The following is a 230,686-nucleotide window of genomic DNA, read 5'->3' on the forward strand; positions in this document are numbered from 1 at the left end:
GGTCCGTGCCTCCTACGAGGGGTACACCCTCGACGGTCGGCAATGGGGCAGCGTCAACTGTGCAGACGCGGTCGGTGGCTGCAGCATCACGGTGCTGCGGACCAATGGCGAAGTCGCTGCACCCATCTCGTTCGGTTGAACGTAGCCGCACCACTGCATCTGCACTGCTCAGGTGGGCTCTTCGCGACAACCCGACCGGCCCAGACCGGTGTGTGCTCAGCTGGCTCGTCGCCGCGAGGTCGGTCTGCTCGGCGGGACAGCGGTACCGGCTGCGTGCTGGTGGGCTCGGCTGACCGTGGAAGCCACCGGTACCTGGTCTTGGTCGTTGACCCCTCCGGACCTCACTGCGTTGCGGCAGCGATCCCTCGTGCCGGAAGGTCCTAGCTGGCGCTGCTCCGGCCCAACACGCCGGCGGTAAGCGGTCGTGACGACGTGGCCGATCGAGTGACGTCTGCGCGTGGGACTGGGCGTCGAGCACGCGCTGGGCACCGTGCAACCAGGCGAGCTCGCCGAAGGTATTGCGATCGGCGGCAGCCCGTTCACCGACTTCGCGAGCTGTCCACGGTTTCGTGCTGAAGACCGGCGAGCGCACTACCCAGGACGAGCTCATCGCGCCGTTCTCGGCCGCGGACGCAGCGATGCGTGCACGTCGGGGAGGACGGTGATGGCACATCGGTCGCCGATTCCCCTGACGAGTACGTCGACGGGCAGCTGTACCCGGTGAACGCTGCGCAGTCCACATCGGCGGATTCACGGAGATCATCGGCAGGGCCTTCGACAGGAAGGGCCGGATGCTGGTGCTGGAGCTGGCGGAGAAGGGCTTCCGGTCCCACCGACAAGACCGGCCGCCTGGTGCGCATCGAGAAGGTCGGCAGCCGCACCGCCCTGGCTCGTGAAGGTTGGAGCAGCCGGTGATGTGGCGCTGGCGCCCTACGGTGGCTCCTGCGTGACTAACCGGACGTCCACGCTAGCTGGGAGCAGCGGCCAGCTCCTGCGCATTCGCGGCGAGGCGGTGGCAAGGCCGCCGATCGCGAGAACGGTGATCGGTGGCTGGAGTTCGCGCTCGATGTGCCATTGCTCCAGAATCGATCCACATGGCAAGCACCGGAAGTCCGGGAACGTACAAAAACTGGTGATTTCACGGATTTTCACCTGCTGTCAATCCGCTCCGCAGTGGACTGCGCCGCGAGTTTTTTTCCCTGCTTTTCCAATGGCCCCTTCGGTCCAATTTGGGCATCCATTTGCGCTGGTGCCAGATGTCTTTCCTTACTTGTCCTGCTCGTGGTCGGTCACTAGCCCGACCGGGTGGAACACGTCCGTGATCCCTGGTCGTGGCAGGGTTTTCGGGTTACTTGACTTGTTGCGTCCGTAATTGGTTCCATGGCTCCTGCTGTGCGGGGCGATGCATTCCGCGCAGCGGATGCGACGCCAGTAACCATTGTGCAAGTGGTAGACACGTCACATTCCTGGGGGCTTGTGCAGTGCTGTCGGTGCAACGCGTTCGAGATGTCACCAGAGTCGTCCGAGTCGGCCTTCCTCTTGATCTCGCGGACTTCGAGAAGCGGCGGTTTCGCCTCGACCGTCCGGAATGGCGAGAGGTTCTCGAAGGGCATGCCGCCCACTTCTTGCGCGGTTTCAACATCGCGGTCCGCCAGTGGCGCGATCCGCATTCGGCCCTCGGCGCGCTGCCGGTGGAGGAGCGCGGGTTCGCCTACGAGGGTGCGGCCATGCACGCCGCGGTGCGCGACGTCCTCACCGCCGGGCGGGCGCACGCGCGGGCCCGGCTGCTGGCCGGGCCCGGCCAGGACTACACCCACCTGATCCACGTCGGCTGCGGCTGGGCGTTGGTGCCGTTGCGGGTGCCGCTTCCGGTCCCGATCCCTCCGACGCCGCTGCTGCGCTGGTTGGCCCTGGACGGCGCGGGGTTCGCCGAGACCTACTTCGGCGGCCTCGCCGCGTTGCGGCGCCGGTGCCGGGCGGGTCCGTCGCTGCGGTGGCAGTCCCGGGTGGCGGGTTGCGGGCGCGCGTTGTGGTTCGCCGAGTCCGCCGACGTCGACGGGGTCGCCGCGGTGATCGCCGAGGCGCCGGCTCCGGCGCGTCCGCACCTGTGGTCCGGCATCGGACTCGCCTCCTGCTACGCGGGGTGCGCCGACGAGTCCGCATTGGACGCGCTGCGCGCGGCCAGCGGTCCGCACGCGGCCCACTACGGACAAGGCGCGCTGTTCGCCATCGCGGCGCGCCAGCGCTCGGGGGTAGTGCCGGAGCACACCCGGCGCGCCGCCGAGCACCTCTTCGGCGCCGATCCCACCGAAGCCGCCGGGTGGACGGACGAGGCCGCGGTCGGGCTCGTGTCGTCCACCGACATCGCCGCGTACGGCGAGTGGAAGGCGCGGCTGCGCCGCGTCGCCGAGCAGCGGCGCTGACCTGACCACCTCACCTCCTGCAGGAAGGATGCGTAGGATGCCCCGTGCGTTACGGAGAGCGATCCTGCCAGGAGTCGCGATCGCCCTTTGCGCAGTGCTGGCCATCGCGACCGCCCGTCCCGACACCACGGCGAGTGCCGCCACCGCGAGCTCGTTCTCGTTCCGCACCGAGGCCCTCAACTCGGCGCCCGCCGACGCCCGGTACGAGCGTCCGGTGCAGCCGCAGCTCGAGCACATCCGGAGCTGGATCTCCGCGGTGGGCGCCGCCGTGGCGCTGACCGACCTGCGCGGACTCGGGCACCAGGCCGACGTCTGCCTGGTCGATCCCCGGGACGATTCGGTGACCGTGTTCCCGGTCCGCGGCTCGGAACCGGCCTACGAGCGGTTCGAGCTGTTCCCGCGCGGACTGCGCTACGACGCGACGATGGCCCCGATGGGCTGCGTCCCCGCGGACCTCGACGAGAACGGGACCATGGACTTCCTGGTCTACTACTGGGGACGCTCCCCGGTCCTGTTCCTCAACGGGACCACGCCGGGATCACCACCGCGGGCCACCGACTTCCGGCCGGCCGAGCTGGTGCGTCCGATGGAGGTGTGGAACTCCACCGCGCTCAACGTGGCCGATGTGGACGGTGACGGGCACCTCGACGTGCTCGTCGGCAACTACTTCCCGGACGGCGCGAAGGTGCTCGATCCGACCGCCCGCGACGACGACCGGATGGCGATGCAGGACTCGATGGGTCTGGCGCGCAACGGGGGGATCAACCGGATCTTCCTGACCCGGCCGACCGGCGCGCCGATGACCGCTCCCGAGCTGGTCGACGTGAGCAATTCCGCGCCCGACCACTCGGCCCGAGCGTGGACGCTCGCGTTCGGGATGCAGGACCTCACGGGCGATCTGCTGCCGGAGATGTACGTGGCCAACGACTTCGGCCCGGACCAGCTCCTGGTGAACCACTCGACACCGGGTCGGGTCCGGTGGCGCGAGGTCAAGGGGTCCCGGGACCTGACGACGCCCCGCTCGGAAGTGCTGGGGCACGACTCGTTCAAGGGGATGGGGGTGACCTTCACCTACCCCGGCGGCCGGGGGCTGCCGCTCATCGCCGTCAGCAACATCACCACGCCGTTCGCGTTGCAGGAGAGCAACTTCGCGTTCGTGCCCACGGGGGAGGGCAGCGACCTGCTGGCGGGTGAGCTGCCCTACGACGAGCGCAGCGAGGAACTGGGCATCGCGCGCAGCGGTTGGTCGTGGGACATCAAGGCCGCCGACTTCGACAACTCCGGTGTGGACGAGCTCATCCAGGCCACCGGCTTCATCAAGGGCGAGCGGGACCGGTGGCCGGAGCTCCAGGAGCTCGCGATGGGCAACGACCAGGTGCTCGAACACCCGGCGGCGTGGCCGAACTTCCAGCCGGGCGACGACCTGTCCGGGCACGAGCACAACCCGCTGTGGGTGCGCACCGGCGGTCGCTACACCGACGTGGCCCCCCGGAACGGGATCGACCAGCCGCACGTGACGCGCGGGTTCGCCGTCGGCGACGTCGACGGGGACAACCGCCTCGACGTGCTGGTCGCCAACCAGTGGGAGGACTCGGTGCTGCTGCGCAACACCGCGCAGTCCCCGCCGGCGGCCGATCTGCGGCTGGTCCGCGCCGGAGCTGCCGGAGGGCTGCGGGACGCCCTCGGGGCGCAGGTGGAGGTCGGTGGCGCCGCCCCACCGCAGCAGGCGCAGCTCTACCCGGCCAACGGCCACGCCGGGGTCTCCGCCAGCGAGGTGCACGTCGCGCTCCCGCAGGGCGGCCCGGCTCCGGTCACGATCAGCTGGCGCGACGGTCGGGCGGTGCACACCGCGACGGTCGACGTCGAGCCGGGACACCACACGATCCTCCTCCGACCCGATGGAACGGCGGTGCCGCGGTGACCAGCACGAGGGAGCACGAGACCGGACTGGCCCCGGTCCCCACCGGTGCGGCGCCACCGCCGCCCGAGGTCAAGGCCCCGGTGGACAAGCGGGTCACGGCGCTGCGCCGATTCGCCCTGTCGATCACCGCGTTCAACGTCGTCGGCCACCTGTTCCTCGGCTTCGAGCAGTCCCCGCTCACCCCGCTGGCGGCGTTGGTGGCCAGCTACGCCACCGCGCTGCTGTTCGAGTGGCTCGACTGCTGGGCGCGCGGCACGCGACCGGAGTACCTCGGCGGCGCGGGCAACCTGGTGACCTTCCTGCTGCCACCGCACATCACCGCGCTGGCCTGCGCCATGCTGCTCTACGGCAACACCTCGCTGTGGCCCTACCTGTTCGCGGTGGTGGTCGCCAACTCCAGCAAGTACCTGGTGCGCGCGCGGATCCGGGGGCGGCTGCGGCACCTGCTCAACCCGTCGAACTGCGGCATCGCGGTGACCCTGGTGCTGTTCCCGTGGGTGGGCATCGCGCCGCCGTACCACTTCACCAACGCGGTACCCGCGGTCGTCGACTGGCTGGTCCCGCTGGGCATCCTGATGCTCGGCACGATGCTCAACCTCCGCCTGACCGGCAAGACGCCCCTCATCCTCGGGTGGCTCGGCGGGTTCGTGCTGCAAGCGGTGCTGCGCTGGCTGCTGTTCGACCACTCCCTGCTCGCGACGCTGACGCCGTTGACCGGGGTGGCGTTCATCCTGTTCACCAACTACATGATCACCGACCCCGGCACCACCCCGGTCATCCCGCGCAACCAGGTGCTCTTCGGCCTGACGACCGCGTTCGTCTACGGCGCGCTGGTCGTCTCCGGCGTCGCCTTCGGGCTGTTCTTCGCGCTGGTGATCGTGTGCCTGCTGCGGGCCGGGGTGCTGCTCGTCGCCCCGGTGGTGGGCGCGCGGCGGCGGCCGACCGGAGCCGTCGGTGCGGGAGGTGGCAGATGACCGCCGCGCGGATCGCCATCGTCGGGATGGCGTGCCGGTACCCGGATGCGAATTCCCCGGCGGAGCTCTGGCAGAACGTGCTGGCCGGTCGGCGGGCGTTCCGCCGGATCCCGGCCGAGCGCCTCGGGACTGCCTACCGGGGTGAGCCGGACGACCCGGACCGGACCTACGTCGACCGGGCGGCGGTGCTGCGGGACTGGGAGTTCGACCGGTCCGGGTTCGGGGTGCCGGGACCGCTGTTCCGCGCCACCGACCTCACCCACTGGCTCGCGCTGGAGACCGCGGCGGCGGCGCTGGCCGACGCCGGGCGCCCCGGCGGCGAGGGCCTCGACCGCGACGCCACCGGCGTGGTGCTCGGCAACTCGCTGACCGGGGAGTTCAGCCGGGCGGCGACGTTGCGGCTGCGCTGGCCCTTCCTCGCCGACGCGGCTGCCACCGCGCTGCACGCGGGCGGTGTCGCGGACCCGCAGGTCGCCGAGGTGCTGGGACACCTCGAACGGCTGGTCAAGGAGCCCTTCGAGGTGCCGGGCGACGAGTCGCTGGCCGGGGCGCTGGCCAACACCATCGCCGGGCGCATCTGCAACCACTTCGACCTCCACGGCACCGGGTACACGGTGGACGGTGCGTGCTCGTCGAGCCTGCTGGCCGTCATGACCGCGTGCAACGCGCTGGCCGCCGGGGAGTGCGACTTCATGCTCGCCGGGGGCGTGGACCTGTCCCTGGACCCGTTCGAGCTCGTCGGTTTCGCCCGGCTGGGTGCGCTCGCCGCGGACGAGATGCGCGTCTACGACCGCGCCCCGACCGGGTTCCTGCCCGGCGAGGGCTGCGGGGTGGTGGCGCTGATGCGTGCCGAAGACGCGGAGCGCGCGCATCTGCGCAGCTACGGGCACCTGGTCGGCTGGGCGTCCTCGTCGGACGGCTCCGGCGGGCTGACCCGCCCCGAACGCAGCGGCCAGGCCCTCGCGCTGCGGCGGGCCTACCGGATGGCCGAGCTCGACCCGGCGGCGGTCGGCCTGGTCGAGGGGCACGGCACCGGCACCGCCGTCGGTGACCGGGTTGAACTGGAGACGTTGAACTCGGTCCGCGGTGCCGGGGCGCCCGCCGCCGCGTTGGGCACCATCAAGGCCAACATCGGGCACACCAAGGCGGCGGCGGGCGTCGCCGGGTTGATCAAGGCGACGCTCGCCTCGCACCACCGGGTGCTGCCACCGACGACCGGCTGCGAGCGGCCCCACGAGCTGTTCGCCGACGCGCCGCTGCGGGTGCTCCCGGAGGCGGAGGTGTGGGCGGACCGGACGCCGCGCGCGGCGGTGTCGTCGATGGGCTTCGGCGGCATCAACGTGCATCTCGTCGTCGAAGGCCGGACCTCGGCAGCCGCGCCGCGCAGGCTGCCGCCCGCGATGGCCCGGTGGGCGCGCCGCACCGGTCGGCACGAGATCGTGGTCGCCGAGGCCAACGACGTCGCGGCGCTGCGCGGCAGGCTGGAGCGGCTGGCCGGGCTGGCCGAGCGGCTGGGCGAGGCGGAGGTCCGGGACGTCGCGGCGACCGCGTGGGGCGAGCGCAGCGGTACCGCCCGGTTCCGGGCCGCGCTCGTCGCCCGCACCCCGGACGAACTCGCCGCCGCGGCGGCGGAAGCGGCGGCGGCCACCGCCGACTGGACCGGCGGGGTCCGCGCCGACGCGCGCCGCGGGTTCGCGCTCGGGGCCGAACCGGCGCGCGTCGGGCTGCTGCTGCCGGGCCAAGCCGCGCCGGTGCGCACCGAACTCGCCGCCTGGGCCCGGGACCTGGACGTGCCCGACCTGCCCACCGAGCTCGTCGGCCGGGACGCCGAGGTCGACACGCTGGTGGCCCAGCCCGCGGTGCTGCGGCAATCGCTGGCCGGGATGGCGTGGCTGCACCGGATCGGTGTGGAAGCGGTGGCCGCCACCGGGCACAGCCTCGGTGAGATCGCGGCACTGCACTGGGCCGGGGCGTGCGACGCCGCCGAGGCGCTGGAACTGGGCCGGGTGCGCGGCCGGATCATGGCCGAGCACGGGCGTGCCGGAACCGCGATGATCGCTGTCGGCGCCGCGCCGGAGCTGGTGGACGAGCTGATCGCGGGCACCTCGGCGGTGGTGGCCGGGTACAACGCGCCGGAACGGGTGATCGTCTCGGGCACCCTCGCCGACGTCGAGGTGGTGTTGGGCCGGGCCCGGGACGCCGCGGTGCCCGCGAGCCACTTGCCCGTCTCGCACGCCTTCCACAGCCCCGCGATGATCCAGGCCCGGCAACCCTTGCGGGAGGCGCTGGCGACCACCGGGCTCGGCGCGCTGGAACGTCCGGTGCTGTCCACGATCACCGGGGAGCAGCTCCCGCCGGCCGAGGACCTGCGCGAGCTGCTGGTCGAGCAGCTCACCGCGCCGGTGCGCTTCACCGAGGCGCTCGCGGCCCTGGCCAAGCAGTGCGACGTGCTCGTCGAGGCCGGCCCCGGGGCGATCCTGGCGGGGTTGGCGTCGGCCAACAGCTGCCCGGTTCCGGTGGTCGCGATGGACTGCGCCGGTGATCCGCGCTCCCACGCCTTCGCCACGGCGGTGCTGGCGGCGTGCGCGGAAGCCGACCTCGATCCGTGGTTCGCCGATCGCCCGTCCCGGCCCCTGGCGATCGATGCCGAACCGCGCTTCCTCGCCAACCCCGTCGAGCTGCGGTCCGGGTGGTCGCGCGCTCCCGAGCTCCCGCGCGAGGGCCTCGGCAGCGCACCCGCACCGGTGGAGGTCGACGCGGCCGATCCGCTCGTGGCGCTGACCCGCCACCTGTCCACCACCCTGGAACTGCCGGAAGCCTCGATCGCCCCGTCGAGTTCGCTGCTCGGCGACCTGCACCTCAATTCGTTGCAGGTCGTCCAGGCGGTCAACGCCGTGGCCAAGGCACTGGGAAAGCAGGTGCCCGCCGCGCCGCTGACGCTCAGCGACGCCGACGTGGCCGACGTGGCCCACGTCCTGCGGGAGCTGCCCGCGCAGGACGCCGCGGTGGCGGCTCCCCCCGATTCGGTGGCCGGGGTGCGGGGGTGGGTGCGGACCTTCGAAACCGCCTGGGAACCCTTCGCGGCCGTCCGGGGGGACGAGGTCGCCTGGGAGGTGCTGGCCCCGGACGGGCACTGGCTGCACCAGATCGCCGCCTCCGACGGGGAGCCGCGCGGGCTCGCCATCGCGCTCCTCGCCGAGCACGGTCCCGACCACGTCGCCGACCTGCTGGCCCGCTTGGGCCGCGCGGCGCCGGCGGAGCTGCTGGTCGTGCACGCCGGACACCCCGCGGCGGCGGGGCTGGCCCGCAGCGCCGCGGTCGAGCTCGAGCGGTGCCGGGTCGTCGTCGTCGAGGTCCCGGAGCAGGACCACCGCTTCGACCCCGCCGACGTCGCCGATCCGGCGGGAGACCGGTACCTCGACGTCGCGCTGACCGCCGACGGTGCGCTGCACCGCCGCGTCGCACGCGCCCGCACCCCGGGCGAGGGCGCCGAGATCCCGCTGGGCCGCGGCGAGGTGTGCCTGGTGACCGGCGGCGTGCACGGGATCAGCGCCTACGCGGCGGCGGCGCTGGCCGAGCGGACCGGGTGCTCGCTGGTCTTCCTCGGCCGCACCGGTGCCGATGACCCGGCGGTGCGCACCGCGGTGCGCGAACTGTCCGGTCGCGCGGACGTGCACTACCTCGCCTGCGACGTCGGCGACGAGTCGGCGGTGCACCGGGTGGTGGCGCGGGTGCGGGAGATCGGGGAAGTGCGCGGGTTGCTGCACGGAGCCGGGGTGAACGAGCCGGCGTTGCTCGGCGGCATCACCCGCGACTCGTTCGCGCGCACCCTGCGTCCGAAGGTGCGCGGACTGCGGGTGCTGCTCGACGCGGTCGGTGCCGACCTGCGGCTGGTGCTCGGCTTCGGCTCGATCATCGGCAGGCAGGGGCTGAGCGGGCAGGCGGAGTACTGCGTGGCCAACGACTGGATGCGGGTCGAGCTGGAGCGCTGGGCGCACCACGGCTGCCGCACCCACGTCCTGGAGTGGTCGCTGTGGTCGGGCATCGGGATGGGCGTGCGGCTCGACGTGGTGGATTCGCTGCGCCGCCGGGGCGTCGAACCGATCGGACCGCGCGACGGCGTCGACGCGATGCTGGACGTGCTGGCCGATCCCGAGGCCCCGGTCTCGGTACTGGTCACCTCGCGATTCCCCACCACCCCCACGCTGTCCATCACCGGCGGTCCGCCGCGCTGGCTCCGGTTCGCCGAGGAGCCCCGCGTGCTGGTGCCGGGCGTCGAAGCCGTGGTGGAGGCCGAGCTGTCGCTGGGATCGGACCCCTACCTCGACGATCACCGGATCGAGGGCAGCCCGGTGCTGCCCGCCGTGGTCGGCATGGAGGCGATGGCCCAGGCCGCGGCGACCGCCGGGGCGGCCCACGAGCGCTGGGCGCTGACCGACCTGGAGTTCCGCACGCCCGTGGTGGTGGAGCAGAGCCGGTCCCGCCGGCTGCGGCTCGCCGCGCTCGTCGACGGCGGTGCGGCGGAGGTCGCGCTGCGCGACGACACCGACGACTTCGGCACCGATCGGTTCACCGGCCGGGTGGTGGCCGCCGCCGCGCCCCCGGGGCCGCGCGACGAAGCCGAGGTCGCGGTGTCGGCCGATGACGCGCCGACCTCGCACTACGGGAGCACGCTGTTCCACCGGGGCCGGTTCCGCCGGGTGCTGCGCTACGACCAGCTCTCCGCGTTCCGGGTGCGGGCCTGGATCCGCGCCGATCCCCGGGCGCGCTGGTTCTCCGACTTCCACAGCGGGGACCTGCTGCTGGGCGATCCGGGCGCGCACGACGCCGCGCTGCACGCCCTGCTGGCCTGCGTGCCGCACCGCCGGGCGCTGCCGGTGGGAGCGGACCGGGTGGACGTCTGGTGCCGACCGGACGGGCTGCTGCGGGTGCTGGCCGAGGAGGTCGCGCACGGCCCCGACGACTACGTCTTCGACGTCGACCTGGTCGGGGCCGACGGCACCCCGGTCGCGCGGTGGTCCGGGCTGCGACTGCGCGCGGTGGGACCGCTGGAGCTCCCGGACGGGCCCGCCGCGGACCTGGTCGGCCCGTGGCTGTCCCGCCGGATGATCGAATGCGGGCTGCCCGCGGTCGAGCTGATGACCGCACCGGGCACGCGCCGGGCGGGCACCGCCGCCGCGCTCGCGGCGCGGGCCACCGGGGACGAGGTGTGGCACGACCCGGCGGGGGCGCTGCGCACCGAGCGGTGCCACCTCAGCGCCAGCTACCGGGGCGACGAGGTGCTGCTGGCGATGGCGCCGGTGCCGGTCGGTGCGGACTGGACGGCGGTGCCGGCCGGAGGCTGCGCGGACGTGCTCGACGGTCCCGACCGGCGCACGGCGGGACAGCTCGCCGACGCGCTGGGCGGGCCCCCGGAAGCGGCGGGCGCCCGGGTGTGGTCGGCGCGGGAGGCGGTGACCAAGCTCGGGATCACGGCCGCGCGACCGTTGCGCGTCGATGAGGTCGCCGCCGACGGGCTCGCAGTGCTGAGCGCGAGGGACGTCCGGATCGCCACCGCCGCCCACGGCGGCGTTCCCGCCGTCACCGCGATCGCCGTACCGGTGGAGGGCTGAGATGCGTTCGTTCCGCTACAGCCACGTCGTGACGCTCGACGAGACCAACCTGGTGGGCAACGTCTACTTCGCGCACTACTTGCGCTGGCAGGGACATTGCCGGGAGCACTTCCTCGGCGAGCACGCCCCGGGAGTGCTCGCCGAGCTGACCGCCGGGGAGCTCGCGCTGGTCACGGTGTCCTGCTCGATGGACTACTACGCGGAGGCGTTCGCGCTGGAACGGCTCGACGTGGACATGAGCCTGCGGGCGACCGCGCGCAACCGGGTGGAGATGGACTTCGCCTTCCGGCGCGCGGAGGACTTGATCGCCCGGGGCGCGCAGGTGGTGGCCTGCATGCGCCGCGACGGCGGCGGGATGCGCCCGACGCCGGTCCCGCCGGAGCTGGCCAGGGCGCTGCGGGAGTTCTCCTGACCCGGCGTGCGGACACCGCGGAGGAGATCCATTCCCGGACGCGCCCGTCGTCGGCACCTCACCAGCTCGGCCCCCGTCCTCCGAGGAGCGCATCGTGCCCCTGCTCGTCCGACCGACCACGTCCGGCGATCGGCTCGTCCTCGCCGGTGCGGCGATCGTCCTGACCTGCTCGGCGATCGGCTTCGTCAACGCCTTCACCATGGGTCACGCGATGCCCGGTGGGCATCACGTGCGCTCCGCGGCTTCCGATCCGCTGCACGGCATGCCGCTGTCGCAGATGCCCGAGATGTACGTCGCCGGGATCGGCCTGCTGCTGGTCGTCCTCGGCGCCGCGATGCCGCGCGGGACCAGACCGGCTCCGTCCGCCGAGCGGGGGCGCCGGCGATCGGTGGTCGCGGTGATCGGCACGCTCGCGCTCACCATCGACATCAGCAAGACCTCGACGCTGGGGTTCGTCATCCCCGGAATGCGCGAGGAGTACGGCCTCGAGGCGGGTACGGCCTCGCTGCTGGCGGTGTTCGGGTTGGCGGGCACCGCGACCGGGGCCGTGCTGTTCGGCGTGTTCGCCGACCGGTTCGGCCGCCGCACCTCCTACCTGCTGGCGACGCTCGGGTTCACCGCGACCAGCATGTGCGGCACCATGCCGACCTTCGGGGGCAACCTCGTGATGTGCCTGCTGATGGGCGTGGCGGTCGGCGGGCTCGCTCCGTTGCTGATCACCCTGCTCACCGACGTCATGGGTGGGCCGTCCCGTGGCTCGGTGGTGGTCGCCCTGTCCGTCGTGGCCACGGCGGTGGGTTACCTGGTGGCGGCGGGCACGGCGCTGTGGTTGGAGCCGATCTTCGGGTGGCGGGTGCTGTGGTTGATCGGAGCGCCGACCGGGCTGGTGCTGGTGCTGCTGACGCCGTGGGTGCCGAACTGGACCGCGCAGCGCGTGCCGGCCGCACCGGTGGCCCAGGTGCAGGTCCGCGCGTTCAGCGGCGGCGTGCAGCGCGCCTACGCCCTGCTGATCGGACTGCTCACCTTCGGCCTCACCACGTGGGTCCCGAGCTTGGCGCGGCTCAGCGGGGTGCCGGTGGCGACGGCGAACCTCCTGCTCACCGTCGCCTCCTTGATCATGGTGCCGTGCGCGGTGCTCATGATGTTCGGCTACCGCCGGTTCGGCCCCACCCGGATCGCGGTGGGGATGGCGCTGGCCACGGCCGCGGTCCTGCTGGCCCTGACCCTCTCCGGGGCGGTGTCCGCGTTGAGCTGGGTCGGTGCGCTGGCCCTCGTCGCGGCCCTGTTCTCGGTGAACACCATGGCGGCGGTGTTCTTGCCGATCGCGGCCGATCTCGCCGCGCCGTCGGGTCGGGGTCGCACGACCGGGACCGTGTCGCTGTTCAACCGGATCGGCGGGCTTTGCGGTCCGCTGCTGCTCGCGGGTTTGATTTCGTCGACCTCCGATGTGCTGGTAGCGGTCGCCTTGCTGGCTCTGCTGTGCGCCATCGCCGCTTGGCACATCGGGCGCCGGCACCGCTTGGCCCGGGCCGAAGCGGCGAAGGCCGAGGCGCTCGTGCACTGACGGCGCGGGGTGCTCGTGCGAACCGATCGGGCGGCCGTGCCGACAGCGCGTACGGACCGAAGCAGCCTCGACGAGCCCGTGCCCGCGGAACTGGTGATCCGGCTGCGGCACTGCTCGGCGGTGCGCCTCGGCTGCGGGCGGAGGTGCAGACTCGGGTTCCTGACGACCGCAGAACCCGCCTCCTCAATCGGCCGAGGTGCGGCGCAGCGTGGTGCGAAACGTGCGGGAGAGTCCCCTGGCGCGCCTGCGCCACGGGCCGGTGCGGCGGCGGCTCCCACCGCGGAAGCGGCTCAACGCGCGAGGGATCGCGGGAACGGCCGGGGGCCTCGCCATCGACGGCGAGGCCCCCGGCCGTCCGGCTACCGGTCACGTCATTCCGCTGCGGTCCGCGGGGTGGAGCGGATCGCTTCGGCGTCCGCCGGGCGCGGGATGAGGAAGGAGGTGCCCAGCGCCGCCAGCGTGATCGCGGCGCCGAGGAGGATCCCGCCGGAGTAGCCCGCGACGGCGGATCCGGTGGTTTCGGTCAGGCCCAGCTGCAGCGCGGGCAGGATCGCGAAGCTGAGCCCGGAACCCAGGTTGAACGCACCGGCGTTGAGGCCGGGCAGGAAACCCGGGTTCGAAGCCGGGGACAGGACGATGCCCAGGCCGTTGAGGATGATGTTCGCGATGCCGGCGTAGGTGATGCCGATGAGCACCGTCGCGGCCACGAGCACCGGCATCGAATGCACGCCCACGAACGCCATGAGCACCGTCGCCACGACGCTGCCGATGAGGCCGATGCGCAGCACGCCGCGGTAGCCGAAGCTCGGGGCGAGCCGCCCGGCGAACGGCCCGACGAGCCATCCGACGAGGGCGTAGGGCGTGAGGAACACCAGCGACGCGACGTCCGCGGGCAGGCCGAACCCGGCATCGCGGTTCTGGGCCAGCGACATCACGAGCCCGTTCACCACGGCGAAGACGCCGGTCATCGTGAGCAGGGTCGTCAGCAGCAGCGCCCAGGTCCCGCGGCGCGCGAGCAGCCGCGGCTCCACCAGCGGCACGCGCACCCTCGCCTCGACGGCGAGGAAGGTCCCGAAGGAGATGAGGGCGACGGCGAGGCTGATGATCACCAGCAGCCAGTCGGCTTCGCCGAGCTCGCCCGCCTCGTTGAACGCCGTGAGCACGCTCGCGACGGACACGACGAGCGGGACGACGCCGCCCCAGTCCATCCGGGTGCCCGCGGACGGGCGCGACTCGACGCCCCAGACGGCCACGAGCGCGATGGCCACGACCGTGGTGGCGGCGATGACCCAGAACAGGGAGCGGAAGCCGAAGTTCGTCGCGAGCCACCCGCCCACCAGGGCGTCGACACCGGCGATCCCGCCGTTGACGGCGGTGAGCAGTCCGAGCGCGGCGCCGTACCGGCGCGGGTCGGAGATCTCGTGGCGCAGCATCAGCAGGCAGATCGGCACCACCGGCCCGGTCACGCCCTGGATGATGCGCCCGGCGAAGAGCATGCCGACGTTGACGGCCAGCGCGGCGACGACGCTGCCGAGCAGCATCATCGCCAGCATGCCGAGCAGCACGTTGCGGCGCCCGTAGATGTCGGAGAGGCGCGGCAGGAAGACCGAGAACATCGCCGCGAGCGTGAAGAACAGCGTCTGCGAGAGGCTGATCGTCGACTCGTCGGTGCGCAGCTCACGCGCCATCGTGACCAGCGCCGGGCTGAGCATGCTCGCGTTGAGCTGGAACGCCACGCAGGCGGCCAGCAGCGCGGCGATGAGCGAGGCGAAGGTGCCGGCGCGCCGGGTCATGCGGGGACCTGCCCGTCGACCTGGCCGCGCCCGCTCGGGGTCCAGCCGCTGCCGGGGTTCTCGCCGATGCGCTCCAGGGCGTCGACGACGAGGTCCCAGAAGCGCGCGTGATCGAGTTCCATCGCGGCCGACGTCCGGCAGCCGACGGGGGCGGGACCGCGCAGGTCGGCCACCGTCATCCCGAGCGTCCGGGCGCCGGCCGTCTCGACCTCGATCGGCGCCGGTACGGCGCGGACGATCGACGGGTCGATCACGTGGGCGACCGCGCACGGGTCGTGCACCGGCGGGGCGTCGAAGCCCTGCACGTCCCGGTAGGTCCGGCCGAAGAACTCGAGCAGTTCGCCGACGAACGCGGCCGGACCGGTGCCGACGGCGGCGATGCGCGCGGCGACCTCGGGGGTGGCGAGCGCTTGGTGGGTGAGGTCGAGACCGACCATCACGACGTCCCAGCCGGCCGAGAAGACGACGTCGGCGGCCTCGGGGTCGATGAAGATGTTGAACTCGGCGACGGCGGTGCGGTTGCCGACGTGGACGCCGCCGCCCATGAGCACGACCTTCTTGACGCGCTCGACGATGCGGGGCTCCCGCCGGGCGGCGAGCGCGATGTTGGTGAGCCCGCCGGTCGGCACGAGCGTGACCGTCCCGGGCTCGTGGGCCAGGACGGTGTCGATGATGAGGTCGACGGCGTGCCGGTCGTCCAGCTCCAGCGCCGGCTCCGGCAGGTCGGGGCCGTCGAGCCCGGTCTCGCCGTGGATGTCGTCGGCGACCTCGATCCGGCGGACCAGCGGCCGGTCGGCGCCCGCGGCGAACGGGACGTCGGTGATGCCCGCGATGCGCGCGACGGCCAGGGCGTTGCGGGTGACCTTCGCGAGCGTCTGGTTGCCGACGACGGTCGTCACGGCCAGCAGCTCGATGTCGGGGCTGCCGTGCGCGAGCAGCAGGGCGATCGCGTCGTCATGACCGGGATCGCAGTCGAGGATGATCTTTTCTGGCATGTTCCGTGCTGCTCCACTCCGTTGTGTTCGACGCACTCGCATCAAGCGCTTGACAGTGGAGGGCATCAAGCGCTTGATGTCAACCACGGGCATTCCCCGCCCGGTTAGGATCCCCCCATGGTCCGCGCTCCCGCCCCTCGTCCGCGCGTGACGGCTGCGATGGTGGCGGCGCACGCTGAGACCAACGTCTCGTCCGTCTCGCTCGTCGTGAACGGCAAGCACCGCGGGCGGGTGTCCGAGCAGCTCGCGGCGCGCATCCGCGACGCCGTCGACGAGCTCGGGTACGTCGTGGACCACTCGGCGAGCGCGCTCGCCCGCGGGCACGGCGACCTCGTGATCCTGCTCGCCCCGGACCTGTCGAACCCGTTCTTCGCCGAGGTGATCGCAGGCGTCCAGGACACGCTCGGTGATCGCTACCAGCTCATGCTCTCGGTGACCGAGCGGGGGGAGCAGCCCTGCGTCGACTCCCTCCGGCGGTTCAACGGCCTCCGCCCGGCGGGGGTCCTCGTCGACGCTCCCGACGAGACGTTCGCCGCGGTGCCCGCCGCCGAGCACCCCGTCGTCCTCTTCGACGCCCCCGACAGCGCGGCCGACCTCAACGCGCTCAACTACGACTACGCACCCGCGATCCGGTCGCTCGCGGCACTCCTCGCGGAGCGGGGCCACCGCACCGTCGCCTACCTCGACGGCTCCACGAGATCGGCGACCTTCGCCCTGCGGCGGGCGATGCTCGCCGAAGCGGTCACGAGCCACGGCCTGCACCTCCTCGACGACGACGTCCGCGCCGACGTCACCGTCTCCGGCGCGAGCGCGGCGACGCGGGCGAACCTGGCGCGCTGGCGCGAGGGCGGTGCGACGGCGGTCATCGCTGCGGCCGACACGCTGGCCTACGGCGTGCTGGCCGAGGCGCACCGTGCGGGCGTGCGAATCCCGGAGGACCTGGCCGTGGCCAGCTTCGACGACCTGCCTTCGTCCGCCGTCACCGCGCCGGCGCTCACCAGCATCGCCCTGCCCGGGGCCGCCCTGGGCAGGGCCGCCGCCGAACGGCTCGTCGCGATGCTCGACGAGCGCCCGCTGCCCACGCCCACCCCCCTCGAGACCGTCCTCGTGCGGCGGGCGAGCCTGTAGTCGCGCGGTCCCACCGGGCTGCGCTCGTCAGCGAGGCCGCCCTGCTGGTCACCCCGTCCCGGGCCCTCCGTCGCCGGCGGCGGCTCATTCGCGCAGGTGCTCCGCGGTGGTCCGCAGCGTGGCTGCGGCGTCGTGGGTCAGCGGTTCGCCGTGGCCGAAGCAGGCGATGTCGGTGTCGAGAGCCGCCTGGCGCTGGAAGGAGTCGATCGCCTGGCGGCGGTCGACGTTGAACAGCCCGAGGGTGACCTGCCCGTCGGACAGGCGTGCCACGGTGTCACCGGTGAACAGCACCCGCGGCCCGGGGAGGTGGAGCGCGACGCTCCCGGGAGTGTGCCCGGGTACGGACACCGCCCGCGCCCCACCACCGAAGTCGAGCACGTCGCCATCCTCGAGTTCGCGGTCCACGCGCACGGGTTCGGGGGTGCGAGGCGGTGACTGGGCCTGGATCTGCTCGAGCAGGGGCCGTTCCCAGTCGGTGAGCTCCGGGAGCGGCCCCTCCTCGTGCCCTCGGATGACCGGGGCGTCAGCGCGGTGCGCGTGCACCGTGACCTCGCCCCACCGGGCGATCTCGGCGGCGGAACCGACGTGGTCCTCGTGGAAGTGGGTCAGCACCAGGCGCCGCAGGTCGCTCGGATGGTGTCCCAACCCGCGGATCGCCTCGGCGATCCGCGGTGCGGAGCCGGTGGCGCTGGTGTCGATCAACGTGAGTCCGTCGGTGTCCTGCCACAGGTAGGCGTGCCCGATGGGGAAGCGCAGGAAGTGCAGGCCGGGGATCAGCGGAATGACGTCCATGCACCGACAGTACGAACTCCCACGTCGGTGCCGGCGCACGTTCCGCCGTCAGCGATTCCGCCAACGGTGAAGCGCTTTCGCTCGCCGCCGCTGCTGTCCCGTGCAGCTTGGGCGTGCAGTCCGGTGGGCGTCGTCCTCGTGCGGCGAGGACGCGACAGCCGGTGGCATCGCTGAGCGGCTCTCGCGGGAATCGTTCCGTAAGCTGGCGTGGTGTTCGTCATCTTCGGCTTCGGCACCAAGCAGAAGCACCTCGGCCCGGGGGAGACCCGGACCTGCCCGCGCTGCCACAACACGACGCAGTGGGCGCGGATGCGGGAGTACCGGCAGTTCACGGTGTTCTTCATCCCGGTGGCGCGCTGGAAGCGGCGCCGGTTCGAGGCCTGCGGCATCTGCGGTGCTGCCTTCGCGGCCTGAGCGGAGTCCCACCTCCCGCGCCGCGCCATCCGGCGGAGGCGACGCGGTGACCGGTCCGCTGGCGTGGACCGGTCACCGCGTGCTCGCCGATCAGCGCAGCGCGCCGAGGGTCAGCGTGAACACCTCGGGGTCGCCCGCGTTGACCTTCCCGCTGTGGTCCTCGCCGGCGTTCGAGCTGACGTCGTCGTAGGGGAACGCGTAGCCCTTGCCGTCGGGCAGGTTCGCGTGCACCACGCGCGCGTAGTGGTTGGTGACGGCGTGCTGGTAGAAGGTCGCCGGGTCCTCCCCGTGCGGCTGCTCGGGGTTGATCAGCAGCGTGGAGCGGTTGAAGGCCGCGGCCAGCCGCGGCACGATCGCCAGGCGTTCCGGCGAGTCGCTGCCCGGGTTGTTGGCGAACGGTCCGCCGTTGCAGCTCCAGATGTCGGCCGTGGACGGCTTGGCGAACCGTTCCGCGCCGAACACCAGCTCCGAACCTTCGACCCCGCCTTCGAGGACGCCGAGGTCGGGGCGCTGGGTGTCGATGTACAGCCGCTCGCTCGCGTACTTGGCGTACACCTGGTCGACGTAGGGTTCCATGTAGCCGGCGAAGTCGGCCGCCCGGTGGTTCGGGCTGAGCACCCGCACGACCGAGCCGCCCGAGTCCTGCACCAGGTTCGACCAGCTGCCGCCTTGCTCGCGCAGCCCTCGGGCGACCTGGTCCATCCCACCGGTGGGCATTCCCGGGACGTGCTGATCACCGCTGGCGGCGGTGAGGTGCAGCGAGATCGGCGCGGCGACGAAGTCGACGTAGCTGATGTTGGCGTAGAGCTGGACCGAGTTGAGGGTGAACTCCGCGAACGTCCAGTCCTTGCCGAAGTTCGGGTCGGTGTCGGAGACGAAGTTCGGGTGCACGACGGCGGTCGTCCCGTCGGCGCCCCGCACGGCCTGGAAGGTCAGTTTGTCGTCGGTCACGAAGTACACCCGCGCGCCGTACATCCGCGGCACGGTGACTTCGACGCTGCCGGCGACCGGGATGGCCGGGTCCTCGGCCAGGGGCTGCGGTACCGGACCGCTGGCTTCCGGGAAGTACTGGGTGCCGTCCGGCCGGATGAACACGGCCTTCTTCTCGATGTCGGAGAACCCGGCGATGTAGGCGTGCGCCGTGGTACCCGAGTCGTTCCGCAGCACGAACTTCAGGGTTTCCGGTGCCGCTGACGCGAACGGGGCGCTGATCGCCTGGGCCCACAACGGCGCGGACAGGGCTGCGGCCGAGTACCCGAGAAACCGTCGACGAGAAACCATGGTCACCTCCGGCAATGCGGGACCACCTCGTAGGTGGTCGGTCTTCGCTTGAACGATCCCGGGAGTCTGCCGGTCTAGACCACCCCTGTGATACCTCCGAACGGACGCTATCCACCACATCCGAACAGCAATCAACGAAATTCTTCGTCGAAACCATCGCGCCGCCGCACCCGACCGGGCCGCGAACCGGCCACCCGCCGTCGGCGGCGTTGCCCTCGGTCGCCGGTCGCCGGCCGTCGGTAGGTGGTGTGGTGGCTCGGCGAGCTGGCGCGACCCAGGCCGTCCACACATCGGGTGACAGCCTTTCACGTGGTCGGCCGATCGACGGGCCTGCCGAACGGCTGAAGGATCGGGCACCGTGCCGAACACCTGCAATCCCGATTGGGTTGCCGCCGAACTGCGGGTGCGCGACTGGGTCGTCCGCGTCGGCTTGGTCACCAGCGCGGACAGCCGACGCGGCCTGGCCAGGATGGGCCAGGGCAGGTTGGCGGGGTGGCTGGCACCGGAAGCCGAGCGCGCCGAGCTGGGCCTGCTCGCGGAATGGGGTGCGTTCATCGCGCTCGTCGACGACGGTTTCGACCGCACGCGGACTCCGCCCGAGCAGGTGCGGGCGCTGCTGGACCAGCTGATCGACGTGCTCGAGCACACCGGCCCGGCGCGCGGGCATCCGGCCGTGGCGGCGCTGGCGGACCTGTGGCCGCGGACCCTGGACTCGGCCGCACCCGGCTGGGAGAAGCGGTTCGTCGAGCTGTACCGGCGCTACGCCGACGCCACCTGCACCGAGGCCGAACTGCGCGCGTCCGGCGAGCGGCTGGGGCTGGACGACTACCTGGCGCTGCGCAGGCACACCATCACCGCGTTGCCGACGATCGCGCTCGTCGAGCGCGCCTTGCCCGAGGACGCCGCGCTGGACGAGCTGCGGGACAGCACCGCCGACATCATCGCGTGGGCGAACGACATCGGCTCCGCGAAGCGGGAACTGGCCGAGGGCACCGAGAACCTCGTCGGCGTGCTCGCCCGCGAGCACGGCTGCGACCTGCCGGAGGCGGCCGCGAAGGCGCGGTCCATGCTGGCCGCGCGGATGGACGACTTCGACGCCGTCGCCGGGGACGCCGAGCGGATCGCGGTGCTCCGCCGGACGCGGGACGGCGCGTTGGCGTGGCAGGGTGAAACCCACCGCAACGCGCCGGGCGGGCTGCCCGGCAGCGGCGGGCGCGGTATCGCGCCGTTAGCCCGGCACCTGGCCGTCGCGGTGCGCGGCACGGGCGCGGTGGACGACAGGTGCGGTAGCCGCGTGCTGGAGTCCGCGTTGCTGCTGGCCTTGCTGCGCGCCGACGATTCCCACCCGGACGAGCAGGAACGGTTGGCGCGGTTCCTGGTGGAGCGGCGTTCCGGGGCCGACGAGATCGACGCACTCCTGATCGACGCATGCCTGTTCCCGCAGGAGATGGCACCGCGAGCCGCGGGCCTCGCCGCCGCGCTGCCGACGACGCTGAGCCGGGGCACCGCGGGACGACGACGGCTGAAGGAGGTCATGCTGCGCACGGTGCTGCACCTGCTCTGCGGTGCGCCGCTGGACCACGGGGACGCGCCACCGGCCGTGCCGCCGGAGGAGATCACCACCTTCACCGATGCGCACCTGCTGGCGATCCGGACCCTCCACGCCCACGCCTGCGGATATCCGCACGCGGTCTCCGACGTGGAACGGGACCGGCTCGTCGGGCTCCTGCGCGGCGGCCGCAACCGGCTGCTGTGGGAGGCCAGCGCCACCACCCACCTCCTCGGGCTGCACGCGGTGCACACCTTCCGGCGCGCGGACCGGAGCGTGTCCGACGGGCTGCTGCGGCTGACGCTCGCGCAGAACGAGGACGGCGGGCTGCCGTTCCTCGACAGCCAGGACCTGTGGCTCACCGCCGTCGCCGGGCTCGAGTTCGTCCACCACCGGGAGCTCGCACCGCTCACCAGCCGGATGGCCGACTTCGTCGCGGCATGGCAGGCGCCCGACGGCGGCTGGCCGTTCGCGACCGGCATGCACCAGACCGATGTGGACACCACGACCCGGTGCGTGGAGTTCCTCAACGCAGCGCCGAAGCGGTACTCCGCGGCACTGGCGCGAGCCACCGACTACCTCACCGGGATCGCCGATCCCGGTGGCGGCTTCCCGACGTGGGTACGCGGCGACTCCCCGGACCTGGACATGACGGCCGGTGCGATCCTCGCCCTGGCACCGAACTGGGAGCACCACCGCGAGCTGCTCGCCGGCGCGGTGGACTTCGTGCTGGCGGCCCAACTCCCCGACGGCACCTTCGAGCGGAGCTGGACGGTCAGCGAGTCGAGCGCCATCCTGCGGGCGCTGGACGCGCTGCACGCGATCCCGGCCTTCAGCGCGGGCCGGGGGGTCGCGACCGCGACGCGACGGGCGGTCGAGCGGCTGGTCGCCACGCAGCGGTCCGATGGCGGCTGGGGCCGGACCGAGGGCGATCCCAGCGACGTGCTGTCCACCGCGCAGGCGTTGCCGGTGGTGGCCGGCCACGGCGCGCCCGAGGCCGCCGCCCGCGCCACCGCCTACCTGACCGCGCAGCAGGAAACCGACGGCGGCTTCACCTCGGTGCCCGATCAGGTCGGGCCGCGTCCGCTGGTGTTCGACTACCCGGTGCTCACCGACCTCCACGCGCTCGCCGCGCTGCGCCGCGCCCAGGACGCGGCGCCGGCCCCGGTGCGCAGGCGCAGGCGGTTCGCCGGCCTCGCCGAGAACATCGACGGCATGGTGCTCGAACCGGGCAACGCCGCTTACGAGCAAGCCCGGTTGCTGGTGAACCAGCGGTTCGACGCCGTGCGCCCGCAGGCGATGGTCTACCCGGCGACGCCGCAGGACGTCGTCGAGTGCGTGCGCTTCGCGCAGGCGGAGCAGCTGCCGCTGGCGCCGCGCTCCGGGGGCCACAGCTACGCCGGCTACTCCACCGGCACCGGCCTCGTCATGGACGTCAGCTCCCTCAACACGGCTGAGGTCGCGGGTGGCCGCGCCCGGTTCGGTTCCGGGACCAAGGGCATGCAGGCGCATCTGGCGCTGGCGGCGGCCGGTGCCGGGCTGCCCTTGGGCCGCTGTCCCACGATCGGCCTCGCCGGCGTCACGCTCGGCGGCGGGCTGAGCGCGTTCACCCGCGCCTGGGGCCTCGCCTGCGACCACCTGGTCAGCGCGGGGATCGTCACCGCGGACGGGCTCCTCCGCCGAGTCGACGCCGAGCGGGACCCCGATCTGTTCTGGGCGCTGCGCGGCGGTGGCGGCGGCAACTTCGGCGTCGTCACCGATCTGGAGTTCGCCACCGAGGACATCAGGGACCTCTCGTTCACCTCGTTCCTGCTGGCTTGGCCGACCCGCGACCTGCCCGCCGTGGTCCGGGGCTGGTCGGAGTGGCTGGCCGACCCGGCCACACCGCGGGAGATCTGGAGCACGGTCGAGGTGCTCAGCGATCGGGGCAGCCCCGCACCACCCGCGGTGACCGGCACGTTCATCGGCACCCCCGCCGAGCTGCACCCGGTGCTCGACCGGATGGTCGCCGCGATCGGCCGGAGCGAAACCCAGCGGATCGCGGTGCCGCGCGGATACGTGCAGGCGGCGTCCGAAGCCGAACGCTGGGGTGGCGGCACCTGGGGCGCGCGAGTGGCCTTCGCCGCCAAGTCGCACGTCGTCCGCGACCCGGTCGCCACCGCGGCGGCGGAGGAACTCGCACGCGCCGTCGACAGCGTGCCCGCCGCGGGCGGCGCCAGCGGCCTGCTCATCGAGGCGCTCGGCGGCGCCGTCGCCGATGTCGCACCGGCTGCGTCGGCGTTCCCGCACCGCAGGGCGATCGGCGTCGTCCAGTACCACTCGTACTGGGACCAGTTCACCGATCCCGGCCACGTCGAGCAGCGGATGACCTGGCTGCGCAACGTGCACGCCGCGATGCAGCCGCACTTCGGCACCGGCGGCTACACCAACGGCATGGATCCGGAACTGGCCGACTGGCTGGTCGCGTACCACGGCGACAACCATCGGAGGCTGCAACGGATCAAGGCCGCGGTGGACCCCGGCGACTTCTTCGCGTTCCCGCAGTCCATCCCGCCCGAACGCGGTCCGGTGGCGGGCTACGGTCCGTCCGGCGAGCGGTAGAGCGCGGCGTACCGGGCCGCCTGCTCCTCGGTGGTGGTCTGCTTCGCCCGGTCCCGCACGGCCTTGCCGGTGCCGAGCTCGTAACCGTGCTTGTACAGCCGGTACTCGCAGGTGTACTCCATGTAGGACAGCGAGTACCACAGCGCCAGGATCACGCCGCCGAGCAGCGACAGGGCCTTGATCCACAGCGGCCCGGGGGCGAGCAGGAAGAGCAGACCGGGGGAGACCTGGACCAGGGTCCGGGCGACGTGGCGCAGGATCCACGTGCGGGTCGTGCTGTCGTGCAGCACCCACTCGCGATGCCGGGCGGGCAACCGCCCGCCGTAGGCGTACCAGACCCACAGCAGCGGGTTCGGGCGCACCAACCCCGAGTCGCCCACCACGCGCTCCCTTCGGTCCCGGTCCGGCGGTCCGGGGCGAGCCCGGCCGGTGTCGGGCCGCGGGGACCGCGACCCGACCAATTATTAGCACCCCAACTGTTGGCGCACAACTTCGGGGTGCGCGGGCTTCCCGGCCGGACCGGCGGCGAGAACGGTTGGTGCCCCAACGGTTGGGTATGCTGGGCGAGTGCCTTCCGACATGCGCGATCCGCTCGCCCTCGAAGAGCAGGTCTGCTTCGCGCTGGCGGTCGCCTCGCGGAGCGTGGTGGCCGCCTACCGGGCGGTGCTGGAACCGCTCGGGCTGACGCACCCGCAGTACCTGGTGATGCTCGCCCTCTGGCAGCACGGCGAGGTCGGGATCAAGCGGCTCAGCGAACTGCTCCACCTCGACCCTGGCACGCTCTCGCCGCTGGTCAAGCGGATGGAGCAGCTCGGGCTGCTCGAACGCGTCCGGCCGCCGCACGATCAGCGGTCCCTGCGGATCCGGTTGACCGCCGCGGGCGTGGACCTCAAGCGCGAGGCCCTCGGGGTGCCCGCCGCGATGCTGGAGCGGTTCGGCATGAGCGTCAAGGACCTCCAGGAGGCGAACGCCCTGCTCCACGGCATCATCGACGCCGCCCAGGCCGCGGCGGAGCGCTGAGCCGCCCCGCCCCTCGAAAGGCCGAGGCAGGGCGGCACGGCGGCGCGGGTGCCGATCAGCCGCCGGTACTGGTTCGGAAGGTGCGCACGTAGTCGAACTCGGCGGTGGCCCCGGGCGCGTTCAGCGACACCAGGCCGATCTCCAACGGGCCCCGGCGCGGCATCGACCAGGTCCCGGCCCAGGTCCAGTGCACGCCGTCGGTGCTGGACGCCGCCCGGACGTCGTGGGCCCCGGTGGCCGGGTTGGCGTGGTACGCCAGCCGCAGCCAGGTCTGCGCGGCGGGCGGGCCGCCGAACATCGGACCGTAGAACACCGGGGTGGGCGGTGTGGTCGTCGGTCGTTCCCCTTCCTTGGCGAACTCGGTCTGCCGGAAGACCGCGCCGTCGCCCGCGGTGACCGGGAGGACGGAATGGGTGAGCTTGAAGTAGCGGTCGTCGCCGTCGTACAGCACCAGCCCGGCCTGCTGCGCGGGCCTGGTTCCGTCGAAGGAGAGCTTGGTCTCGACGATGAAGTCCCCGGCGGGCGCGTCGCGCAGCAGCACCGGAGCGGTGTTGGTGCCGAGGAACAGTTCCGCGCCCCCGGTGGGCCAGGTGAGCTCGCCACCGGCTGCGGTGGCGGTGGCCTCGTCACCCCGGACCCAGCTCCAGGCGGGGTCGAGGTCCTCGGGCCTGCCGGTCCCGCTGAAGTCGTCGGAGTGGGCGGGCAGCGGTGCCCCGGGCCGCGGGTCGTCGACCCGCGTGGTGGCGGGCCGGTGGAGCGGGACGGCGCTGAGGTTGTCGGCCACGGCCGGTGCGCCCGTCGACAGCACCCCGACTCGCCCCGGACGGAGCTCCCCGTCGGGCAGCGGCACGGACACGGCCGCCTGCACGTCGCGCGACCGGTCCTCGGACACCTCGGCGGTCAGCGACGAGCCGCGCACCTCCACGGCGAGGACGTGCCACGACCTGTGGTCGAAGGTCGCGGGCAGCGCGGCACGGCTCGTTCTGGTGACGCCGTCCCGGGTGACCGACACCGACAGGGCGTGGTCGGCCCGGTCGAGCCGCGCGGTGATGGTGCCGCGCGGGCCCCGGTCCGAGACGACGAGGCCGACCGCGCCCCCGGTTCCGGCGTCGGCGAGCTTCAGCCGCGCCTCGGTGCGGATGTCGCCGCCGATCCGCCGCGGGGCGAGGAAGACCGACGGGTCGGCCGGTGATCCGGTCTGGGCGAGGACCCCACCGGACGCGGGTGCTTCGGCGAGGGCCCACCGCGCGGCCGGGTCCCCGTCGGCGTGCCACCCGGGCGGCAGCGCGGATCCGTTGAAGGTGCTGCCGACGGTGGCCTCGGTGACCGGCGCCCGTTGCGGTCGGCTCGACGGGCCCGCCCCGCCCCGCAGCACCGGCCAGCCGTCGATCCAGTCGAGCCGGTCCACCAGCATCGGGCGCTTGCTGAGGGCGGGCTTGACCCCGTCGGCGGTCTCGACCGGCGGGAAGTCCGGGTCCGCGGCGGGAATGGCGTGGTACACCAGCCAGTCCTGCCCGGCGAGGTCGGTCTGGATGGAGTTGTGGCCGGGGCCGACGAACCCGCCGCCGTTGGCGGCGGCCACGATGCCGCCCTTGCTCGAGTAGTCGGTCAGCGACTGGCCGTCCTGGGTGACGAAGGGCCCGCGCGGGTCGTCGGAGCGGCCGACCTTGACCGTGTACCCGCTGAACGCGCCTTGGCAGCAGCCGCCGTCGGAGTAGAACAGGTAGTAGAAGTCCCCGCGCCGCACCGGGAACGCCGCTTCCGCCCGTCGCCCGCGGGCGACGATCGTGACGGGCCCCTCCAGCCGGGTCGCCTCGGCGTTCATCGCCGCGACGCACATGGCGTCGTAGCTGCCCCAGTACAGGTAGTGGACCCCGTCGGCGCCGGTCAGCATGGCCTGGTCGATCGTGCCCCTCGGGTTGGTGGGGCAGCCGTCGGCGAGGGTGACGATCAGTCCGCGGTCGGTCCACGGCCCGGTCGGGGACGGAGCGGTGGCGAGCGCGACGCCGCCGCCGGAGAGGCCGTAGGTCAGGTGGTAGGAGCCCGCGACGTGGCGGATGTCGGGCGCGAACGGACGGGTGCCCGGCGGCCACCACGACGGCCGGTCGGCCGCGGTGAACACGTCGCCCGCGTAGGTCCAGCCGACCATGTCGGTGGAGCGCAGCACGGGGAGGATGCGCTCGCCGGATTCACCCCGGCTGTGGAAGACGGGGTTGGTGGTGCCGTAGGCGTACCAGTCGCCGTCGCCGCCGCGGATCATGGTCGGGTCCGGGAACGTGTCGACGACACCGGCGGTCACCGGGTTGGTGTAGGTGGTGGTCGCCGCTCGCTCGACCGGGGCCGGGGGCCCTTCGGCGGTGGTGGTCAGCAGCGGCACGATCAGGACGGTCGCCAGCAGGCGGGTCAGGCGTTGCACGGTCACGGCTCGTACCTCCGGAGTCCGGTGGATGAGTTCGCGGTGCGCTCGGGGACCGCCGGGCGCGGCGGTGCGGAACCGGGCCGCCCAAGGCCCGATGCCCCAGGGCCCGATGCCCCAGGGCCCGATGTCTCAGGGCCCGATGTCTCAGGGCCCGATGTCTCAGGGCCCGGTGTTCTGGTAGCTCGCTTCGTCCAGCCCGCTCATCGTCGGGTCGTGCGCGACGTCGCCGACGTCGTACATGGACGTCATCCAGTGGTAGAAGTTGTCGCCGCGCCGCCGCAGGACCTCGTAGAGCCTGCGCAGCAGCCGGGTCCGGACCGGCGCCAGCTCGGGGTGGCAGTAGCGGTTGATCAGCTCGTCCGGATCGGCCTCGAGGTCGTAGAGCTCGTTCACCGAGTCCGGGTTGACCACGAGCTTGTACCGGTCGGTGCGCAACATCCGTTGCGGGTACGGGAAGTGGTGGCCGTGGAACTCGCAGACGATGTCGTCGTCCCAGTCCGCGGCCTCGTCCGCACCGGTCACCAGGGGGAGCAGGGAGCGCGAGTCCACCGCGGGGCCGGGGTCGACGCCCGCGAGTTCGAGGATCGTCGCGGTGCAGTCCAGGAGGCTGACGAACTCCGAGCGCACCGCCCCTTCGGGGCCGCCGGGCACCCGCACGATGCCCGGCGTCCGGTAGATGTCCTCGTACATCGCGGGGCCCTTGTCGTGCAGCCGGTGCGCGCCGGTGAACTCGCCGTGGTCGCAGGTGAACATGACCGCCGTCTCGTCGGCGAGGCCGAGGCGCCGCATCGCGGCCAGCACCCGGCCGATCTCGTGGTCGATGAGCGCGACGTAGCCCCAGTAGACGGCGATCAGCTTGCGGGTCGTCTCGATCGGCATCGTGTCGAACGTCCAGTGCGCGCTGTAGTTGCGCTGCACCGGTGGCTTGCCGTGGAAGGTCTCGGCGACCGAGGGCGGCAGCGGCACGTCCGCGGGGTCGAACAGGTCGAAGTACTCGTCGGGGAGGATGTAGGGCAGGTGCGGGCCGAAGAAGTGCAGCGCGAGGAAGAACGGTGTGTCGCGCTCGCGCGCGTCCGCGGCGTAGCGCTCCATGGTCTCGATGGCCCGGCTCGCGAGGTAGTGCTCGAAGGTCGCTTCGACGGGCTGGTGGAGCCGGGCGGCGAGCAGGTTGCCGGGACCTCCGTTGGGCAGCGTGCCGCGGATCCGGTCGCTGATCTCGTACGGCGGGAGCTCGTTGTCGGCCAGGTAGGCCAGGTAGTCGGGGTGGTCGACCGGGTTGTGCCACCCCGGCAGGTCGGGTCCGTCGAACCCGAAGTCCCCGGCGGTCTTGGCCGTGCCGACGTGCCACTTGCCGATCAGCCCGCAGTTGTACCCGTTGTCCCGCAACGCCTCGGAGAAGGTGAACTCCCCTGCCGGGAGGTCCTCGATGTAGCCGACGTTGCGCTCGTAGTTGGCGAGCAGCTTGTGCCGGAACGGCGCCTTCCCGGTGAGCAGGCTGGCCCGGGCGGGCGTGCAGATGGCGGTCGGGGTGTACCAGCGGTCGAACCGGGTGCCGGTGCGCGCCAGCTCGTCGAGGTGCGGCGTGACGCCCCGGGTGTTGCCGTAGGCGCCCAGCGTGTCCGCGCGGTGCTGGTCGGTCATCAGGAACAGGATGTTCGGCTGTTTCATGGCCGACCTGCCGAGGTGAACAGCTCGCCGGTGTAGTAGTTCCCGGGTCCGACGCTGCGCTGGAGCTGACCGGTGCCCGCGAAGTAGTCGTCCATGACCGACAGCCAGCGCTCGACGGTCCCGTCCTCGGTCATCCGGTCGAGTTCGTCGACGCCGAGGACCTTCACGTTGGCGGCGTCGGCCCGCACCTGCGCCTCGTCGACGTCGAGCAACCGCGCGGTGAGCTCGATGGTCCGGTCGGGGTGCTCCGACCGGTACCGCATCGCGTCGCGGAGCACCGCGAGCACCTTCCGCGTCTTGTCCGGCTGTTCGGCCACGACGTCGTTGCCCGCGACGAAGGCCGTCGGGAACTCGACCTGGCCGGCGAAGTCGGAGTTCTTCGCCAGCTCGACGAGGCCGGGCACCTGCTCCTCGATCGTGGCGATCGCGGGGTACCAGAACCCGGCGGCGTCGATCCGCTCGGCGGAGAAGGCGGACACGATCGTCGAGGCGTCCATGTGCATCACCTTGACGTCGTTCTTCGTCATCCCGGCCTGCCGCAGCGCGAGGGTGAGGATCATGTCCCCGGAGGTGCCCTGGGGGACGCCGATCGTCTTGCCCCGGAGGTCGGCCATGCTGGTCGTCCCGGGCTGGGCGATGACCCGGTCGGCGTTGCCGAGGGTGTTCAGCGCCACCACCTTGGCCTGGCCGGAGGCGGGCAGCCACATCGCCCCCGGGCCGATGTAGCCGAAGTCGAGGTCGCCGGTGCCCAGCGCCTGGATCTGCAGCGGACCGTTGGTGAACGCGCTGGTCTCCGCCGTCAACCCGTGCTCGGCCCACAGGCCTTGGTCTTCGGCGACGGCGAGGAGGCTGGCGCCGTTGAAGTCGCCGATGTAGCCGAACCGGACCTCGTCGGAAGCGGCCGAGCCGGATCCGCCGCCGCACCCGGTGAGCGTCGCCGCGGCCACGAGCCCGGCGATCACCCCGCCGAGCAGCCTCTTGCTGATGGCCATGATGTCCTCCCGAGGTCAGTCCGCCGTCGGCGGTGGGGTGGGGTCGCCGCCGTGCTCGTGGTGGTAGACGGAGTTCCAGACGCGGTTGCGCAGGGCCGTGAACCGGGGGCTCAACCGGACCTGCTCGGTGCGGGGGTGCGGCAGGTCAACGTCGATCACGTCGAAGATGCGCCCGGGCCGGGCGGCCATCACGATCACCCGGTTGGCCAGGAACACGGCTTCGTCGACGTCGTGGGTGATGAACAGGACCGTGCGCCGCTCCCGGCCCCACGCCTCCAGGAGCTGTCCCTGGAGCTTCACCCGGGACAGGGCGTCCAGCGCGCCGAACGGTTCGTCCATCAGCAGGATCGAGGGGTTCACGGCGTAGGCGCGGGCGATCGCGCACCGCTGGCGCATGCCACCGGAGAGGGCCTTCGGCAGCACGTCGGCGAACTCGGTCAGGCCGACGACGTCGATGAAGTGGTCGGCCCGCTCGCGCCGCCGCGCCCGCGGCATGCCCGCGATCTTCAGGCCGAACTCGACGTTCTTGCGCACGCTCAGCCAGGGGAACAGGGCGTACTGCTGGAAGATCACCCCGCGGTCCGGGCCGGGTCCGGCGACCGGCGCACCGTCGACGAGCGCGCTGCCCGCGGTCGGCTCCTCCAGCCCGGCGAGGATGTTCAGCAGGGTGCTCTTGCCGCACCCGGACGGGCCGACGACGGTGACGAACTCGTTGTCGGCGATGTCGAGCGAGACGTCGTCGAGCGCGACGAACCGGTCCCGCCCGAGGGTGAACGTCTTGGTCACGTGGGACACGGCGATCTTCGCGGGTTCCGGGGCCTGCCCGGTGCGGGTGCTCACGATCGCTCCTGCCATCCGGTCAGCGTGCGTTCGGCGACCAGCAGCAGCCGGTCCATGAGCAGCCCGAGGATCCCGATCGTGATCAGGCTGACGAAGATCGTCGGGAGGTCGTAGTACAGCTGGGCGTGCTGCATGCGGTAACCGAGCCCCTCCTGCGCCGCGATGAGCTCCGCGGCCACGAGCGTCGCCCACGCGGAGCCGAGCCCGACGCGCATCCCGACGAGGATGAACGGCGACGAGGCGGGCACGACGACCCGGCGGAAGATCGTCGCGTCGCCCGCGCCGAGCACCCGCGCGGCGTTGATCAGGGTCGGGTCGACGGTGACCACCCCCTGCAAGGTCGAGATGACGCAGGCGAGGAAGGCGGCCAGGAAGATCACGAAGATCTTCGGGACCTCGCCGATGCCCATCAGCACGATCGCGAGCGGGATGATCGCCAGCGGCGGGATGGTGCGGAAGAACTGCACCCACGGCTCGACCATGCTGCGCACGAGCCCGTACCACCCCATGAGGAAGCCGATCAGCACCGCCAGCGTCGTGCCCAGCGCGAAGCCGGTGAGGACCCGGGCGAGGCTGGCACCGGTGTCCTGGAGCAGCGTCCCGTCCCGGATCATCTCCGCGGCCTTGCCCACCACTTCGGGCGGCGCCGGGATCTGGAGGCCCAGCGCCGCCAGCGCCCACCAGAGCCCGACGCCGAGCAGGATCGACGCGGCGTTGAGGGCCAGCGGCGCCGCCGACCGGCGCGGACGTCGGGCCGGGCCGGGCTCGGCGTGGACCGCGCTGTGCTCGTCGAGGAGGGCCATGGCGGGGGCTCCTTAGGCCGGCTGTGCGCTGATCCGGGCCGGCTCCGGGTGGCCGGCGAGCAGCGGTGAGCTGTGGAACAGCGCGGCGAGCGCGCCGAGGGCGCCGTCGTCGTCGGAGAGCCGGGCGCACCGGATGACCGGCATCGCAGCGCTCCACGGGAAGAGCTCCGCGGCGACGGTCGCGGTGACCTGGCGGACGAGCACCGGCGCCAGGTGCGCGATCTCGCCGCCGATCACGACCTCGGCGGGGTTGACCACCATCGCCACCATGCCGACGGCCCGGCCCACCGCCGAGGCCGCCTCGCGCAGCACCCGGCCGACCACCGGATCCCCGCGCCGGACCGCGGCCCGCAACTCGTCCAGGGAGCCGACCGCGGCGCCGCGCGACTGGCAGGACGCCAGGATCGTCGGCACCGAAGCGACCGTTTCGAGGCACCCGGCCTTGCCGCACCGGCACCGCGGACCGCCGGGCAGCACCGTCACGTGGCCCAGTTCGCCGGCGAGTCCCGTGGCACCCGCGACGAGGCGGCCGGCGACCACGAGCGCGCCGCCGACTCCGTCGGAAAGGCGGACGTAGAGCAGGTCCTCGACGGTGCCACCACCGGTGATCGCCTCGGCCAGGGCCGCGAACCGGGTGTTGTTGTCCACGATCACCGGGGCGCCGAAGCGCTCGGCGAAGGAGCCGTCCACGTCCTCGCGCGCGGCGGCGAAGCCCGGTCCGAACGCACCTTCCGGGGCGTGCGGCGCGGAGGACATCGGGTGCGGGCCGGTGACCCCGATGCCGATGCCCTGCAAGGCGTGGAAGTGCACCCCGCATTCGGCGCCGAGCCGGTCGATGAGCGCGAAGGCGGCCGAGATGCGCTCGGGCCAGCCGGCGCTGTCCGGGTACCGCTGACGACCCGACGCGACGATCTCGTGCGAGGCGTCGGCGACCGCCACGTGGACCCGGCGATGCCCGAAGTCCACGCCCAGGAACTGCCCGGAGTTCGGATCGAGGGCGAGCCGTTCGGCGGGCCTGCCGCTGCCCGCGCGCACCGCCGCGTCGGTGTCGACGACCACGATCACCCCGCGCCGCAGGAGGTCCCGCGTGATCTCCGAGACCGTGGTGCGGGACAGCCCCACGACCTCGGCGATCTCACCGCGGCTCAGCGCACCCCGCTCGCGGAGCGCGCGCAGGACGCGCTCCGTGTGCGTGCGGCGCACGAACGCGTGCACCTCGGTGGGCATCTCCATGCCGACCATGCTCGGCATGTCCAATTATTCCGGCAAGGCTCCGACAGAATTCGCTCGCGATGTGGTCGTGTCGGCCGTGAACTGCGACGGGGCGCGGGGAGCTGGTGCGTTCGGCCGGGCCAGCGACGACGGCACCTGCCCGGCCGGGCAGGTGCCGTCGTCGAGGAGCCCGGTGGGTTACTCGGTGACCTCGAAGGTGAGGGTCGAGGTGTGCTGGCGGCCGTGCACGTCGGTCGCGGTGACCTCGGCGGTGTGCTCGCCGACGGGCAGGTCGGCGGGCAATTCCAGGCGCCACAGGTGCATCGTCCGGTCAGCCGGGCCGCCGCCGTGGACGAGCTGTTCCTGCAAGGCGACCGGATCGGACCACTCGGCGCCGACCCGCTGGGCCTCGCCGTTCATCGGCTGGGTCCGGACCGCCTCGACCCGCTCGCCGCCGTCGAGCGACACCTCGACGGTGGAGCCGGTGGAGCCCATCCAGAAGTTGGTGGTCAGCCACGTGTCCCGGGCGAGCTCGTCCCGGGAGACGGTCAGCGGGTCGGTGAACTCCGGCGCGGAACCGGCGTTGTCGGAGTTCTCGGCGTACCAGGTCCGGTAGCGCGGGGTGTTCAGCCCGACGGCCATCTGCCGCGACCCGTCGTCGCCGCGGACGGTGAAGCGCTCGGTGACCGCGGTGCCGTCGATGTCCAGGGTGAGGGCGCCCGGCAGGCCGCCGTCGCGCTGGATCGCGGTGGGGTAGCCCTCCTCCAGCATCCGGCCCGAGTACCAGTCGCCGGAGATCGCGCCCGCCGTGATGTGCGGGAACGGCAGGCCGTCGACGCCGAAGAGGTCCTTCCAGCCGGCGAGGCTGTCGCCCTCGCGCAGGTTCTCGATGCTGTGGGTGTGCCCGCCCACGGCGATGGCCTCGCGGCCCTCGAGGATCTCGTAGATCTCCTTGACCTGGTCGATCTGGTGGGTCTCGCTGCCCTGGTCGGCGAAGTTCAGCAGCGGGATGTGCGCCGCGATGACGATCAGCTTGTTCTCCGGGACCCGGGCGATGTCGTTGCGCAGCCATTCGAGCTGCCGCTCGTCCAGGGCGCCGTCGTACCCGCCGTCGGCGAGCGGGTACTCGACCGTGCTCAGCGCGACGACGTGGGCCTTGCCGGAGTCGTAGGAGTAGTACTCCGGGCCGAGCTTCGCGCGGAACGTGTCGAAGGCGTGCTCGCTGGTCGGCGCGTCGAAGTCGAGGTCGTGGTTGCCCGGCAGGAAGCGGGCCGGGCCGTTGAGCATGCCGGTCAGCTCGCGGGTCCGCGGGTAGAGGGAGAGGTCGTCGCCGACGACGTCGCCGATGAACAGCGCGCCGCAACCGGCGTAGTCGTCGCGCGCGGCCAGGTCGGTGAACACGCCCTTGCGGGCGTACTCCACTTCCTGCTGGTCGTAGGTCTGGACGTCGCCGCCGATCAGGCAGTGCTGCTGCGGGGACCGGGTCAGCTTGCTCTGGGCGAGCGGGAAGTTCACCGCGTCGGGCAGCGGGCCGGTCGGCGCGATGCCGCCGTAGCGCAGCTCGGGGGAGCCCTCCGGCAGGTGGTGGTAGGAGAACTGCGCGACGTTGTCCTGGTCGACCGGCACCTGGTAGCCGCGGGGCTGGGTGACGAAGACCGTCATGTTGTCGTAGGCGGGGAGCTCGTAGCGGCCCCGGCCGTCCGTGGTGACGACCTCGCGGCCGTTGGAGACGGTGACGCCCGCGATGCCGGGTTCACCGGCGTCCTGGCGGGAGTTCTCGTTCTTGTCGTCGAAGACGACGCCGTCGAGGGCCTCCTGGCTCTCGTCCGGGCCCGCCACGACGTCGACAGCACCCTGGTAGGCGGCGGCCCCACCGGCCTCCAGCGGGGCGTGCTCGGGTGCGGCCGACGCCGCGGGGGAGATCAGCGTGCCGGTGACGGCGAGTACGAGAGCACCCGTGGTGCGGCTGCTCAGTGGTCGGCTGGACAGGTCCACGAAGACACCTCCGGTCGCAGGGCAGCCGGTCTCGGCGGCCGCGAGCACTCTCGCGGGCATGGGTGAATTGTCGCGAACCGGAAGGTTTCCGCCGATGGGACATCGGCGGTCGGATGATCGCGATCGACACCGGCCGTGAGACGTGGCGGAGGTGGGGCCTTCGCCGCCCGGTCACCGGTCGTGCGGAAGGTGGCCGGGCCTTGCGGCCGGCGGCCACCTCCCGCGGACCGGCCTACCGCGCGAGGCCGTCGACGTCCTCGGGCACGCGGCGGCAGGCCATCAGCGGCCGATCTCCTGCTCGGCGGCCATGTCGCGGAGCACCTTCGGCGCCGACCACAGGGACGGCAGGATGACGAAGCCGACGGGTACCGCGGTCACCACGATGAACGACTGGAGCGCGTCGACGCCGCTGTCCCCGACGGAGATCAGCGCGCAGGCGGCGGCGCCGATCATCATGCTCCAGAAGACGCGGGCCTTCCGGGGCGGTTCGCCCCCGTTGGTCGCCGAGGTGGAGATGGCCAGCGACATCGAGTCCGTCGTCGTGGCCACGAAGGTGGTCGTCAGGACGAGCAGCGCGATGCCGAGCACACCGCCCCAGGGGAGCTGCTGGGTGATGGCGACGACGGCTGCCGGGAGCCCGGCCTCGTTCAGCGGTCCGGAGACCGATCCGGGAGTGCGCTGCTCCAGCATGACCCCGGTGCCGCCGAGCACGGTGAACCACAGGGCTGTCGCCACCGGGGCCACCACGGCGACGTACCCGACGAGCTGGCGCACGGTGCGTCCGCGCGAGATGCGGGCGACGAAGATCGACATCAGCGGGGCGTAGCCGATGAACCAGCCGAAGAAGAACACCGTCCAGCTGCCGAGCCAGTCGTTGTCGCCCCGGTAGAGCGACAGCGGCGCGAAGTCCTCCACGTAGCGGGCGAATCCGGTCAGGAACCCGTCCACGACGAACGACGCGGACCCGACCACCAGGATCGCCGCCACCACGGCGACCGCCAGCCAGATGTTGAACCGGCTCAGGGTCTGGATGCCCTTCTCCAGCCCGGTGGCCACCGAGATCGCCGCGATGGCGGTGAGACCCACGATGATCAGCAGTTGCACCGGGAAGGTGTCGGGGGTCCCGAACATCTGCGACATGCCGTAGGACACCTGCAGGCCGAGGAACCCGACCGGCCCCACCGTTCCCGCGACCACCGCGATGATGGAGATGACGTCGACGACGGTGCCGCCCCAGTGGTGCTGGATGCGTTCGCCGAACACCGGGTCGAGCAGGGTGCGGGGGCGCAGCGGCAGGCCCTTGTCCTGCGCGCGGAGCATGACGATGGCGCCGAGCGTGCCCAGCACCGCCCACGCGAGGAATCCCCAGTGCGAGAAGCTCTGCGCGAGGGCGACCGTGACGGCCTCGGCCGATCCGGGCGCGACGTCGGAGTACGCGGGCGGGAGATCGGCGAAGTGGAACACCGGCTCCGCCGCTGCCCAGAACACGCCCCCGGCCGCCAGCAGGGTCGTCATGATCATGGCGATCCACTTGAAGGTCCCGAACTCGGGGCGGGCGTCCACGCCGCCGAGGCGGACCCGCCCCAGCCGGGAAGCCCCCAGCACGACGGCGACGAGGAAGGTCGCCAGCAGCAGGACCTGCCAGTAGGGCCCGAACAGGTCGGCGCTCGCGGTGAACGCCGCGGTGACCGCGTCCCCGGTCGCGGTGGGGGCCACGACCGCCGCGACGACGAAGGCGACGAGCAGCCCGCCGCTGATCAGGGATACCGCGAGGTTCGTCCTGGCCCCGGAGCTCTTCTGGCGGCTCTGCGCAGCGGTATCCGGAGGTTCGTAGGTGGTGGACGGCACGGTGAAGCCAATCTGTGGTGCGGAGAAGTGGGCCGGGGCGGCACGCGAGAGCGGGACCGGCGCTGCGCAGAAGTCGCGATGATGTGCGGGGCAGAGCCAGACCGACGCCGGGGCGATGAGGTCGGCGAGGCCGACCGTTTGCTCTCGGGAGGTACCTCCACGTTGGCGCCGGAGAACGACGAAACCTTAGTCGGGCAGCTCGGCGCCGGTCAAAGCGCGGCGGCCGGGCTGTGACGAGTTCGTCCCGGGCAGGACGGGTTCCGCACCCCGGGTGCCGACCCGAGCACGCGCCGTGACCGGCCCGTGTGACGCTCGACGCGCTCCCGTCCACCCGACGGCGCACCGCCGGAAAGCGAACGGGCATCTCCGGATTTCGCATTCGTCCGATGGCCGGGCGATCGGCCGGTGCCGTCTCCGGTCGTGCATTTCACGACGTCCTCAGCGATGTTCTCCGCGCCGCGGTGACCTACGAGCGCCGACGGGGTTTCCCGCCGCCGCCCCGGCGGCGGGACCGCGGTCGCTGCCCGCTCCGCGAAGTGCGCGCGGTCGGCTTGGTGCTGTCGGACCGCGTGCGCTTCGCCGACGGCGGGGTCGGCGGGCGACCGCGCGTGCTGTTGACGGTCCGGCCGCGGACGATCCCGATGAACTGCTCCATCAGATCGGTGGTCTCGTCCTCCAGCCACGACAGCGCGACGCGCGATTGCGGGGCGTCCGCGACCGGTCGGTAGGTGAGGTCCTTGCGGTGGTGCAGCCGGGCGAGCGACTGCGGGACGACGAGCAATCCCACTCCGGCGGCCACCAGCTCGATCGCCTCCCCGGTCGTGGCCGGGCGCTCGATCGCCGGCCGTCCGGGCGGCTGCTGCCAGTCGAGGACGTCGTCGAGGGGGTGCAGGACGACGTCGTCGGCGAGATCGTCGGCGCAGACCTCGGTGGCCGCGGTGACCAGGTGGTCCTTCGGGGTCACGACCACGGTCGTCTCGGTGTAGAGCGGGATCGCGTGCAGGCCCGTGCGGTTCGTCGGCAGCCGGAGGAGGACCGCGTCGGCGTCGCGGTCCCGCACCGCGTCGGCGGCTTCGGCGGCGGTCACCTGCGCGAGGACCAGCGGGACGTCGGGCACCCGCTCGTTCCACTTCCGCACCCACTTGTCGGGCGTCACCCCCGGTACGTGCGCGAGGGTGAAGGCGGGAGGCGCGTCCGGACCCATCACGTGGGCAGACTACCGGGCGTGGCCGCAGGGGGCGTGCGCACGGTGGTTACCCTGGGGACATGACGGCGCGCAAGACCCCGCAGACGATGAAGCCCGCGACCGCGGCGAAGAAGCTGAGCGTGCACCTCGAGGCCACGCCCGCGGAATTCCAGGAGGGGGTCGTCTCGCGCGACGAGCTGAACGCCTTGCAGGAGGCCCCGCCGGAGTGGCTGCAGGAGCTCCGGCGCGACGGACCCCACCCGCGACCGGTCGTCGCGGCCCGGCTGGGCGTTTCCATCGGCGGCCTCGCCCGCGGCGGGATCACCGACCCGCTCACCACGGAGCAGATCAACGCCCTGAAGGCGGACATGCCCGAGTGGCTCCGGCGGGAACGCGCCCTCCAGGGCGAAGTCCGCAAGGAGGCGGCGCGCATCAAGGAGAAGAAGGCGCACGGCCGCGGGCCACGCGCGAACGGGTAGTCCTCACCCGAGGCCGAGCACGACCAGCAGCAGCCACGGCACGACCGAACCGGTCACGAGCATCGCGCCCGCGTAGTACACGAGCTGGCGGAAGTAGACCTGCTTGGCGCGGTTGCGGACGTTGGCCATCAGCATCGCTCCGCTGGGCGAGGTGGGGCTGACGTCCACGACGCTGGCCGCGACGCCGAAACCGGCCACCGCACCGGGTATGTGCGCGAAGTCGGCGGCCTGCAGCGGCGGGATCAGGATCGGGAACGTCGCGCCGAGCGTCGCGGTGGTGGAGGCGAAGGCCGAGACGACCCCGCCGGTCAGGAACGCCAGCAGCGTCGTCACCACCGGGTCGCCCAGGCCGCCGATCGCGTGGGAGGCGTAAGCGATCGCGCCGACTTCCTCCGCGACGCCGACGAAGACGAACAGCCCCGACGTCAGCAGGATGACGCTCCACGAGATGCCGTGGACCGCGCCGTCGGCCCGTTTCGGGAACAGCAGGGTGAGCAGCGCGCCGAGGCCGAAGGCGGTGATCCCGACGTCGAGGCCGAAACCCAGCGCCAGCACCATCAACGCGGCGATGGCCAGCAAGGTCGCCCGCTGCTCGCCGGTGACCTCGCCCGTGGTCACCTCCACGTCGACGCCGTCGACCGCGGGTTCCCCGCCGTGGCCGTGCCGGATCAGGCGCAGGCCGCCGAAGGCGAAGTACACGACCGTCATCAGCAGCAGGTACATCGCCAGGAACAGGCCGAACACGGTCCAGATCGACACGTCGGCCAACCCGGAATCGGTCAGCACGCTCCGCGTGACCGCGCCGTAGGAGTTCAGCGGCGACATCGCTGTCGCGTTGACGCCGTGCAGCACGAGCAGCCCCATCAGCAGCGGGCTGACCCGGTACTGCGCGGCGAACGTCATCGCCAGCGGGGCCAGCAGCGCGAGCGCCGCGGACGGGAAGACGCCGAAGGCCACCAGCACCGCGGCGAGCACGCCGAACACCACGGGGATCAGCGCGACCTTGCCGGCGACCAGCCGCACCCCGGTGCGGATGATGAGCTCGACGGTGCCGTTCTCCCGGGCGATCGCGAACAGGTAGGTGACCCCGGCGATCAGCACGAAGATGTCGGCGGGGAAGGACTCCAGCACCTGGTCCGCGGACAGGCCGCCCACCGTGGCGACCACCAGCGCGGCGACGAAGCCGAGCGCGCCGATGTTGACGTTGAAGGCGATGGCCAAGGCGAACATCAGGAGCAGGCAACCCACGCTGGTCGCGATCGCAGCGGTCATCGGTGTTCCTCCCCGCGGGGTCGGAAGGCGAGCGGAAGCTGCGCGAGCACAGCGGTGCACGACTGCATGCAGGAGGATACGTAGGCGCTGCGCCGCGTCAAGAGGTCTGCGCTGCCGAACCCGGCGACGCGCCATCGAGTCTTGACACGTGCCGCCGCACTGTGCGTATTCTCCTGTATACAAGGGCGTACCGCTGCGGTCCGGGGGCTGTGGAGGTGTTCGGTACCGCGCACCGCGACGTCGACCGACCAACACGCCCAGGGAGTGCGCCTGATGACCGATCCCAGGTACCGGATGCTCGTCGGTGGGCAGCGGGTGGGGGCGTCCACCGGGCAGGAGCTGCCCGCGGTCAACCCCTTCACGGCGGAGGAGTTCGCCACCATCCCGGACGCGAGCCCGCAGGACGTCGACGCCGCGGTGGCCGCGGCCCGCGCCGCGTTCGACGGCGACTGGTCGACCACTCCGGGCGTCCGACGTGCGGAGCTGATGAACCGGCTCGCCGGGCTGGTGGACGAGCACGCCGACGAACTCGGGGCGTTGGAGTCCACCGACAACGGCAAGCTGGTCCGCGAAACGACCGGCCAAGCGCGCTTCGCCGCGCGCAACTACCGGTTCTTCGCCGGCTGCGCCGACAAGCTGTACGGGCGCACCATTCCGCTGGACGACCCGGAGACCCTGGACTACACGGTGCCGGAGCCGATCGGCGTCGCCGCGCTGATCACCGCGTGGAACTCCCCGATGCAGCTGCTGGCCAACAAGCTCGCGCCGGCGCTGGCCGCCGGGTGCTGCGTTGTCGTCAAGCCCTCGGAGCACGCCTCGGCGACCACGCTGCGGATGGCCGACCTGATCGAGCAGGCCGGTTTCCCACCGGGCGTGGTCAACGTCGTCACCGGCGACCGGCAGGCCGGGATCGCCCTGACCGAGCACCCCGACCTGGACCGGATCAGCTTCACCGGGAGCGTGCCGACCGGCAGCGCGATCGCCGCTGCCGCCGCGAAGAACCTGGTCCCGGTCACCCTCGAACTCGGCGGCAAGTCGCCGAACATCGTGTTCGCCGACGCCGACCTGGATCGCGCGGTCGCCGGCGCGGTCGCCGGGATCTTCGCCGCGGGCGGGCAGACCTGCATCGCCGGAAGCCGGTTGCTGGTGCACGAGTCGGTCTACGAGCAGGTGGTGGCGGCGGTCGCGGCGCGGGCCGCCGAGATCCGCCTCGGCGATCCGCTGGACCCGCGGACCCAGATGGGCCCGGTCGCCAACCGGCCGCAGCGCGACCGCATCCAGCGCGCCATCGACGCCGGTGTCGATTCCGGGGCGCGCGCGGTGGTCGGTGCGGAGCCGGTCGACGACCCGGCCCTGGGCGAGGGGTTGTTCGTGCGGCCGACGGTGTTCGCCGACGTCGCCAACACCTCGGCGCTGGCCCGCGAGGAGATCTTCGGACCGGTGCTCAGCGCGATCCCGTTCCGCGACGACGACGAGGCCGTCGCGATCGCCAACGACAGCGACTTCGGGCTCGCATCGGGGATCTGGACCAACGACCTGACCCGCGCCCACCGGGTCGCCCGGCGACTGCGGGCGGGGACGGTGTGGGTGAACACCTACCGGGCCAGCGCCGCGCAGGCGCCGTTCGGCGGTACCCGGAAGTCCGGTTACGGCCGGGAACGCGGCGAGGAAGCGTTGCGCGAGTACCTGAGCACGAAGAACGTGATGGTCGACCTGAGCGGCCGGACCCCGGACCCCTTCGCGATCCGCCTCTGAGCCACGGGCGGAGAACGCCGTTCTGCGCGGAACCGGAAAGGAGAACGCCTTGAGCGACACCGTTTCGTTGTGCGGCCTTGGGAACATGGGTGGCGCCGTCGCCGGTCGCCTCGCCGCGCGCGGCCCGCTGCGCGTGTTCGACCTCGACCCGGCGCGGGTCGCACCGGCCGTCGAGCATCCGCGGATCACCGCCGTCGGTGCGGTGGGCGAGCTGGCGGCATCCGACGTCGTGCTGCTCTCCCTGCCCGCACCGAAGATCTCGCGCCAGGTGATCGCCGAGCTGGCGCCGCGGATGCGCGCGGGTGCGGTGATCGTGGAGACCAGCACGGTCAGCCCCGCGGACATGGCGGCGGAGCGGGAGCTCTGCGCCGCGCACGGCATCGGCATCGTGGACGCCGCGATCCTCTCGGGCGTGGCGCAGATGGCCGGGGGCACCGCGACGCTGCTAGTCGGCGGCGACGAGTCCGCTGTGGACCGGGTGGCCGGGGTGCTGGAGGCGATCAGCGGGAGCGTCCTGCGCTTCGGCCCGGTGGGCAGCGGCATGGCCGCGAAGGTGATCAACAACGCGGTGGCGCACGCGGTGATGGTGGTGCTCGCCGAGGCCGGTGCGCTGGGCGCGGCGACCGGGGTCTCCGGCTCGGCGTTGGCCTCGCTGCTGTCCGGCCCCGAAGCCGGCCTGACCCGCCCGCTCACGCACCGCTTCGCCGAGCGCGTCCTGCGCGGGGACTACGACGGCGGCATGCCCACCGAGGCCGCCCGCAAGGATTCCACGCTCGCACTGGCCATGGCCCAGGACGGCGGCGTGCCGCTGTTCGGCATCCAGGGCGCGCACACCGTCTACGAGCTCGGCGTCGCCGAAGGGCTCGGCCGGCTCGACTACGCCTCCATCGCCACCCTCTGGGAGCGCTGGACCGGACGCCCCATGGGCGAAGCCCCCGGCGACCAAGAGGAACAAGCAGAATGAGCAGCCCGCAGCCCATCCGGTTCGGCGCGGTGGTCGCGGGGGAGGTGTCCCGGGTCTCCGGTGATCACCCGGGTAGCTGTCTGCGCGTGTCCGCGCCGGCGGTCATCGCGGGGTGCGCATGGCGGTGGCCAGCAGTGCGGCGGCGGGACCGGTGAGCTGCAGGCCGGAGCGCCACACGGCGCGCAGCGGTCGGCGCAGGTCGATCCCGTCGACGTCGACCTCGATGACGCGGCGTTCGGCGAGGTCGGTGCCGACGGCGAGGATGCTCAGCACCGAGGGTCCGGCACCGGCGACGACGGAGTTGCGCACGGCGGTGGTGGAGTGCAGTTCCAGCAGGGGAGCGACGGGGTCGGCGCCGAGGTCGGCGAGGGCGCGGTACAGGGTTTCGCGCGTGCCGGAACCGCGTTCGCGGACGATGAGCGGGGTGGCGGCGAGCTCGGTGGGGTTGAGGGGTCGGCGGAGCCGGGCCCAGGGGTGGTCGGGCGGGACCACCAGGACCATGCGATCGCGGGTGACGTGGCGGACGGAGACGCCTTCCGGGGCGATCGGGGTTTCGACGAAGCCGAGGTCGGCGCGCCCGTGGCGGATGGCTTCCACGACGGTGGCGGAGTTGGTGACGTCGAGTTCGAGGTGGCTCTCCGGGAAGGCGCGGCGCAGTTCGCTGATCCAGCCGGGGGCGAGGTACTCGGCGATGGTCATGCTCGCGGCGACGCGCAGCCGGGACTGCTGCTGGGCGCGCAAGGCGCGGACCCCGTTCATCAGGCCGTCGACGTGGGCGAGGACCTGGCGGGCCCAGTCGGTGACGACGACCCCGGCCGGGGTGAGCGTGCAGCCCTGGCGGGTGCGTTCGACGAGTTCGAGCCCGAGGCGGCGTTCGAGGCTGGTGAGGCGCTTGCTGGCGGCGGGTTGGCTGACCCGCAGTTCGGTGGCGGCGGCTCCGATGCTGCCGAGTTCGCCGACGAGGACGAGCAGGCGCAGTGATTCGGAGTCGGGCGCGGTCATGCCCCGAGGATAGGCATCGGGGCGCTGCGGCCGGGGGATGCGCCGGTGCTGGGCATGCATCGCGGTTATGACGTCCTGTCCGGTCGACGGCTACGCGCGGGCGGTTCCGCTGGCGACGCTGGGCACGTGGCTGAGACGGGGAACGCGCAGCAGACGTCCGCGGTGATGCGGCGGTGGCCGGGAGTGGTGGTGGCGGTCGCCGGGACGGCGGCGTCGATGTCGGTCGCGGCCCTGGTGCCCGCGGCGAGTTCGCTGACGTGGGCGGTGCTGCTGGGCGTCGTGGTCGGCAACCTCCCGGTGGTGCCGGGGGCGGTGCGGCCGGGGCTGGCGTGGACGATGCGGCGATCGCTGCGGCTCGGGGTGGTGCTGCTGGGGCTCCAGCTCGCGGTCGGTCAGGTGCTCGGCCTGGGCGCCGGGACCGTGGTGGCGGTCGTGGTGGTCGTGGCGGTGACGTTCGCGGGCACGGTGCTGCTGGGGCGGTGGCTCGGCGTGTCGCGGGGGTTGTCGTTGCTGGTGGCGACCGGCTTCTCGATCTGCGGGGCGTCGGCGATCGCGGCGGTGGAGGGCGTGGTCGACCGGAAGGACGAAGACGTGGCGACCGCGGTGGCGCTGGTGACGGTGTTCGGCAGCCTCTCGATGCTGCTGCTGCCGGTGCTCGGCGCCGAGTGGGGGTTGTCGGGCGCGGAATTCGGGCGGATCGCCGGGGCCGGTGTGCACGAGGTCGCGCAAGTGGTGGCCGCGGCCTCGCCGATGGGCGGTGCGGCGGTGGCGATCGCCGTCGTGGTCAAGCTCAGCCGGGTGGTGCTCCTGGCGCCGGTGGTGGCCCTCGTCGGCGTGGTGCGGCGGCGCGAGACGACCGCCGCGGGCGGGAAGCGGCCACCGTTGCTGCCGTTGTTCGTCGTCGGGTTCCTGGTCGCGGTGGCGGTGCGCAGCCTCGGGGTGCTGCCGCCGCCGGTGCTGCACGGGGCGCAGCAGGTGACGGCGGTGCTGCTGACGGCGGCGTTGTTCGCCCTGGGCAGTGCGGTCCGGGTCGCGGACCTGGTCCGGACCGGGCCCAAGGCGTTCGTGCTCGGAGCGGTGTCGACGGTGCTGGTGACCGGGACGGCGTTCGCCGGAATGCTGGCGCTGACGTGAGCCGCGCGACGTCGGTGGACCCACCGACGTCGCGCGAGCTGGTCAGCTCTCCCGCTCACCCGCGGCGGCGGATCCGTCGCGTTCGGCGCGGCGCAGGCGCGCGATCCGCCACAGCACCACGGCGAGGGCGGCCACCGCGAGCACCAGCAGCACGGTGGTGTTCGAGATTCCCGCGATGGTCTGCTGCAACCACGCCTGCACCGCGAACTGGCTGTCCACATCGGACAAACCGCCGAGGTTCGCGGTGCCCTCGGTGAGGACGAACATCAGGCCGATGGCGACGAACACCAGGCCGGAGATGATGTTCGTGGTGTGCAGGCGCAGCGGCCCGATGGCGACCTCGCGTCCGCGCAACCACGCCCGCCGGCCGAGCTGGAACCGCTCCCACAGCAGTGCCAGCAGGAACAGCGGGAAGGCCATGCCGAGCGCGAACACGGCGAGCAGGATCGCGCCGTAGAGCGGCTCGCCCCCGGCGGCCGAGACGGTGAGCACGCTGCCCAGCAGCGGCCCGGCGCAGAACCCGGCCAGCCCGTAGACCGTGCCGAGCGCGTACACCGACAGCCCGGAGGAGATCCGGATGCGGCCGGTCATCCGCTGCGCCGCGGCGAACCCGAAACCCTTGCCGGAGATCTGCAGCAGTCCCAAGGCGATCAGCACCAGACCGCTGACCACGGTCACCGTCGTGCGGTGCTGGGTCAGCAGCGCGCCGAAGAGCCCGGCCGCGGCTCCGAGCGGGACCAGCGTGGTCGCCAGTCCCAGGTAGAAGACCGCGGTCCGGGCGACCAGCCTGCCGAGCCCGTCGAAGGCGTAGGCGAAGAAGGACGGCAGGAGCATCGCCGCGCACGGGCTGAGCAGCGTCAGCAACCCGCCGAAGAAGGCGCCGAGCAGTCCGATCTCGCTCATTCCGCCGCGGCCTTCGCCTGTTCGATGGCCTGGACGAACTGGTCGAGCGGCTGGGCGCCGAGGATCGGATCACCGTTGACCAGGAACGTCGGGGTGCTCGACACGCCGATTTCGGAACCTTCCACCGCGTCGGCCTGGATGGCGGACAGGGTGGCGGGACTGTTCATGTCGGCCTCGAACCGGGCGATGTCGGTGATCCCGACCTGCTCGGCGTAGTCGATGAGCGTGTCGTGCGGCAGCGGCGGATGCCCCCGGCCCGGGGAATCGTGGTAGATCGCGCCCAGGTATTCCCAGAACTTGCCCTGGGCGGCCGCGGCGCGCCCGGCCTTGGCGGCTTCGATCGATTCCTCGCCGAAGATCGGGAAGTCCCGCCATTCGAGGCGCAGGACGCCGCTGTCGACGTAGCGCTTGATCAGTTCGGGCTCGATGTCCTGGGAGAACTTCGCGCAGAACGGGCACCGGTAGTCGCCGTAGTTGAGCATGACGACCGGGGCGTCGTGCCTGCCCAGCGCCAGCGGGTCGCCGGGGGTCCGGCGCGCCAGCTTCGCCAGCGGGCTCTCCTGCTGCTGCTCGGCCTGCTGCGGCGCGGCCCGGTCCGACCCGCCCTGCGAGGTCACCAAGTGCCCCAGCAGGAACGCGACCACCGCGACGAGCACCGCCGCGGTCACGTTCAGCCATTTCCTCTTCGCGCTGGTGCCACCCATCGGTCACCACTCTCCCTCGCTCGGCTGCCCCGGAGCCTAACTACTACGTGTCGTAGTAGTTGGGGCGGGGGTGCCGAGAAGGCCGGTGATGCCGCCCAACGGCCTCCCGCAGCGGGCGCGGGTCGCGGTCAGAGGATGTCGAGGCCGAGGCAGTACAGGAGCACCAGGCACGCGGCGGCACCGATCGCGAGGACGGCCGGGGACGCCGAGGCGACCACGGCGGCCACGCAGCTCGCCCGGTGCCGACCGCCCGGGGGCGCGGCCTGCAGCCAGTGCAGCCGCAGCTGCACCGACTCCCGCGACATCGCCAGCGACGTCGCGGGCACCGACTCACCGGTCACCGCGCGCAGCGCCGCGCACACCGAACTCGCACCGCAGTGCCGGGCCGCCCCGGCATCGGCGGCGAGCTCGACGAGCACGCGCACGGCCGGGGGCGCGGCGCGGAACAGCGGCACGAACGGCAGCGCCTTGGCCAGCGCGGTCACCAGCCGGACCAGTGCGTGGTGCCGCCCGGACAGGTGGGCGCGCTCGTGCGCGAGGACCGCCTCCCGGGCCTCGGGGGCGAGGTGCCGCACGCCGGTGGTCGCCACGATCGCGCCGTGCCGACCGCCGATGCTGTAGGCCACCGGTACGGCCTGGTCCAGCCACAGCACCCGCGAGTCCGGGTCCTCGCCGGAGAGCAACCGCACCGCGGTCAGGTGGCGGCGCCGCAGCGCGGCCTCCTTGCGGACGATCCCGGCGGCCACCACCAGCACGCGCAGCACCGCCGCCGCCACGAGCGCGGCACCGCCGAGCCGGGCCACGTACCCCCAGGCCGCCGGGTCGCCGTGCACCACGTTGACGCAGCTCCGCGCCATGCCGATGAGACCGTCCACGGACGCGCCGTCCGGGACCAGCAGCAGCGCCGCACCGGTGATCGCGGCGCCGATGGCCACCAGCGGGGACGCGACCCACCCGGCCAGCGCGATGCCGGGGCGCACGCGCGGGCGGAGCAGGGCGCGCAGGTACACCGGCCCGAAGACGGCGATCACGACCGCGCCGATGAGCAGGCCGAGGGCCACCGTCATGGTGTCCCACGCCCGTTCTCCAGCGCTCGCCGCAGCAGCTCCGACTCGCGTTCGGAGACCGAGGCGGCGAAGTGCAGCAGGACCGACTCGGAATCGCCGGAGGAGTCGAGCACCTCGCGCAGCACGTGCGCACCCGCCTCCTCGCGCGAGCGCACCGGCCAGTAGCGGTAGCCGCGCCCGACCCGGGTGCGCTGCACCCAGCCCTTGTCGTGCAGGTGGTCGAGGACCGTCATGATCGTGGTGTAGGCGAACGTCCGCTCGGCGGAGAGCCGGTCGAGAACGTCGCGCACGCGGAGCTGGTCCTCGGCCGTCCACAGGACGTCCATCACCTTCAGCTCCAGCTCACCGAGTCCGAGCATCACACCTCCAGTGCCCGCCAGTCTACGGTCGAGCGCCCCGGACGAGTCCACCCCGCCCGCCCCGGCACGGCGCCTCCCGATGTTCCGGTGACCGGCGGATCTCCTTCCGGCCGGAGCGGGGCACGGCTGAAGCTAGACCGCGGATGGCAGATGGTCAACCGTCTGCCTGTTCCGGCGCCGTGCCCTATGCTGGGCGGGTCCGCCGAACCGACTCCCAGAACTGGACAAGCGTGCGCGACTCAGCACCGACGTCGGCGATGCCGGTGTCCCGGCGTGATTGGATCCTGTCCTGGCTTCGCGAGGCGATCGCCAGCGGCGAGTTGAAGCCGGGAGACCGGCTCGTCGAACGGGACATCTCGGCGCGTTCCGGCGTGAGCCGCGGCCCGGTCCGCGAGGCGATCATGGTCCTCGAGCAGGAGGGGCTGGTCGTCTCGCACCTCTACCGCGGTGCCGAGGTCGCCGGCATCTCCCAGCGCGAGGTGCGCGAGGTGCTGGTGCCGATCCGGACGGCGATCGAGCGCTTCGCGTTCCGCGAAGTCGTCGCGCTCCCGGACCGCGGCGCCCTGGTCGCCGAGCTCGAACGGCTCGTCGCCGAGATGGAGCGGGTCCGGCCCGGCGACGACGGGGCGGCTGAACGGCTCGCCGATCTCGACGTCGCCTTCCACGAGGCCGTGATCAGCGCGAGCGGGCACACCCAGAGCCTGCAGATCTGGCGCACGATCCTGCCGCGGGTCCGGGCCTACTTCGTCCGGGACGCCCCCCGCCACGCCGACCCCGACGAGATCCCCGGTCAGCACCGGGCCCTGCTCGCGGCTCTGCGCCGCGGCGACGCCGACGCCCTGGACGACGACGTCGTCCAGCACATCGGGGTCTACCTGGGGGACTGACCGCACCGCCGGGTCGGACCGGGTGACGCCATCCGGTAGATGGTTGACCATCTGCCATTCGCGTCGTACCTTCGGGACGGGTGCGGTCCTGGCGACCGCGAGCAGCGGGCTCCCCGCCGGCGAGCACCGGCGACGACTCGGGTGGTGGCTCCACCGGGAAAGGACCTCATGAAGATCACCGACATCCGCGCGGCCGGGCTGCGCGGCGCCACCCCCGAAGGCGGTTGGACCGAGGAGCTCCAGCCCGACGACGTCGTCCACACCCTCGTGGCCGTGCACACCGACGCCGGTGCGGTGGGGGTGGGCAGCGTGTTCACCAGCGAGGCGCTGGTGCGCGGCGCGCTGGAGGTGCTGCGCCCGCTGCTGCTCGGCGAGCACGCGCTGGAGCCCGAGCGGGTCGCCGAGAAGCTGCACCGGACCACGTTCTGGCTGGGCCGCGGCGGCTCGGTCACCCACGCGATCAGCGGGATCGACGCCGCGCTGTGGGACCTGCTGGGCCGGGCCACCGGGCAGCCCGTGGGCCGGCTGCTGGGCGGACGCCACCGGGACCGGGTGCGGCCCTACGCCTCGCTGCTCATGGCCGAACCCGACCGGATGGCCCAGCAGCTGCACCCGCTGGTCGAGGCGGGCTGGACCGCGTTCAAGATCGGCTGGGGCCCCTTCGGCCGGACCACGTCCGCGGTGGACGAACGCATCGTCGCCGCCGCTCGCGAGGCGGTGGGCCCGGACGCGCTGCTCATGGTCGACGCGGGGGCGAGCGACGGCGCGTGGCGCCAGGGCTACAAGTGGGCGCTGCGCACCGCCCACATGCTCGCCGAGCACGACGTCGACTGGTTCGAGGAGCCGCTGCCGCCGGACGCGATCGACGACTACGCCCGGCTGCGCGAACACGCCCCGGTCCCGATCGCCGGCGGTGAGGTCCTGACCAGGCGCCAGAGCTTCCAGCCCTGGCTGGAACGCGGAGCCCTCGACGTCGTCCAGCCCGACGTCACCAAGGTCGGCGGCATCAGCGAGCTGCGCCGCATCGGCTGGACCGCGCACGACCGCGGGATCCGGCTGATCCCGCACGGCTGGAACACCGCCGTCGGCCTGGCCACCGACCTCCAGATCGCCTCCGCGCTGCCCGACACCGACCTCGTCGAGTACGTCACCGGCTCCCCGTACGTCGACGAGATCCTCGCCGCGCCGTGGACCCTCGACGCCGACGGCATGCTCCCCATCCCGGAAGGACCCGGTCTCGGCATCGAGCTGGACCGCGCGGGTCTGGGCCGCTACGCCGATGTCGACGCGCTCCTCGGCGCGGGCCGATGAGCGGGACCTCGATCCTGGTCACCGGTGCCGCCTCGGGCATCGGACTGGCCGTCTGCGCGCTCGGCGCCCGCGCGGGCCACCACGTCCACGCGCTCGACCGCTCGGCCGACGGGCTGGCCGCCACCGTCGAAGCCGTGCACGCCGAGGGCGGGCACGCGACCGCGCACCAGGTGGACGTCACCGCGGCCGACCAGGTCGACGCCGCGTTCGACGGGGTGGCGGCCGGGCCGCGGCTGGCCGGCGTCTTCACCGCCGCCGGCGTCGACCGCGGCGGCCCGGCCCACGCGCTCGACCCGGACGCGTTCCGGCAGGTGCTGGAGGTCAACACGACGGGGACGTTCCTCGTCGTCCGCGCCGCGCTCCGCACGATGATGGCAACCGGCGGCGGCAGCGTCGTGCTGTGCGGATCCCCGGCCGCGCGGGTCGGGTTCACCGCGGGCGGCGCCACCGCCTACGGCGCCTCGAAAGGCGCGATCTCCTCGATGGTCAGCACCCTGGCCGTCGACTACGCCCGCCACGGCATCCGCGTCAACGCCGTCGTCCCCGGGCCCACCGACACCGCGCTGATGTGGGCCAACGTCGCCGCCGAGGACCGCGCCGCGATGCGGGACCGGATCGCCCACGAGGTGCCCCTCGGCCGGCTGGCCCGCCCGGAGGAGATCGCCCGGTGCGTCCTGTGGCTGCTCTCGGACCTGTCCTCCTACACCACCGGCTCGCTGATCCGCTGCGACGGCGGTGTCCTCGCCAAGTCCTCGATCAGCCTCTGAAGCGGAGGCCCCCGGCCGCGACACCGAGCAAGGAGCAGCCAGGCGCGCTGTGGAACGTGCTGTTCCCATTCCACAGAGGATCACCGGTTTTCCTTCCGCACTGCGCGATCGCGATCGTCGCCGTGGCCCTCGTGCACGCGGCGGCCCGGAGGCCCGGGTGCTGGAGGCGAACGGGCCGGACCTGCGATCGAGGACCGCGGTGCCACCGGGTCCCGCTCCGCGACGAGGTCGAGGACGACCAGCCTCGCCGCGACTGCGTTCCGTCCTCCGGTCGGCGCCGGGGTTCCGGTCGGCAGTGGTCGGGACAAGCTCCGCCGTGTTCCTGCTCGATCCGTGGGATGGTGCGGAACTGCTGCCACTGGTCCCGCCGGGCTGGCGACCTTTCCGCCAGAACCAACCGGGCCGTCCGCTGGTCGTGCCCTACCGCACGAAACCCGCGACGTCGGTTCCCTGAGATGCCCGAACGGCGGGAAACCGCGATTCGGCTCGCTCTCGATTACCGCTGCCCCGTCCGGGTTCCTCAATCCCCAGAACGGGTTTCGACGCGTGTTCTTTGTCATTCGGTGGATCCAGGGCGGGTTCAGTGCTCGGTCGTCGGCAGTTCACCCGGCCCCAGCACACTGTGCGGTGCAGCAGCTGTGATCGACCCTTGAACGATGCGTCATCGATCCTCGCAATTCGGTCAACGACTCATTGCTGGAGAGCCAATGCAGTTCGGACGCAGCCACCATGTTCACCAGATCGTGCAGTCGTGCGTGGGAAATGCTCCTCCTGCCACCGCGCGCGACGACGGTTCCCGCCTGAACCGAGCGCTCGCGGGCGCGCTCGAGCGCGGCATCACGGGTCTCGACGACATCGTCGCGCGCCATTCACCGCCCGCCGACGAGGTTCCGTTCCTGCCGCTGCACCGGCTGATCTCCGCCGAGGAGGTCCGCGACGTCGAGGCGGAGTTCGGTTCCGTCCTCCGGAGCGGCCGGTTCACCTCCGGCAGCAAGGTATCGGAGTTCGAGGACGAGATGTCCGGGTTCCTCGGGGCCCGGGTCGTCGGTGCCTCCAGCGGCACCGAGGCGTTGATGGCCGCGCTCACCGCCGTCGGCGTGGCGGAGGGCGACCGGGTGATCCTGCCCGCGAACAGCTTCGCGGCCACGGAGAACGCCGTCCTCGCCGTCGGCGCCGTCGCGGTGTTGTGCGACGTCGACGAAGCCACCCACTGCCTCGACCCGGCGGACTTCTCCCGGCTGGCGTCCGCGGGCGCTTCCTGCGTGGTCCCGGTCCACCTGTACGGACGCCGACCGGACCTGCGCGCGATCCGCGAGATCGCCGACGCGAACGGGATGAAGGTGGTCGACGACGCCTGCCAGTCGCTCGGCCTGCAGGACCTCGGCGAGCACGCGCACGCGACCGCGCTGAGCTTCAACCCGTACAAGAACCTGGGCGCCTGCGGGAAAGCCGGTGCCGTGCTGACCTCGGACGCCGCGGTCGCCGAGACCTGCGAGGAGTACCTCTACCACGGTTTCCGGCCTGGCGTGAAGAACTTCAAGACCCGGCGCCACGGCCTCAACGCCCGCCTGGACAACCTCCAGGCCGCGGCGCTGCTCGCGCGCATGCCGCGATTCTCCTACAACAACCTCGTCCGGGCCGCGCTGGCCTGCCGCTACGGCGAGGCGCTGGGCAACGTCGCCGCGACGGGGTTGCTGTCGCTGCCACCGATGACCTCGGACATGGTCTGGCACCTCTACACGGTGCGCGTCCACGGCGGGCACCGCGACCGGGTGCGGAAGGCGCTCCTCGACGCGTACGGGGTGGAGACCGACGTCTACTACCCCTATTCGACCCACCGGCAGGGATCCCGCGCCGACATCGTCGACGTCGCGGGCACGCACCTCCCGGCGACGGACCGCCTCGACCAGGACATCCTCCAACTGCCGCTGCACCCCGACCTCACCGCCGCGGAACAGGACCGCGTGGTCGAGGGAATCTGGAAGGTCGTGGGGTCGCTGTGAGCGGACGCGCCCAGGACGCGATCGTGTTCTGCGACTTCGACGCTACCTTCTGGGACCACCGGGAACCGGACCGGACCGTCGCCGACATCGAACGCCTGGACCTGTTGATCAAGGCGTGGCCCGGACGGCTGCTCTTCGGGTGGGTGACCGGCAGTTCCGTGGCGGGCGCGCTCGACCTCGTCCGCGGCGCCGGCCTGGACTTCCTGCCGGACTTCGTCTCCGGCGACCTGGGAACCGATCTGCGCTTCCGCGAGGCGGGCGCCCTGGTCGCCGACCGGCAGTGGCGGCACCGGCTCGGCACGAGCGGCTTCACGCACCGGTCGGTCGCGGAGATCGTGGCGACGTTCGAAGCCGCGCGCGGGATCCGGCTGGTACCGCAACAACCGGAGTTCCCCGCGTTCAAGTGCGGCTACTACCTGCCGCCCGAAGGCGCGGACGCGGCGAACCACCTCGTCGAGCTCGCCGCCGGCAAGGGCGTGGCGGTGAACCTGAACCGGTGCAATCCGGACGCGGGTGACCCGCCGGGGTTCTTCGACGTCGACTTCGTCCCGGTCGGCACCGGCAAGGCCGAGACGGTCACCTACGTCCTCGCCGGACTGGACCGGGCGACCGAGTCGTTCGGGTTCGGCGACAGCGGCAACGACCTGGCGATGCTGCACAACGTGGACTTCCCGTGGCTGGTGGCCAACGCCACGGAGGAGGCCAAACGAGCCGGGTTCCCGGTCACCCACCGATCATGCCTGGGCGGCGTCCTCGACGTCCTCGAAGGATCGCTGGCACGCGAGGAGGAGACACCATGAAGATCGCCATCATCGGGTGCGGCGGGATCGCCAAGGCCCACGCACGCGCCATCAGCACGTTCCCGGAGACCGCACTCGTCGGCGCCTACGACATCGATCCCGCGAAGGCCGCCGACTTCACCGGACGATTCGGCGGGGAGCCCTTCCCCGCGCTGGAGGAGGCGTTCGCGGTCGCCGAAGGCGTCATCGTCGCCTCGCCCAACTTCTGCCACTACGAGCACGCCGTGCGCGCGCTGCGGGCGGGCGTGCACGTCCTCTGCGAGAAGCCCATCGCCACGACCGCCGACGACGCGGGCCGGATGGTGGAACTCGCCGAGCAGGTCCGGACCGTGGCCGCGGTCGGGTTCAACTACCGGCAACTGCCGGTCGTCCGCGAGATCAGGTCCCGCGTCGCCGCCGGGCGCATCGGCGACGTCTGCTCGATCGACCTGTCGTTCCACAAGGACAGCGCGTTCCGCCGGAAGACCTTCACCTGGCGCGACTCCGGCAACACCGCGGGAACCGGTGGCGCGCTGGGCGATCTCGGCGTCCACCTCATCGACCTGGCCGAGCACGTGACGGGCCGCTCCCACCAACCGGCCTCCATCCGGTCCCACCGGGTCACCGTCGTCCCGGAGAAGGAAGGGAACCCGGTCGCCGTCGACGACCACTCCGAGGGGTTCGCGGTCCTCGACGGAGGCATCCAGTTCCGCCTGTCCACCTCCAAGGCGGCGAGCCAGGACGAGCGGGGCGTGACGTTCAAGGTCGTCGGCACCGCGGGCACGCTGCACTGGTGTTCCGCGGAAGGCGGCCGCCTCTACGAAGGTTCCCGGGCGGGGTGGCACATCACCGACCTCGACATGCCGCTGCTGGCCGATCCGCCCACCGAATTCCACGGTTGGTCGGATTCCTTCCGCCTGCAACTGGTGCGGTGGGCGCGGACCTGCCACGGTGCCGACGCCACCATGCCCACCTTCGCCGACGGCCACCACGTGCAGCAGGTCCTGGAGCAGTACGTGGCAGGGCAGCGCGTGCCGGCCCGCGCCGAGGTCGTGGGGGCGCCCGCATGAGCGCGCTCGACGACCGGACGTTCGCCCTCGGCGTCCCGCTCTACTTCCTCGTCGGCACCGGCCACGTCCTCTGGGGTGCGATGACACCGATGCTCCAGCGCGATCTCGGGGTCTCGTCCCAGTCGCTGTCCTGGCTGGTGACCGTCCAGTTCCTCGCGTTCCTGGTGGCCGTGCTCTGCTCGCCGCACGTGGTGTCGCGCTGGGGCTTGCGCACCTCGGTGACCGCCGCGCTGGCGAGCATCGTCGCCGGGGTCGTGCTGCTGGGGCAGGCGGCGGGCTCCGGCGAGCTGCTGGCGAGCGGCCTGCTGTTCGGCCTCGGCGCGGGATTCCTGGAGTCCAGCGTGGGCGGCTACGCGCTGACCGCGCCGGGAGCGCACCGGAAGATCGCCGTGCTGGAGTCGTGCTTCGCCCTCGGCGCGCTGGGCCTGCCGCTGCTGGTGTTCCTGCTGAGCGAGCAGGTGTCGCGAGCCGAGCTGTGCCTGGGCTTCGCCGTCGCCGTCACGTCGTGCCTGGTCGCCTGGTGCCTGTCGTGGAACCGCCTCGACGAGGGCCCGCCGGTGCGGCGAGCGGGGACCACCGGCGGGGCGGGCCCGTCGTACTCCCTCGGACTGCCCGTCCTGCTGGCGCTGGGCTTCTTCTACGCGGGTGCCGAGACCAACATCGCGGCGTTCCTCCCGTCGGTCACCAGCGACAGCCACGGAGCCACTGCGGGTGTCCTGGCGGTGAGCGGCTTCTGGGCCGCGGTGGCGGCCGGCCGCTGGGCTTGGAGCGTGTACGGCACCAGCGCCTTCTCCGCCCCGGCGATCGTGGTGATGACCTCCGGCATGGTGATCGCGCTCGTGGCGATGTCGGTCACCCTCGGGTCCAGCGTGGTGCTGCTGGTGTTCCTGGCAGCGCTGTGCGGGCTGGCGGCCGCCGGTGTCTTCCCGGTGGCCGTCGCGCTCGCCGTGCGCACGTCGGAGCTGCCCGGCGCCACGGTGACGAGCTTGTTCATCGGGGCGGCCTGCTTCGGCGGTTCCCTGCTCGCGGTCCCGGTGGGACTCGCGATCCACCACCTCGGAACGCGATCGGGCGTCGTGGTGCTGTGCCTCTACGCCACCGCGGCGTGCCTGGCGTCGCTGGCCGCCACGAAGCACGTCACCACCGGTCACCGCGCCGCGGTGCGCTGACCGGCCACATCCCCGTAGCGGGAAACGGTCGGGGGTGTGCCCGGATCGCCGGGCGCACCCCCGACCCTCCGCACCGACGACGGGTTCGACCGCCCGGCGATGTGAGCTCGGGGCCAGGTCCGCTCCGGCCGGGTGGTCGCAGCCCTGGCGGGCTGACGGCCACCCGGGATCTGCCTGGTAGCGACCTGCCGGATCAGGGCCGTCCGATCAGGCCGGCCCAGCTCTCCGCGAGGACGTCCAGCATCTCCTCCTGCTCGACACCCCAGTGGCCCGGCGTCCAGTGGCGCGCGACGTGGTCGAGCTCCGTGATCGCGAGCACGCTGCGGAAGTGCCGGGTGCTCGCGGGGAAGCGGTCGGCGCGGTCGAGCCCGGCCTTGATGTCGGCCGTGGCCTCGTTCAGCCAGGTGTCCAGCGACGTGCGGATCTCCGGATCGACGGCCGCGGCTTCGAAGGCGGACTTGGTGTAGGGGCGGATCGAATCCCATCGCCGCGCGGACGACACGAGCCAGGTGCGGAGCTGCTCCCGCGAGCCGTCCTCGACCACGGCGACCAGCGCGCTCTCGGTCGTGCCGTGCTCCGTGGAGGGGACCCGGTGCAGGGCGGCGTTCAGCCGCTCCGAGATGAGCGCCTTCATCAGGTCGGCCTTCGAGGGGAAGTACGCGTAGAAGGTCACCCGCGTCGTGCCCGCGGTCGACGCGATGTCGTCGACCGTGGTGGCCGTGTAGCCCTTCGACACGAACAGGTTCAACCCGGCGTCCAGCAGGAGCTGTCGCGTCATCTCCTTCTGCGCCTCGCGGAGCCTCGCCATACCGCCAGGGTAGAGCACGGCGGTTGCGCCGCGCACCGGTCCACCATGCTCGATGCCAGTGAACTTTACTGGATGTAAATATATTTAGCACAGACGGGTTCGCGTCGTCGATCGAGCGATCGAAGCCGTCGGTCCTGGTTCTCGGTCCCGGTGTGGCGGACGTCTCGCTGGGCCCTGCGGCGGGTCGTCCCAGGAGCGGGATATCGATGCGGCGATGCCATGACCAGCGCGGACGTCCTCCGTGTCGAACGGAGGCGGCGGTGTGGATCTCGGCCGTTCCGGAGTGTTCCGGTGCGCGCCGGGTTTCATTTACGCATGAAACGCTCTCTTGACACGACGTAAAGTCAGTTGTCACCATCGACCTCGCACGTGACCGCAACCACTCGCCGACCGCCTCGGCCCGACGGCAGCACGAGGCAGCAAGCCCGCCGCGGAGCACATCGAAGTGAGCCGCCGCGTCGGCATCGAAAGGAACTGCCAGTGACAGGCGCGCAGACCGCCGGCACCGTCAACACGGTGCTCGGCCCCGTTCCGGCGGACGACCTGGGTGTCGTCGCGGTCCACGAAGCCCTGCTGTCGGTGGTCCCGGGCGCGGAGCACGCGTTCGACATCACCGTGGACCGCGCGGAGATCTTCGAGGCCCTGGCGGCGAAGCTGACGGCCTTCCGCGACCAGGGCGGGGGGACGGTCGTCGACAGCACGGGCATGTTCCACGGCCGCGACCTGCCGCTGTACGAGGCGCTCTCGCGTGCCACCGGGGTGCACGTCGTCGCATCGACGGGCATGGGCCCGGAGGAGCTGCTCGGTGGCTACTTCCTGACGCCGCAGACCAACCCGCCGACGCCGTGGCCCGCCGAGAAGTTCGCCGACCTGTTCACCGCCGAGATCACCGAAGGCATGGTGGTCCCGCGCCTGGAGCGGCGCGGCGCCGCGGGGCTCGTGGCCACCGCGGCCGACCGCGGCGGCAGGACCGCCACCGAGGAGAGCCTCTTCCGCGGCGCGGCCCGGGCCGCGCGGAGCACCGGCGTCCCGCTCTCCCTCCGGTACGGCGGCGACGCGCTCGCGGACCTCGACGTGGTCCTGGGCGAGGGGCTGCCCGCCGATCGCGTCGTCGTCGGCGGGCTCGACCGCAAGGACGCGGTCGCCGCGGGCGCGCCCCTGGAGATCGCCCGCCGCGGGGCCTTCGTCGCGCTGGACCACGTGGGGCGCAACGACGACGACGCCCACGTCACCGACCGCGAGCGCGCCGCCTTGGTGCTCGACCTCGTCCGGGCGGGACACGCGCACCGGATCCTGCTGTCGAGCAACGCGATCGGCGTCGCGAAGGGCCTTCCCGCCTACGACCTGCCGTACGGCCACGTCTGCTCGACGTTCGTCCCGCTGGCGGAGTCCGCTGGGCTCAGCGGCGAGGACGGCAGGCGGATCCTGGTCGACAACCCGCGCGACCTGCTGTCGGTGCGCTGACCCCGTCGATCGTCGAACTCCTTCCAGAGGTGAGTTGTTGTGTCGCGAGTGAACACCGTCCTGGGGCCCGTCCCGGCAGCGGAGCTGGGGTTCGTGGCCGTCCACGAGCACGTCGGCTACGGCATGCCCGGCTCGGAACTGGACACGCAGTGGTGGAAGACCCCCGAGCAGCGGTACGCCGAGACCGTCCCGAAGCTGCGCCGGTTCCGCGAGCACGGCGGCGGGACCTTCGTCGACGTCACCGGCATCTGCAACGGCCGCGACGTCGACTACTACAAATCCCTGTCCGCCAAGACCGGCGTCCACATCGTCGCCTGCACCGGCTTCGTCGGCGGTGACACCGCGCTGCCGCACTTCGCCCGGGCGAGCGTGGACTACCTGAACCGGCAGTTCGTCCACGAGATCACGGTCGGCATCGGGGACACCGGCAGCCGCGCGGGGGTCATCAAGGTCGGGGTGAGCCGCGGCGGCCGGATGACCGAGCTGGACAAGCGCATCTACCGGGCCGCCGCCCGCGCCGCCGTGATGACCGGGGTGCCGATCCTGACCCACCTGGCCATCGACCCCGAGCCGGCGGTCGCCATCTTCGAGGAGGAAGGGCTCCCGCTGCACCGCGTCCTGTTCGGGCACGCCGACGACGGCCCGAACGCGCCGAACACCCCGCACGAGTGGATCTTCGAGCGGGGCGGTCGGATCGGCTTCGACACCTTCGGCTACGAGACCGAGCTGGCGGACCCGCCGTTCTGGGCCCGGCCCCGGCGCGAGCGCCTGGAGCACTTCCTCAGCCTGGTCCACCAGGGGCACCTCGACCAACTGCTGGCCTCCGCCGACGCCAACTGCAGCCCGCTGGGCTGGCCCGGCGTGCGGGGCCACACGGTGAACTACCTCTTCGAAGACCTCATCCCGGATCTGCGCGACGCCGGAGTCGACCAGGCCACCATCACGAAGCTCTTCGTCGACAACCCCGCCGATTTCCTGACCATCCACAGCTGAACGTCGCGCGCAGAGCGCGAACACCGGCGCACCGCCGCGCCGATCCGAAGAGGAAGAGGAACATGGAAACCTCCGACCTGAACGAGCTCGACATCGCCATCGTCGGTGCCGGGTACGGCGGGGCCGCCGCGGCCAAGGCGCTCAGCCTCCTCGGGGCCAACGTGCACGTCTACGAGCAGGCACCCCGGATCCGCGAGGTCGGCGCGGGCATCGGGCTGCGCCCGGCGACCGTGGAGCTGTTCCGCCGGTGGGGGATCTTCGACGCGATCGCGGCCGTGAGCTCGCCCAGCGACCACTTCGAGATCCTCGACGGCACCGGCGAGGTCATCCTGCGGGAGGAATGGCCCGGGATGCACGACTACGCCCGGGAGAACAAGACCCGCTTCATCCACCGCGGCGACTTCATCGACACCCTCCTCAAGGCCGTGCCCGCCGACCGGTTGCACCTCGGGCACCGGATGGAGTCGATCACCGACCATGGCGACCGGGCGACGGTCACCTTCGCCGGTGGCGAGCAGGTGACGGCCGACCTCGTGATCGGCGCCGAGGGCATCCGCTCCCTGGTGCGGAGGCAGCTGTTCACCGAGCGGGGGCCGGTCTTCTCCGGCGAGCACGCCTACCGGACCGTGATCCCGGCCGACGACGCCTACGGGATGGTCGTCGACGACAACCTCCGCATGTTCCTCGACGACAAGGGCACGAAGGTCTACTGCCTGCCGCTGCGCCACCGCAACGAGCTGTCCTTCGACATCACGGCACTGTCCGACGACGACTCCTGGTCCCCGCAGGTCACCAAGGAGGGCCTGCTGGCCCTGATGGACGGGTTCGACGAGCGGCTCGTGAACATCACCCGCGACCTGGACGTGGACGCCCTGACCTGCCGCGCCGCCTTCGACATCGACCCGGTCGAGACGTGGCACACGGATTCGGTCACCCTGCTCGGCGATGCCGCCCACGCGATGCTGCACCACCAGGGCCAAGGCGCCAACCAGGCCATCCAGGACGGTGGAGCGCTCGCCGACGCCTTGCGGGAAACCGGTTCCGTCCGGGACGCGCTCGCGCGGTTCCAGGACGAGCGCAAGCCGGTCACCGACGAACTCCAGCGCGTCTCCCGCCGGTCGTGGGACGCCGACGAGCTCGACGACGTCTTCCCCGGGCAGAAGCCCGCGGGTGCAGGAAAGGAAGGTGAGCGGTGATGACGCTGCATCCCACGATCGCCGAGGTGCTCCGCAACGCGCCGGCCCCGCCCGGAGGGCCGCTCGACCCGGTGGCCATGCGCGCCGGCGAGGAGGCCGACGTGCCGCCCGTGGACCGGCGCACGCCGGTGCACGCGGTGGCCGACGAGATCGCCCGGACCGCCGCGGGCGAGGTGCCGGTGCGGATCTACACCCCGGACGAGGCCGACGCGCACGGCCTGCTGGTCTACTTCCACGGCGGTGCGTTCTTCCTCGGCAGCCTGGAAACGCACGACCACGTCGCGCGGTCGCTGGCGAACGAGACCGGCCTCAAGGTCATCTCCGTCGGTTACCGCCGGGCGCCGGAGGACGCCTACCCGGCCGGTCTCCAGGACTGCTACGCGGTGGTGCGCTGGGCCGCGGACCGCGGTGCGGCCCTGGCGTGGGACGGGGCGACCCTCGCGATCGCCGGGGACAGCTCGGGCGGCAACTTCGTCGCGGCCGTGGCCGCGATGGCCTGCGACGAGGGCTTCGACCGGATCACCCACCAGATCCTGTACTACCCGTCGCTCGACCTGGACTTCGACGTCGACCGCTACGCCTCGCTGCGGGACAACGCCGAGGGGTACGGCCTGGAAACGGCGGGGCTGAAGCCGTTCAACGCCTTCTACCTCGACAGCGGAGCCGACCCGGCGGACCCGCTGGTCTCGCCGATCAAGCGCGCGGACCTCGCCGGGCTGCCTCCCGCGCTGGTCATCACCGCGGAGCACGACCCGATGCGCGACGAGGGCGAGCTCTACGGCCGGCGGCTGGCGGAGGCCGGCGTGGCCGCGACGGTCAGCCGCTACCAGGGCGCCGGCCACGGCTTCGTGCAGAACTTCTCGTGGATCCCGGAGTTCCACCGGGTCTACGCCGAGACCCGCGACTTCCTGCGCAGCCGTTGAGCCGCCACGACCGGGGGCAGGAAGGAGGACCATGCCGCGCGACGTGCGCATCCACCCGCTGATCTCGCCGTGGGGCCGGTTCGGGCTCTACAGCTTCTACCTCGACGCGCCCGAACCGGCCATCGTGGACACCGGCATCGCCTCGTCACCGGCCGAGGGGATGGCGCCCGCCCTGGAAGCCATCGGGCGCCGGATCGAGGACGTCCGCTGGATCCTGCTGACCCACGGCCACCTCGACCACATCGGCGGCGCGCACGCCCTGTGGGAGCTCACCGGCCGGCGGGCGCAGGTCGTGATCCACCGGGCCGACGCACCGCTGCTGCGCTCGCGGCGGGCCCACGTGCAGCACTACCTGGACGTGCGGCAGCAGTACCTGCACGACCCCGAGGGCGAGGCGAAGCAGGAGGCGGCCGCGGCGGCGGTCATCTCCGGTGAGGTGGAACCGACCGCGCTCGTCGAAGGCGGTGAGACGCTTTCCCTCGGCGGGGACGTCACGGTCTCGGTGCACGCGATCCCCGGTCACACGGCCGGATCCGTCGCCTACGTCGTGGACGGGCAGCGGTCGGTCTTCGTCGGCGACGCCGTGCAGGTCCACGGGGCCGCCAACGGCTTCCCCGGCTACGAGGACCCGGCCGCCTACCGCGCGAGCCTGCGGTACCTCCGCGACGAGCTCCGCCCGCGGCACCTGTACCTCGGGCACCCCTACCGCCGGGCGGACGGGGTGGCCTACGGCGTCGAACTCGACGGGGCGCAGGCGCGGGAGGCGCTCGACGGGAGCCTGGAGATCGAGGCGCGGGTCGGCGCGGCGGCCCGGCGCTGCCTGCGCGGCGGCCTGCGGGAGACCGGTTCGGCGTACTCCCCGTTCGCCCCCGTGGCCGCGGAGCTCGACTACGAGGGCGATCCGGCGCTGGAACCGTCCCCGTTCTTCACCACCCTGCACGGCTACCGCGTGCAGGCCGAGCAGAGGCCGTGACGTGCGGGCCTCGACGACAAGGAGCGTGCCCATGGCTGACATCCGCGAGATCGACGCGGGCGGGCGGCGGATCACCGTCCGCAAGGACCTGCGGGTCCCGATGCGGGACGGGGTCGAGCTCGCCGCGGACACCTACCACGGCACCGAGGACAAGCCGCGGCCCGCGCTGGTGGCCCTGAGCCCGTACGGCAAGGAGCTCCAGGCGCTCGCCCTCACCACGCCCGCGCAGCGGCGCCCCAGCCCGATGTGGGACGGCTGCATCGAGGCGGGCGACATCGCGCGCGTCGTGGCCGAGGACTACGCCCACGTCATCGGTGACCTGCGCGGCTCCGGTGACTCGGGCGGCGAGATGATCGGCAACTACAACGCCGGTGGTGTCCCGCTGGGGCAGGACGCCTACGACTTCATCGAGTGGGTCGCCGCGCAGCCGTGGTGCGACGGCAACGTCGGCATGATCGGCATCTCCTACTTCGGGTCCATGCAGGTGCTGGCCGCCGCCGAGCGCCCGCCGCACCTGAAGGCGATCTTCGTCAGCGGTGGCCACTACGACTTCTACGAGACCACCTACCACGGCGGCATCATGTGGTTCATGCCGCGCGCCGCCCGGGAGGGTCGCGGCGGTGACTCCGGCATCGCCCACGCGAACGTCAAGTCCCGGATGCAGCAGGTCCACTCCCCGGAGGAGCTCCGGGAACTGGTCGAGGAGCGGTTGCAGGACCCCGACGTGGCCGCCTGGCCGAACCTGGTGCACGTGCTGAAGTACCCCAGGAACCGCGAGTTCTGGTTCGACATCGTGCTGAACCACCTGGACGGGCGGTGGTACGAGGAGCGCAACCCCATCGCGCTGGCCCCGAACATCGACATCCCCGTCCACCTGCAGATCGACCAGGGCCGCGGCTGGACCGTGGACGGCACCATCGAGCTGTTCAACGCCTTGGAGTGCCCCAAGAAGCTGGACATCGGACCGTACCCGCCGATGCAGTCGCGCCCCTTCGTCGAGGAGCACGACACGATGTTCCGGTGGTACGACTACTGGCTCAAGGGCATCGACAACGGGGTGATGGACGAGCCGGCGGTCACCGTCTTCGTGGAGGGCGCCCGCGAGCGGGTGACCGGCTCGCAGTGGCCGCCGAAGGACGTGGCGCACCGGTCGCTGTACCTGCGCCCGCGCGGCAAGCTCTCGCCCGAGCCGGAACCGATGGGTGCCGAGCACGCCGCCCCGGACGGCTTCTACCAGGCCCCGCTGACGGTGACCGACCGGGTGGAGATCCTCAGCTGGAGCACCGATCCGTTCACCGAGGACGCGGAGCTGATCGGCACCGGTGCCGCGCACCTGTTCGCCGAGATCGACCAGGACGACACGAACTTCATCCTGCGCCTGTGGGACGCGGCCCCGAACGGCGACCGGCAGCTGATCACCACCGGCTACCTCAAGGCCTCGCACCGCGAGCTCGACGACCGCAGCACCGAGGGCGACCCGCGCCACCCGCACACCCGCGCGGTCCCGGTGGAGCCCGGCGCCGTCGAGGAGTACGTGCTGCGGCTCTACCCGTTCGCGGCCACGTTCAGGCCGGGGCACCGGCTCGTGGTGGAGCTGTCCAACGACGAGCCGCTGGCCGACGCGCACAACTCCCTGCTGCCGCCGGACGCCTTCCACCTGCCGGTGGGCCGCCCCGTCACGCACAAGATCTACCGCGACGCCGCCCACCGGTCGCGCCTCGTGCTGCCGTTCACCGCGCGGAGCGCGGCAGCGGGCGAGTAGCCGACCCGGGGGACGTGCCGGGCGGCGCCGAAATTTCCTCGCCCGCACCGGCCGTCGTCCGGTACGGTCGCGAAGCGTTGCGCTGCCGGGGTCCCGGCAGTTCCCCGGCCGAGAGTGGGTTTCGTTCATGGCATGTCGTCTCAGCGAGCTCGTGCTCGGTTGCCGCGATCCTGAGGTGCTGGCGCGGTTCTGGTGCGAGGTCCTGGACTTCGTCGTGCTCGATCGCGAGGACGACGGCACGTTGGAGATCGGGCCGCGCGAAGGGTTCGGCGGTCCGCAGCCGACGATCATCCTGAGCCGCAGGGAGGAGCCGGAGCCGGGGAAGTCCCGGCTGCACATCGACGTCAACGCCACCGACCGCGACCAGGACGCCGAGCTCGAACGCCTGCTGGAGCTCGGGGCGCGCCCGGCCGACATCGGCCAGACGGGGCAGGAGCAGTGGCACGTCCTGGCCGACCCCGAAGGCAACGAGTTCTGCCTGCTCAAGGCGCGCCTCGATCCGCTGTGATGGCCGGGGTTCAGCACCGGGTCCGAAGGTGGAGGTGAAGCGGCCCCACGACGTCCGCATCGAGGTCGCGCTGGTAGCGGAGGGACGTCGGCTTCCGGTGGTCGAGCTGCGGCCGCGCGGTCCGCGCGCCATGCTCACCGGCACACCCGATGGAGGAGGCCGCGCATGACCACCTGGACCCGTCAGGAACTCGACCGCCTCGGTGCCGCCGAGGAGCTGGAGATCACCACCGCCCGCCCCGACGGATCGCTGCGGCGGACGCCGATCTGGGTGGTGCGCCTCGGCGACGACCTGTACGTGCGCTCGTACCGCGGCGCGGACGGTGCCTGGTACCGGCGCACGACCGACCAGGCCGGCGCCCGGATCAACGCGGCGGGGATCGAGCGCGACGTGGCCGTCGACCACGCCCCCGAGGCCACCTTGCCCGCGGTCGATGACGCCTACCGCAGCAAGTACGCCCGCTACGCGGACGACTACCTGCCGCCGATGCTCGCCGCACCCGCCGTGGACACCACCCTCCGCCTCCGGCCGGCCGACTGAGCCACCCGCCCGGCCCGTCGAGGTGCTGCGGCTCCGGCCTACGGCTCGTCGCCGGTCAGGTTCGGCCTGCGGTGCGGGGGGAGCGAGGACATCGCCTGCCGCAGCCGCAGGGCGAGGTGCAGGGCGGGTGCGGACTCGGCGGCGGTGACGTCCTGGCCGAGGTGCTCGGACAACCGGTCCAGGCGCTGGTAGAGGGTCTGCCGCTGGAGGTGCAGGCGCTGGGCCGTGGCGGTCTTGTTCGTCGAGCAGTCGAAGAACGCGGTGAGGGTGGTGAGCAGCCGGTCCCGCACCGGCGGCGGCTGGTCGAACAGCGGCCCGAGGTGTTCGTCGATGAAGTCGAGCAGGGCGTCGTGGTCGCCCAGCCGGGACACCAGGCGTTCCACGGCCCAGGTCGCGGCGTCGACGACGGGTTCGGCGGCGGGGAAGTCCAGGCAGCGCCCGGCCTCCCGGGCGGAGTGCGGTAGCCGCTCGACGTCGCGCGCGAGGGGGCCGACCGCGATCCGCTCGTGCCCGCCCGCTTCCCGGAGGTCGTCGACGAGGGTCCGCCGGGCGCCGTCCGGGTCGTCACCGGGCAGGCCGACCACGGAGAGCAGCTCCTCGGACGACGCGCGGCTGAGCACGGCCCAGCCGCGCTTGCGCGCGACCTGCTCGACGACCCCGGACCGGCCGCGGTCGGCCGTGACCACCGCGGCGAAGTGCTGCTCGCGGTGCAGCGGGGTGGTCGCGAGCAGCGGCGCCAGCGGGACCGGCGCGCGGTCCTCCAGCGCGTCGAAGAACGCGCGGGCGGCGCCGTCGTCGAGGTCGGCCGCCCGGGAGCGCAGCAGCGACAGGGCCAGGGAGTGCGGAGCCCGGTCGAGCGCCGCCGCCAGCATGGCCGGGTCGGTCCGCGGACCGGGCCGGATCCGCAGCGTGGCCGTCACGACCTGGCGCACGGCGATGGGGGCCAGGTGGTCGGCTTCGGACGGGACCGCGCCGTTCTCCGGGGCGCCCTCCTCCGGTGCGGCCTCCGCCAGCACCGACTCGCCGCCGTCGAGCACCGACACCCCGGCCCGCAGGCGGGCGGCGAGGGCGTCGACCAGGTCACGGAGCTCACCGCCCTCGGTCAGCCGCCTGGACAGCTCGTCGGACAGCGAGTCCGCCAGGCGCAACCGGCGCACCGATTCGTCGACGAGTTCGCCGTTGAGGTGCTCCGAGATCGCCACGAACGGCACCGTCCGGGTCAGCCGGATGAGGGCGAACCCCAGTCGGCGCGCCTCGTCGACCACCGGGAACGGGATGCTGCCGTCGGTCTCGATCGCGACCGCGGCCACCTTCCGCGCGACGAGTTCCCGGACGTAGCGGCGCTGCCGCGACTCGCCGGCCGCGGCGAGCACCAGACCGGCGGTGAGCACGAGCTCCCCGCCGCGGAGCAGCTTCGCCAGTTCCAGGACCTCGCTGGAGTGCACCCAGCGCACCAGCGGATCGTCCCGGCCGGTGACCAGCACCGGTTCCGCCGGAGCGAGGCCGGGATGTCGCAGCGCATCGCGCAGCGGTATGGGCACCTGGACACTCCGTCCACTCCCGCGGTGGTTTTAGCAGGCAGACCGTACCTTGTCCTGCGGCGTGCGGGCCACAAGCATGGCTGGATCGCCATGAGCAGTGCGGAGGCCCCATGAGATCCGAAGCCGCGAACGACCCACACCCGCACCACGGGCTGGAGGACCTGTTGCAGCCGGTCCCGGAATCGGCGCGCACCTCCGCGGTGTCCGGGCAGTTCTGGATCTGGGCGGGCGCGAACATCGCGCCGATCAACTGGGTGCTGGGCGCGCTGGGCATCGGCCTGGGGCTGGGCCTGCTCGACACGATGATCGTGCTGGTCGTCGGCAACTTCGTCGGGATGGCGGTGTTCGGGCTGTTCGTCCTGCTGGGGCAGCGCACCGGCGCCACCGGGATGGTGCTGTCGCGGGCGGCGTTCGGTCGGCGCGGCAACTACGTCCCGGCCGCGATCCAGGCCGTGCTGGCCGTCGGGTGGTGCGCGGTCAACACCTGGATCATCCTCGACCTCGTGATGGCCCTGTTCGGCGAGCTGGGCCTGGTGGACCCCGGCGCGCCGAACCACGCGGCGAAGATGCTGGTCGCGGCGGTGATCATGGCGGTGCAGGTGGCGATCTCGTGGATCGGGTACCGGGCCATCTCGGGTTTCGAGAAGTGGACCGTGCCGCCGACGATCGTGGTGCTGGTGGGGATGTCGATCGTGGCCTGGACCCGGCTCGACATCGACTGGAGCTATGCCGGTCCGCCCGGGATGGTGCTCGAAGGACCGCAGCGGTGGGCCGCCATGACGGCGGTGATGACCGCGATCGGGATCGGCTGGGGCATCACGTGGTTCACCTACGCGGCCGACTACTCGCGGTTCGTCAGCGCGGCCGTCCCGCGGCGGCGGCTGTACCTGGCCAGCGCGCTGGGGCAGTTCCTGCCGGTGGTGTGGCTCGGCCTGCTGGGCGCCTCGCTGGCCACCGAGAACGGGCACGTGGACCCGGGGCAGCTGATCGTGGAGGCGTACGGATCGTTGGCCATCCCGGTGCTGTTCCTGGTCGTGCACGGCCCGATCGCGACCAACATCCTGAACATCTACACCTTCGGCGTCGCGGCGCAGGCGCTGGACCTGACGCTGTCCCGCCGGTTCCTCAGCGTCCTGGTCGGGGTGTTCTCGATGCTGTGCGTCGTCGTGTTCGTCCTGCACGGCGACTTCGCCACCGTCCTCGACTCCTGGCTGGTGTGCCTGGTCGGGTGGGTCGCGTCCTGGGCCGGGATCATGCTCGTCCACTTCTTCGCCGTCGAACGCGACGCCACCCGGGTGCACCGGCTGTTCGACCCGGTCGGGACGCGGCGGCTCCCGGACGTCAACCCGGCGGCGCTGTCGGCGTTCGCGGCCGGGATCGCCGCGACCTGGATGTGCATGTACGGGGTGGTCGACGTCTTCCGCGGTCCGATCGCGACGGCCATGGGCGGGGTGGACCTGTCGTGGCTCGCGGGCAGCGCGGTCTCGGCCGCGGTGTACGCCGCGTTCGGCCCCCGGATCCACCGCCGCTACGTGCCCGAGCAGGTCGGCGAGCCCGCTCCGAAGCAGCCGAGCTAGCAGTTGCCCCCGGAAGAGAAGGAGAGTGCGATGACAGCGCAGCGACCCCCCGCGTTTCCCTGGCCCGACGGCTACCGCGCGGCGGCCTCGTTCACCTTCGACGTCGACGCCGAATCGTGCGTGCTCGCGCACGATCCCGGCGCGGTGGGGCGGATGTCGCTGATGGGGCACCAGGCCTACGGGCCGCGGGTGGGAGTGCCGCGGTTGCTGGAGCTGCTGCGGCGGCAGGAGGTCCGCGCGACGTTCTTCGTCCCCGGCTACACCGCCGAGTGCTACCCGCACGTCGTCGAGGCCATCGTGGACGGTGGGCACGAGATCGGTCACCACGGCTACCTCCACGAGCAGATGCGCGGGATCGACGAGTCGACGGAAGCGCGGTACCTCGACCGCGGGCTGGAGGTCCTGGAGCGCCTCACCGGCGCGCGGCCGGTCGGCTACCGCGCCCCGTGGTGGGAGATGAACTGGCACACGCCGCGCCTGCTGGTCGAGCGCGGCTTCGCCTACGACTCCAGCCTGCTCGACGACGACGTGCCGTACCGGCTGGGCACGGCCGATCCGCAGGCCCCCGCGCTCGTGGAGATCCCGGTGGACTGGGCGCTCGACGACTGGGAGCAGTACGCGTTCTTCCCCGGCTGGACCGGCAGCGGCGTGATCGAGAGCCCGGACAAGGCGGTGCGGATGTGGTCGTTGGAGGCGCGGGCCCGGCATGCCGAGGGCGGCTGCTTCGTGCTGACCAACCACCCGTTCCTGTCCGGCCGCCCGGCGCGGGCGGCGGCGCTGGAAGGGCTCGTCGAGGAGGTCAAGGCGCTGGACGGGATGTGGGTGGCCCCGCTGCGGGAGATCGCCGAGCACGCCGACCGGGTGTGCGGCCCGGCGCGCGTGCACACCAAGCCGGACATCGCTGCTGCGCAGTGAGCCCCGGGCGGAGGCGCTGCCGACCGGACCCAGCGCCTCCGCCGGTGCTCAGGACGGGGACGCCCCGAGCCGCTCGGAGACCTCGACCGCGGTCTCCCGCACGATCGCGGCGAGCCGGGCCTGGAGCTGCTCGGAGACGCGGAAGCTCGGTGCCGACAGCAGGATCGCGGCGACCGTGCGCCCCCGGTGGTCGCGCACCGGCGCGCTGATGCCCAGTTCTTCCACCGAGGTCTCACCGGCGTTGACGGCGAACCCGTCCGCGCGCGCGGTGTCCAGGCGGTCGAGGTAGCGCCGCACGGACGTCTCGTCGTCGTGCCCGGGGTGCGCGAGCCGGCTGGCGAGCAGGTCCCGCACCGTCGCCTCGGGCAGGTCGGCGAGGAAGACCTGCACCGACGAGCTGGCCGACGTCGAGTACCGGGTCCCGATCGGTGTGGTGTGCTTGACCTGCTTGGGACTGGGCACCTGCTCCACCGACACCGACTCGTTGCCGCTCCAGACCACCAGCGCGCTGGTCTCGCCGGTGCGCTCGGTGAGCCGTTCCAGCGAGGGGTAGGCGATGCGCCGCACGTCGAGGTTGGCCAGCAGCGGCCCGGCGAGGCCGATCAGCCCGAGCCCGAGGCGGAACCGGCCGCTGTCGGCGTCGCGGGCCACGAGGTCCAGCTGCTCGAACTGCGCGAGGATGCGTGAGACGGTGCTCTTGTGCAGGTCGACCCGGCGGGAGATCTCGGTGACGCCCAGCGCCGGCTCGTCCACCGAGAACGCGCGCAGGACGCGGATCCCGTTGTGCAGCTTCGAGGGCGCGTTCGTGCTGGGGTCGTCGGTCATGGCGGGGCCTCCCTGCGCGCCGTTCGGCGCCCGTGCGCGGCACCGCCGTCGCGCACGGGCACCGCGGCGTCGCTCAGGCGCTGATGATGTTGTGATCGGGGCCGAACGGGAAACCGGTGATGTTGTCGGCACCGTCCTCGGTGACCACGAGAATGTCATGCTCGCGGTACCCGCCGGCCCCTGGGGCGCCCTCCGGGATGGTGATCATCGGCTCCATGGACACCACCATGCCCGGTTCGAGCGCGGTGCCGATGTCCTCGCGGAGTTCCAGCCCGGCCTCGCGGCCGTAGTAGTGCGACAGCACGCCGAAGGAGTGGCCGTAGCCGAACGTGCGGTTGGCCAGCAGCCCTTCGGCCTCGTAGAGCGCGTTGAGCTCGTGCGCGATGTCCTTGCACACCGCGCCCGGGCGGATGAGTTCGAGGCCCCGCTCGTGCACGGCGGTGTTGACCCGCCAGTACCGCAGGTGCTCGGGGCCCGGTTCGCCGTAGAAGAGGGTGCGTTCCAGCGCCGTGTAGTAGCCGGCGATCATCGGGAAGCAGTTCAGGCTGAGGACGTCCCCGGGCCGCACCCGGCGCGAGGTCGGCCAGTTGTGCGCCCCGTCGGTGTTGACCCCGGACTGGAACCACACCCAGGTGTCCCGGAGTTCGGCGTCCGGGAAGGTGCGCGCGATCTCGCGGACCATGGCCTGCGTTCCGGCCAGCGCGACCTCGTACTCGGGCGCGCCGTCCTGGACGGCCTCGACCACCGCGGCGCCGCCGAGGTCGGCGATGCGCGCACCGTGCTTGATCAGCGCGATCTCCTCGGCGGACTTCACCATCCGCTGCCGCGCGGTGGCGGCCGAGACGTCGACGAGGGCGAAGCGGGGCAGCGCCTCGGCGAGCTGCGCGCGCAGCACCGGCGGGATGTGGTCGTCCTCGACGCCGAGGCGGCCGGAGCCGACCCCGGCGCGGGCCAGCACGGTGGCGATGGCGTGCTGGTAGTTGTCGCGCTGCCAGTCGGTGTAGACGACGTTGTCCTGGAAGCTGCGCCGCCACGGCTGCCCGGCGTCGATGTTCGCCGAGACGGTCACGTGCTCGTCGGCGGTGACGACCAGCGCGTAGTTGCGGCCGAACGCGGTGTAGAGGAAGTCGCTGTAGTAGTTGACGTTGTGGTAGCTGGTGAACACGACGGCGTCGAGGTCCTCGGCGGCCATGTGCGCGCGCAGCGCGGTCACCCGGCGCTGCATCTCCTCGTCGGAGAAGGTCGAGCGGACGCGTTCGCCGTTGTGGATCTCCTTGAGCCGGTCGAGCGTCATGGGCGGCTTCCTTCCTCTCGGGTCCGCGGTGGCGGAGCGGTGGGGCGGGTGGTCCTGATCCGGCGGCTCGCCAGCAGCGAGAGGGCGGCCACCGCCCCGGCGGCGGCGAGGTACCAGGCCGGGGCCACGACGCTGCCGCTGCCGTGGATCAGGGCGGTGGCCACGAACGGCGCGGTGCCGCCGAACACGGCGTTGGCGGTGTTGAAGCTGAAGGCGAACCCGCTGTAGCGCACCCGGGTGGGGAAGAGTTCGGCCAGGTAGGCGGGCAGCGCGGCATCGTTGAGGGTCAGCACGGTGCCGAGCGCGAGCTGGACGAGCGTGATCCCGACGAGCCCGCCGGGCCCGAGGAGCAGGAACACCGGGACCGCCAGCACCGCGAACAGGATCCCCGCCGCGGCCAGCATCGCGCGCCGTCCGACCACGTCGGCCAACCTGCCCATCGCGAAGACCGCGCCGATGTAGCCGACCAGCGCGATGGTGGTGGACAGGAACGCGTCCGACTCGTCGAGGTGCAGCTCGGTGGTCAGGTACGTCGGCATGTAGCTGAGCAGCGTGTAGAAGCCGACGGCGTTGAGGCAGGTCGCGCCGAAGGCGACGACGATGGCCCGCTTGTTGTGGGCGAACGTCTCCTTCAGCGGCGTCCGCGCCACGGATTCCCGTTCGGCCAGCACGCGGAACTCCGGCGTGTCCTCCAGCTTGGTCCGGATGTAGCGGCCGATCAGCCCGAGCGGCGCGGCGAGCAGGAACGGCACCCGCCACCCCCAGGACTCCACGGCCTCGGGCGGGAGCGTCGAGGTCAGCACCGTGACGACCGCGGAACCGAGGAGCAGCCCGGCCGCGGTGCTCGCGGGCACGACGCTGGTGTGCAGGCCCCGCCGGTGCCGCGGTGCGTACTCGAACAGGAAGGCCGCGGCCCCCGCGTACTCACCGGCGGCGGAGAAGCCCTGCACGGTGCGCACGACCAGGAGCAGCACGGGGGCCAGCACGCCCACCTGGGCGTAGCCGGGCAGGAGCGCGATCACGAAGGTCGCGACCGACATGATCAGGATCGACAGCGACAGCGCGCTGCGCCGGCCGAAACGGTCGCCGAAGTACCCCCAGAAGATGCCGCCGACGGGGCGGACGACGAAGGACAGCGCGAACACGCCGAAGGTCGCCAGCAGGCCGGCGGTCGGGGAGGTCGCGGGGAAGAACACCACCGCGATGGTCGTGGCGAGGTAGCCGTAGACCGCGTAGTCGAACCACTCGACGAGATTGCCGATGAAGCTCGCCGCGACGACCCGGCGCGTCGTCGCCGTTCCGGGATGGCCGGTGCCGGAGTCGGAACCCGGTGATGTCATTCGCACCCGCTCCTGCGTGCCTCGTGCCGCCAGGAGCCGGGAGGCCGCTGCCGGCGGTGGACTCGGACCTGGGTCGCCTGCCCTCCTCGGCGTTCTCGTTTTCCATCAGTCGCAACCGCGTTGCGCTCAACGGAACGTAGGGGCGTCGACTGGCCCTGTCAAGATCGTGCCCGATCCCCCGATTATTCCTTGAGTCCGTGATCCGAACCGGCGAGGTCGGGGACGTGCACTTTTCGTTAGTTCTGTGACTGCAACATCGTTGCTGTGAGAAAAACGGTGGGCATTCGTGATCGGACATCGCCCGGCTGTTCCGCCGTCCCGGTCGCGCGCGGCGGCAGCGGCTCGGTTCCGCGCCTGATCGAGCGCACCGCGCTCAACCGTCGGAGGTGCTCCGGCGGGAACCGGGCTCGCGGTTCGTGCGGTGGGCGGCGCGGGCGATGGCGTGGCCGGCCACCGGTGAGGTGAGCGCGAGGAACGCGATGGCGAGCACGGCGGAGGTGATCGTCGCGGCGTTCTCGGTGGCGACCGAGGACGCCAGGACCGCGATGACGCCCGGACCCGTGGCCAGCCCCTGGGCGTGCAATTGGCTGTAGGTGTCGGGCAGGCGCAGCACGCCGTAGACGCCGATGCTGATCAGCACCAGCCCCAGCAGGAGCAGGCCGCCGCCGACGACGTCGAGCAGCAGGGAGATCATCGCAAGGGGCCTCCGGCGTCGAGGTAGCGGGCGGCGGCGACGGTGGCGACGAAGGACAGCAGCGCGAGCGCCACCGCGGCGTCGAGGTAGTACGAGACGTCGCGGGCGTAGGACAGCAAGGCCAGCAGCGACACCACGACCAGCGCCAGCAGGTCCAGCGCGATGATGCGCTGCAGGGCGTTGCGGGCGCGGATCAGGACCACACCGCCTGCGACGAGCAGCAGCGTGATCCAGACCAGCCCGGGGGCGACGAGGACGAGCGGGACGGCGGTCACGGGAAGACCTCCCGCTGGCGGCGCTCGTAGGAGTCCTGGACCTCGGCGCGCACCCGGTCGGGGGCGGAGGCGTCGAGCACGTGCAGCAGCATCCGCCCCCGGTGGCCGTCGTCGGCTCCGGGGTCGAGCTCGACGTCCACCACGACGGTGTCCGGGGCGATGCCGACCCGGATCGCCCACGCCGTCGCCGAACCCGCGGTGCTGGGATCGATCGGTACCGCGACCAGCCCGGACCGCTGCGTCCGACCGGTCAGGCAGTAGCCGACGGTCACCCAGGTCCCCCGGGCGACGTCGACGAGCGTTCCGCCGACCAGGGCGGGCACGCCCACCAGGCGGCGGGTGAGCGGTGGTGGCGGTCGTCGCCCCGGCGTGCTCGCCGGTGCCGCCCGGGTCCGCGCCGCGGCCCGGGCGCGCGCTCCGATGGCCACGAGCGCGGTCGAGAGCGCGGCGCCCACGACGACGTCAGCGGGGTGCAGGCTGGTCAGCGTCAGCAGGTAGACGGCGGTGAGCCCGGCGATGCGCAACGCGGTCCCGGTCATCGGCGGCCCCCCACCAGCACGGTTGCGGCGTCCTGGCTCAGCGCCAGCAGCGGTTCGGGCCAGATCCCGGCGGCCAGCACCACCGCGGCGAGGGCTCCGACGACGAGTCGACCGGCGAGCGGGGTCGCCGGCGCGGCGCCGGCGGTGGTGTTCTCGCACCAGAAGTCGCGTTGGTAGACCTGGAACAAGTAGATCAGCGACAGGGTGCTGCCGAGGACGAGCAGGACCACGAGGGCGGGACTGCCCGCGGCGACGCCCGCCTGGAACATCGTCAGCTTGCCGATGAACCCCGCCGCCGGGGGAACGCCGGCGACGCTGAACGCCCCGACCGCGAACGCGGCGGCGACCAGCATCCCGCGCAGCCCGGTGACCAGGAACAGCAGCGTCTTGTTCAACCCGTTGACGATGCTGTACAGCACGGCCGCGGTGAAGCCGAGCGGCCCGCCGATGCCCAGGGCGACCAGCACGTACCCGACCTGCCCGATCGCGGAGTAGGCGAGCATCTCGGCGGCGTCACCGCGTGCGATGGCGAGCACCGCGCCGTAGAGGATCGAGGCGATGCCGAGCAGCACCAGGGCGGTCGAGGCGAACCGCGCCTGGGCGGTGAAGACCTCGCCACCGAGGCGCAGCAGGCCGTAGGCGCCGATGTTGGCGACGGCCCCGCTGAGGATCGCGGCCACCCCCGGCGAGGCGCTGGTGTAGACGGTCGGCAGCCAGTAGTGGAAGGGGAACAGGCCCAGCTTGACCGAGAACGCGACGAAGAAGCCCACCGCGATGAGCAGCGCCGCGTTCTGGTCGACCTCGCCGATCCGGTCGGCCACCTGGGACATCGCCAGCGCGCCGGTCACCCGGTAGGTGCCGGCCACCGCGATCAGGAACACGAACGACCCGAACAGGTTCACCGCCGCGAACACCAGCGCGGCCCGGAGCTGGCGCGGCCGGTTCCCGAACGAGGTGAGCGCGTAGGACGCGGTCATCGACAGCTCGAAGAAGACGTAGAAGGTGAACACGTCCCCGGTGAGGAACAGGCCGGTGAGCCCGGCGGCGAGCAGGAGCACGAGGCCGGGGAACGTCCGGCTGGTGCTCCCCGCCGCGGCCTCGGTCGCGACCACCACCAGCAGGACCAGGATCGCGAGCAGGGCGAAGGACAGCCCCAGCGCGTCGGCGCGCAGCACGATGCCGACCCCGGCGGGCCAGCCGCCGGTGACGACGTGCCCCGCCCCCGGCGGCGCGGTGGTCGGGAGGACCCGCGCGGCGACCGCGAGGAGACCGGCCAGGCTGGCGGTGAGCGCGGCCACCGCCAGCCACATCACCGACCGGCGCCGCCCGTCGAGCCCGATCAGCAGCGTCCCCGCCGCCCAGGGCACCAGCAGAGCCACCGGGACGCTCATCGGGGCCCGCCCGGACGAGGCGGTGGTCCGGCGGTCTCGTCCTGGTCGCGCTGCCGCTCGGGCGAGAGCTCCTGCTCGTGCTCGACCTCGTTGGCGGCCAGCGCATCGCGCCGCTCGCTGCGGAACACCACGGCGACGCGGTGCGCCAAGGCGAGCAGCAGCGCCACCGTGGCCAGGCCGATGACCAACGCGGTCAGCGACAGCGCCTGCGGGAGCGGATCGCTGACCGGCCGGCCCGGTTCCGGAGCGATCGGCGCCTGCCCGCGGGTCAGGCTGGAGCCGATCAAGGTCAGGACCGCCGACTGCGAGATCAGCATGACCCCCGCGACGATGCGCACGAGATCGCGCTGCAGCAGCAGGTAGGACCCGACGCCGAACAGGATCGCGGCCCCCGCCGCGTACGCGAGGATCATCGCGGTCCCCCGTCCGGGCCGGACTCGTCGATCCGTCCGGCGAGCAGGTGCAGCAGCGTCGTCAGCATTCCGACGACGAGGAGGAAGATCCCGAGGTCGAACAGGATCGGGGTGGCCAGCTCCAGCGACCCGAAGGTGACCACGGGGGCACCCGGCGCCGGGCGGTGGCTCAGCGGCGGCTGCCCCAGCGCCACGGGGAAGAACCCGGTGCCGAGGGCGAGGGCGAGCCCCGCGATCGCCAGCGCCGGTGCGCGGCGCAGCAGCGGGAGCGCCTGCTCGGTGCGCCGGGCACCGAGGCCGACGTAGTGCAGCGCGATGGCCAGCGCCACGATCATCCCCGCGCTGAACCCGTCGCCCACCTCCGCGTAGCCCTGGACGACCAACCCGGCGGCGACGAGGACGCTCGCGTCCAGCAGGGGCCGCGCGACGCCCCGCACCACCACGTCGTCCCGCCTCACCACAACCTCCCGCGCCGGACCAGGGTGGCCACCCCGACGACGGCCACCAGGAGCACGGTGATCTCGCCGAGGGTGTCCAGGCCGCGGAAGTCCGCGACGATGACCGTGACCGCGTCCGCTCCGTGCGCGACCGGGGTGAGCCGGAGGATCTCGGCGGACACGCCCGGCGCGCTGGTCGGCTGCGACAGGAAGCCCCACACCCCGGCGAAGGTGGCGGCACCGGCCACGGCGCCGACCAGCGGGTCGCGCCACCGGCCGAGCGGACGAGCGGCGGCCCGCCCGGGGCGCGGCATCCGGGACAGGGCCGCCAGGAACACCAGCGTCTGCATGGTCTCGACGACGACCGCGACCAGGGCGACGTCGGGTGCCGCGGCCAGCGCGTAGATCGTGGCCAGCGCGAAGCCGACGACCGACAGCGCCAGCACCATCGCCATCCGCGCCGCGCTGCGGGCCGCCCCGATCGCCGCCAGCGCGGCCAGCCCCAGCAGCGGCAGGATCAGCCAGTCGAGGCCGTCGATCCGGCCGGTGGTGTAGGCCCCGGCGGTCGGTGTCGCGGCGAAGGCGACGGCGGTGAGCAGGCCGGCCGGGATCAGCACCGCCGCGACGCTGGTGCGCAGGTCGCGCACCTCCCGGTCGTGCAGCATCGCCGAGCACCGCGCCAGCACGCGCAGCGCGCCGACGTAGATCCGGTTCGGGCCCAGCCGGTCACCGGCGAGCGCCACGGCCCGCGCCACCGCCGAGGTGGGTCGGGCGCCGAACAGCAGCAGCCCGCCGAGCAGGTAGGCCGCCAGCGCCATGAGGTTCCCGGCCCGCGCGTCCAGGTGGTAGGACGGCGACAGGCTCACCGGAGCCGCGGTCGCGACCGCCCCCGCGGCTTCGGCGAGCCGGGCGAACGGTTCGGCGACCACGCCGCCGAACAGGGCGATCGCGGCGAGCACGACGACCGGGGCGACCAGCGCGCGGGCCGGCGCCCGATGCGCGGTGCCCGGTTCCGCGGGCCCCAGGAACAGCCGGATCCAGAACCGGCCGATGTAGGCGACGGTCAGCGCCGCGGCCAGCACGGCGAGCACGGCCACGGCGGGGCCGGCCTCGCGCGCGGCGCGGAAGAACAGCTCGTCCTTGAAGAACCCCATGGTCAGCGGCAGCGCCGCCAGCGTCGCGGCGGCCACGCCCGCCGCGGCCGCCAGCACGGGCGCGCGGCGGCCGAACCCGCCCAGCGCGGACAGCCGGTCCTCGCCGGTGGCCGTGGTCACCGCTCCCGCCGTCATGAACAGCGCGCTCTTGGCGATGCCGTGGGCGAGGACGTAGAACCCGGCGGCGCCGTTGGCGGTCGGTCCCCCGATGCCGTAGAGCATCACGACGTAGCCGTACTGGGAGATCGTGGAGCAGGCGAGCAGCTGCTTGAGGCCGTCCTGGCCGAGCGCGAGGACCCCGCCGACGAAGATCGACGCCAAGCCGACCACGAGCAGACCGGTCAGGACGGCCTCGCTGCGCGCCAGCAGGGGGTGCACCCGACCGAGGACGAGCACCCCGGCGGCGACCATGGCCGCCGAGTGCAGGTACGCCGAGACCGGGGTGGGCGCCGCCATCGCCCGGGGCAACCAGAAGTGCAGCGGGACCTGCGCGCTCTTGGCCAGGGCCGCCACCGCCAGCAGCGCGGCGGCCGTCGTGGCCACCGGGCCCGGTTCGACCCGGGCCACCAGCTCGGGCACCGAGAAGGTGCCGTACTCGGCGCGGAGCACGACGGCCGCGACGAGCAGCGCGACGGCGCTGGCCACGGTCACCACCAGCGACGCCAGGGCGGCGGTGCGGGCGTGCTGTTCACCGCGGTCGAACCCGATGAGGAAGTAGGAGCACACCGCGGTCAGGTCGAAGAAGCAGAACAGCAGCACGAGGTCCTGGGCCGTGGCCAGCCCGACCATCGCCACGGCGAACAGGACCATCCACGGCCAGAACCGGCGGCGCTCGATCGCCGGGCGGTGCTCATGCGCCAGGTGCAGGCGCAGGTAGCAGGTGCCGTAGGCGAACACCACCGCCCCGATGCCGGTGGCCAGCAGCGCGTACAGCGCGCTCAGCCCGTCGAGGGCGAAGCTCAGCTCCAGGCCGATGCTCGGCGCCCAGGGCAGCGACACGCGGCCGCCTCCGGTCAGCCACCCGGCGAGGCACGTGCCGAACCCGACGACCGCGATCGCGCAAGCCGACCACCCCGACCAGTCCGGGGACGGCTTCCCGGGTGCCGCCTCCGGTCGGGTCTTCGCGGCCGCGGCCATTCAGGACTCCGCCTTGCCGTCCCGGCTCGTCGAGGCGGCGGCCGCGCGGCGTCCCACCGCGGGCGGGAGCAGGGCGGAGATCCCCCTGCCGAGCGGGGACTGCCCGGCGGGGGCCACGTTGAGCAGCACGTTCGGCAGGATAGCCAACCACCGGGACTTCGGCCGGGCGCCGACGTCGCGCCGACCCGTTCCCGATCGTGCGCCGAGCGGAGGACAGCACCCGATGGATCCGCTCGGGCCTCCACAGAGGACCCACCGCGATTACCCAGAGTGCGTCCGGCGCGTTCGGTCCGGTGAGGACGGGGGAGTCGCCGCGGGGCCGGGCACGGGAAGTAGCCGCGCCGTCCACGACCGCCGACTTCTGGCGCGGCGAACACCCGTGGCCGCCGCTAGCCTCCGGTGCCATGTCCGACATCACCCAACTGATCTTGGATGATCACGAACGCTTCCGGCGGCAGTTCGCCGCGATGGACGACCTCACCGACCCCCGGCAGCTCCAGGACGTGTGGCGCGCCCTGGCCGACCTCCTCGAGGTGCACGCCAAGGCGGAGGAGGAGATCTTCTACCCGCAGCTGATCTCCCGCGGTTCCGGGGCCGAGGACGAAACGCTGGACGCCGTGGGCGATCACAACGACATCCGGGACGGTCTCCACGAAGCGGCGCTGCACCCGGTCGGCAGCGAGCCCTGGCACGCGGCGGTGCGCAAGGCCCGCGTGGCCAACAGCAACCACATGGCCGAGGAGGAGGACGACGCGCTGCCGGACTTCCGCCGGCACGCCGACCCGGGACTGCGCGAGGAGCTGGGGCGCCGCTTCCAGGCCTTCAAGGACGAACACCCGGGGGCGGCCGGGCTCGACGTCGGCGACATCGACCCGCAGCACTACGTCGAGGTCGTGAAGCAGCAGCTCCCCGGTCAGCGGCCCGCCGAGCCCGACGGTTCGCTGGGCATCGGCGGGTTGCGGGAACGGGGATCGGCATGAACCACCTGCTCCGCGACCTCGCCCCGCTGTCGGACACCGCGTGGGCCGCGATCGACTCGGAGGTCGCCGAGCGGCTCAAGCCGCACCTGGCCGCTCGGCGCCTCGCCGACTTCCACGGGCCGCACGGCTGGCAGCACGACGCCAGCGGTCTCGGCCGGATCGCGACGCTCAGCGGGCCACCGGCCGGAGAGGTGGGTGAGGGCACGACGACGCGCCAGCGGCAGGTCCTGCCGCTGGTCGAGGTGCGGGTCCCGTTCACCCTCAGCCGCGCCGAGATCGCCGACGCCGAGCGCGGCGCCCTCGACCTCGACCTGGACGCCGCGCGGCAGGCCGCCGAGCGGGCCGCGCGCATCGAGAACCGGGCGGTGTTCCACGGCTGGGAAGAAGCCTGCATGACCGGTATCACCCAGGCCAGCTCCCACCCGGCGTCGGCGCTGGGGGAGGACGCCGACGACTACCCGCGCGTGGCCGCCCGAGCCGTCGACACCCTGCGCAGCGCGGGGATCGAAGGCCCGTACGGGTTGGTCATCGACCCGGAGGGCTACACGCACATCGTCGAGACGACCGAGCACGGCGGGTACCTGCTGATGGACCACCTCCGCCGGGTGCTGGGCGGTGGCAGCGTCGTGCGCTCGCCGGGGATCGACGGCGCCGTCGTGATGAGCCTGCGCGGCGGGGACTTCCGGCTGGAGGTCGGCCAGGACCTGTCGGTGGGCTACGAGCGCCACGACGACACCGCGGTCACCTTCTACCTCGAGGAGAGCTTCACCTTCCGCGTGACCGAACCCGATGCGGCCATCGCCCTGACGCGCTGACCGCACCTGCGACGTTCGGCTGGGGCCTGCCGTGCGGGGCGCGGCTCGTGGCCCCGCAGTCGGGTGAACGCCGTCCGAATGGCCGGTGCCGTTCATGAATTCGGGCGATACGAACCGGGCCGGGCCTGCAACACGCTGGAGGGGAGCGAGGATGGCACGGCGGTGCCGGCAGGCGTCCTGGAGGTGTCATGAGCACGACGTCCGAAGGCGAGCCGGGGCAGCACGGGCTGAGCCGGCGGCGGGCCCTGCAGGCGGGCACGGGTGCGGCGGCGGCGTTCTTCCTCACCTCCGGCGGGGTGCGGCCCGCGACCGCCGACGCCGAGCCCGGGGGACCGTCCACGGACGTCCTGCTCACCGCGGGGACGAACCTCTGCGCCGCACCGTCGCCGGACGGCACCGCGATCGCCTTCGACCTGGTCAACGCCATCTGGGTGGTGTCCGAGGGCCGTGCGCACAAGCTCACCGGCGAGTCGCAGGACGCGACGCAACCGGATTGGTCGCCGGACGGACGCCGGGTGGTGTTCCAGTCCTACGCGGACGGCAACTTCCACCTCTGGACGATCGAGGCGGACGGTTCCGGACTGCGGCAGCTCACCCGGGGATCGCACGACCACCGCGAACCCCGGTTCTCCCCGGACGGCAGGCACATCGCGTTCAGCTCGGACCGGTCCGGGCAGGGGTACCGGCTCCACACCTTCGAGGTGGCCACCGGGCGGATCGCACCCGTGGCCCCCGACCGGCCGGAAGCCGGGATGCCGAGCTGGTCCCCGGACGGCAGCGCCCTCGTCTACGTCACCGGTGAGTCGGTCATCGAACGGGTGCGCCTGGCCGACGGGCAGGTGCGGCGCCTGGTCGAAGCAGACTCGGCGACCACCCTGTCCGGGCCGAGCCTCGGACCGGACGGCTCGACGCTGAGCTACGTGCGGCGCACCGGCGCCCGGTCCGACCTGGTGGTGGGCCGCGACGCGGTCACCGACGGGGAGGACGTCTTCGGGTTCGCCCCGCGCTGGCTGTCCGCCGACGAACTGCAGTACACCGCCGACGGGCGGGTGCGCAGGCGGCGGCTCACCGGCGGGACCACCGACGTGCCCTTCGCCGCGACCGTCCCGGTGCTGTCCCGCCGCTCGTACCGGAGGCGGCGCCCCGGTGTGCGCGGTCCGAAGGCCACCGGCATCGCCGGTCCGGTGTGCTCGCCGGACGGAACCCGGATCGCGTTCCGCGCGCTCAACGCGCTGTGGCTGATGACGATCGGCGAGCGCCCCCGCAAGCTCGTCGCCGACGGGTACTTCGCCTCCGACCCGGACTTCTCCCCGGACGGGCGCCACCTGGTCTACACCTCGGACCGGTCCGGCACCGCCGATCTGTGGTTGCACGAGCTGGCCACCGGCGCCGAGCGCCGGATCACCGGGCTCGACGGCGCCCAGCTCACGCCCCGCTTCGCGCCGGACGGCGACCGCATCGCCTACCAGGACCAGGACGGCGCGACCTGGGTGGCCGAGCTCGGGACCGGCCGGACGCGCCAGGTGACGCCGCCGCTGTTCATGCCGGGACGGCCGGACTGGTCACCGGACGGCCGGGTGCTGGTGCTGGCCGCGGTCAAGCCCTCCAGCAGGCGCTTCCGGGAAGGCACCAGCCAGGTGCTGCGGGTCGAACTGGACAGCGGCGCGCTGCACTACGCCGAACCGCTGCCGTTCCGGTCGATCAGCACCAGGGGCGATGACGGTCCGGTGTGGTCGCCGGACGGGGCGCACCTCGCGTTCTCGATGGAATCGCAGGCGTGGGTGGTGCCGGTGGACGCGGCCGGCCGGTTCACCGGCGCACCGCGCCGGGTGACCGACGAGCTCACCGATTCACCGTTCTGGCGGGATTCCGAGCGGTTGATGTTCCTCAACGGCGGCGCGCTGCGGTCGGTGCACATCGGCACCGGGGACGTCGACGACGTCCCGCTGGACCTGGCGTGGCGGCCGGCGCGCACCGAGGAACACCAGGTGGTGCGGGTCGGCGCCCTGTGGGACGGGCGCACCGAGGCGCTGCGGCGCGACGTCGACATCGTCCTGGCCGGCGATCGGATCGCCGCCGTGCGACCGCACCGAGGTGGGCGCCCCACCGTCGACGCGCCGGACCTGACGGCGATGCCCGGGCTGATCGACGCCCACAACCACTGGCACCTGCGCGGCCGGCAGTGGGGCGACCGGCAGGGGCGGACCTGGCTGGCCTACGGCATCACCACCACCCGCTCGCCGGGTGATCCCGCCTACCAGATGCAGGAAACGCGCGAGGCGCTGACCTCCGGCGATCGCGTCGGCCCCCGCTACTACGCCACCGGCGAGGCCATCGACGGCAGCCGGATCTACTACAACTTCATGCGGCCGACGCTCAGCGCCGAGCAGCTCCGGCGGGAGATCCAGCGCGCCGCCGCGCTGGACTACGACATGGTGAAGACCTACGTGCGGCTGCCCGTGCACCTGCAGCGCGAGGCCGTCCGGTGGGCGCACCGGGAGGGCCTGCCGCTCAGCTCGCACTACGTGTATCCCGCGGCGAACATCGGGATGGACGGGATGGAGCACACCGGGGCGACCAACCGGCTCGGCTATTCCCACACCTGCGACGAACTCGGCCATTCCTACGACGACGCCATCCGCCTGTTCCTCGGCAGCGGCATGTCGATCACGCCGACGTTGTTCACGTCCACGGCGCTGTACGCGTTCGACCGCTCCCTCGTCGAGGACCGGCGCACCCGGGTGCTGTTCCCCCCGTGGGAGTACGAACGGCTGCTCGCGGAGGCCGAGGAGGCAGCCGGCCCGGAAGGCGAGGTGACCCGTCGCGAGCTGGCGAACCAGGTGGACATGCTGCTGCGCATCCACCGGGGCGGTGGTGTCGTCATCGCCGGGACGGACGCGCCGCTGGACAACGTCGCCGTCTCCTTGCACATGAACCTGCGCGCCATGGTCCGCTACGGCTTCACCCCGCGCGAAGCGCTGGTCATCGCCACCAGGAACCCGGCGCGCTGGCTCGGCCTGGAAGGCGAGCTCGGTGAGGTCCGCCCCGGCGCCTACGCCGACCTGGCGCTGGTCTCCGGTGATCCGCTCACCGACATCACCGCCGCCGCCGCGGTGCGGACCGTGATCCGGGGCGGGCACGTCCACACCCCCGAGCAGCTGATGCGGCCCTTCGCGCGGCCGCACGCGCCGTCCGGGGCTCCGGCGGTCCGCGGCGCCCGAAGTGCCGAGGCGGAGCGGGATCCCGCGCTGTGGTGGCACGAACCGGAGTGGAAGCGCCGGATCTGCTGCGGTATCTAGGTTCTCGCCGCAGGTCGTCCGTCGATCGGTGACCGCGGGTACGCGCCGCGTCACGTCCCGCCGCGCGGTGGCGATGGCGACGCAGGTCGCCTCCTGGGCCGCACCGGCCACGCCGGGCGCACAGCGCTTCGCACCGCCCGTCCGGGGTGCGCCGAGACCTCGGCGTGACATTGCGATAATCGCAACCGCTGGGACGTGCGTTGCGATCCTCGGTGACGCGAATGGTCTAGAGCTGAACGCGGTAAGTGCGCTGACCAGCGAAAACAAATGGTTGGCTTGACCCGATCAGGGTATGTGGTTCAGAGTTGCAGTTCGTGCATGACTGATAGTTCAGTCGACTCGCAACGGCGCGCGGCGTACGCGCCCGGCGGGTCGCACGGCGGGGATGGCCCGCCGACCACTACTGGGAGGTGCTTCCGCCATCGGTGTCCAGGCCGGGAAAATCCGGCTCGACAAGCAGGTTTTCTGGATCTCGTTGCTGCTCGTGGCAATCATCTGCGTGCCCGTGGTGATCGCGCCCGAGCGCGGCAAGCTGGTGCTCGACGGGATCCTCGGTTTTCTCACGGGTAAGTTCGGGTGGTTGTACCTCTGGTTCGCCGTGGTGGTCGCCGGGGTGCTCGTCTGGCTGGCCGCCAGCCGCTACGGACGGGTGAAGTTCGGCGGCCCCGACGACAAGCCGGAGTTCTCCACCGTGAGCTGGCTCGGCATGATCTTCACCTCGGCCATCGGTGGTGGGATCATGTACTGGGGCATCATCGAGTGGGCCTACTACTACAACGATCCGCCCCAGCAGATGGCGCCGCGCAGCATCGAGGCCGCGCACTGGTCCGCCACCTACCCGATGTTCCACTGGGGTTTCACCGCGTGGGGCCTGTTCTGCCTGCCCGCGCTGGCGTTGACCTACGCCTACCACGTGCGCAAGCGCGGTTCGCTGCGGCTCAGCGAAGCGTGCCGCGGGGTCATCGGTGACCGGGCCGATGGCTGGCTCGGCCGGATGATCGACGTGCTGTTCATCTTCGGCCTGATCGGTGCTGCGGGAACGTCGCTGGGGCTGGAGGTCCCGGTGGTCTCCGAAGGCGTGGCGACGCTGTTCCCGATCGAGAAGGGCTTGCTGCTCGACATCGGAATCATCGTGGTGTGGACCGCGCTGTTCGGCGTGAGCGTGTTCCTCGGCCTGCAGAAGGGGCTCAAGCGGCTGGCCGACGTCAACGTGTGGTTGTCGTTCGGGCTCGGCGCCTTCATCCTGATCGTGGGCCCCACCGTGTTCCTGATCGACACCTTCACCAACAGCGTCGGCCTGCTGCTGCAGAACTTCGTGGAGATGAGCTTCTACACCGACCCCGTCGGTGGCTCGGGCTTCGAGGAGGACTGGACCGTCTTCTACTGGGGCTGGTGGATCTCCTACGCCCCGTTCGTCGGCCTGTTCGTGGCCAAGATCTCCAAGGGCCGCACCATCCGCGGCATGATCGGTGCGATGTGCCTGGCCGGCAGCGCCGGTTGCTGGCTGGCGTTCACGCTGCTGGGCAACACCGCGCTGTTCTACGAGCTGAACAAGATCGTGCCGGTGGCCGACATCGTGCAGAACCAGGGCGACACCCCGGCGATCTTCGCGGTGCTGCAGGCGCTGCCGTGGGGCACGGTCGCGGTGATCGCGTTCATCGTGCTGCTGGTGCTGTTCCTGGCGACCACATTGGACTCCTCGGCGTACACGATGGCCGCGGTGGCGTCGAAGGAGCTGCCGAGGGACGCGCACCCGGCGCGGTGGCACCGGGTGTTCTGGGCGGTGGTCCTGGCGACCGTGTCGATCGTGCTGATGTACGCCGGGGGACTGGAAGCGTTGCAGACGCTGTCGATCCTCACCGCGTTCCCGCTGATCTTCGTGCTGGGGCTCGTGATGGTGTCCTTCCGGCGCTGGCTGGTCGCCGACGTCAAGGAGCAGGAGGGTTCCGGAGTCGTCGTCGAACCGGCGGCCGAGGAAGAACCGGAGCTGGTCGGGGACCGGTCGGGATCCGGCTCGTAGCACCCCTTCCCGTTGCGGTCCGCGTTCGTCGCCGTGGCACGGTCGGCATCCCCGGCCGTGCCCGGCGGCGGGCGGATCGGCGACCGCTCCTACAACTCCTCGAAGAAGTTCACCGCGTTGCCCTCGGGGTCGAGGATCGTGCTCATCCGGATGAGTTCGGGGATCGTCTCGATCTCCCCCGGCGCGAACCCGGCGGACCGGATCACCTCGAGCTGTTCCGCCAGATCCCGGACCCCGATCACGACCGTGCTCTTCCCGGCGCGCTCGGGGTCCTCGCCGAGCTGGAGCCAGGCGTTCTCGGCGAGCTTCCACTCCGCGACCCCGTCGACCGGCACGAGGTCGGGGGCGCGGCCGAAGAGCGTCGAATACCAGGTCTGCGCCGCCTGGAAATCCACGACCGAGACGACCGCGCACACGCTGTCGGCATTCAGACCGGTGTTCGGCAATTCCCGTCCTCCCGCCTGCGAGGCATGTTCGCCGATCAACCTACTCGAACCCGACCGGCGGGTCGACCGAGATCGCTGGGACGGGGGATCTTTTCCGGTGCCTCCGTCCCGGAATTGCGGGGGCGGCGCCGTTCATGCACGTGTGCGCGTAGAAACACCTGAAGCGCACCTCTTCTGGGAGTCGGCGTCGCCGGTCCACCCTGGAAAAATCGAATGCGTGGCTTCTTCTAGTCACGGTACGGTCCCCGCCATGTCCCGTTCAGTCGAGATCGTCCCTCTCAGCGCAGCGGACGTCGACCGCGCCGTGCAGCTCGGGGTGGCAGCCCTTCGGGAGGCGTCCCCGGCGGCGTGGGGCGGCAAGGCCGGTCCGCTGGACTGGGACTGCTGGGAGACCGTCGAGCACCTCAGCAACGCCCTCTTCACCTACGCCGTTCAACTCGCCCCGGCAGCACCGCCCTTGGACGGCAAGGTGCCGTTCCTGCGGGAAAGCGGACGGCCCGGTGGCCCGGCGAATGCCGTGCACGCGGATCGCGCGGCAGGGCCTGCCGGTCTGCTGCAGGTGCTGGAGGCGAGTGGTGCCCTGCTCGTCGCCGTGGTGCGCACGGCGCCGCCGCAGAAGCGCGCCCACCACGTCTTCGGCGTCTCCGACCCCGAGGGCTTCGCCGCGATGGGGATCGTGGAGGTCTTGGTGCACACGCACGACTTGGCGCAAGGACTCGGCCTCGCTTGGAACCCACCCGAGGACCTGTGCTCGCGGGTGCTCGACCGGCTCTTCCCGAACGCCCCGGAGGACGCGGGCCCGTGGCCCGCCCTGTTGTGGGCCACCGGACGTGCTGACCTGCCCGGGCGTCCGCGGCTGACCACGTGGCGCTGGGACGGCACGCCCCGGGCGTAGTACCCGGCGGCGGGTGCTCGCTAGCGGAGGAAGTGCAGCCAGAAGGGGACGTGCTCGGGAGGGAACCGGACCTGGAGGAGTTTGGCCACCACGTGCGAATGGCCCGTGTAGGTGCCGATCCAGTGGCCGGCCGAGCCCGCTCCGGTTCCGCTCGTCGACTCTTCGAAGTCGAGGACCACCTCGGTCTGCCAGTGGACCACGGGGGTGAGGCCGGTGCGCGGCGGTGGTTCGAGCTCGACCTCGTGCGAATGTTCCGTGAGGTACGGGCCGTTCTGGTGGATGGTGGTCGTCCGGCTCAGGTGGGCGGTCCGGTACTGCAGGACGCCGGTGGCGAAGCCGATCACGATCAGCCAGAGCAGTCCGGTCGCGCCCAGCGACAACCAGCGCGGGAGCCAGGTCGGCAGCCAGGCGACGGCCTGCTCCGGCACCCACCACAGGGCGATGGCGGCCCCTTCGCCGAGGAAGCGGGCGGCTGCCGCGAAGGCGATGTAGACCGACCAGCCGAACGCCGTCCGGGCGATGCGGCCTGCTGTGATCGGGATGGTGGTCCCGACGTCGGCCAGCCGTTGCCCGAGCAGTTGGAGCACGGCGGGCAGCACCTGCGCTGCGGCGAGCGCGGCCAGGACCAGGTCGAACCGCACGTCGGCCAGTCGGGCGGTGGCGTAGTGGAGGAGCAGGCCGGCGACGACGGCGGCTTGGCCGACGACTCCCACCGCTTGCAGGACCTGACCCCACCGGCTCCGCCTCGGGGAGCTGCGGTCCCACAGCCGGAACGCGCCGGGGCCTCTCACGAGCCACCGGAGCGCGACCGCGCCGGCGAGCACGTAGCCCGCCGCTGCGCCGCTCCGGTCGTGGAACTGGTCGTTGAGCAGCACCGCTGCTGAGACGAGTGCGACGCGGACGGCTACCGCCGCCAGCCCGCGGGCGAGTGCCGACACGCCGACTGCCATTCGCATGAGACTAGGCGTGTCCGGCGTGTCGGTGCCTCGGCCGGCAGGTTGATGGCAGCCGGCTGATCGGGTGGCCCGCAGCGCGCCGTGGTGACGTCGGGTGACGGCTCCGGCGGCACGGCAGCCGCCCACATCCGCGCCGTCCGGTCGTTCTCTACGGTGGTCGACAGCACCGAGCGCGACCGTTCTCGGTGTCCGAGGAGAGGAGTCCGCCATGGCAGCACGTCCTCCGCTCCCACCGTTCGACGAGCAGTCCGCACTGGAGAAGGTGCAGGCGGCCGAGGACGCGTGGAACACCCGCGACCCCGAGCGGATCGCGCTGGCCTACACCGAGGATTCGGTCTGGCGCAACCGGGACCGGTTCCTCACCGGCCGCGAGGAGATCGTCGCGTTCCTGCGGGAGAAGTGGACCCGCGAGCTGGAGTACGCCCTGCGCAAGGAGCTGTGGGCATTCCGGGGCAACCGGATGGCGGTGCGCTACCAGTACGAGTGCCACGACGCCGCGGGGCAGTGGTGGCGCAGCTACGGCAACGAGCTGTGGGAGTTCACCGAGGACGGGCTGATGAGCCGCCGCGAGTCCAGCATCAACGACGTCCCGATCGGCGAAGCCGACCGGCGCATCATCGGCTCGCGGCCGGCGGACCAGCGAGGCGCGCAGCTCCCGCTGCGGTGATCGGCAGGGCGGCCGGGCGTCCCGGGCATCGGAGTTCCCGGTTCTTGTCGGTGAGCAGGCCGGGGCCTACGGCCGGTTGCCCGGTTGTCCCGAGCGGAGCTGGCGTACTACTCCCTTCTCGACGAGGGCGGCCGGGACCTGTGCGAGCGAAGTGGTGCGAGCACGACGAAGTGGAGGGCTGCTCAACGGGTCCCGCGCTCGGCGATGATCCGTTGGCGTAGCTGCTCCTCGAACTGGATGACGTGTTCGGCGCGGTCGGCGGCCCACTCGGCCTTGGCGGCGGGTACCACGGCTACCCCGTCCGCGTCGGCGACGATGACGTCTCCGGGGGAGACGACCACGCCGCCGACCGCCACGGGTGCGCCGACCGTTCCCGGCCCGTTCTTGAACGGGCCGGCGGGGGTGACGGCGCGGGCGAAGATCACCATGCCCTGCGCGGAGAGGGCTGCGACGTCGCGGACCGCGCCGTCGACGATCGCACCGAGCACGCCCCGGTTGACCATGATTTCGCCGATGAGGTCGCCGATGATGGCGCGGGTGAGATCGGCTTGGCCGTTGATGACGAGGACATCTCCGGGCTGCGCCTCATCCAGGGCCCGGTGGATGGCGAGGTTGTCCCCGGCCCGGGTGTGCACCGGAAGGGCGGTGCCGACCATGGTGGTCCGGTCTGAATAGGCCCGGATTCCGCCGTCGAGCACGAGCATGCGGTGGAAGACGTCGCCGACGTTGGCGGCGGGCGCCTTCCCTAGGCGATCGAGTACGGCGGCGTCAACACGCGCGGCGGGCTGCTCGACGGTGATGGTGTCGGTGGAGGCGTTGATGAACACGGGGGTCTCCTGGTGCGGTCAGACAGCGGCTCGGGCGGGCACGACGACTGCGTTGTCGGGTGTGCCGCCGGCCAGGGCTCGGCGGATGCAGGTGGCGGCGGCGTGGCCGACCTGGTGGAGGGCTTCCTCGGTCTGGCCACCGATGTGCGGGGTGACGACGAGGTTGTCGAACGCGGTCACAGGCAGGTGGTTGTGCGCGAGCGGATCCCGCATGTCGACACCCTCCGCCTCGAGGACGTCGAGACCCGCGCCACCGAGGCGACCGGAGCGCAGCGCGTCGAGCAACGCCGCCTCGTCGATCAGCCCGCCGCGCGAAGTGTTGACCAGGATCGCGCCGGGTCGCATTCGCGCGAGCTGTGCGGCGCCGATGATGTGCCGGGTGGCGGGGGTCAGCGGGAGGTGCAGGCTCAGCACGTCGGATCCGGCGACCAGCTCGTCGAGTTCGACCAGGTGCCCGCCAAATTCGGTGATGGTGCTGTCGTCGGCTGCGGGGTCGGTGACCAGCAGGTCCATGCCGAACGCGCGGCCCATACCGGCGACCAGCCGACCGATGTTGCCGAACCCGAGCAGTCCGAGGGTGCGGCCGTGCAGCTCGATCCCGGTCAGACCGGCCTTGCCGTCGGTCCAGAGCCCCTCCCTGGTGCGGCGGGAGGCGACGGTGACGTTGCGGGCCAAGGCCAGAGCCAGGGCGAAGACGTGCTCGGCGACGGCGCGGCTGTTGCCGCCCGGGGTGGTGGTGACCCAGATGCCGTGCTCCCGGGCCGCGTCGAGGTCGACGTTGTTGGTGCCCACCCCGTGCCGGGCGATGATCTGCAATCGGGGGGAGGCCCCGATCTTGTCGCGACCGAAGTCCTCGGCGCGCAGCAGCACGGCGTCGACCTCGGAGCAGATATCGGCGTAGTCGACCACGTCTGGGCCGTAACCGAGGTGAACGGTGTGGTCGGCGCACAAATCGGCGACCACGGAGTCGTGAACGGGATCGGAGATGTAGATCGTCGGCACGGTGCTGCTCGCTATCGGTAGAGGTGGGTGACATTCGCGGGGGTGCGCCGCACCGTCATCGACACCGCCAGGCCCAGGACGCCGGCGAGGACCAGCACGAAGGCGGGAACGAGGGTGTTGCCCGTGGTATCGATCAGCCAGGTCGCCAGGTAGGGCGCGCCACCGCCGCCGATGACCGCGCCGACGCTGTGGCCGAAGGCGACACCGGTGTGGCGGACCTGCACGGGGAAGAACTCGGGAATGGTCGTGTAGGTACCGGCTTGGCAGAGCGCGTAGGGGATCATGCTCAGCGCGAGCCCGAGCATGGCCAGCCCGACCGATCCCAGGCCCATCAGCATGAAGGACGGGACGACGATCACGATGTAGGCGAAGTAGGACCACATCAACAGGCGCTTGCCGCCGACGCGGGCGCCGACCTGTCCGGCGGCCGGGATGAGCAGCGCCGCGAGGAGCACCGCCACCAGGACGATCGTCGAAGCTGCGGCCCCGGAGAAGTGCAGGATGTCGCTGAAGTAGACCGCGACGAAGACGGTCCCGACGTAGGTGCCGATGTTCTGCACGAGGGCGATCGCGACGACCTTGGCCAGTGGCGCCCGGTGGTTGGCGAACAGCTCCCTGACCGGGCGGTGGTCATCGTCCTGCCGCTTCGCGCTGTTCTCGACGTACTCGGGGCTGTCCTCCACTTTCAGGCGTGCCACCAGGACCAGCACCCCCAGGGGGATCGCCAGCAGGAACGGGACTCGCCAACCCCAGTCGAGCATTACCTCGGCGGACACCGCGGACGCCACGAGGGCGGTCACACCGGCGGCGAGCGCCTTGCCGAAGTTGCCGATGCTGGGGACGAAGGAGACGTAGAGCGAGCGGCGCCGCTCAGGGGCCCACTCGCGGATGTAGGCGGCGGCGCCGCCGATCTCCCCGCCGGTGGAGAAGCCCTGCAACAGGCGCAGCACGATGAGCAGGATCGGCGCCCAGATGCCGATCTGGGCGTATCCGGGCAGCAGCCCCGTCAATCCGGCGGCCAAGCCCATGCAGGTGATGCAGGCGATCAAGCTCTTGCGGCGTCCGACCTTGTCGCCGAGGCGGCCGAAGTAGATCGCGCCCAACGGGCGGACCAGGAACGCCGAGCCGAAGACCAGCAGCGTGCTCAGCAGCCCGAGGATCGGGTCCTCGCCGGGGAAGAAGACCGTAGCCAGCGTGGCGGCCACGTACCCGTAGACGCTGAAGTCGTAGTACTCGACGAACGTGCCGAACACCGCGGCCGCCGTGGCCTTCTTCGCTTTTCGCTCCCGGGTGGCGACGGAGGTCGCCTCGTCTCCGGTGCCGGTCATCGCCATGACAGCTCCATTGCTGAAAAAAATGGGACAGTGTCTCAGTTGTTTGTTAGAGTGTCGAGGTGGCCCCACCGGCTGTCAAGGGGCGTCCGACGACCGCCGCGCGCAGCACCACCGGGGGCGGGAAAGGGCACGACTACGATGCTGCGTGCACGAACCGGGACAACGGTCGGCGGAATCGAGGTGGAATGACGGTCGACGACGGCCACCGGGCAGCAGGTCCCGTCGCTGGCAACGATCGCATCGTGCGCGTCCTCGACGCCCTGATCACCCAGCCACCACCGCACGGGTGGGGCGTCCGCGAGCTCGCCGGGGTCATCGGGGAGAACCGCAGCACGGTCAACCGCATCCTGCAGGGCTTGGTCGAGCGCCGCTTGGCCGAGGTCGGCTCCACCGCCACCTACCGGGCGGGCCCGCGCCTCCGCGTCCTCGCCGGACGCCTCCACGCACGACACCCGATCCTCAGCCAGGCGGCCACCGTGATCGCCGACCTCGCCGCCCGGTGCGACGCCACCATCATGGTCGTCATGCAAGGACCGTGGCCGAGCACGGGCTTCCTGGCCGTCCTGCACGAACACGAGGGGCCGGTCCGCTACCAGCTCATCCCGGGCATGGTCCTCCCGCTGCACGCCGGAGCCGCGGGCAAAGCACTGCTGGCCACCATCGGCCTCGACGTCCTCGACGACGTCGAGCTGGAGCGCTTCGGCGAGGACACCATCGTCGACCGGGAGCGGCTCGCCACAGAGCTCGCCGGTGCCGAACAGGCGGGGTACGTCACCAGCGTCGGCCAGCACATCCCGCTCGCCGCGGGAGTCGCCGCACCATTTGCCGCCGTGACCGGGGAGAAGGCGGCGGTGTCGGCCACGCGCCCCCGCTACAGCACCTCTGACGACGAACTCACCCGGATCGGGCCGCTCGTGCGCGACGCTGCCGCAGCACTCGGTCGACTCCGGCCGGTCGACCCGACCGAGCAGCCCTTCCCCGCAGCTCCTCGGACGTCGGCCGAAGCCGACACCACCGCCCTCGGCCGCTTCGAGCGCCTGCTCGCCGTTCTCGCCGACCAGCCCGATGGGGTGCCTCCGGGGCGCGAGCTCGTGTCCCTCATCGGAGCCAGCGCCCCCACCGTCACCCGCCTCCGCACGACGGCAGAAGCGTCGGGCATCGCCAGGACCACCGGCGACAGCGGCGACCTGGCTGCCGGTCCGCTGCTGCTGCGCTGGGCCGCCGCGCTCGGGCCGCAGCCACCGCTGCCGGTTCTCCTCACCGACGACCTCGCCCAGCTCGCCGCAGCCACCGGCGAAACCACAGCCCTCACGGTGTTCGACCGTTCCACCACGACCGCGGTCATGACCACCGTCGTGCCCGGTCCCAATCCCGTCCACTACGGGCTCGGCGCGGGATCGCCGATCCCCCTGCACGCCGGTGCCGCCGGGAAGGCGATCCTCGCGCACTGCGACCGCGAGCTGATCGAGAAGCAGCCACTCGACCCCATCACCCCGCGCACCCCTACGCACCGGGACCAACTCGAACGCGACCTCACCCTCGTTCGCGATCGCGGCTGGGCCGAAGCCGACGGAGAACGGATTCCCGACGCCTTCGGAATCGCAGCACCCTTCTTCGACGGCGCGGGCATCGCGGGCTCGGTGACCGTCACCATCCCTCGGTTCCGCAAGGACGAGCTCGACATCACCCAGCTCGGCGCGAAGCTCGCAGAGGCCGCCGCACGCATCACCCGCCTGCTCACCATCTGAGCCGGGCTGGAGGGCTACGCCCGCTGTCACGTCGACGCGGGCTACCTGCGCACCGGCCGCACGATCCGCCAGCTCGCCCAGGCCATCGGGGTCGATCCCGACGGCCTGGCGCGCACCAACCACGACGCCCGCACCGGCGTCGACGAGGAGTTCGGGAAGGGGCCGGAGCCCGTTCGGGCACCAGTACGGCGATCCGGCCCACACCCCGAACGTCAACCTCGGCCCGATCGGGACGGCCCCCTTCTACGCGATGGCCGTGGTCCCGACACCCCTGGCCACCGCGCTGGGCCTGCGCACCGACCCGGACGCCCGGGTGCTGGACGATCGTGGCGTACCGGTCGCCGGGCTGTACGCCTGCGGCAACGACGCCCACTCGATCATGGCCTCGGAGTACCCGGGGGCGGGTTGCCAGGTCGGTGCCGGTCTGACGTTCGGCTACCTCGCCGCCCGCCACGCCGCCCGCTCGTGAGGCGGCGCGCCCCCGGGTAGCTCGGGGAGTGCCGCCGCCGGTGGCAGCGGCACTCGTCCCGGGCTACTGCTCCCGCTCCCCGACCGACGGGCTCGCGACCGGCCCGGGCCTGCGCGACGGGGTCGCCAGGCTGCCGAGGACGAGCGCGAGCACGGACAGCGGCAGCGCGACGAGCACGCTGTTCCAGTCGTGCGGCTTGTCGAGGGCGAACTCCCACACCAGCGTCGCGGTGATCCCGGTGACCATGGAGGCGATGCAGCCCGCCGCCGTCGCGCGCTTCCACAGGAACGTCGCCAGCAGCGACGGGGTCACGACGGCGCCGTACATCGTGTACGAGAACACCTGGATCTCCAGCACGCCGGGGAACAGCTCGCCGACCGCGAACGCCCCGACTCCGAGCACGACGATCGCGACCCGGGTCAGCAGCAGTTCACCGCGCGAGTTGTCCTCCTTGCGCGAGAACGAGCGGTAGATGTCGTGCACCAGGTTCCCCGCCGACGACAACAGGTAGGAGTTGCCGGTCGTGATGATGAACGCCGTGGCCGACATGAGCAGCAGCCCGCCCAGCACGCCCGGCAACGAGTCGGTCGCCAGCCGCAGCACCGCCGTGTCGGGCTGGACGGCGGGCAGCAGCACGGTCGCGCTGGAGGCGAGCACGATGATCGCGCCGTAGAAGAACACGTCGCCGAACAGGAAGCCGAGCGTCGAGCGCTTCGCGACCTCCGGGCTGCTCGCGGCGCTGAACCGCTGGTACATGTTCTGGTCGCCGAGGATCAGCAGCAGGGTCGGCAGGACGTAGCCGGCGAGCTGGATCGGGCTCAACCCGCCCGTCCACGTCGTGTTTTCGGCCGGGAGCGAGTCGACGAGCCCGCCGAACCCGCCCACGTGCACGAGCACGAAGAGGAACCCGCCGGCCAGCCCGACGGTGATGAGCAGCGCGCTGATCGCATCGGTGTAGGCCACGGAGATCAGCCCGCCCGCGAAGGCGAGGAACACGATGACGACCAGGCCGATGACCTTCGCGGCGTCCTCGGAGACCCCGGTGGTCAGGTGCAGGATGTAGCCGAGGCCGCGGACCTGCTCGGACATGATCGCCGTGTAGGCCAGCAGGATCGCGACCGCTGTCACGACGCGCACCGAGGACCCGTAGCGCTCCTGCATGATCTCCGGAACGGTGTACTTGCTGTGCATCCGGATGCGCTTGGCCAGGAACAGGTACATGATCAGGATGCCCAGCGGCGCGCCGAGGCTGTAGAAGATGCTCGCGAACGGGCCGTAGGTGTAGGAGAAGCTCGCCCGGCCCATGATCGTGCCGGCGCCCGTCCACGTCGCGAGCAGCGTGCCCGTGAGCACCAGCCTGCCGATCCGCTGCCCGGCGAGCATGAAGTCGTGGTTGTTCTTGATCTTGCGCGCGGCCCAGGCCCCGATGCCGACCATCACCAGCACGTACGCGCAGATCGCGAGGAGGACGCCGGTGTCGGTCACGTCGTCTCCCGGACGACCTGACCACCCTGCACGACCGCGCGGATGTTGGCGGGATCGGCGAGCACCGCGACGTCGTCGAGCGGGTCGCCGTCGACGACGATCAGGTCGCCGTGCGCCCCCGGCGCGAGCGTGCCGATCTCGCCCGCCATGCCGACGAGCTGGGCCGCGTTCGTGGTGGCCGCGCGGAGGACCTCCAGCGGGCTCTGCACCTCGGCGCGGATGCGGAACTCCTCGTTCTGCTTGCGCTGCATCCCGCCGAGCAGGTCCGAGCCGTAGGCGAGGCGCACGCCGGCGCGGGCGGCGCGTTCCAGGGCCCCGAGCCCGCCGTCGAGCACCTCGGCGACCTTCTCCCAGCTCGCCTGCGGCAGGCCGTGCTCGCGGCCTTCCTCCTGCAGCGCGTGGTACGTCACCAGGGTCGGCACCAGGAAGGCGTCGCGCTCCAGCAGCAGTTCGATGGTGCGCTCGTCGAGCAGGTTGCCGTGCTCCACGCAGCGCACACCGGCTTCGAGCGCCCGGTTGATGGCGTGCGGCGGGTAGGCGTGCACGGTGACGTAGCGTCCGGCGGCTTCGGCTTCCTCGACCGCGGCGCGCAGCTCGTCCGCGGAGTACTGGGTGGAACCGATGCGGTCGCCCAGGGACGAGACGCCGCCGGAGGCGTGCAGCTTGATGTGGTGGGCGCCGCGGCGGAGCTCTTCCCGGACCGCCTTGCGCATCTCGTCCGCGCCGTCCACGACCCGGCCCGTTCCGGAGCAGCACGGGTGGTCGTCGAGGTGGTGCTCCTCGATGGACCGCTTGTCCCCGTGCCCGCCGGTCTGGCTCAGGGCCTTGCCGCCGTGGATCAGGCGCGGCCCGCGGATCAGGCCGCGCTCGCGCGCCCGGGCCAGGCCGAAGTCGGCGCCGCCGGTGTCGCGGACGGTGGTGAAGCCGCGGTCGAGCATCGCGCCCATGGCGCGGATGGCGCCCGCCGTGGCGTAGGTGGGCGGGGCGTCGGCGACCTCGCCGAGGTCCGCGCTGAAGGCGAACACGTGGACGTGGCAGTCGATGAGGCCGGGCAGGACGGCCGCCCCGCGGGCGTCGAGCACGGGTACGTCGGCGGAGGTGGTGATCCGATCGTCGACCTCGGCCACCCGGCCGTCGCGGCACAGCAGGTCGGCACGCCGGTAGACGCCCGCTTCCACGTCGAGCACGTGTGCGTTGCGGACGAGCAGGGATGGGGCCATCGGGCAGCTCCGATCTCCTCGAGTGACTGTGACCGGAAACGCTCTCCCCATAACGTGAATCTGTCAACAGTCGCGGATCAGATGGCTGGAATCGTTCAAAAATGGTCACGTGGTAGAAACGGGGCATGTCCGCTGACGCCCTCGGGGGCGGTGACCTGGACCTGGTGGCCGCGCTGCAGATCGCCCCGCGCGCGAGCATGCAGGTGCTCGCCGCGGCCCTCGGGGTGTCCACGGGGACGGTCAGCAGGCGGATGGCGCGGCTGCGCGAACGGCACGGGGTCCGGATCGTCGGGCAGGTGCCGTGGTGGCTCGGTGGTGCGACGCCGCACCACGTCTGGATCTCGACCGCGCCCGGCAGCACGAACCAGGTGGCCGCCGCGGTCGCGGAGCTCGACGAGGCGCAGTTCGTCGCCACCACCACGGGACGCGCCGACGTGTTCTGCATCCTGCACCCGACCCGCCGCGCCGACGCGGCCGACCTGCTGACCAGAACGCTGCCGTCGATCCCCGGCATCGTCGGCACCCACTCGGAGCCCGGGCTGCACCGGTTCGCCTCGGGGTCCTCCTGGCGGATCGAACGGCTCGGCGCCCAGCGGGAACGGCAGCTCTTCGAGCACCGCCACGGCCCGCTGCCCGCCGCCCCGGTCCCGTTCGGGGAGGAGGAGCGGGAGGTCGCCGGCGTGCTGCAGCGCGACGGCCGGGCGAGCGCGGCCGATGTCGCCCGGGAGCTGGGCAAGAGCGCGTCCACCGCCTACCGGCTGACGCAGTCGCTGCTGGACCGCGGGCTGGTGCAGCCGCGGGTCGAGATCGAACCGGCGTTGCTCGGCTACCCGCTGGAGGCGGTGGTCTCGCTCGCCACCTCGGCGAGCACGATGCGCGACACCGCGACCGCGCTCGCGACGCATCCCTCCGCCCGCTACGTGACCACGGTGGCGGGCACGTCGTCGGTGATCCACCAAGGGGTGTTCCAGCACGACGACGACCTCGCCAGGTTCCTCACCGACGACCTCGGCCGGCACGTCGGGGTCACCGCCTTCGAGGTGTCGGTGGTGCTGCGGGTGCTCACCCGCTACTGGACGCCCGACCGCGGCGGCTGACCCGTCGTCGACGCCGGACCCGCCACCCGCCGTGGGGTTCGCGGGTGCCGCTCGGCCCTGGACCGCCGGCCGGGCGGTGCGTCAGGGCGTCGGGTCCGGGGAGTCGACGCCGGGGTGCGGGGTGGTCCAGTCGCCGCGGGTGAAGTCCGGGAACGGCACGGCCGTGCCGCCCGCGCTGATCGAGGCGGCGCTCAGGGCGAACGGGGCGCTCCAGGCGGCCGAGTCGTAGACGTCGATGTCCGGGGGCAGGCCGAGCTGCATGGTCTGCGCCAAGCGGTAGACCATCATGTAGTCCATGCCGCCGTGGCCGCCGGGGCCCGGGTCGACCTCCTTCCACAACCAGTGGTCGTAGGAGGCGTAATCGGCGAAGTCGCCCCAGGCGTGATCGCTCATCTCCGGTTCCAGGTAGATGCGCGGCGGGTAGTCCTCGAACACGCCCTTGCTGCCCGCGAGGTGGTTGAGCCTGCTGTAGGGGTGCGGGCTGGAGACGTCGTGCACCAGGTGGATGATCCGGCCCAGCTCGGTCCGGATCAGGCTCATGGTCACGTCGCCCTTGACGTAGTCCTCCCGCCACGCCGGGTCGCCCGCGGGGACGTGGCGCTCCCGGTACTCGGCGAGGCTCGCCGCGGGTGAGCCGAGCGAGCTGATGCTGACCAGGCGGTCGCCGCGGTTGATGTCCAGGTAGGAGGCGACGGGGCCGAGGCCGTGGGTGGGGTAGAGGTCGCCGTTGACCTTCGTGTGCCAGGCGCGGCGCCACTCGCCCGCGTAGTAGCTGTCGGAGAACAGCTCCTTCCGGAGGTCGTGGATGTAGGCGCCGGCGCCGTGCAGCAGGGTGCCGAACCTGCCCTCGTGGGCCAGGCGCAGCACCCGCATCTCGTTGCGGCCGTAGCAGCAGTTCTCCAGCTGGATGCAGTGCCTGCGGGTCCGTTCGGAGGTGTCGACGAGCTCCCACAGGTCGGCGACCGACGGCGCGATCGGGCATTCCACGCCCACGTGCTTGCCGCCGCGCATGGCCGCCACGGCCATCGGGACGTGCCATTCCCAGGGGGTGACGACGTAGACGAAGTCGACGTCGTCGCGGGCGCACAGGTTCTCGAAGTCGTTCTCGCCCCGGGTGTGCTGCGCCGGCTCGGGGTCGCCGTGGTCGGTGACGGTCCTGGCCGCGCGCCGCACCGCGGCCGCGTCCACATCGCACAGCGCGGTGACCCGGACCCCCGGCACGGCCAGGATCTGCGCGAGCATGGCGCTGCCCCGGTTGCCGAGGCCGATGATGCCCATCCGCACCTCGTCGCGGGCCTCGAAGGGCACGCCCATCATCGACTCGCCCTGGCGCGCGGGGACGTCCTCGCGGGTGGCGGCGGCCGCCTGTCCGGGGAGGCCGGAGATCCCCAGTCCGGCGGCGGTCGCCGCGCTGGTGCGCAGCAGTGCTCGGCGGGAAAGCGCGCCGTGGTCGGTCTCGCCCTCGGACATGCAAACCTCCTGAACGATCCTGATCGAAAGTTCGTGGTTCCGATCACTTTCACACAGCCGCATCCGCGATTGCTATCGTCCGAACAGAGGTATTCGGCGGTGGCGATCTCCCGGCGATCGTCTCGCGGGAATCGCCCCCGGGCGGTCCGCCGCGCTCGCGCGGACCGGCTAGTGGAAGGGGCGACCCGAGGTGAATCGACACGAGCGGCTCAGCACGCTGCTCGACATCGTGGGCCAGCGCGAACGGATCGATGTCGACGAGATGGCGGCGGAGCTGGGCGTCTCGGCGGCGACCATCCGGCGGGACCTGGACCAGCTCGCCGGGCAGCAGCTCGTGGCGCGGACCCGCGGCGGGGCGGTGGCCTCCAACGTCACCTACGACCTGCCGCTGCGCCACAAGAGCGCGCGGCACGCCCCCGAGAAGCAGCGGATCAGCGCGGCGGCCGCGGCGCTGGTCCGGCCCGGCATGGTCGTCGGCCTCAACGGCGGCACGACGACGACCGAGGTCGCGCGGGCCATCGCCACCCGCACGGACCTGGCCGAACGCGGGGAGCACCCGTCGCTGACGGTGGTGACCAACGCGCTCAACATCGCCAACGAGCTGATCATCCGCCCGCACGTCAAGATCGTGGTGACCGGCGGCGTGGCGCGCCAGCAGTCGTTCGAGCTGACCGGCCCGCTGGGCACCCGCATCCTCGACGAGATCGCGCTCGACCTGCTGTTCCTCGGCGTCGACGCGATCGATCCGGCCTCCGGGGCCTACGCGCACCACGAGGGCGAGGCCAGCATCAACCGGCTGATGACCTCCCGCGCCACCCGGGTCGCCGTCGTCGCCGACAGCTCGAAGCTCGGCAGGCGGGCGTTCGCGCAGATCTGCCCGTGCAGCCGGGTGGACGCGCTGATCACCAACGAGGGCGCCGACGAGGAGCTGGTGAGCGCCTTCCGGAGCGAGGGAGCGCAGGTCCAGGTCGTCTGACCGCCGCTGCGCGCACTCGGCGAAACCGCGTTGATCGAAGATGCGCGAAAAGCGCATTGACAGTGCATCTTCGATCACCTTAACGTGATCTCCGTCCCGAGGCCCTCGATCGCGGGACCTCAGCCGGTCCCGGCGCAGGGAGGACGCGAGATGGCGGAATCGTTCGCTCAGCTGGAGATCGCCAGCCAACCGGAGTGCTGGCGGCGTGCCGCGCGGATGGCGGCGACCGCCCCGGGCGGCCTGCCGCGGTCCGGGGAGCGCGTCGCCGTGATCGGCTGCGGGACCTCCTGGTTCATGGCGCAGTCCTACGCGGCCCTGCGGGAGGGTTCCGGCGCCGGGGTGACCGACGCGTTCACCGCCTCCGAGCTCCCGCGCACCCGCGACTACGACCGCGTCGTCGCGATCACCCGCTCCGGCCGGACGACCGAGGTCCTGCGGGCCCTCGACGAGGTCCGGGACCGCGCGGCGACCACCGTCCTCACCGGAGTGCCGGAGGCGGTCGCCGGGCGGGCCGGGCACGTCGTCGACCTCTCCTTCTGCGACGAGCGCTCCGTCGTCCAGACCCGCTTCGCCACGACCGCGCTGGCGCTGCTGCGCGCGCACCTCGGTGCCGATCTCACCGAGGTGGTCGAGCAGGCCGAGGCGGTCCTCGCCGAACCGGCGGACGCGGCCCTGCTCGCCACCGAGCAGATCAGCTTCCTCGGCAGCGGGTGGACCGTGGGGATCGCGCACGAGGCGGCCCTGAAGGTCCGCGAGGCCGCCAACGGGTGGACGGAGTCCTACCCCGCGCTGGAGTACCGGCACGGCCCCATCAGCATCGCCCAACCCGGCCGGGCCACCTGGATGTTCGGCGGCCCGCCGGACGGGCTGGCCGAGGAGGTGCGGGCCACCGGCGCGACGTTCGTCGACCACGCGGCGGACCCGATGGCCGATCTCGTGGCCGTGCAGCGGTTCGCCGTCGCCCTCGCCGTCCACCGCGGGCTGGACCCGGACCGGCCGCGCCACCTGAACCGCTCGGTCGTGCTGGAGACCGCCTAGGGACTGCTTTCAGAAAGACCTGCGTGGCGGTGCGGGTGGCGGAACCTCAGCGGCCTTCTCGCTCCGGGAGCCGCTCCTGATGTACCGACGACGTACACGGCGTCACGGCTGTCCTCGCGAGAAGACCGCTGAGCGGTCACGTCCGAGCACGGGCGGCGGTGCAAGTTGACGGCCGCACCGCATGCGGCTCCGCCGCATTCCGAAAAGAACCCTAGGACGAGCCCGGCGAGGTGGGGAGGTGCTCTCGTGATCACCACGGTGACGGCGAACCTCGCCCTGGACGTGACCTACCGCCTCGACCGGCTGACGCCGGACCGCGTCCACCGCGCTCGGTCGGTGCGCCAGCGGGCGGGCGGCAAGGGCGTCAACGTGGCCCGCGTGCTGCGGCGGCTCGGGTACGAGACCCGGGTCGTCGGGCTGGTCGGCGGTGCCACCGGCGAGGCGATCCGGGCGGACCTCGACGCGGCCGGGCTGCCCCACGAGCTCGTGGAGATCGGCGGGGAATCGCGCCGCACGGTGGCGCTGGTGTCCGACGACGGGCAGGCCACGCTGATCAACGAACCGGGGCCGGGCGTCGCCGACCGGGAATGGGCCGAGCTGGGCGAGGTCGTGCGCCGGGTGGGCGGCCGGTCCGCGGCGGTGGTCTTCGCGGGCAGCCTGCCCCCCGGCGTCGCCGACGACGGGTACGCGCGGCTCATCGCGAGGGTCGGCGCCCGCGGCGTGCCGACCGTGCTGGACACCTCCGGTGCCGCGCTGCGCCGAGGCGTGGCCGCCCGGCCCGACGTCGTCAAGCCGAACGCCGAGGAGCTCGCCGAGCTCACCGGCGCGGTGGGTCCGCGCGAAGGCGCGCGGGTGCTCCGGGACCTCGGTGCCGGTAGCGCGGTGGTCTCCCTGGGCGGCGCGGGGCTGCTGGCCGTGACGGACGCGGGGAGCTGGCGCGCCGAGCCGTCCCGGCAGGTGTCCGGCAATCCGACCGGGGCGGGGGATGCCGTCGTCGCGGCCCTCGCGGGCGGGCTCGTCACCCGGGCGCCGTGGCCGGACCGGCTGCGCGAGGCGGTTGCCGCCTCCGCCGCCGCGGTGGCCGCTCCCGTCGCCGGTGACCTCGATGAACAGCACTACCACCGCGAACGCGGCGCGGCGCGGGTGCGCGCCCTGGCGGGACAGGAGGAGTCGCATGGCACTGGTTCCCACGGGTGAGCTCGTCGCCGAGGCGCGTGCCGCGGGGCGGTGCTGCCCGGCGTTCAACGTGATCCAGCTGGAGCACGCCACCGCCATCGTCGCCGCCGCCGAAGAGCTGGACCAGCCGGTCGTGCTGCAGGTGAGCCACAACGCGGTGCGCTACCACGGCGCCCTGGAACCGCTCGGGGCCGCGATGCTGGCCGCCGCCGGGGCGGCGCGCACCCCGGTCGGGGTGCACCTCGACCACGCGGAGACCTTCGAGCTGGTGGCGCGGGCGGTCGCGCTCGGCTTCCCCTCGGTCATGTTCGACGCCTCCGCGCTGGAGCACCGCGACAACGTGCGGGCGACCGCGCGGACGGCGCGGTACTGCCACGACAACGGGGTCTGGGTGGAAGCCGAACTCGGCCGGATCGGTGGCAAGGACGGGGTGCACGCGCCGGGGGCGCGCACGGATCCCGCCGAGGCGGCGGAGTTCGTGCGCGACACCGGGGTCGACGCCCTCGCCGTGGCGGTGGGCACCTCCCACGCCATGCGCACCCGCGACGCGGACCTGGACTTCGGCCTGGTCGAACGGTTGCGCGCCGCCCTGGACGTCCCGCTGGTGCTGCACGGGTCCTCCGGCGTCGCCGACGCCGACCTGCGCACGGCGGTGCGGGCCGGGCTGACGAAGATCAACATCGCCACCCGGCTCAACGAGGAATTCACCGCAGCGGTGCGGCGATCCCTGGCCGACCACCCCGACGGCGTCGACCCCCGCCGCTACCTCGGCGCGGGGCGCGAGGCGATCACCCGGGAGACCGCACGGCTGCTGGCAGCGCTCAACGGCGCGGGGGAACCGGCCACCACCGCGCCGTGAGCGTCCGCATCACCGACGTGCGAGAGGAAGCGGATCCATGTCCGGACACACCTCCACCGGTCGTGCCACTTCGTCGACGGGCTGGAAGATCGCCGTCGCGGCGGCCACGCTCGGTGTCGTCTACGGCTACGACATCGGCAACATCTCCGGTGCGCTGCTGTTCATCACCGAGGAGATGGAACTCTCCCCGCTGCTGCAGGGCAGCGTCACCACGGTCCTGGTGGCCGGCAACATCGTCGGCGCCCTGATCGCGGGCAAGCTGGCCACGGTCATCGGCCGCCAGAAGTCGTTGGTGCTGGTCGTGCTGGGGTACGCCGTGTTCTCCGTGTGGTCGAGCCTGACCACCGACGTCCTCTGGCTCGACATCTCCCGGTTCTTCCTCGGCGTCAGCATCGGGCTGTCGCTGGTGGTGACCCCGATCTACCTGGCCGAGTCGGCGCCGACGGCCATCCGCGGTGCCCTGGTGGTCGGCTACCAGGTCGCCACCGTGAGCGGCATCCTGCTGGCCTACCTCGTGGACTGGGCCCTGGCCGACTCCGGCAACTGGCGGCTCATGCTGGGCCTGTCGGCCGTGCCGTCGGTGCTGATCCTGTTCCTGGTCGTCCGGTTGCCCGACACGCCCCGCTGGTACCTGATGCGGGGACGCCGGGAGGAAGCGCGGGCCACGCTGCGGCTCGTCGACCCGGCTGCCGACGCGGACCGCAAGCTCGCCGAGATCAGCGCCGACATGGCCGCCGAGCGGGGCGGCAACCTCGCCGAGATGTTCCGCAAGCCGTACTCGATCGCCACGATGTTCGTCCTGGCCATGGGATTCCTCGTGCAGATCACCGGGATCAACGCGATCACCTACTACAGCCCGATCATCTTCCAGGAGATGGGCTTCGAGGGCTACGCGGCCATCCTCGGCCTGCCCGCCGTCGTGCAGGCGGCGGCGCTGGTGGCCACGGTCGGGTCGCTGATCGCGGTGGACCGGCTCGGCCGCCGGCCGCTGCTGCTCGGCGGCATCACCACGATGATGCTCGCCAGCGCCATGATGATCGCGGTGTTCGCCACCGGGTCGCTCGGCGGCTCCTTCTGGGGCTTCGTGGCGATCCTGCTGTTCACGGCCGGGTTCAACTTCGGGTTCGGTTCGATGGTGTGGGTGTTCGCCTCGGAGAGCTTCCCCGCCCGGTTGCGCTCCTTCGGCGCCTCGCTGCTGCTGGCGTCCAACCTGGTCGCGAACCTGATCGTCGCCCAGCTCTTCCTCCCGCTGATGGAGGGCATCGGGGGCGCGGCGACCTTCGCGATCTTCCTCGCGCTGGCGGCGTTCTCGTGGTTGTTCGTCCTCCGGTTCGCGCCGGAGACCAAGGGCCGTTCGCTGGAGAGCATCAGCACCTACTGGGAGAACGGAGCCCGCTGGCCGAGCCGGTCCACAGCGGACAGCGGCCGGGACGAGTTCCGGAGGGAGACATCATGACCGGGGGTTTCACGCGACGGGGCTTCCTGCGCGCCGGTGGCCTGGGCCTGGGTGGCCTGGGTCTGGGCGCCCTGGCGGGCTGGCAGGCCTTCGCCGACCAGAAGGCGGCCTTCGCGGCGGAGTTCGGGAAGGAGTGGAACGCCGCCCCGGAGATCTTCGAGATCAACCGCGAACCCGCCCGCGCGCCGCTGACGCCCTACGCCGACCCGGCAGCCGCGTTGCGGGGCGAGCGGTCCGCCTCGCCGTACTTCCGCTCGCTGGACGGGCGGTGGCGGTTCCGCTGGTCCCCCGATCCCGACGCGCGGCCCGCGGACTTCTACCGCGAGGACGTCGACGTCAGCGGGTGGGACACCATCGAGGTCCCCTCGAACTGGGAACTGCAGGGCTACGGGCACCCGATCTACCTGAACCAGAAGTACCCGTGGGTCGGTTACGAGCAGCCGGAGGTCCCGCGGGCCCCGACCCGGGTCAACCCCGTCGGTTCGTACCGCCGCGACTTCGAGCTGCCCGACGGGTGGCGCGGCAGGCGCGTGCTGATGTCGTTCCAGGGCGTGAAGTCGGCGTTCTACGTCTGGGTCAACGGGCGCAAGGTGGGCTACAGCGAGGACAGCTTCACCGCCGCGGACTTCGACATCACCGAGCACGTGCGCCCCGGCGCGAACACCGTGGCCGTCGAGGTCTACCAGTGGTCGGACGGGAGCTGGCTGGAGTGCCAGGACATGATCGACCTCTCGGGGATCTTCCGCGAGGTCTTCCTGTACGCCACGCCGGAGCTGCACCTGCGCGACGTCCGGCTGCGCACCGATCTCGACGCGGAGTACCGCGACGCCGTGCTGGGCCTGCGGATCGCGGTGTCCAACGCGGCGGGGCGGCCGTCGGGGCCGCACGCGGTCGAAGCGATGCTGCACGACGCCGACGACCGGCCCGTGTGGTCCCGCCCGGTCACGATGGCCGTCGACGTCGGCGCCGGCCAGGAGGTCTCCGTCGAGGAGGAGGTGCCCGTCGCCGACCCGCTCAAGTGGTCGGCCGAGGCGCCGAACCTGTACACCCTCGTGCTGTCGCTGGTCGACGGGACCGGGTCGGTCCTCGAGGCCGAGCGCGTCCGGGTGGGTTTCCGCGCGGTCGAGATCCGGGACGCCCGGTTCCTCGTCAACGGCGAGCCGGTGCTGCTCAAGGGCACCAACCGGTGCGAGACCGACCCCGACCGGGGGCAGGCCCTCGACGAGGCGCGCATGGTCCAGGACATCACCCTGATGAAGCGCTTCAACATCAACGCGGTGCGCACCTCGCACTACCCGAACCACCCCCGCTGGCTGGAGCTGTGCGACGAGTACGGGCTCTACGTGATGGACGAGGCCAACCTGGAAACCCACGGCCTGGCCACCAGCCGGAACTTCCCCGGCGAGCACCCGGAGTGGCGGGCGGCGTGCGTGGACCGGATGCGCGCCATGGTCGAGCGGGACAAGAACCACCCCTCGGTCGTCCTGTGGTCGCTGGGCAACGAGGCGGGGTCCGGCGAGAACTTCCGGGCCATGACGGAATGGACCCACGAGCACGACCCGACGCGCCCGGTGCACTACTACGCGCTGGACTACACCACGGGCGAGATCGACAACCACCTCGTCGACGTGTACGGCGTCCAGTGCTACGGCGGCCCCGAGCAGATCGACACCTACGCCCCGAAGGCCGCGGCGCAGGGCCAGCCGTTCGTGGTCACCGAGTACGCGCACGCCATGGGCAACAGCCAGGGCGGCTTCGCGGCCTACTGGCGGACGCTGGCCGAGCACCCCAACGCCCAGATCGCGTTCATCTGGGACTGGGTGGACCAGACCGTGCGGTGGCCCATCCCGGGCTCGTCGGGGACCTACCTGTCCTACGGCGGCGACTGGCAGGAGGGCTACCCCAACGACGACAACTTCTGCGCCGACGGGCTCGTCTCCGGCGACCGGGAGTGCGAGCCGGAGCTGTGGGAGGTCAAGAAGGTCCACCAGAACGTCCAGGTGATCGCCGACGACCTGCGCCGCGGGCGGCTGGAGGTCGTCAACGGCCACTTCTTCACCGACCTGAACACCTTCGAGGCGCGGTGGGAGGTGGCGGAGAACGGCGTCGTGGTCCAGCGGGGCGTGCTGCCGCGCCTGGAGGTGCCACCCGGTCGGCGGCAGGTCGTCGACGTGCCGTTCCGGGAACCCGAACCCGCTCCGGGCGCCGAGCACCACCTCACCGTGACGTTCGCGCTCGCGGAGGCGACGCGGTGGGCCCCGGCCGGGCACGTCGTGGCCGCCGAGCAGTTCGCCCTGCCCCGGTCGGGCCCGCGGCCGGTCGTGCCAGGCCCGGAAGTTCCAGGGCCGAAAATTCCAGGGCCGCCGCTGCGGGTCGACGAGACGGCCGAGCGGGCGCGGATCAGCGGGGCGGGACTGCGCATCGACTTCGACAAGGTCCGCGGCACGATCGCCTCGTACCGGTACCGGGGGACCGAACTGTTCCGCGACGGCCCCGTGCCGCACTTCTGGCGAGCGCCCACCGACAACGACAAGGGCAGCGGGTACGCCGCGGAGCTCACCACGTGGCGCGACGCCGCCGCGAACCGGCGGGTCGAGTCCGCGACGATCACGCGCACCGAGGACGGGCGGGTGCGCGTCGACGTCCGCGCCGCCCTGCCGACGGCACCGAGCCCGTCGCGGCACGACATGGCGTTCACCGTCGCCCCGGACGGTTCCGTCGAAGTGCTCGCCACGCTCGCTCCGGGGCCCGGGGTCGCCGACCTCCCGCTGGTCGGCACCCGGATGACCGTGGCCGACGGCCTGGAGGACCTGTCGTGGTACGGGCGCGGGCCGCACGAGAACTACTGGGACCGCAAGGACAGCGCGTTCGTCGGCCGGTACCGGAGCACCGTCGACGACCGGTTCGTGCCGTACGTGCAGTGCCAGGAGACCGGCAACCTCACCGACGTGCGCTGGGTGCGGCTCACCGGCGCGGCGGACGTCGGGCTCGAAGCCGAGGCCGACGGGCTCATGGAGGTCAGCGCCCTGCACGTCACGACCGAGGACCTGGAGGCCTGCCGGCACCCGTACGAGCTGACCCGGGTGGCCACGAGGTTGCAGCTCAACCACCGCCAGATGGGTGTCGGGGACAACAGCTTCGTCTCCTCCGGACGGCCTCGCGAGCAGTACCGGTTGCCCGCGGACCGGCCCTATTCCCACGCCTACGTGCTGCGTCCCCGCGGGCGGCGGCCCGGGAGCTGACCCGTCAGCTTCTCAACCACTCGGTTGACGAATGCCGGTCGGCGTCCTACCGTCGTAATCAACCGAGGAGTTGAGGAAGACTGGTGGACGAGGACGCGGAACGGCTCGACCGGGCGTTCGCGGCACTGGCCGACCGGACCCGGCGCGACCTGGTGGCCCGGCTGGCCGGGGCGGACGCGACCGTGGGCGAGCTGGCGGAGCCGTACGACATGAGCCTGCAAGCGGTCTCCAAGCACGTGAAGGTGCTGGCGGAGGCCGGACTGGTGACCCGCAGCAAGGACGCCCAGCGCCGGCCGGTCCACCTGGACGCCGAGGTGTTCGACCTGATGGCGAAGTGGATCGAGCGCTACCGCGGGGAGGTCGAGGAGCGCTACCAGCGCCTCGATGCTCTGCTGGACCGGATGGTCGACGACGAGGACGGCACGCGAGCGGAGGACGCATCATGACGACCCAGCACGAGACCGAGATCGTGGCGGACGAGAAGCTGCCGACCATCCGGATCATCCGGGAGTTCGACGCGGCTCCCGAACGGGTGTTCCGGGCCCACGTCGACCCCGAGCTCTACGCGCGGTGGATCGGGCCGCGCTCGCTGAGCACCAGGATCACCAGGTGGGAAGCCCGCACGGGGGGCGCGTGGGCCTTCGCCAACGACCGCGACGGCGAGGAGATCGCCTCCTTCTACGGCAGCTTCCACGAGGTGCGACCGCACGAGCGGATCGTGTGGACCTTCACCTACGAAGGCGAACCCGACGGGGTCGCGCTGGAGACGCTGACCTTCGAGGAGCTCGCGGGCGGGCGCACCCGGCTGCAGGTGCTGAGCGTGGTGCCGGATTTCGAGGCCCGCGACGGAATGCTGGCCAGCGGCATGGACGTCGGCGTCAAGGAGGGCTTCGACAAGCTCGACGAGCTGCTCGCCGAGGACGTCTGAGCGGACTCCGGCACCCCGGTCACCGGGGCCGCCCGCGCTACCCGGTGACCGGGGCGGTGAGCAGCCCTTCGGCGGCGTCGGCGAGCTCGGCCACCCACGGTCCGGGGTGCTCGCCGCCGCCCGGTTCCGCGGCGCGCTCGTGGTCGGCGATGGTGTGCAGCACGAGGTGTTCGAGCATGCGCAGGCGCGCCCGCACGGTCGGCTCCGGCAGGTGCGACAGGCAGCGGCGGAAGCCGCTCCACACCAGCCGCAGGCTTTCGGCGGTTTCCCAGTCGAAGGACGTCCGGTAGCGCGGATCGGCGGAGAACTGCGCCAGGAAGCGGGCGTAGTAGCTCTCGGGTCCGGTGACGCTTTCGGCGAGCGGGACCAGGAAGGCTTCGATCAGCGGCCGGAGTTCGCCGCCGCGCCCGTCGACGCGCATCGTGGCGAGGTGGCGCATGCGCCGCTCGTTGATCGTGCTCATGCGGTGGTCGAAGATGGCTTCGATCAGCGCCGCCTTGTCGCCGAAGTGGTACTGGGCGGCGGAGGTGTTGCGCTGACCCGCGGCGGCGCCGATCTCGCGCAGCGACACCTCGCGGATGCCCTGCAGGGCGAAGAGCCGCTCGGCGGCGATGATCAGCTGCTCGCGCGTGCCGGGTTCCCGTCGGGTCCTGCCGTCCATGTCGCGCCTCGGCTCCGGTCCTGCCCATCGCCGACGATGGGGCTTGTGGGTTTAATTCAAGAACCATACTGTGTAAATCAAAGGCATTACAGGTGACCGGACAATGGCGTGATCCGGGAGGTAACCCGCATGTCCGCGAATTCCGAGCCGATCCGGGATGATTCCGCCGAGGCGCGCGATGCCGTTCGGGGCCGCCTCGGGCGGGCCGAGCCCACGATCGTCCGCAACGCCGACGGACGCGTGGTGTGGGACAACGAGCGGTGGTCGTTCCTGGAGCAGGAGTGCCCGGAGACCGCGAACCCGAGCTTGTGGCGGCAGAGCCGGCTCAACGCGGTGGACGGGCTCTTCGAGGTGGTGCCGGGTGTCTACCAGGTCCGCGGGTTCGACATCTCCAACATGACCCTGGTGGAAGGGCAGCGGGGGGTCGTGGTCGTCGATCCGCTGATCAGCGAGGAGTGCGCCGCCGCCGGTCTGGCGCTCTACCGCGAGCACCGCGGGGAGCGGCCGGTGACCGGGGTCGTCTACACCCACAGCCACACCGACCACTTCGGCGGGGTGGGCGGGGTGGTGGACGCCGCCGAGGTCGCCGCGGGCGGGATCCCGGTGATCGCGCCGGCGGGCTTCATGGAGCACGCGGTCAGCGAGAACGTCGTCGCCGGGCCGGCGATGCTGGCCCGGGCGCGCTACATGTACGGGCGCCACCTGGCGGCGGGGCCGGAGGGCGCGATCGGTTTCGGTCTCGGCCAGGCGACCTCGACCGGTCGGGTCGGGCTGATCGCGCCGACCGAGGTGGTCGAGCGGACCGGTGCGGAGCTGGTGGTCGACGGGGTCCGGATGGTCTTCCAGCTCACCCCCGGGACCGAGGCCCCGAGCGAGATGAACTTCCTGCTGCCGGACCCGCGGGTGCTGCTGGTGGCCGAGAACGCCAGCCACACCTTGCACAACGTGCTGACGTTGCGCGGCGCCGAGGTCCGGGACGCGCGGGCGTGGGCCGACTACCTGACCGAGACCCTCCAGCTCTTCGCCGACCGGGCGGAGGTGCTGGTGGGGTCGCACCACTGGCCGACCTGGGGTCGTGCGGAGCTGACCAGGTTCCTGTCCGAGCAGCGCGACGCCTACGCCTACCTGCACGACCAGACGGTGCGGTTGATGAACCGCGGCCTGACCGGTGCGGAGATCGCCGAGGAGCTGCGGGAGTTCCCGCCGTCGCTGGCCGCGCGGCACGTGGGCGGCTACTACGGCTCGCTGAGCCACAACAGCAAGGCCGTCTACCAGCGCTACATGGGGTGGTTCGACGGCAACCCGGCCCACCTGTGGCAGCTCCCGCCCGCGGAGTCGGCGCAGCGGTACGTGGACTTCATGGGAGGTGCGGACCGGGTGGTGGCGAAGGCCGAGGACTCCTTCGAGGCCGGTGACCTGAGGTGGGTCGCGGAGGTGCTCGGCCACGTGCTGTTCGCCGAACCCGACCACGCCGGGGCCAGGCGGTTGCAGGCCGCGACCTTCGAGCGGCTCGGGTACGGGTCGGAGAACGGGACCTGGCGCAACTTCTACCTCTCCGGTGCGTGGGAGCTGCGCCGGCCCGCCGAGGAGCGGCGCACCACCACGGGCGGGGTCAACCAGGCGATGGTCCCGGCGTTGTCCACCCGGCAGCTGTTCCAGACCTGGGCGGTGCGCCTGGACGGGCCCGCCGCCGCCGCGCACCGCGTGCTGCTGCGCTGGGAGTTCACCGAGCCGGCGGAGGTGTGGACGCTGCTGCTGGCCAACGGCGTGCTCACGCCGATGCGCGGGGAGGCCGTCGGCGGGGAGCGGCCGGACGCGGTGCTGCGGCTCGACCGCGCGGCGTTCGACCGGGTCCTGTCCGGAGGGACGACCTTCCCGGATGCGATCGCGGCCGGCGAGGTGACCGTCGAGGGTGACGCCGCGGCGCTGACCACGCTGCTCGGGCTGCTGGAGGACCCCGCGCGGGCCTTCCCCATCGCACTGCCCTGAGGGACCGGCGGTGGACGCGCGGCGGTGTCCGTTCGTAGCGTCGGGGCATGCTGGACGACACCGCCCCCGAACGCCGCCTGGTCCGCTACTCCGGACGCGGCGCCTTCAGCCCCGGGATCATCGACCGCGCCGAGGGCAGCACCGTGTTCACCGAGGACGGACGCGAGCTCCTGGACTTCACCTCCGGGCAGATGAGCGCGATCCTCGGCCACTCGCACCCGGAGATCGTCGCGACCGTCCGGGCGCAGATCGACAGGCTCGACCACCTCTACAGCGGCATGCTGAGCCGCCCGGTCCTCGACCTGGCGCGGCGGCTGGCGGGGACGATGCCGGAACCGCTGGAGAAGTCGCTGTTCCTGACCACCGGCGCCGAGGCGAACGAGGCCGCGCTGCGGATGGCCAAGCTCGTCACCGGTCGGCACGAGGTCGTCTCGTTCGCCCGGTCCTGGCACGGGATGACCCAGGCCGCCGCGAGCGCCACCTACAGCGCCGGGCGGGTCGGGTACGGGCCCGCCGCACCCGGCAACTTCGCCCTGCCGGTCCCGGACCGGTTCCGGCCCGACATCGTCGACGCCGACGGGAACCTGGACTGGCGCCGCCAGCTCGACCTCGGCTTCGACCTGATCGACGCGCAGTCGGTCGGCAGCCTCGCGGCCTGCCTGGTCGAGCCCGTGCTGAGCTCCGGCGGTGTCGTCGACCTCCCGCCGGGCTACCTGGCCGCGCTGCGGGACAAGTGCCACGAGCGCGGGATGCTGCTGATCCTGGACGAGGCCCAGACCGGGCTGTGCCGCACCGGGGACTGGTACGCGTTCGAGCGCGACGGCGTCGTCCCGGACATCCTCACCCTGTCCAAGACCCTCGGTGCCGGTCTGCCCCTCGCCGCCGTGGTGACCAGTGCCGAGATCGAGCGGGAAGCCCACGACCGCGGGTTCCTGTTCTTCACCACGCACGTCAACGACCCGCTGCCCGCCGCCGTCGGCGGCACCGTGCTGGACGTGCTGGCCCGCGACCGCCTCGACGTGCGCGCCCGCGAGCTCGGCGAGCGGCTGCGGGGCGGGCTCGGCGAACTCGCCGGGCGGCACCCGGCGATCGGCGACGTCCGCGGTCGCGGACTGCTGGTCGGCCTGGAACTGGTCGACGGTCCGGGCGGCGACGCCGACAAGCTCGGTGCCGCCGTCACCGGGCGCTGCGCCGAGCTCGGGCTGCACATGAACATCGTGCAGCTGCCCGGCATGGGCGGGACGTTCCGCATCGCTCCGCCGCTGACCGCGACCGAGGCGGAGATCGACCGCGGGCTGGAGATCCTCGACACCGCGCTGACCGACGTGGCGGACCGGTAGCACCGGTGCGTCGGCGAGGCGCGGTCGCGCCCCGCCGACGGGTCCGGTCGCCTCAGGACCGCTTTCAGAATGATGTGCGTGGCGGTGCGGGTGGCGGAACCTCAGCGGTCCCCTCGCTCCGGGAGCCGTTCCTGATGTTCCAACGACGTACACGGCGTCACGGCTGTCCTCGCGAGAAGACCGCTGAGAACCCGCCTCGGTGCGAGCTGACGGCCGCACCGCATGCGGCTTCCGCCGCATTCTGAAAAGACCCCTCAGTCGGCGGGCCAGCGCGGTTCGGCGAGCGGGTCGATGTCCAGCGCGGACTTGCCGATCGTCTCCAGCGCGACGTCGTTGTTCGGCGGGTGGAACTGGCCCGCGCGCACGTCCCGGTAGTAGCGCTCCAGCGGCAGCTTCCGGAAGATCCCGTGCCCGCCGGTCATCCGCACGCACCGGTCGACGGCGTCGTCGGCCGCGTTCACCGCCGCGTACTTGAGGGTGTTGAGGTCGGCCGGGCTGAGCGGACCGGATTCGGCGCGGCGGCGGAGCCCGTCGCTGACCAGCGCCTCGGCGGGGCGCAGCAGCAGCTCGACCTCCGCGGCGTTGAAGACCTGGGCCGGCTGGCGCGCCATCGGCAGCGAGGCACCGGTGACGGTGCGGCTGGTGACGTGGTGGTAGGCGAAGCGGGCCGCCGCGCGGGCCACGCCCAGGTAGATGGACGCGACGGTGATGGCGAACCAGGCGAACCCGCGTTCCCGCTCGACGTCCCAGACCAGGGCGTCGCCCGGAGCCGCACCGCGCTGGACGGCGGCGTCGGGGACGAACACGTCGTCGAAGCGCACGTCCCAGGAGCCGGTGCCGCGCATCGCCATCGTGTCCCAGGTGTCGACGAACTCCAGGCCCGGGGTGTCGCGCGGCAGTCCGAACAGGAGCAGCTCGCCGGTCGCGGTGTCGGCCGCGGTCCCCCAGAAGAACCCGAGGACCGGCGCCAGCGAGCAGAACGACTTGCGCCCGCTGATGGAGTAGCCGCCGTCGACCCGCTCCGCCGGGGTCGAGGAGGTCCGCACGTTCAGGCCGGTGGCCGCGTCGGTCAGGCTGCCGCCGACGATCGTGCGTTCGGCGACCATCCGGAACAGCGGCTCGGCGCCGCGGTCACCGGCGGACCAGCTCTCGGCGGCGGAGCCGAGGCCGAAGATGTGCATGTTCGCCGCCAGCGCGGTGGAGGCGCAGCCCCCGGCGAGGATGCCCTGGCACGCCGCGACGGTGGCGAGATCGGCTCCGCCGCCGCCGAATTCCTCGGGCACGGCGATGTTGAGGTAGCCGACCTCCTGCATGCGTTCGACGTTCTCGACCGGGAACCGGCCGCTCCGGTCCACTTCGGCCGCGCGTTCGGCGAATTCCTCCGCCAGTCGGGTCGCGATCTCGGTCCAGTCCGCCATCAGGGCTCCACGATGATCTTGCAGTGCCGGTCGGGGTCGTCCAGGGCGTCGAACGCCCAGGAGATGCGGTCGAGCGGAACGCGCGCCGTCACCAGCGGCGCCACGTCGATCTCGCCCTCGGCGATGGAGCGCAGCGACCGCTCGAATTCCGCCGCGTCGTAGCCGAGGACGAACTGCAGGCTCAGCTCCTTGGTGATGCCGAAGTACGGGTCGATCGAGTCGGTGCCCATGCAGACGCCGACCACGACCAGCCGCGTCCCGCGCGGCGCCGACCGGAGGACGTCGTTGATCACGCCCGGCACCCCGATCGCGTCGAAGACCACGAGCTGCCGCCCGTCCTCGCGCGCCCAGGCGGACCAGGCCGTCTCCTCGCGGGGGTCGACGGTGCGGTCCGCCCCCAGCACCGCGGCGAGGTCCCGGCGCGCGGGGGAGAAGTCGGTGGCCACGATCGGCTCGACGCCCCGGGCGCGCAGGGCCGCGATCACCGCCAGCCCGACCGGTCCGCAGCCGAGCACCACCGCCCCCTCGCCGCGCCGGATCGCGGACTTGTTCACGGCGTGCAACCCGACCGCCATCGGCTCGGTCAGCGCCGCGTGGTGCGGGGGCAGCCCGTTGGGCACGTCGAGCAGCAGCGGGGCCGACAGCAGCATCAGCTCGCCGTAGCCGCCGTGGACGGTGTTGGAGTAGACGATCGGCGCGGCGCCGCCCTCGGCCAGGAGCACGGGCACCGAGGTCACCAGCGCCCCGACCGCCGTGTGCTCCGCCGCCCCGGGACCCAGTTCGAGCACCTCGGCGGCGAACTCGTGCCCCATGAACACGTCGCGGTCCAGGTCGACGGGATCGGACGCGCCGCTCGGCGCGCCCTCCACCTTCCGGCCCAGCGCGAGCATCCGCTCGCCGTGGCGGGCGAAGTGCAGGTCCGAACCGCAGATCCCGCAGGCGCGGACCCGGACGAGCACCTGCCCCGGCCCGGGGCGCGGGTCGGGCACGTCCGGGCGGACCGCGATCCGGCCGCCCCGGAGCACGGCCGCGCGCATCAGGTGCCCTCCGCGCCGGTGTCCCGCTGGTGCGTGGTGACCGCGTTCACGATCGCCTCGCCCGCGCGGCCGAAGAGCTGCTCGCGCTTGTCGACCGCCCACCGGTGGGCGGCGCGCGGGGCGGACAACCGGCCCTTGAAGTGCGGGAGGACGTGCTGGGCGAACAACCGGTAGGAGTTGAGGGTCCGCTCCGGCGATGCCCAGTCGTGGCCGAGCAGCAGGAAGGTGCCGAAGCCGCCGGACTGCTCCAGCAGGCCCTCGATGTAGGTGATGGCGTCGTCCGGGGTGCCGATCACGACGTTGCCGGAGTCCGCGTAGGCCTCGACGAACTCCCGCCGCGTCCGCGGGCCGGACCCGGTGTCCTGCGCCAGCGGGACGAAACCCGCTCCGGCGCCGAAGTAGTCCGCGAACTCCGGCAGGCCGTAGGTGCAGTCCTCGATGGCCTGGTCGGCGGTCTCCGCGAGGTGCATGGTGCCGAGCACCCGCCAGCTCGCCCGGTCGGGGGCCGGTCGCCCGGCCTGCCGGGCCTGCTCCTCCACCACGCCCCAGGCCTTGCCGATGGCGGCGAACCCCTCGCTCGCGGCCGACATCGACAGCGACAGCAGCGAGGTGCCGTACCGGCCCGCCAACCGCGGTCCGGAGGGCGAGACCATCGCCGCCACCGCCACTTCCGGGTGCGGCCAGGTGTACGGCCGGACCTGCAGGTGCGCCTCGTTCATCGTGAACCAGTCGGTGCGCCTGCTGACCGGTTCCTCGCCGCGGAACAGCGCGAGGACCGCCTCCAGCGATTCCTCCATCATGCGGCGCTGGTCGACCGGGTCGATGCCGAGGACGTGGGCGTCGGTGGGCAGCGCCCCCGGCCCGGCGCCGAAGATCAGCCGCCCCCGGGTGAGGTTGTCGAGCATCGCGAGCCGGTCGGCCAGCAGCCACGGGTGGTGGTAGGGCAGCGACACCACGCCGGTGCCCAGCTTGAGGTGCTTGGTGCGTTGTGCCGCGGCGGCGATGAAGATCTCCGGCGAGGCGATGATCTCGTAGCCGCCCGAGTGGTGTTCGCCGAACCAGGCTTCGTCGAAGCCGAAGCGGTCCAGCGCCTCGACACGCTCCAGGTCGTACTCCAGCGCGAGCGCGGGGTCCTGGCCGACGGGGTGGAACGGCGCGTAGAAGACGCCGAAGTTCAGCGGTGCTCGGTCGGTCATCGCGTCTCCTCGTCGTGGTCGAGGGAGTCGAGGAAGCCGAGGAGCGCCGCGTTGACCTCGTCCGGCGCCTCCTGCTGCACCCAGTGGCCCGCGCCCTCGACGAGCACGCTGCCCCGGTGGTCGGCGAGCCACTCCTCCTGGGCCGACGGCCGGCCCATCGCCACCACCGGGTCGGCGGACCCGGCGATGAAGAAGCTGGGCACCTCGACCCGCGCACCGGCCAGGTGCGGGGTGCGCTCCCAGTTGCGGTCGAGGTTGCGGTACCAGTTGAGGCCGCCGGTGAACCCGGTGCGGCCGAACTCGGCGACGTAGTGGTCGAGCTCGGCCTGGTCGAGCCAGTCCGGCAGCGCGTCCGGCTCCGGGAACCGGTCCAGGAAACCGGTCCCGCTGCCGGTGGGCAGCAGTCCGCCGGGGGCGTCCCGGTCGACGCGGGTGCCGGACAGCAGGCGCCGCATCGTCCTGCCCGGGTCGGCGTCGAGCTCGGCATCGGCGACGCCGGGCTCCTGGAAGTGCAGGATGTAGAAGAACTCGCCCGCGAACCGCGCGCGCATCGCTGATACCGGGGGCACCGGTGGCCGCGGCTGGAACGGCACGCTCATGCCGCACACCCCGGCGACCCGGTCGGGGTGCAGCAGGGCCAGGTGCCACACCACCATCGACCCCCAGTCGTGCCCGACGAAGACCGCCCGCTGCTCGCCGAGGTCGTCGAGCAGTGCGATGAGGTCGCCGGTGAGGTGCTCGATGTCGTAGTCGGTGACGGGCTCCGGCCGCGACGTCCTGCCGTAGCCGCGCTGGTCGGGCGCCACCGCGCGGAAACCGGCGGCGGCGACGGCGGGGAGCTGGTGCCGCCAGGAGTAGGCGAGTTCGGGGAATCCGTGCGCGAAGACCACCGGTGGCCCGGTGCCTTCCTCCACGACGTGCAGCGCGACACCGCCGTGGCTGACCGTGCGTTCGGGCATGGCGCTCCCTTGGCGAAAGCCGTGCGGGGGACCGGGACCGTGCGAACGAATCTGGCAACGTCTGTTTCCAGAGTGATCGTAAGGTATGGTCACGCCTGTTGCCAACACCCGATGATTCCGCGAAACCGACCCGCTGGGCGGGCGTCCCGGCCGCCGACCGGGTGGCGGCCCGGCGCGCCCTGCTGCTCGACGCGGCCTTGGAGCTGCTCGGCACCGAGGGCTGGTCCGGGACGTCGGTGCGCGCGGTCTGCCAGGCGGCCCGGCTGAACCCCCGCTACTTCTACGAGAGCTTCGCCGACCTCGACGACCTGGTCGTGGCCTTGCACGATCGGCTCATCGCCGAGCTGCACGAGGAGGTCCGCGCCGCGGTCCGGGCGGCCGGTGCCGACGCGCGGGCCGCCCTCCGGGCCACCGTGGAGACCACGGTCCGGTTCGTCGACGAGGACCACCGCCGGGCGCGCGTCCTCTACGTGGAGGCGCTGGGCAACGAGAAGCTCAACCGCCGCCGCCTGGAAACGGGGTTCAGCATCGCCTCGACCGTCGAGTCGGACGCCGCCGGGCGGAACCGGTCGGCCCCCGAGGGCGGGCGGATCGGCGCGATCATGTCGTTCATGCTGGTCGGCGCGTTCAGCGAGCTGCTCGTGGCGTGGCTCGACGGAGTCCTCGACGTCGAGCGGGAACGGCTGGTCGACGACGCCACGGAGATCTTCGCGGCCATGGGAGACGCGGCGGCCCGGATCACCGCCCGCAGGCGGTGATCCGGGCCGGGCGCGACCGCGGTCAGCAGGGCTGGTCGAGGCTCATGTGCCGGTTGACGTCCTTGTACAGGAGGTACCGGAAGCGCCCGGGCCCGCCCGCGTAGCAGGCTTGCGGGCAGAAGGCGCGCAGCCACAGGAAGTCCCCTTCCTGGACCTCCACCCAGTCCTCGTTGAGCCGGTAGACCGCTTTGCCCTCGAGCACGTAGAGCCCGTGCTCCATGACGTGGGTCTCGGCGAAGGGGATCACCGCGCCCGGTTCGAACGTCACGACGTTGACGTGCATGTCGTGCCGGAGGTCCGTCGGATCGACGAAGCGGGTGGTCCGCCACCGGTCGTCGGTTCCGGGCATCGACACGGGTTCGACGTCGCCATCGCTGGTGACGAACGCGTCCGGCCGCGCCACGCCGTCGACCTGCTGGTACCGCTTCCGGATCCACTGGAAGTGGACGACCTCGGCGCTGCGGTTGCGCGCCGACCAGTCCGCGCCCGGCGGGACGTAGGCGTAGCCACCGGCGTGCAGCACGTGCTCGGCGCCCTCGATGACGAGGTGCAGCGCTCCCGCGGTGACGAACAGGACCGACTCGGCCCCGGGGTCGCTCTCCGGCCGGTCGCTGCCGCCGCCGGGGGACAGTTCCATCATGTACTGCGAGAACGTCGTCGCGAATCCCGACAGCGGCCGGGCCAGCACCCACAGCCGGGTGTTCTCCCAGAACGGGAGCTGGCTGGTCACGATGTCGGAGTTGGTGCCCCGCGGGATCACCGCGTACGCCTCGCGGAACATCGCCCGGTCGGTCAGCAGCGTCGTCTGCGGCGGCAGCCCGCCGGTCGGGGTGTAGTACGTGGACTCGGTCATGGAAGAACTCACTTCGTTGGTGCGGTGGGTGGAGGAGGTGCCGGGCCCGGTGGGCGAGCGGCGGCGGGACTACCGGTCGGCTCGGTCGGCGTCCTGGTGATCGGGCGTGCTCCCGGCGGGCGTCTCGCCGTTCAGGGCGGCCCGCATCCGGTCGCGGTCGAGCATCCCTTCCCAGCGGGCGACGACGAAGGTGGCCGCGCAATTGCCGAGCAGGTTGGTGAACACGCGCATGGAGTCCATCAACCGGTCGGCGCCCAGCAGCAACGACACCGCGGCCACCGGGAACGCGCCGACCGCGGCCGCCGTCGCCGAGAGCGCGACGAAGGCCGAACCCGGGACTCCGGCCATGCCCTTCGAGCTGAGCATCAGGACGCCCAGGACGAGGATCTGCTCGCCGAGGGTCAGGTCCACCCCGACCGCCTGGGAGAGGAAGAGCATCGCCAACGACAGGTAGATGGCCGCGCCGTCCAGGTTGAACGAGTACCCGGTGGGCACCACCAGCCCGACCACGGCGCGGTCGCAGCCCGCTCCGGTCAGCTTGCTGATGATCCGCGGCATCACGGCCTCGGAGGAGCCGGTGCCCAGGGCGAGCATGAACTCGTCCCGGCAGTAGCGGACGAACTTCCACAGGCTGACGCCCGTGATGATCCGGACCACCACGCCCAGGCCGACGACGAACACGATCGCCGCCCCGTACGCCGCGAGGACGAGCAGCCCGAAGGAGGCCAGCGAGCTCGCCCCGTAGTTGCCGACGGTGGCCGCCATGGCACCGAAGGCGCCGAGCGGCGCGAGGTACATGATGTAGCCGACGACCTTGAAGATGACGTGCAGCGCCTGGTCGATGACGTTCATCAGGACCGGCGGGGCGCTGCTGTCCAGGGCCGCGAGCCCGACGCCGAACAGGATCGCGAACAGCAGCACCTGCAGCAGGCTGTTCTCGGCGAAGGCGCTGAACACGCTGGTCGGGATGATGTTCATGATGAACTCGACCCCGCCGGGCAGCTGCTCGCCGCCGGTCGTCGCCTCCACCGCGCCGGCGTCCAGGGTGGAGGGGTCGATGTCCAGGCCGGCGCCGGGCCGGGCGAGGTTGCCGATGACCATGCCGAGCACCAGGGCGGCCAGGGTGGCGCCGGTGAACCAGGCGAGGGCCTTCACCCCGATGGAACCGAGCGACTTCATGCTGCCGACCTTGGCGATGCCGGTGACGATCACCAGGAAGATCAGCGGCGCGACCAGCATCTTGATCAATTTGATGAAGCCGTCGCCCAAAGGCGAGAGCAGCTGTCCGAAGTCGGGGAAGAGCAGCCCGACCACGACTCCGAGCGCGATGCCGATCAGCACCTGCACGAACAAGGACCGGTACCAACGACGGTGGGGGGCCGCAGCCGCAGGGGCGTCGCCTTCTGACATACCACCTCCTCTGATTCCGCTTGGCGGAAACGAGGTTCCGCGAAGCGGTCTCAGTGAACGATGCGCCGCCCGCCGTGTCAATGCCCGGCCGGTCACCGGGGCTGCCGCGCTGCGGCGACCTGCGCGGCGCTCGTCCGGCGGGGGCCTTCGACCGGTGCCGGTGGGCGCCGAGCAGGGTCGGCCGCACCAGGTGTCGGGCGTCGCGCCCGCGGCGGGGGAGGGGTCAGTCGTGGTCGCCGTCGACGTAGTACCAGCTCGTGCCCGCGCGCCGGAAGCGGCTGGTCTCGGTGAGCGACCCGGCCCGTCCGCGCAGCCGGTAGTGCGCCCGGAACCGCACGGTCCCCTCGGCGTCGAACGGTCCGCCCCCGGTGCGGTCGAGGACGTCGAGGCCGACCCAGCGCTGCTCCGGATCGAGGTCGAGCCCGGCCGGGCGGGTCGACGGGTGCCAGCTCGCCAGCAGGTACGCGCGGTCGCCGACGGCGAAGGCCGAGTACCGCGAGCGCATGAGCTGTTCGGCGGTGGCCGCTCGGCGTTCGCCGGCGTGCAGCGGGGCGCAGCAGTCGGCGAACGGCTCGCCGAAGCCGCACGGGCACGGGCGGATCGCGTTCACCCGCGCAGCCTCTCAAACGGCTCCCGCGCGCCGGCGCGCAGCCTCACCAGTCGTGGACGGACCCGTCCAGCAGGCGGTTCACCGGCAGGTAGGCCGGCTCGTAGGGGTGCTCGGCCGCCAGCTCCTCGTCGAAGTGGATGCCCAGGCCCGGCTCCTCGCTCGGGCGCAGCCCGCCCTGGGCGAACTCGTGGGTCGGGCCGAACACCTCCCGGGTCCGCTCGCTGTGGACCATGTACTCCTGGATGCCGAAGTTGTGCACGGCCAGCCCGAGGTGCACCGCCGCGGCCAGGCCGACGGGGGAGACGTCGGTGGGGCCGTGCATCCCGGACTTCACCTGGTAGAGGGCGGCGTAGTCCAGGATGCGGCGGACGCCGGTGATGCCGCCCGCGTGGGTGATCGGTGACCGGACGTAGTCGATGAGCTGCTCCCGGACCAGGTGCTGGTAGTCCCAGATCGTGTTGAACACCTCGCCGATCGCCAGCGGAGTGGTGGTGTGGTGGCGCACCCACCGCAGGGCCTCCTGGTTCTCGGCCGGGGTGACGTCCTCCAGCCAGAACAGGTCGTAGGGCTCCAGCGACTTGCCGAGCTTGGCCGCCTGGATCGGGGTGAGCCGGTGGTGCGCGTCGTGCAGCAGCGCGACCTCCTCGCCGAACTCGCCGCGCACCGCCTCGAACACCGAGGGCACGTGCCGGAGGTAGGCGCGGGTGTCCCAGGACTCCTCGGCCGGCGACGCGGCCCGGCGCGCGGGTTCGTAGTCGTAGCGGCCCGGCTCGCCGACCGAGGCCGCCGCGCTCGAGGCCACCCCGTACACCGAGTCGAGGCCGGGCACGCCGGTCTGGACGCGGACCGCGCGGAACCCCGCCTCCAGGTGCTCCCGCACGGAGTCGAACAGCTCGGGGAGGTCCTTGCCGCTGGCGTGGCCGTAGACCAGGCACCGCCGCCTGCTGGGCCCGCCGAGCAGCTGGTACAGCGGCAGTCCGGCGACCTTGGCCTTGATGTCCCACAGGGCGGTGTCCACCGCGGCGATCGCCGCCATCGTCACCGGCCCGCGCCGCCAGTACCCGCCGCGGTACAGGTACTGCCAGGTGTCCTCGATCGCGTGGGCGTCCCGGCCCACGAGCAGGGGAGCGACGTGGTCGTCGAGGTAGCTGGCGACCGACAGCTCGCGGCCGTTGAGGGTGGCGTCGCCGTGGCCCACGACGCCGTCGCTCGTGGTGATCTTCAGCGTGACGAAGTTCCGGCCGGGGCTGGTGATGATGACGTCCGCGCGTTCGATGAGCACTGCACCACTCCTTGTCCTGCGTTGGCGGCGGGCCGCTCTCCGGTGTGCCGTCCAGCGTCGGTGACCGGAGCCGTCGGCGCCGCGCGTGCTCCGGTCGAGACGCGTGATCCCTGGGCAGCGGGTGCTTGCCCACGCTAGGAGGCCGCCCGTAGCGTGCCAACCCGGTTGCCACTTGTTGTCACCTCCTCGGGAGTCCACATGGGCCGGAGCGGGCCGACGATCTACGACGTGGCCCGGCATTGCGGGCTCGCCGCCTCGACGGTCTCGCGCACCTTCGCCCATCCCAGCCGGGTCAACCCGGCGACCCGCGAGAAGGTCCGCGCGGCGGCCCGCGAGATCGGCTACACCCCGAAACCGGTGGCGCGGGCCGAGGCTCCCGGCCGGGCGCGGACGTTGATGCTGGTCGTCACCGACATCGCCAACCCCTACTACGCGCCCTTGATCAAGGCGGCGCAGGCGCAGGCGCTGGCGAAGGACTACGCGCTCGCGCTGCTCGACAGCGACGAGTCACCGCGGATCGAGGTCAGCAACCTGCGGCAGCTCCTGGCCACCACGAGCGGGGCGATCCTGGCGACCTCGCGGCTGTCCGACGAGGTCATCCACCAGCTCGCCCAGCACCGCGCGCTGGTCATGGTCAACCGCGACGTCCGAGGGCTCCCGAGCCTGGTCGTGGACACCGCGGGCGGGATGCGCAAGGCCGTGCGCCACCTCGTCGCCCTCGGGCACCGCCACCTCGCCTACCTCGCGGGACCCCGCAACTCGTGGATCAACAGCGCCCGCTGGCGCGGGGTCCACGACGAGGCCGCCGCGCTCGGCGTGGAGGCCGAGTTCCTCGGACCCCACGCGCCCAACCGCCAGGGCGGCCAGGAAGCCGCCGACGCGCTGATCCTCCGGCGCTGCACCGCGGCGATCGCCTACAACGACCTCATCGCCATCGGCGCGTTGCAGCGGCTGCGGACCGCCGGGGTCGTCGTGCCCGAGCACTTCAGCCTCGTCGGCTGCGACGACATCTTCGGTGCCGACTTCACCGGGCCACCGCTGACCACGATCTCCGGACCGACCGAACTGGTGGGCAAGAGCGCGGTGGACGCGCTGCACGCGCGGCTCACGCACCGCGAGGCGGGACCGCCGTCGATGCTGTTCGACGCGCACCTGGTGACCCGCGGCTCCACGGGGCCGCCCGCGCACGACAACTGATGGCAACTCGTTGCCGCACCGGCGCCCGACCGAGCACGCTGCGGCGCATGGACCACCGCACGGACTCGACTTCGGCGGCATCGTCGAACGGTGCGCGCACGACCACCAGCTCCGCCGCCCCGCGGCGCGGGATGCCGGGCGACGGCCGCGTCCCCCTGGCCCCGCACCCGGACCGGCTCCTGCCCCCGGAGCCCGAGCGGCGCGCCATCGCGCGCCGCCTGTACGAGGGCGTGCGCGACCTGCCGCTGATCAGCCCGCACGGTCACGTCGACCCCCGGCTGCTGGCCGAGGACCGGCCGTTCCCGGACCCGGCGTCGCTGCTGGTGACCCCGGACCACTACGTGACGCGCCTGCTGCACGCGGACGGCGTCGGCCTGCCCGAACTCGGCCTGCGCGACCAGGACGGCGCGGAGCCCGCCGAGCCCCGCGAGGTGTGGCGGGCGTTCTGCTCCCGCTGGCACCTGTTCCTGGGCACCGCGTCCCGGCAGTGGCTGGAGGCGGAGCTGCACGAGGTGCTGGGGGTGGCGGTGCAGCCGTCCGCGGACACCGCCGACGAGCTGTTCGACGAGCTCACCGCCCGGCTGCGGCAGCCGGAGTTCCGCCCCCGCGCGCTGTACGAGTCGTTCGGCATCGCGGTGCTGGCCACCACCGACGACCCCGCCGACGACCTGCGGCACCACCGCGCGCTGGCCGAGGACCCGAGCTGGTCCGGTCGGGTCGTGCCCACCTTCCGCCCCGACCGCTACCTCGACGCCACCGCGGCCGACTGGGCGCGGGCCCTGGACGACCTCGCGGCGGCCAGCGGCATCGACACCGGCGACTACGCCGGTCTGGTCGGCGCCCTGGAGGCGCGCCGGGAGTTCTTCCGGGCCCGCGGTGCGACGGCCACCGACCACAGCGCCCCCGACGCGCGGATGGCCTTCCTCGACCCGGCGGAGGCGGCTGCCCTGTTCGACCGGGTCCGCTCCGGCGGCGCCACCGGGGACGAGGCCGTGCTGCTGTCCCAGCAGCTCCTCGGCGAGATGGCGCGCATGTCCAGCGAGGACGGCATGGTGCTGGCGCTGCACACCGGCAGCCGGCGCAACCACCACCCGGACACCCGGCGCCGGTTCGGACCGGACACCGGCCACGACATCCCGGTCCGGGCGGAGTTCACCCGGGCCCTGCAACCGATGCTGGAACGCTTCGGCACCCACCCGCGCTTCCGGACGGTGCTGTTCACCCTCGACGAGACCGCGTTCTCCCGCGAGCTCGCCCCGCTGGCCGGGTTCTACCCGGCGGTGTACCTGGGTGCGCCGTGGTGGTTCCTCGACGCACCGCGCGCCATGCACCGGTTCCGGGACGCCGTCACCGAGACGGCGGGGTTCTACCGCAGCGCGGGATTCATCGACGACACCCGCGGGTTCTGCTCGATCCCCGCCCGGCACGACACCGCCCGCCGCGTCGACGCCGCGCACCTGGCCGGGCTCGTGGCCGAGCACGTGCTCGCCGAGGACGACGCCGCGCAGGTGATCCGGGACCTCAACGACCGCCAGCCGCGCACCGCCTTCCGCCTGTGATGGCACGCCTGGACCGGACCTCCGCCCGCGCCCGCCCCGCCGCGCCGGTGCGCGCCGTCCACCTCGGACTCGGCGCGTTCCACCGCGCGCACCAGGCCGTCTACACCGCCGCCGATCCGGACTGGGGCATCGCCGCCTACACCTTCCGCAACACCGAGCTCCCGGGCCTGCTGACCGAGCAGGAGGGCCTGTACTCGGTGCAGGTCCGCGGCGACACCGCGCCGCGGGTCGAGATCGTCGACTCGATCAGCCGGGTCCATCGCGGCGACGACACCGAGCGATGGTTGGCCGATCTCGCCTCGCCCGAGGTCGCGCTGGTGACGCTCACCATCACCGAGGCCGCCTACCGCGCGCCCGATGATCTCGCGGGCACCGCCCTCGGGCGGTTGCTCGCCGGGCTGCGGCGGCGCTACGAGACCAGCCGCGCACCCCTGTCCCTCGTGCCCTGCGACAACCTGCCCGGCAACGGCGCCGCGCTGCGCTCGGCGCTGCGGTCCCGCGCGCAGCGGTGCGGCGCGGAGTTCCGCGCGTGGCTGGACGAGCAGGTGTCCTTCGTCGACACCGTCGTGGACCGCATCACCCCCGCCACCACCGAGCAGGACCGCACCACGACGGCCCGCCTCCTCGGGTTGGAAGACCGCGCGCCCGTGGTGACCGAGCCGTTCGGCGAATGGCTGCTCGCCGGGGAGTTCCGCCTCGGCCGACCGGCGTGGGAGCGGGCCGGCGCGCGGTTCGTCGACGACCTCGACGCCTACGAGCAGCGCAAGCTCTGGTTCCTCAACGGCGCCCATTCGCTGCTGGCCTACACCGGCCCGGCGCTGGGTTGCGGGACCATCGACGAGGCCGTGCGGCACCCGAGGTTGTCGGAATGGGTGGAGTCCTGGTGGGACGCGGCCGCGCGCCACGCGACCCTGGGCCCCGACGACCTGCTGGAGTACCGGCGCCGCCTGCGCCGGCGCTTCGCCTCCCGGGGCCTGCGGCACCACCTCCGGCAGATCGCCGCCGACGGTTCCCAGAAGCTGCCCGCCCGGATCCTGCCGGTGTTGCGGGCCGAACGGCGCCGGGGACGCCTGCCCGGCAGCGCGGTCGCCGCGCTGGCCGGGTGGCTGCTCCACCTCCGCACCCACCAGGTGCGCGATCCCCGCGCCGAGGAGCTCACCGCGCTCGCGCACGGACCGGACGCGCCTCGCCGCGCCCTGGCCGCCCTCGACGAGGAGCTCGCCGCCGACGACGAACTGGTCGCGGCCGTCGAGGATCGCGCGCGCGAACTCGGCGCAGCCCGCTGATCCCGGGCACCCGGCGGCAGTTCGCGGGAGCGCCCGGTGCCGGACCTCCGCGGCTGATCCGGTTCGCCGCTCGCACGGCGGAGCAGAACGCTCGCCCGGATCCGCACCTGGCCGGGTGCGGTTCGCGGCGGATCACGACCTCGCAACCCACCGCTGGCAACTGCTGGCAACTCGTTGCCGCCGCCGACGTCGTCCTGGGTGAATGCGGGGACGTCCGACCCCGGCGACCGCGCCGCTCGACGACGAGCAGGAGGGGAAGCAGATGATCGGAAGACCGTCCCGGCTCGCGGCGGCGCTCGGCGCACTGGTGCTGGTGCTGACCGGGTGCGCCACCGGCGCCGCGCACAGCGGTGGCGGGACGACGTTGCGGCTGGCGCTCAACCAGTCCGAGGACCACCCGTCCTTCACCGCGCTGGAGAACTTCGGCGAGCGGCTCGGCGAACGCACCGGCGGTCGGTGGAACATCGACGTCCACCCGAACTCCAACCTCGGCAGCCAGCTCGAAACCCTCCAGTTGACCAGCGACGGCAGCGTCGACCTCGCGATCGTCTCCGGCACCCAGCTGGAGAACCTCGACCGGGATTTCGTCGTCTTCAACCTGCCCCACGTGTTCGACTCCATCGAGCACCAGATGGAGGTCATCAACGATCCGGGCATCGTCGGTGACCTGTACTCCTCGCTGGAGCACCGGAACCTCACCGTCCTCGGCGGGTTCACCCAGGGCGCCCGCAGCGTCTACAGCTCGCGCGGACCGGTCACCGCCCCCGCCGACCTGGCGGGCCAGAAGATCCGGGTGCAGGAGAGCGAGGTGCACTCCGACATGCTCGACATGATGGGCGGCTCGGCCACGCCGATGTCCTACGGCGAGGTCTACACGGCGCTGCAATCCGGGGTGCTCGACGGCGCGGAGAACAACGAGGTCTCCTACGTCACGCAGAAGCACTACGAGGTCGCTCCGCACTTCTCCCGCACCGAACACCTCATCGGGCTCGACTACCTGGTCGCCAACACCGGTCGCCTGGCCCGGATGCCGGCCGCGGACCGGGCGGTCTTCGACGCGGAGTGGAACGCGACGATGCGCGAGTTCACCGCGCTGTGGGCGCGGGCGACCGAGGACGCCATCGCCGAGCTGAGGAGCCGGGGCGTGCGGTTCCACGAGGTCGACGCCGCCGCCTTCCGCGAAGCCCTGGCACCGCTGACCGAACGGGCGCTGGACGAGGCAGGCGCGAGCGCGCGCACGCTCTACGAGCGGGCCCGGGCGGCAGCGCGATGATCCGACGATTCCGGAGGGCCGGGATGCCCGGTGCGAAGAAGGTCCTGGACAAGGTTCTCGCCGCTGGCTGCGTGGCGCTGTTCGCGGTCCTGATCGCCACGGTGAGCTGGCAGGTGTTCACCCGGCAGGTGCTCGACGAGCCCAGCGGCTGGTCCGAAGAGCTCGCAAAGCACGTGTTCGTCTGGCTCGGCATGTTCGGTGCCGCCCTCGTGTTCTCCGAACGCGGGCACATCGCCGTCGACGTCGTCGTCCGCAGGTTCGCCGACCGGTTCCAGCGGGTGGCCGCCGCGGCGGTCCAGTCGGCCATCCTCGCGTTCGCGGTCCTGGCCCTGGTGTGGGGCGGCACGCGCCTCGCGGTCGTGGCCTGGGGGCAGAGCCTCACCGCGCTGCCCGCGCACCTGGGGATCGTCTACCTGGTCATGCCGATCAGCGGCCTGATCATCGCGTTCTACGCCCTCTACCACCTGGCCCTGGTCCTGCGCCGAGCCGGAGCACCGGTCGTCGGCGAGGGCCCGGCCGAACCGAACCAGGAGCGGTGATGGATCCAGCATTGCTCGCAGGGCTCGTCCTGCTCGTCGGCATCTCCGGGCTGATCCTGCTCAGCGTGCCCATCGCCGTCGCGATCGGCCTGTCCTGCACCGCGGCGGCGATCGCGGTGCTCGGTGCCGACCACGCCGTGCTCGTGGCCTCCCAGCAGATCATCTCCGGGACCAGCTCGTTCACCATGCTGGCCATCCCGTTCTTCGTGCTGGCCGGAGTGCTGATGAACAACGGCGGCATCGCCGCGCGGCTGGTCGACGCGGCCAAGGTGCTCGTCGGCCGGATGCCGGGGTCGCTGGCGCAGACCAACGTGGTGGCCAACGCGCTGTTCGGCTCGGTCAGCGGCGCCGCGGTGGCCTCGGCGGCGGCGGTCGGCAGCACCATGGGCCCGCGACAGCAGGAGGACGGCTACGACCCCGCCTTCTCCGCGGCGGTCAACGCGGCCTCGGCCCCGGCCGGGATGCTGCTCCCGCCCAGCAACACGTTCATCGTGTACTCGCTGGTCAGCAGCAGCTCGGTCGCCGCGCTGTTCGTCGCCGGGTACGGGCCGGGACTGCTGTGGGCGCTGGCCTGCATGGTGGTCGTCTTCCTGCACTCCCGGAAGCGGCCGGAGCTCCGGAGGACCGAGCGCGTGCACTTCCGCCAAGCGCTGCTCGTGCTCTGGCGGGCCGTCCCGTCGCTGCTGCTGATCATCGTCGTCATCGGCGGCATCCTGGGCGGGTTGTTCACCCCCACGGAATCAGCCGCGATCGCGGTGCTGTACTGCCTCGTCCTCGGTTTCGCCTACCGGAACCTCACGGTGTCCGCCCTGCCCGGAATCCTGCTCAGCGCCACCCGCACGACCGCCATCGTCATGCTCCTGGTCGGGGTCTCCGCGGCGCTGTCCTGGGTGATGTCGTTCACCGGGATCCCGGACGCGCTCTCCAGCGGCCTGCTGGGGATCACCGACAACGCCGCGGTCGTGCTGCTCCTGATGATGCTCGTCCTGCTGGTGGTGGGCACGTTCATGGACCCCACCCCGGCGATCCTCATCTTCACGCCGATCTTCCTGCCGATCGCCGAGGAGTTCGGCATCGACCCGGTCCACTTCGGCACCATGATCGTGTTCAACCTGGGCCTCGGCACCATCACCCCACCGGTCGGCAACGTGCTGTTCATCGCGTCCCGCGTCGGCGGGCAGCCGATCGAGCCGGTGATCCGCCGACTCGTCCCGTTCTTCGCGGCGCTGGCGGCGGTGCTGCTGCTGGTCGTCTTCCTCCCCGAGCTGTCCCTGTGGCTCCCGACCAGGCTCGGCCTGCTCTCCGGCGACTGACGACCGCTTCCGCCAACGGTGCGCGTGGCGGTGCGAGTTGGCCTCACCGGCAAGCGGCTCCGCCGCTTCCGGGAGAACCCGAGCCCCGCGAGATCCACGAGCGGAGGTTCCCGTGCTCCCCGCCGAAGGGGCTCGGTGGGGAGCACGGGGCCCGTCAGTCGAGGAGGTCCTCGATCGTGATGGGGATGTGGCGGACTCGGGTGCCGGTGGCGTTGTGGATGGCGTTGGCGACCGCCGCCGCCATGCCGACCGCGCCGATCTCGCCGATGCCCTTGGCGCCGAGGTCGTTGTGCAGGGTGTCGGGGTGCTCGACGAACTGGACGTCGACCTCGGGGACGTCGGCGTTGACCGGGAGCAGGTAGCCGGCGAAGTCGCCGTTGGCGAACCGCCCGCTGTCCTCCACCTCCAGACCCTCGTGCAGGGCCGCCGAGATGCCCCAGATCATGCCGCCCATGAGCTGGCTGCGGGCCGGCTGCGGGTTGATGATGCGGCCCGCGTCGAACACGCCGAGCATCCGGGACACCCGGACCTCGCGGGTCAGCCGGTGCACGCGGACCTCGCAGAACTGCGCCCCGAAGGAGCTGAACGAGTGCTTGGTCCGCTCCTCGCCGGGCGCCGAGGAGCCGGTCGTCGACAGCGATTCGCGGCCCAGCGCCCGCAGCAGCTCGCCGAAGCTCATCGTCCGGCCGTCGGCCAGCACGCGGCCGTCCTCGTAGGTGACGTCCGCGCCGTCGAACGGCGCGCCCGCCGCCGACGCCAACCCGAGCAGCTCGTCGATCACCTTGGTGGCGGCGACCATGATGGCGGTGCCCGCGCTCGCGGTGGCGGTCGAGCCGCCGGACATGCCGCCCGACGGCAACGACGAGTCGCCCAGCCGCGGGGTGACCCGGTCCGGCGCGATGTCCAGCGATTCGGCCCCGACCAGGGAGAGCACGGTGCGCAGACCGGTCCCCGGATCGGCTCCGCTGGTCGAGACCACGGCCGTGTCGTCGGCCCGCAAGGTGACCTCGACCGTGGCGGGGAAGCGCAGCGCGGGGAACATCGCGGTGGCCGTGCCCATCCCGACGAGCCAGTCGCCGTCGGTGCGGCCGTGCGGCGAGCGCTCCGCCCAGCCGAACCGCTGCGCGCCGATGCGGAAGCAGTCGTCGAGGTACTTGGCCGACCACTGCAGGTCCTTGCCGGGCGGTGCCGTCGAGCTGTTGCGCCTGCGCAGCTCGATCGGGTCCACGCCCAGCTCCACCGCCAGCTCGTCGATGGCGCTCTCCAGCGCGAAGGACCCTGGTGCCTCGCCCGGTGCGCGCATGAACGTGGTCGGCGGGAGGTTCAGCGGCACCATCTTCTGGCGCAGCGACAGGTTCTGGGTCGCGTACCACTCGCGGGAGGTGCCGTGCGAGGTCGGTTCGACGAACCCGCCGCCCGCCGGGGTGGCGGCCCACGAGTCGTGCCGGACCGCGATGAGGGTGCCGTCGTGGTCCGCGCCGAGGGAGATCCGCTGCACCGTGGCGGCGCGGTTCGCCGTCGCGGTGAAGACCTGTTCCCGGGTCAGGGCGGCCTTGACCGGTCGGCCGAGGGCCTTGGCCGCCGCGGCGGCCAGGAACGTCGGTGCCGAGGTCTGGCCCTTGCCGCCGAACGCCCCGCCGACGAAGGGGTTGACGGCGTGCACCGACGCGGGGTCGAGGCCCAGCGCGCCGGCCACCTCCGCCGCCTGCATGTCCGACATCTGGTTCCCGCTGTGCAGCACCAGGCCGTCGGGGCCCCACGCGGCTACCGCGGAGTGCGGCTCCATCGCGGCGTGGTTCTGGGTCGCGGTGGTGTAGGTCCGGTCGACGACCACCGGGCTCGCCGCCAGCGCGTCCTCGATGGACTCGACGTCCGGCGCGAGGACGTCGAGCGACGGCGGCTCACCGCCCATGCTCGGCGGTGCGTCCGGGGCCTCGGCGAGGCCGTCCCGCAGCGAGGTCAGCGCCGGGCGCTCGTGGTAGGAGACCTCGATGAGCCCCGCCGCGTCCCGGGCCTGCTCGAAGGTCTCCGCCACCACGAACCCGATCGGCTGGCCGTAGTAGGCGACCTCCCGGTCCCGCAGCGGCACCCACGTCTCGCCGAACATCGGCGTGCTCGGCGAGCGCAGGTCGAGCGGCTCGAACGGGGTGTAGACGGCGATGACACCGGGGGAACTCGTCGCGGCGGTGACGTCCATGGCCGCGATCTCGCCGTGCGCGATCGTGCTCACCACGACGTACCCGTAGGTCATGCCCGGGAGGTCGTGGTCCAGCCCGTACCTCGCCTGGCCGGTGACCTTCAGCGGGCTGTCCAGTCGGCTGGGCATCAACGGCGCTCCTCGGTCAGTTCGAGCAGTGCGCGGACGACGGTCCGCTTCAGCAGGGACACCTTGAAGCCGTTGCCGGACAACGGCTCGGCACCGTCGGCCGCTGCGGACGCGGCTTCCTCGAAGGACGCCGGGGTCGGCGGAGCGCCGCGCAGGGCCTCCTCGACCGCGGGCAGCCGCCAAGGTGTGGTCGCCACCCCGCCGACCGCCACCCGGGCGTCGGCGATGCGGCCGTCCCGGACGTCGAGGGCGACCGCGGCCGAGCACAGCGCGAACTCGTAGGACTGCCGGTCGCGGACCTTGACGTAGGTGGAGTGCGAGGCCCAGTCCCGGTGCGGCACCAGCACTTCGGTGATCATCTCGCCCGGTCGGAGGTCGGTCTCCACCTCGGGGGTGCTGCCGGGCAGCCGGTAGAAGTCGGCCAGCGCGACGGTGCGGGTCCCGGCGGCGCTGACCAGCCGGACCTCCGCGTCGAGCGCCACCAGGGCGACGGCCACGTCGCTGGCGTGGGTCGCCACGCAGTCGTCGCTGGTGCCCAGGACGGCGTGCATCCGGTTGTGCCCGGAGATCGCCGAGCAGCCGGTGCCGGGCTCCCGCTTGTTGCACGGCGAGGCCACGTCGCGGAAGTAGGTGCACCGGGTGCGCTGCATCAGGTTCCCGCCGATGCTGGCCATGTTGCGCAGTTGCTGGGACGCGCTCAGCAGCAGGGCGCGGGAGATCGCCGGGTACACGCCGGGGTGCTCGGCCACGGCGCCCATCCGCTCCAGCGCGCCGATCCGCAGGCCGTCGCTGGTGTCGATGCCGCGCAGCGGCAGCGCGTTGATGTCCACGACCTGCTGGGGCCGCAGCACGTCGAGCTTCATCAGGTCGACCAGGGTGGTCCCGCCGGCGAGGAAGTCCCCGGACGAGGCGAGCGCCTCGTCGATGGTCGCGGGTGCGGTGAGTTCGAAGGGTCGCATCAGCCCGCCTTCGCCTGGTCGATCGCCGCGACGATGTTCGGGTAGGCCGCGCAGCGGCAGAGGTTGCCGGACATGAACTCCCGGACGTCGTCGACGTCCTGGTCGACGGCGGCGACCGCCGACATGATCTGCCCGGGGGTGCAGAACCCGCACTGCAAGGCGTCCTGGTCGACGAACGCCTGCTGCACCGGGTGCAGTTCGTCGTCGTCGGCGAGACCCTCCACCGTGGTCACGGGTCGGCGCACGGTGGCGGCCAGGGTGAGGCACGAGAGCACCGGCGCACCGTCGACGTGCACGGTGCAGGCGCCGCACTGGCCGCGGTCGCAGCCCTTCTTCGGGCCGGTGATGCCGAGCCGTTCGCGCAACGCGTCCAGCAGCGTCACGCCGGGTTCGACGTCGAGTCGTTCGGTTCTGCCGTTGATGTCGAGTGTGATGTCCACTGCGTCTCTTTCCCGTGGGTCGTCCGGGCGGGACGTCTGGCGGTGGTGGGATCGTCGTGTCGGAATCGAACCGGATATCCATCCGCTTCTCGGTCCGAAGCTAGCGGATTACAATCCGCTCCGCAAGGAGCACGCCGCCCGGGCGCGGTCGCTCCGGGTGGTGGACTACCGTCACCTTGCTCGAACGCGGACAACCGGGAGGGGCGATGGGGCCGGTCAGTTCCCGGCGTGCGGACACCCGCCGCAACCACGAGAGCATCCTGGCGGTCGCGGCCGGGTCGCTGGCTTCGTCGGGCAAGATCTCGTTCAACGCTATCGCGAAGCAGGCGGGCGTGGGGGTCGGCACGGTGTACCGGCACTTCCCGACCCCGGAAGCGCTGATCCTGGCGGTGTACCAGCGCGAGGTGCGGCAGCTCGTCGAGGTCGTGCCGGACCTGCTCGACAAGCACGGCCCGGAACGGGCCTTCCGGGTCTGGGTGACCGACCACCTGGCGCACTACATGATGACCAAGCGGGGCCTGGCCACCGCCCTGCGCGCCGCGACGACCTCGGACCTGGAATTGCCCGCGAACGCCTACGAGTCCGTGGTGGGCGCGGTCGACGCGCTCCTGCGGGCCAACGTCGAGGCCGGGGCGGTCCGCGCCGACCTGGACGCGGAGACCGTCCAGCGGGGGTTGTGCGGCCTGTTCTTCCTCGACCCGGAGGGGGACTGGCGGGGCCAGGCCGAGAACCTCACCGACCTGGTGTGGCGGGGGATGCGCACCGCCTAGCGACCGCCGTCGCGCCGCGCTCACTACCCTGTCGGCCGGCGGGTGCCGGGCGGTGAGCGGAGGTCGGGGTGCGGGAGTTCGAGCGGTTCGCGGAGCAGGCCCGGCGGCTGGACGCCGAAGATCCGCTGGGGCGGTACCGGGACCGCTTCCTGCCCGCCGACGGCGTCGTCGCCTACCTCGACGGCAACTCGCTCGGCCGGCCGCTGCGCGCCGCGGGGGAGCGGCTCGGGCGCTTCGTCGGCCAGGAGTGGGGCGGGCGGCTCATCCGCGGCTGGGACGAGGGCTGGATCGACTGGCCGCGCCAGGTCGGCGACCGGATCGGCCGGGCCGCGCTGGGTGCCGCCCCGGGCCAGGTCGTCGTCGCCGACTCGACGACGGTGCTGCTGTACAAGCTGGCCCGCGCCGCCGTCGACGCGGCGATGGCGGCCGACCCGCGGCGCCGGGAGATCGTGCTCGACGCCGAGAACTTCCCGACCGACCGCTACGTGCTGGAGGGGATCGCCGCGGAGCGCGGCGCCGCGCTGCGCTGGATCGACCCCGACCCGGCCGCCGGGGTCACCCCGGAGCAGGTGGCCGCCGAGGTGGGCCCGGCGACCGCGCTGGTGGTGCTCTCGCACGTCGCCTACCGCTCCGGGCATCTCGCCGACGGCCCGGCCATCACCCGGATCGCCCACGACGCGGGCGCACCGGTCCTGTGGGACGTCTCCCACTCGGTCGGGTCGGTGCCGGTCGCGCTCGACGAGTGGGGCGCCGACCTCGCCGTCGGCTGCTCGTACAAGTACCTCAACGGCGGCCCCGGCGCCCCGGCTTTCGGCTACCTCGCGGCGCGGCACCAGGCCGCGCTGCGGCAGCCGGTGCAGGGCTGGTTCGGGCACCGCGACCCGTTCGCCATGGGACCCGGCCACGAGGCGGCGCCGGACGTGCGCGCGCTGCTGTCCGGCACCCCGCCGATCCTGGCCATGATCCCGCTGCTGGCCGGGCTCGACCTGCTCGACGAGGTCGGGATCGACGCGGTGCGGGCGAAGTCGGTGCTGCTCACCGGGTTCGCGCTGCGCCTCGCCGACGAGTGGCTCGGCCCGCGCGGGGTGGCGGTCGCCTCCCCGCGCGCCCCGGAGCGCCGCGGCGGCCACCTGACGCTGCGCCGGGCGGACTTCCGGGAGGTCACCGACCGGCTCTGGAAGCGCGGGGTGCTCCCGGACTTCCGGACACCGGACGGCATCCGGATCGGCCCCGCACCGCTGTCGACGTCGTTCGCCGAGGTGCTGTCCGGCATGGCGGCGCTGGCCGAGGAGTCGGCCCGGTGAGCCCGGCCGCGATCACGCGGCGTCGACCGGGTCGATCGATCAGGATTCGAGAAGCCCGTGGTGCTCGGCGCGATTACCGTCGCGACCAGCGATCACCACCAGGAGGGGAAGCAGTGATGAGCTCCACGCCCGACGAGGCCGCCACGACGAACGCCGGCGGGTTCTCCGAGCAGGAACGCGCGGCCGTGCAGGAGCGCGCCGCCGAGCTGAAGAAGGTCCGCGGCCGGGGCGGCAAGGCGGCAGCCGACGAAGCCGACGTGCTGTCGAAGATCGAGCGGATGGAAGGCCCCGACCGCGCGGTGGCCGAACGGGTCCACGCCATCGTCACCGCCAACGCCCCGGAGCTGGCGCCGAAGCTGTGGTACGGCCAGCCCGCCTACGCCCGGAAGGGGAAGGTCGTGTGCTTCTTCCGCAGCGGCCGCGCCGACAAGGAGCGCTACTCGACCTTCGGGTTCACCCCCGAAGCCGGTCTCGACGACGGCAGCGGTCTCTGGCCGACCTCCTACGCCGTGACCGAGCTCAGCGAGCAGGCCCAGGAATCCCTCGCCGCGCTCGTCCGGCAGGCCGTGAGCTGACTCCCCGCCGACCGGGTCGGCCGTACCGGGAGAGCGCCCACGCCGAGGCGGCGAGCAGCAACCCGCCGACGGCGACGACCGGCGTCCTCCCGGCGTGCTCGGGGTCCTGCGGGAGCAGTCGTCGCCGTCCGAGCAGCGGTCCGACGCCGGAGCGCCACCACGCCCGCCACGCCCGCGGTTGCCGGGCGAGCAGAACGACGGCGGGCAGCGGGTCGAACCGGGCGCGCCGCGAGCGGATCAGCCCGCGGTCGTCCAGTCCGAGCTGGTCGACGACGTCGAGCACCAGCGGCAGCCGACCGAGGGTGCCGGTGAGCCGCAGCGCGACGCGCACCGTGCTGCCGGTCGCCGACCACCCGGTCACCTCGCCCCGCAGGTCGGGGATGAGGGCCAGCAACCGGCCGTATTCCTCGGCCAGCGCCTGCTTGCCCACCCGGTCGCGCAGCAGCGGCTGGACCAGCCTGATGTCCTCGGCGAGGACGTCGTCCCAGGCGTGCGGGTGCGGTTCGCGCCACCCCCGGGAGAACGCCGACACGACCGCCTCGGCCCCCGCGTGCGCTGTTGTCCCGGTCTCCATCGCAGCCCTCCGTCCGGGTCGCCATCGCCTCGGTGCCACCGTGCCCGATGTCGCCCGGGTGCGGAACTCCTGATCCGCCGCGAGGAGGCCGGATCACCCGGCTCCGGCTGGACGCCCGCCGGTCAGTCGGCCAGGGCCTTGCCGCGCAGGGCCTTGCCGCGCAGGCGCCGGAGCGCGGCGGCGGCCCGCCCGCCGCGGCGCGGGACCAGCCGCCCGCGGACGACGTCGTCGAGCAGGGCGTCGACGGTTTCCCGCGCGCACGCCCGGTTGCTGCCGATCCCGCCCGAGGGGCCGCGCTTGATCCAGCCGACGACGTAGGTGCCGGGGCGGTCCAGCACGCGTCCGCCCTCGTTCGGGACGGTGCCGCCGGTCTCGTCGAACGGCAGCCCCGGCAGCGCGGTGCCGCGGTAGCCGACGGCGGTGATCACCCGGCCGGTGCCGATGTCCACCTCCCCGGCGCCGCCGGAGACCCGCAGTCCCCGCACCGCGCCGTCGCCGAGGAACGCCCGCGGTGCGGAGTGGAAGCGCAGGACGATGCGGCGGGTCGCAGGAGGCGCGGTCCAGTCGACGCCCTCGCGGGGGAGCCCGCGCAGGAGCCGCGCCTTCTCGTCGGTCGCGGCGTCGAGGGCCGCCGCGATGCGCGGGTCGTGGTCGTCGAGGACGAGCTCGGTGCGGTGGGCGAGCGCGCGCAGTTCGGGTGCCGTGCAGGCAGCGGCTTCCGGGCCGCGCCGGCCGAGGACGACGACCTCGCGCACCCGGCTGGAGCGCAGCGCGTCCAGCGCGGCGGGGGCGATCGAGGTGCCGTTCAGGTCCTCGGGATCGGCGGTGAGGATCCGGGCGACGTCGAGCGCGACGTTGCCGTTGCCCACCACGACCGCGCGCTCGGCGGACAGGTCGATGCCGTCGGCGGGTGCGTCCGGATGCCCGTTGTACCAGGCCACGACGTCGGTGGCGGGGATGCTGCCGGGCAGGTCCTCCCCGGGCAGGCCGAGGCGGCGCGGTGCGCAGGCCCCGACCGCGTAGATCACCGCGTCGTGCCGCTCGGCCAGCTCCGCGGCCGAGACGTCGGCACCGACCTCGACGCCGAGCCGCAGCCGGAGCCGGTGGTGGTCGTGGAAGCGGCGGAACGCCTCGCCGATCTTCTTGGTCGACGGGTGGTCGGGGGCGACGCCGTAGCGCACGAGCCCGCCGGGGGTGCGCAGCCGGTCGAGCAGCGTCACCCGGGCGCTGGTGTGCAGCAGCAGGTCCTGGACGGCGTACATGCCGGCGGGGCCGGTGCCGACGACGGCGACGTCCAGCTCCGGGAAGTCGCTGGGCAGCACGCGGTCGAACACCGGTGGGGCCCAGGTGTGGAAGTTCGGCGCCGGGTCGCGGTCGCGCGGGGCCGGGTCGCGGTCGGCGTAGTAGGCGGCGTTGAGGTCGGCGTAGGCCTTGAGCGGTGCGGTCAGCGACTCCACCGGGAAGACCGCGTCGACCGGGCACGCGTCGGCGCAGGCGCCGCAGTCGATGCAGGCCGCCGGGTCGATGTGCAGCATGTCGGTCGTGCCGAAGTCCGGTTCGTCCGGCGTCGGGTGGATGCAGTTGACCGGGCAGACCGCGACGCAGGACGCGTCGTTGCAGCAGGTCTGGGTGATCGCGAAGGCCATCAGATCAGGTTCGCGCGCTGGTAGATCCGCTGCGCCGGGGCGGTGAGCAGGCCCGCGGAACCGAGGAACTCCATCAGCCCGGAGCAGCTCGACCGCAGCATGGACTTGTGGTGCTCGTTGGCCTTCGCCTCGCGGATCGCGCGCTTCGGGTCCAGCCCGGCCCTGGCGTACACCTGGTCGCTGACCATGCTGGTGACGATGACGTGGGCGGCGGTGGCGACGACCACGGCGTTGAGCTCGCGGCGCAGCCGCCCCGATCCCTCCAGCCGGGCCTTGGTCTCCTCGCGGGCGAACTTCATGTGCCGCGACTCCTCGACCACGTGGATGTTGTTCACGGTCCGCACGAACGGCACGACGCGCTCGTCGCGCATCCAGTCGCGCTGCATCACGTCGAGGACCTCTTCGGCCACCAGGATCGCGGCGTAGGCGGCTTCCCCGGTGGCGACCGTCTTGAACACGCGGCCGAGCTCCACGGCCAGGCGCTTGGGCCGGTAGGCGGGCGCGTTCAGCTTGGCCGCCCCGCGGGCGAACATGATGGAGTGCCGGCATTCGTCGGCGATCTCGGTCAGCGCCCACTGGAAGTCGGGGTTGGTCGGGTCCTTGGCGTAGAAGTCCCGGAGCATCATCTGCTGCAGGATCATCTCGAACCAGATGCCGGTGCTGGCGACGGAGGCGGCTTCCTGCCGGGTGAGCTCGCGCTGCTGCTCCGGGGTCATCTCGCGCCAGTAGGCGGTCCCGTACAGCGTGCTCCACTCGGGGCTGGTGCCGTGGTAGCTGGTGTCCAGCGGGGTGTCCCAGTCCACTTCCCGCGCCGGGTCGTAGGACAGGACTTCCGAGGAGCGCAGCAGTCGGTCCGCGACGTCGTGGCGGCCGGACTGCGACGAGGCCGTGTGGTTCGCGGTGCCGGTCATGGGAGCTCCCTGCGGTGACGGCTGTTCCGGACGAGGAGTAACTGTTACTTGAAGTAGCAGTAACTGGGTACCCCGCTGATCGTCGCCATCCAAGGGAAAGTGGTTCACATCACACTGAGTCCCGGGCGCGGGTCGCCGGAAAACACGTTGCGTGACCGCGAGCGCGCCGCCTACGCTCGTCGGCATGCACTACTTCTTCCTCTGAGGGCAGAGCGCTCGGCGCACGGGCTCAAGCCCGGTCAGCGCTGAGCGGGGCCGCGTCCAACGCACCTTCTCCGCGCCGCCGTTCCCGGCGTGCGCGCGACGACTCATGCTCGAGGAAGAACATGACCACCACTGCTGCCCGCGCGCGCTCGCGGGCCCATCTCGCCGCCTCCGACGTGCACCTCGCCCGGGGCGGACATCCCGTGCTCACCGGGGTGGACCTCACCGTCTCGGCCGGTGACCGGCTCGCCGTCGTGGGCGAGAACGGACGGGGCAAGACCACGCTGCTGCACGTGCTGGCCGGTCGGCTCCGGCCCGACTCCGGCGAGGTCCGCCGGGCGGGCAGCCTCGGCGTCGCCGACCAGGAGATCCCGCCGGACGGCACGGTCGGCGACCTCATCGACGTGGAGCTCGCCGGCGTCCGCGCCGTCCTCCGAGAACTGGACACCGCCACCGAGGCGCTCGTCGAAGGACGTCCCGGTGCCGACGAGGCCTACGCGGAGGCGCTGGCGGCCGCGGAAGCGCGCGACGCCTGGGACGCCGACCGCCGCGTCGACGTCTCGCTCGCGGCGCTCGGCGCGGTCGACGACCGGGACCGCGAGCTGGCCGCGCTGTCGGTCGGGCAGCGCTACCGGGTCCGGTTGGCCTGCCTGCTCGGGGCGCGGCACGACCTGCTGCTGCTCGACGAGCCGACGAACCACCTCGACCTCGCCGGGCTGGAGCACCTCACCGCGGCGCTGCGGGAGCACCCCGGGGGCGTCGTGCTGGTCAGCCACGACCGCGCGCTGCTGTCCGACTTCGCCACCACGGTGCTCGACCTGGACCCGACCAGCGACGGGCGGCCGCGCGTCCACGGCGGCGGGTACGCCGGTTACGTCGACGGCCACCGCGCCGAGCGCGAGCGCTGGGAGCGCGAGCACGCCGACCAGCAGGCCGAGCACCGGCGGCTCGCGGAGGACCTCTCGGCGGCGCAGAACCGGCTGTCGACCGGGTGGCGGCCGCCGAAGGGCACCGGCAAGCACACCCGGGCCACCCGCGCGCCCGGGCTCGTGCAGGCCGTGCACCGCAAGCGGGAGGCGCTGGAGCAGCACGCGGTGGACGTGCCGAAGCCGCCGCAGCGGTTCCGGATGCCCGAGCTGCCGGAGCTGCGCGGCGCGACCCTGGTGCGCGCCGATCGAGTGGCGGTGGCCGGTCGGCTGCCCGAGCCGGTGTCGGTCGCAGTGAGCTCCGGCGACCGGCTCGTGGTGACCGGGCCGAACGGGGCGGGCAAGTCCACGCTGCTCGCGGTGCTGGCCGGTGCGGTGGAGCCGACCTCCGGCGAGGTGCGGCGCAACCGGGCCGCGCGCATCGGGTGGCTCGGGCAGGAATCGGCCCCGTCGGCCCGGCGCAGCGCGCACGCCGCCTACGAGCAGGCCGTCCAGCGGTGGGTGCGCGCCGGTCGCCTCGCCGAGGACGAGCGGGTGCCGTTGTCGCAGCTCGGCCTGCTGCCCTCGACCGGGCGGCCGGTGGCGGAGCTCTCGGTCGGCCAGCAGCGCAGGCTCGACCTGGCCATCGTGCTGGCGGGCCGACCGCACGCGGTGCTGCTCGACGAACCCACCAACCACCTGTCGATGTCCTTGGTGGACGAGCTGACCGAGGCGCTCCGGGCGACCGGTGCCGCGGTCGTGCTCGCCACCCACGACCGGCAGCTGCTGCGGGACACCGCGGGCTGGCAGCGGTTGCACCTGCCCGGGGCCGCGGCGTGAGCCGGGCACCGGGCAGGTGCGGGACGGGCTGAGCCCGCGCGGCGGAGGGCACCGCCCGGTGCCCTCCGCCGCGGCGGTCAGCCGCGCGCGGCCACGGCGGCGACCTCCTCGTCGGACAGCGCCCGGTCGAAGATCCGCACGTCGTCCACGTCGCCGCGCAGGAAGTCGACCGGCTGACCGCCGTACTGGCCGCGTCCGATCACCGTGCTGCCGCCGGACTCCCCGGCGAGGCAGGCGCTCTGCTGGGCGACCCGCTGACCGTCCACGAACAGCGAGAGGGTGCCGGAGGCCGCGTCGCGCACCCCGGTCAGGTGGTACCAGCGGCCCGGCTCGGGCTTGTCCGGGGACAGCGCGCGCAACCCGGCGAAGCTCATCGCCCACCGCTGGTCGGCGCCCGAGTACTGCAGGAAGAACGCGCTGTGGGAACCGGAGTCCTGGCTGACGACGGTCTGGAAGCCCCCGGCCGCCTCGTCCAGCCGGACCCAGGCCGAGACGGAGTAGCTGCCCGCCGTGTCGATCAGCGCGGCACCGGTGTCGGCCTGCCCGTCACCGCCGAAGGACAGCCCGCCGCCCTGCATCCCGGGCACCCGCTCGGCGTTGGTCAGCGCGGCGTCGGCCGAACCGGCGGAATCCACCGCCGTCGGACCGGTGCCCTCGAACTCGTACCGGTGCACGCCGCCCAGCCCGGGGGTCCCGGGGTCCGGGGCGGGCGGTGCGGTGCGGCCGTCGGCGGTGCGCACGATCTCCTCGTTGATCGCCCGGACCCGGGCGAAGTCCATCTTCTCGACCCGCCGGTCGTAGGTGAAGAAGCCGTTGACCTCGTGCTCCACGTCGGTGATCTGGGTGTAGACGGCGCCGCTGATGCCGCACCGCTGCGCCGCGGTGAGCACGTCGCGCTGGTTCTCCACGTAGCGGCGGGTGAGGGTCGCCTTGTCCGGCGTCATCTCGTAGGCGTGGCCCTCGCCGAACCACATGTGGCCCTCGACCTCCAGGCCGAACCCGCCGTGCTCGCCGTCCATGGAGACCCGGTCGCCCTCCGGCTGGGGAGCGGCCGGTCCGACGTACTGGTGCCAGTCGATGACGTCGCCCTTCCCGGAATCGCCGAGCGAATCGCAGCAGTTCACGCCGCTGTGCGCGTTGACCAGCCGGGTCGGGTCCTGCCGGGCGATCTCGTCGGCGATGCGGCCGGTGGCCTCGCGGGACCACTCGCCCCACCCCTCGTTGAACGGCACCCAGCCGATGATCGAGGTCCAGTCCTTCTTCTCCTCGACCAGTTCGTGCAGTTCGGCCTCGAACTGCTGCTGCGCCTCGACCGGCGGACGGCCCGCGCCGGTGCGCATCGACGGCATGTCCTGCCAGACCAGCAGGCCGAGCCGGTCGGCGTGGTAGTACCACCGGTCGGGTTCGGTCTTGATGTGCTTGCGCACGGTGTTGAAGCCGAGCCGCTTGTGCTGCTCCAGGTCGAACCGCAGGGCCTCGTCGGTGGGAGCGGTGTAGATGCCGTCCGGCCAGTAGCCCTGGTCCAACGTGGACATGTGGAACAGGATCTCCCCGTTGAGGGTCATCCGGAGCTTGCCGTCCGCGCCGGTCGCCGTGCCGATCTCGCGCATCCCGACGTAGGAGGACACCCGGTCGACCGGACGGCCGCGGTCGCGCAGCACCACGTCGATGTCGTAGAGGAACGGCGATTCCGGCGACCACAGCTTGGCGTTCGGGATCGGGACCTCCATCGGCCGGTCGGCGGCGCCCACCGCGCGCCCGACCACCCTCCTGCCGTCCCGGACGACCACCTCCGCGCGCAGCCCCGCGGCGTTCCCGCCGGTGCGCACCGTCATGCCGAGCGTGGAGGTGTCGATGTCGGGCACCATGTCGAGCTCGACGACGTGGGCCGTGGGCACCGGTTCCATCCAGACCGTCTGCCAGATGCCGGACGCGCCCTCGTAGAAGATGCCGCGGTCGGGGACCAGGCGCTGCTTGCCCACCGGCTGCCAGGTCGCGTCGGTGCGGTCCTCGACGCCCACCACGATCTCCTGCTCGCCGCGCGGACGCAGGGCGTCGGTGATGTCGGCGGAGAACGCGCCGTAGCCGCCGCGGTGGGTGGCCACCCGCTTGCCGTTGACCCACACCACGGCGTCGTAGTCCACGGCCCCGAAGTGGAGCTTCAGCGCGCGGCCGTGGTGGATCCGCCAGTCCGGCGGCACGGTGAACGTGCGCCGGTACCACATCCGGTCCTCGTGCCGCTGGATCCCGGACAGCGCCGATTCGATGGGGTAGGGGACCAGGACCCGCTCGCCCAGGCTCCGCCCGAAGGGCGGGGCCTCACCGGCTTCGGCGGCGGCGAATTCCCACGTGCCGTTGAGGTTCTGCCACTTCTCGCGGGTGAGTTGCGGGCGCGGGTACTCCGGCAGCGCGTTGTCCGGGGAGACCTGCGCGGTCCAGGGCGTGGTCAGGGGCGGCTCGCCCATCCGCCAGGCGGGTTCCTGCGCCGCGGCGACCGGTGTCGCCGCGGCGGTGAGCAGGGCCGCCGTGGTGATCGCGAGGGCGCTCAGGAGCTTCCGCGTCGTCCGCGGTCGAGTCGTCGAGGCTGGTGACACCATTGTCGGACACCCTTCTCCGGGGGGACCGCGCCGGCGCCACAACGCCGGACGCGGCGCCTCGCTGGCGCGGTGCGGTCGTATTGAACGCGGAGCGGCCAACAAGTGTCAACGCAGACGCTCACAAGTCAACACTATTGCCGTACAACTCCGCCCGATTCGGGCGTGATCTGCGTGGTGTTGTTCTGTTGTGTTCGCCGGGTCACTCCCACACGACGACGTTGCGCCGGACCGGGGCGCCCGCGTCGTTGGAGGCGAACAGCTCCGGGCTGCGGGCCCGGATGCGTTCGATGTCGGCGAAGACCTCGCGCAGGTGCCCGCGCATGGTGGCGCGGGCGCGCGGGACGTCGTGGTCCCGCACCGCGTGCAGGATCTCGGCGTGCTGCTCGACGAACGTCCCGGGGGAGGCGGCCTCGTAGAGCCCGAGGCGGCGGGCGCGGTCGAGGTGGCCCTTGGCCGACACGACGGTCGGCCACGCGCTCTCGTGGCCGGACAGCCGCAGCAGCAGGCGGTGGAACTCCTCGTCGAGCGCGAAGAACTCCTCGAGGTCGATGCCGGGTTCGCGCTGCCGGGCCTGGTTCTCCTCCAGGGCGGCGAGGACCTCGGGGTCGCGATCGGGGTGCAGGTCCTCCAGCGCCGCCAGCTCGACCGCCTCGCGCAGGAACTGCGCGTCGGCCACGCGCCGCGGATCGACCCGGGACACGAACGTGCCGATCTGCGGGAACACCTGGACCAGGTCCTCTTCGGCCAGCAGCACGAGGCTCTCGCGCACCGGGGTGCGGCTCACGCCGAGGGACGCGGCGAGCTCGTTCTCCGACAGCGCCGTCCCGGGCGGCAGCTCCAGGGTCAGCACCTTGCGGCGCAGCGCCTCGTAGATGGCCCGCCTGCCGATGCGTCGCTTCGCCCCCTCCGCCACGGGCCCCACCTTACGGCGTGCTCCCGGCGCCGAGGTCACCCGAGGCGCCGGACCGGCCGACCCTTGACGCGCTCCTCGACGACTGCTTGTATACCAGCACTGGTACGCCAGCACACGTACTCGAAGGAGCGGATCGCCGTGAGCACGATCGAGCGGGCCGAGGTGTTCGTCGCCTCCCCGGGCCGGAACTTCGTCACGCTGCGCGTGACCACCTCGGACGGGGTGACCGGCCTCGGGGACGCCACCCTCAACGGCCGCGAGCTCGCGGTGGCCGCCTACCTGCGCGACCACGTCGCGCCGCAGCTCGTCGGCCGGGACCCCGCCCGCATCGAGGACACCTGGCAGTACCTGTACCGGGGCGCGTACTGGCGGCGCGGGCCGGTCACGATGACGGCGATCGCCGCCGTGGACACCGCGTTGTGGGACATCAAGGGCAAGGTCGCGGGCCTGCCCGTCTACCAGCTCCTCGGCGGTCGTTCCCGGGACGGCGTGCTGGTGTACTCGCACGCCAGCGGCACCGACGTGCCCGCGCTGCTCGACGACGTCGCCCGCTTCCGCGAGGCCGGTTACCGGGCGATCCGGGCCCAGGCCGCCGTGCCGGGGTCCGGCAGCTACGGGGTGCGCAAGGGCGCGATCTACGAGCCGGCGTCGGCCGCGGTGCCCGAGGAGCAGCTCTGGTCCACCGAGGCCTACCTGGACTTCGCCCCGACCTACCTGGAGGCGGTCCGGGAGCGCTTCGGCTTCGGCTTCCACCTGCTGCACGACGTCCACCACCGGCTCACCCCGATCGAGGCCGCGCGGTTGGGCAAGCGGGTCGAGGACTGCCGCCTGTTCTGGCTGGAGGACCCGACGCCCGCCGAGAACCAGGAGTCGTTCCGGCTGATCCGGCAGCACACCACCACGCCGATCGCCGTGGGCGAGGCGCTGACCTCGATCTGGGACGTCGGGCACCTGATCACCGAACAGCTCGTCGACTACGTGCGGACCAGCGTCGTGCACGCCGGGGGCATCACCCACCTGCGCCGGATCTTCGACCTCGCCGCCCTGCACCAGGTCCGCACCGGATCGCACGGCGCGACCGACCTGTCCCCCGTCACCCTGGCGGCGGCCGTGCACCTGGACCTGGCCGTGCCGAACTTCGGCATCCAGGAGTACATGCCGCACGCGCCGGAGACGGCGGAGGTGTTCCGCGGCGGGGTGCGCTTCGCGGACGGGATGCTGCACCCGCCGGAAGTCCCGGGGCTCGGCGTGGAGTACGACGCCGAGGCCGCCGAGCGCTTCCCCTACGAGCCGCGCTCGCTGCCGATGGCGCGGCGCCTGGACGGATCGGTGCACGACTGGTGAACCCGACGCTGAACCGCGCGGCCCTGCCCGCGCTGCCCGAAGCCTGCCGCCCGCTGGTCGACCCCGCGGAGCTGCGCCCGCGCATCGTCCACTTCGGACTGGGCGCGTTCCACCGGGCGCACCAGGCCGTCTACACCGAGGCCGCCGCGGCCCGCTCGGGCGAGCCCTGGGGCATCGTCGCCGTCGGACCGCGCTCCAGCGCGCCGATCGAGGACGCCCGCGCCCAGGACTGCCTGTTCTCGGTCACCGACCGGGTGCCGGGCGCGGGCCGGACCCGGGTGGTCGGCTCGGTGGTCGACGCCCTGCGGATGGGCCCGGACGCCGAGCGCATCGACGCGCTGCTGTCCGGCCCCGAGGTCACCGCGGTGACCCTGACCGTGACGGAGAAGGGCTACTCCCGCCTTCCGAGGACCGGCGCGCTCGACACCGCCGACCCCGGGATCGCCGCCGACCTGGCGGCCACCGCCGACCGGGAACCGGTCCCGATGCGCACCGTCGTCGGCAGGCTGACCGCGTCCCTGGCCGCGCGGTTCCGCCGCTGCGGCGCGCCGATCACGGTCGTCTCCTGCGACAACGCCGCGGCCAACGGCACCGCGCTGGCGGCCGTGGTGCGCGGGTTCGCCGAATCCGCCGCCTGGCCGGACCGGGACCGGCTGCTCGACTGGCTGCGGGAGTCGGTGGCGTTCCCGGACTCGGTGGTGGACCGGATCGTGCCCGCGACCACCGACGAGGATCGGGACCGGGCGTCGCGGGCGCTCGGGGTGCGCGACGGGTCGGCGGTGCTCGGCGAGCCGTTCCGGCAGTGGGTCGTCCAGGACGCCTTCGCCGCGGACCGGCCGCCGTGGGAGCTCGACGGGGCGCTGCTCGTGCCGGACGTGGCCCCGCACCAGCTGATGAAGCTGCGGCTGCTCAACGGCGCGCACTCGGCGCTGGCCTACCTCGGGTTGGCGGCCGGGTGCGCGACGGTGGCCGAGGTGATGCGCGCGGAGTGGGGTGAGCGGCTCGTGCGCCGGTTCACCGGCGAGGTCGCCACCACCCTGCCCGCCGGGCTCGACGTCGCGGCCTACGTCGAGGACCTGGTCGCGCGGTTCGGCAACCCGGCGATCGCGCACCGCCTCCAGCAGATCGGTTCGGACGGTTCGCGGAAGGTCCCGGAGCGGTGGCTCGGCGCCCTGCGGGAACTGCGGGCGCGCGGGACCGCGGCGCCCGTGCTCGAACTCGCCCTCGGCGGCTGGGCCGACGCGACCCGGCCCGGGCAGCGCGGCGGGCAGGCGTTCGGCACCGCGGACCCGGCGCAGGCGGCGCTCGCGGAGTGCTGGGACGGTGCGGCGGGACCGGCGGAGGTGGTCGCCCGGCTGCTGACCGCGCTCGGCGCCGCCGACCTGGCCGAGGACGGTGACCTGGTGCGCTCGGTCGCCGCGCGGATGCCGGACGTGCGCGCGGGGCGGATCGACCTGTGACGACGGGTTCACGAGGTCGCGGAACAGGCAACCACGTGCGGCGAAGGGGCTCACGATGACCGACAGCGCGCCGACGGCGCCGGGCGGGACCAGGACGACCAAGGACTTGAGCCGCGCCGCCGCGTCCGGCTGGCTCGGCACGGCCATGGAGTTCATGGACTTCCAGCTGTACTCGCTGGCCGCCGCCACCGTCTTCAACCAGCTCTTCTTCCCCGACGTCAGCCCCGCCATCGGGCTGATCGCCTCGATGGCCACCTACGGCGTGGGCTACGTCGCGCGGCTCGCCGGTGCCGTCTACTTCGGACGGATGGGCGACCGCATCGGGCGGAAGAAGGTCCTGTTCCTCACCATCCTGCTGATGGGCGGCTCGACCACGCTGATCGGCGTGCTGCCGACCTACGCGACCATCGGGATCGCGGCGCCGGTCCTGCTCGTCGCGCTCCGCCTGGTCCAGGGCTTCGGCGCCGGTGCCGAGATCGCGGGCGCCACCGTGATGCTCGTCGAGTACGCACCGGCGAGGCGGCGCGGGCTCATCGCCTCGCTGGTGGCGCTGGGCACCAACTCCGGCACGCTCGCCGCCTCCGGGCTGTGGGCGGTGCTGCTGGCGGTGCTGTCCGAAGAGCAACTGCTGAGCTGGGGCTGGCGGCTGCCGTTCCTGCTGAGCTTCGCCCTGCTGCTGCTCGCCGTGTGGATGCGCGCGCACCTCAAGGAGAGCCCGGTGTTCGAGGAGCGGGCCGACGTCGTGGACGGGGTCGCGGTGGCGCGGGCCGAGGTCGCGGCGACCGCCGGGAGCGGGCTGGAAGCGGGGCTGCGGCAGCGCAAGGGCAAGGCCTTCCTGCTGGCGCTGGGCCTGCGCTTCGGGCAGGCGGGCAACTCCGGGCTGATCCAGACCTTCCTGGTCGGCTACATCGCCACCAACCTCGCCGTGGCGGAGGCGGTGCCGACCAGCGCGCTGGTCTGGGGTTCGGTCCTCGGGTTCGCCGTGGTGCCCGCGGTGGGCGTGCTCGGGGACCGGTTCGGCCGCCGTCCGGTGTACCTCGCGCTGACCGCGTTGACGGTCGTGATCGCGGTGCCGATGATGGCCGTCATCGGCACCGGACACCCGGTGGCCCTCAGCGCGGCGCTGGTCCTCGGCCTCAACATCGGGGTGCTCGGCCTGTTCTCGGTGGAGAGCGCCGCGATGGCGGAGCTTTTCGGCGCCCGGACGCGCCTGACCCAGCTCGCCGTGGCCAAGGAAATCGGCGGCACCCTCGCCACCGCCATCGGCCCGGTGCTGGCCGCCACGTTCACCGCCGTGACCGGGCACTGGTGGCCCATCGCGGCGATGCTCATCGCCTACTCGCTGATCACGTTCGCGTCGGCCTACTTCGCGCCGGAGACCCGCGGTCGTGACCTGGTCCGGTTGGAGGACGCCGCATGAGAGCCGCAGTCGCGCACGGGCCCGGTGACGTCCGCGTCGACCACCGGCCCGACCCCGTGCCCGGGGAAGGTGAAGTGGTGGTCGCGATGGAGTGGGGCGGGATCTGCGGGTCCGACGTGGCCTACTGGCGGCACGGCAGCTCCGGCACGGCCGCGCTCCGGCACCCGCTGGTGCTCGGCCACGAGGTCGCGGGACGCGTCGCGGCTCTCGGGCCGGGTGTCACCGGGATCGAGGTCGGCAGGCCGGTGACCGTCCACCCGGCCGAGCCGGTCGGCCCGGAGCCGCTGCCCGAGCGGCTGGCCGGGCGGACCAACCTGCACGCGCGGGTCCGCTACTACGGATCGGCGGCGTTCGACCCGCACACCGACGGCGGCTTCAGCGAGCTCCGCGCGGTGCGCGCCGACCAGCTCCGGCCGTTGCCCGACGGCGTGTCGACCCGGCGGGGCGCCCTCGCGGAGCCGCTGGCGGTGGCCCTGCACGCGGTGCACCGCGCCGGGGACGTGTCCGGCCGGACGGTGCTGGTCAACGGGACCGGGCCGATCGGTGCGCTGGTCGTGGCCGCGGCCAAGCACCGGGGGGCGGCGCGGGTGATCGCCGCGGACCCGGCGGATCCGGCGCTGCGGATCGCCGAGCGGCTCGGCGCCGACGAGGTGCGGCGGCTCGGCGCGGGCGAGCCCCTGCCCCAGGACGTCGAGCTGGTCTTCGAGGCCTCCGGGGCGCCCGGCGCGCTCGGACCGGTGCTGCGGGCGACGGCGCGCGGCGGGACGCTGGTCCAGGTCGGCAACCTGCCGGGCGCCCCGGCGCCCGCCGCGCTCGGCGACCTGGTGACCCGCGAGATCACCTGGCTCGGTTCCTACCGCTTCGTCGACGAGATCACCGACGCGCTCGCCGCGCTGCGCGACGGGCTGGACGTCGATCCGCTCATCACGCACACCTTCGCCCTCGACGACGCGGCCGAGGCCCTCGCGGTCGCCGCCGACCCCGCCAGCGGCAAGGTCCTGCTGCACCTGGGCGCGCCCCCGGTGTGACCGCGGTCAGAGCGAACCCGGCAGGACCGCGGTCGACCAGGCCAGCAGCGGTGCGCCGACGACCACGAGCCCGCAGTAGGCCAGCATCCGCCGCTGGAAGCGCCGCTTGTCCGCCACCTGCGCCTGCGCGAGCACGATGACGCCGTTGGTGGAGAACGGGCTGATGTCGACGACCGTCGAGCAGAACGCCAGCGCGACCACGACCCCGGCCGCGCCGAGCTGCCCCTGCTCCAGCAGCGGGAACGCCAGCGGCAGCCCGATGCCCAGCGTGCCGATGGACGAGCCGAACGCCGAGACCACGCCCACGGCCAGGCACAGCAGCAGCGCCGCGAGCGCGGGCGAGCCGAGCGCCGCCGCGGCGTCGCCGAGCAGGTCCAGCGTCCCGTTGCGCTCCAGCACGGCCATGCAGGTGAGCATCCCGCAGACCAGCACGACCGCGTTCCAGCTCACGTGGTCGAAGGAGCTCGCGTGGCCGAACGGGGACGCCAGCAGGAGCGCGGTGCCGATCACCAAGGCCGCGATGCCGACGTCGACGCCGAGCACGCCCGCGACGAGCAGCGCCACCATCCCGGTCAACGTCACCGCGCGCATCGGCGTCACCCGGACGTCCGGGACCGCTGCGACCGGTGGCGCCGCGACGGTCCCGGGCCCGCCGGTTCCCTGGTCCACTTCGGACGGACGGCGGCCGAGCAGCGCCCACAGCAGGGTCGCGATGAGCACGTTGAGCCCGAAGGGGACGGCGAACAGCAGCAGCGGATCGACGGCGAACCCGGCCTCGCCCACGACGCGGGTGGTGAACGCGCCGTAGACGGTGATCGGCGAGAACGCGGTGGACGCCATGCCGTGCAGCAGCATCAGCGCCATCAGCAGCGGCTTGATGCGGTAGCGCGCGGCGATCGGCATGGCGATCGGCGCGAGCATCCCGGCGGCGAGCACCGAGCCCAGCGACATGAGCACGGCGGACAGGGCGAACATGAGCCAGGTGACGGCCCACCGCTTGCCGCGGACGAGCCGCAGCGAGGCGGCCACGACGAGGTCGATGGTGCCGTTGACCTTGGCGACCCCGAACAGCAGGGTGATGCCGACGACGAGGACGAAGGTGTCGCCGGGGAAGGCGCCCAGCACGTCGTCCGCGGGGAGGCCGGAGAGCGCGGCCAGCAGGAACGCGGCGACGAAGGCCAGCAACCCCATGTTGACCGGCAGCGCGGTGGCGAGCGCGAAGACCGAGGCGAGGGCGAGCAGGGACAGGACGTGGACCATTGCTGACCTCCCGATCACGCGGGCCGACCCACGTCGGACCACGTCACCGTTGACGAGGGACCGGGAATCGAGGGGAGCGGTCAGGTGAGGGGGCTCGCCCGGGCCAGCACCCGCGCGATGAGGCCGATGGCGTCGTCGAGCGCGCGCTCGTCGACGCCGGTGGGGATGCCGCGGGCGTGCAGGTGGGCCACCAGGGCTTCGGTGGCGAGGTTGCCGTGCGCGCCGGGGGCGAAGGGGCAGCCGCCGTACCCGCCCGCGGCGCTGTCGAAGCGGGTGATGCCCGCCTCGATCGCGGCGTCCACCGTGGACAGCGCGCGACCGTGCGCGTTGTGCAGGTGCAGGCCGAACTCGGCGTCGGGGTGCGCCTGCCGCACCACCTCCAGCGAGCGCAGCACCTGCTCGGGCGGTGCGGTGCCGAGCGTGTCGGCGAGCCCGAACCGGCGGATGCCCGCGCGCGCGAAGCGGTCGACGACGGCCAGCAGCGCCTCCGGCGGGACGTCGCCGTCGAAGGGGCACACGAAGGCGGTGGCGATGCCCGCGGTGAACGCGACCTCGGGGTGCTCGGCCACGGCGGCGGCGAGGTCGTCGAGCGCGCTGCCGACGTCGCGTCCGGCGTTGGCGCGGCTGTGCCCACCGCTGGCCGAGGACACCGCGGTGATCTCGGCGGCTCCCGCGGCCACGGCCCGCCGCACCCCGCGCGCGTTGAGCGCCAGGGCGCTGCACCGGACCTCCCCGCCGCGCGGCACGCCCGCGAGGACTTCCTCCGCGCCGGCCATCTGCGGGACCCGCCGCGGATCGACGAACGACGCGGCTTCGAGCCGCCGGATCCCCGCGGCGACGAGCGATTCCGCGATGGCGATGCGGTCCGCCGGGGCGACGAGGACGGGTTCGTCCTGCAAGCCGTCGCGCAGCACGACGTCGGTCAGGGTGACCCGCACGGCTCACACCACCTTCCTGGCGCGGTAGTCGGCGATCCGCTCCGGTGGTATGCCGAGCAGGTCGCCGAGCACCTGCTCGGTGTGTTCGCCCAGTTCGGGTCCGGCGCTGCGGACGGCCCCTGGCGCGCCGGGCAGCCGGGGCACGACGCCGGGGAAGCGGATCTCCTCGGGTTCGCCGTCGACCACCACGGGCAGCGGGCGCAGCATGTCGCGGGCCCGGTAGTGCTCGTCGGCGGCGATGGCGCGGGCGTCGTGGACGGGACCGCACGGCACCCCGGCCTCGCCGAGCAGCCGCACGGCCTCGGGCGCGGTGCGGCGGGTCGTCCACGCGGTGATGGCCTCGTCGAGCTCGTCCTCCCGGGCGCAGCGGGCGTCGCCGTCGGCGAGTTCGGGGTCGGCGGCGAGGTCGTCCCGGCCGATCGCCGCCATCAGCCTGCCGAACGCGCCGCTGGAGTTGGCCGCGATCAGCACCGAGCGGCCGTCGGCGGTGGGGTAGTCCCCGCTGGGCGCCACCCCGGGCAGGTTCCCGGCGGTCCGCGCGCGCACCACGCCGTAGGCGTCGAGGTCCGGGACCAGCGACTCCATCAGCATGAACACCGACTCGTACAGCGCGACGTCGGCCACGCGCGGTCCCGGGTGCGCGTGGCCGCGCTCGCGGGCGAGCAGCAGCATGAGCGCGCCCAGCGCGCCGTAGAGCCCCGCCGCGGTGTCGGCGATGGGGGCGGCCGGGCGCACCGGCGGCCGGTCGGCGTGGCCGGTGACGTGCCGGAGGCCGCCGAACGCCTCGGCGACACCGCCGAAGCCCGCGCGGTCGCGGTGCGGTCCGGTCTGCCCGTACCCGGAGATCCGCACCAGCACCACGTCGGGGTTCGCCCGGGCGAGGTCGTCCGGGCCGAGCCCCCACCGCTCCAGGGTGCCGGGGCGGAAGTTCTCGACCACCACGTCGCACCGGCGCACCAGGTCGAGCGCGAGCGCGCGGCCTTCCTCGGCGCGCAGGTCGAGGGTGATCGACCGCTTGTTCCGGGCGATGGTGCGGAAGAGCATCGAGGTGTCGCCCCGGGTGCGACGCCAGTTCCGCAGCTCGTCGCCGCCGTCCGGGCGTTCGGCCTTGATCACGTCGGCGCCGAAGTCGGCGAACAGGCGGGTGGCGAAGGGGGCCGCGATGAAGTTCCCGAGTTCGAGGACGCGGATACCGGTCAGCGGAGCATCGGTCATGGTGCCAGCTCCCTCAGTCATTATCGAATAATGATAAGAGCAATCATTTAACGAGAATGACGATAAGCAGCCGGGCCCGCGGGAGGCAAGGGTGGAGATCGCTCAGGCGTACCGGAGGGCGGATTCGAGGCGATCGGCGGCCTCGTCGACGAGCGCGCCGTACTGGGCTCCCGGTCCTCCCGGGGCGACCCGGAACACCGGCGCGGCCAGGCAGACCGCCGCGACGACCGCGCCGCGGTAGCGCACCCCGGTGCTCACCGAGCACAGCTGCGGGGTGCGCTCGGAGACGCTCTCGAACCAGCGCTCGCCCGACTCCGCCGGCGCGTTCGTCAGGGCCTTCGCCGCCGAACCCCGGGCGGACAGCGGCAGCGCGGTCCCCACCGGCACGGCCGCCCGGAGCTCCTCCCGGGACTCCGCGCTCGCGACGCACAACCGGTCCTCGCCCCGCAGCACCCAGAGCTGGGCGGTCTCACCGGTGCGCGTCCGCATCTCGGCCAGCACCGGGTCCGCCGCCACCGCCAGCGCGGACGAGGCGAAGCGCGGGCCGATGTGGTGCCGCCCGTCGGCGTCGCGCTGCAACAGCCCGTGCTTGGTCATCGCGGAGACCAGCCGGTGCGCGGTCGGCACGGACAGCTCCAGCGTCCGGGCGAGCTCGCTGGCCCCGCGCGGCGCCGCCTCGACCGCGTCGAGGATCGCCATCACGCGGTCGAGCACGCCCACCCCGGTCGGTTCCGCCACCGGACCACCGTAACCGGTGCAGATCAGCGGCATGCCGCCAGCGGGATCGAGCCCCGGAGCGGGAGGGAGCACGTCGCCGTTCCCGGGCAAGGCGATCGAGCTCCTGGCGCGACGGGTGATCAGGTGTGCTGCGACGGCCTTCGCACTGCCGGAACCGGGTGGCTCCCCGCGCGGTTAGGATCGCCGGACGGCGCGGCGATCGCGCTCGGCCGCACCGCGAGGAGTCGCCCGATGGAGAACCCGACCCGGCGCTGCACCGTGGTGCACCCGGACGGCTCCCGCGAGCGGATCGACTGCCCGCCCCACGCCTCGCCCTGGCTGGACGTGGGCGAGGTGCTCTCGCTGCTCGTGGGTGCGGTCGTGGTGGTCGTCGGCGTGGTCGTGCTGGTGCGATCGGGCGGGCTCCGGCGCCCGGACCCGGAGCTGCCCGGCCGCGCTCTGCCGGACTCGCTGCGCCCCGTCCTGGGGACGAGCCTGGTGGTCGTGGCCTTCGGCGGTGTCGCCTACCTGCTCCAGCGCGGCGGCGTGCTCGGTTTCGGGACCGCGGCGCATTCGGGCGTCTTCTTCGCCCTCCACTCCGCGCTCGCGTGCGGGGTCCTCGTCCGCACCCTCCTGCGGCGCCTCGGCGTGGCGCGGCTCGCCGGTGCCGCGGGGCTGTGCGCCGGCGTGGCGGTGCTCGGTTCCCTGGCTTGGGCCCTCCACCTCTGGTGAGCGCGGTCAGCGCGCGGCTCTCGCCGGGGCGGCCGGGACGGGCTGCGGCTGCTCGTCGCCGATCAGCTCGGCGCAGGCCGCGTCGAGCTGATCGCGCAGGCCGGAGGTGTCCGGGGCGAGCGCGGTCACCAGGCACCCCCGCCCGGCCAGCGGCATCGTCGCGGCCGCGCTTCCCGCGGTGCGGGGGCCTTCGGGGACGGCGGGGTCGACCAGCAGCAGCGAGCCGAGGCACGGGTGGTCGGCCGCGACGGCGGGACCGCTCCACCCGGAGGACGGCGTGCCCAGGACGAGTTCCTGGTCGTGCAGGGGCCGGTCGCCGACGGTGACCCGGAGCCGCTGCGCCAGCGCGCCCGGCGCTTCGCCGTGCCGACCGAGCAGCACCTCCTCCCGCAGCAGCAGGCGCGCTTCGGGGTCCAGGCGGACGTGGACCTCGGTGCGGTGCGAGCAACCCCGCGCCGCGATCACCAGCTGCGGCAGCCAGGCGAGGGTGGCGCCCGCGCCCACCCGGATGTCCACCCGGATGCTCGACCGCTCGCCGCGCGGACCCGGCAGCAGCAGGGTCGGGGAGACCTCGCCGAGGACGAGCGCGCTGCCCGCCCCCACGACGACCTCCAGGTGCAGCGCGTCCCCGCCCACCGGACCGGCCGCCGCGGCGGCGAGGTGCAGCCGGGCCGGGTCCGCGCCCCGGGACGCCCACCCGCTGATCACGTCCCGGCGCAGCGGCGCGGTGGTGCGCAGCATCAGCGGCCACTCCGACCGCAGGGTCCGCACGCGGGTGCGCCCCCGCCCGCCGGACGAGGCGTCGTGTTCGGTGCCGAGCCGGGCACGGGCGCGCACGGTCCGGTGCCCTCAGGCGGCCAGCCGGCTGCGCACCCAGGTGGTGATCTCCGCGGCCGCCGGGTCGTCGACCAGCGACAGGAAGCGCACCGGGAGCTCGCCGCGCACCGCGGTCGCGTCCCGCTCCATCACCGAGAGGTCGGCCCGCACCCGCTCGGCCAGGTCCGTCTTGTTGATGACCAGCAGGTCCGCGGTGCTGACGCCGGGCCCGCCCTTGCGCGGCACCTTGTCCCCGCCGGCCACGTCGACGACGAAGATCTGGTGGTGCACCAGCCCGCGGCTGAAGGTGGCGGTCAGGTTGTCCCCGCCGCTTTCCACCAGGAGCAGGTCGAGCGGGGACAGCTCGCGTTCGAGGTCCTCGATCGCCTCCAGGTTCGCGGAGATGTCGTCGCGGATGGCGGTGTGCGGGCAGCACCCGGTCTCCACCGCCCGGACCCGCTGGGCGGGCAGAACTCCGTTGCGGAGCAGGAAATCGGCGTCCTCGGTGGTGTAGATGTCGTTGGTCACCACCGCCAGCCGCAGGTCGTCGGCGAAGGCCCGGCACAGCGCGGCGACGAGGGCGGTCTTGCCGGAGCCGACCGGTCCGCCCAGCCCGATCCGGAGCGGCTGCCCCGCGGTGCGGGGCAACGTCGGCTGCGGACCGGTGTGCTCGTGGTGGTCAGGACGCAAAGAGACGCACCTCCCAGGTGGCGTGGTCCTCGGCGGAGATGTCGAGCATGGGCGCGCTCAGCGCGGGCAGGTCCCGCGGCGGGGTGCGGGCCGAACCGGCCGCGGCGTCGGCCAGTTCCTCCAGCACCGGCCCGATCCGGGCCAGCACCGCGTGCACCGCGAACGGGTCGAGCCCCAGCAGGCGCACCGCCGCGGTGGCGGGCCCGGTCACGGCTTCGTGCAGCGCGGCGACGGCCGCGGTGCGCGGTTCGAGACCGAAGGCCCGGGCGCTCGCGCCGAGCGCGATCGGTTGGTGCGGGCCGTGCGGCCACGCCGCGGCGAGCGCGTCCAGGGCCGCGTCGGGGCGGACCGCACGGGCGGCGCGGAGCAGTTGGCGGCCCAGCGCCCGCGAGGCCGCGCGCAGCGCCGGTGCGGGGGTGCGCGCGTCCAGCTCGGCGTCGAGCCCGTCGCACTCGTCGGTCGTGCCGCGTGCCAGGGCGGCGCACGTCGCGGCGGTGAACGCCGCCGACGTGAACCCGGCCGTGGCCGCGCGCCCCCGCAGGAACGCCTCCAGCGTGGGGACGTCGTGCACCCGACCGGCGGCGGCCGCGGCTTCGAACCCGCCCGAGTGGGCGTGGCCGCCGGTGGGGAAGCGGCCGTCGGCCAGCAGCACCAGCGCGAACAGCCCCGGGCTGCCTGGCGAACCGGTCGACATGGGCGCGTCCTTTCCAGCCGGTCAGAACAGGAGGTAGCGCTGGGCCATCGGCAGTTCGTCCACCGGCTCGTGGTCGACCACCTGGCCGTCGATGCGCACGGTGAACGTGTCGGGGTCCACCTCGATGGACGGCGTCGCGCCGTTCTCGGGCAGGTCCGCCTTGCTGCGGCCGCGCACGTCCTGCACCGGGACCAGCTCCCGATCGACGTCGAGCCGGTCGGCGAGCCCGTCCTCGATCGCGGCCGGGGCGACGAAGGCCACGCTGGTGGCCGCGGCCGCCCTGGTGTGCACGTTGTAGCCCAGCCGCGGGAGCATCGGCTGCGGCGTCGGCACGGCGGCACCGGGGTCGCCGAGCAGCGCCGAGACCGCCATGCCCGACTTGTACACCGCCGTGGGCCGCACCCCGAACACGGCCGGTTCCCAGAGCACGAAGTCGGCCAGCTTGCCCGGTTCGATGGAACCCACCTCGCGTTCGAGCCCGTGGATGACCGCGGGCACGATGGTGTACTTGGCGACATAGCGGCGCGCGCGGTTGTTGTCGGCCCGGACGTCGCCCGGCAGCGAGCCGAACCGCCGCTTCATCACGTGCGCGGTCTGCCAGGTGCGCCGCACCACCTCGCTGAGCCGCCCCATCGCCTGCGCGTCCGAGGACATCGCCGAGATCGCCCCCATGTCCTGCAGGACGTCCTCGGCGGCCATCGTGGAGGCGCGCACCCTGCTCTCGGCGAAGGCCAGCTCCGCGGGCACCCGCGGGTTCAGGTGGTGGGCGATCAGGCAGATGTCGAGCTGCTCGTCGGCGGTGTTGACGGTGAACGGCCGGGTCGGCGTCGTGGAGGAGGGCAGCACGTGCGGTTCCGCGGCGATCCGGATGATGTCCGGCGCGTGGCCGCCACCGGCGCCCTCGGTGTGGAAGGCGTGGAAGTTGCGCCCGGCCACGGTGCGCAGGAGGTCCTCGACGAAGCCCGCCTCGTTGAGGGTGTCGCTGTGGATGGCGACCTGGACCCCGGCGGCGTCGGCGACGGTGAGCGCGGCGTCGATCGTGGTCGGGGTGGCGCCCCAGTCCTCGTGGCACTTGAACCCGGCCATCCCGGAGCGCAGCTGCTCCCACAGCGCCTCCTCGGACACCGTGCTGCCCCGCCCCAGGAACAGCACGTTCACCGGCCACGGGTCGAAGCCCTCCAGCATGCGCCGCATCCACCAGCCGGCCGGGGTCGCCAGCGCCGCCTTGGAACCGTCGGTCGGGCCGGTCCCGCCGCCGACCACGGTCGTCGTCCCGGATTCCAGCGCCACCACCGACATGTCGGGGGAGACGAAGTGCACGTGCGTGTCGACCGTCCCCGCGGTCATGATGAGGCCGCTGCCGTTGACCATCTCGGTGGCCGGGCCGACGACCAGGTCCGGGTGCACGCCGTCCATGATGTCCGGGTTGCCGCACTTGCCGACGGCCACGATGCGCCCGTCCCGGACGCCGACGTCGGCCTTGATCACACCCCAGTGGTCCAGCACCACGACGCCGCCGATCACCAGGTCCGGCGTCCCCTCGGCGCGGGTGGCGTGGGACTGGCCCTGCGATTCGCGTCCGGACTTGCCGCCGCCGAAGACCGTTTCGTCCCCGCCGACGCAGCGGTCCTCCTCCACTTCGACGAACAGGTCGGTGTCGGCCAGCCGCAGCCGGTCACCGGTCGTCGGACCCAGCGATGCCACGTACTCCCGGCGTTCGACCTCAGCCATCGAGGGCACCTCCGGCTTCCCCGCGCAGACCGCGCACGATCCGCCGCCCGACGAAGGGGACCAGCTCCACCTCCACCGTCGCGCCCGGGTCGAACCGCACCATGCCACCGGCCAGCATGTTCAGCCGGTGCCCCCACGCGGCCTCCCGGTCGAACTCCAGCGCCGGGTTCACCTCGGCGAAGTGGTAGTGCGATCCCACGCTGACCGGGCGGTCCGCGGTGTTGACCACGCGCAGCGACCGCACGGGGCGGCCTTCGTTGATCCGCACCGGTTCCTCGGCGTAGCGGATCTGGCCCGGGGCCCCGGCCGACTCGCTCGACTCGGCGCCGGGCTGCACCAGTCCGGTGGTCGCGCCCTTGCCGGTGCCGGGTGCGGCTTCCTTTCCGGTGCCCGCTCGAGGTCGTTCCTGGATCATTGGATCGGCTCCTCCACGGCGAGCAGCTTCGTGCCATCGGGGAAGGTCGCTTCCACCTGGACCTGGGGCAGCATCTCGGCGACCCCGGCCATCACCTCGTCGCGGCCCAGGACACCCCGAGCCGCTTCCTGGAGGTCGACCTTCCCCATCCCGTCGCGCGCCCCCTCCAGCAGGAAGGACGTGATCACCGCGGTGGCCTCGGGCAGGTTCAGCCGCACGCCGCGGTCCCGGCGTTCGAGCGCCAGCTTGGCCGCGGTGTAGACCATCAAGCGTTCACGCTCCTGCAGGCTCAGCAGCATCGCCACCTCCACAACACCCGGGACCGGTCCGGTGCGGCCACCGTCGCAGCGAACCCCGGCCGACGCCAGTCGATCCCGGTTCAGCGCAGGACCCGGGTGCCGGGCATCGTCAGCGGTGGTGGGTGGGCGGGCTTCTACGACGAGCTCGCGCAGTCGTTCGCGCTCGGGAGCAACCGGACCGGGCCGAACTTCGGCATGGAGTCCACGGTGGACACCAACGCCGATTTCGGGGCCGCTGCTCACCTTCGTCGGCGCGCGGAGGCGGGTCGGGTGGGAGCCGCGGCTGGTCGATCCGGTGCCGCCGCACCGTGGTCGGTCGGGTGGCGCTCCGGCAAGGTGTGGTTGCCCGGCCTCCTGCCCGCGGCGCCGCGGTGATCACCGCCGCGGCGGGTCCACCGGTTCGTACTGGTGCTCGGGGCGCCCGCTGGCGCCGTAGCGCAGGGACACCACCGCCCTGCCGTCGCGGGCGAGCCCGGCGAGGTAGCGCTGCGCGGTGGCGCGGGCGATGCCGAGGGCCTCGGCGATCTCGGTCGCCGAGCGCGGCCGGTCGGCGGCGTGCAGGGCGTCCACCACGAGCTGGGTGGTGATGGTGGACTGGCCCTTGGGGTTGCCCGGCTGGTCGCCTTCGTGCAGCAACCGCATCGCCCGGTCGATCTCCTCCTGCCCGACCTGGCCGCCGTCCTCCGGCAGGCGGGCGCGGAACCGGGCGTAGGCGGTGAGGCGGGCCGCCAACTGCTCCGCGCTGAACGGCTTGACCAGGTAGTTCAGCGCCCCGGCGGCGAGGGCGGCGCGCACCGTGGCCGGGTCGCTGGCGGCGGTGAGCATGATGGTGTCCACCTCCAGCCCGGCCAGCAGCGCCACGCCGGGCCCGTCCGGGAGGTAGTTGTCCAGCAGCACCAGCTCCGGCGCGCGCTGGGCGACGAGGTCGCGGGCCTCCGCCGCCGAGTGCGCGATCCCGACCGTCCGGAACCCGGCCACCCCGTCGGTGAACTCCGCGTGGACCTGCGCCACCCGGAAGTCGTCCTCCACCACCAGCACGCGGATCACCGCGCCACCCCTTCCGCATCCGATGGGAATTCCAGCGCCTCGGGCAGCCGCGCCACGAACAGCGCGCCGCCGGTGGTGCCGCCGGGATCGGCCAGCCGCAGGTCACCGCCCAGGCTGCGGGCCGACTGGCGGGCCAGCGCCAGGCCCATGCCCCGCTCCCCGCCCTTGGTGCTGATGCCCTGGGCGAACACCTCGTCCCGCGCCCGCTCGGGCACGCCGTCGCCGCTGTCGAGCACCGAGACGTGCAGCGCGGTGCCTTCGGACAGCAGGTCGACCTCCACCCGGGCCGGTCGCCGGGCCCCGACCTGGGCGGCTTCGCAGGCGTTGTCCACCAGGTTGCCGAGCACGGTGAGCACCTCCACGGGGGCCGCCACCGGCGTCTCGACCCAGCTCGTCTCGCCGAGCACCAGTTCGACGCCCCGCTCCAGCGCGCCCGCCTTCTTCGCGGCGAGGAACGAGGCGAGGTAGGGGTCGCGGACCGCGTCGGCGGCCGGACCGAGCCCGGCGACCGTGCCGGTGGACAGCGCGTGCAGGTAGTCCACCGCCTCCTGGTGGTGCCCGGTCTGCAGCAGCCCGGACAGCACGTGCAGGCGGTTGCTGAACTCGTGCCGCTGGGCGCGCAGCACGTCGGTGGTGCCGCGCACCGCCTCCAGCTCGCGGCTCAGCGCCTCCAGGTCGGTGCGGTCGCGCAGGGTCAGCACGGAGCCGAGGTCCGCGCCGCCGCGCCGCACGACCCGGTGGTTGGCCACCAGCACCCGCGGTCCGACGACCGCGATCACGTGGTCCAGCGGTTGCCGGGCGGTGATCGCCTCCCGCAGCCGGGGCGGCAGGTCGAGGTCGTCGAGCGGCGCGCCGGGGGACGCGGCGGGACCGAGCAGCCGCGCCGCCTCGCCGTTGGCGAGCGAGATCCGGCCGGCCGCCACCGCGAGCACCCCTTCGCCGATCCCGTGCAGCACCGCCTCCCGCTGCCGCAGCAGCTCGGCGAGCTCGTGCGGTTCCAGGCCGAGGGTGCGCCGCTTGAGCAGCCGCACCAGCAGCGCGGAGCCCGCGATGCCGACCAGCAGCGCCCCACCGGTCAGCGCGGCGGAGGTGCCCAGCAGGCGCAGGAAGGCGGTGTCGATGTCCTGGGCGTCGAACCCCACGCTGACCTGGCCGACGATCCGGCCGCCCGGTTCCCGCAGCGGGACCTTGCCCCGCGCGGAGGGGCCGAGGGTGCCGCGCTGCACGTCCACCACCTCGCGCCCGGCCAGGGCGGCGGGATCGGTGCTCACCGGTTCGCCGATCTGCTCCGGGTCGGGGTGCGACAGCCGGATCCCGCCGCGGTCGGCGACCACGATGAACAGCGCCCCGGTGGCCTGCCGGACGCGCTGGGCCCGGTCGCGGACCAGTCCGGCCGGGTCGCCCGCGGCGGTGGCGCGCGCGAGGTCCGGGTCCGCGGCGACCGCGCGGGCCACGCCCAGCGCCCGCTGGCCGTACTGCTCGACGAGGCTGCGGTCCAGGAGCGTGGCGGCGAGGACGAATCCGACGCCGGTGACCAGGGCGACCAGGCCGACCTGCAACGCGAGCACCTGCCGCGCGAACCGCGGGGGACGACGTGCCACGCGCCGACGGTACCTCGGGAGCGAAACGCGCAAAACGCGGCGAACGCGGAGTACGCGGACAACGTCGGCAAGTCTCCCCAGCCCGGCCCGCAGCACCTACGGTTCCGCGGAACGCAACACCGCTGTAACGCCGACCACGTCGAGCGGCACGCGGTCGGGCGGAGCTCCCGCCCCCTCATGCGCGGCGGACCCGCCGCGCCGCAGTCCGGAAAGGAGGAAAGCCGTGATCGCGCTGCTCGGACTGGTCATGGTGACCGTGTTCCTCTACCTGGTGATGAGCAAACGGCTCTCGCCGATGGTGGCGTTGATCGTGATCCCGGTGATCTTCGCCGTGCTCGCGGGTTTCGCCCCGGACCTCGGTTCGATGGTCCTCGACGGCATCACCGAGCTGGCCCCCACCGCGGCCATGCTCATGTTCGCCATCCTGTACTTCGGCATCATGATCGACGCCGGTCTGTTCGACCCGATCGCGCGCGGCGTCGTGCGGCTCACCCGCAACGATCCGCTGCGGCTCATCGTGGGGACGGTCGCGCTGGTCGCCGTGGTGTCGCTGGACGGCGACGGCACCACCACGTTCATGATCACGGTGTCGGCGCTGCTGCCGATCTACCACCGGCTCGGGGTGAGCCCGGTGCTGATGACCGGGTTGGCGTGCATGACCAACGCGATCCTCAACGTGGTCCCCTGGGGCGGCCCGGCCGCCCGCGCCGCGAGCGCGCTGCGGCTGGACCCGCAGGAGATGTTCGTGCCGATGATCCCGGCGCTGCTCGCCGGGCTGGCCACCGTGTTCGTCATCGCCTTCGGGATCGGCCTGCGGGAGCGGGCGAAGCTGCGCACCCGGGAACTGGTGCCCGCCGGTGCCTCCGGTCCGCCCGCGGACGGCCCGGCCGGTGGCGCGGGCGGCTTCGACGTGCTCGCCCCGGACCGCGAGAGCCTGCGGCCCCGGATGCTGTGGTTCAACGCCGCCCTGACCGCCGCGCTGCTGATCGGGCTGATCGTCGGGGTGCTGCCGATCGCGGTGCTGTTCATGATCGGCACCGGCATCGCGCTGATCGCCAACTACCCGCGGCTGGAGCAGCAGCGCACCCGCATCGCGGCGCACGCCGACAGCGTGGTGGCCGTGGTGTCGATGGTGTTCGCGGCGGCGGTGTTCACCGGGGTGCTGTCGGGCACCGGGATGATCGAGGCGATGGCGCACTACCTGCTCGCCGCGATGCCCGACGGGCTGTTCCCGTTCTTCAGCGTCATCGTCGCGGTGCTCAGCGTGCCGTTCACCTTCTTCATGAGCAACGACGCGTTCTACTTCGGCGTGCTGCCGATCCTGGCCGAGGCCGGGGCGCAGCACGGCATCGGTGCGATGGAGCTGGCGCGGGCCTCCCTGCTGGGGCAGCCGATCCACATGCTCAGCCCGCTGGTGCCCGCGATGTACGTGCTGCTCGGCCTGGCGAAGGTCGACCTGGGCGACCACCACCGGTTCGCGATCAAGTGGGCGCTGGTGGTGTGCGCGGTGGTCATCTCGGCCGGGTTCGCGCTGGGCCTGGTCACGGTGCACTGACGGTCCGCCGGGCGCGGTCGCACCGAACCCCGGTGCGACCGCGCCCAGCGCTGTCCGCAGTGGACGATCGGCGGGGCGCCGTGCCGCGCCTCCCGGTCGGCGGGACGCGCCGCACCCGGCGGGCTAGGATGCGGGGTGACGCGGTGCGCGACGGAGGTGCTGGATGACCAGGCGGAGCGGCGTCGGATCCCAGCGGCCGAACGACCACGCGTGCGCGTTGAGCGAGGTGGTCGAGCAGGTCAGCGGCAAGTGGAGCATCGGCGTGCTGCTCGCCGCCGCGGACGGCCCGGTCCGGTACACCCAGCTGGAGCAGTCGGTGACCGGCATCAGCCGCCGGATGCTCACGCTCACGCTGCGGAACCTGGAGCGCGACGGCCTGCTGGTCCGGACCGCGTACCCCACCGTGCCGCCGAAGGTCGAGTACACCCTCACCGGCATGGCCGTGGAGCTGTGCGAGTCGCTGACCGCGCTGACCGACTGGGCGCAGCGGCACCGGGACGCGATCGAACGGTCCCGGGTCGCCTACGACGCCGAACCGGGCACCGGCTGACGACCGGTCACGACGATCCGGTGCGCGGCTGCGCGGTCTCGGCGTGGTGGGCGGCCCGCCCCCGGTGGTGGTCGAGCAGTTCGGCGCCGCCGCCCGCTTCCGCCAACCACCGGGTGCAGCGCTGGTGCTTGTCGGCGCGCGTGGCCTTCGGGAGCTGGGAGTAGGCGACGTCGCGCACCAGGCTGTGCCGGAACTCGTACTTGAACTCGCCGTGCCCGGAGCGCTGCCGGGTGCGCACCAGGAAACCGCGCTGCTCCAGGTACTTCAGGTACTCGGCCACCTCGTCGCGGGCCAGCCCGCTGATCTCGGTGACCGGGTCGGCCCACACCACCCGGTCGAAGACGGCCGCGTTCTGCAGCACCGACTTCTCCACGCGCGACAGGGTGTCCAGCCGGGCGGCGATGATGTTGTACACCGACTGCGGCAGCCGCACCGACCGCTCCGCGCTCGCGCGCGGGCCCGCGCACGAGATCGTCAGCGCCGGTACCGCCAGCTCGCGGCCGGGCACCAGCTCGTTGCGCAGCATCCGGACGTGCTCGGTGGCGTAGAGCGGGTTGCCGCCGACCCGTTCGATCAGGTCCTGGTGGAAGCCGCCGTCGTCGTGCTGCTCGGGGCTGTCCAGCGGCTTGTCGCACAACCCGTGCCGGACCAGCAGCGAGGCGAGCAGCCGCCGGGTCGCGTCCGGGGGCAGCGGCCCCACCGTGACGGTGGTGACGTCGTGCTTGCCGCTGCCCCAGGACGGGCGGCGGCGCAGCAGCTCCGGACGGGCGGTCGCGATCACCAGCAGGGGCACCGGCCCGAGCTGCTCGTCCAGGTCCTCGACGAAGTTCAGCAGCGTGTCGTCGGCCGATTGGAGGTCCTCCATCACCACCACCAGCGGTCCGCGCGCCGAGACCTCCTCCAGGAAGCGCCGCCACGCCTGGAACGCCTCGTCGACCGCCGCGGGACCGCGCACGTCGTCCTGCAGACCGGCCAGCGGGCGCAGGTGCGACAGCAGCCACGCCGCGGTGTCCGCATCGCCCACCAGGTCGTGCACGGCGCTGCTGAGCTTCTGCACGGCGATGCCGGTGGTGTCGGCGTGCGAGATGCCGCAGTAGGCCTTCACCACGCCCGCCAGCGCGGTCAGCGGCGCGTTCCAGCCGAAGCGCGGCGTGCGGCCGATCAAGCAGCGCACCGGCCCCGACGTCTCGGCCGACACGCGGAACTCGCTGATCAGGCGGCTCTTGCCGATCCCGGGTTCGCCGAGCAGCGTGACCAGGCGCGGTGTCCGCCGCTCCTGCACGTCCGCCAGCAGCCCGTCCAGGGTGGCCTTCTCCCGCTCCCGGGCCACGAACGGGACGCTGACCGTGGCCCCCTCGTGCTCCGGGCGCACCGCGAGGACGTCACCGCCGGTCGAGGCCGTGTCGGCGTAGGTGACCGCCCCCAGGCTGGCCAGCCGGGTCGTCTCGCAGACCCGCATCTCGCCGGGCTGCACCGAGCCCAGCAGCCGCAGGCAGGCGTCCAGCACGTCGCCGGTCACCTCGCCCGGGGCGCCGCCGGGACGGCTGGTCACCAGCGCTTCCCCGGTGGCCACCGCGGCCCGGATCCGGTGCTGCGGCTCGCCGCCCGGCCCCCGCGGGGCCTGCGCCCCCAACCGCTGGCGGAGCCCGAAGCCGGCCCGGATGGCCCGTTCGGCGTCGTCCTCGTAGGTGCGGCGGGTCCCGAAGGCGGCGAACCACACGGCGCCGAACGTGGTGTGCAGCGTGCCGCCGAAGCGGTCCACCTCGTCCCGGACGGTGGCGGTGAGCCGCCGGAACACCTCGTCCACGTCCTCCGGGTCGTGCTCGCCGGGCACCCGGAGCTGGTCGGTCTGCACCAGCAGCACGCTGACCCACTTGCGCTCGGTGGTGGGCCTGGTCGGCGGCGCGGCGGGTGCGGGTTCGGCCACCGGGGCGGGCGGCGCGGAGGTCTCGCGGGCGACCTCGATCCGGGAGGCGCTCCGCGCGGGGGCGACCGCGTCGGCGACCTGGTCCAGGCCCGGGTCCTGGTTGAGGATGGCGCGTTCCAGCCGTTGCAGCTCGTGCCCGGGATCGAGGCCGAACTCGTCGATCAGGGCGGTGCGCGCCCGCCGGTAGACGCCCAGCGCGTCGGCCTGCCGACCGCACCGGTACAGGGCGAGCATGAGCTGCCCGCACAGCCGTTCGCGGGGCGGTTCGGTCTCCACCACGGTCTCCAGCTCGCTGACGACCTCGTGGTGGTTGCCCGCGGCCAGCTCGGCCTCCACGTAGTCCTCCAGCGCGGCGAGCCGGGCGTTGCGCAGCGCGGTCAGCTCGGGCCAGTCGATCCCGGCCTCGGTCAGGTCGGCCAGCGCCGGGCCGCGCCACAGGCCCAGCGCCCGCCGCAGCGTGCTGGCCGCCGACGTCCAGGACCCCGTGGCGAGCTCGGCGCGCCCGTCCTCGACCATCGCCTGGAACCGGGTCAGGTCCACCCGGTCGTCGGCGACCCGGAGCAGGTACCCGGGGGCGTGCGTGAGCACTTCCGGGTCGTCGGCGTCGGCGGCGTGCCGGGCGAGGGTGACGCGCAGTCCGGACACGGCGTTCTGCAGCATCTTGCGGGCGGTCGGCGGCGCCTGCTCGCCCCACAGCGCGCGCAGCAGCCGGCTGGTGGCGACGACCTTGTTGGCGTTGAGCAGGAGGTAGGCGAGGGTGCAGCGCTGCTTCAGCCCGCTGATCGGCACCTTCTCACCATCGACCAGGACCTCCAATGGGCCGAGCAAGTTGAACTGCATGAGAACTCCCCAGAATGGTGTCCGAATGGCGAAGTGGTGCGGCTCGTCACCTGGTGCGGCGGCGACACGTGCGCGGTGCGCCCCCGCGCCCCCGCGCCGCCCGCGGGTTCGCGGTGCCATGTGACTTCGCGTGCACGGTGCGTCCCTCCGTCGTCCGCGATCGTGTTCGGCCACCTCTTCGCCCGGATCTTCCCGGTGGGAAGTTACTCCTCCCCGGAGGCGCTTGTCGGCCGTGCCGTGAATTGATTCCAGCCCTCGGGAGAAGAGATCGGAACGGGAACCACCCGCGCATTCCGGGGGAATCCCACCGGCGGTCCGGGTACCGCTGTTCGGACGCACCCGGATACGTCGGAAAGGGTCCGCCGGTGCCCGTGCCGGACCGCGGTCCGCGCGTCGGCGCTGGACCGTCCACTACGGACAGTTGGGGGGTCTAGGGGGGTGAACAAGGGGATCGGACCAGGTCCGTTCGGGGCAGACTGGGCGAACCGCGACGGCGGAACGCGGGTTCCTGCCGCGTTCGGCGACACCACCGATCCCGAGGGGTGAGGTCCATGCACGATCGACGCGCGGTGCTGCGCCTGGCCGCCCTGGGAGCGTCCGCCGCCGCGGTGTCGGCGTGCTCCCGGACCGCGCCGGCGGCGGCCCCGGGCCCGCCGCGCCGCGGCGGGACGTTGACCTTCGCTTCCGCCGTCGACAGCGAGAGCTGGGACCCGCACGTGGCGTCGACCGACGTGACCGGCCTGCTGCTGCGCGGGGTGTTCGACTCGCTGGTGGCGCAGCGGCCGGACGGGTCGGCGGCTCCCTGGCTGGCCCGCTCCTGGCAGGTCTCGCCGGACGGGCGCACCTACACCTTCCGGCTCCGCGACGACGTCACCTTCAGCGACGGGACCCCGTTCGACGCCGAAGCGGTGCGGCTCAACTTCGACCGCATCGTCGCCCCGGAGACGGCGTCCCGGCGCGCCGCCGGCCTGCTCGGCCCCTACGAGGGGACCGAGGTGCTCGGCGAGCACGCGGTCGCGGTGCACTTCCGCAGCCCGTACTCGGCGTTCCTCAACGCCGCCAGCAGCACCTTCCTCGGGTTCCACTCGCCGCGGGCGCTGCGCGAGCACCCCGACGACCTGGCCTCGGGCGGGCGGTACGCGGTGGGGACCGGTCCGTTCACCTTCACCGAGGTCCGGGCCGGGCAGCGGGCGGTCTTCCGCCGCCGGGAGGACTACCGGTGGGCACCGGAGACGGCCGCGCACCGCGGCCCGGCCCACCTCGACCGGCTCGTCTTCGAGATCGTCACCGAGGACTCCTCGCGCACCGGAGCCGTGCTGTCCGGGCAGGTCGACGTCGCCGACCAGATCCCGGCGGAGCGGCTCGGCGCCATCCGCGCCCACCAGACCCTGCGGGTGGTGCGGGCGGTCACGCCGGGTTCGCCGTACTCGTTCCACCTCAACACCCGGCGCCCGCCGTTCGACGACGTGGCGGTGCGCCGGGCGGTGCGCTGCGCCATCGACGTCGGTGCCGTGGCGAACGGGGTGTTCCTCGGCGAGTACCCGCGCGCCTGGTCGCCCCTGACGCCCGGCACGCCGGGCTACGCGCCCGCGCTGGAGCGGAGCTGGCCGCACGACCCGGCGCAGGCCCGGCGGTTGCTCGACGAGGCCGGGTTCACCGGTCGCGACGAGCAGGGCTACCGCACCCGCGACGGCAGGCGGCTGTCGGTCGAGCTGCCCTACGTGCAGTCCTTCGTCTCGACCAAGAACCGGACGGTCAACATCGGGGTGCAGGACCAGTTGCGCCGGGTGGGCGTGGAACTCGTGCTCGCGCCGCTGGATTCGGCGGCCAGCATGGGTCGCACCCGCACCGGTGACTACGACCTGTTCGCCTTCTCCTGGGGCGGCGCGGACGGCGGTCCGCTGCGCACCCTGTTCCACTCCGGCGAGCAGTTCCCGGACGGCGGTGCCAACGGTTCCCGGGTCCGCGACCCGCTGCTCGACGAGTGGCTCGACCTGCGCCAGGCCACCACCGATCCGGTCCGGATCGCCGAGTACCAGCGGCGGGTGCAGCACCGCGTCGTCGAGCAGGCCTACGCGGTGCCGGTCTACGTGCCGCTGCGCGACACGGCGGTGGGGCATCGGGTGCGGGGGTTGACCTTCGACGCGCACTCGTGGCCGAACTTCTACGACACGTGGGTGAGCGAGAGCTGATGGTCGTGCGCTTCGTGCTCCGCCGGCTGCTCGCCGGGATCGTGGTCGTCTGGGCGACGGCGACGCTGGCCTTCCTCGCCATCCGGCTGATGCCGGGCAGCGTCGTGGACGCCGTCCTGGGCCCCGGGGCCGCGGCCACCCCGGAACTGCGCAGGCAGATCGTCGCCGAGGCGGGGCTCGACGATCCGCTGGTGGTGCAGTACCTGGACTACCTGGGCGGCCTGCTGACCGGGGACCTCGGGCGTTCCTACCAGCAGAGCCAGCCGGTGAGCAGGCTGCTGTCCGGGCAGATCTGGCCCACCGTCGAGCTGGCGCTGGCCGCCCTGGCCGCGGCGTTCCTCCTCGCGGTGCTGGCGGCCGTGGTCACCGCGGGACGCGGCCGGTTCGCCAAGGCGGTGGCCTCGACCGTGGAGCTGATCGCCGTCTCCACGCCGGCGTTCTGGCTGGGCATGGTGCTCATCGCGGTGTTCTCGTTCGGCTTGGGCTGGTTCCCCGCCATCGGCGCGCGGGGGCTCGCCGGGCTGGTGCTGCCCGCGCTGGCGCTGGCGGTGCCGCTGGCCGGGGTGCTCGCGCAGGTGATCCGGCAGGAGCTGGAGGCGGCGGAGGCCGCGCCGTTCGCGCTGACCGCCCGGGCGCGCGGGCTCTCCGAGACCGCTCTGCTGCTGCGGCACACGCTGCGGCACGCGCTGCTGCCGGTCACCACCTTGTCCGGCTGGGTGCTGGGGAGCCTGTTCGGCGGTGCGGTGCTGGTGGAGAACATCTTCGCCCGGCCCGGGCTGGGCCGGGTCCTGGTGGAGGCGGTGTCCGCCCGGGACATCCCGGTGGTGCTGGCGCTGGTGGTGCTCGCGGCGATCGCCTTCGTGGTGATCAACGTGGTGGTCGACCTGCTGCACCCGCTGATCGACCCGCGGCTGCGAGGAGGTGCGCCACGATGAACCCCGGACGACCGGCGACCGGTGGATCGACGACGACGGCGGTGCTCGGTGCGCTGGCCGGGGCGGTGCTGCTGGTGATGGTCCTCGTGGTGGCCTTCCCCGACTGGTTCGCGCCGTACCCGCCGGAGCGGACCGATCTGCGCGCCGTGCTGGAGGGACCCAGCGCCGCGCACCCGCTCGGCACCGACCAGCTCGGCCGCGACGTGCTCTCCCGGCTGGTCGACGGCGCGCGGCTGTCCGTGCTGATCGCCGCCGCGGCCACCGCGGTCGGGGTGCTCGGCGGTGCGCTGATCGGCTTGCTGTCGGCGGCCGCGGGCACCCGGGTGGACTCGCTGCTGATGCGCGCCGTCGACGTGCTGCTGGCCTTCCCGGAGCTCCTGCTGGCGCTGCTGGTGGTGGCCGTGCTGGGCAGCGGTGCGGTCAACACCGCGCTGGCGATCGGCATCGCGGCGATCCCGAACTACGCCCGCCTGGTGCGCGGCCAGGCGCTGGTGGTGCTGCGCTCCGACTACGTCGAAGCGGCCCGGATGCTGGGCGTCGCGCCGGCCCGCTACCTGGTGCGGCACGTGCTGCCCAACGTCAGCGGACCGGTGGTGGTGCTCGCCTCGATCGGCACCGGCACCGCGCTGATCACCGCCTCGGGGCTGAGCCTGTTCGGCCTCGGGCCCCGGCCGCCGCAGGCCGACTGGGGCGCGATGGTCGCCGACGGCAAGGACTTCCTGCAACTGGCGTGGTGGGTCTCGGTGACCCCCGGTGCGGCGATCGTGCTGGTCGTCGTGGTCATGACCCTGGTCGGTCGCGGTCTGCAGATGAGGGTGCTGCGATGAGCTTGCTGGACGTGGAGGACCTGCGGGTGGGCTTCGGCAGGGGCGCACCGGTGGTCTCCGGGGTGTCGCTGTCGGTGCGCCCGGGCGAGTGCGTCGCGCTGGTGGGCGAGTCGGGCTCGGGCAAGAGCGTCACCGCGAGGTCGCTGCTCGGCCTGGCCGGCCGGGACGCGCGGGTCGGCGCGGCACGGCTGGAGATCGCGGGTGCGGACGCGACCGGCTTCACCGAGCAGCGGTGGCGGGCGGTGCGGGGCCGGCGCGTCGCGCTCGCGGCGCAGGACGCGATGGTCTCCCTCGACCCGCTGCGCACGGTGGGCGCCGAGATCGCCGAGGCGGTGCGCCGCGGCGGCGTGCGCGGTGCCGCGGTCACCGAGCGGGTGGTGGACCTGCTCACGCGGGTCGGGGTGCCCGAACCCGAGGTGCTGCGCGAACGCCACCCGCACCAGCTCTCCGGCGGGCTCCGGCAGCGCGCGCTGCTCGCCTCGGCGCTGGCCGGGGACCCGGACCTGCTCATCGCCGACGAGCCCACCACCGCGCTGGACGTGGTCGTGCAGGACCAAGTGCTGGGCCTGCTCGCCGAGACGACCCGCGACGGCCGGGGCCTGCTGCTGGTCAGCCACGACCTCGGCGTGGTGTCCCGGCTCGCCGACCGGGTGCTGGTGATGAGCGGCGGGACCGTCGTGGAGAGCGGGCCGCCGGAGGAACTGCTGCGGGCGCCCGCGCACCCGCGCACCCGGGACCTGGTGGCGGCGATCCCCGGCAGGCGGCGGGTCGCGGCCCCGACAGCCGGGGCCGAGGTGCTGCGCGGCCGGCACCTCGTCAAGGACCACCGCGGGCCGGGGGGATCGGTCCGCGCGGTCGACGACGTGTCGTTCTCGCTGCGGGAAGGCGAGGTCCTCGGCGTGGTCGGGCAGTCCGGGTCCGGCAAGAGCACCCTCGCGCGGCTCGCGATGGGGCTGGTGCGCCCGGATTCCGGCGAGGTGCTGCTGGCGGGGCGGGACTGGTCCGCGCTGCCCGAACGCGCGCGCCGACCGCACCGCGGGGCCATCCAGCTCGTGCACCAGGACCCGCTCTCGGCGTTCGACCCCCGCCACCCGGTCGCCCGCATCATCGGCGAGGCGCTGCCGAGGGCGGCGCGGGCCGCGCGCGTGCCGGAGCTGCTCCGCCAGGTCGGCCTGGGACCGGAGTTCGCGAGCCGCCGGCCGCGCACCCTCTCCGGCGGGCAGCGGCAGCGGGTGGCGCTCGCCCGCGCCCTCGCGCCGTCCCCGCGCGTGCTGATCTGCGACGAACCGGTGTCCGCGCTGGACGTCTCGGTGCAGCGGCAGGTGCTGGACCTGCTGGAGCGGTTGCGCGCCGAGACGGGCGTGGCGCTGGTGTTCATCACCCACGACCTGGCCGTGGTGCGCGAGATCAGCGATCGGGTCGTGGTGGTGCACGAGGGCCGGATCGTCGAGCGGGGGACGACCGAGGAGGTCTTCACCGCCCCGCGGCACGACTACACGCGCCTGCTGCTCGCCGCGACGCCCTCGGTGGAGCGGCCGGGCGAGCGGTCGGCGTCGTGACCGCCCGTCCGGGATCCGCTCGTCGCGCGGTGCTCCCCTCCTGCCGCGCCGGGCCGCTGCGGCCCCGCGGGGATGCGAACCGATCACCTGGGGAAGGAACGACTCCGCGGACGGGCACCGGTGACCACCACGACTGGACGAGGTTTCGAGATGATGAACAGCGCTGATGTCGTCGGCCGGGGGAGCGTCGCGGCACTGCGGGCGGCGCGGTGGCCCGAGCTGCCGCCGGGCGGCCCCGCCGAGCAGTGGCGCGCCCGGGCGGCCGACGTGGCCGAGGTGCTCGCCGCCGACGCCGCCGAACGGGACCGCGCCGGGGAACCGCCGCACGCCGAGGCGGAGCTGCTCAAGGCGGCGGGGCTGGTGACCGTGCTCGGTCCCGCCGAGCACGGCGGTGGGGGGCAGCGCTGGTCGACCGCGCACCACGTGGTGCGCGCGCTCGCGGCCGCCGACGGTTCCATCGGGCACCTCCTGGCGCACCACTACGCCTGGGTGTGGTTGGCCGAGTTCATCGGCACCGACGAGAAGATCGAGCACATCGGCGAGGTCGCGGTGCGCGCCCGGTGGCTGTTCGGCGGCCCGTCGCGGGTCCGCGAGGCGGCGCTGGAGATCTCCGACGCCGGGTCCGACATGGTCTTCCGCGGCGAGATCGACGACCCCATCGGTTGCCAGGTGTGCGACATCGTGATGCTGGAGGGCCGGATCCCGGGGCGCCCCACGCCGATCAGCGCGCTGGCGATGGCCACCGAGCCGGGATTCTCCCTCGCCGGGCGCCGGACCGGTTTCGGGCTGCGGCGATCGGCGTCCGCGCCGGTGCTGGTGGACGACGTCGCGATCCCGTGGACCGGCGCCCTCGGGCACGTGAACAAGGTGTTCCGCCCCCGGACCTACAACGCCTTCCTGCACCCGACGCTCGACCTCGGGTTGGCCAACGTCTTCCTCGGCCTGGCCCGCGGTGCCCTGGACGCGGCCGCCGACCGCGCGCGGGCGTCGGCGCGGGCGGCCGGTGTCCTCGGCGCGCTGCTGCCGGTGCTGTGGCAGGCCGAGGCGTTCGCCGACGAGGTCGCCCGGGAGGCCGAGGTGCTGCACGACCGCCGCAGGTCGGTGGACGGCCGGGACCGGGACGGGCACCGGGTGCGGGCGACCGCGGTGCTCGACCGGGCCGCCGCCGTCGCCGAGGAGGTCTGCCGCCGCGCCTTCGACGCGGTCGGCACCGCCGACGCCGACATGGCGGCGCTGGGCCGTTTTTGGCGGGACGTGCGGGCGCTGGCCGCGCGCGTCGCGCCCGACATCGCCGAGGTCGGCCACCACTTCCTGACCGGTGGGCGCCGTCGGCACGACGAGATCCGCAGCGAGGAGACCGACGATGAGTGACCGCATTCCGCTGTCCGTCCTGGAGCTGGCCCCGGTCGAACGCGGTACCGCCGCGGCCGGTGCCGTCGCCGCCGCCCGCGAGGTCGCCCGCTGGGCCGACGCCGCCGGGCTGCACCGGTTCTGGGTGGCCGAGCACCACAACTCCGGCAACATCGCCAGTTCCGCACCGGCCGTGCTGCTCGCCGCGGTCGGCGCGGTGACCGAGCGGATCCGCCTCGGCTCGGGCGGGGTGATGCTGCCCAACCACCCGCCGCTGGTGGTCGCCGAGTCCTTCGGCACGCTCGACGCGCTGCACCCCGGCCGGGTCGACCTGGGCGTCGGCCGGGCACCGGGCACCGACCCGACCACCGCCGAAGCCCTGCGCCGCGTTCCCGCCGAGCGGTTCGGGTCCGAAGTGGACGACCTGATCGGGTTCGTGCGCGGGTCTTTCCCGCCCGGTCACCACTACGAGGGGATCCGCGCCGTCCCGGCTCCCGCCGCACCGCCGCAGGTGTGGATGCTCGGGGCCAGCACGTCGAGCGCGCGGGCCGCCGCGCTGCTCGGCCTGCCCTACGCCTTCGCCCACCACTTCTTCGGGGCGACCGGCGCGGCCGAGGCGCTGGCGGCGTACCGGGCGGAGTTCCGCCCGGTCTCCGGGATGGCCCGGCCGCACGCGATGATCACGGCGCACGTCGTGTGCGGTGAGGACGCCGAGCACGCCCGCTGGCTGGCCGCACCCGCGATCATGTCGGCGCTCGGGGTCGGTGGCGCGGGGCGGGCGGAACCGTTCGCGAGCCCGAAGGAGGCCGACGCGCAGGAGTGGACGGCCCGCCAGCGCGCCGAGGCCGACGCCATCGTCGCGGCGCAGGCGATCGGGGACGCCGAGCACGTCGCCGGGCGCCTCGCTGAGCTGCTGGCCACCACCGGCGCCGACGAGCTGATGGTGACCAACAACGTCACCGACCTCGACGAGCGGATCCGCTGCTACGAACGGGTGCGGGACCTGCTCTGACCACTGCGGACGAAAGCGGGGGGTGCGGCATCGGCCGCACCCCCCCGCTTCGTGCGCGCGGTCAGCGCTCGGCAGGTTCCGGGACCTCCTCCCGGGCGGGGGAGCCCCCGGGCGCGGCGCCGGGCTTGCGCAGGATCAGGACGCTGAGCGCGGCGCCGGCCAGGGTCACCACCGCGGCCACCCAGCCCGCCCGCTGCAGGCCCGCCACCACGGCGTCGGATCCGGCGGTGGCGCCGACCCCGGCGGTGGCGACCGCGACCAGCGCGGCCAGGCCCACCGCGGAACCGATGTACTGCGAGGTCGAGGCCAGCGCCGAAGCCACGCCCTGCTGCTCGGCGGGCACCCCGGTGGAGACCGCCACGAAGATCGGCGGGAACGACAGCCCGGCGAACACGCCCCACAGCACCACGCCCGGCAGCACGGCCCAGTAGGAGCCCGCGGTCGACATGCCCAGGGCCAGCGCGATCATCGACGCCGCCACCCCGGTCATGCCGGTGACGAGCGTGGTGCGGATGCCGAAGCGGTTGAGCATCAGCGGCACCACCTTCGCCGAGGCCGCCATGCTGCACAGGCTCAGCGGCAGGAAGGCGAAACCGGCCTGGAGCGGGGTGTAGCCCAGCACGGTCTGCAGGTAGGTGGTGAACAGGTAGTACTGGGTGCCGACGGTGCCCATGAACACGAAGATCACCGTGATCGCGGCGACCACGTTGCGGTTGCGGAAGATCCGCAGCGGCACCAGCGGATCCCGGGTGCGGGACTCGATCCCGAGGAAGGCGACCAGCAGCAGCGCGCCGAGCACCACGGCGCCACCGCCGCGGGCCGTGAGCCAGCCCGTCTCCGGTCCGCTCACCAGGCCGAACACCACCAGCGTCGCGCCGGCGGTGGAGGTCAGCGCGCCCGGCAGGTCGAAACCGCGCGCCCCGGTCCCCGGCGCGTCCGGCGCGAGCAGCGACGGCGTGGCCAGCAGGGCGAGGGCGACCAGCGGGACGTTGACGATGAACACCCACTCCCAGCCGAGCAGGCTGGTGAGCACCCCACCGCCGAGCGCGCCGACGGCGGCGCCGGAGGCGCCCGCGGCGCCCCAGATGGCCATCGCGCGGTTGCGGCTCGGGCCCTCCGCGAAGCTGCTCGTGACGAGCTTGAGCGTCGAGGGGGTGAGCAGCGCGGCGCCCAAGCCCTGCACGGCGCGGGCGACGATGAGCATCGCGGGGCTCACGGCCAGCCCGGCCGCCAGCGAGGAGAGGCCGAACAGCGCCAGTCCGAGGACGAACATCCGCCGGGCGCCGAGCCGGTCCGCGGCGCGTCCGCCGAGCAGCAGGAACCCGCCGAAGGCCACGGTGTAGGCGCTGACCACGGCTTGCAGGGACTGGTCGGAGAAGTCGAGCGCGCGGCCGATCTCGGGCAGCGCGACGAACACGATGTCGAAGTCGATGGCGGTCATGAACTGGGCGAACGCCAGCAGGGCGAGGACGAGCCCGGGCCTGGGGGCCGGTCGGGCGGCTGTCTCGTTCACGGTTTCCTCTCTCGGATGTCCGGGACGGGCGTGGTGCGCCCCGCCGCGGGCGCGTGCTCGGCCCGCGCGGGGCGGTGGCGGAGGTTCCGCAGCGGTCCAGGGCCGGCTCCGGGGAGCCGTCGACCGGGCCGTCCTGCGGTCAGTCTGCGGCGCCGCGACGGCGCTCGGAAGGAGGCACTTCCTTGTGCCACGGGAACATCGATGTGTCCGTCCGGGCAGCGGGCCCGGACCGGGCGGCGGGAGCGACGACGGTCACACGTCCGGGGGTCATGCGGTGCGCGCCGCGGCGCCCCACAGGTCGACCGGCAGGTCGTCGCGCCGCTTCACCCCGAGCTTGCGGAACACCCGGGTGAGGTGCTGCTCCACGGTGCTGGCCGTGACGAACAGCTTCTCGGCGATCTCCCGGTTGGTGTAGCCCATCACGGCCAGGGAGGCGACCCGGCGCTCGGATTCGGTCAGCCGCGCGGCCCGGTCGTCGGAGTCGCCGGTGGCGACCGGCGTCGCCGCCTCCCCGCTGATCGACAGGAGCCGTTCGCACAGCGCGTCGGCCCCGGACGCGCTGGCCAGGTGCCACGCGCGGCGGAACATCCGGCGGGCGCGGCGGTTGTCCTTGAGCTCGTGGTGGGCCTGCCCGAGGTCGGCCAGCACCCGCGCCTGCTCGTACCGGTCACCGCACTGCTCCAGCAGGTCCAGCGCCTCGCCGAGCAGTTGCGGTCGCCGCCGGGGCGGGTTCGTCGACGCCACCAGGCGCAGCGCCAGACCGCGGCAGCGCACCCGCTCGGTGCCCGCCTGGGCCAGTTCGTCGTAGAGCAGCCGCCGCGCCTCGTCGGTGTTGCCGAGCAGCAGCCAGGCCTCCGCCGCGTTGATCCGCCACGGCACCAGGCCGGACTGGGCCAGCCCCCAGTCGCGGGTCAGGTCGCGGCAGGCCAGGAAATCGGCCAGCGCGGCGTGCCCGTGCCGGGTGGCGAGGTAGTACTCGCCGCGGGCGAACAGGTAGTGCAGTCCGTAGCGGCTGCGGAACACCGCCTCGTCCACCGGGCGGGCCAGGTGCCGGGCCGCCTCGTCGTAGCGGCCCAGGCGGGTGTTGGCCTGCACGAGGGTGCTCAGCGGCAGGCCGATCGCCACGCCCCACGCCTGCGGCGGCAGGTGGTGCAGCGCGGCTTCGGCGTGCTCCACGGCCGCGGCGTTCTCGCCGCGCCGGGCCGCGATCTCGGCGCGAACGCTGAAGACCACCGCCCGGCGGGTCGGCGTGCACCGCTGCGGGTCCTCGGAGAGCAGCCGTCGGCACCACTCGGCCGTGGTCTCCGTCCGCTCCGCGTGCAGCAGGACCATCAGCGCGAAGGTGGTCGCTTCGTCCGACCACACGGTCGTCCGGGTGCGGTGCACGTCGCGCAGCACCCGCTCGGCGTGCTCGACGGCCTCGTGGCTGCGACCCCGGGCCAGCACGTCGGCGAGCACCGCGGTGGAGTGCAGCCAGGGGTCGTCCCCGGTGAGCTGCGGCGAGTCGGTGCGCGGGCCGCTCCGGGGGCGCTGCCAGCGGTGCGCCAGCGATGGGTGGGAGTAGGCCAGCCACGACTCGATGTCGTGCAGCTCGCCGCTCGCCGCGTCCGCACCGGTGCCCCGCAGCCGGCGCAGCACCTGCTGCGCCTCGTCGATCCGGCCGTGCCACAGCAGCTGGCGGACCAGCACGACGTGGTCGGCGCGGTCGAGCTGACCGGCCGAGGCGGCGGCGACCAGCGGTGCCAGGTGCCGCAGCACGGAGGACGGTTGCAGCCGCCATTCCGCCTCCGCCAGCCGGGCCCGGATCGCGGCCTGCTCCGCGGGCCGCCGGGTGGACTCGTGGGCCAGCTCCAGGCATCGCGCGGCGAACTCCGGCGATCCCTCCAGCAGCGCGAGCTCGGCCGCCTCCCGCAGCGCCCGCTGGGCCCAGGCGGGCCCCGCCGAGCCCGCCGCGACGAGCTGGGCGGCGATCGAGGAGGCGTCCGCGCCGCGGTCGCGCAGCAGCTCGGCGGCGCGCCGCCGGATGCCGCCCAGCTCGGCGGCGCCGGTCTCGCCGAGCACCGCGGCGATGGCCTGCGCGCTGCGCAGCCTGCCGTCGTCGAGCAGCCCGGCCGCGCACAGGTCGGTCAGCGCGCGCCGCACGTCCGGGATCTCGGCGCCGACCACGCGGGCGAGCTCCGCCGGGGTCACCTCCCGGTCCAGCACCGCCAGCGCGCGGGCGCACCCGCGCACCACCGCACCACCGCGGTGCAGGCAGCTCAGCAGCGCCAAGTCGTGATCGCGCGGTGCGGTGCCCTCCTCGTGGTCGTCGAGGACCGCGTTGAGCAGCAGCGGGTTCCCGCCGGTGCGGGAGTGGAGGTCCGCGCCGAGCCGCTGCGCGGTGACGTCGTCGGTCCGGCGCCGCACCACTTCGGTCACCTCGCACACCGACAGCGGCGCGAGGACCGCGTGCCGGAAGTGCGGCTGCCTGCTCAGCTCGGTGCGCAGCGGCCCCGGTGCCGTCCCGAGCCCGGAGGTGAGCACGACGAGCACCCGCGAGGACCGCGACCTGCCGACGAGCCGGAGCAACCAGCGCGCGGAGTCGTCGTCGAGGTGCTGCGCGTCGTCGACGCAGATCAGCACCGGCACCTCGGCGGCGACGTCGAGCGCGGCGGCGCACAGCCGCTGCAACGTCCGCGCCCGCTCGGCCCCCTCCACCGGCCCGCCGAGCAGGTCGGTGGGCCGGTCGAGGAGCCCGCGCGCGAGCTGGTCCAGCGCCCCGAAGGGCACTTGGCGCTCGGTCTCGGCGCAGACCGCCTGCACCGTCCGGAACCCCGCCTGCTCGGCCTGCTCCACCGTGGTGCGCAGCAGCTCCGTCTTGCCCCCGCCGAGCGGTCCTTCGACCAGGACGACCGAGCCCCGCCCACGCAGGCAGTCGTCGTGCGCCCGCCGCAGGATCGCGAGCTGCGCCGCGCGCTCGGACGCAGGTGCGCGCCGCAGCGTCGCAGCGCCTCTCGAATCGACTCCGTTCACGCTCATAGGTGCCGTACCCGCCACTCAGTTGTCGCCGGAAACATCCGGGACCGGACGGTAGCAACGGAATGGGCGCGTACCCGGGTTCTGCGCCCATTCCCGGAGAACTGGCCGCCCATCGTTGAAACCGAGCGCACCCGCGTTACCCGCCGCGCTGTGATCGCCGCTACAACGGGAACCGGGATGGGTGCGGAATTACCCGGGCGTGGGCGGTCGGTGGTGGCGACGACCCGGAATGGACCGGTTTCGCGGCTACTCTGCGCGGGACGTTGCGACGTGAATTCTGGAGTTGTGCGATGCGAATCCTGCTCGGAGTCCTGTCCGGGATCCTGGCGTTGGTGTTCCTGGCGATCGGCGCGATGAAGATCTTCAACACGGAGGTCTTCGTCGGTCAGCTCGGTCTGCCGTCGGGGATGGTCGTGGTGCTGGGTCTGCTGGAGGTGGCCGGTGCGCTCGGGCTGCTGGCCGGGTTCAAGATCAGGGTGCTCGGCGCGGCGGCGGCGATCGGCCTGGTCCTGATGATGCTCGGCGCGGTCGGCTTCCACGTGATCAGCGGCGACCTGCTGCAGAACGGTCTGATGCCGGTGGTCCTGCTGATCGTGGCCGCCGCGAACGCGGTCCTGCAGTTCCGGATCGGCGTGCGCCCGGTGGCGCAGGTCCGGACCACCACCGCGAGCTGAGCGCGGCACCGGGGCGAGGTGGCGCATGGGCTTGCTGGGAATCGACATCGGCGGGACCAAGGTCGCCTTCCGCGCGGCGGACGGTCGCGCGCCGTACGAGTCGGCGGTGCGCTGGTCGGACTCCGGTGACGTGCGGCGCGATCTGGCCGTCCTGCGCGCGGGCGCGCTCGCGGCCCGGGCGGCGGCCGGCCCGCCCGGCGGGGTCGGGATCGCGCTACCGGCCACGGTGGACGGGGCCGGCCGGGTCACGAGCTGGCCGAACCGGCCCGGCTGGGTCGGCCTCGACTGGCACGGCGCGCTCGGCGAGCTGTTCCCGGACGTGCCGGTGCGCACCGCCGACGACGGGGACCTAGCGGCGCTGGCGGAAGCCGACCACGCCGGGAGCACCGACGTGCTGTACTTCGGCGTCGGCACCGGGATCGGCGGTGGTGCCGTCCTCGACGGCCGTCCGCTGCCCGGCCCGCGCCGCGGTTCCTGCGAGATCGGGCACGTGATCGCCGATCCCGCGGGCCCGCGGTGCGACTGCGGCCGGCGCGGCTGCCTGCAGGCGCTGGCCTCCGGTCCGGCCACCCTGCGCTACGCCGGAGAGCTGCGCGGCGGCGAGACCGGGTACGAGGAGCTGCGCGCGGCGTGGCGGTCCGGGCAGGAGTGGGCGGTGACCGCGGTGCGGCGGAGCTGCACCGCGCTGGCCACCGTCGCGATCGGCACCGCCGAGCTGCTGCACCCCGAGCTCGTCCTGGTGGGCGGCGGGTTCGCCGCCGGACTGCCGGGGTTCGCCGACGTGGTGGCCGAGTGCGTCGCCGAGCTGGCCCGACCGGGCCAACCGGTGCCGCGGGTGGGCGCCGCCGGCCTGGGCGGGTTGTCCTCCCTGCACGGCGCCGTGCTGCTGGCCCGGCAGGGCTGACGGGGGCGTGCGCGCGGCTGCGGTCGCGCGCACGCCCACCCTCACGCGCGCGGAACCCGCCCGGCGGATCCCCTCGCCGCCGTGCTCGCGGAACCGCCGAGCACCCGCGGCGAGCCGCCCGCGGGACCGCGCGGGGTGCCGCGGTGGCTCAACCGTCGACCAGGCCCAGCAGCGCCCGGGCGGCGAGCCGGTAGCCGGTGGCCCCCAGACCGGCGATCAGACCGCTCGCCAGCGGGGCGATGACCGACTCGTGCCGGAAGCTCTCCCGCGCCCACACGTTCGACAGGTGCACCTCGATCCACGGGTTCGGGTAGTTCGCCAGCGCGTCGCGCAGGCTCCAGCCCGCGATCATCAGCGCGCCCGGGTTCACGATCGCCCCGACGGTGTCGTAGCTGTCGTGGAGGGTGCGCACGAGCGCGCCTTCGCAGTCGTCCTGGACGGCGCGGACGCGCCAGCCCCGCGGGGAGATCTCCGCGGCCACCGACGCCTCGACATCGGCCAGCGTTTCGGTGCCGTACACCTCCGGTTCTCGCTTTCCCAGGATTCCCAGGTTCGGTCCGTTCAGCAGGAGCAGTTCGCGCAACGGTCACCTCGGTGCTCGATTCGTCACGGGCGCTGCCGGAATCGCGGAAGAATGCGATCGTCCGGGCGATCTCGTTATAGCACCGGATTTCCGGACGCGGACCGACGTCGGCGGCGATCGCCGGAACCAGGGGGGTCCTAGGGGGGCGCTAGGGGACATGACGGGCCCCGCGAGCTGCGGTAGCGTCCACGGCGTTCGCGGACACGTGCCGCCGATCCCCCGGAATGGTGGGGAATCCTGGAACCTGGGGACAGCGCGGTCCGCCCGTGGCGCTTCCGTCCTCAGTGGACAACGGCGGTGCCTTCGGCGGACGTGTTCGTCTCCGCGCGAATCGCCGCAGCGCGATCGCGCTCCTGTCGCCGGCGTCTTGAGAATCGAGTGGAGAATCATGAGCGGTGCACGGATGGAATCCGAATTCCCGGTGTGGCCCCAGCACGGCGAGGCCGAGCGCACCGGCCTGATCCGGGCCTTGGACCAAGGCCAGTGGTGGCGCATGGGCGGTGGTGAGGTCGACGCCTTCGAGCGCGAGTTCGCCGAGCACCACGGTGCCGAGCACGCCTTGGCGGTCACCAACGGCACGCACGCCCTCGAGCTGGCGCTGCAGGTGCTCGGGGTCGGCCCCGGCAGCGAGGTGATCGTCCCGGCCTTCACCTTCATCTCCTCGTCCCAGGCGGCGCAGCGGCTCGGTGCCGTCGCGGTCCCCGTCGACGTGGACCCCGAGACCTACTGCATCGACGTCGCCGCCACCGAGCGCGCGATCACCGACCGCACCAAGGCGATCATGCCGGTGCACATGGCCGGCCACTTCGCCAACATGACCGGCCTGCAGAAGCTCGCCGACGACGCGGGGATCGCGATCGTCCAGGACGCCGCGCACTCGCACGGCGCGCAGTGGATGGGCAAGCGCGTCGGCGAGCTCGGGTCGGTGGCCGCGTTCAGCTTCCAGAACGGCAAGCTGATGACGGCGGGGGAGGGCGGCGCGGTGCTGTTCCCGAACGCCGAGCTGCACGAGACCGCCTTCCTGCGGCACAGCTGCGGGCGCCCGCCGACCGATCGCCGCTACTTCCACAAGACCTCCGGGTCGAACTTCCGGCTCAACGAGTTCTCGGCGAGCGTGCTGCGCGCCCAGCTCTCCCGGCTGGAGGAGCAGATCGAGACCCGGGAGCAGCGCTGGCCGCTGCTGGCCAACCTGCTCGCCGAGATCCCCGGCGTCGTGCCGCAGGGCCGGGACAAGCGCTGCGACCGCAACCCGCACTACATGGCGATGTTCCGCATCCCCGGCATCAGCGAGCAGCGGCGCAACGAGCTGGTCGACACGCTGGTCGAGCGCGGCGTGCCCGCCTTCGCGGCGTTCCGGGCGATCTACCGCTGCGACGGCTTCTGGGAGACCGCCGCGCCCGCGGAGTCGGTCGAGGACATCGCGCGCCGGTGCCCGAACACCGAGGCCATCAACCAGGACTGCATCTGGTTGCACCACCGCACCCTGCTCGGCACCGAGCAGCAGATGCACGAGCTCGCCGAGGTCGTCGCGGACACCGTGGAGAGCAGGTGAGCGGCCTCGGCGCCACCGCACCGGCGGACGGCGGGCCGATCCGCACCGCCGTGGTGGGGCTGGGCTGGGCGGCGCGGTCGATCTGGCTGCCCCGGCTGGAGCGGCACCCGGCGTTCGCCGCGGCGGCGGCCGTCGACCCGGACCCGGCCGTCCGGGCCACCGCGGCGCGCGAGCACCCCGGCCCGGCGCTGCTGGCGTCGGTGGACCAGGTGCGGCCCGAGGAGATCGACCTGGCGGTCGTCGCGGTGCCCAACCACCTGCACTGCGCGGTCGCCTGCGCGCTGCTGGAACGGGGCGTGCCGGTGTTCCTGGAGAAGCCGGTGTGCCTGGACTCCGCGGAGGCGGCCCGCCTCGCCGAGGCGGAGCGGTCCGGTGGTGCGGTGCTGCTGGCGGGCAGCGCGGCCCGCTGCCGGGCCGACGTGCGCGCGCTGGCCGAGCTCGCCGCCAAGATCGGCACCGTCCGGCACGTCGACGTGTCCTGGGTGCGCTCGCGCGGGATCCCCAGCGCGGGAGGGTGGTTCACCGACCGGGCGAAGTCGGGTGGTGGCGCCTTGGTCGACCTGGGCTGGCACCTGCTGGACGTGCTCACCGACCTGCTCGGTCCGGTGGCGGTCGACCAGGTCGTCGGTTCGGTGACCGACGACTTCCTGCACGACGGGGCGTGGCGGGCGGTCTGGCGGAAGGAGGCGCCGACGGCCGCCGGCGGTGACGTCGAGGACACCGCCCGGGCCTTCCTGGTCACCGGGAACGGGGTGAGCGCGTCGCTGCGCGCGAGCTGGGCCTCCCACGAGCCCCGCGACGTCACCGCGATCCGCATCGAGGGCAGCGCCGGGACCGCCGAGCTGCGCTGCACCTTCGGGTTCAGCCCGAACCGCGACGGCGGGCCGGTGCTGACCCTGACCCGCGACGGCGAGCCGGAGGCCGTCGCGGTGCCGGACGAGGAGATCGGTGCCGAGTACCACCGCCAGCTCGACGAGCTGGCCGCGCTGCTGGCCGATCCGGCGGCGCGCGGGCGGGCCGTCGCGGACGCCACCCGCACGATCGGCGTGATCGAACGGGTCTACGCCTCCGCCGCCCGGACCCGCCGTTGAACCCAGGACGTGCCGAGAGGAGACGTGGGTGGACAGCAACACGACGATCCAACGACAGCGGCCGCTGGCGGCCGAAGAGGGCATCGCGGCCGTGGTGTTCGACCTCGACGGCGTGCTGGTGGACAGCTTCGGGGTGATGCAGCAGGCGTTCGCCCGCGCCTACGCCGAGGTCGTCGGGGAGGGGGCGGCCCCGTTCGACGAGTACCGCAAGCACCTGGGCCGGTACTTCCCGGACATCATGCGGATCATGGACCTGCCCCTGGAGCTGGAGGAGCCGTTCGTCCGGGAGAGCTACCGGCTCGCCGACCGGGTGCGCCTGTTCGACGGGGTCCGGGAGCTGCTGTCGGACCTGCGCGGTCGCGGCGTCCGGATGGCCGTGGCCACCGGCAAGAGCGGCCCGCGGGCGCGCTCGTTGCTCGACGGGCTGGGCGTGCTGGGGTACTTCGAGCACGTCATCGGCTCCGACGAGGTGGCCAGGGCGAAGCCGGCCCCGGACATCGTGCTGCGGGCGCTGGAGCTGCTCGACACCCCGGCGCACCGCGCGGTGATGGTCGGTGACGCCGTCACCGACCTCGTCGCCGCCCGCGAGGCGGGGGTCCGGGGCATCGCGGCGACGTGGGCCGAGGCCGACGTGGCGGCGCTGCTGGGCGCGGAGCCGGACGCCGTGCTGGGCGTCCCGGACGAGTTGCTGGCGCTGGTGGCGCCGCCGCGCTGACCGGACGCGACAACGGCCCCGGACCGCTCGGTCCGGGGCCGTTGCCGGTCAGCCGCGCGGCATCGCCGCCAGCACCCCGGTGACGACCGGCTCGGGCACGTCCTGCACCAGGTCCGGCCCGTCCGGTCCGTCCAGGACGAACGCCAGGCCCGAGGTGGCCTTCTTGTCCAGCCGCATCAGTTCCAGCAGGCGATCGGTGCGCACCTCGGCGGGCAGCCGCCACGGCAGCCCGTAGTGCCGCACGACCTCCTCGTGCTCGGCGGCGCGCCGCTGGTCGATGCGGCCCAGCTCCGCGGCCAGGCGACCGGCGAAGGCGGTGCCGATGGCGACGGCTTCGCCGTGGCGCAGCGCGTAGTCCGTGGCCCGTTCGAGGGCGTGGCCGAGGGTGTGGCCGTAGTTGAGCAGGTGCCTGCGTCCGGTGTCGCGCTCGTCGGCGGCCACCACCGAGGCCTTCAGCGCCACGCTGGCGGCGATCTGCTCGGGCAGCGACCGGCCGCGCAGGTCCCCGGCCCCGATGAAGTGGCAGCGGGCGATCTCGCCGCAGCCGTTGATCCGCTCCCGCTCGGGCAGGGTCGCCAGCAGGTCGGTGTCGCACAGCACGGCCTTCGGCTGCCAGTAGGCGCCGACGAGGTTCTTGCCCTCGGGCAGGTTGACCGCGGTCTTGCCGCCGACGCTGGCGTCCACCTGGGCGAGCAGCGAGCTCGGCAGGTGGATGACGGGCACGCCGCGGTGGAACAGCGCGGCGGCCAGGCCGGCGGAGTCGGTGACCGTGCCGCCACCGCAGGAGATCACCACGTCCGACCGGGTCAGGCCGAACTCGGCGAACCGGCGGCACAGGGACTCCACTGTGGACAAGGTCTTGCCGTGCTCGCCGTCGCGGGCGGTCAGCACCAGGGTCGGCACGCCGAGGTCCGGCAGGACTTCGGGCGGCCGGGCGGTGACCACCGCGGCCTTGCCCGCGCCCAGGCCCGCGACCAGCTCGGGCAGCAATCGCCGCACACCGGGTCCCACGTGCACGTCGTAACCGCGTTCGCCCAGGTCGACCCGAACCTTGGTGGCCGTCCCGGCCAGCTCCGCCGTCACGGCCGGCTCCCCCCGGCGTGGGCCAACGCCGGTTCCGCGGTCCGCACGCCGCGACCGGTGCGGTGCGCGGTGCGCAGCAGCCGCGCGGTCAGCGCCTGGACCGGTCCGCCGATCCCCATCCGGTGATGGGTGCGGTGGGCGTGGTCGAACAGCAGGTAGTTCCAGGGCGTGGTGCCCTCGGCCGCGGTCGCGGCGAGCTCCTCCACCGCCTCGGCGTACCGGCGCCACGCCGTGCCCGCCTCGTCGCCCTGGTCGGGGACCGCCTCCAGCACCTCGTCGACCTGCCGGTCGGCGTGCGCGCCGAGCTCCACCCGTTCGCCGGGGGAGAGCGGGGCGGCCCAGCTCTGCCAGCACTGGAACAGGAACGCCGAGCGCTGCCCGGCGGCGACGTGGTCGCTGAGCCGGTCCAGGTGCAGCGCGGTGAACGGGAGCTGGCGGGCGGGGGACAGCTCGCCGTCGCGCAGCAGCTCCAGGGCGAGTTCGCTGCCGAGCGCGGCGAGGGCGAGCGCGGTGCCCGACAGCGCCGCCGGATCCGCCTCGCACGGGCGCGGGGCGAGGTGCACCCCGGGGTGCGCCGCCGCGGTCTCGCGCGCGGCGGTGTCCCGCGCCGTCGGGGTGGTGTGCGACCACACCGCCAGGATCGGCTCGGGGTGGTCCTGGCGCTCGAAGAACCACCGGCCGTCCGGATCTTCGGCGCGCAGCAGGGCCGCGAGGGTGCGCAGCGCGGCGAGCGGTTCGCCCGCCGTCGCTTCGGGATTCGGGGACGTCTGCACGAGTAGGAGTGACCAGTCACGCGTCAACGCAAAGCACCTCGGCGAATGGGCGAACGGACGGGGGGAGCGCGGGACGCGGCCGGGCGGGATCGCCCGGCGGGACATCGGGGCCCGCGCCCATCCGACACTAGTTCCGCCGAGCGCCTGCGCGCCACGCGCAACCGGCGAGAACGCCGCAGCAGTCCGAAGTTAGGGACGTCCTAGGGGGGTGTGCAGGGGGCTGCGCGGCGGTCCCCGTGCGATAGGAATCGGTGCACTGGGGTGGGTCATGGGCGACCGGGCGGCGCGTTGCCGCGCTCGCGCGCCGGAAATCCCGACCGGCGAACGATGGACGGGTCCCGGATGGCCTCCCCGCGTCCGGTGTGCTGACCGAGGATGTGGTGGAACATGCTGCGAACCGAACTGATCCGGCCGTTGCCCGAGATGATCCGGGACAACGCCGATCGATTCGGGGACAAGGTCGCCTTCCGCGATGCGCGGCGGAGCGTGGGCTACGCCGAGCTGGCGCGGCGGACCGGGAGGCTGGCCGGGCACCTGGCGCGGTTGCGGCTGCAGCCGGGCGATCGCGCCGCGATCTTCCTCGGCAACCGCGTCGAGGTGGTGGAGAGCTACCTCGCCGTCGCGCGGGCGAGCGCCATCGGGGTGCCGCTGAACCCGCGCGCCTCCGATGAGGAGCTGGCCTTCTTCCTCGCCGACAGCGGCGCCCGCGTGGTGTTCACCGACGCCGGCCGGGTGGACCAGGTGCGCCGCGCGGTCGGCGACCGGGACGACGTCCGGCTGGTGGTCGTCGACCAGGACCGGCCCTTCGACGCACCCGCGGGCACCGCGTCCTTCGAGGCCCTCGCGACCTCCGAACCGCCGGAACCCGCGCGCGACGACCTCGGCCTCGGCGACCTCGCGTGGATGCTCTACACCTCGGGCACCACCGGCAAGCCCAAGGGCGTGCTCTCCACCCAGCGCAACTGCCTGTGGTCGGTGGCGGCCTGCTACGTGCCGGTGCCGGAGCTCTCCGCCGACGACCGGGTGCTGTGGCCGCTGCCGCTGTTCCACAGCCTCTCCCACATCGCCTGCGTGCTCGCCGTCAACGCGGTCGGCGCCACCGCGCGCATCGTCGACGGGTTCGCGCCGGAGGAGATCCTCTCCGCGCTGCGCGAGGAGCGGTCGACGTTCCTGGCCGGGGTGCCGACGATGTACCACTACCTGGTGCAGGCGGCCCGGCGGGACGGCTTCCAGGCCCCCGCGCTGCGGATGTGCCTGGTGGGCGGCGCGGTCACCACGGCGGCGCTGCGCAATTCCTTCGAGGAGGCCTTCGGCGCGCCGCTGGTCGACGCCTACGGCAGCACCGAGACCTGCGGGTCGATCACCATCAACTGGCCGCACGGCGCCCGGGTCGAGGGCTCCTGCGGGCTCCCGGTGCCCGGGGTCAACGTGCGGGTGGTCGACCCCGACACCGGCTTGGACGTGCCGCACGGCCGGGAAGGCGAGGTGTGGGTCAGCGGGCCGAGCGTGATGGTCGGCTACCACAACCGCCCGGACGTCACCGAGTCGGTGCTGCGCGACGGCTGGTACCGCACCGGCGACCTGGCGCGCCGCGACGAGGCGGGCTTCTTCACCATCACCGGGCGGATCAAGGAGCTCATCATCCGCGGCGGGGAGAACATCCACCCCGGCGAGGTCGAGGAGGTGCTGCGCGGCGTCCCCGGCGTCGCCGACGTCGCGGTCGCGGGCAAGCCGCACGAGCTGCTCGGTGAGGTGCCGGTGGCGTACCTGGTCCCCGGCCCGGAGGGCGTGGACCCGCGGCGGCTGCTCGACGAGTGCCGCCGTCGCCTGTCCTACTTCAAGGTGCCGGAGGAGTTCTACGAGATCGACCGGGTGCCGCGCACCGCCTCGGGCAAGATCACCCGGCACGTGCTGCTCGAACAGCCCGGTCGGCTGCGGATGGCCGGCAGCACGCACTACGAGGACCTGCTGCGGGTCGAGTGGACCCCGCTGCCGTCCGTGACGGCCACCCCGGTCGCCGCCGTGCCGTGGGCCGCGGTCGGTGCGGGCACCGCGGCGCTGCCCGGGGAACCGGCGCACCGGTGGGCCGATCTCGCCGCCGCCCGCGAGGCGGTGGCGGCCGGCGCGCTCGGACCGGCGCTCGTCGTCGAGCCGGGCCCTGCCGAAGTGGACGAGCTGGTGGACGGGCTCCGGGCGTGGTGCTCGGACGAGCGGACCGGAGCCGCGCGGGTCGTGGTCGTCACCCACCGGGCGGTCGCCGTCGGCGGGGTGGACGACGACGCGCCCGAGCACCCGGCGTGGGTGCGCGTGGCCGAGGTGCAGCAGGAGCACCCGGGCCGGGTGGTCCTCGTCGACCTCGACGCCGCCGAGGACGTGCCCGCGCCCCTGCTCGCCTCCGCCGTGGCGTCCGGGCAGGACTGCGCCGCGGTGCGCGGGGGCGTCGCCCTGGTCCCCCGGCTGGTCCGCGTGGCGGTGCCCGAGGCGGGGGCCGCGGACTCCCTCGACCCGGCGGGCACGGTGCTGATCACCGGTGCCGACGGCGCCGAAGCCGCGGCGATCGCGCACCACCTGGTCGCCGGGCACCGGGCCCGCCACGTGCTGCTGGTCAGCCGGCGGGGGGCCGAGGACAGCGCCGCGCGGGAGCTGGCCGCCGACCTCGCCGAGTCCGGCGCCGAGGTGGCGCTGGCGGCCTGCGACACGGCCGACCGCGAGGCGCTCGCCACCGTGCTCGACGGCCGCACCCCGCCGCTCACCGCCGTCGTGCACACCCCCGGCCGGGACGGCCTGGACCGGGGGGCCGTCGTCGCCGGTGCCCACCACCTCGCCGAGCTGGTGGAAGACGCCGACCTCCGCGCTTTCGTCCTGCTCACCCCGGTCGCGGCGCCGGGCCTCGCCGGGGACCGGCACCAGGCGGCGGTCCGCGCGTCGTTGGCGGAGCTCGCGCGCCGCAGGCGGGGGCTCGGCCTGCCCGCGCTCGCGTTCGGCTGGGACCTCGGCGGGGACCGCGACATGCCGGGCCTGTCCGCGCTGCCGGTCCGCGACGGCCGCGCGATGTTCGACGCGGCCCTGAACCAGCCGGAGGCCGCGGTCCTCGCGGCGAAGCCGACCCCGGAAACGCTGCGCTCCACCCCGCCGTCGGTGCTGACCGGCCTGTTCGACGTGGCGGTCGGCGGCGCCCAGGAGGCCGACGACGCGAAGGCCGACCGGCTCCGCGAGCGCCTGCGCGCCCGGCCGGACGCCGCGCGGCACCGCGCGCTGCTCGACCTGGTGCGGTCGGCGGTGGCGACCGCGCTCGACGCGGACCCCGCGGCGATCCGCCCGCACGTCGCCTTCAAGGAACTCGGGTTCACCTCCCTCATGGCGGTGCGACTGCGCAACGAGCTCAGCGCCGAGACCGGACTGCGCCTGCCCGCCGCCACCGCGTTCGACCACCCCACGCCCGCCGCCCTCGCCGAACGGCTGGCGACGCTGCTGTTCGGCACCTCGGGGGAGGACGCGGACGTCCGCGCCGCGGTGGCACCCGCCGCGGACGAGCCGATCGCGATCGTGGGGATGGCGTGCCGGTTGCCGGGTGGGGTGTCCTCGCCGGAGGACTTGTGGGGTCTGGTGTCGTCCGGTGGTGATGCGGTGGGGGAGTTTCCGTCGGATCGTGGTTGGGATGTGGCGGGTCTTTTTGATCCTGATCCTGGTGCGGTGGGGAAGTCCTACGTTCGTCGTGGTGGTTTTCTCGATGGTGCGGGTGATTTCGATGCGGGGTTGTTCGGGATCAGTCCGCGTGAGGCGTTGGCGATGGATCCGCAGCAGCGGTTGCTGTTGGAGTCGTCGTGGGAGGCGTTGGAGCATGCCGGGTTGGATCCGCTGGAGTTGCGGGGTCAGGATGTCGGTGTCTTCTCCGGGCTGATGCGGCACGAGTACGCCTCCGGGCTCACCGAGGTGCCGGAGGAGATCCAGGGCTACCTCAGCACGGGCCGCGCGGGCAGCGTCGCGTCGGGGCGGGTGTCCTACGCGCTGGGCTTGGAGGGTCCGGCGGTGACGGTGGACACGGCGTGCTCCTCGTCGCTGGTCGCGTTGCACCTCGCCGCCCAGTCGCTGCGCACCGGGGAGTGCTCGCTGGCCCTCGCCGGTGGCGTCGCGATCATGGCCAGCCCCAGCGATTTCGTCGAGTTCTCCCGGCAGCGCGGGCTGGCCGCTGACGGCCGGTGCAAGGCGTTCTCCGACGACGCCGACGGCACGAGCTGGTCCGAGGGCGTGGGCGTGCTGGTGGTGGAGCGGTTGTCCGACGCCCGGCGGTTGGGGCATCGGGTGTTGGCTGTGGTGGCGGGTTCGGCGGTGAACCAGGATGGTGCGTCGAACGGTCTGACGGCGCCGAACGGTCCGTCGCAGGAGCGGGTCATCCGGGCTGCGCTGGCCAACGCGGGCCTGGATTCCTCCGATGTGGACGCCGTGGAAGCGCACGGGACCGGCACGTCGTTGGGCGACCCGATCGAGGCGGGCGCCCTGCTCGGCACTTACGGTCGGCACCGCGAGGGCGAGCCGTTGTGGTTGGGCTCGCTGAAGTCGAACATCGGGCACGCGCAGGCGGCTGCGGGTGTGGCGGGTGTGATCAAGATGGTGCTGGCGATGCAGCGCGGGGTTCTCCCGGCGTCGCTGCACGTGTCGGCGCCGTCGTCCAAGGTGGACTGGGATTCGGGTGCGGTGGAGGTGCTGACCGAGTCGCGGGCGTGGCCGGAGACGGGTCGGGTGCGCCGGGCGGGGGTGTCGTCCTTCGGGGTGAGCGGCACCAACGCGCACGTGATCCTGGAACAGGCTCCCGAGGCGGAGGTGCCGAGGGAGGAACGCGCGGACGCCGGTGTGGTGCCGTGGGTGCTGTCCGGTCACACCCCGGAGGCGCTGCGCGCCCAAGCCGAGCGGATCAGCGCGGCGGTCGGGGCAACCGACCTCGATCGCGCCGACCTCGGCTGGTCCTTGTTGTCCCGCGCGACGCTGGACCACCGCGCGGTCGTCGTGTCCGCATCGAGCGACAGCGCCGCGAACGGTCTCGCCGCCATGGCTTCGGGAACCCCAGGTCCCGTGTCGGGTGTGGCCGATGTGGATGGTCGTACCGTGTTGGTGTTCCCGGGTCAGGGTGCGCAGTGGGTCGGCATGGGTGCGGAGTTGCTGGACGCTTCGCCGGTGTTCGCGGGGGCGATGGCGGAGTGCGATGCGGTGTTGGCCGAGTTCGTCGACTGGTCGCTGCTGGAGGTGATTCGCGAGGGCCGGGAGTTGGACCGGGTGGACGTGGTGCAGCCGGTGTCGTTCGCGGTGATGGTCTCGCTCGCTCGGCTGTGGCAGTCCCACGGCATCATCCCGGATGCGGTGGTGGGGCATTCGCAGGGTGAGATCGCGGCGGCGCACGTGGCGGGTGTCTTGTCGCTGCGTGACGCGGCCCGGGTGGTGGTGTTGCGGAGCCGGTTGATCGGTGAGGAATTGGCGGGGCGGGGCGGCATGGTATCGCTGGCGGTGCCCGAGTCCGAAGTGGCGGAACTGATCGGCCCTGGGCTGGATGTGGCGGTGGTCAACGGGCCGTCGTCGGTGGTCGTGGCCGGTGATCCCGAGGCGTGCGCTGATCTGGTGGCCGAGGCGGAGCGGCGGGAGATCCGGGTGCGTCGGGTGCCGGTGGATTACGCCTCGCACAGCGCGCACGTGGAGAGCATCCGCGACGAGCTCACCGAGGTGCTGGCGGGAATCACGCCTTCAGCGGGCGAAGTGCCGTTCTTCTCCACCGTGGACTGCGCGTGGGTCGAGGACACCGCGACGTTGGACGCGGGCTACTGGTATCGGAACCTGCGGCAGCGGGTGCGGTTCGCCGAGGCCACCGACGCGCTGATCGACGACGGTTTCCGGGTTTTCGTGGAGGTCAGCGCACATCCGGTGCTGACGATGGCGGTCCAGGAGACCTTGGACGCTCACCGCGCTGCGGCGGTGGTGACCGGCACGCTGCGCCGCGACGAAGGCGACCTGACCCGATTCGCCACCTCGTTGGCCGAGCTCTGGGTCCGCGGCGTGGCGGTGTACTGGTCACCGCTGTTCCCCGCGGACGCCCGGCGGGTCGACCTGCCGACCTACGCGTTCCAGCGCCAGCGCTACTGGCTGGAATCGACCGCGGCGGCGCCCGCCGACGTCTCCGCCGCGGGCCTGGACGTCGTCGAGCACCCGTTGCTCGGCGCGATGGTCAGCGCCCCCGACTCCGGTGAGGTGGTGTTCACCGGTCGGCTGTCGTCGCGGACGCTTCCGTGGCTGGACGACCACCGCGTCGGCGGGGCGGTGCTGCTGCCGGGCACCGCGCTGGTGGACGCCCTCGGTGCGGTCGGTGCCCACGTGGGGGCGCCCGTCGTGGCCGAGCTGACGATCGCGAAACCGATCCTCGTCCCCGATGCGGTCGACCTGCAGTTCCGCGTCGGCGAACCCGACCCGGCGGGCTACCGCGCGGTGCGGGTGCACTCCCGGGCCGGTGCGGACGGCACCTGGACCGAGCACGCCTCCGGTTCGGTGGCCCCGGACGGCGCTCCGGGAGGTGCCGCGCCGGGGATCACCTCCTGGCCACCGCCAGGGGCGCGTCCCGTGGACGTCGCGGACCTCTACGCCGGCCTCGCCGTTGACTACGGGCCGTCGTTCCGGGCGGTGCGCGCGGCGTGGGTGGACGAGGGCCGCGTCTACGCCGAGATCGCGCTGCCGGAGGACGCCGCCGACCTGCCCGACGCCGACGGCTACGGCGTCCACCCCGCCGTGCTCGACGCCGCCCTGCACCCGCTGGGCGTGTCCGGCTTCTTCGCCGACCCGGAGCAGCCCCGCCTCGCGTTCTCGTGGTCCGGTGTCCGGTGGCACGCCGCGGGCGCCCGGACCCTGCGGGTCCGCGTGACCGCGACCGGCCCGGACTCGGTGGCGATCACCGGCGTGGACGGCACCGGCGCCCCGGTCGTCGACGTGGACGGGCTCGTGGTGCGCCCGGTCGAGGTCGACCGGCTCCGCGAGGCGTCCCACGGCATCGGTGGCCTGATGTTCGCCGTCGACGCGGTGCCCGCCCCCGCGGGCGCCGCCGAGGTGGGCGATCCGACGCCGCACGCGGTGCTCCCGGCGGGTCCCGTGGCGCCCGTGGTGGTCTACGCGCCCGAGACCGAGCCCGACGGCCCGCTCCCGGAGCGGGTGCGGCTGACCGGCCTGCGCGTGCTCCGGTCGGTCCAGGAGTGGCTGTCCGACCCGGCCACGGCGACCTCGCGGCTGGTCGTGGCCATCGACGGGACCGACGTGGTGCAGCGCCCGCTCGCCGGGCTCGTCCGCACCCTCCAGTCGGAGAACCCGGACCGGTTCACCCTGCTCGACCTGGACCGGCGCGACACCGCCGCGGTGCGGGCCGGGCTCGCGGTCGGTGGGGACGAACCCGAGGTCGTCGTGCGGGACGGCCGGGCGCACGTCCCCCGGCTGGTGCGCGCCGAAGTCCCCGCCGAGCCCGGGGAATCGCCGCTGCGCGGCGGAACCGTCCTGGTCACCGGCGCGACCGGGGGGATCGGCAGGCTCGTGGCCCCCCACCTGGCGAGCGCGCACCAGGTGCGCGAGCTCGTGCTGGTGTCCCGGTCCGGGACCGGCGGTGCCTGGGTCGACGCGCTGGCCGGGACCGGCGCGTCGGTGCGGCTGGTCGCCGCCGACGTCGCCGACCGCGACGCGCTGGCCGAGGTCATCGCGCCGCTGGCCGACCGGCTGGTCGGCGTCGTGCACGCGGCCGGCGTCGTCGACGACGGCGTGGTGGCCGACCTGCGGCCGGACCAGTGGGACGCGGTCCTGCGCACCAAGGTCCACGGTGCCTGGAACCTGCACGAGCTGACCGCGGACCTCGACCTGCGCGCCTTCGTCCTGTTCTCCTCGGCGTCCTCGACGTTCGGCGGTGCGGGTCAGGGCAACTACGCGGCGGCCAACGCGTTCCTCGACGCCTTCGCCCAGCACCGCGGGGAGCTCGGCCTGCCCGGGGTGGCGCTGGCCTGGGGGCTCTGGGGCGAGGAGCACGGCATGGGCAGCCGGCTCAGCGACACCGACCTGGCGCGCATGGCGCGCGGCGGGACCCGACCGCTGTCCGCGGCGCAGGGGCTCGCGCTGTTCGACGCCGCGTTGCACAGCCGGCGCCCGGCCCTGGTGCCGATCCGGCTGGACCTCGGTGCGGTGCGCAGCGGCGGCGAGGTCCCCGCGCTGCTGCGCGGCCTGGTGCCGCAGCGGGTGCGTCGCGCCGCCGACCGGGTGGACGGCGCCGGGGACGGACCGGAACTCGGGCAGCGCCTCGCCGCGCTCGGCGAGGAAGAACGCCGCCGCGTGCTGCTGGACCTGGTGCGCGGCGCCTCCGCCGCCGTGCTCGGGCACGCCGGTCCGGACAGCATCGACTCGGCCCGCCCGTTCAAGGACCTGGGTTTCGACTCGCTCACCGCCGTCGAGCTGCGCAACCGGCTCAACGCGGGCACGGGGCTGCGGCTCCCGGCGACGTTGATCTTCAACCACCCGAGTCCCGCGGCGCTGGCCGACCACCTGCTGCAGCAGCTCGTCGTCCCGGCCGGGACCACCGGGACCGCCGCGGCGGTGGCGCCCACCGCCGAGCGCGACGACGACCCGATCGCCATCGTGGCGATGGGCTGCCGCTACCCCGGCGGGCTGTCGTCGCCGGACGAGCTGTGGGACTTCGTGCTCGCGGGCGGCGACGCCATCGCCGACTTCCCGACCGACCGGGGCTGGGACCTCGACGACCTCTTCGACCCCGACCCCGACGCCGTCGGCAAGACCTACGTGCGGCGGGGCGGGTTCCTCGACGGCGTGGGCGACTTCGACGCCGAGTTCTTCGGGATCAACCCCCGCGAAGCGGTGGCGATGGACCCGCAGCAGCGCCTGCTGCTGGAGGTCTCCTGGGAGACCTTCGAGCGGGCCGGCCTGGACCCCTCCGCGCTGCGCGGCACGCCGACCGGGGTGTTCGTCGGTACCCACGGCCAGGACTACGGCGCCGAGGGCAGCACCGGTCCGGACGGGGGCTACCTGGTCATCGGCACCGCGGGCAGCGTGCTGTCCGGCCGGGTGTCCTACACGCTGGGCTTGGAGGGCCCGGCGGTGACGGTGGACACGGCGTGCTCCTCCTCGCTGGTCGCCCTGCACCTCGCGGCCCAGTCGCTGCGCACCGGGGAGTGCTCGCTGGCGGTCGCGGGCGGGGTGTCCACCATGGCGACCCTCGACGGCGTCATCGGGTTCTCCCGGCAGCGCGGGCTGGCCGCCGACGGGCGGTGCAAGGCGTTCTCCGATGACGCCGACGGGTTCGGCATGGCGGAGGGCGTGGGCGTGGTGCTGCTGGAGCGGCTGTCCGACGCCCGGCGCAACGGCCACCCCGTCCTGGGCGTGGTGGCGGGGTCGGCGGTGAACCAGGACGGTGCCTCCAACGGCCTGACGGCGCCGAACGGCCCGTCGCAGGAACGCGTGATCCGGGCCGCGCTGGCCAACGCCGGGCTCGACGAGTCCGCCGTGGACTACGTGGAGGCGCACGGCACGGGAACCTCGCTGGGCGACCCGATCGAGGCGGAGGCGCTGCTGGCCACCTACGGTCGGCGCGAGTCCGGCGAGCCGTTGCGGCTCGGTTCGGTGAAGTCGAACATCGGGCACACCCAGGCCGCGGCGGGCATGGCCGGGCTGATGAAGGTGATCGCCGCCATGCGGCACGGCACGCTCCCGGCGTCGCTGCACGTGTCGGCGCCGTCGTCCAAGGTGGACTGGGATTCGGGTGCGGTGGAGGTGCTGACCGAGTCGCGGGCGTGGCCGGAGACGGGTCGGGTGCGCCGGGCGGGGGTGTCGTCCTTCGGGGTGAGCGGCACCAACGCGCACGTGATCCTGGAACAGGCTCCCGAGGCGGAGGTGCCGAGGGAGGAACGCGCGGACGCCGGTGTGGTGCCGTGGGTGCTGTCCGGTCACACCCCGGAAGCCCTGGGCGCGCAGGCGGAGCGCATCAGCGCAGTCGTCGCACCGCATTCGCCGCGCGGCGACGTGGGGTGGTCGCTGCTGTCCCGCGCGAAGCTCCAGCACCGGGCGGTGGTCCTGAACACCGACCACGGCACCGCCGTCGACGGGCTCGCGGCGATCACCTCGGGGGCTCCCGGCCCGATCACCGGTGAGTCCGGTGTGGATGGTCGGACCGTGTTGGTGTTCCCGGGTCAGGGTGCGCAGTGGGTCGGGATGGGGGGCGAGTTGCTGGATGCTTCGCGGGTGTTCGCGGAGGCGATGGCGGAGTGCGATGCGGTGTTGGCCGAGTTCGTGGATTGGTCGTTGCTGGAGGTGATTCGCGAGGGCCGGGAGCTGGACCGGGTGGATGTGGTGCAGCCGGTGTCGTTCGCGGTGATGGTCTCGCTGGCTCGGCTGTGGCAGTCGCATGGTGTGGTCCCGGATGCGGTGGTGGGGCATTCGCAGGGTGAGATCCCTGCGGCGCACGTGGCGGGTGCGCTGTCGTTGCGTGACGCGGCTCGGATCGTGGTGCTGCGGAGCCGGTTGATCGGTGAGGAGTTGGCGGGGCGGGGCGGCATGGTGTCGCTGGCGGTACCCGAGTCCGAAGTGGCGGAACTGATCGGTCCGGGGCTGGACGTGGCGGTGGTCAACGGTCCGTCGTCGGTCGTCGTCGCTGGTGATCCCGAGGCCTGCGAGGCGCTGGTGGCCGAGGCGGAGCGGCGGGAGGTCCGGGTGCGTCGGGTGCCGGTGGATTACGCCTCGCACAGCGCGCACGTGGAGAGCATCCGCGACGAGCTCACCGCGGTCCTGGCCGAGGTCGTCCCGGTGCAAGCCGCAGTGCCGTTCTTCTCCACCGTGGATTGCGCATGGGTCGAGGACACCACGGTGTTGGATGCGGACTACTGGTATCGGAACCTGCGGCAGCGGGTGCGGTTCGCCGAGGCCACCGACGCGCTGCTCGACGCGGGCTATCGGGCGTTCGTCGAGGTCAGCGCGCACCCGGTGCTGACGATGGCGGTCCAGGACACCCTGGAACGGCGCGAGGATGTTCCCGCCGTGGTGACCGGCACGCTGCGCCGCGACGAAGGCGACCTGACCCGATTCGCGACCTCGCTGGCCGAGTTGTGGGTGCGCGGGGTCGAGGTGGACTGGACCCCGCTGTTCCCGTCGGACGCCCGGCGGGTCGACCTGCCGACCTACGCCTTCCAGCACCAGCGCTACTGGCTGGAACCGAAGGCGCGGGACGGTGACGTGCGCGGTTCTGGCCTCGCCCCGGTCGACCACCCGCTGCTGGGCGGGGTCCTCGCCCTGCCGGAGTCGGAAGAGGTCGTGTTCACCAGCACGCTGTCGCTGCGGACGCACCCGTGGCTGGCCGACCACGCGGTGTTCGGCACCGTGCTGGTCCCGGGCACGGCGCTGGTGGAGCTGGCCGTGCGGGCCGGTGACGAGGTCGATTGCCCCGTCCTCGACGAGCTGGTGATCGAGTCGCCGCTGGTCCTGCCCGAGCGCGGTGACGTGCTGGTGCAGGTCGGTGTCGCCGCGCCCGACGAGTCGGGGCGGCGTGCGGTGCGGGTGCATTCCCGCACCGATGCGGCGTCGTCCTGGGTCCGGCACGCCAGCGGAGCGCTCTCGACGCGGCTCCCGGACGTGGCCCCGCAGGACGCGCAGTGGCCCCCGGCGGGGGCGCGGCGGGTGCCGGTGGAGGGCTTCTACGAGCGGATGGCGGAGTCGGGGTACGAGTACGGCCCGTCGTTCCGCTGCGTGTCGGGGGCGTGGACGCGGGGTGCTGAGGTCTTCGCCGAGGTGTCGCTCCCGGCGGAGGTGGATGCCGGTGGGTTCGGGCTGCACCCGGCGCTGTTCGACGCCGCCATGCAGGCGACGAACCTGGGTTCCGCGCCCACCGCCGAACCGGGTGCGGTCCTGCTGCCCTTCGCCTGGACCGGGTTCGCCTTGCACGCCACCGGAGCCAGGGCGCTGCGCGTCCGCGCCACCTGGTCGGGCCCGGACGAGGTGGCGGTGGCGCTGAGCGACACCGCGGGCAACCCCGTCGCGGTGCTCGACTCCCTGGTGCTGCGGCCCACGTCGACCGAGAAGCTCAGCGCGTCCCCGGGCACCGCGCGGGACGGCCTGCTGCGGGTGCACTGGACGACGCTGGACGTGCCCGGTTCCGCCACCGCCCCACCGGAGGAGGCGGTGCTGGACCTGACGCGGGCGCGCGGTGCCGCCGACCCGGCCGCCGTCCGCGACCTGACCGCCGAGGCCCTCGCCCGCGTGCAGGAGCACCTCGGCGCCCCGACCGACGCGCCGCTGGTGGTCCTCACCGCCGACCCGGTCGCCGATCCGGCCGCGGCCGCGGTGTGGGGGCTGCTGCGGTCGGCGCAGGCGGAGAACCCCGGATGCGCGGTGCTGGTCGGGGTGGACGACGCACCGGGCGCCCGCGCGCTGGTGCCCGCGGCGGTGGCCACCGGCGAACCGCAGGTCGCCGTCCGCGGCGGGGCGCTGGTCGTCCCCCGGTTGGGGAAGACCGATGCCGAGCGCGCGGTGCCGGCTCCGCTGGACCCCGACGGCACGGCGCTGATCACCGGCGGTACCGGGACGCTCGGCGGGTTCGTCGCCCACCACCTGGTGTCGGAGCACGGCGTGCGCCACCTGGTGCTGCTCTCCCGCAGCGGTCCGGACGCGGCCGGAGCCGACGAGCTGGCCGCCGGCCTCCGCGAGTGCGGTGCCGACGTGCGGATCGTCGCCTGCGACGCGGCCGACCGGGACGCCTTGGCGGCGGTCGTGGGCTCGATCCCCGCGGCGCACCCGCTGACGGCGGTGGTGCACACCGCGGGCGTCCTCGACGACGGCGTGGTCTCCGCGCTGACGCCCGAACGGCTCGACACCGCGTTCCGCCCGAAGGTGGACGCGGCGTGGAACCTGCACCTGCTCACCGAAGGCGCCGACCTGGCCGCGTTCGTGCTGTTCTCCTCGGCCGCCGCGGCGTTCGGCGGCAAGGGCCAGGGCAACTACGCGGCGGCCAACGGCTACCTCGACGGTCTCGCGGAGCTCCGGGTGCGGCGGGGGCTGCCCGCGGTGTCCCTGGACTGGGGACTCTGGAGCCAGGCCAGCGCCATGACCGGGCACCTCGGGGCGGCCGAGCACACCCGGATGGCCGGCGGCGGGGTGCGCGGCCTGTCCTCGGCGGAGGGCATGGCGTTGTTCGACGACGGGCTCCGCGCCGGGGAGCCGGTGCTCGCGGCGGTCAAGCTCGACCTGCCCGCGCTGCGCACCGCGGCCGCCGAGGGCGAACTGCCGCCGCTGCTGCGGGGGCTGGTGCGACCCGTCCGCAAGCAGGCCGCGGCGGCGGCCACCGCGACGGACGGGCTGGCGCAGCGCGTGGCCGGGATGGGCGCGGCCGAGCAGCGTCGGACGCTGGTCGCCTTCGTCCGGGAGCAGGCCGCCGCGGTCCTCGGGTTCGCGAGCGCGGACCCGGTCCCGGCGGACCGGGCCTTCAAGGAGCTCGGGTTCGACTCGCTGACCGCGGTGGAGCTGCGCAACCGCCTCACCAAGGCCACCGGGCTGCGGATGCCGGCCACGCTGGTGTTCGACCACCCGAGCCCGAACGCGGTCGCCGACTTCCTGCGCGAGCAGGTCGGCGGCAGCGCGGCGCCGGAACAGCCCCTCCTGCACCGCTTCGACGCCCTGGAGCGGGAACTGCTGTCGGACGCGGCCGTGGACGAGGAGGTCCGCGCGCTGCTGGCCGACCGGCTCCGGGTCCTGGCGGAGCGGTTCGGGGCGGTGACCGCCGTCGACGACGGCTTCGACCTCACCTCCGCCACCGACGAGGAGATGTTCGATTTCATCGACCAGGAAATCGGGAACGCGTGACGGCTTGCGCCGATCGAACCGACTCCGCACTTCTGGGAAGGCTTGACGATGTCGAATGACGAGAAGCTGCGCGATTACCTCAAGCGCGCGGTGGCGGACCTCCAGCAGACCCGCCGACGGCTCCGCGACGTGGAGGAGCGGCAGAACGAGCCGATCGCGATCGTGGGGATGGCGTGCCGGTTGCCGGGTGGGGTGTCTTCGCCGGAGGGTTTGTGGGATCTGGTGTCGTCCGGTGGTGATGCGGTGGGGGAGTTTCCGTCGGATCGTGGTTGGGACGTGGACGGGCTGTTCGACCCGGACCCGGGTGCGGTGGGGAAGTCCTACGTTCGTCGTGGTGGTTTTCTCGATGGTGCGGGTGATTTCGATGCGGGGTTGTTCGGGATCAGTCCGCGTGAGGCGTTGGCGATGGATCCGCAGCAGCGGTTGTTGTTGGAGTCGTCGTGGGAGGCGTTGGAGCATGCCGGGTTGGATCCGCTGGGGTTGCGGGGTCGGGACGTCGGCGTCTTCTCCGGGCTGATGCACCACGACTACGGCAGCACCCTGCGCGAGCTGCCCGGTGGGCTCGAAGGGTACTTCGGGGTCGGCAACTCGGGCAGCGTCGCGTCGGGGCGGGTGTCCTACGCGCTGGGCTTGGAAGGTCCGGCGGTGACGGTGGACACGGCGTGCTCCTCCTCGCTGGTCGCGTTGCACCTGGCGGTGCAGTCGCTGCGCACGGGGGAGTGCTCGCTGGCGCTGGCCGGGGGCGTCGCCGTGATGGCCGAGCCCGCGGTCTTCGTCGACTTCTCGCGGCAGCGCGGGCTGGCGGTCGACGGCCGGTGCAAGGCGTTCTCGGAAGGGGCGGACGGGACCGGTCTGTCCGAGGGCGTCGGTGTGCTGGTGGTGGAGCGGTTGTCGGATGCGCGGCGGTTGGGTCATCGGGTGTTGGCTGTGGTGGCGGGTTCGGCGGTGAACCAGGATGGTGCGTCGAACGGTCTGACGGCGCCGAACGGTCCGTCGCAGGAGCGGGTCATCCGGGCTGCGCTGGCCAACGCGGGATTGGGTCCCTCCGATGTGGACGCGGTGGAGGCGCACGGGACCGGGACGTCGTTGGGCGATCCGATCGAGGCGGGCGCCCTGCTCGGCACTTACGGTCGGCACCGCGAGGGCGAGCCGTTGTGGTTGGGCTCGCTGAAGTCGAACATCGGGCACGCGCAGGCGGCTGCGGGTGTGGCGGGTGTGATCAAGATGGTGCTGGCGATGCGGCGCGGGGTTCTCCCGGCGTCGCTGCACGTGTCGTCTCCGTCGTCCAAGGTGGACTGGGGTTCGGGTGCGGTGGAGGTGCTGTCTGAGTCGCGGGCGTGGCCGGAGACGGGTCGGGTGCGCCGGGCGGGGGTGTCGTCCTTCGGGGTGAGCGGCACCAACGCCCACGTCGTTCTCGAACACGTCCCCGCCGAGGCCGCCCGGCCCGACGAGCGCATTTCCCCCGGCGTTCCCGTCCCGTGGATCGTCTCGGCGCACTCGCCGGAGGCGCTGCGGACGAACGCCGCGCGCATCGCCGAGGTGATCGAACACGGCCAGGTCGATCGGGCCGATGTCGGCTGGTCGCTGCTGTCCCGCGCGAACCTGGAACACCGCGCGGTCGTGCTGGATGCGGCGCTGGCCGACCTGCGCTCGCTCGCGTCCGGCGACCTCGCGGACGGTCTCGTCACCGGAGTGTCGGGTGTGGATGGTCGCACTGCGTTGGTGTTCCCGGGTCAGGGTGCGCAGTGGGTCGGGATGGGTGCGGGGCTGTTGGGGTCGTCGCGGGTGTTCGCGGAGGCGATGGCGGAGTGCGATGCGGTGTTGTCGGAGTTCGTCGACTGGTCGCTGCTGGAGGTGATTCGCGAGGGCCGGGAGCTGGACCGGGTGGATGTGGTGCAGCCGGTGTCGTTCGCGGTGATGGTCTCGCTGGCTCGGCTCTGGCAGTCGCATGGTGTGGTCCCGGATGCGGTGGTGGGGCATTCGCAGGGTGAGATCGCTGCGGCGCACGTGGCGGGTGCGTTGTCGTTGCGCGACGCGGCCCGGGTGGTGGTGTTGCGGAGTCGGTTGATCGGTGAGGAGTTGGCGGGTCGGGGCGGCATGGTGTCGCTGGCCTTGCCGGAAGCCGAAGCCGCCGAGTTGATCGAGCGGTGGCCGGGGCTGGACGTGGCGGTGGTCAACGGGCCGTCGTCGGTCGTCGTGGCCGGTGATCCCGAGGCGTGCGCTGAGGTCGTGGCCGAGGCGGAGCGGCGGGAGATCCGGGTGCGTCGGGTGCCGGTGGATTACGCCTCGCACAGCGCGCACGTGGAGGGCATCCGCGACGAGCTCACCAGCGTCCTGTCCGACATCAAGCCGGAGAAGTCGGAGGTCCCGTTCTTCTCCACGTTGGACTGCGCGTGGGTCGAGGACACCACGGCGTTGGATGCGGGCTACTGGTATCGGAACCTGCGGCAGCGGGTGCGGTTCGCCGAGGCCACCGACGCGCTGATCGACGATGACTTCCGGGTGTTCGTGGAGGTCAGCGCGCATCCGGTGCTGACGATGGCGGTCCAGGAGACCCTGGAGCGGCGAGCCGAGGTTCCCGCCGTGGTGACCGGCACGCTGCGCCGCGACGAAGGCGACCTGACCCGGTTCGCCACCTCGCTGGCCGAGCTGTGGGTGCGCGGGGTCGAGGTGGACTGGACCCCGCTGTTCCCCGCGGACGCCCGGCGCATCGACCTGCCGACCTACGCCTTCCAGCACCAGCGCTACTGGTTGGCATCGGACCCGGCGAAGTCCGGTGGCGACCTCGCCCTGACGGGTCTCGACGCCGTGGGGCACCCGCTGCTCGGCGCGGCGCTCGCGTTCCCGGAGTCCGGTGCTGCGGCGTTCACCAGCCGGCTGTCGCTGCGGACGCACCCGTGGCTGGCCGATCACGCCGTGTTCGGCACCGTGCTGGTCCCCGGCGCGGCCCTGGTGGAACTGGCCGCCCGCGCCGGTGCGGAGGTCGGTTGCCCGGCCCTCGACGAGCTGGTCGTCGAAGCGCCGCTCGTCCTGCCCGAGGAGTCCGCGGTGCGCCTCCAGGTGCACGTGGACGAGGCCGACGACGCGGGCCGGCGTGCGGTGCGGATCTACTCGCGGCCCGACGACGACGGCGACTGGACCCGGCACGCCAGCGGTGCCCTGTCCGCGGCCCCGGCCCCCGCGGTCCCGGCCCAGCAGTGGCCTCCGGTGGGGGCGCGGCGGGTTCCGGTGGAGGGCTTCTACGAAGGGATGGCGGAGTCCGGGTACGAGTACGGTCCGTCGTTCCGGTGCTTGTCGGCGGCGTGGACCCGGGGTGCCGAGGTGTTCGCGGAGGTCGCGCTCCCGGAGGAGGTGGATGCCGGGGATTTCGGGCTGCACCCGGCGTTGTTCGACGCCGCCATGCAGGCGACCCGGTTCGGCAGCGCCACCGAGGTCGCCGCGGGACACGTCCTGCTCCCGTTCGCCTGGAACGGGTTCTCCTCGCACGCCTCCGGTGCGACGGCGCTGCGGGTGCACGCGGTGTGGTCCGGCGAGGACGCCGTGTCGCTGGCGCTCACCGACCCGACCGGGGCGCCGGTCGCCTCGCTGGAGTCCCTGGTGCTGCGCCCCACCCCGGTCGACCGGCTCCGCCGGGACGAACTGCCGCTGCACCGGCTCGACTGGACCCCGGTGACCACCGGACCGACGACCACGCGGATCGTCCGCCTCGCCGCGGACGCCACCGCGTCGGAGCTGGCGGAGGCGATCGAGCAGGCACCCGACGCCGTGGTGGTGGACTGCACCGGCGGTGGTGATCCGAACCCGGCGGCGGTGCGGTCGCTGGTCGGCGCGGTGCTCGCCGTGGTGCAGCGGTGGCTCGCCGACGACACCGGTCAGCCCGGCCAGCTGGTCGTGCTGACCGAGGGCGGCGTCGAGGTCGCCGCGGACGACGCGGACATCCGTCCGGGGGCCGCCGCGGTCTGGGGGCTGGTCCGGGCGGCGCAGGCGGAGCACCCGGGGCGGATCGCGCTCGTCGACGTCGACGGTGCGCAGTCCGACGCCGCGCTGGCGGCGTTCGCGGCCGTCGACGAACCGCAGCTCGCGGTCCGGGGCGACCGCGCGTGGGCCCCGAAGCTGGTCGCGGCCCCCGGCGACGAGCGCGATGCGCCGGTCCTCGACCCGGCGGGCACCGTGCTGGTCACCGGTGGCACCGGGACGCTCGGCGCCTCGGTCGCCCGGCACCTGGCCGGTGCGCACGGCGTGCGGAACCTGCTGCTGGTGAGCCGCAGCGGCCCGGACGCGGCCGGCGCTGCGGGGCTGGCGGCGGAGCTGCGCGCGCTGGGCGCCGAGGTCCGGATCAGCGCGTGCGACGTCGGCGACCGGGCAGCCCTGGCCCGGGTGCTGGCGGACGTGCCGTCCGACCGACCGCTGACCGGCGTGGTCCACGCGGCGGGCGCGCTCGACGACGGGGTCCTCTCCTCCCTCTCGCCCGAGCGGTTCGACGGGGTGTTCCGGCCGAAGGTGGACGCGGCGTGGCACCTGCACGAGCTGACCGCGGACGCCGACCTCGCGATGTTCGTGTTGTTCTCCTCGGCGGCGGGGGTCTTCGGCGGCGCGGGCCAGGCCAACTACGCCGCGGCCAACGGCTACCTGGACGGGCTGGCCGCGCACCGCAGGCGCCTCGGCCTGCCCGCCGTGTCGCTGGCGTGGGGCCTGTGGGCGGAGGCCACCGGCCTGACCGCGCGGATGTCCGACGCCGACCACGAGCGGCTGGCCCGGGACGGACTGCTCGGCCTCGGCGACGACGAGGGCATGGCCTTGTTCGACCGCGCCGTGCGGAGCGAACGGTCGTTGCTGGTGCCCGCGAAGTTCGACCTCGCCGCGCTGCGGTCCGGTGCGTCCACTTCGCCGCTGCTGCGCGGGCTGGCCGCGCCGACCCGGCGGGCGGCGCCGCGGGCGGGTGCGGTCTCGTGGGCGGATCGGCTGGCCGGGATGGCCGAGCAGGAGCAGCAGCGCACCCTGGTGGAGCTGGTGCGCAGGCACGCCGCCGCCGTGCTCGGCCACCCCTCGGTGGACCCGGTCCGCGCGGACCACGCGTTCAACCAGATGGGATTCGACTCGCTGGCCGCCGTCGAGCTGCGCAACCGGATCGCCGCGGAGACCGGCCTGCGGCTGCCCGCCACGCTCGTCTTCGACCGGCCGACCCCGAACGCGCTCGCGGAGCACCTGCACGACGAACTGTGCGCCACCGACCCCGGCGTCGACGAGGAGCGGTTGCGCAGCGCGCTGGCCAGCACCCCGCTGAGCCGGTTCCGCGAGCTCGGCGTGCTGGAGGCCCTGCTCGGCCTGATCGGCGCCGAGGAGGACGGGGCCGAGGAGGACGGGACAGGTGCCGAGCAGGACGACGACAGCAACTGGATCGAAACGATGGACGTCGACGAGCTCGTGGCCCGTGCGCTGGGCGCGGACAACTGACTCGATCGCGGATGCGGAGATGACGATGACGGGTTCGGACGACAAGGTCGTGGCGGCGTTGCGCGCCGCCCTGCGCGAGAACGAACGCCTGAAGCAGGAGAACACCTCGCTCACCGCCGCCTGGCGGGAGCCGATCGCGATCGTGGGGATGGCGTGCCGGTTGCCGGGTGGGGTGTCTTCGCCGGAAAGTTTGTGGGATCTGGTGTCGTCCGGTGGTGATGCGGTGGGGGAGTTTCCGTCGGATCGTGGTTGGGACGTGGACGGGCTGTTCGATCCTGATCCGGGTGCGGTGGGGAAGTCCTACGTTCGTCGTGGTGGGTTCCTCGACGGTGCGGGTGATTTCGATGCGGGGTTGTTCGGGATCAGTCCGCGTGAGGCGTTGGCGATGGACCCGCAGCAGCGGTTGCTGCTGGAATCCTCGTGGGAAGCGCTGGAACACGCCGGACTGGACCCGCGATCGCTGCCGCAGCGCGACGTCGGCGTCTTCTCCGGCGTCATGTACCACGACTACGGCACCCGCACCCGCGGCGTCCCCGCCGGGCTGGAAGGCTTCCTGAGCACCGGTACCGCGGGCAGCGTCGCGTCGGGTCGGGTGTCCTACGCGCTGGGGCTGGAGGGGCCGGCGGTGACGGTGGACACGGCGTGCTCCTCCTCGCTGGTGGCGTTGCACCTGGCGGTGCAGTCGCTGCGGGCCGGGGAGTGCTCGCTGGCGCTGGCCGGGGGCGTCGCCGTGATGGCGCAGCCGAGCCCGTACGTGGAGTTCTCCCGGCAGCGCGGGCTGGCCGCCGACGGGCGGTGCAAGGCGTTCTCCGACGACGCCGACGGCACCGGGTTGTCCGAGGGCGTGGGCGTGCTGGTGGTGGAGCGGTTGTCCGACGCCCGGCGGCTGGGGCACCGCGTCCTGGGCGTGGTGGCGGGGTCGGCGGTGAACCAGGACGGTGCCTCGAACGGGCTGACGGCGCCGAACGGTCCGTCGCAGGAGCGCGTCATCCGCGCCGCGCTGGCCAACGCCGGACTGGCGCCCTCCGACGTGGACGCGGTGGAAGCGCACGGCACCGGGACCTCGCTCGGGGATCCCATCGAAGCCGGTGCGCTGCTCAAGACCTACGGCCGCCGGGATTCGGCGGCGCCGTTGTGGTTGGGCTCGCTGAAGTCGAACATCGGGCACGCCCAGTCGGCTGCGGGTGTGGCGGGTGTGATCAAGATGGTGCAGGCGATGCGGCGCGGAGTCCTCCCGGCGACGCTGCACGTGTCGGCCCCGTCGTCCAAGGTGGACTGGAGTTCCGGCTCGGTGGAGGTGCTGACGGAGCAGCGGGCGTGGCCGGAGACGGGTCGGGTGCGCCGGGCCGGGGTGTCGTCGTTCGGCGTGAGCGGCACCAACGCGCACGTGGTCCTGGAGCAGGCACCGGCGGGATCGACGGACGAGCGCGCCGACGCCGGAGTGGTGCCGTGGGTGCTGTCCGGGCATTCCCCGACCGCCCTGCGCGCGCAGGCGGAGCGCCTGGGCGACTTCCTCGCGCCGCGCCCCGACCTGCTGCGCTGCGACGTGGGGTGGTCGCTGCTGTCCCGCGCGAAGCTCCAGCACCGCGCGGTGGTCCTGACGGCCGACCACGACCGCATCGCGATGGACCTGGCCTCGGTCGCCTCGGTCGCCCCGGGCCAGGTGTCCGGAACGGCCGATGTGGACGGTCGGACCGTGTTGGTGTTCCCGGGTCAGGGTGCGCAGTGGGTCGGCATGGGTGCGGGGCTGTTGGGGTCGTCGCGGGTGTTCGCGGAGGCGATGGCGGAGTGCGATGCGGTGCTGGCCGAGTTCGTGGATTGGTCGCTGCTGGAGGTGATCCGTGAGGGCCGGGAGCTGGACCGGGTGGATGTGGTGCAGCCGGTGTCGTTCGCGGTGATGGTCTCGCTGGCTCGGCTCTGGCAGTCCCACGGCATCACCCCGGATGCGGTCCTGGGGCATTCGCAGGGTGAGATCGCGGCGGCGCACGTGGCGGGTGTCTTGTCGCTGCGTGACGCGGCTCGGATCGTGGTGTTGCGGAGCCGGTTGATCGGTGAGGAGTTGGCGGGGCGGGGCGGCATGGTGTCGCTGGCGGTGCCCGAGTCCGAGGCGGCGGAACTGATCGGTCCGGGGCTGGAGGTCGCGGTGGTCAACGGTCCGTCGTCGGTCGTCGTCGCTGGTGATCCGGCGGCCTGTGAGGCGCTGGTGGCCGAGGCCGAGCGGTGGGAGATCCGGGTGCGTCGGGTGCCGGTGGATTACGCCTCGCACAGCGCGCACGTGGAGAGCATCCGCGAGGAGCTCACCGGGATCCTGTCCGACATCAAGCCGGAGGAGTCGGAGGTCCCGTTCTTCTCCACGGTGGACTGCGCTTGGGTGGCCGACACCGCGGCGTTGGACGCGGGCTACTGGTATCGGAACCTGCGGCAGCGGGTGCGGTTCGCCGAGGCCACCGACGCGCTGATCAACGAGGGTTTCCGGGTTTTCGTGGAGGTCAGCGCACATCCGGTGCTGACGATGGCCGTGCAGGAGACCTTGGACGCCCACCGCGGCGTGGCGGCCGCGGTGACCGGCACGCTGCGCCGCGACGAAGGCGACCTGACCCGGTTCGCCACCTCGCTGGCCGAGCTCTGGGTCCGCGGCGTGGCGGTGGACTGGTCACCGCTGTTCCCCGCGGACGCCCGGCGGGTCGACCTGCCGACCTACGCGTTCCAGCACCAGCGCTACTGGCTGGAATCCGACGACACGACGAGGGAGACGACCATGTCCGAGCACATCGAGGACGGCGCCGACGCGGCGCCGGAGGAGACCTTCGCCCGACGGTTCGAAGGGCTGCCCGAGGAGGAGCGCGCGCGGCTGGTCCTGGACGTGATCCGGGACGAAGCCGCCGCGGTCCTCGGGCACGCCGACGCGGGGGCGATCGAAGGGGACAGCCCGTTCTTCGAGATCGGCTTCAACTCGCTGACCGCGGTCGAGCTGCGCAACCGGCTGGGCGCGGCTTTCGACCTGGCGCTGCCCGCGATGCTGCTGTTCGACCACCCGACCCCGGCGCTGCTGGCCGAGCACGTCCAGGACCTGCTGGCCGAGTCCGCGGGCGAGCCCACCCCGGAGGTGTCCGATGTTCGACGTTGACGAATACCTGGCGGTCCTCGGGTGCGACGAGCGCCCGGCGGCGGACCTGGAGTCGCTGCGGTTCCTGCACAAGCGGCACCTGATGACGATCCCGTACGACAGCTCGTGGAACGCCGAGCGCGGGATCTCCATCTGGCGCGACGTCGACATCGACGTCGACGCCGTGTTCGAGGCGGTCGTGCGCGGCGGCCGGGGCGGCAACTGCTACGAGCTCAACGGCCTGTTCCGCGCGCTGCTCGACGAGCTGGGTTTCCGCACGGCGGTGCTCTCGGCCGGCATCCGGCAGGTCGACGGCACCTTCGGCCCCGATCTGGAGCACGTGTTCAACCGCGTGGAGCTGGCCGGCCGGAGCTGGCTGGTGGACGTCGGGTTCGTCGGACCGTCCTACGTGGAGCCGCTGCTGCTGTCCGGTGATGAGCAGATCCAGTGCGGTTCGCGGTTCCGGATCACCGAGCAGGACGGCTACCACGTCGTCGAGCGCAAGGGGCGCACCGCGGACTGGTCGCCGGTGTACCGGTTCCGGCCCACCCCCCGGCAGTTCCACGAGTGGAGCGGTGATCAGCCCGCCCTCGTGGAGTTCGCGGAGCGGCTGGTGGGTGCCGGGACGGTCATCCGGGGCCGCGCGTTCGAGACCGGTCAGATGGTCCTCATCGGCCGGCGGTACCTGCACGTCGACGACGGCGCCGAGGCCGTGCGCGTGCTCGTGGACCAGGACGAGCACGACCGCGTGGTGCGCACGATCCTGCGCGCGGAGTCCTGAGTGCCTCCGGTGAGCCCGCCTCGCGGGGCGGCACCCCGGCGGTCCGCTCGCAGGGACGCGGGCAGGAACTCGACCCGGCGATCCGGGCAGCGGAAGGTGGCGAGAAGAGCATGACGAGCAGCAGCCAGGCGCAGCGCTGCGACGTGGCGATCGTCGGGTACGGCCCGGTGGGGCAGGTCCTGGCCGCCCTGCTCGCGCAGCGCGGGCACCAGGTCGTGGTCGTGGAGCGGTGGCCCAGCCCGTACCCGATGCCGCGCGCGGTCTCGTTCGACGGCGAATCCGCGCGCATCCTGGCCTCGGCGGGGGTCGGTGCGGCGATCGGGGAGCACGGCGAGTGCTCCCGGGACTACACGTGGACGAACGGGGCCGGGAGCGTCCTGCTGCACGTCGACGTGCCCGAGCGCGGCTACTCCGGCTGGCCGGACTCCACGTCGATGTACCAGCCGGGCATCGAAGCCGCCCTCGCCGAGCGGGGCGCGGCGCTGCCGGGGCTGCGCGTCCTGCGCGGTTACCAGGCCGTCGAGCTGACCGACGGGCCGGACTCCGCCGAGCTCGTCGTGGAGGGCAGCGGCGGCGAGCGGCTCGGGATTTCGGCCGATCGGGTCGTCGGGTGCGACGGGGCGAACAGCTTCGTGCGCGCCGCCACCGGCATCACCAGCACCGACCTCGGTTTCTCCAACGACTGGCTGACCTGCGACGTCGTCCCGAAGGACGGGCGCGAGTTCACCCCGAACAACCTGCAGGTGTGCGATCCCCGGCGGCCCGCGACGGTCGTCTCCGCCGGGCCGGGGCATCGGCGGTGGGAGTTCATGCGGTTGCCGGACGAGTCGGTCGAGGAGCTGCACCAGGCCGCCGCGGTGTGGGACCTGCTGGAGCCCTACGGCATCACGCCGCGCAACTCGGAGCTGGAGCGCTACGCGCTCTACACCTTCGAAGCCCGCTGCGCCGACGTGTGGCGTTCCGGGCGCGCGCTGCTGGCCGGGGACGCGGCGCACCTCATGCCGCCGTTCGCGGGGCAGGGGATGTGCTCCGGATTCCGGGACGCCGCCAACCTCGCCTGGAAGCTCGACCTCGTGCTCAGCGGTTTCGCCGGCGAGGAGCTGCTGGAGACCTACCAGGAGGAGCGGCGGGCGCACGTCCAGCACGCGCTGCGGATGTCGGTCGACCTGGGCAAGGTCATCTGCCAGACCGATGTCGCCGCCGCGCGGGACCGCGACGAGGTGATGGTCGCGGCCCGGGAGCGGGGCACCAGCGGGGTGCGCCCCCGGTCCTCGGTGCAGCGGCTGACCGCCGGGCTGCTCCCGGCGGCCGGCGGTCCCCGGGCCGGTGAGCTGGTCCCGCAGGCCGACGTCGCGCGCGGCGGCCGGACCGGCCTGTTCGACGACCTCGTCGGAGGCGGGTTCGTGCTGCTCGTGGCCGACGATGCCGTGCTCGGCGGTGGGGTGCCGCCGTTCCTGCGGGAACTCGGCACCGCGGTGGTCCGGCTGCTGCCCGCCGGGACCCCGGCGGAGCGGGCGGGTGGTGACGCCGTCGTCGACGTCGACGACGTCTACCTGCCGTACCTGGCGGAGACCGGGTCGGGCGCGATCCTCGTCCGACCGGACTTCTACGCGTTCGGCGCGGTCGACGACGCCGCGGGGCTCGCGGCCGCGTCGGAGGAACTGCAGTCCAGGCTGGCGCCGCCGATCGGCGCGGGCTCCGGTGGACCGAACGGATGGAGAGGCGCACCATGATCCCCCAAGCGTGGCCGCAACCCGCCGCCCTGCCCTCGCTCGCCGGCCTCCGGGTCGACCTGGAGGCCGCGGTGGCGGACGGCATCCCGCCGGACCGGCGGCGCGAGCTGGACGAGGCGCTGGCGCGGCCCGCGGCGCAGCAACCCGACTGGCCGGACCGGGCCGCGCTCCGGGCCGCGACCGGGGTGCTCCGCGCCGCGCCCGCGCTCACCTCGCCCGCCGAAACCCGGCGGTTGCGCCGGGAACTGGCCGAGGTCGCCCGGGGCCGGGCGTTCCTGCTGCAGGGCGGCGACTGCGCGGAGACCTTCGCGGGCGGCACCGAGCAGCACCTCGGGGGCACGGTGAACCTCCTGGCCAGGATGGCCGGGGTGCTGTCCGGGGCCGGGCTGCCGGTGGTCAAGCTCGCCCGGATGGCCGGGCAGTACGCCAAGCCCCGCTCCAAGCCGACCGACGTGCTGGGGCTGCCCGCGTACCGGGGCGACATCGTCAACGGGGTCGACCCGACCCCCGCGGCGAGGCGGCCCGACCCCCACCGGTTGGTGCGGGCCCACGGCCACGCGAGCAGCACGATGAACTTCCTCCGGATGCTCCAGGAGCGGGAGGACCCGGCCGGGAAGCGGCTGTTCACCAGCCACGAGGCGCTGCTGCTCGACTACGAGCGGGCCCAGCTCCGCGTCGACCCGGACGAGGACCTGTACGCGACGTCGGGCCACTTCCTCTGGATCGGGGAGCGGACCCGGCAGCCGGACGGCGCGCACCTCGCCTTCGCCGCGCTGCTGGCCAACCCGATCGGCGTGAAGATCGGGCCGAGGACCACGCCGGAGGAGGTCGTCGAGTACGCCTCCCGGCTGAACCCCGGCCGGGTCCCCGGGAAGCTGGCGCTGATCAGCAGGATGGGGTGCGAGGCGGTCCGCGACGCCCTGCCGCCCCTCGTCGAACGCGTCGAAGCCGCCGGGCACCCGGTGGTGTGGGTGTGCGATCCGATGCACGGCAACACCCACGAATCCGCCTCCGGCTACAAGACGCGCGACGTCCAGGACGTGGTGCGCGAGGTGCGCGGCTTCTTCGACGTCCACCGCGGGCTCGGCACCCACCCCGGCGGGGTGCACCTGGAACTCACCGGCTCGGAGGTGACCGAATGCGTCGACGGCGCCACCGGCGACGCCGACCTCGCGGGGCGCTACGAGACCGCGTGCGACCCGAGGCTGAACCGCAGGCAGTCGCTGGACCTCGCGACCGCCGTCGCAGCGATGCTCCACCGGAGGTGACGATGTCCGACGCCGAACTCCGCCGGGTCAACCACCTGGTCGGCCAACTGCGCCGCTCGATCGACTCGCTGCGCCGCGACCACCGGAACTGCCCGGCGGTGCGGCGGCTGCACAACGCCGTCGAGCTCCTGGAACTCGACCTGACCGACGGCCTCCCGGCGACCTGCGCGGACCGCCGGGAGGACCGGGGCGTCGTGCTCATCCCGGACACGCCCCACGACCCCGAGCTGTGGCGCGACGCCGACGACGAGGGCATCGGCGGTTTCCGCAGGTCGGTGGGCTCGGCCTGAGCCGCGGGTGGAGCGGTGCGCCGGAGGCCCCGCTCCGCCCCCGGTACGTTTGCGCGCCGGTGGATCGGGAAACCGCTGGGGAGCCGAAACGAGATCCGGAGGTGAGAGCTGTGCCGGGACGCCAGGAACTCCCGTCCACCCTCGAGCGGTCGCCGCGGGCGGCGCAGCGGACGTGGATCAAGGCCCACGACAGCGCCGTGCGCACCTACGGCGAGGGCCAGCGCGCCCACCGCACCGCGTACTCGGCGCTCAAGCACGACTTCGAGAAGGTCGGGGACCGCTGGAAGCCCAAGGAGGAGCGCGGACCCTCGGACAAGCAGGCCCGGCGGGGCGCGGGTCAGCGGGAGAAGCCGACCGCCGGCGGTGTGGACGCCGGCGCCAGCAAGCAGCACCTCGTGGAGCGGGCGCGGGAGCTCGGCGTCAAGGGCCGGTCGTCGATGAACAAGCCCCAGCTCGTCGAGGCGCTGGAGAAGGCCAGCGGGCAGCGGACCCGCAAGGCCCGGAAGCGGTGAGGTCCGGGCGGTCCGGCGCGCGCCGCGGTGCCCCGCGCCCCGTGCGTTCGGACCGCCCGCCGACCTGCTCCAGCCGTGCGCCGCCGGGCGGACGGCGTCCGGTACCGGGAGAGAGGAGCGGGATGCCGGAGTCGGACGGTGAGGACCTGGCGATCGCGTTGGCGCACATGTCGCGGGACCTGCTCGCCCAGGAAACGGTGCAGGGCACGTTGGACCGCATCAGCGCGCACGCCGTGGACCTCGTCGACGGCTGCGAGGCCGCCGGGATCATGGTGGTGCACCGCAAGGGCCGGGTCGAGACCGCCTCGGCGACCGCCGACCTCGTCCGGGAATCCGATCGGACCCAAGCCGAGCTGGGCGAAGGTCCCTGCCTGGACGCCGCCGCGCACTCGACCCCCGCGTACCGCATCGCCGACATGGCCGGGGAAGGGCACCGGTGGCGGTGTTACGCGCCGCGGGCCCGGGACCTCGGCATCGGCAGCATGATGGGCCTGCTGCTCTACACCGACGAGGACGAGCTGGGCGCCCTGGACTTCTACTCCTCCCGGCCCGGGGCGTTCACCGACCGCTCCGAACGGCTGGGCTGGGTGCTCGCCTCGCACGCCGCGGTGGCGTTCTCCTCGGCGCGCTCCAGCGCGCAGCTCCAGTCGGCGATCGGCACCCGGCAGGACATCGGGGAGGCCCTCGGCATCATCATGGAACGCCGCAAGGTCCCGGAGGAGCAGGCCTTCGCCCTGCTGCGGCAGGCTTCCCAGCACGGCAACACCAAGCTGCGCGACATCGCCCAGCGCGTGATCACCACCGGGGAGATCCCCGGCGTCGACTAGGCCGAGCGGGAACGCCGTTCCCCGCAACCGACGCGGACGCGAGACGTCTTCATGATCGGCGGGACCGATCGAGGAGGACAGATGCGTCCATTCGGTGTGGCCGCGGCACTCGTGCTGCCCGCAGCGCTGGTCACCGCCGCACCCGCCGTGGTGGGGAGCCCGCTGCCCGCGTCCGCCGCGCAGGAGACCGGCTCCCTCTCCGGGGTGGCCTGGCACGACCTCAACGCCGACGGCCAGATCCAGGAGGGCGAGCCGCGCCTGGCGGGCGTCGCCATCGACACCTGCTGCAACGGGGCGCTGCCGCAGACGGTCCACACCGCGGCGGACGGGAGCTACTTCATCGACGACGTCCCGGTGGCGGAGTACGGCCTCCACTTCGAGCTCCGCGAGGGCATGACGTTCTCGCCCCCGGGAATCGGTGACGAGCGGACCAACTCGGACATGATCGACTTCGACGACGGCCGGGCCGAGGCCGAGGTCTCCGTCGGCAGGCCCGGGGTGCTCCCGGCGTCCGGCATCAACGCGGGTTACGTCACCGCTCCCTGCACCGGGCTGAACGAAAGACGAGCGGGGCGGATCCCACCCAGAACCCGCCCCGCGCACCCGGAAGTGACGTGAGTGAGGGGCACCCTTGCCCAAGTAACCGGGGCAAGGGTGCCCCTCACTCAGCTCACGAAAGGGTGAGGGTGAGGCCCCACACCTCCTGGACGAGTTCGGGGTGGAGCGCGGTGCCGGGTGGTCCGGCCGCGGCCAGCCGTCCGTCGCGGAGCAGCAGGCAGTGCCGGGCCCGCACCGCCTCGGCGAGGTCGTGCGTCACGTGGACGACGGTGGTGCCGCGCGCCGCGACGTCCTCCAGCACGGTGTTGATCCGCTGCTGGGCTTCCAGGTCGAGCCCCGCGCCCGGTTCGTCGAGGAGCAGCAGCCCGGCCTCCTGGGCGAGTCCCTGGGCGACGAGCGCGCGTTGGCGCTGACCGCCGGAGAGCGCGCCGAGCTGGCGGTCGGCGAGGTCGGCGAGGTCCAGCCGTTCCAGGCAGTCATCGACGATCGCCCGGTCGGCGCGGGTGAGCCGGCGCCACGGCCCCCGCGCGGACCACCGGCCCATCGCGACCGCCTCGCGCACCGCGAGCGGCAGGGCGTCGGAGACCGCGGAGCGCTGCGGGACCAGCGCGGGGCGGGTGCGGTCGGCGAGCCGGACCGCGCCACCGCTCGGCGCGAGGACCCCGGCGACGACGTCGAGCAGGGTCGACTTCCCCGAACCGTTCGGCCCGACGATCGCGGTGATCCCGCGCCGGGGGACCTCGGCGGTGATCCCGTGCAGGACGGGCCGGTTCCGGTACCCGGCGCTGATCTCGTGCAGTTCGACCGCGCTCCGGTCGGTGTTCATCGGGCTCCGCTCCTCCACTGGTGACCACGCTCACCGAACTCAGACTGGAATGAGATTCATTTTCATCTTAGAGTACCGCGTCATGGACTGGTTGGTGCTGCCCTTCGAGGTGTCCTTCGTGCAGCGGGCGCTGCTGGCCGGGGTGCTGGTCTCGCTCATCTGCGCGCTGGTCGGCACCTGGGTGGTGCTGCGCGGGATGGCCTTCCTCGGCGACGCCATGTCGCACGGGATGCTGCCCGGCGTGGCGCTGGCCTCGGTGCTGGGCGGTGACCTGCTCCTCGGGGCGGCCCTCAGCGCGGGCGCGATGGCGACCGGGGTGACCGCGCTGGGCCGGTCGCGGCGGCTGAGCCGGGACACCGCCATCGGGCTGCTGTTCGTCGGGATGCTCTCGGTCGGCGTGATCATCGTGTCGCATTCGGACTCGTTCGCGGTGGACCTCACCGGTTTCCTGTTCGGCGACGTGCTCGCGGTGACCGGCTCGGACCTGGTGCGGCTGGCGGTGGCCCTGGTGATCACCGGCGTGCTCGCCCTGGCCGGGCACCGCTCGTTCGTCGCGCTGGCCTTCGACCCCCGCAAGGCCCGCACCTGGGGGCTGCGCCCCGGTGCGGCGCACGCCTTGCTGCTCGGCCTGGTCACGCTGGCGATCGTGGCGTCCTTCCACGTCGTGGGCACCCTGCTGGTCTTCGGCCTGCTCATCGCCCCGCCCGCCGCCGCGGTGCTCTGGGCCCGCCGCATCCCGGCGATCATGTTCGGCGCCGCGCTGCTGGGCGCCTTCGCCACCGCGGCCGGCCTGCTCATCTCCTGGCACTGGGGAACCGCCGCGGGCGCCACGATCGCGGCGACCTCGGTGGCCCTGTTCTTCCTCTCGGCGCTGTGCGCCGCACTGCGCGACCGGGTCCGCCCCGCGATCGCGCCCGACCCACGGAAAGTCGAGTCCACCGCATGAGAACCACCACGAAGACCGGGTTGGCCCTGCTGGCCCTGCTCACCACCGCGGCCTGCGCCGCCGAGCCCGCGCCGCCCCCGCCCGCCGCACCGCACGGCTACGTCGAAGGCGCCGAGGAGGCCGCCGAGGCCCAGTCCCGGCTCGTCGTCGCCGGTGCGGGCACCGTCCGGGTGCTGGACCTGATCAGCGAGGACGTCGAGGAGATCGCTCGGGTGGACGGCGCCACCGGCCTCGTCGGCGACGGGCGCTACGCCTACGTCGGCGGTCCGGGCCGGTCGGTGCGGGTGGTGGACAGCGGCTCCTGGATGGTCGACCACGGCGACCACGTGCACTACTACCGGGCCGCCGCGCGGGACGTCGGTTCCTTCCCCGCCGGGCGGCCGGTCGCCGCGCACAGCGACACCGCCGTCGCCGCCGTCACCGACGAGACCGGGACGGCGACGCTGCTCGACCGCGCCGCGCTGGACGAGGGATCGGTCGCCCCGCTCGCGACCGTCCCGGTGGCGCCCGGTGCGGCGGCGGTCCCGCACGCCGGTCACGTGCTCGCGCCCCGGGAGTCCGGGGTGCGGGTGCTGGACCGGTCCGGTCGCGAGGTCGGGTCGATCGAGCGGCCCTGCCCCGACCCGCGGGGCACCGCGGTGACCGGGCGGGGCGTCGTCATCGGCTGCGCGGACGGGGCCCTGCTCGTCGACGAGGACGACGGCGCCCTCACCGGGACGAAGATCGGGTACCCGCGGCAGGTCGCCCCGGACGAGCGAGCGGTGGAGTTCCGCAACCGGCCGGGCAGCGCCACCCTCGCCGCCCCGGCGGGCGAGCGCGGCGTGTGGGTGCTCGACGTCTCCGAACGCGCGTGGACGCTGCTGCCCACCGGTCCGGTGGTGACGGCCAACGCCGTGGGGGCGGGCGGTCCGGTGCTCGCGCTCACCGCGGACGGCGTGCTGCACGGCTACGACCCGGGCACCGGTGAGGAGATCGCCACCACCCGGATCAGCGAGCAGCCGCTCGACCCGGCGCTCCCGGACCCCGCCATCGAGATCGACACCAGCCGCGCCTACGTCAACGACGTCGCCACCGGGACGATCCACGAGCTCGACTACAACGATTCCCTGCGCCTGGCGAGGGAATTCCCGCTCGGCGGCGAGGTCGCGCACGTGGTGGAGACGGGACGATGAGGGCCGCGACCGGATTCCGGAGCCGGGTGGCGGCGCTGGCCCTCGCCGCGCTCGCGCTCGCCGGGTGCGCCCCGGCCGCCGAACGCGCCCAGGTGGTCGTCACGACGAACGTGCTCGGCGACATCACCCGCGAGATCATCGGCGACCAGGCACCGGTCTCGGTGCTGATGAAACCCAACGCGGACCCGCACTCGTTCGGGGTGTCGGCGCAGCAGGCCGCCCAGTTCGAACGGGCCGATCTCGTGATCGCCAACGGACTCGGACTGGAGGAGGGCGTCGCGCGCAACATCGACGCGGCGGCGCAGGCCGGGGTGCCCACCCTCGCGGTGGGCGAGCACGTCGATCCCCTCCAGTACGCCCAGGACGAGTCCGCGGGGGCGCCCGACCCGCACTTCTGGACCGATCCGCTGCGGGTCGCGCGGGCCGTGGACGTCATCGCCCGGCACGTCGTGGAGCACGTCGACGGGGTGGACCCGGCCGCGGTGCGCGCCAACGCCGAGCGGTACCGGGGTGAGGTCGAGGCGCTGCACGCGACGATCTCCGAACAGTTCGCCGCGATCCCCCCGGAACGCCGCACGCTGGTCACCAACCACCACGTGTTCGGCTACCTGGCGCAGCGCTACGACTTCGAGGTGATCGGGGCGGTGATCCCCAGCGGCACCACGCTGGCCTCACCGAGCGCCTCCGACCTGGCCGGGCTCGCCGAGCAGATCACCACCGAGGGAGTCCCGGCGATCTTCGCCGACACCTCGCAGCCCGACCGGCTGGCCCGCGCGCTCGCCGAGCAGGCCGGGGTGCGGGTGCGGATCGTCCCGCTGTTCTCCGAATCGCTGAGCCGGCCAGGGGAAGGCGCGGCCACCTACCTGGAGATGACCACCCACAACGCGAACGCGATCGCCACCGCGCTCGGTGGCTGAACGCGCACGTCCCGACCGAGGAGAAGAGGGAGTTCATGGTGAACCCGATCCGAGCGAGCAGGCGCCCCGCGGTGCTCGTCATCACCGCCGCGGCGCTGGTCCTGTCCGGCTGCGGTGCCGCGGAGGCGCCCACCGGTGCCTCCGCCGGGCCCGAGGCGGCACCGGGCCCCGCCGTGCCGGAACCGCTGGTGGTCACCTACGACGGCGGTCTCCAGGTGCTCGACGGCCGCACCCTGGAGGTGGCGCGGGACATCCCGCTGGAAGGCTTCAACCGGATCAACCCCGCGGGGGACGGCCGGCACGTGATGGTCTCCACCTCCGACGGTTTCCGGGTGCTCGACGCGGTCCACCCGGAGCTCACCGACATCCGGTTCCCCGGTGAGAAGCCCGGGCACGTCGTGCACCACGACGGCCGCACCGCGCTGTTCATCGACGGCACCGGCGAGGTGCTCACGTTCGACCCGGCGACGCTGGCCGAAGGGCCGCCGGAGACCGAGAGCCACCTGTCCGCCGAGCCCCACCACGGGGTCGCCGTGGAGCTGGGCAACGGCGAACTCGTGACCACGCTGGGCAACGAGGAGGAGCGCACCGGCATCGTCGTGCTCGACGAGCAGCGGCGGGAGATCGCGCGCAACGAGCAGTGCCCCGGAGTGCACGGTGAATCGACCGCGCAGGGCGGGGCGGTCGTGGTCGGCTGCGAGGACGGCGCCCTGGTCTACCGCGACGGCACCATCACCAAGATCACCAGCCCGACCGAGTACGGCCGCATCGGCAACCAGGCCGGTTCGGAGCACTCGCCGATCGTGCTCGGCGACTACAAGCAGGACGAGGACGCGGAACTGGAGCGCCCCCAGCAGGTTTCGGTGATCGACACCACCAACGGCACGCTGCGGCTGGTGGATCTCGGCACCAGCTACACGTTCCGCTCGCTGGCCCGCGGACCCGAGGGCGAGGCGCTGGTGCTCGGCACCGACGGCGCGCTGCACGAGATCGACCCGGTGGCCGGGCGGGTGGTGCGCTCGATCCCGGTGATCGAGCGGTGGACCGAACCGCTGGAGTGGCAGCAGCCGCGGCCCGCGCTGTTCGTCCGGGGCGGTACCGCCTACGTCACCGACCCCGCCGGGCGGGCGATCCACGCCGTCGACCTCGGCACGGGGGACAAGACCGCCACCGCGACGCTGCCCGCCGCGCCCAACGAGCTCACCGGCGTGAGCTGACCGCGGTCCCCGAGCGCGCCGCCGTTCCCACCCGGGAGCGGCGGCGCGTCGTCGGAAGCGCACCGACTGCCGCTCGCGGGTGGAGCTGGCCGCGGCCCGGCTGGTGCCGGGATGAGCTGCGGGTGGGTTCAGGCGGTGATCTCCTGGCGCAGCAGCCTCGCCCGCTTGGCCATGTTCCAGCCCAGCACGCCGGTGGTGCGCCCGTCCCGCTGGTACCGGGCCACGAACCGGCCTTCCTCGACGGCGCCCTCGGCGATGGTCACCTCGGCGTCCGGGGGCAGGACGCCGTGCACCTGCACCTTGACGTCGTACTGGTCGGTCCAGAAGTAGGGCACCGGGGTGTAGGGGCGCTGCTCGCCGAGGAGGGTGGCCGCACGGCCGCGGCCTGCTCGGTGGCGTTGGTCCGGTTCTCCAGCCGCACCAGCCCGCCCAGCCCCTCGTGCCGCCACCGCGCCACGTCGCCGACCGCGTAGATCCCCGGTGCGGCCCGGCAGTGCGCGTCGCAGACCACTCCGTCGTCGAGGTCCAGGCCGCTGCCCGCGAGCCAGTCGGTCGCCGGGACGGCGCCGATCGCGACCACGACCACGTCGGCGGGCAGCACCTCGCCGGTGCTCAGCCGGACTCCCGAGACCCGTTCGCCCGCGGCGGTGAGGCCGTCCACCCCGGTGCCGAGCCGGAGCTCGACGCCGCGCCCGGCGTGCAGCTCGGCGAGCCTGCGCCCGACGAGCGGACCGATCTGGGCGGCCATCGGCGCCTGCTGCGGACCGACCATCGTCACGGTCGCGCCCATGCCCCGCGCGGTGGCGGCGATCTCGGCCCCGAGCACGCCCTCGCCGACGACGACCAGCCGCTCGCCCGCGAGCAGGTCGGCCCGCAGGGCCAACGCGTCCTCCACGGTGCGCAGCACGTGGACGCCGCCGAGACCGGACTGGCCGGGCAGCGTCCGCGGCCGCACCCCGGTGGCCAGCACGACGGCGTCGCCGCGCAGCTCGCGCCCGGAGGCGGTGCGCACGGTCCGGGCCGCCGGGTCCAGGGCGGTCGCCGGGTCGCCGAGGACGAACTCGGCGCGCAACGCCGCCAGGGCGTCCTCCGGCCGCAGCCGCGCGCGGTCCGGTTCCCAGTCCCCGGCCAGCACCTTCTTCGACATCGGCGGCCGGTCGTAGGGCAGGTGCCGCTCGGCGCCGAGCACGGTCACCGCACCGCCGTACCCGCCGCGCCGCAGCGCCTCCACCGTGGACAGACCCGCGGCGGAGGCGCCGACGACCAGCACCGAGTCCGGCACCGTCATGCCGACTCGTCGAGCTCGATGGCCCGGGCCGGGCACATGTTGGCCGCTTCCCGCGCGCCGTCGTGCAGCTCCGCCGACGGTTCGGCGTCGAGCAGCACCACGACGCCGTCCTCGTCGCGCTGGTCGAACAGGTCGGGCGCGACCATGACGCACGTCCCCGCACCGCAGCACTTGTCCTCGTCGACGGTCACCTTCATGACGCGTCCTCCTCTCCTCCGTGGGGAATCTCCTCGCGCGCGGCGTCGGGCACCGCCGGAGTCGCTGGGGCCAGCCACAGCCCCGTGATCGCGTCGATCAGCCCGGTCGCCGCCTGCTCCCAGGACGCCCGCCTGGTCGAGCCGCCGTCGGCGAGCGCGCGTTCCCGCTCGGCGATCGTGTGCACCAGCAGCAGGCGGGACATGTCCCGGCGCTCCCGCCGCACCTCCTGCGGGAGCTCGGGCAGGCACCGCACCAGCGCGTCGGTGGCGCGCAGCAGCGCGGGGGAGTGCAGCGACTCGGCCACCGCGATCTCGCGGTAGGCCGGATCGGTCATGATCTGCGCGCTGAACCGGCCGAACCACGTCGGCGGACCCAGGTCCGCGAGGTGGCGGGTGGTCGGGAGCACCAGGCACGCCACCCAGTCGCGCACCTCGGTGGACCGGTCGGACCGGTCGGCCATCGCACCGCGTACGTGCTCGATGCGCTCCTGGTGCTTGCGCACGATCGCGCGGACCAGCGCCGCCTTGGTGCCGAAGTGGTAGCCGACGGCGGTGTTGTTGCCCTGCCCCGCCGCCTCGCTGATCCGGCGGTGGGACACCGCGGCCGTCCCCTGCTCGGCGAACAGGCGTTCCGCCGCGACGAGGATCTGCTCCCGCGTCGCGGCGACCCGCCGCGTCCCCACCGGACCGGCGCCGGAAGTCACCACCGCACCGGCACTTCGGTGAGCCCGCCGACGACGAGCCCTTCCAGCGGGCGCAGTTCCTCGACCGGGACGGCCAGTTCGAGCGAGGGCAGCTTGCGCAGCAGCACCTCCAGCGTGACCTGGAGCTCGGTGCGGGCCAGCGCCTGCCCGAGGCAGGAGTGCGCGCCCGCGCCGAAGGCCAGGTGCGGGTTCGGGTTGCGGCCCAGGTCCATCTCGTCGGCGCCCTCGAACGCCGCCGAGTCGCGGTTCGCCGCGGCCATGCTGCACATCACGGTCGTGCCCCGGGGCAGCGCGGTGCCGCCGATCTCGGCCTCCTCGTGGAGGTAGCGGACCATGCCCAGGCCGGAGTTGGCGTCGAACCGCAGCACCTCCTCGACCGCGGTGCGGATCAGCGAGCGGTCCGCCAGCAGCGACTCCCAGCGCCGCCGGTCGGACAGCAGCAGGGCCACCATCTTCCCGATCATGTTGGCGGTGGTCTCGTGCCCGGCGATCAGCAGGCCCAGGCCGGTGGCGGCGAGGGCGTCGTCGGACATCCGCTCGCCCTCGGAATCGGTGGCGTTGATCAGCTCGCTGAGCACGTCGTCGCCCGGGTCGGCGCGCTTGGCCGCGACGTGCCCCGCCATGTAGGTGAAGAATTCGCGCTGGGCGGTGTCGAACTCCTCCCCGGTGAACCGGGTGAGGTTGAGGAACATGTCCGACCAGCGGGAGAAGCGATCCCGGTCCGCGGTGGGCACGCCGAGCATGTCGCAGATGACCCACACCGGGAGCGGGAAGCCCAGCCCCGCCTTCAGGTCCGCGGGCTGACCCCGCTCGACCATCTCGTCGATGAGCTGCTCGGCCATCGCTTCGATCTCGGGGCGCAGCGCCGCCATCCGCTTGGCGGTGAACCACCGGTTGACCAGCCGCCGCCAGCGCTGGTGGCCGTCGCCGCTCTGCGGGATCGCCGAGGCGATGTCGCTGTTGAACAGCCCGCCCGATTCGGTGTCGCTGACCCGGGCCGCGTCCGGGGCGTTGAGCTGCCTGCCGAACCGGGAGTCGGACAGCACCTGCTTGACGTCGTCGTAGCGGGTGAGCAGCGACACCTCGTCCCCGCTGGGCAGCTTCCCGCGCGCCACCGGGCACTGCTGGCGCAACTCCTCCCACTCCGCCGGGGGTTCCAGCGCCCCGGGGGCGGGGATCGGGTAGTCCAGCACCTGCTTGTCGGCCTGAGTCACCGCACGACCTCCCTGCATCCGCTCTCGCAACTGCCGACCAGTCAACCGCTCCGCACCACCTTAAGTCAAGCGATTGACTTAATCGGCAGCCGGGTCGAACAAGTGAGGGGCACGACCAGATGACAGGCCGGGGTACTCACCCCTTCGGGAGCTGAGTGAGGGGCCCCCTTGTCCCAGTATCTTGGGCAAGGGGGCCCCTCACTCCGCGCACGTTCGGGTGGGGTCAGTTCCGGCGGGGGCGGAGGCCGTCGAAGGCGACCGCGGTCAGCGCGTCGGCGAGGGCGTCGGCGCCCACGTCGCCGTCCGGCCGGTACCACTCGACCAGCGAGTTGACCATGCCGAACAGCAGCCGGGCCGAGGTCGCCGGATCGACGTCCGGGCGCAGGTCGCCGTCGGCGGCGGCCTTGCTCACCAGGTCGGCGACGATCTGGTCGAACTCCCGGCGGCGGGCCAGCGCGGCCCGCTCCACCTCGGTGTTGCCCCGGACCCGCAGCAGCAGCGTGACGAACGGCAGCTGCTCGACGAGCACCAGGACGCTGGCCCGCACCAGGTGCTCCAGCCGGTCGATGGCCCGCCCGTCGACGGTCTCGATCCGGGCCGCCTCGGCGAACAGCCCGTCGAGCCCCCGGTTCACGGCCAGCCGCAGGAGTTCCTCCTTGCCCGGCACGTGGTGGTAGATCGCCGACTTGGTGATGCCGAGGGCGCGGGCGAGGTCCTCCATGCTGGTGCCGTCGTAGCCGCGTTCGTTGAACAGCCCGACCGCGACCGCGAGCAACGACTCCAGGTCGTAGCCGGGCCTGCCTCGTCTGCCTGCGCGCTGGGGCGGGGTGCTCATGACCGCATTCTCCCAGGCCGTTCCGGGACCCGGCGGCGAGCTCGCCGCCGGGCGCGGGACGCCGCGCCCGCGCCGCCCCGCCGTCCCCCGGACCGCTGCGGACCCGCGGCGGGTGCGGGGTGGGCGAGTGCTGCTGCGGCGGCGGGCACGGCGGGCGCTCAGGCCTTCGGCCGCCGGTCGAGGACCCGGCGGAGCTTGCCGACCGACCGTTCGAGGGTGGCCGGTTCCACCACCCGCACGCCGACGCTGACGCCCACGCCGTCCTTGACCCGCGCGGCGATCTCGGTGGCGGCGGCGGTCCGGCGCTCCGCCGGGGTGTCGTCGAACGCTTCGACCAGCACCGTCATCTCGTCCAGCCGGTCCCGCCGGGTCAGCTCGATCTGGAAGTGCGGGGACAGCCCGTCCACGTCGAGCACGATCTCCTCGACCTGGAGCGGGAACACGTTGACCCCGCGCAGGATGATGAGGTCGTCGCTGCGCCCGCTGATCCGGTCCATCCGCCGGTACGCCGGGCGCGCCGTGCCCGGGCGCAGCGCGGTGAGGTCGCGGGTGCGGTAGCGGATGATCGGCAGCGCCTCCTTGGTGAGCGAGGTGAACAGCAGTTCCCCGTGCTCGCCGTCGGGCAGCGGGGCGCAGTCCACCGGGTCGACGACCTCGGGGTAGAAGTGGTCCTCCCAGACGTGCAGGCCGTCCTTGGTCTCGGCGCACTCCTGGGCCACGCCCGGTCCCATCACCTCGGACAGGCCGTAGATGTCCACGGCGTCGATGTCCATCCGCTCCTCGATCTCGCGGCGCATCCCCTCGGTCCAGGGTTCGGCCCCGAAGATGCCCACCCGCAGCGAGCAAGCGCGCGGATCGACGCCCTGGCGCTCGAACTCGTCGAGCAGCGTGAGCATGTAGGAGGGGGTCACCATGATGACCTCGGGCCGCAGGTCGGTGATGAGCTGGACCTGCCGGGCCGTCATGCCGCCGGAGGCGGGGATGACCGTGCAGCCGAGCCGTTCGGCCCCGCAGTGCGCGCCGAGCCCGCCGGTGAACAGCCCGTACCCGTAGGCGACGTGCACCGCGTGGCCCGGTCGCCCGCCCGCGGCGAAGATCGACCGGGCGACCGCGGTCGCCCAGGTGTCGAGATCCCGCTCGGTGTAGCCGACGACGGTGGGCGTGCCGGTGGTCCCGCTGGAGGCGTGCAGCCGGCGCACCTCGTCGCGCGGCACCGCGAACATCCCGAACGGGTAGTTGTCCCGCAGGTCCTGCTTGGTGGTCACCGGGAACTTCGCGAGGTCGGAGAGGTCCCGGCAGTCGTCGGGGTGCACCCCCGCCGCGTCGAACTTGCGCCGGTAGAAGGGGACGTTGTCGTAGGCGTGGTGCAGCGTCCAGCGCAGGCGTTCGCACTGCACCGAGCGCAACTCGTCGGTGCTGAGCCGTTCCGCCGGGGTGAGTTCGTCGACCGCCGGTGCGGCGCCGAGCCGCCGGGTCGGCACGTCGTCGTGCGTGGTGGTCATGCGGGACTCCTCGGTCTGCCCGGTGCCGGACGTGGAGGACGCGGTTCGGAGCGGGAACGCCCTACCGACCGAATGGACGGTGGGGAAATGGTGGGCCTCATGAAAGCCAGCGGGTGAGCCGATGTCAAGGCGGCGGAGCGGGTCGCCGCTCCGGCTTCCGCCGGCGGCCGTCGCGCGCTACCCTCAATTCCTGAACGTTCGGTAGGTAATCCCGAGGAGGTTCGATGGACCAGCGAACGACACCGCTGTTGCCCAGCTACGTCGGCGGCCGGTGGCAGGCGCCGTCGGACGAGGGCGTGCCCGTGCACGACGCGGTGACCGGTGCGGCGGTGGCCCGGATCTCCTCGGCGGGCATCGACATGCGGGCCGCCCTGGCGCACGGCCGCGAGGTGGGCGGGCCCGCGCTGCGCGAGCTGACCTTCCACCAGCGGGCGGCGCTGCTCAAGGCGCTGGCCTCGCACCTGCAGGAGCACCGCGAGGAGCTCTACCGGCTCTCGGCGCGCGGCGGGGCCACCCGGGGCGACGCGAAGGTCGACGTCGACGGCGGGATCGGTGCGTTGTTCGCCTACTCCTCCAAGGGACGCCGGGAGCTGCCCAACGCGACCGTCCACGTCGAGGGCGCGCCGGAGCCGCTGGGCAAGGGCGGCACGTTCGTCGGCCAGCACGTCTGCACCCCGCTGCGCGGCGTCGCGGTGCAGATCAACGCCTTCAACTTCCCGGTGTGGGGGCCGCTGGAGAAGTTCGCGCCCGCCTTCCTCGCCGGGATGCCGACGCTGATCAAGCCCGCGAGCCAGACCGCCTACCTGACCCACCGCCTCGTCGAGCTCGTCGTGGACTCCGGGCTGCTGCCCGCCGGCTCGGTGCAGCTGGTGTGCGGCGGGGCGGGCGACCTGCTCGACCACGTCGGGCCGCAGGACGTGGTGTCGTTCACCGGCTCGGCGTCCACGGCGCAGCGGCTGCGCGCGCACCCGGCGATCGTGCGCCACTCGGTGCGGTTCAACGCCGAGGCCGACTCGCTGAACTGCTCGATCCTGGGCCCGGACGCCATCCCCGGCACCACCGAGTTCGACCTGTTCGTCAAGCAGCTGGTCACCGAGATGACGGTGAAGGCCGGGCAGAAGTGCACCGCGATCCGGCGCGCGCTGGTCCCCGCGGAGCTGCTGGACGAGGTCGCCGCCGCGGCGGGCGAGCGGCTGGCCAGGGTCGTCGTCGGAGCCCCGGACGCCGACGGCGTGCGGATGGGCGCCCTGGCGAGCCTGGAGCAGCGCGAGGAGGTGCGCCGCTCGCTGAAGTCCCTGCTGGGCGCCGGTTCGGTGGTCTTCGGCGATCCGGACCGGGTCGAGGTGGTCGGTGCCGACGCGGAGCGCGGCGCGTTCCTCTCGCCGGTGCTGGTGCGCTGCGACGACCCGGAACGCTCCGAGCCGCACGAGGTGGAGGCGTTCGGCCCGGTGGCGGCGCTGCTGCCGTACCGCTCGACCGAGCACGCCGTCGAGCTCGCCGCGCGGGGGCAGGGCAGCCTGGCCGGATCGGTGGTCACCGGGGACCCGGAGTTCGCCCGGGACGTGGTGCTCGGCGCCGCGCCGTGGCACGGCCGGCTGCTGGTGCTCGACGCCGACGACGCCGGGGAGTCCACCGGGCACGGCTCGCCGCTGCCCAACCTCGTGCACGGCGGGCCCGGGCGCGCGGGCGGTGGTGAGGAGCTGGGCGGCATCCGCAGCGTGCTGCACCACATGCAGCGGACCGCGGTGCAGGGCAGCCCGGCCGTGCTGACCGGGGTCACCGGCCGGTGGGTGCCGGGCGCGCCGCGCGCGGCGGAGGACGAGCACCCGTTCCGCAAGCCGCTGGCCCGGCTGCGCGTGGGCGACAGCGTCGTGGCCGGTCCGCGCCGGGTCACCGCCGAGGACGTGGCGCACTTCGCCGAGTTCACCGGGGACACCTTCTACGCCCACACCGACGAGGCGGCGGCGCGGGAGAACCCGCTGTTCGGCGGCGTGGTGGCGCACGGCTACCTGGTGGTGTCCTTCGCCGCCGGGCTGTTCGTCTCGCCCGAACCGGGGCCGGTGCTGGCCAACTACGGCCTGGAGAACCTGCGGTTCCTCACGCCGGTGAAGCCGGGCGACGAGCTGACCGTGACGCTGACCGCCAAGCAGATCACGCCGCGCGAGAACGCCGACTACGGCGAGGTGCGCTGGGACACCGACGTCACCAACGCCGACGGCGACTCGGTGGCCAAGTACGACGTGCTCACCCTGGTCGCCAAGGAGGACCGCTGATGACACCGGAGCACGAGCTGCAAGCCCACTTCGAGCGCACCATCGCCCGCGACCAGCGCATCGAGCCGCGCGACTGGATGCCTGCCGACTACCGGAAGTCGGTGCTGCGCCAGACCGCGCAGCACGCGCACTCCGAGATCATCGGGATGCAGCCGGAGGGCGCCTGGATCACCCGGGCCCCCTCGTTGCGGCGCAAGGCGATCCTGCTCGCCAAGGTGCAGGACGAGGCGGGCCACGGGCTCTACCTGTACTCCGCGGCCGAGACGCTGGGCGCCGACCGGGCCGAGCTCACCGACAAGCTCATCTCCGGCGCGCAGAAGTACTCGTCGATCTTCAACTACCCGACGCTGACCTTCGCCGACGTCGGCGTGATCGGCTGGCTCGTCGACGGCGCGGCGATCTGCAACCAGGTCCCGCTGTGCCGGAGCAGCTACGGGCCCTACGCCCGCGCGATGATCCGCATCTGCAAGGAGGAGTCCTTCCACCAGCGGCAGGGCTACGAACTGCTGATGACCATGATGCGGGGCACCCCCGAGCAGCGCCGGATGGTGCAGGACGCCACCGACCGGTGGTGGTGGCCGTCGCTGATGATGTTCGGCCCGCCGGACGCCGACTCGCCCAACACCGAGCGGTCGATGGCGTGGAAGATCAAGCGGCACACCAACGACGAGCTGCGCCAGCGGTTCGTCGACATGACCGTGCCGCAGGCCGGGGCGCTCGGCGTCGCGCTGCCCGATCCCGAGCTGCGGTGGAACGCCGAACGCGGGCACCACGACTTCGGCGAGATCGACTGGGACGAGTTCAAGCGGGTGGTCTCCGGCGACGGGCCGTGCAACGCCGAACGGGTCGAGCACCGGCGCGCCGCCCACGAGGAGGGCGCGTGGGTGCGCGAGGCCGCCGCCGCGCACGCGGCCAAGCGGGAGGAGGTGGCCGCCGCATGAGCACCTGGCCGCTCTACGAGGTGTTCGTCCGGGGCAAGCGGGGGCTCAACCACGTGCACGTCGGCTCGCTGCACGCCGCCGACGCCGAGATGGCCCTGCACCACGCCCGCGACCTCTACACGCGCCGCAACGAGGGCGTGAGCATCTGGGTGGTCGAGGCCGCCGACATCACCGCGTCGAGCCCGGACGAGAAGGACCCCTTCTTCGCCCCGAGCGGCGACAAGGTGTACCGGCACCCCACCTTCTACGACATCCCCGACGACGTGCCCCACCTGTGAGCGAGCAGCCATGGCCTTCGACAACGCCTACGAGGCGATCACCGAGGACAACAGCGCCCGGTGGGCGTTCGGCACCGGGTTCGACGACCCGCTGTCCGGAGTGGACACCACGATCCCGGAGGGGGTCGAGCCCGGCGCGCTGGCCGCCTACTGCCTGATGCTCGGCGACGACGCGCTGGTCTTCAGCCACCGGTTGCAGCAGTGGTGCACCCGCGCGCCGGAGCTGGAGGACGAGGTCGCCCTCGCCAACATCGGGCTCGACCTGCTCGGCCAGGCCCGGCTCCTGCTGGCCCGGGCCGGGCACGCCGAGGGCGGCGGGCGCGGCGAGGACCACTACGCGTTCTTCCGGGACGCCCACGAGTTCCGCAACGTCGGGCTCGCCGAGCTCGAACGCGGCGACTTCGGCCGGCTCACCGCCGCGCTGCTGGTGTTCACCACCTGGCGGCTCGCGCTGTTCCAGCGGCTCACCTCCTCGCGGGACCCGGTGCTGGCCGCCATCGCCGCCAAGGGCGTCAAGGAACTGACCTACCATCGGGACTACGCCGCGCGGTGGGCCGTGCGGCTCGGCGACGGCACGGAGTTCTCCCGCGAGCGGCTGCTCGCCGGGCTGGCGGCGGTGCACCCGCACGTCGGGGAGCTGTTCACCCCGCACGAGGTGGAGTCGCGGCTGGCCGCGGCCGGGATCGGCGTGGACCCGGCCGGGGTGCGCGCCGAGTTCGACGACGTGCTGGTCCAGGTGTGCGCGGCGGCGACCCTGCCCGCGCCCGGACCGCCGCCCGCGGTCCCCGGTTCCACCGGCCGCGACGGCGCGCACACCCCGGCGCTGGTGGAGCTGCTGGCCGAGATGCAGGGCGTCGCGCGGGCGGACCCGGAGGCGACGTGGTGACCGCGGCGCGCGCGGTGGCGGAGTCGGTGACCGACCCGGAGCTGCCCATGCTGAGCCTGGCCGACCTGGGCGTGCTCCGGGAGGTCGCCGAGGAGGGCGGCCGGGTGGTCGTGTCCATCACGCCCACCTACACCGGCTGCCCGGCGCTGGACACCATGCGCGACGACCTCGTGCACGCGCTCCAGCGGGCCGGGTACCCCGACGTCGAGGTCCGCACCGTGCTGCACCCCGCGTGGTCGAGCGACTGGATCACCGCCGAAGGCAGGCGCAAGCTCGCCGAGGCCGGGATCGCCCCGCCCGGCCGGGCGCCGCGGCACCGCCCCGGCCCGGTCCCGCTGACGCTCGCGCCGCCCCCGGCGGACGTGCGGTGCCCGCGGTGCGGCTCGGCGGAGACCGAGCGGGTCTCGGAGTTCGGCGCCACCGCGTGCCGGGCGCTGCTGCGGTGCCGGTCCTGCCGCGAACCGTTCGAGCACGTCAAGGAGATCTGAGTTGACCGCGAGCACGAAGTCCCGCCTGCGCGGGGAATTCCACGCCCTCACCGTCGCGGAGCTCACCCCGCTGTGCGACGACGCCGCCGCCATCACCTTCGACGTCCCGCCCGAGCTGGCCGACCGCTACGCCTTCCGGGCGGGGCAGTCGCTGACCCTGCGCCGGGTGGTCGACGGCCGCGAGGAACGGCGCTCCTACTCGATCTGCGCCCCGGAGGGGGCGCCGCCGCGGATCGGCGTCCGCGAGGTGCCCGACGGCCTGTTCTCCACCTGGCTGGTGCGCGAGGTCCGCCCCGGCGACCGGATCGAGGTGGGCACGCCGACCGGCGCGTTCAGCCCCGAACCGGACGTCCCCGGGCGGCACGTGCTGGTCGCGGCCGGGTCGGGCATCACGCCGATGCTCTCGATCGCCGCGACGGTCCTGCGCGAGCCGGCGGCGTCGGTGACGCTGCTGTACGGCAACCGGCGCAGCGACTCGGTCATGTTCGCCGACGAGCTCGCCGACCTCAAGGACCGCTACCCGACGCGGGTGGAGCTGGTGCACGTGCTCTCCCGCGAGCCGCGCGAGGCGGAGCTGTTCACCGGCCGGCTCGACGCCGACAAGCTCGACGCGCTGCGGCCGGTGCTCGGCGACCTCGCGCGGGTGGACCACTGGTGGCTGTGCGGGCCGTTCGGGATGGTCACCGGGGTGCGCGAGCGGCTCCGCGCGGCGGGGGTGGCCGAGGACCGGATCCA

181 protein-coding genes and 3 pseudogenes (2 of these 184 cut by a window edge) are annotated in these 230,686 nt (G+C 73.1%); 101 read left to right on the forward strand and 83 right to left on the reverse strand.

The annotated features are described in order from the left end of the window. The 7 genes from ABD976_RS15060 to ABD976_RS15090 all read left to right on the forward strand — a co-directional run. Positions 1 to 139, forward strand: partial view of an enediyne antibiotic chromoprotein gene (locus tag ABD976_RS15060; RefSeq protein ID WP_345363458.1) — the final stretch only. 317 nt of this gene lie to the left of the window's left edge; only the last 139 of its 456 coding nucleotides appear in the window; its start codon lies off the left edge, out of view; its stop codon occupies positions 137 to 139. Between the two features lie 1,351 nt (positions 140 to 1,490). Next, positions 1,491 to 2,423: a DUF1702 family protein gene (locus ABD976_RS15065; protein ID WP_345363460.1), complete on the forward strand. Its 933-nt coding sequence runs from the start codon at positions 1,491 to 1,493 to the stop codon at positions 2,421 to 2,423. A gap of 94 nt (positions 2,424 to 2,517) precedes the next feature. Next, a complete protein-coding gene (locus ABD976_RS15070) occupies positions 2,518 to 4,344 on the forward strand; it encodes a CRTAC1 family protein (protein ID WP_345363462.1) in 1,827 nt (608 codons plus the stop codon). Continuing rightward, a complete protein-coding gene (locus ABD976_RS15075) occupies positions 4,341 to 5,318 on the forward strand; it encodes an enediyne biosynthesis protein UnbU (protein WP_345363464.1) in 978 nt (325 codons plus the stop codon). The genes ABD976_RS15070 and ABD976_RS15075 overlap by 4 nt, the downstream gene beginning before the upstream one ends. Beyond that, a complete protein-coding gene (locus tag ABD976_RS15080) occupies positions 5,315 to 10,930 on the forward strand; it encodes an SDR family NAD(P)-dependent oxidoreductase (RefSeq protein ID WP_345363466.1) in 5,616 nt (1,871 codons plus the stop codon). The genes ABD976_RS15075 and ABD976_RS15080 overlap by 4 nt, the downstream gene beginning before the upstream one ends. Position 10,931: 1 nt before the next feature. Next, positions 10,932 to 11,342 (forward strand): acyl-CoA thioesterase, encoded by a 411-nt coding sequence (locus ABD976_RS15085; protein WP_345363468.1) that lies wholly within the window; start codon positions 10,932 to 10,934, stop codon positions 11,340 to 11,342. A gap of 94 nt (positions 11,343 to 11,436) precedes the next feature. Beyond that, positions 11,437 to 12,906: an MFS transporter gene (locus ABD976_RS15090; RefSeq protein ID WP_345363470.1), complete on the forward strand. Its 1,470-nt coding sequence runs from the start codon at positions 11,437 to 11,439 to the stop codon at positions 12,904 to 12,906. A gap of 371 nt (positions 12,907 to 13,277) precedes the next feature. Here ABD976_RS15090 and uriT read toward each other — a convergent pair whose 3' ends face one another. Next, positions 13,278 to 14,699, reverse strand: a complete 1,422-nt coding sequence (uriT, locus tag ABD976_RS15095) for a uridine transporter UriT (protein WP_345363472.1) — start codon at positions 14,697 to 14,699, stop codon at positions 13,278 to 13,280. Continuing rightward, complete coding sequence (uriH, locus tag ABD976_RS15100) at positions 14,696 to 15,694, reverse strand: uridine-preferring nucleoside hydrolase UriH (RefSeq protein ID WP_345363474.1); 999 nt, start codon at positions 15,692 to 15,694, stop codon at positions 14,696 to 14,698. Before uriH ends, uriT begins: the two co-directional genes overlap by 4 nt. Positions 15,695 to 15,841: 147 nt before the next feature. Here uriH and ABD976_RS15105 point away from each other — a divergent pair, with 147 nt between their 5' ends. Then, on the forward strand, positions 15,842 to 16,822 hold the full coding sequence (locus ABD976_RS15105) for a LacI family DNA-binding transcriptional regulator (protein ID WP_345363476.1): 981 nt from the start codon (positions 15,842 to 15,844) through the stop codon (positions 16,820 to 16,822). An 84-nt stretch (positions 16,823 to 16,906) separates the two neighbouring features. Here the strand turns inward: ABD976_RS15105 and ABD976_RS15110 are convergent, their stop codons facing one another. After that, positions 16,907 to 17,614: an MBL fold metallo-hydrolase gene (locus ABD976_RS15110; protein WP_345363479.1), complete on the reverse strand. Its 708-nt coding sequence runs from the start codon at positions 17,612 to 17,614 to the stop codon at positions 16,907 to 16,909. A 210-nt stretch (positions 17,615 to 17,824) separates the two neighbouring features. Here ABD976_RS15110 and ABD976_RS15115 point away from each other — a divergent pair, with 210 nt between their 5' ends. Then, complete coding sequence (locus ABD976_RS15115) at positions 17,825 to 18,028, forward strand: zinc-ribbon domain-containing protein (RefSeq protein ID WP_345363481.1); 204 nt, start codon at positions 17,825 to 17,827, stop codon at positions 18,026 to 18,028. 90 nt (positions 18,029 to 18,118) lie between these two features. On the opposite strand, the gene ABD976_RS15120 is transcribed toward ABD976_RS15115, so the two are convergent. Then, positions 18,119 to 19,309 carry a glycoside hydrolase family 64 protein gene (locus ABD976_RS15120; protein WP_345363483.1) on the reverse strand — a complete coding sequence of 397 codons (1,191 nt, stop codon included), beginning with the start codon at positions 19,307 to 19,309 and terminating at the stop codon, positions 18,119 to 18,121. Between the two features lie 358 nt (positions 19,310 to 19,667). Here ABD976_RS15120 and ABD976_RS15125 point away from each other — a divergent pair, with 358 nt between their 5' ends. Beyond that, entirely contained in the window at positions 19,668 to 23,459 is a 3,792-nt protein-coding gene (locus ABD976_RS15125) for a terpene synthase family protein (protein WP_345363485.1), read from the forward strand. Here ABD976_RS15125 and ABD976_RS15130 read toward each other — a convergent pair. Beyond that, positions 23,435 to 23,839, reverse strand: a complete 405-nt coding sequence (locus ABD976_RS15130; protein WP_345363487.1) for a DUF5313 family protein — start codon at positions 23,837 to 23,839, stop codon at positions 23,435 to 23,437. The two genes, ABD976_RS15125 and ABD976_RS15130, sit on opposite strands and share 25 nt — an antisense overlap. A gap of 187 nt (positions 23,840 to 24,026) precedes the next feature. Between ABD976_RS15130 and ABD976_RS15135 the strand changes: the two genes are divergently transcribed. Further along, complete coding sequence (locus ABD976_RS15135; protein WP_345363489.1) at positions 24,027 to 24,479, forward strand: MarR family winged helix-turn-helix transcriptional regulator; 453 nt, start codon at positions 24,027 to 24,029, stop codon at positions 24,477 to 24,479. A gap of 55 nt (positions 24,480 to 24,534) precedes the next feature. On the opposite strand, the gene ABD976_RS15140 is transcribed toward ABD976_RS15135, so the two are convergent. The 9 genes from ABD976_RS15140 to ABD976_RS15180 all read right to left on the reverse strand — a co-directional run bounded on the left by ABD976_RS15140 (position 24,535) and on the right by ABD976_RS15180 (position 37,460). Then, entirely contained in the window at positions 24,535 to 26,901 is a 2,367-nt protein-coding gene (locus ABD976_RS15140; protein ID WP_345363492.1) for a glycoside hydrolase family 43 protein, read from the reverse strand. A 156-nt stretch (positions 26,902 to 27,057) separates the two neighbouring features. Next, complete coding sequence (locus tag ABD976_RS15145) at positions 27,058 to 28,566, reverse strand: sulfatase family protein (RefSeq protein ID WP_345363494.1); 1,509 nt, start codon at positions 28,564 to 28,566, stop codon at positions 27,058 to 27,060. Continuing rightward, positions 28,563 to 29,558, reverse strand: coding sequence for an aliphatic sulfonate ABC transporter substrate-binding protein (locus ABD976_RS15150; protein WP_345363496.1), 996 nt, complete (start codon positions 29,556 to 29,558; stop codon positions 28,563 to 28,565). Before ABD976_RS15150 ends, ABD976_RS15145 begins: the two co-directional genes overlap by 4 nt. 15 nt (positions 29,559 to 29,573) lie before the next feature. Next, positions 29,574 to 30,413 carry an ABC transporter ATP-binding protein gene (locus ABD976_RS15155; protein ID WP_345363498.1) on the reverse strand — a complete coding sequence of 280 codons (840 nt, stop codon included), beginning with the start codon at positions 30,411 to 30,413 and terminating at the stop codon, positions 29,574 to 29,576. Next, positions 30,395 to 31,201 (reverse strand): ABC transporter permease, encoded by an 807-nt coding sequence (locus ABD976_RS15160; protein ID WP_345363500.1) that lies wholly within the window; start codon positions 31,199 to 31,201, stop codon positions 30,395 to 30,397. Before ABD976_RS15160 ends, ABD976_RS15155 begins: the two co-directional genes overlap by 19 nt. Before the next feature lie 12 nt (positions 31,202 to 31,213). Beyond that, positions 31,214 to 32,452, reverse strand: a complete 1,239-nt coding sequence (locus tag ABD976_RS15165; RefSeq protein WP_345363502.1) for an ROK family transcriptional regulator — start codon at positions 32,450 to 32,452, stop codon at positions 31,214 to 31,216. A gap of 159 nt (positions 32,453 to 32,611) precedes the next feature. After that, positions 32,612 to 34,468: a calcineurin-like phosphoesterase C-terminal domain-containing protein gene (locus tag ABD976_RS15170; RefSeq protein WP_345363504.1), complete on the reverse strand. Its 1,857-nt coding sequence runs from the start codon at positions 34,466 to 34,468 to the stop codon at positions 32,612 to 32,614. A 219-nt stretch (positions 34,469 to 34,687) separates the two neighbouring features. Then, positions 34,688 to 36,256 (reverse strand): BCCT family transporter, encoded by a 1,569-nt coding sequence (locus ABD976_RS15175; RefSeq protein ID WP_345363506.1) that lies wholly within the window; start codon positions 36,254 to 36,256, stop codon positions 34,688 to 34,690. A gap of 466 nt (positions 36,257 to 36,722) precedes the next feature. Continuing rightward, positions 36,723 to 37,460: a LysR substrate-binding domain-containing protein gene (locus ABD976_RS15180; RefSeq protein ID WP_345364265.1), complete on the reverse strand. Its 738-nt coding sequence runs from the start codon at positions 37,458 to 37,460 to the stop codon at positions 36,723 to 36,725. 62 nt (positions 37,461 to 37,522) lie between these two features. Between ABD976_RS15180 and ABD976_RS15185 the strand changes: the two genes are divergently transcribed. Beyond that, complete coding sequence (locus tag ABD976_RS15185; protein ID WP_345363508.1) at positions 37,523 to 37,921, forward strand: DUF5997 family protein; 399 nt, start codon at positions 37,523 to 37,525, stop codon at positions 37,919 to 37,921. A gap of 3 nt (positions 37,922 to 37,924) precedes the next feature. On the opposite strand, the gene ABD976_RS15190 is transcribed toward ABD976_RS15185, so the two are convergent. Then, positions 37,925 to 39,193 carry an SLC13 family permease gene (locus ABD976_RS15190; protein ID WP_345363510.1) on the reverse strand — a complete coding sequence of 423 codons (1,269 nt, stop codon included), beginning with the start codon at positions 39,191 to 39,193 and terminating at the stop codon, positions 37,925 to 37,927. Positions 39,194 to 39,466: 273 nt separating this feature from the next. On the opposite strand from ABD976_RS15190, the gene ABD976_RS15195 reads away from it, so the two are divergent. Both ABD976_RS15195 and ABD976_RS15200 read left to right on the forward strand, forming a co-directional pair. Beyond that, a complete protein-coding gene (locus ABD976_RS15195) occupies positions 39,467 to 40,948 on the forward strand; it encodes an aldehyde dehydrogenase (RefSeq protein ID WP_345363512.1) in 1,482 nt (493 codons plus the stop codon). A 49-nt stretch (positions 40,949 to 40,997) separates the two neighbouring features. Further along, positions 40,998 to 41,912 carry an NAD(P)-dependent oxidoreductase gene (locus ABD976_RS15200; RefSeq protein ID WP_345363514.1) on the forward strand — a complete coding sequence of 305 codons (915 nt, stop codon included), beginning with the start codon at positions 40,998 to 41,000 and terminating at the stop codon, positions 41,910 to 41,912. Positions 41,913 to 42,014: 102 nt separating this feature from the next. Here the strand turns inward: ABD976_RS15200 and ABD976_RS15205 are convergent, their stop codons facing one another. Further along, positions 42,015 to 42,914: a LysR family transcriptional regulator gene (locus ABD976_RS15205; protein ID WP_345363516.1), complete on the reverse strand. Its 900-nt coding sequence runs from the start codon at positions 42,912 to 42,914 to the stop codon at positions 42,015 to 42,017. A 165-nt stretch (positions 42,915 to 43,079) separates the two neighbouring features. Here ABD976_RS15205 and ABD976_RS15210 point away from each other — a divergent pair, with 165 nt between their 5' ends. After that, complete coding sequence (locus ABD976_RS15210; protein ID WP_369774654.1) at positions 43,080 to 44,048, forward strand: YeiH family protein; 969 nt, start codon at positions 43,080 to 43,082, stop codon at positions 44,046 to 44,048. A gap of 42 nt (positions 44,049 to 44,090) precedes the next feature. Here the strand turns inward: ABD976_RS15210 and ABD976_RS15215 are convergent, their stop codons facing one another. From ABD976_RS15215 to ABD976_RS15230, 4 genes are all read right to left on the reverse strand, one after another. Beyond that, on the reverse strand, positions 44,091 to 44,951 hold the full coding sequence (locus ABD976_RS15215) for a cytochrome c biogenesis CcdA family protein (protein ID WP_345363520.1): 861 nt from the start codon (positions 44,949 to 44,951) through the stop codon (positions 44,091 to 44,093). Further along, complete coding sequence (locus tag ABD976_RS15220; protein ID WP_345363522.1) at positions 44,948 to 45,655, reverse strand: DsbA family protein; 708 nt, start codon at positions 45,653 to 45,655, stop codon at positions 44,948 to 44,950. The genes ABD976_RS15215 and ABD976_RS15220 overlap by 4 nt, the downstream gene beginning before the upstream one ends. Positions 45,656 to 45,783: 128 nt before the next feature. Then, the gene (locus ABD976_RS15225; RefSeq protein WP_345363524.1) at positions 45,784 to 46,722 is read right to left on the reverse strand and encodes a M56 family metallopeptidase; all 939 of its coding nucleotides are present in this window, start codon (positions 46,720 to 46,722) and stop codon (positions 45,784 to 45,786) included. Continuing rightward, positions 46,719 to 47,081 (reverse strand): BlaI/MecI/CopY family transcriptional regulator, encoded by a 363-nt coding sequence (locus ABD976_RS15230; RefSeq protein ID WP_345363526.1) that lies wholly within the window; start codon positions 47,079 to 47,081, stop codon positions 46,719 to 46,721. The genes ABD976_RS15225 and ABD976_RS15230 overlap by 4 nt, the downstream gene beginning before the upstream one ends. A 230-nt stretch (positions 47,082 to 47,311) precedes the next feature. Here ABD976_RS15230 and ABD976_RS15235 point away from each other — a divergent pair, with 230 nt between their 5' ends. The 7 genes from ABD976_RS15235 (at position 47,312) to ABD976_RS15265 (ending at position 55,067) form a co-directional block, all read left to right on the forward strand. Beyond that, positions 47,312 to 47,968 (forward strand): GntR family transcriptional regulator, encoded by a 657-nt coding sequence (locus ABD976_RS15235; RefSeq protein ID WP_345363528.1) that lies wholly within the window; start codon positions 47,312 to 47,314, stop codon positions 47,966 to 47,968. 168 nt (positions 47,969 to 48,136) lie between these two features. After that, on the forward strand, positions 48,137 to 49,279 hold the full coding sequence (locus tag ABD976_RS15240; protein WP_345363530.1) for a mandelate racemase/muconate lactonizing enzyme family protein: 1,143 nt from the start codon (positions 48,137 to 48,139) through the stop codon (positions 49,277 to 49,279). Beyond that, positions 49,276 to 50,046, forward strand: coding sequence for an SDR family NAD(P)-dependent oxidoreductase (locus tag ABD976_RS15245; protein ID WP_345363532.1), 771 nt, complete (start codon positions 49,276 to 49,278; stop codon positions 50,044 to 50,046). Before ABD976_RS15240 ends, ABD976_RS15245 begins: the two co-directional genes overlap by 4 nt. A 707-nt stretch (positions 50,047 to 50,753) precedes the next feature. Then, a complete protein-coding gene (locus ABD976_RS15250; protein ID WP_345363534.1) occupies positions 50,754 to 52,049 on the forward strand; it encodes a DegT/DnrJ/EryC1/StrS family aminotransferase in 1,296 nt (431 codons plus the stop codon). After that, positions 52,046 to 52,849 (forward strand): HAD family hydrolase, encoded by an 804-nt coding sequence (locus ABD976_RS15255; RefSeq protein WP_345363536.1) that lies wholly within the window; start codon positions 52,046 to 52,048, stop codon positions 52,847 to 52,849. Before ABD976_RS15250 ends, ABD976_RS15255 begins: the two co-directional genes overlap by 4 nt. After that, entirely contained in the window at positions 52,846 to 53,898 is a 1,053-nt protein-coding gene (locus tag ABD976_RS15260) for a Gfo/Idh/MocA family protein (RefSeq protein WP_345363538.1), read from the forward strand. The genes ABD976_RS15255 and ABD976_RS15260 overlap by 4 nt, the downstream gene beginning before the upstream one ends. Then, positions 53,895 to 55,067 carry an MFS transporter gene (locus ABD976_RS15265; protein WP_345363540.1) on the forward strand — a complete coding sequence of 391 codons (1,173 nt, stop codon included), beginning with the start codon at positions 53,895 to 53,897 and terminating at the stop codon, positions 55,065 to 55,067. Before ABD976_RS15260 ends, ABD976_RS15265 begins: the two co-directional genes overlap by 4 nt. 193 nt (positions 55,068 to 55,260) lie before the next feature. Here ABD976_RS15265 and ABD976_RS15270 read toward each other — a convergent pair whose 3' ends face one another. Then, positions 55,261 to 55,875, reverse strand: a complete 615-nt coding sequence (locus ABD976_RS15270) for a TetR/AcrR family transcriptional regulator (RefSeq protein WP_345363542.1) — start codon at positions 55,873 to 55,875, stop codon at positions 55,261 to 55,263. A gap of 480 nt (positions 55,876 to 56,355) precedes the next feature. Here ABD976_RS15270 and ABD976_RS15275 point away from each other — a divergent pair, with 480 nt between their 5' ends. From ABD976_RS15275 to ABD976_RS15310, 8 genes are all read left to right on the forward strand, one after another. After that, positions 56,356 to 57,339 (forward strand): phosphotriesterase family protein, encoded by a 984-nt coding sequence (locus tag ABD976_RS15275; protein ID WP_345363544.1) that lies wholly within the window; start codon positions 56,356 to 56,358, stop codon positions 57,337 to 57,339. A gap of 39 nt (positions 57,340 to 57,378) precedes the next feature. Further along, complete coding sequence (locus tag ABD976_RS15280; RefSeq protein WP_345363546.1) at positions 57,379 to 58,332, forward strand: phosphotriesterase family protein; 954 nt, start codon at positions 57,379 to 57,381, stop codon at positions 58,330 to 58,332. A 62-nt stretch (positions 58,333 to 58,394) separates the two neighbouring features. Next, the gene (locus ABD976_RS15285) at positions 58,395 to 59,528 is read left to right on the forward strand and encodes an FAD-dependent oxidoreductase (RefSeq protein ID WP_345363548.1); all 1,134 of its coding nucleotides are present in this window, start codon (positions 58,395 to 58,397) and stop codon (positions 59,526 to 59,528) included. Beyond that, positions 59,528 to 60,451: an alpha/beta hydrolase gene (locus ABD976_RS15290; protein ID WP_345363550.1), complete on the forward strand. Its 924-nt coding sequence runs from the start codon at positions 59,528 to 59,530 to the stop codon at positions 60,449 to 60,451. Before ABD976_RS15285 ends, ABD976_RS15290 begins: the two co-directional genes overlap by 1 nt. 31 nt (positions 60,452 to 60,482) lie before the next feature. Continuing rightward, a complete protein-coding gene (locus ABD976_RS15295) occupies positions 60,483 to 61,424 on the forward strand; it encodes an MBL fold metallo-hydrolase (RefSeq protein ID WP_345363552.1) in 942 nt (313 codons plus the stop codon). Between the two features lie 31 nt (positions 61,425 to 61,455). Then, positions 61,456 to 63,186 carry a CocE/NonD family hydrolase gene (locus ABD976_RS15300; RefSeq protein WP_345363554.1) on the forward strand — a complete coding sequence of 577 codons (1,731 nt, stop codon included), beginning with the start codon at positions 61,456 to 61,458 and terminating at the stop codon, positions 63,184 to 63,186. Between the two features lie 127 nt (positions 63,187 to 63,313). Beyond that, positions 63,314 to 63,694: a VOC family protein gene (locus ABD976_RS15305; protein WP_345363556.1), complete on the forward strand. Its 381-nt coding sequence runs from the start codon at positions 63,314 to 63,316 to the stop codon at positions 63,692 to 63,694. Positions 63,695 to 63,859: 165 nt separating this feature from the next. Beyond that, positions 63,860 to 64,234, forward strand: a complete 375-nt coding sequence (locus ABD976_RS15310; RefSeq protein ID WP_345363558.1) for a DUF2255 family protein — start codon at positions 63,860 to 63,862, stop codon at positions 64,232 to 64,234. Between the two features lie 38 nt (positions 64,235 to 64,272). On the opposite strand, the gene ABD976_RS15315 is transcribed toward ABD976_RS15310, so the two are convergent. Continuing rightward, positions 64,273 to 65,775, reverse strand: coding sequence for a PucR family transcriptional regulator (locus ABD976_RS15315; RefSeq protein ID WP_345363560.1), 1,503 nt, complete (start codon positions 65,773 to 65,775; stop codon positions 64,273 to 64,275). 110 nt (positions 65,776 to 65,885) lie between these two features. On the opposite strand from ABD976_RS15315, the gene ABD976_RS15320 reads away from it, so the two are divergent. Together ABD976_RS15320 and ABD976_RS15325 are read left to right on the forward strand one after the other, a co-directional pair. After that, entirely contained in the window at positions 65,886 to 67,352 is a 1,467-nt protein-coding gene (locus ABD976_RS15320) for a purine-cytosine permease family protein (RefSeq protein WP_345363562.1), read from the forward strand. A 30-nt stretch (positions 67,353 to 67,382) separates the two neighbouring features. After that, positions 67,383 to 68,267, forward strand: a complete 885-nt coding sequence (locus ABD976_RS15325; RefSeq protein ID WP_345363564.1) for a polysaccharide deacetylase family protein — start codon at positions 67,383 to 67,385, stop codon at positions 68,265 to 68,267. Positions 68,268 to 68,315: 48 nt separating this feature from the next. Here the strand turns inward: ABD976_RS15325 and ABD976_RS15330 are convergent, their stop codons facing one another. The 11 genes from ABD976_RS15330 to ABD976_RS15380 form a co-directional block, all read right to left on the reverse strand. Continuing rightward, on the reverse strand, positions 68,316 to 69,092 hold the full coding sequence (locus ABD976_RS15330; RefSeq protein ID WP_345363566.1) for an IclR family transcriptional regulator: 777 nt from the start codon (positions 69,090 to 69,092) through the stop codon (positions 68,316 to 68,318). Positions 69,093 to 69,165: 73 nt separating this feature from the next. Beyond that, the gene (locus ABD976_RS15335; RefSeq protein ID WP_345363568.1) at positions 69,166 to 70,386 is read right to left on the reverse strand and encodes a M24 family metallopeptidase; all 1,221 of its coding nucleotides are present in this window, start codon (positions 70,384 to 70,386) and stop codon (positions 69,166 to 69,168) included. Beyond that, a complete protein-coding gene (locus ABD976_RS15340) occupies positions 70,383 to 71,726 on the reverse strand; it encodes an MFS transporter (RefSeq protein WP_345363570.1) in 1,344 nt (447 codons plus the stop codon). The genes ABD976_RS15335 and ABD976_RS15340 overlap by 4 nt, the downstream gene beginning before the upstream one ends. 373 nt (positions 71,727 to 72,099) lie before the next feature. Then, on the reverse strand, positions 72,100 to 72,420 hold the full coding sequence (mnhG, locus tag ABD976_RS15345; RefSeq protein WP_345363572.1) for a monovalent cation/H(+) antiporter subunit G: 321 nt from the start codon (positions 72,418 to 72,420) through the stop codon (positions 72,100 to 72,102). Further along, positions 72,417 to 72,695 (reverse strand): monovalent cation/H+ antiporter complex subunit F, encoded by a 279-nt coding sequence (locus tag ABD976_RS15350; protein WP_345363574.1) that lies wholly within the window; start codon positions 72,693 to 72,695, stop codon positions 72,417 to 72,419. Before ABD976_RS15350 ends, mnhG begins: the two co-directional genes overlap by 4 nt. Next, entirely contained in the window at positions 72,692 to 73,234 is a 543-nt protein-coding gene (locus ABD976_RS15355) for a Na+/H+ antiporter subunit E (RefSeq protein WP_345363576.1), read from the reverse strand. Before ABD976_RS15355 ends, ABD976_RS15350 begins: the two co-directional genes overlap by 4 nt. Further along, positions 73,231 to 74,613, reverse strand: a complete 1,383-nt coding sequence (locus tag ABD976_RS15360) for a complex I subunit 5 family protein (protein WP_345363578.1) — start codon at positions 74,611 to 74,613, stop codon at positions 73,231 to 73,233. Before ABD976_RS15360 ends, ABD976_RS15355 begins: the two co-directional genes overlap by 4 nt. Positions 74,614 to 74,621: 8 nt before the next feature. Then, positions 74,622 to 75,038, reverse strand: a complete 417-nt coding sequence (locus ABD976_RS15365; protein ID WP_345363580.1) for a sodium:proton antiporter — start codon at positions 75,036 to 75,038, stop codon at positions 74,622 to 74,624. Beyond that, positions 75,035 to 75,496: an MnhB domain-containing protein gene (locus tag ABD976_RS15370; protein ID WP_345363582.1), complete on the reverse strand. Its 462-nt coding sequence runs from the start codon at positions 75,494 to 75,496 to the stop codon at positions 75,035 to 75,037. The genes ABD976_RS15365 and ABD976_RS15370 overlap by 4 nt, the downstream gene beginning before the upstream one ends. Further along, complete coding sequence (gene mbhE / locus ABD976_RS15375) at positions 75,493 to 77,766, reverse strand: hydrogen gas-evolving membrane-bound hydrogenase subunit E (protein WP_345363584.1); 2,274 nt, start codon at positions 77,764 to 77,766, stop codon at positions 75,493 to 75,495. Before mbhE ends, ABD976_RS15370 begins: the two co-directional genes overlap by 4 nt. After that, a complete protein-coding gene (locus ABD976_RS15380; protein WP_345363586.1) occupies positions 77,767 to 77,895 on the reverse strand; it encodes a hypothetical protein in 129 nt (42 codons plus the stop codon). Between the two features lie 275 nt (positions 77,896 to 78,170). On the opposite strand from ABD976_RS15380, the gene ABD976_RS15385 reads away from it, so the two are divergent. The 4 genes from ABD976_RS15385 to ABD976_RS15400 all read left to right on the forward strand — a co-directional run bounded on the left by ABD976_RS15385 (position 78,171) and on the right by ABD976_RS15400 (position 84,880). Continuing rightward, positions 78,171 to 78,746 (forward strand): hemerythrin domain-containing protein, encoded by a 576-nt coding sequence (locus ABD976_RS15385; RefSeq protein ID WP_345363588.1) that lies wholly within the window; start codon positions 78,171 to 78,173, stop codon positions 78,744 to 78,746. Next, positions 78,743 to 79,561: a family 1 encapsulin nanocompartment shell protein gene (locus ABD976_RS15390; RefSeq protein ID WP_345363590.1), complete on the forward strand. Its 819-nt coding sequence runs from the start codon at positions 78,743 to 78,745 to the stop codon at positions 79,559 to 79,561. The genes ABD976_RS15385 and ABD976_RS15390 overlap by 4 nt, the downstream gene beginning before the upstream one ends. 188 nt (positions 79,562 to 79,749) lie before the next feature. Further along, positions 79,750 to 82,860, forward strand: coding sequence for an amidohydrolase family protein (locus ABD976_RS15395; protein WP_345363592.1), 3,111 nt, complete (start codon positions 79,750 to 79,752; stop codon positions 82,858 to 82,860). A gap of 385 nt (positions 82,861 to 83,245) precedes the next feature. Continuing rightward, positions 83,246 to 84,880: a BCCT family transporter gene (locus tag ABD976_RS15400; RefSeq protein WP_345363594.1), complete on the forward strand. Its 1,635-nt coding sequence runs from the start codon at positions 83,246 to 83,248 to the stop codon at positions 84,878 to 84,880. 89 nt (positions 84,881 to 84,969) lie between these two features. Here the strand turns inward: ABD976_RS15400 and ABD976_RS15405 are convergent, their stop codons facing one another. Beyond that, positions 84,970 to 85,326 (reverse strand): VOC family protein, encoded by a 357-nt coding sequence (locus ABD976_RS15405; RefSeq protein WP_345363596.1) that lies wholly within the window; start codon positions 85,324 to 85,326, stop codon positions 84,970 to 84,972. A 250-nt stretch (positions 85,327 to 85,576) separates the two neighbouring features. On the opposite strand from ABD976_RS15405, the gene ABD976_RS15410 reads away from it, so the two are divergent. Next, positions 85,577 to 86,221, forward strand: coding sequence for a maleylpyruvate isomerase N-terminal domain-containing protein (locus ABD976_RS15410; RefSeq protein WP_345363598.1), 645 nt, complete (start codon positions 85,577 to 85,579; stop codon positions 86,219 to 86,221). A 20-nt stretch (positions 86,222 to 86,241) separates the two neighbouring features. On the opposite strand, the gene ABD976_RS15415 is transcribed toward ABD976_RS15410, so the two are convergent. Beyond that, positions 86,242 to 87,171 (reverse strand): hypothetical protein, encoded by a 930-nt coding sequence (locus tag ABD976_RS15415; protein WP_345363600.1) that lies wholly within the window; start codon positions 87,169 to 87,171, stop codon positions 86,242 to 86,244. Positions 87,172 to 87,385: 214 nt separating this feature from the next. Between ABD976_RS15415 and ABD976_RS15420 the strand changes: the two genes are divergently transcribed. Continuing rightward, positions 87,386 to 87,844 (forward strand): nuclear transport factor 2 family protein, encoded by a 459-nt coding sequence (locus ABD976_RS15420; RefSeq protein ID WP_345363602.1) that lies wholly within the window; start codon positions 87,386 to 87,388, stop codon positions 87,842 to 87,844. Positions 87,845 to 88,026: 182 nt separating this feature from the next. Here ABD976_RS15420 and ABD976_RS15425 read toward each other — a convergent pair whose 3' ends face one another. From ABD976_RS15425 to ABD976_RS15435, 3 genes are read right to left on the reverse strand one after another with little or no spacing between them, the layout of a single operon-like run. Next, on the reverse strand, positions 88,027 to 88,671 hold the full coding sequence (locus tag ABD976_RS15425; RefSeq protein WP_345363604.1) for an RraA family protein: 645 nt from the start codon (positions 88,669 to 88,671) through the stop codon (positions 88,027 to 88,029). 18 nt (positions 88,672 to 88,689) lie between these two features. Further along, positions 88,690 to 89,673: a hydroxyacid dehydrogenase gene (locus tag ABD976_RS15430; RefSeq protein ID WP_345363606.1), complete on the reverse strand. Its 984-nt coding sequence runs from the start codon at positions 89,671 to 89,673 to the stop codon at positions 88,690 to 88,692. An 11-nt stretch (positions 89,674 to 89,684) separates the two neighbouring features. Then, a complete protein-coding gene (locus ABD976_RS15435; protein ID WP_345363608.1) occupies positions 89,685 to 91,001 on the reverse strand; it encodes an MFS transporter in 1,317 nt (438 codons plus the stop codon). A gap of 248 nt (positions 91,002 to 91,249) precedes the next feature. On the opposite strand from ABD976_RS15435, the gene ABD976_RS15440 reads away from it, so the two are divergent. Together ABD976_RS15440 and ABD976_RS15445 are read left to right on the forward strand one after the other, a co-directional pair. Next, the gene (locus tag ABD976_RS15440; RefSeq protein ID WP_345363610.1) at positions 91,250 to 92,755 is read left to right on the forward strand and encodes an IclR family transcriptional regulator domain-containing protein; all 1,506 of its coding nucleotides are present in this window, start codon (positions 91,250 to 91,252) and stop codon (positions 92,753 to 92,755) included. Between the two features lie 94 nt (positions 92,756 to 92,849). Next, entirely contained in the window at positions 92,850 to 93,224 is a 375-nt protein-coding gene (locus tag ABD976_RS15445) for an FAD-binding protein (protein WP_345364267.1), read from the forward strand. Positions 93,225 to 93,287: 63 nt separating this feature from the next. Here ABD976_RS15445 and ABD976_RS15450 read toward each other — a convergent pair whose 3' ends face one another. Continuing rightward, on the reverse strand, positions 93,288 to 94,709 hold the full coding sequence (locus ABD976_RS15450; RefSeq protein WP_345363612.1) for a sodium:solute symporter family protein: 1,422 nt from the start codon (positions 94,707 to 94,709) through the stop codon (positions 93,288 to 93,290). Beyond that, a complete protein-coding gene (locus ABD976_RS15455) occupies positions 94,706 to 95,929 on the reverse strand; it encodes a metal-dependent hydrolase family protein (RefSeq protein ID WP_345363614.1) in 1,224 nt (407 codons plus the stop codon). The genes ABD976_RS15450 and ABD976_RS15455 overlap by 4 nt, the downstream gene beginning before the upstream one ends. A 125-nt stretch (positions 95,930 to 96,054) precedes the next feature. Here ABD976_RS15455 and ABD976_RS15460 point away from each other — a divergent pair, with 125 nt between their 5' ends. Continuing rightward, the gene (locus ABD976_RS15460) at positions 96,055 to 97,026 is read left to right on the forward strand and encodes an Lrp/AsnC family transcriptional regulator (RefSeq protein ID WP_345363616.1); all 972 of its coding nucleotides are present in this window, start codon (positions 96,055 to 96,057) and stop codon (positions 97,024 to 97,026) included. An 81-nt stretch (positions 97,027 to 97,107) separates the two neighbouring features. On the opposite strand, the gene ABD976_RS15465 is transcribed toward ABD976_RS15460, so the two are convergent. Next, complete coding sequence (locus ABD976_RS15465) at positions 97,108 to 98,496, reverse strand: Gfo/Idh/MocA family protein (RefSeq protein WP_345363618.1); 1,389 nt, start codon at positions 98,494 to 98,496, stop codon at positions 97,108 to 97,110. 190 nt (positions 98,497 to 98,686) lie between these two features. Here ABD976_RS15465 and ABD976_RS15470 point away from each other — a divergent pair, with 190 nt between their 5' ends. The 8 genes from ABD976_RS15470 to ABD976_RS15505 all read left to right on the forward strand — a co-directional run bounded on the left by ABD976_RS15470 (position 98,687) and on the right by ABD976_RS15505 (position 108,171). Then, positions 98,687 to 99,472, forward strand: a complete 786-nt coding sequence (locus ABD976_RS15470; RefSeq protein WP_345363620.1) for a DeoR/GlpR family DNA-binding transcription regulator — start codon at positions 98,687 to 98,689, stop codon at positions 99,470 to 99,472. 150 nt (positions 99,473 to 99,622) lie between these two features. After that, positions 99,623 to 100,510 carry an SIS domain-containing protein gene (locus ABD976_RS15475; RefSeq protein ID WP_345363622.1) on the forward strand — a complete coding sequence of 296 codons (888 nt, stop codon included), beginning with the start codon at positions 99,623 to 99,625 and terminating at the stop codon, positions 100,508 to 100,510. A gap of 246 nt (positions 100,511 to 100,756) precedes the next feature. Then, the gene (locus tag ABD976_RS15480; protein ID WP_345363624.1) at positions 100,757 to 101,707 is read left to right on the forward strand and encodes a 1-phosphofructokinase family hexose kinase; all 951 of its coding nucleotides are present in this window, start codon (positions 100,757 to 100,759) and stop codon (positions 101,705 to 101,707) included. Continuing rightward, a complete protein-coding gene (locus ABD976_RS15485) occupies positions 101,685 to 102,545 on the forward strand; it encodes a class II fructose-bisphosphate aldolase (RefSeq protein WP_345363626.1) in 861 nt (286 codons plus the stop codon). Before ABD976_RS15480 ends, ABD976_RS15485 begins: the two co-directional genes overlap by 23 nt. Before the next feature lie 37 nt (positions 102,546 to 102,582). Further along, the gene (locus tag ABD976_RS15490; RefSeq protein WP_345363628.1) at positions 102,583 to 104,001 is read left to right on the forward strand and encodes a sugar porter family MFS transporter; all 1,419 of its coding nucleotides are present in this window, start codon (positions 102,583 to 102,585) and stop codon (positions 103,999 to 104,001) included. After that, positions 103,998 to 107,243 (forward strand): beta-galactosidase, LacZ type, encoded by a 3,246-nt coding sequence (gene lacZ, locus ABD976_RS15495; protein WP_345363630.1) that lies wholly within the window; start codon positions 103,998 to 104,000, stop codon positions 107,241 to 107,243. Before ABD976_RS15490 ends, lacZ begins: the two co-directional genes overlap by 4 nt. Positions 107,244 to 107,326: 83 nt before the next feature. Then, on the forward strand, positions 107,327 to 107,689 hold the full coding sequence (locus ABD976_RS15500; RefSeq protein ID WP_345363633.1) for an ArsR/SmtB family transcription factor: 363 nt from the start codon (positions 107,327 to 107,329) through the stop codon (positions 107,687 to 107,689). Further along, positions 107,686 to 108,171 (forward strand): SRPBCC family protein, encoded by a 486-nt coding sequence (locus tag ABD976_RS15505; protein WP_369774631.1) that lies wholly within the window; start codon positions 107,686 to 107,688, stop codon positions 108,169 to 108,171. Before ABD976_RS15500 ends, ABD976_RS15505 begins: the two co-directional genes overlap by 4 nt. Positions 108,172 to 108,208: 37 nt before the next feature. On the opposite strand, the gene ABD976_RS15510 is transcribed toward ABD976_RS15505, so the two are convergent. Then, positions 108,209 to 108,832 carry a TetR/AcrR family transcriptional regulator gene (locus tag ABD976_RS15510; RefSeq protein WP_345363635.1) on the reverse strand — a complete coding sequence of 208 codons (624 nt, stop codon included), beginning with the start codon at positions 108,830 to 108,832 and terminating at the stop codon, positions 108,209 to 108,211. 129 nt (positions 108,833 to 108,961) lie between these two features. Here ABD976_RS15510 and ABD976_RS15515 point away from each other — a divergent pair, with 129 nt between their 5' ends. After that, positions 108,962 to 110,821, forward strand: coding sequence for an alkyl/aryl-sulfatase (locus tag ABD976_RS15515; RefSeq protein WP_345363637.1), 1,860 nt, complete (start codon positions 108,962 to 108,964; stop codon positions 110,819 to 110,821). Between the two features lie 47 nt (positions 110,822 to 110,868). Continuing rightward, complete coding sequence (locus tag ABD976_RS15520; protein ID WP_345363639.1) at positions 110,869 to 112,161, forward strand: aspartate aminotransferase family protein; 1,293 nt, start codon at positions 110,869 to 110,871, stop codon at positions 112,159 to 112,161. Positions 112,162 to 112,415: 254 nt separating this feature from the next. Here ABD976_RS15520 and ABD976_RS15525 read toward each other — a convergent pair whose 3' ends face one another. The 4 genes from ABD976_RS15525 to ABD976_RS15540 are packed head-to-tail and all read right to left on the reverse strand — an operon-like array spanning position 112,416 to position 116,771. After that, positions 112,416 to 113,579: an acyl-CoA dehydrogenase family protein gene (locus ABD976_RS15525; protein WP_345363641.1), complete on the reverse strand. Its 1,164-nt coding sequence runs from the start codon at positions 113,577 to 113,579 to the stop codon at positions 112,416 to 112,418. Continuing rightward, on the reverse strand, positions 113,579 to 114,616 hold the full coding sequence (locus ABD976_RS15530) for a zinc-binding dehydrogenase (protein WP_345363643.1): 1,038 nt from the start codon (positions 114,614 to 114,616) through the stop codon (positions 113,579 to 113,581). The genes ABD976_RS15525 and ABD976_RS15530 overlap by 1 nt, the downstream gene beginning before the upstream one ends. Beyond that, positions 114,616 to 115,812 (reverse strand): LLM class flavin-dependent oxidoreductase, encoded by a 1,197-nt coding sequence (locus ABD976_RS15535; protein WP_345363645.1) that lies wholly within the window; start codon positions 115,810 to 115,812, stop codon positions 114,616 to 114,618. Before ABD976_RS15535 ends, ABD976_RS15530 begins: the two co-directional genes overlap by 1 nt. After that, positions 115,809 to 116,771, reverse strand: coding sequence for an alpha/beta fold hydrolase (locus tag ABD976_RS15540; RefSeq protein WP_345363647.1), 963 nt, complete (start codon positions 116,769 to 116,771; stop codon positions 115,809 to 115,811). Before ABD976_RS15540 ends, ABD976_RS15535 begins: the two co-directional genes overlap by 4 nt. A 98-nt stretch (positions 116,772 to 116,869) precedes the next feature. Between ABD976_RS15540 and ABD976_RS15545 the strand changes: the two genes are divergently transcribed. Continuing rightward, on the forward strand, positions 116,870 to 117,529 hold the full coding sequence (locus tag ABD976_RS15545; RefSeq protein ID WP_345363649.1) for a TetR/AcrR family transcriptional regulator: 660 nt from the start codon (positions 116,870 to 116,872) through the stop codon (positions 117,527 to 117,529). Between the two features lie 22 nt (positions 117,530 to 117,551). On the opposite strand, the gene ABD976_RS15550 is transcribed toward ABD976_RS15545, so the two are convergent. The 4 genes from ABD976_RS15550 to manD (ABD976_RS15565) all read right to left on the reverse strand — a co-directional run bounded on the left by ABD976_RS15550 (position 117,552) and on the right by manD (ABD976_RS15565) (position 121,684). After that, a complete protein-coding gene (locus tag ABD976_RS15550) occupies positions 117,552 to 118,382 on the reverse strand; it encodes a bifunctional allantoicase/(S)-ureidoglycine aminohydrolase (protein WP_345363651.1) in 831 nt (276 codons plus the stop codon). 69 nt (positions 118,383 to 118,451) lie between these two features. Further along, positions 118,452 to 119,729, reverse strand: a complete 1,278-nt coding sequence (locus ABD976_RS15555; protein WP_345364271.1) for a cation:dicarboxylate symporter family transporter — start codon at positions 119,727 to 119,729, stop codon at positions 118,452 to 118,454. Between the two features lie 286 nt (positions 119,730 to 120,015). Beyond that, positions 120,016 to 120,402, reverse strand: coding sequence for a YchJ family protein (locus tag ABD976_RS15560; RefSeq protein ID WP_345363653.1), 387 nt, complete (start codon positions 120,400 to 120,402; stop codon positions 120,016 to 120,018). Between the two features lie 43 nt (positions 120,403 to 120,445). Continuing rightward, entirely contained in the window at positions 120,446 to 121,684 is a 1,239-nt protein-coding gene (gene manD, locus ABD976_RS15565) for a D-mannonate dehydratase ManD (RefSeq protein WP_345363655.1), read from the reverse strand. 198 nt (positions 121,685 to 121,882) lie between these two features. On the opposite strand from manD (ABD976_RS15565), the gene ABD976_RS15570 reads away from it, so the two are divergent. The 6 genes from ABD976_RS15570 (at position 121,883) to ABD976_RS15595 (ending at position 128,851) form a co-directional block, all read left to right on the forward strand. Beyond that, a complete protein-coding gene (locus ABD976_RS15570; RefSeq protein WP_345363657.1) occupies positions 121,883 to 122,881 on the forward strand; it encodes a LacI family DNA-binding transcriptional regulator in 999 nt (332 codons plus the stop codon). A 47-nt stretch (positions 122,882 to 122,928) separates the two neighbouring features. Next, positions 122,929 to 124,440: a glucuronate isomerase gene (uxaC, locus tag ABD976_RS15575; protein ID WP_345363659.1), complete on the forward strand. Its 1,512-nt coding sequence runs from the start codon at positions 122,929 to 122,931 to the stop codon at positions 124,438 to 124,440. Further along, positions 124,440 to 125,726, forward strand: a complete 1,287-nt coding sequence (locus ABD976_RS15580; RefSeq protein ID WP_345363661.1) for a mannitol dehydrogenase family protein — start codon at positions 124,440 to 124,442, stop codon at positions 125,724 to 125,726. The genes uxaC and ABD976_RS15580 overlap by 1 nt, the downstream gene beginning before the upstream one ends. Positions 125,727 to 125,928: 202 nt before the next feature. Then, positions 125,929 to 126,999 carry a TRAP transporter substrate-binding protein gene (locus ABD976_RS15585; RefSeq protein WP_345363663.1) on the forward strand — a complete coding sequence of 357 codons (1,071 nt, stop codon included), beginning with the start codon at positions 125,929 to 125,931 and terminating at the stop codon, positions 126,997 to 126,999. 23 nt (positions 127,000 to 127,022) lie between these two features. Continuing rightward, a complete protein-coding gene (locus ABD976_RS15590) occupies positions 127,023 to 127,538 on the forward strand; it encodes a TRAP transporter small permease (protein ID WP_345363665.1) in 516 nt (171 codons plus the stop codon). Continuing rightward, positions 127,538 to 128,851, forward strand: a complete 1,314-nt coding sequence (locus ABD976_RS15595) for a TRAP transporter large permease (protein ID WP_345363668.1) — start codon at positions 127,538 to 127,540, stop codon at positions 128,849 to 128,851. The genes ABD976_RS15590 and ABD976_RS15595 overlap by 1 nt, the downstream gene beginning before the upstream one ends. Positions 128,852 to 129,005: 154 nt before the next feature. Here the strand turns inward: ABD976_RS15595 and ABD976_RS15600 are convergent, their stop codons facing one another. The 3 genes and pseudogenes from ABD976_RS15600 to ABD976_RS15610 form a co-directional block, all read right to left on the reverse strand. After that, the gene (locus ABD976_RS15600; RefSeq protein WP_345364273.1) at positions 129,006 to 131,177 is read right to left on the reverse strand and encodes a xanthine dehydrogenase family protein molybdopterin-binding subunit; all 2,172 of its coding nucleotides are present in this window, start codon (positions 131,175 to 131,177) and stop codon (positions 129,006 to 129,008) included. Continuing rightward, positions 131,177 to 132,136 carry an FAD binding domain-containing protein gene (locus ABD976_RS15605; protein ID WP_345364275.1) on the reverse strand — a complete coding sequence of 320 codons (960 nt, stop codon included), beginning with the start codon at positions 132,134 to 132,136 and terminating at the stop codon, positions 131,177 to 131,179. The genes ABD976_RS15600 and ABD976_RS15605 overlap by 1 nt, the downstream gene beginning before the upstream one ends. Continuing rightward, positions 132,126 to 132,576 (reverse strand): annotated as a pseudogene (locus tag ABD976_RS15610) ((2Fe-2S)-binding protein); the annotation flags it as partial. The gene ABD976_RS15605 and the pseudogene ABD976_RS15610, both read right to left, overlap by 11 nt. A gap of 206 nt (positions 132,577 to 132,782) precedes the next feature. Between ABD976_RS15610 and ABD976_RS15615 the strand changes: the two are divergent. The 3 genes from ABD976_RS15615 (at position 132,783) to ABD976_RS15625 (ending at position 135,225) form a co-directional block, all read left to right on the forward strand. Beyond that, on the forward strand, positions 132,783 to 133,346 hold the full coding sequence (locus ABD976_RS15615) for a TetR/AcrR family transcriptional regulator (RefSeq protein WP_345363670.1): 564 nt from the start codon (positions 132,783 to 132,785) through the stop codon (positions 133,344 to 133,346). Between the two features lie 68 nt (positions 133,347 to 133,414). Continuing rightward, on the forward strand, positions 133,415 to 134,650 hold the full coding sequence (locus tag ABD976_RS15620; protein WP_345363672.1) for a kynureninase: 1,236 nt from the start codon (positions 133,415 to 133,417) through the stop codon (positions 134,648 to 134,650). 116 nt (positions 134,651 to 134,766) lie between these two features. Then, positions 134,767 to 135,225: a DUF1801 domain-containing protein gene (locus ABD976_RS15625; protein ID WP_345363674.1), complete on the forward strand. Its 459-nt coding sequence runs from the start codon at positions 134,767 to 134,769 to the stop codon at positions 135,223 to 135,225. Here ABD976_RS15625 and ABD976_RS15630 read toward each other — a convergent pair. The 3 genes from ABD976_RS15630 to ABD976_RS15640 form a co-directional block, all read right to left on the reverse strand. After that, complete coding sequence (locus tag ABD976_RS15630; RefSeq protein WP_345363676.1) at positions 135,170 to 135,799, reverse strand: nuclear transport factor 2 family protein; 630 nt, start codon at positions 135,797 to 135,799, stop codon at positions 135,170 to 135,172. The genes ABD976_RS15625 and ABD976_RS15630 overlap by 56 nt on opposite strands. A gap of 122 nt (positions 135,800 to 135,921) precedes the next feature. Then, positions 135,922 to 137,445, reverse strand: a complete 1,524-nt coding sequence (locus ABD976_RS15635) for an FAD-dependent oxidoreductase (RefSeq protein WP_345363678.1) — start codon at positions 137,443 to 137,445, stop codon at positions 135,922 to 135,924. After that, positions 137,445 to 138,356: an AurF N-oxygenase family protein gene (locus ABD976_RS15640; RefSeq protein ID WP_345363680.1), complete on the reverse strand. Its 912-nt coding sequence runs from the start codon at positions 138,354 to 138,356 to the stop codon at positions 137,445 to 137,447. Before ABD976_RS15640 ends, ABD976_RS15635 begins: the two co-directional genes overlap by 1 nt. 326 nt (positions 138,357 to 138,682) lie before the next feature. Between ABD976_RS15640 and ABD976_RS15645 the strand changes: the two genes are divergently transcribed. Then, positions 138,683 to 140,305 (forward strand): ATP-binding cassette domain-containing protein, encoded by a 1,623-nt coding sequence (locus tag ABD976_RS15645; protein ID WP_345363682.1) that lies wholly within the window; start codon positions 138,683 to 138,685, stop codon positions 140,303 to 140,305. A 77-nt stretch (positions 140,306 to 140,382) separates the two neighbouring features. Here ABD976_RS15645 and ABD976_RS15650 read toward each other — a convergent pair whose 3' ends face one another. Then, complete coding sequence (locus ABD976_RS15650) at positions 140,383 to 142,902, reverse strand: LamG-like jellyroll fold domain-containing protein (protein WP_345363684.1); 2,520 nt, start codon at positions 142,900 to 142,902, stop codon at positions 140,383 to 140,385. 199 nt (positions 142,903 to 143,101) lie between these two features. Next, on the reverse strand, positions 143,102 to 143,815 hold the full coding sequence (locus tag ABD976_RS15655; protein ID WP_345363686.1) for a GntR family transcriptional regulator: 714 nt from the start codon (positions 143,813 to 143,815) through the stop codon (positions 143,102 to 143,104). Between the two features lie 138 nt (positions 143,816 to 143,953). Here ABD976_RS15655 and manD (ABD976_RS15660) point away from each other — a divergent pair, with 138 nt between their 5' ends. From manD (ABD976_RS15660) to ABD976_RS15675, 4 genes are read left to right on the forward strand one after another with little or no spacing between them, the layout of a single operon-like run. Continuing rightward, the gene (gene manD / locus ABD976_RS15660; RefSeq protein ID WP_345363688.1) at positions 143,954 to 145,159 is read left to right on the forward strand and encodes a D-mannonate dehydratase ManD; all 1,206 of its coding nucleotides are present in this window, start codon (positions 143,954 to 143,956) and stop codon (positions 145,157 to 145,159) included. Further along, a complete protein-coding gene (locus tag ABD976_RS15665) occupies positions 145,156 to 146,619 on the forward strand; it encodes a mannitol dehydrogenase family protein (protein ID WP_345363690.1) in 1,464 nt (487 codons plus the stop codon). The genes manD (ABD976_RS15660) and ABD976_RS15665 overlap by 4 nt, the downstream gene beginning before the upstream one ends. 55 nt (positions 146,620 to 146,674) lie before the next feature. Further along, on the forward strand, positions 146,675 to 148,039 hold the full coding sequence (locus tag ABD976_RS15670; protein WP_345363692.1) for an MFS transporter: 1,365 nt from the start codon (positions 146,675 to 146,677) through the stop codon (positions 148,037 to 148,039). Beyond that, complete coding sequence (locus tag ABD976_RS15675) at positions 148,036 to 149,067, forward strand: L-idonate 5-dehydrogenase (protein ID WP_345363694.1); 1,032 nt, start codon at positions 148,036 to 148,038, stop codon at positions 149,065 to 149,067. The genes ABD976_RS15670 and ABD976_RS15675 overlap by 4 nt, the downstream gene beginning before the upstream one ends. A 6-nt stretch (positions 149,068 to 149,073) precedes the next feature. Here the strand turns inward: ABD976_RS15675 and ABD976_RS15680 are convergent, their stop codons facing one another. The 4 genes from ABD976_RS15680 to ABD976_RS15695 form a co-directional block, all read right to left on the reverse strand. Further along, complete coding sequence (locus ABD976_RS15680; RefSeq protein WP_345363696.1) at positions 149,074 to 150,327, reverse strand: SLC13 family permease; 1,254 nt, start codon at positions 150,325 to 150,327, stop codon at positions 149,074 to 149,076. 80 nt (positions 150,328 to 150,407) lie between these two features. Further along, entirely contained in the window at positions 150,408 to 151,265 is an 858-nt protein-coding gene (locus ABD976_RS15685) for a hydroxymethylglutaryl-CoA lyase (protein WP_345363698.1), read from the reverse strand. 3 nt (positions 151,266 to 151,268) lie between these two features. Continuing rightward, entirely contained in the window at positions 151,269 to 152,480 is a 1,212-nt protein-coding gene (locus ABD976_RS15690; RefSeq protein ID WP_345363700.1) for a CaiB/BaiF CoA transferase family protein, read from the reverse strand. A gap of 102 nt (positions 152,481 to 152,582) precedes the next feature. Then, complete coding sequence (locus tag ABD976_RS15695) at positions 152,583 to 153,218, reverse strand: IclR family transcriptional regulator (protein WP_345363702.1); 636 nt, start codon at positions 153,216 to 153,218, stop codon at positions 152,583 to 152,585. A 231-nt stretch (positions 153,219 to 153,449) separates the two neighbouring features. Here ABD976_RS15695 and ABD976_RS15700 point away from each other — a divergent pair, with 231 nt between their 5' ends. After that, positions 153,450 to 153,929 carry a hypothetical protein gene (locus ABD976_RS15700; protein ID WP_345363704.1) on the forward strand — a complete coding sequence of 160 codons (480 nt, stop codon included), beginning with the start codon at positions 153,450 to 153,452 and terminating at the stop codon, positions 153,927 to 153,929. A gap of 6 nt (positions 153,930 to 153,935) precedes the next feature. On the opposite strand, the gene ABD976_RS15705 is transcribed toward ABD976_RS15700, so the two are convergent. From ABD976_RS15705 to ABD976_RS15730, 6 genes are all read right to left on the reverse strand, one after another. Next, the gene (locus ABD976_RS15705; RefSeq protein WP_345363706.1) at positions 153,936 to 154,766 is read right to left on the reverse strand and encodes an urease accessory protein UreD; all 831 of its coding nucleotides are present in this window, start codon (positions 154,764 to 154,766) and stop codon (positions 153,936 to 153,938) included. A 12-nt stretch (positions 154,767 to 154,778) separates the two neighbouring features. Next, positions 154,779 to 155,435 (reverse strand): urease accessory protein UreG, encoded by a 657-nt coding sequence (gene ureG, locus ABD976_RS15710; RefSeq protein WP_345363708.1) that lies wholly within the window; start codon positions 155,433 to 155,435, stop codon positions 154,779 to 154,781. After that, positions 155,425 to 156,129 (reverse strand): urease accessory protein UreF, encoded by a 705-nt coding sequence (locus tag ABD976_RS15715; protein ID WP_345363710.1) that lies wholly within the window; start codon positions 156,127 to 156,129, stop codon positions 155,425 to 155,427. Before ABD976_RS15715 ends, ureG begins: the two co-directional genes overlap by 11 nt. A 21-nt stretch (positions 156,130 to 156,150) precedes the next feature. Next, positions 156,151 to 157,860 carry an urease subunit alpha gene (locus ABD976_RS15720; RefSeq protein ID WP_345363712.1) on the reverse strand — a complete coding sequence of 570 codons (1,710 nt, stop codon included), beginning with the start codon at positions 157,858 to 157,860 and terminating at the stop codon, positions 156,151 to 156,153. Then, positions 157,853 to 158,197, reverse strand: coding sequence for an urease subunit beta (locus ABD976_RS15725; protein WP_345364277.1), 345 nt, complete (start codon positions 158,195 to 158,197; stop codon positions 157,853 to 157,855). The genes ABD976_RS15720 and ABD976_RS15725 overlap by 8 nt, the downstream gene beginning before the upstream one ends. Positions 158,198 to 158,271: 74 nt before the next feature. Beyond that, the gene (locus ABD976_RS15730) at positions 158,272 to 158,574 is read right to left on the reverse strand and encodes an urease subunit gamma (RefSeq protein WP_345364279.1); all 303 of its coding nucleotides are present in this window, start codon (positions 158,572 to 158,574) and stop codon (positions 158,272 to 158,274) included. 96 nt (positions 158,575 to 158,670) lie between these two features. Between ABD976_RS15730 and ABD976_RS15735 the strand changes: the two genes are divergently transcribed. Further along, positions 158,671 to 158,949 (forward strand): hypothetical protein, encoded by a 279-nt coding sequence (locus tag ABD976_RS15735; protein WP_345363714.1) that lies wholly within the window; start codon positions 158,671 to 158,673, stop codon positions 158,947 to 158,949. Here the strand turns inward: ABD976_RS15735 and ABD976_RS15740 are convergent, their stop codons facing one another. Together ABD976_RS15740 and ABD976_RS15745 are read right to left on the reverse strand one after the other, a co-directional pair. Further along, positions 158,950 to 159,621, reverse strand: a complete 672-nt coding sequence (locus ABD976_RS15740; RefSeq protein ID WP_345363716.1) for a response regulator — start codon at positions 159,619 to 159,621, stop codon at positions 158,950 to 158,952. It abuts the gene before it with no gap. Beyond that, positions 159,618 to 161,222, reverse strand: a complete 1,605-nt coding sequence (locus ABD976_RS15745; protein WP_345363718.1) for an ATP-binding protein — start codon at positions 161,220 to 161,222, stop codon at positions 159,618 to 159,620. Before ABD976_RS15745 ends, ABD976_RS15740 begins: the two co-directional genes overlap by 4 nt. A 223-nt stretch (positions 161,223 to 161,445) precedes the next feature. Here ABD976_RS15745 and ABD976_RS15750 point away from each other — a divergent pair, with 223 nt between their 5' ends. Beyond that, entirely contained in the window at positions 161,446 to 162,777 is a 1,332-nt protein-coding gene (locus tag ABD976_RS15750; RefSeq protein ID WP_345363720.1) for a CitMHS family transporter, read from the forward strand. 163 nt (positions 162,778 to 162,940) lie between these two features. Then, complete coding sequence (locus ABD976_RS15755) at positions 162,941 to 163,327, forward strand: winged helix-turn-helix transcriptional regulator (protein WP_345363722.1); 387 nt, start codon at positions 162,941 to 162,943, stop codon at positions 163,325 to 163,327. A gap of 7 nt (positions 163,328 to 163,334) precedes the next feature. On the opposite strand, the gene ABD976_RS15760 is transcribed toward ABD976_RS15755, so the two are convergent. Continuing rightward, positions 163,335 to 166,094, reverse strand: coding sequence for an ATP-binding protein (locus ABD976_RS15760; RefSeq protein ID WP_345363724.1), 2,760 nt, complete (start codon positions 166,092 to 166,094; stop codon positions 163,335 to 163,337). A 551-nt stretch (positions 166,095 to 166,645) separates the two neighbouring features. Here ABD976_RS15760 and ABD976_RS15765 point away from each other — a divergent pair. From ABD976_RS15765 to ABD976_RS15790, 6 genes are all read left to right on the forward strand, one after another. Beyond that, on the forward strand, positions 166,646 to 168,286 hold the full coding sequence (locus tag ABD976_RS15765; RefSeq protein ID WP_345363726.1) for an ABC transporter substrate-binding protein: 1,641 nt from the start codon (positions 166,646 to 166,648) through the stop codon (positions 168,284 to 168,286). Then, positions 168,268 to 169,221 carry an ABC transporter permease gene (locus tag ABD976_RS15770; protein ID WP_345363727.1) on the forward strand — a complete coding sequence of 318 codons (954 nt, stop codon included), beginning with the start codon at positions 168,268 to 168,270 and terminating at the stop codon, positions 169,219 to 169,221. Before ABD976_RS15765 ends, ABD976_RS15770 begins: the two co-directional genes overlap by 19 nt. After that, positions 169,218 to 170,048 carry an ABC transporter permease gene (locus ABD976_RS15775; RefSeq protein ID WP_345363728.1) on the forward strand — a complete coding sequence of 277 codons (831 nt, stop codon included), beginning with the start codon at positions 169,218 to 169,220 and terminating at the stop codon, positions 170,046 to 170,048. Before ABD976_RS15770 ends, ABD976_RS15775 begins: the two co-directional genes overlap by 4 nt. Further along, complete coding sequence (locus ABD976_RS15780; protein ID WP_345363729.1) at positions 170,045 to 171,607, forward strand: dipeptide ABC transporter ATP-binding protein; 1,563 nt, start codon at positions 170,045 to 170,047, stop codon at positions 171,605 to 171,607. The genes ABD976_RS15775 and ABD976_RS15780 overlap by 4 nt, the downstream gene beginning before the upstream one ends. A gap of 153 nt (positions 171,608 to 171,760) precedes the next feature. Next, positions 171,761 to 172,978, forward strand: coding sequence for an acyl-CoA dehydrogenase family protein (locus ABD976_RS15785; protein ID WP_345363730.1), 1,218 nt, complete (start codon positions 171,761 to 171,763; stop codon positions 172,976 to 172,978). Beyond that, positions 172,971 to 173,969, forward strand: a complete 999-nt coding sequence (locus tag ABD976_RS15790; RefSeq protein ID WP_345363732.1) for an MsnO8 family LLM class oxidoreductase — start codon at positions 172,971 to 172,973, stop codon at positions 173,967 to 173,969. The genes ABD976_RS15785 and ABD976_RS15790 overlap by 8 nt, the downstream gene beginning before the upstream one ends. 61 nt (positions 173,970 to 174,030) lie before the next feature. Here ABD976_RS15790 and ABD976_RS15795 read toward each other — a convergent pair whose 3' ends face one another. After that, a complete protein-coding gene (locus tag ABD976_RS15795; protein WP_345363734.1) occupies positions 174,031 to 175,482 on the reverse strand; it encodes an MFS transporter in 1,452 nt (483 codons plus the stop codon). A 267-nt stretch (positions 175,483 to 175,749) separates the two neighbouring features. Then, positions 175,750 to 178,500 (reverse strand): helix-turn-helix transcriptional regulator, encoded by a 2,751-nt coding sequence (locus tag ABD976_RS15800; protein ID WP_345363736.1) that lies wholly within the window; start codon positions 178,498 to 178,500, stop codon positions 175,750 to 175,752. A gap of 290 nt (positions 178,501 to 178,790) precedes the next feature. Between ABD976_RS15800 and ABD976_RS15805 the strand changes: the two genes are divergently transcribed. Together ABD976_RS15805 and ABD976_RS15810 are read left to right on the forward strand one after the other, a co-directional pair. Further along, positions 178,791 to 179,174 (forward strand): DoxX family protein, encoded by a 384-nt coding sequence (locus ABD976_RS15805; protein ID WP_345363738.1) that lies wholly within the window; start codon positions 178,791 to 178,793, stop codon positions 179,172 to 179,174. Between the two features lie 25 nt (positions 179,175 to 179,199). Beyond that, positions 179,200 to 180,078, forward strand: coding sequence for an ROK family protein (locus ABD976_RS15810; protein WP_345363740.1), 879 nt, complete (start codon positions 179,200 to 179,202; stop codon positions 180,076 to 180,078). A gap of 148 nt (positions 180,079 to 180,226) precedes the next feature. On the opposite strand, the gene ABD976_RS15815 is transcribed toward ABD976_RS15810, so the two are convergent. After that, positions 180,227 to 180,661: a type II 3-dehydroquinate dehydratase gene (locus ABD976_RS15815; protein WP_345363742.1), complete on the reverse strand. Its 435-nt coding sequence runs from the start codon at positions 180,659 to 180,661 to the stop codon at positions 180,227 to 180,229. 388 nt (positions 180,662 to 181,049) lie between these two features. Here ABD976_RS15815 and ABD976_RS15820 point away from each other — a divergent pair, with 388 nt between their 5' ends. The 3 genes from ABD976_RS15820 to ABD976_RS15830 are packed head-to-tail and all read left to right on the forward strand — an operon-like array spanning position 181,050 to position 184,019. Continuing rightward, positions 181,050 to 182,213, forward strand: a complete 1,164-nt coding sequence (locus tag ABD976_RS15820; RefSeq protein ID WP_345363744.1) for a DegT/DnrJ/EryC1/StrS family aminotransferase — start codon at positions 181,050 to 181,052, stop codon at positions 182,211 to 182,213. Next, the gene (locus ABD976_RS15825) at positions 182,210 to 183,304 is read left to right on the forward strand and encodes a Gfo/Idh/MocA family protein (RefSeq protein WP_345363746.1); all 1,095 of its coding nucleotides are present in this window, start codon (positions 182,210 to 182,212) and stop codon (positions 183,302 to 183,304) included. The genes ABD976_RS15820 and ABD976_RS15825 overlap by 4 nt, the downstream gene beginning before the upstream one ends. A 28-nt stretch (positions 183,305 to 183,332) precedes the next feature. Continuing rightward, a complete protein-coding gene (locus ABD976_RS15830; protein WP_345363748.1) occupies positions 183,333 to 184,019 on the forward strand; it encodes an HAD-IA family hydrolase in 687 nt (228 codons plus the stop codon). A gap of 48 nt (positions 184,020 to 184,067) precedes the next feature. On the opposite strand, the gene ABD976_RS15835 is transcribed toward ABD976_RS15830, so the two are convergent. Continuing rightward, positions 184,068 to 185,102 carry a 3-dehydroquinate synthase family protein gene (locus tag ABD976_RS15835; RefSeq protein ID WP_345363750.1) on the reverse strand — a complete coding sequence of 345 codons (1,035 nt, stop codon included), beginning with the start codon at positions 185,100 to 185,102 and terminating at the stop codon, positions 184,068 to 184,070. Then, positions 185,099 to 185,875, reverse strand: a complete 777-nt coding sequence (locus ABD976_RS15840) for a hypothetical protein (RefSeq protein WP_345363752.1) — start codon at positions 185,873 to 185,875, stop codon at positions 185,099 to 185,101. The genes ABD976_RS15835 and ABD976_RS15840 overlap by 4 nt, the downstream gene beginning before the upstream one ends. 387 nt (positions 185,876 to 186,262) lie before the next feature. Between ABD976_RS15840 and ABD976_RS15845 the strand changes: the two genes are divergently transcribed. From ABD976_RS15845 to ABD976_RS15890, 10 genes and pseudogenes are all read left to right on the forward strand, one after another. Next, complete coding sequence (locus ABD976_RS15845; protein ID WP_345363754.1) at positions 186,263 to 199,738, forward strand: SDR family NAD(P)-dependent oxidoreductase; 13,476 nt, start codon at positions 186,263 to 186,265, stop codon at positions 199,736 to 199,738. Positions 199,739 to 199,828: 90 nt separating this feature from the next. Then, a complete protein-coding gene (locus ABD976_RS15850; RefSeq protein ID WP_425570099.1) occupies positions 199,829 to 205,192 on the forward strand; it encodes a type I polyketide synthase in 5,364 nt (1,787 codons plus the stop codon). 40 nt (positions 205,193 to 205,232) lie between these two features. Beyond that, positions 205,233 to 208,319, forward strand: a pseudogene (locus ABD976_RS15855) (type I polyketide synthase); the annotation flags it as partial. Next, a complete protein-coding gene (locus ABD976_RS15860) occupies positions 208,306 to 209,079 on the forward strand; it encodes an arylamine N-acetyltransferase family protein (RefSeq protein ID WP_345363760.1) in 774 nt (257 codons plus the stop codon). The pseudogene ABD976_RS15855 and the gene ABD976_RS15860, both read left to right, overlap by 14 nt. A gap of 110 nt (positions 209,080 to 209,189) precedes the next feature. Further along, positions 209,190 to 210,812: a bifunctional 3-(3-hydroxy-phenyl)propionate/3-hydroxycinnamic acid hydroxylase MhpA gene (gene mhpA, locus ABD976_RS15865; RefSeq protein ID WP_345363762.1), complete on the forward strand. Its 1,623-nt coding sequence runs from the start codon at positions 209,190 to 209,192 to the stop codon at positions 210,810 to 210,812. Continuing rightward, positions 210,809 to 212,080 (forward strand): 3-deoxy-7-phosphoheptulonate synthase, encoded by a 1,272-nt coding sequence (locus tag ABD976_RS15870; RefSeq protein ID WP_345363764.1) that lies wholly within the window; start codon positions 210,809 to 210,811, stop codon positions 212,078 to 212,080. Before mhpA ends, ABD976_RS15870 begins: the two co-directional genes overlap by 4 nt. 2 nt (positions 212,081 to 212,082) lie before the next feature. Continuing rightward, a complete protein-coding gene (locus ABD976_RS15875) occupies positions 212,083 to 212,370 on the forward strand; it encodes a hypothetical protein (RefSeq protein ID WP_345363766.1) in 288 nt (95 codons plus the stop codon). A gap of 110 nt (positions 212,371 to 212,480) precedes the next feature. Then, on the forward strand, positions 212,481 to 212,882 hold the full coding sequence (locus ABD976_RS15880) for a ChaB family protein (protein ID WP_345363768.1): 402 nt from the start codon (positions 212,481 to 212,483) through the stop codon (positions 212,880 to 212,882). A 122-nt stretch (positions 212,883 to 213,004) separates the two neighbouring features. Then, positions 213,005 to 213,709, forward strand: a complete 705-nt coding sequence (locus ABD976_RS15885) for a GAF and ANTAR domain-containing protein (RefSeq protein WP_345363770.1) — start codon at positions 213,005 to 213,007, stop codon at positions 213,707 to 213,709. A gap of 81 nt (positions 213,710 to 213,790) precedes the next feature. Next, positions 213,791 to 214,327: an SdrD B-like domain-containing protein gene (locus ABD976_RS15890; protein WP_345363772.1), complete on the forward strand. Its 537-nt coding sequence runs from the start codon at positions 213,791 to 213,793 to the stop codon at positions 214,325 to 214,327. A 52-nt stretch (positions 214,328 to 214,379) separates the two neighbouring features. Here the strand turns inward: ABD976_RS15890 and aztA are convergent, their stop codons facing one another. Further along, on the reverse strand, positions 214,380 to 215,093 hold the full coding sequence (gene aztA / locus ABD976_RS15895; RefSeq protein WP_345363774.1) for a zinc ABC transporter ATP-binding protein AztA: 714 nt from the start codon (positions 215,091 to 215,093) through the stop codon (positions 214,380 to 214,382). A gap of 82 nt (positions 215,094 to 215,175) precedes the next feature. Between aztA and aztB the strand changes: the two genes are divergently transcribed. From aztB to aztD, 4 genes are read left to right on the forward strand one after another with little or no spacing between them, the layout of a single operon-like run. Then, on the forward strand, positions 215,176 to 216,039 hold the full coding sequence (gene aztB / locus ABD976_RS15900) for a zinc ABC transporter permease AztB (RefSeq protein ID WP_345363776.1): 864 nt from the start codon (positions 215,176 to 215,178) through the stop codon (positions 216,037 to 216,039). Then, positions 216,036 to 217,211 carry a WD40 repeat domain-containing protein gene (locus tag ABD976_RS15905; protein WP_345363778.1) on the forward strand — a complete coding sequence of 392 codons (1,176 nt, stop codon included), beginning with the start codon at positions 216,036 to 216,038 and terminating at the stop codon, positions 217,209 to 217,211. The genes aztB and ABD976_RS15905 overlap by 4 nt, the downstream gene beginning before the upstream one ends. After that, positions 217,208 to 218,128: a zinc ABC transporter substrate-binding protein AztC gene (gene aztC / locus ABD976_RS15910; protein ID WP_345363780.1), complete on the forward strand. Its 921-nt coding sequence runs from the start codon at positions 217,208 to 217,210 to the stop codon at positions 218,126 to 218,128. Before ABD976_RS15905 ends, aztC begins: the two co-directional genes overlap by 4 nt. Positions 218,129 to 218,166: 38 nt before the next feature. Continuing rightward, the gene (gene aztD / locus ABD976_RS15915) at positions 218,167 to 219,345 is read left to right on the forward strand and encodes a zinc metallochaperone AztD (protein ID WP_345363782.1); all 1,179 of its coding nucleotides are present in this window, start codon (positions 218,167 to 218,169) and stop codon (positions 219,343 to 219,345) included. A 128-nt stretch (positions 219,346 to 219,473) separates the two neighbouring features. On the opposite strand, the pseudogene ABD976_RS15920 reads toward aztD, so the two are convergent. The 6 genes and pseudogenes from ABD976_RS15920 to paaK form a co-directional block, all read right to left on the reverse strand. Next, positions 219,474 to 220,633, reverse strand: a pseudogene (locus ABD976_RS15920) (NAD(P)/FAD-dependent oxidoreductase). Then, positions 220,630 to 220,830, reverse strand: coding sequence for a ferredoxin (locus tag ABD976_RS15925; protein WP_345363784.1), 201 nt, complete (start codon positions 220,828 to 220,830; stop codon positions 220,630 to 220,632). The pseudogene ABD976_RS15920 and the gene ABD976_RS15925 overlap by 4 nt, the downstream one beginning before the upstream one ends. Then, positions 220,827 to 221,534, reverse strand: coding sequence for a TetR/AcrR family transcriptional regulator (locus ABD976_RS15930; protein WP_345363786.1), 708 nt, complete (start codon positions 221,532 to 221,534; stop codon positions 220,827 to 220,829). Before ABD976_RS15930 ends, ABD976_RS15925 begins: the two co-directional genes overlap by 4 nt. Further along, positions 221,531 to 222,766 (reverse strand): cytochrome P450, encoded by a 1,236-nt coding sequence (locus ABD976_RS15935; protein ID WP_345363788.1) that lies wholly within the window; start codon positions 222,764 to 222,766, stop codon positions 221,531 to 221,533. The genes ABD976_RS15930 and ABD976_RS15935 overlap by 4 nt, the downstream gene beginning before the upstream one ends. Positions 222,767 to 222,971: 205 nt before the next feature. Beyond that, the gene (locus tag ABD976_RS15940; protein WP_345363790.1) at positions 222,972 to 223,583 is read right to left on the reverse strand and encodes a TetR/AcrR family transcriptional regulator; all 612 of its coding nucleotides are present in this window, start codon (positions 223,581 to 223,583) and stop codon (positions 222,972 to 222,974) included. Positions 223,584 to 223,741: 158 nt separating this feature from the next. Continuing rightward, positions 223,742 to 225,085 carry a phenylacetate--CoA ligase PaaK gene (gene paaK / locus ABD976_RS15945; RefSeq protein ID WP_345363792.1) on the reverse strand — a complete coding sequence of 448 codons (1,344 nt, stop codon included), beginning with the start codon at positions 225,083 to 225,085 and terminating at the stop codon, positions 223,742 to 223,744. 224 nt (positions 225,086 to 225,309) lie between these two features. Here paaK and paaZ point away from each other — a divergent pair, with 224 nt between their 5' ends. The 6 genes in view from paaZ to paaE are tightly spaced (at most 10 nt apart) and all read left to right on the forward strand, a layout consistent with a single transcriptional unit that may run on beyond the window. After that, entirely contained in the window at positions 225,310 to 227,358 is a 2,049-nt protein-coding gene (paaZ, locus tag ABD976_RS15950; protein WP_345363794.1) for a phenylacetic acid degradation bifunctional protein PaaZ, read from the forward strand. Beyond that, complete coding sequence (gene paaA / locus ABD976_RS15955; protein ID WP_345363796.1) at positions 227,358 to 228,299, forward strand: 1,2-phenylacetyl-CoA epoxidase subunit PaaA; 942 nt, start codon at positions 227,358 to 227,360, stop codon at positions 228,297 to 228,299. Before paaZ ends, paaA begins: the two co-directional genes overlap by 1 nt. Continuing rightward, positions 228,296 to 228,577 (forward strand): 1,2-phenylacetyl-CoA epoxidase subunit PaaB, encoded by a 282-nt coding sequence (gene paaB / locus ABD976_RS15960; protein ID WP_345363799.1) that lies wholly within the window; start codon positions 228,296 to 228,298, stop codon positions 228,575 to 228,577. The genes paaA and paaB overlap by 4 nt, the downstream gene beginning before the upstream one ends. 10 nt (positions 228,578 to 228,587) lie before the next feature. Beyond that, on the forward strand, positions 228,588 to 229,463 hold the full coding sequence (gene paaC, locus ABD976_RS15965) for a 1,2-phenylacetyl-CoA epoxidase subunit PaaC (protein ID WP_345363801.1): 876 nt from the start codon (positions 228,588 to 228,590) through the stop codon (positions 229,461 to 229,463). Further along, complete coding sequence (gene paaD / locus ABD976_RS15970; protein WP_345363803.1) at positions 229,457 to 229,951, forward strand: 1,2-phenylacetyl-CoA epoxidase subunit PaaD; 495 nt, start codon at positions 229,457 to 229,459, stop codon at positions 229,949 to 229,951. Before paaC ends, paaD begins: the two co-directional genes overlap by 7 nt. 1 nt (position 229,952) lies before the next feature. After that, positions 229,953 to 230,686, forward strand: the 5' portion of a protein-coding gene (gene paaE / locus ABD976_RS15975; protein ID WP_345363805.1) for a 1,2-phenylacetyl-CoA epoxidase subunit PaaE. Its footprint extends 349 nt past the window's final position; only the first 734 of its 1,083 coding nucleotides appear in the window; the start codon lies at positions 229,953 to 229,955; the stop codon falls past the right edge of the window.

Source organism: Saccharopolyspora cebuensis, from assembly GCF_039542665.1.
Classification (GTDB): domain Bacteria; phylum Actinomycetota; class Actinomycetes; order Mycobacteriales; family Pseudonocardiaceae; genus Saccharopolyspora; species Saccharopolyspora cebuensis.

Coding starts and splice junctions, on each gene's coding strand:
- ABD976_RS15730 (WP_345364279.1), bottom strand. CDS start 158,574: ATGCTGCTGAGCCTGCAGGAGCGTGAACGCTTGATGGTCTACACCGCG.
- ABD976_RS15715 (WP_345363710.1), bottom strand. CDS start 156,129: ATGTCGACCGGTTCGCCAGGCAGCCCGGGGCTGTTCGCGCTGGTGCTG.
- ABD976_RS15510 (WP_345363635.1), bottom strand. CDS start 108,832: ATGGACGGCAGGACCCGACGGGAACCCGGCACGCGCGAGCAGCTGATC.
- ABD976_RS15265 (WP_345363540.1), top strand. CDS start 53,895: ATGAGCGCGCTCGACGACCGGACGTTCGCCCTCGGCGTCCCGCTCTAC.
- ABD976_RS15325 (WP_345363564.1), top strand. CDS start 67,383: ATGACAGCGCAGCGACCCCCCGCGTTTCCCTGGCCCGACGGCTACCGC.
- ABD976_RS15295 (WP_345363552.1), top strand. CDS start 60,483: ATGCCGCGCGACGTGCGCATCCACCCGCTGATCTCGCCGTGGGGCCGG.
- paaC (WP_345363801.1), top strand. CDS start 228,588: ATGGCCTTCGACAACGCCTACGAGGCGATCACCGAGGACAACAGCGCC.
- ABD976_RS15220 (WP_345363522.1), bottom strand. CDS start 45,655: ATGGGTGGCACCAGCGCGAAGAGGAAATGGCTGAACGTGACCGCGGCG.
- paaK (WP_345363792.1), bottom strand. CDS start 225,085: ATGACCACCACGCACGACGACGTGCCGACCCGGCGGCTCGGCGCCGCA.
- ABD976_RS15330 (WP_345363566.1), bottom strand. CDS start 69,092: ATGACCGACGACCCCAGCACGAACGCGCCCTCGAAGCTGCACAACGGG.
- paaZ (WP_345363794.1), top strand. CDS start 225,310: ATGGACCAGCGAACGACACCGCTGTTGCCCAGCTACGTCGGCGGCCGG.
- ABD976_RS15460 (WP_345363616.1), top strand. CDS start 96,055: ATGTCCGCTGACGCCCTCGGGGGCGGTGACCTGGACCTGGTGGCCGCG.
- ABD976_RS15180 (WP_345364265.1), bottom strand. CDS start 37,460: ATGGGTCCGGACGCGCCTCCCGCCTTCACCCTCGCGCACGTACCGGGG.
- ABD976_RS15605 (WP_345364275.1), bottom strand. CDS start 132,136: ATGCGACCCTTCGAACTCACCGCACCCGCGACCATCGACGAGGCGCTC.
- ABD976_RS15395 (WP_345363592.1), top strand. CDS start 79,750: ATGAGCACGACGTCCGAAGGCGAGCCGGGGCAGCACGGGCTGAGCCGG.
- paaB (WP_345363799.1), top strand. CDS start 228,296: ATGAGCACCTGGCCGCTCTACGAGGTGTTCGTCCGGGGCAAGCGGGGG.
- ABD976_RS15780 (WP_345363729.1), top strand. CDS start 170,045: ATGAGCTTGCTGGACGTGGAGGACCTGCGGGTGGGCTTCGGCAGGGGC.
- ABD976_RS15875 (WP_345363766.1), top strand. CDS start 212,083: ATGTCCGACGCCGAACTCCGCCGGGTCAACCACCTGGTCGGCCAACTG.
- ABD976_RS15210 (WP_369774654.1), top strand. CDS start 43,080: ATGCGGCGGTGGCCGGGAGTGGTGGTGGCGGTCGCCGGGACGGCGGCG.
- ABD976_RS15170 (WP_345363504.1), bottom strand. CDS start 34,468: ATGCCCGCGAGAGTGCTCGCGGCCGCCGAGACCGGCTGCCCTGCGACC.
- ABD976_RS15320 (WP_345363562.1), top strand. CDS start 65,886: ATGAGATCCGAAGCCGCGAACGACCCACACCCGCACCACGGGCTGGAG.
- ABD976_RS15190 (WP_345363510.1), bottom strand. CDS start 39,193: ATGACCGCTGCGATCGCGACCAGCGTGGGTTGCCTGCTCCTGATGTTC.
- ABD976_RS15905 (WP_345363778.1), top strand. CDS start 216,036: ATGAGAACCACCACGAAGACCGGGTTGGCCCTGCTGGCCCTGCTCACC.
- ABD976_RS15935 (WP_345363788.1), bottom strand. CDS start 222,766: ATGCAGGGAGGTCGTGCGGTGACTCAGGCCGACAAGCAGGTGCTGGAC.
- ABD976_RS15520 (WP_345363639.1), top strand. CDS start 110,869: ATGCTGGACGACACCGCCCCCGAACGCCGCCTGGTCCGCTACTCCGGA.
- ABD976_RS15250 (WP_345363534.1), top strand. CDS start 50,754: ATGCAGTTCGGACGCAGCCACCATGTTCACCAGATCGTGCAGTCGTGC.
- ABD976_RS15225 (WP_345363524.1), bottom strand. CDS start 46,722: ATGACGGTGGCCCTCGGCCTGCTCATCGGCGCGGTCGTGATCGCCGTC.
- ABD976_RS15335 (WP_345363568.1), bottom strand. CDS start 70,386: ATGACGCTCGACCGGCTCAAGGAGATCCACAACGGCGAACGCGTCCGC.
- ABD976_RS15420 (WP_345363602.1), top strand. CDS start 87,386: ATGGCAGCACGTCCTCCGCTCCCACCGTTCGACGAGCAGTCCGCACTG.
- ABD976_RS15415 (WP_345363600.1), bottom strand. CDS start 87,171: ATGGCAGTCGGCGTGTCGGCACTCGCCCGCGGGCTGGCGGCGGTAGCC.
- ABD976_RS15530 (WP_345363643.1), bottom strand. CDS start 114,616: ATGCGCGCGGCCGTGCTCCGGGGCGGCCGGATCGCGGTCCGCCCGGAC.
- ABD976_RS15810 (WP_345363740.1), top strand. CDS start 179,200: ATGGGCTTGCTGGGAATCGACATCGGCGGGACCAAGGTCGCCTTCCGC.
- ABD976_RS15080 (WP_345363466.1), top strand. CDS start 5,315: ATGACCGCCGCGCGGATCGCCATCGTCGGGATGGCGTGCCGGTACCCG.
- ABD976_RS15535 (WP_345363645.1), bottom strand. CDS start 115,812: ATGACCGACCGAGCACCGCTGAACTTCGGCGTCTTCTACGCGCCGTTC.
- mhpA (WP_345363762.1), top strand. CDS start 209,190: ATGACGAGCAGCAGCCAGGCGCAGCGCTGCGACGTGGCGATCGTCGGG.
- ABD976_RS15540 (WP_345363647.1), bottom strand. CDS start 116,771: ATGCCCGAACGCACGGTCAGCCACGGCGGTGTCGCGCTGCACGTCGTG.
- ABD976_RS15355 (WP_345363576.1), bottom strand. CDS start 73,234: ATGACCGGGACCGCGTTGCGCATCGCCGGGCTCACCGCCGTCTACCTG.
- ABD976_RS15720 (WP_345363712.1), bottom strand. CDS start 157,860: ATGGCTGAGGTCGAACGCCGGGAGTACGTGGCATCGCTGGGTCCGACG.
- ABD976_RS15845 (WP_345363754.1), top strand. CDS start 186,263: ATGCTGCGAACCGAACTGATCCGGCCGTTGCCCGAGATGATCCGGGAC.
- ABD976_RS15785 (WP_345363730.1), top strand. CDS start 171,761: ATGAACAGCGCTGATGTCGTCGGCCGGGGGAGCGTCGCGGCACTGCGG.
- ABD976_RS15590 (WP_345363665.1), top strand. CDS start 127,023: ATGCCCGGTGCGAAGAAGGTCCTGGACAAGGTTCTCGCCGCTGGCTGC.
- ABD976_RS15890 (WP_345363772.1), top strand. CDS start 213,791: ATGCGTCCATTCGGTGTGGCCGCGGCACTCGTGCTGCCCGCAGCGCTG.
- ABD976_RS15160 (WP_345363500.1), bottom strand. CDS start 31,201: ATGGCCCTCCTCGACGAGCACAGCGCGGTCCACGCCGAGCCCGGCCCG.
- ABD976_RS15435 (WP_345363608.1), bottom strand. CDS start 91,001: ATGACCGGCACCGGAGACGAGGCGACCTCCGTCGCCACCCGGGAGCGA.
- ABD976_RS15490 (WP_345363628.1), top strand. CDS start 102,583: ATGTCCGGACACACCTCCACCGGTCGTGCCACTTCGTCGACGGGCTGG.
- ABD976_RS15085 (WP_345363468.1), top strand. CDS start 10,932: ATGCGTTCGTTCCGCTACAGCCACGTCGTGACGCTCGACGAGACCAAC.
- ABD976_RS15595 (WP_345363668.1), top strand. CDS start 127,538: ATGGATCCAGCATTGCTCGCAGGGCTCGTCCTGCTCGTCGGCATCTCC.
- ABD976_RS15640 (WP_345363680.1), bottom strand. CDS start 138,356: ATGACCGGCACCGCGAACCACACGGCCTCGTCGCAGTCCGGCCGCCAC.
- ABD976_RS15260 (WP_345363538.1), top strand. CDS start 52,846: ATGAAGATCGCCATCATCGGGTGCGGCGGGATCGCCAAGGCCCACGCA.
- ABD976_RS15165 (WP_345363502.1), bottom strand. CDS start 32,452: ATGCCGAGCATGGTCGGCATGGAGATGCCCACCGAGGTGCACGCGTTC.
- ABD976_RS15270 (WP_345363542.1), bottom strand. CDS start 55,875: ATGGCGAGGCTCCGCGAGGCGCAGAAGGAGATGACGCGACAGCTCCTG.
- ABD976_RS15675 (WP_345363694.1), top strand. CDS start 148,036: ATGAGAGCCGCAGTCGCGCACGGGCCCGGTGACGTCCGCGTCGACCAC.
- ABD976_RS15600 (WP_345364273.1), bottom strand. CDS start 131,177: ATGCCCAGCCGACTGGACAGCCCGCTGAAGGTCACCGGCCAGGCGAGG.
- ABD976_RS15475 (WP_345363622.1), top strand. CDS start 99,623: ATGGCGGAATCGTTCGCTCAGCTGGAGATCGCCAGCCAACCGGAGTGC.
- ABD976_RS15680 (WP_345363696.1), bottom strand. CDS start 150,327: ATGGTCCACGTCCTGTCCCTGCTCGCCCTCGCCTCGGTCTTCGCGCTC.
- ABD976_RS15615 (WP_345363670.1), top strand. CDS start 132,783: ATGGGGCCGGTCAGTTCCCGGCGTGCGGACACCCGCCGCAACCACGAG.
- ABD976_RS15700 (WP_345363704.1), top strand. CDS start 153,450: ATGGAGAACCCGACCCGGCGCTGCACCGTGGTGCACCCGGACGGCTCC.
- ABD976_RS15205 (WP_345363516.1), bottom strand. CDS start 42,914: ATGACCGCGCCCGACTCCGAATCACTGCGCCTGCTCGTCCTCGTCGGC.
- aztB (WP_345363776.1), top strand. CDS start 215,176: ATGGACTGGTTGGTGCTGCCCTTCGAGGTGTCCTTCGTGCAGCGGGCG.
- ABD976_RS15340 (WP_345363570.1), bottom strand. CDS start 71,726: ATGACATCACCGGGTTCCGACTCCGGCACCGGCCATCCCGGAACGGCG.
- ABD976_RS15310 (WP_345363558.1), top strand. CDS start 63,860: ATGACCACCTGGACCCGTCAGGAACTCGACCGCCTCGGTGCCGCCGAG.
- ABD976_RS15650 (WP_345363684.1), bottom strand. CDS start 142,902: ATGGTGTCACCAGCCTCGACGACTCGACCGCGGACGACGCGGAAGCTC.
- ABD976_RS15870 (WP_345363764.1), top strand. CDS start 210,809: ATGATCCCCCAAGCGTGGCCGCAACCCGCCGCCCTGCCCTCGCTCGCC.
- ABD976_RS15630 (WP_345363676.1), bottom strand. CDS start 135,799: ATGGAGACCGGGACAACAGCGCACGCGGGGGCCGAGGCGGTCGTGTCG.
- mnhG (WP_345363572.1), bottom strand. CDS start 72,420: ATGATCTCCCTGCTGCTCGACGTCGTCGGCGGCGGCCTGCTCCTGCTG.
- ABD976_RS15145 (WP_345363494.1), bottom strand. CDS start 28,566: ATGAAACAGCCGAACATCCTGTTCCTGATGACCGACCAGCACCGCGCG.
- ABD976_RS15635 (WP_345363678.1), bottom strand. CDS start 137,445: ATGGCCTTCGCGATCACCCAGACCTGCTGCAACGACGCGTCCTGCGTC.
- ABD976_RS15570 (WP_345363657.1), top strand. CDS start 121,883: ATGGGCCGGAGCGGGCCGACGATCTACGACGTGGCCCGGCATTGCGGG.
- ABD976_RS15390 (WP_345363590.1), top strand. CDS start 78,743: ATGAACCACCTGCTCCGCGACCTCGCCCCGCTGTCGGACACCGCGTGG.
- ABD976_RS15645 (WP_345363682.1), top strand. CDS start 138,683: ATGACCACCACTGCTGCCCGCGCGCGCTCGCGGGCCCATCTCGCCGCC.
- ABD976_RS15760 (WP_345363724.1), bottom strand. CDS start 166,094: ATGCAGTTCAACTTGCTCGGCCCATTGGAGGTCCTGGTCGATGGTGAG.
- mbhE (WP_345363584.1), bottom strand. CDS start 77,766: ATGGCCGCGGCCGCGAAGACCCGACCGGAGGCGGCACCCGGGAAGCCG.
- ABD976_RS15505 (WP_369774631.1), top strand. CDS start 107,686: ATGACGACCCAGCACGAGACCGAGATCGTGGCGGACGAGAAGCTGCCG.
- ABD976_RS15240 (WP_345363530.1), top strand. CDS start 48,137: ATGAAGATCACCGACATCCGCGCGGCCGGGCTGCGCGGCGCCACCCCC.
- ABD976_RS15300 (WP_345363554.1), top strand. CDS start 61,456: ATGGCTGACATCCGCGAGATCGACGCGGGCGGGCGGCGGATCACCGTC.
- ABD976_RS15765 (WP_345363726.1), top strand. CDS start 166,646: ATGCACGATCGACGCGCGGTGCTGCGCCTGGCCGCCCTGGGAGCGTCC.
- ABD976_RS15550 (WP_345363651.1), bottom strand. CDS start 118,382: ATGACCGAGTCCACGTACTACACCCCGACCGGCGGGCTGCCGCCGCAG.
- uxaC (WP_345363659.1), top strand. CDS start 122,929: ATGGACCACCGCACGGACTCGACTTCGGCGGCATCGTCGAACGGTGCG.
- ABD976_RS15215 (WP_345363520.1), bottom strand. CDS start 44,951: ATGAGCGAGATCGGACTGCTCGGCGCCTTCTTCGGCGGGTTGCTGACG.
- ABD976_RS15580 (WP_345363661.1), top strand. CDS start 124,440: ATGGCACGCCTGGACCGGACCTCCGCCCGCGCCCGCCCCGCCGCGCCG.
- ABD976_RS15925 (WP_345363784.1), bottom strand. CDS start 220,830: ATGAAGGTGACCGTCGACGAGGACAAGTGCTGCGGTGCGGGGACGTGC.
- ABD976_RS15385 (WP_345363588.1), top strand. CDS start 78,171: ATGTCCGACATCACCCAACTGATCTTGGATGATCACGAACGCTTCCGG.
- ABD976_RS15455 (WP_345363614.1), bottom strand. CDS start 95,929: ATGGCCCCATCCCTGCTCGTCCGCAACGCACACGTGCTCGACGTGGAA.
- ABD976_RS15230 (WP_345363526.1), bottom strand. CDS start 47,081: ATGCTCGGACTCGGTGAGCTGGAGCTGAAGGTGATGGACGTCCTGTGG.
- ABD976_RS15285 (WP_345363548.1), top strand. CDS start 58,395: ATGGAAACCTCCGACCTGAACGAGCTCGACATCGCCATCGTCGGTGCC.
- ABD976_RS15195 (WP_345363512.1), top strand. CDS start 39,467: ATGACCGATCCCAGGTACCGGATGCTCGTCGGTGGGCAGCGGGTGGGG.
- ABD976_RS15585 (WP_345363663.1), top strand. CDS start 125,929: ATGCGGGGACGTCCGACCCCGGCGACCGCGCCGCTCGACGACGAGCAG.
- ABD976_RS15690 (WP_345363700.1), bottom strand. CDS start 152,480: ATGACCGATGCTCCGCTGACCGGTATCCGCGTCCTCGAACTCGGGAAC.
- ABD976_RS15820 (WP_345363744.1), top strand. CDS start 181,050: ATGAGCGGTGCACGGATGGAATCCGAATTCCCGGTGTGGCCCCAGCAC.
- ABD976_RS15800 (WP_345363736.1), bottom strand. CDS start 178,500: ATGAGCGTGAACGGAGTCGATTCGAGAGGCGCTGCGACGCTGCGGCGC.
- ABD976_RS15885 (WP_345363770.1), top strand. CDS start 213,005: ATGCCGGAGTCGGACGGTGAGGACCTGGCGATCGCGTTGGCGCACATG.
- ABD976_RS15110 (WP_345363479.1), bottom strand. CDS start 17,614: ATGGACGTCATTCCGCTGATCCCCGGCCTGCACTTCCTGCGCTTCCCC.
- ABD976_RS15365 (WP_345363580.1), bottom strand. CDS start 75,038: ATGATCCTCGCGTACGCGGCGGGGGCCGCGATCCTGTTCGGCGTCGGG.
- aztA (WP_345363774.1), bottom strand. CDS start 215,093: ATGAACACCGACCGGAGCGCGGTCGAACTGCACGAGATCAGCGCCGGG.
- aztC (WP_345363780.1), top strand. CDS start 217,208: ATGAGGGCCGCGACCGGATTCCGGAGCCGGGTGGCGGCGCTGGCCCTC.
- ABD976_RS15860 (WP_345363760.1), top strand. CDS start 208,306: ATGTTCGACGTTGACGAATACCTGGCGGTCCTCGGGTGCGACGAGCGC.
- uriH (WP_345363474.1), bottom strand. CDS start 15,694: ATGCCAGAAAAGATCATCCTCGACTGCGATCCCGGTCATGACGACGCG.
- ABD976_RS15150 (WP_345363496.1), bottom strand. CDS start 29,558: ATGGCCATCAGCAAGAGGCTGCTCGGCGGGGTGATCGCCGGGCTCGTG.
- ABD976_RS15525 (WP_345363641.1), bottom strand. CDS start 113,579: ATGGCGGACTGGACCGAGATCGCGACCCGACTGGCGGAGGAATTCGCC.
- paaA (WP_345363796.1), top strand. CDS start 227,358: ATGACACCGGAGCACGAGCTGCAAGCCCACTTCGAGCGCACCATCGCC.
- ABD976_RS15245 (WP_345363532.1), top strand. CDS start 49,276: ATGAGCGGGACCTCGATCCTGGTCACCGGTGCCGCCTCGGGCATCGGA.
- ABD976_RS15775 (WP_345363728.1), top strand. CDS start 169,218: ATGAACCCCGGACGACCGGCGACCGGTGGATCGACGACGACGGCGGTG.
- uriT (WP_345363472.1), bottom strand. CDS start 14,699: ATGACCCGGCGCGCCGGCACCTTCGCCTCGCTCATCGCCGCGCTGCTG.
- ABD976_RS15485 (WP_345363626.1), top strand. CDS start 101,685: ATGGCACTGGTTCCCACGGGTGAGCTCGTCGCCGAGGCGCGTGCCGCG.
- ABD976_RS15515 (WP_345363637.1), top strand. CDS start 108,962: ATGTCCGCGAATTCCGAGCCGATCCGGGATGATTCCGCCGAGGCGCGC.
- ABD976_RS15755 (WP_345363722.1), top strand. CDS start 162,941: ATGACCAGGCGGAGCGGCGTCGGATCCCAGCGGCCGAACGACCACGCG.
- ABD976_RS15940 (WP_345363790.1), bottom strand. CDS start 223,583: ATGAGCACCCCGCCCCAGCGCGCAGGCAGACGAGGCAGGCCCGGCTAC.
- ABD976_RS15805 (WP_345363738.1), top strand. CDS start 178,791: ATGCGAATCCTGCTCGGAGTCCTGTCCGGGATCCTGGCGTTGGTGTTC.
- lacZ (WP_345363630.1), top strand. CDS start 103,998: ATGACCGGGGGTTTCACGCGACGGGGCTTCCTGCGCGCCGGTGGCCTG.
- ABD976_RS15290 (WP_345363550.1), top strand. CDS start 59,528: ATGACGCTGCATCCCACGATCGCCGAGGTGCTCCGCAACGCGCCGGCC.
- ABD976_RS15790 (WP_345363732.1), top strand. CDS start 172,971: ATGAGTGACCGCATTCCGCTGTCCGTCCTGGAGCTGGCCCCGGTCGAA.
- ABD976_RS15120 (WP_345363483.1), bottom strand. CDS start 19,309: ATGGTTTCTCGTCGACGGTTTCTCGGGTACTCGGCCGCAGCCCTGTCC.
- ABD976_RS15185 (WP_345363508.1), top strand. CDS start 37,523: ATGACGGCGCGCAAGACCCCGCAGACGATGAAGCCCGCGACCGCGGCG.
- ABD976_RS15625 (WP_345363674.1), top strand. CDS start 134,767: ATGAGCTCCACGCCCGACGAGGCCGCCACGACGAACGCCGGCGGGTTC.
- ABD976_RS15400 (WP_345363594.1), top strand. CDS start 83,246: ATGGCCCGCCGACCACTACTGGGAGGTGCTTCCGCCATCGGTGTCCAG.
- ABD976_RS15155 (WP_345363498.1), bottom strand. CDS start 30,413: ATGGCAGGAGCGATCGTGAGCACCCGCACCGGGCAGGCCCCGGAACCC.
- ABD976_RS15410 (WP_345363598.1), top strand. CDS start 85,577: ATGTCCCGTTCAGTCGAGATCGTCCCTCTCAGCGCAGCGGACGTCGAC.
- ABD976_RS15305 (WP_345363556.1), top strand. CDS start 63,314: ATGGCATGTCGTCTCAGCGAGCTCGTGCTCGGTTGCCGCGATCCTGAG.
- ABD976_RS15670 (WP_345363692.1), top strand. CDS start 146,675: ATGACCGACAGCGCGCCGACGGCGCCGGGCGGGACCAGGACGACCAAG.
- ABD976_RS15465 (WP_345363618.1), bottom strand. CDS start 98,496: ATGTCCGAGGGCGAGACCGACCACGGCGCGCTTTCCCGCCGAGCACTG.